At 59.1% G+C, this 218153-nt stretch carries 224 protein-coding genes, 7 tRNA genes, 6 pseudogenes and 1 riboswitch (2 of these 238 cut by a window edge); of the genes and pseudogenes, 120 read left to right on the top strand and 117 right to left on the bottom strand.

The window, feature by feature from the left end:
* The 4 genes from kdsB to A7P95_RS11245 all read left to right on the top strand — a co-directional run.
* A protein-coding gene (gene kdsB / locus A7P95_RS08830; protein ID WP_067594143.1) for a 3-deoxy-manno-octulosonate cytidylyltransferase crosses the window boundary here: on the top strand, positions 1–183 show its 3' portion. Its footprint begins 597 nt before the window's first position; 183 of the gene's 780 nt are visible here — the last part of the coding sequence; the start codon falls outside the window, past its left edge; it ends in the stop codon at positions 181–183.
* 289 nt (positions 184–472) lie between these two features.
* On the top strand, positions 473–1021 hold the full coding sequence (locus A7P95_RS08825; RefSeq protein ID WP_218916369.1) for a DUF1287 domain-containing protein: 549 nt from the start codon (positions 473–475) through the stop codon (positions 1019–1021).
* 306 nt (positions 1022–1327) lie between these two features.
* Positions 1328–2068, top strand: coding sequence for a pseudouridine synthase (locus A7P95_RS08820; RefSeq protein ID WP_067594140.1), 741 nt, complete (start codon positions 1328–1330; stop codon positions 2066–2068).
* A gap of 84 nt (positions 2069–2152) precedes the next feature.
* The gene (locus tag A7P95_RS11245; RefSeq protein WP_082890780.1) at positions 2153–2890 is read left to right on the top strand and encodes an HNH endonuclease; all 738 of its coding nucleotides are present in this window, start codon (positions 2153–2155) and stop codon (positions 2888–2890) included.
* 67 nt (positions 2891–2957) lie between these two features.
* On the opposite strand, the gene rnr is transcribed toward A7P95_RS11245, so the two are convergent.
* The gene (gene rnr, locus A7P95_RS08815; protein ID WP_067594137.1) at positions 2958–5318 is read right to left on the bottom strand and encodes a ribonuclease R; all 2361 of its coding nucleotides are present in this window, start codon (positions 5316–5318) and stop codon (positions 2958–2960) included.
* Positions 5319–5410: 92 nt separating this feature from the next.
* Between rnr and A7P95_RS08810 the strand changes: the two genes are divergently transcribed.
* Positions 5411–5497: transfer RNA gene (locus A7P95_RS08810), tRNA-Leu, on the top strand.
* 37 nt (positions 5498–5534) lie between these two features.
* Positions 5535–5621: transfer RNA gene (locus A7P95_RS08805), tRNA-Leu, on the top strand.
* A gap of 213 nt (positions 5622–5834) precedes the next feature.
* On the opposite strand, the gene ubiE is transcribed toward A7P95_RS08805, so the two are convergent.
* Genes ubiE through A7P95_RS08790 form a run of 3 tightly spaced genes read right to left on the bottom strand, consistent with a single transcriptional unit; the run spans position 5835 to position 7362 of the window.
* Entirely contained in the window at positions 5835–6572 is a 738-nt protein-coding gene (ubiE, locus tag A7P95_RS08800) for a bifunctional demethylmenaquinone methyltransferase/2-methoxy-6-polyprenyl-1,4-benzoquinol methylase UbiE (protein ID WP_067594134.1), read from the bottom strand.
* Positions 6573–6610: 38 nt separating this feature from the next.
* Positions 6611–6973 carry a hypothetical protein gene (locus A7P95_RS08795; protein ID WP_067594131.1) on the bottom strand — a complete coding sequence of 121 codons (363 nt, stop codon included), beginning with the start codon at positions 6971–6973 and terminating at the stop codon, positions 6611–6613.
* Complete coding sequence (locus A7P95_RS08790; protein ID WP_067594128.1) at positions 6961–7362, bottom strand: gamma-butyrobetaine hydroxylase family protein; 402 nt, start codon at positions 7360–7362, stop codon at positions 6961–6963. Before A7P95_RS08790 ends, A7P95_RS08795 begins: the two co-directional genes overlap by 13 nt.
* A 163-nt stretch (positions 7363–7525) precedes the next feature.
* On the opposite strand from A7P95_RS08790, the gene A7P95_RS08785 reads away from it, so the two are divergent.
* The 9 genes from A7P95_RS08785 (at position 7526) to A7P95_RS08745 (ending at position 12424) form a co-directional block, all read left to right on the top strand.
* The gene (locus A7P95_RS08785; protein WP_067594125.1) at positions 7526–7882 is read left to right on the top strand and encodes a hypothetical protein; all 357 of its coding nucleotides are present in this window, start codon (positions 7526–7528) and stop codon (positions 7880–7882) included.
* Between the two features lie 9 nt (positions 7883–7891).
* Positions 7892–8680 (top strand): NAD(+) synthase, encoded by a 789-nt coding sequence (gene nadE / locus A7P95_RS08780; RefSeq protein ID WP_067594122.1) that lies wholly within the window; start codon positions 7892–7894, stop codon positions 8678–8680.
* A gap of 11 nt (positions 8681–8691) precedes the next feature.
* Positions 8692–9390 (top strand): YggS family pyridoxal phosphate-dependent enzyme, encoded by a 699-nt coding sequence (locus A7P95_RS08775; RefSeq protein WP_067594119.1) that lies wholly within the window; start codon positions 8692–8694, stop codon positions 9388–9390.
* 164 nt (positions 9391–9554) lie between these two features.
* Entirely contained in the window at positions 9555–10043 is a 489-nt protein-coding gene (locus A7P95_RS08770; protein ID WP_156503565.1) for an SMI1/KNR4 family protein, read from the top strand.
* Positions 10044–10215: 172 nt separating this feature from the next.
* The gene (gene proC / locus A7P95_RS08765; RefSeq protein WP_067594113.1) at positions 10216–11010 is read left to right on the top strand and encodes a pyrroline-5-carboxylate reductase; all 795 of its coding nucleotides are present in this window, start codon (positions 10216–10218) and stop codon (positions 11008–11010) included.
* A gap of 5 nt (positions 11011–11015) precedes the next feature.
* Positions 11016–11576 (top strand): YggT family protein, encoded by a 561-nt coding sequence (locus A7P95_RS08760; RefSeq protein ID WP_067594111.1) that lies wholly within the window; start codon positions 11016–11018, stop codon positions 11574–11576.
* Between the two features lie 91 nt (positions 11577–11667).
* Positions 11668–12084: an RNA polymerase-binding protein DksA gene (dksA, locus tag A7P95_RS08755; RefSeq protein ID WP_067594108.1), complete on the top strand. Its 417-nt coding sequence runs from the start codon at positions 11668–11670 to the stop codon at positions 12082–12084.
* 182 nt (positions 12085–12266) lie between these two features.
* A tRNA-Met gene (locus A7P95_RS08750) sits at positions 12267–12343 on the top strand.
* Between the two features lie 5 nt (positions 12344–12348).
* Positions 12349–12424: transfer RNA gene (locus tag A7P95_RS08745), tRNA-Ala, on the top strand.
* A gap of 194 nt (positions 12425–12618) precedes the next feature.
* Here A7P95_RS08745 and A7P95_RS08740 read toward each other — a convergent pair.
* A complete protein-coding gene (locus A7P95_RS08740; RefSeq protein ID WP_067594106.1) occupies positions 12619–13110 on the bottom strand; it encodes a disulfide bond formation protein B in 492 nt (163 codons plus the stop codon).
* 376 nt (positions 13111–13486) lie between these two features.
* Complete coding sequence (gene mgtE / locus A7P95_RS08735; RefSeq protein WP_156503564.1) at positions 13487–14929, bottom strand: magnesium transporter; 1443 nt, start codon at positions 14927–14929, stop codon at positions 13487–13489.
* Positions 14930–15345: 416 nt separating this feature from the next.
* Here mgtE and A7P95_RS08730 point away from each other — a divergent pair, with 416 nt between their 5' ends.
* The 23 genes from A7P95_RS08730 (at position 15346) to polA (ending at position 38532) form a co-directional block, all read left to right on the top strand.
* Positions 15346–15702 (top strand): NADH-quinone oxidoreductase subunit A, encoded by a 357-nt coding sequence (locus A7P95_RS08730; RefSeq protein WP_067594100.1) that lies wholly within the window; start codon positions 15346–15348, stop codon positions 15700–15702.
* On the top strand, positions 15693–16172 hold the full coding sequence (locus A7P95_RS08725; protein ID WP_067594097.1) for a NuoB/complex I 20 kDa subunit family protein: 480 nt from the start codon (positions 15693–15695) through the stop codon (positions 16170–16172). Before A7P95_RS08730 ends, A7P95_RS08725 begins: the two co-directional genes overlap by 10 nt.
* 9 nt (positions 16173–16181) lie before the next feature.
* On the top strand, positions 16182–16772 hold the full coding sequence (locus tag A7P95_RS08720) for an NADH-quinone oxidoreductase subunit C (RefSeq protein ID WP_067594093.1): 591 nt from the start codon (positions 16182–16184) through the stop codon (positions 16770–16772).
* Complete coding sequence (gene nuoD / locus A7P95_RS08715; RefSeq protein WP_067594090.1) at positions 16762–18018, top strand: NADH dehydrogenase (quinone) subunit D; 1257 nt, start codon at positions 16762–16764, stop codon at positions 18016–18018. Before A7P95_RS08720 ends, nuoD begins: the two co-directional genes overlap by 11 nt.
* Positions 18018–18491: an NADH-quinone oxidoreductase subunit NuoE gene (gene nuoE / locus A7P95_RS08710; RefSeq protein WP_067594087.1), complete on the top strand. Its 474-nt coding sequence runs from the start codon at positions 18018–18020 to the stop codon at positions 18489–18491. Before nuoD ends, nuoE begins: the two co-directional genes overlap by 1 nt.
* 82 nt (positions 18492–18573) lie before the next feature.
* Positions 18574–19002, top strand: a complete 429-nt coding sequence (locus A7P95_RS08705; protein ID WP_067594084.1) for a hypothetical protein — start codon at positions 18574–18576, stop codon at positions 19000–19002.
* An 83-nt stretch (positions 19003–19085) separates the two neighbouring features.
* Complete coding sequence (nuoF, locus tag A7P95_RS08700; RefSeq protein WP_067594081.1) at positions 19086–20381, top strand: NADH-quinone oxidoreductase subunit NuoF; 1296 nt, start codon at positions 19086–19088, stop codon at positions 20379–20381.
* A gap of 62 nt (positions 20382–20443) precedes the next feature.
* Positions 20444–20914, top strand: coding sequence for a hypothetical protein (locus tag A7P95_RS08695; protein ID WP_067594078.1), 471 nt, complete (start codon positions 20444–20446; stop codon positions 20912–20914).
* Positions 20915–21019: 105 nt separating this feature from the next.
* Positions 21020–23278 carry an NADH-quinone oxidoreductase subunit NuoG gene (gene nuoG / locus A7P95_RS08690; protein WP_067594075.1) on the top strand — a complete coding sequence of 753 codons (2259 nt, stop codon included), beginning with the start codon at positions 21020–21022 and terminating at the stop codon, positions 23276–23278.
* 2 nt (positions 23279–23280) lie between these two features.
* Entirely contained in the window at positions 23281–24351 is a 1071-nt protein-coding gene (nuoH, locus tag A7P95_RS08685; protein ID WP_067594072.1) for an NADH-quinone oxidoreductase subunit NuoH, read from the top strand.
* An 85-nt stretch (positions 24352–24436) separates the two neighbouring features.
* Positions 24437–24916: an NADH-quinone oxidoreductase subunit NuoI gene (gene nuoI / locus A7P95_RS08680; protein ID WP_067594069.1), complete on the top strand. Its 480-nt coding sequence runs from the start codon at positions 24437–24439 to the stop codon at positions 24914–24916.
* 12 nt (positions 24917–24928) lie between these two features.
* A complete protein-coding gene (locus A7P95_RS08675; RefSeq protein ID WP_067594066.1) occupies positions 24929–25600 on the top strand; it encodes an NADH-quinone oxidoreductase subunit J in 672 nt (223 codons plus the stop codon).
* Positions 25597–25902: an NADH-quinone oxidoreductase subunit NuoK gene (gene nuoK / locus A7P95_RS08670; RefSeq protein WP_067594063.1), complete on the top strand. Its 306-nt coding sequence runs from the start codon at positions 25597–25599 to the stop codon at positions 25900–25902. The genes A7P95_RS08675 and nuoK overlap by 4 nt, the downstream gene beginning before the upstream one ends.
* Before the next feature lie 120 nt (positions 25903–26022).
* Positions 26023–28032: an NADH-quinone oxidoreductase subunit L gene (gene nuoL / locus A7P95_RS08665; RefSeq protein WP_067594061.1), complete on the top strand. Its 2010-nt coding sequence runs from the start codon at positions 26023–26025 to the stop codon at positions 28030–28032.
* A 14-nt stretch (positions 28033–28046) separates the two neighbouring features.
* Positions 28047–28358: a chorismate mutase gene (locus tag A7P95_RS08660; RefSeq protein WP_067594057.1), complete on the top strand. Its 312-nt coding sequence runs from the start codon at positions 28047–28049 to the stop codon at positions 28356–28358.
* 51 nt (positions 28359–28409) lie between these two features.
* Entirely contained in the window at positions 28410–28730 is a 321-nt protein-coding gene (locus A7P95_RS08655) for a cupin domain-containing protein (protein WP_067594054.1), read from the top strand.
* Positions 28731–28796: 66 nt separating this feature from the next.
* Positions 28797–30299 (top strand): NADH-quinone oxidoreductase subunit M, encoded by a 1503-nt coding sequence (locus A7P95_RS08650; protein WP_067594051.1) that lies wholly within the window; start codon positions 28797–28799, stop codon positions 30297–30299.
* Positions 30300–30308: 9 nt separating this feature from the next.
* Entirely contained in the window at positions 30309–31754 is a 1446-nt protein-coding gene (nuoN, locus tag A7P95_RS08645) for an NADH-quinone oxidoreductase subunit NuoN (RefSeq protein WP_067594049.1), read from the top strand.
* 26 nt (positions 31755–31780) lie between these two features.
* Complete coding sequence (locus A7P95_RS08640) at positions 31781–32080, top strand: DUF2818 family protein (RefSeq protein ID WP_067594046.1); 300 nt, start codon at positions 31781–31783, stop codon at positions 32078–32080.
* A 178-nt stretch (positions 32081–32258) separates the two neighbouring features.
* Positions 32259–33584, top strand: coding sequence for a tRNA (N6-isopentenyl adenosine(37)-C2)-methylthiotransferase MiaB (gene miaB / locus A7P95_RS08635; RefSeq protein ID WP_067594043.1), 1326 nt, complete (start codon positions 32259–32261; stop codon positions 33582–33584).
* A 33-nt stretch (positions 33585–33617) separates the two neighbouring features.
* Complete coding sequence (locus tag A7P95_RS08630) at positions 33618–34127, top strand: hypothetical protein (protein ID WP_067594040.1); 510 nt, start codon at positions 33618–33620, stop codon at positions 34125–34127.
* Between the two features lie 124 nt (positions 34128–34251).
* Positions 34252–35589 carry an NCS2 family permease gene (locus A7P95_RS08625; RefSeq protein WP_067594037.1) on the top strand — a complete coding sequence of 446 codons (1338 nt, stop codon included), beginning with the start codon at positions 34252–34254 and terminating at the stop codon, positions 35587–35589.
* Between the two features lie 156 nt (positions 35590–35745).
* Positions 35746–38532 carry a DNA polymerase I gene (polA, locus tag A7P95_RS08620; protein WP_067594035.1) on the top strand — a complete coding sequence of 929 codons (2787 nt, stop codon included), beginning with the start codon at positions 35746–35748 and terminating at the stop codon, positions 38530–38532.
* A 244-nt stretch (positions 38533–38776) separates the two neighbouring features.
* Here polA and A7P95_RS08615 read toward each other — a convergent pair whose 3' ends face one another.
* Entirely contained in the window at positions 38777–40687 is a 1911-nt protein-coding gene (locus tag A7P95_RS08615) for a bifunctional chorismate-binding protein/class IV aminotransferase (RefSeq protein WP_067594032.1), read from the bottom strand.
* 166 nt (positions 40688–40853) lie between these two features.
* Here A7P95_RS08615 and A7P95_RS08610 point away from each other — a divergent pair.
* A tRNA-Thr gene (locus tag A7P95_RS08610) sits at positions 40854–40929 on the top strand.
* A gap of 319 nt (positions 40930–41248) precedes the next feature.
* On the opposite strand, the gene pepN is transcribed toward A7P95_RS08610, so the two are convergent.
* The 3 genes from pepN to asd all read right to left on the bottom strand — a co-directional run bounded on the left by pepN (position 41249) and on the right by asd (position 45931).
* Positions 41249–43930, bottom strand: coding sequence for an aminopeptidase N (gene pepN, locus A7P95_RS08605; protein WP_067594029.1), 2682 nt, complete (start codon positions 43928–43930; stop codon positions 41249–41251).
* A 289-nt stretch (positions 43931–44219) separates the two neighbouring features.
* Entirely contained in the window at positions 44220–44585 is a 366-nt protein-coding gene (locus A7P95_RS08600) for a CZB domain-containing protein (protein ID WP_067594026.1), read from the bottom strand.
* A gap of 227 nt (positions 44586–44812) precedes the next feature.
* Positions 44813–45931 carry an aspartate-semialdehyde dehydrogenase gene (gene asd, locus A7P95_RS08595; RefSeq protein WP_067594023.1) on the bottom strand — a complete coding sequence of 373 codons (1119 nt, stop codon included), beginning with the start codon at positions 45929–45931 and terminating at the stop codon, positions 44813–44815.
* A gap of 236 nt (positions 45932–46167) precedes the next feature.
* Between asd and gap the strand changes: the two genes are divergently transcribed.
* On the top strand, positions 46168–47196 hold the full coding sequence (gene gap, locus A7P95_RS08590) for a type I glyceraldehyde-3-phosphate dehydrogenase (protein ID WP_067594020.1): 1029 nt from the start codon (positions 46168–46170) through the stop codon (positions 47194–47196).
* Positions 47197–47329: 133 nt separating this feature from the next.
* Here the strand turns inward: gap and rpsU are convergent, their stop codons facing one another.
* The 5 genes from rpsU to A7P95_RS08565 all read right to left on the bottom strand — a co-directional run bounded on the left by rpsU (position 47330) and on the right by A7P95_RS08565 (position 50819).
* Positions 47330–47542: a 30S ribosomal protein S21 gene (gene rpsU, locus A7P95_RS08585; RefSeq protein ID WP_067594017.1), complete on the bottom strand. Its 213-nt coding sequence runs from the start codon at positions 47540–47542 to the stop codon at positions 47330–47332.
* Between the two features lie 254 nt (positions 47543–47796).
* Positions 47797–48225 carry a hypothetical protein gene (locus tag A7P95_RS08580; RefSeq protein WP_067594014.1) on the bottom strand — a complete coding sequence of 143 codons (429 nt, stop codon included), beginning with the start codon at positions 48223–48225 and terminating at the stop codon, positions 47797–47799.
* Positions 48226–48375: 150 nt separating this feature from the next.
* Complete coding sequence (locus A7P95_RS08575) at positions 48376–48810, bottom strand: hypothetical protein (protein WP_067594011.1); 435 nt, start codon at positions 48808–48810, stop codon at positions 48376–48378.
* Positions 48811–48882: 72 nt separating this feature from the next.
* Positions 48883–49674 carry a peptidoglycan editing factor PgeF gene (gene pgeF, locus A7P95_RS08570; RefSeq protein ID WP_082890779.1) on the bottom strand — a complete coding sequence of 264 codons (792 nt, stop codon included), beginning with the start codon at positions 49672–49674 and terminating at the stop codon, positions 48883–48885.
* A complete protein-coding gene (locus A7P95_RS08565; RefSeq protein ID WP_067594008.1) occupies positions 49671–50819 on the bottom strand; it encodes a M14 family metallopeptidase in 1149 nt (382 codons plus the stop codon). The genes pgeF and A7P95_RS08565 overlap by 4 nt, the downstream gene beginning before the upstream one ends.
* 243 nt (positions 50820–51062) lie before the next feature.
* Between A7P95_RS08565 and adk the strand changes: the two genes are divergently transcribed.
* Both adk and uppS read left to right on the top strand, forming a co-directional pair.
* On the top strand, positions 51063–51710 hold the full coding sequence (gene adk, locus A7P95_RS08560; protein WP_067594006.1) for an adenylate kinase: 648 nt from the start codon (positions 51063–51065) through the stop codon (positions 51708–51710).
* Between the two features lie 144 nt (positions 51711–51854).
* Positions 51855–52601 carry a polyprenyl diphosphate synthase gene (gene uppS, locus A7P95_RS08555; protein WP_067594003.1) on the top strand — a complete coding sequence of 249 codons (747 nt, stop codon included), beginning with the start codon at positions 51855–51857 and terminating at the stop codon, positions 52599–52601.
* A 29-nt stretch (positions 52602–52630) separates the two neighbouring features.
* Here uppS and A7P95_RS12410 read toward each other — a convergent pair whose 3' ends face one another.
* The gene (locus tag A7P95_RS12410) at positions 52631–52921 is read right to left on the bottom strand and encodes a hypothetical protein (protein WP_342667770.1); all 291 of its coding nucleotides are present in this window, start codon (positions 52919–52921) and stop codon (positions 52631–52633) included.
* 64 nt (positions 52922–52985) lie between these two features.
* Here A7P95_RS12410 and A7P95_RS08550 point away from each other — a divergent pair, with 64 nt between their 5' ends.
* The gene (locus A7P95_RS08550; protein WP_067594000.1) at positions 52986–53876 is read left to right on the top strand and encodes a VirK/YbjX family protein; all 891 of its coding nucleotides are present in this window, start codon (positions 52986–52988) and stop codon (positions 53874–53876) included.
* A 267-nt stretch (positions 53877–54143) separates the two neighbouring features.
* Here A7P95_RS08550 and nth read toward each other — a convergent pair whose 3' ends face one another.
* Entirely contained in the window at positions 54144–54779 is a 636-nt protein-coding gene (gene nth, locus A7P95_RS08545; protein ID WP_067593997.1) for an endonuclease III, read from the bottom strand.
* Positions 54780–54875: 96 nt separating this feature from the next.
* The gene (locus tag A7P95_RS08540; protein ID WP_067593994.1) at positions 54876–57122 is read right to left on the bottom strand and encodes a LysM peptidoglycan-binding domain-containing protein; all 2247 of its coding nucleotides are present in this window, start codon (positions 57120–57122) and stop codon (positions 54876–54878) included.
* A 144-nt stretch (positions 57123–57266) separates the two neighbouring features.
* On the opposite strand from A7P95_RS08540, the gene A7P95_RS08535 reads away from it, so the two are divergent.
* The 3 genes from A7P95_RS08535 to A7P95_RS08525 all read left to right on the top strand — a co-directional run bounded on the left by A7P95_RS08535 (position 57267) and on the right by A7P95_RS08525 (position 59533).
* The gene (locus tag A7P95_RS08535; protein ID WP_156503563.1) at positions 57267–57962 is read left to right on the top strand and encodes a class I SAM-dependent methyltransferase; all 696 of its coding nucleotides are present in this window, start codon (positions 57267–57269) and stop codon (positions 57960–57962) included.
* A 68-nt stretch (positions 57963–58030) separates the two neighbouring features.
* A tRNA-Ser gene (locus tag A7P95_RS08530) sits at positions 58031–58121 on the top strand.
* 257 nt (positions 58122–58378) lie between these two features.
* Positions 58379–59533 (top strand): trans-sulfuration enzyme family protein, encoded by a 1155-nt coding sequence (locus A7P95_RS08525; RefSeq protein ID WP_067593989.1) that lies wholly within the window; start codon positions 58379–58381, stop codon positions 59531–59533.
* 278 nt (positions 59534–59811) lie between these two features.
* On the opposite strand, the gene A7P95_RS08520 is transcribed toward A7P95_RS08525, so the two are convergent.
* The 12 genes and pseudogenes from A7P95_RS08520 to leuC all read right to left on the bottom strand — a co-directional run bounded on the left by A7P95_RS08520 (position 59812) and on the right by leuC (position 68609).
* On the bottom strand, positions 59812–60153 hold the full coding sequence (locus tag A7P95_RS08520; protein WP_067593986.1) for a zinc ribbon domain-containing protein YjdM: 342 nt from the start codon (positions 60151–60153) through the stop codon (positions 59812–59814).
* A gap of 166 nt (positions 60154–60319) precedes the next feature.
* Positions 60320–61390 carry a 3-isopropylmalate dehydrogenase gene (gene leuB, locus A7P95_RS08515; RefSeq protein WP_067593983.1) on the bottom strand — a complete coding sequence of 357 codons (1071 nt, stop codon included), beginning with the start codon at positions 61388–61390 and terminating at the stop codon, positions 60320–60322.
* Positions 61391–61457: 67 nt separating this feature from the next.
* Positions 61458–62312, bottom strand: a complete 855-nt coding sequence (locus tag A7P95_RS08510; protein ID WP_067593981.1) for a DUF1444 domain-containing protein — start codon at positions 62310–62312, stop codon at positions 61458–61460.
* Positions 62313–62368: 56 nt separating this feature from the next.
* Positions 62369–62839, bottom strand: a complete 471-nt coding sequence (locus A7P95_RS08505) for a NanQ anomerase/TabA/YiaL family protein (protein ID WP_067593978.1) — start codon at positions 62837–62839, stop codon at positions 62369–62371.
* 156 nt (positions 62840–62995) lie between these two features.
* A pseudogene (locus A7P95_RS08500) lies at positions 62996–63608 on the bottom strand (DUF2625 domain-containing protein).
* 23 nt (positions 63609–63631) lie between these two features.
* Positions 63632–64603 carry an Acg family FMN-binding oxidoreductase gene (locus tag A7P95_RS08495; protein ID WP_067593974.1) on the bottom strand — a complete coding sequence of 324 codons (972 nt, stop codon included), beginning with the start codon at positions 64601–64603 and terminating at the stop codon, positions 63632–63634.
* 3 nt (positions 64604–64606) lie between these two features.
* Positions 64607–64975, bottom strand: a complete 369-nt coding sequence (locus A7P95_RS08490) for a TIGR02328 family protein (protein ID WP_067593971.1) — start codon at positions 64973–64975, stop codon at positions 64607–64609.
* A 105-nt stretch (positions 64976–65080) separates the two neighbouring features.
* Positions 65081–65410 carry a hypothetical protein gene (locus A7P95_RS08485; protein WP_067593967.1) on the bottom strand — a complete coding sequence of 110 codons (330 nt, stop codon included), beginning with the start codon at positions 65408–65410 and terminating at the stop codon, positions 65081–65083.
* Positions 65411–65547: 137 nt separating this feature from the next.
* Positions 65548–66189: a 3-isopropylmalate dehydratase small subunit gene (leuD, locus tag A7P95_RS08480; RefSeq protein ID WP_067593964.1), complete on the bottom strand. Its 642-nt coding sequence runs from the start codon at positions 66187–66189 to the stop codon at positions 65548–65550.
* Positions 66190–66328: 139 nt separating this feature from the next.
* Positions 66329–66517 carry a hypothetical protein gene (locus A7P95_RS08475; protein ID WP_067593962.1) on the bottom strand — a complete coding sequence of 63 codons (189 nt, stop codon included), beginning with the start codon at positions 66515–66517 and terminating at the stop codon, positions 66329–66331.
* Positions 66518–66705: 188 nt separating this feature from the next.
* Entirely contained in the window at positions 66706–67110 is a 405-nt protein-coding gene (locus A7P95_RS08470) for a hypothetical protein (RefSeq protein ID WP_067593959.1), read from the bottom strand.
* 89 nt (positions 67111–67199) lie between these two features.
* Positions 67200–68609, bottom strand: a complete 1410-nt coding sequence (gene leuC, locus A7P95_RS08465; protein ID WP_067593955.1) for a 3-isopropylmalate dehydratase large subunit — start codon at positions 68607–68609, stop codon at positions 67200–67202.
* A 198-nt stretch (positions 68610–68807) separates the two neighbouring features.
* On the opposite strand from leuC, the gene recD reads away from it, so the two are divergent.
* The 6 genes from recD to A7P95_RS08435 all read left to right on the top strand — a co-directional run bounded on the left by recD (position 68808) and on the right by A7P95_RS08435 (position 75128).
* On the top strand, positions 68808–70517 hold the full coding sequence (gene recD / locus A7P95_RS08460; RefSeq protein ID WP_067593951.1) for an exodeoxyribonuclease V subunit alpha: 1710 nt from the start codon (positions 68808–68810) through the stop codon (positions 70515–70517).
* Positions 70518–70775: 258 nt separating this feature from the next.
* The gene (locus A7P95_RS08455; protein ID WP_067593949.1) at positions 70776–71720 is read left to right on the top strand and encodes an aldo/keto reductase; all 945 of its coding nucleotides are present in this window, start codon (positions 70776–70778) and stop codon (positions 71718–71720) included.
* Between the two features lie 152 nt (positions 71721–71872).
* The gene (locus tag A7P95_RS08450) at positions 71873–72574 is read left to right on the top strand and encodes a putative quinol monooxygenase (protein ID WP_067593946.1); all 702 of its coding nucleotides are present in this window, start codon (positions 71873–71875) and stop codon (positions 72572–72574) included.
* A 376-nt stretch (positions 72575–72950) separates the two neighbouring features.
* Positions 72951–74000 (top strand): NAD(P)-dependent alcohol dehydrogenase, encoded by a 1050-nt coding sequence (locus A7P95_RS08445; protein ID WP_067593943.1) that lies wholly within the window; start codon positions 72951–72953, stop codon positions 73998–74000.
* 184 nt (positions 74001–74184) lie between these two features.
* Positions 74185–74745, top strand: coding sequence for an NAD(P)H-dependent oxidoreductase (locus A7P95_RS08440; protein ID WP_067593940.1), 561 nt, complete (start codon positions 74185–74187; stop codon positions 74743–74745).
* Positions 74746–74831: 86 nt separating this feature from the next.
* Positions 74832–75128 carry a YciI family protein gene (locus A7P95_RS08435; protein WP_067593937.1) on the top strand — a complete coding sequence of 99 codons (297 nt, stop codon included), beginning with the start codon at positions 74832–74834 and terminating at the stop codon, positions 75126–75128.
* A gap of 234 nt (positions 75129–75362) precedes the next feature.
* Here the strand turns inward: A7P95_RS08435 and hemE are convergent, their stop codons facing one another.
* The 4 genes from hemE to hfq form a co-directional block, all read right to left on the bottom strand.
* Positions 75363–76424 (bottom strand): uroporphyrinogen decarboxylase, encoded by a 1062-nt coding sequence (gene hemE, locus A7P95_RS08430; RefSeq protein WP_067593934.1) that lies wholly within the window; start codon positions 76422–76424, stop codon positions 75363–75365.
* A gap of 129 nt (positions 76425–76553) precedes the next feature.
* On the bottom strand, positions 76554–78272 hold the full coding sequence (argS, locus tag A7P95_RS08425; RefSeq protein WP_067593931.1) for an arginine--tRNA ligase: 1719 nt from the start codon (positions 78270–78272) through the stop codon (positions 76554–76556).
* A gap of 414 nt (positions 78273–78686) precedes the next feature.
* Positions 78687–79385, bottom strand: coding sequence for a 5'-methylthioadenosine/adenosylhomocysteine nucleosidase (locus A7P95_RS08420; protein WP_067593928.1), 699 nt, complete (start codon positions 79383–79385; stop codon positions 78687–78689).
* 115 nt (positions 79386–79500) lie between these two features.
* Positions 79501–79761: an RNA chaperone Hfq gene (gene hfq / locus A7P95_RS08415; RefSeq protein WP_064090710.1), complete on the bottom strand. Its 261-nt coding sequence runs from the start codon at positions 79759–79761 to the stop codon at positions 79501–79503.
* Here hfq and A7P95_RS11975 point away from each other — a divergent pair.
* Positions 79702–79995 (top strand): hypothetical protein, encoded by a 294-nt coding sequence (locus tag A7P95_RS11975; RefSeq protein WP_179945911.1) that lies wholly within the window; start codon positions 79702–79704, stop codon positions 79993–79995. The two genes, hfq and A7P95_RS11975, sit on opposite strands and share 60 nt — an antisense overlap.
* A 53-nt stretch (positions 79996–80048) precedes the next feature.
* On the top strand, positions 80049–80738 hold the full coding sequence (radC, locus tag A7P95_RS08410) for a RadC family protein (protein WP_067593925.1): 690 nt from the start codon (positions 80049–80051) through the stop codon (positions 80736–80738).
* A gap of 335 nt (positions 80739–81073) precedes the next feature.
* Here the strand turns inward: radC and A7P95_RS08405 are convergent, their stop codons facing one another.
* Positions 81074–81436 carry an Mth938-like domain-containing protein gene (locus A7P95_RS08405; protein WP_067593922.1) on the bottom strand — a complete coding sequence of 121 codons (363 nt, stop codon included), beginning with the start codon at positions 81434–81436 and terminating at the stop codon, positions 81074–81076.
* Between the two features lie 208 nt (positions 81437–81644).
* Here A7P95_RS08405 and A7P95_RS08400 point away from each other — a divergent pair, with 208 nt between their 5' ends.
* Together A7P95_RS08400 and A7P95_RS08395 are read left to right on the top strand one after the other, a co-directional pair.
* Entirely contained in the window at positions 81645–82949 is a 1305-nt protein-coding gene (locus A7P95_RS08400) for a homoserine dehydrogenase (RefSeq protein ID WP_067593919.1), read from the top strand.
* Positions 82942–83352: a hypothetical protein gene (locus tag A7P95_RS08395; protein WP_067593915.1), complete on the top strand. Its 411-nt coding sequence runs from the start codon at positions 82942–82944 to the stop codon at positions 83350–83352. The genes A7P95_RS08400 and A7P95_RS08395 overlap by 8 nt, the downstream gene beginning before the upstream one ends.
* 110 nt (positions 83353–83462) lie before the next feature.
* Here the strand turns inward: A7P95_RS08395 and yfaE are convergent, their stop codons facing one another.
* From yfaE to A7P95_RS08365, 7 genes are all read right to left on the bottom strand, one after another.
* The gene (yfaE, locus tag A7P95_RS08390; protein ID WP_067593912.1) at positions 83463–83771 is read right to left on the bottom strand and encodes a class I ribonucleotide reductase maintenance protein YfaE; all 309 of its coding nucleotides are present in this window, start codon (positions 83769–83771) and stop codon (positions 83463–83465) included.
* A 229-nt stretch (positions 83772–84000) separates the two neighbouring features.
* Positions 84001–84480, bottom strand: a complete 480-nt coding sequence (locus A7P95_RS08385) for a copper resistance protein NlpE (RefSeq protein ID WP_067593909.1) — start codon at positions 84478–84480, stop codon at positions 84001–84003.
* Positions 84481–84508: 28 nt separating this feature from the next.
* Positions 84509–84838 carry a hypothetical protein gene (locus A7P95_RS08380; RefSeq protein ID WP_067593904.1) on the bottom strand — a complete coding sequence of 110 codons (330 nt, stop codon included), beginning with the start codon at positions 84836–84838 and terminating at the stop codon, positions 84509–84511.
* Positions 84839–84874: 36 nt separating this feature from the next.
* On the bottom strand, positions 84875–86017 hold the full coding sequence (obgE, locus tag A7P95_RS08375) for a GTPase ObgE (protein WP_067593901.1): 1143 nt from the start codon (positions 86015–86017) through the stop codon (positions 84875–84877).
* A gap of 62 nt (positions 86018–86079) precedes the next feature.
* Complete coding sequence (locus A7P95_RS11755; RefSeq protein WP_156503562.1) at positions 86080–86271, bottom strand: hypothetical protein; 192 nt, start codon at positions 86269–86271, stop codon at positions 86080–86082.
* Positions 86272–86290: 19 nt separating this feature from the next.
* Positions 86291–87736, bottom strand: a complete 1446-nt coding sequence (locus A7P95_RS08370) for an NAD-dependent succinate-semialdehyde dehydrogenase (protein ID WP_067593898.1) — start codon at positions 87734–87736, stop codon at positions 86291–86293.
* A 344-nt stretch (positions 87737–88080) separates the two neighbouring features.
* Positions 88081–88809, bottom strand: a complete 729-nt coding sequence (locus tag A7P95_RS08365; RefSeq protein ID WP_067593896.1) for a YebC/PmpR family DNA-binding transcriptional regulator — start codon at positions 88807–88809, stop codon at positions 88081–88083.
* Positions 88810–88975: 166 nt separating this feature from the next.
* Here A7P95_RS08365 and grxB point away from each other — a divergent pair, with 166 nt between their 5' ends.
* Complete coding sequence (gene grxB, locus A7P95_RS08360) at positions 88976–89629, top strand: glutaredoxin 2 (protein ID WP_067593893.1); 654 nt, start codon at positions 88976–88978, stop codon at positions 89627–89629.
* Positions 89630–89632: 3 nt separating this feature from the next.
* Positions 89633–90958, top strand: a complete 1326-nt coding sequence (locus tag A7P95_RS08355; protein ID WP_067593890.1) for a DUF445 domain-containing protein — start codon at positions 89633–89635, stop codon at positions 90956–90958.
* Positions 90959–91222: 264 nt separating this feature from the next.
* Here A7P95_RS08355 and A7P95_RS08350 read toward each other — a convergent pair whose 3' ends face one another.
* Entirely contained in the window at positions 91223–91744 is a 522-nt protein-coding gene (locus tag A7P95_RS08350; RefSeq protein ID WP_245636597.1) for a S24 family peptidase, read from the bottom strand.
* Between A7P95_RS08350 and A7P95_RS11240 the strand changes: the two are divergent.
* The 9 genes and pseudogenes from A7P95_RS11240 to A7P95_RS08310 all read left to right on the top strand — a co-directional run.
* Positions 91658–92083, top strand: a pseudogene (locus tag A7P95_RS11240) (Mu transposase C-terminal domain-containing protein); the annotation flags it as partial. The gene A7P95_RS08350 and the pseudogene A7P95_RS11240 overlap by 87 nt on opposite strands.
* Positions 92084–92100: 17 nt before the next feature.
* Positions 92101–93012, top strand: coding sequence for a hypothetical protein (locus A7P95_RS11970; RefSeq protein WP_067593884.1), 912 nt, complete (start codon positions 92101–92103; stop codon positions 93010–93012).
* Positions 92910–93230, top strand: coding sequence for a hypothetical protein (locus tag A7P95_RS08335; protein WP_179945914.1), 321 nt, complete (start codon positions 92910–92912; stop codon positions 93228–93230). The genes A7P95_RS11970 and A7P95_RS08335 overlap by 103 nt, the downstream gene beginning before the upstream one ends.
* Positions 93231–93243: 13 nt before the next feature.
* Positions 93244–93471 (top strand): hypothetical protein, encoded by a 228-nt coding sequence (locus tag A7P95_RS08330; RefSeq protein WP_067593878.1) that lies wholly within the window; start codon positions 93244–93246, stop codon positions 93469–93471.
* A gap of 307 nt (positions 93472–93778) precedes the next feature.
* Entirely contained in the window at positions 93779–93901 is a 123-nt protein-coding gene (locus A7P95_RS12505) for a Com family DNA-binding transcriptional regulator (RefSeq protein WP_082890778.1), read from the top strand.
* A 202-nt stretch (positions 93902–94103) separates the two neighbouring features.
* Entirely contained in the window at positions 94104–94793 is a 690-nt protein-coding gene (locus A7P95_RS08325) for a DNA adenine methylase (RefSeq protein ID WP_245636593.1), read from the top strand.
* A 166-nt stretch (positions 94794–94959) separates the two neighbouring features.
* A complete protein-coding gene (locus A7P95_RS08320) occupies positions 94960–95553 on the top strand; it encodes an SUKH-4 family immunity protein (protein WP_067593875.1) in 594 nt (197 codons plus the stop codon).
* 106 nt (positions 95554–95659) lie between these two features.
* A complete protein-coding gene (locus tag A7P95_RS08315; protein WP_067593872.1) occupies positions 95660–95995 on the top strand; it encodes a DUF6984 family protein in 336 nt (111 codons plus the stop codon).
* A 104-nt stretch (positions 95996–96099) separates the two neighbouring features.
* Positions 96100–96984, top strand: coding sequence for an alpha/beta fold hydrolase (locus tag A7P95_RS08310; protein WP_342667769.1), 885 nt, complete (start codon positions 96100–96102; stop codon positions 96982–96984).
* Positions 96985–97038: 54 nt separating this feature from the next.
* Here A7P95_RS08310 and A7P95_RS11745 read toward each other — a convergent pair.
* Positions 97039–97158 (bottom strand): annotated as a pseudogene (locus A7P95_RS11745) (IS5/IS1182 family transposase); the annotation flags it as partial.
* 51 nt (positions 97159–97209) lie between these two features.
* Between A7P95_RS11745 and A7P95_RS08305 the strand changes: the two are divergent.
* Together A7P95_RS08305 and A7P95_RS08300 are read left to right on the top strand one after the other, a co-directional pair.
* Complete coding sequence (locus tag A7P95_RS08305) at positions 97210–97869, top strand: NAD(P)H-dependent oxidoreductase (RefSeq protein WP_067593869.1); 660 nt, start codon at positions 97210–97212, stop codon at positions 97867–97869.
* 237 nt (positions 97870–98106) lie between these two features.
* A complete protein-coding gene (locus A7P95_RS08300) occupies positions 98107–98859 on the top strand; it encodes a DUF4336 domain-containing protein (RefSeq protein ID WP_067593866.1) in 753 nt (250 codons plus the stop codon).
* A gap of 208 nt (positions 98860–99067) precedes the next feature.
* Here the strand turns inward: A7P95_RS08300 and A7P95_RS08295 are convergent, their stop codons facing one another.
* From A7P95_RS08295 to A7P95_RS08270, 6 genes are all read right to left on the bottom strand, one after another.
* Positions 99068–99964 carry an RnfABCDGE type electron transport complex subunit B gene (locus A7P95_RS08295; RefSeq protein WP_425387466.1) on the bottom strand — a complete coding sequence of 299 codons (897 nt, stop codon included), beginning with the start codon at positions 99962–99964 and terminating at the stop codon, positions 99068–99070.
* A 312-nt stretch (positions 99965–100276) separates the two neighbouring features.
* Positions 100277–101410 carry a class Ia ribonucleoside-diphosphate reductase subunit beta gene (nrdB, locus tag A7P95_RS08290; RefSeq protein ID WP_067593860.1) on the bottom strand — a complete coding sequence of 378 codons (1134 nt, stop codon included), beginning with the start codon at positions 101408–101410 and terminating at the stop codon, positions 100277–100279.
* A gap of 115 nt (positions 101411–101525) precedes the next feature.
* Complete coding sequence (gene nrdA, locus A7P95_RS08285) at positions 101526–103805, bottom strand: class 1a ribonucleoside-diphosphate reductase subunit alpha (RefSeq protein WP_067593857.1); 2280 nt, start codon at positions 103803–103805, stop codon at positions 101526–101528.
* Positions 103806–104185: 380 nt separating this feature from the next.
* A complete protein-coding gene (gene gdhA / locus A7P95_RS08280; protein ID WP_067593854.1) occupies positions 104186–105523 on the bottom strand; it encodes an NADP-specific glutamate dehydrogenase in 1338 nt (445 codons plus the stop codon).
* Positions 105524–105865: 342 nt separating this feature from the next.
* Positions 105866–106621, bottom strand: a complete 756-nt coding sequence (locus A7P95_RS08275; protein WP_067593852.1) for a TatD family hydrolase — start codon at positions 106619–106621, stop codon at positions 105866–105868.
* The gene (locus tag A7P95_RS08270; RefSeq protein ID WP_067593848.1) at positions 106531–107289 is read right to left on the bottom strand and encodes a hypothetical protein; all 759 of its coding nucleotides are present in this window, start codon (positions 107287–107289) and stop codon (positions 106531–106533) included. The genes A7P95_RS08275 and A7P95_RS08270 overlap by 91 nt, the downstream gene beginning before the upstream one ends.
* Before the next feature lie 422 nt (positions 107290–107711).
* On the opposite strand from A7P95_RS08270, the gene A7P95_RS08265 reads away from it, so the two are divergent.
* From A7P95_RS08265 to A7P95_RS08255, 3 genes are all read left to right on the top strand, one after another.
* On the top strand, positions 107712–110174 hold the full coding sequence (locus A7P95_RS08265) for a heavy metal translocating P-type ATPase (RefSeq protein WP_067593845.1): 2463 nt from the start codon (positions 107712–107714) through the stop codon (positions 110172–110174).
* Between the two features lie 102 nt (positions 110175–110276).
* Entirely contained in the window at positions 110277–111074 is a 798-nt protein-coding gene (locus A7P95_RS08260) for a tetratricopeptide repeat protein (RefSeq protein ID WP_067593842.1), read from the top strand.
* A gap of 68 nt (positions 111075–111142) precedes the next feature.
* The gene (locus tag A7P95_RS08255) at positions 111143–111775 is read left to right on the top strand and encodes an NAD(P)H-hydrate epimerase (RefSeq protein ID WP_067593839.1); all 633 of its coding nucleotides are present in this window, start codon (positions 111143–111145) and stop codon (positions 111773–111775) included.
* 99 nt (positions 111776–111874) lie between these two features.
* Here the strand turns inward: A7P95_RS08255 and A7P95_RS08250 are convergent, their stop codons facing one another.
* Together A7P95_RS08250 and A7P95_RS11740 are read right to left on the bottom strand one after the other, a co-directional pair.
* Entirely contained in the window at positions 111875–112795 is a 921-nt protein-coding gene (locus tag A7P95_RS08250) for a PA14 domain-containing protein (RefSeq protein WP_067593836.1), read from the bottom strand.
* Positions 112777–113163: a hypothetical protein gene (locus tag A7P95_RS11740; protein WP_156503559.1), complete on the bottom strand. Its 387-nt coding sequence runs from the start codon at positions 113161–113163 to the stop codon at positions 112777–112779. The genes A7P95_RS08250 and A7P95_RS11740 overlap by 19 nt, the downstream gene beginning before the upstream one ends.
* A 136-nt stretch (positions 113164–113299) precedes the next feature.
* Here A7P95_RS11740 and A7P95_RS08245 point away from each other — a divergent pair, with 136 nt between their 5' ends.
* On the top strand, positions 113300–113776 hold the full coding sequence (locus tag A7P95_RS08245; RefSeq protein ID WP_067593834.1) for a SixA phosphatase family protein: 477 nt from the start codon (positions 113300–113302) through the stop codon (positions 113774–113776).
* Between the two features lie 66 nt (positions 113777–113842).
* Positions 113843–114217 (top strand): YkvA family protein, encoded by a 375-nt coding sequence (locus A7P95_RS08240; RefSeq protein ID WP_067593831.1) that lies wholly within the window; start codon positions 113843–113845, stop codon positions 114215–114217.
* A gap of 148 nt (positions 114218–114365) precedes the next feature.
* Here A7P95_RS08240 and A7P95_RS08235 read toward each other — a convergent pair whose 3' ends face one another.
* Complete coding sequence (locus tag A7P95_RS08235) at positions 114366–115046, bottom strand: MOSC domain-containing protein (protein ID WP_067593828.1); 681 nt, start codon at positions 115044–115046, stop codon at positions 114366–114368.
* 256 nt (positions 115047–115302) lie between these two features.
* On the opposite strand from A7P95_RS08235, the gene A7P95_RS08230 reads away from it, so the two are divergent.
* Positions 115303–115749 (top strand): RpiB/LacA/LacB family sugar-phosphate isomerase, encoded by a 447-nt coding sequence (locus tag A7P95_RS08230; RefSeq protein ID WP_067593825.1) that lies wholly within the window; start codon positions 115303–115305, stop codon positions 115747–115749.
* Between the two features lie 187 nt (positions 115750–115936).
* On the opposite strand, the gene A7P95_RS08225 is transcribed toward A7P95_RS08230, so the two are convergent.
* Both A7P95_RS08225 and A7P95_RS08220 read right to left on the bottom strand, forming a co-directional pair.
* Positions 115937–116683 (bottom strand): hypothetical protein, encoded by a 747-nt coding sequence (locus tag A7P95_RS08225; protein ID WP_067593822.1) that lies wholly within the window; start codon positions 116681–116683, stop codon positions 115937–115939.
* A 236-nt stretch (positions 116684–116919) separates the two neighbouring features.
* On the bottom strand, positions 116920–117825 hold the full coding sequence (locus A7P95_RS08220) for a LysR family transcriptional regulator (RefSeq protein ID WP_067593819.1): 906 nt from the start codon (positions 117823–117825) through the stop codon (positions 116920–116922).
* A gap of 127 nt (positions 117826–117952) precedes the next feature.
* Between A7P95_RS08220 and A7P95_RS08215 the strand changes: the two genes are divergently transcribed.
* The gene (locus A7P95_RS08215; RefSeq protein ID WP_245636592.1) at positions 117953–118948 is read left to right on the top strand and encodes a zinc-dependent alcohol dehydrogenase family protein; all 996 of its coding nucleotides are present in this window, start codon (positions 117953–117955) and stop codon (positions 118946–118948) included.
* A gap of 138 nt (positions 118949–119086) precedes the next feature.
* Positions 119087–120121, top strand: a complete 1035-nt coding sequence (locus tag A7P95_RS08210; protein WP_082890777.1) for a TIGR03571 family LLM class oxidoreductase — start codon at positions 119087–119089, stop codon at positions 120119–120121.
* An 89-nt stretch (positions 120122–120210) separates the two neighbouring features.
* Here A7P95_RS08210 and A7P95_RS08205 read toward each other — a convergent pair whose 3' ends face one another.
* Positions 120211–120555 carry a hypothetical protein gene (locus A7P95_RS08205; protein WP_218916367.1) on the bottom strand — a complete coding sequence of 115 codons (345 nt, stop codon included), beginning with the start codon at positions 120553–120555 and terminating at the stop codon, positions 120211–120213.
* Positions 120556–121027: 472 nt separating this feature from the next.
* On the opposite strand from A7P95_RS08205, the gene A7P95_RS08200 reads away from it, so the two are divergent.
* Positions 121028–122410 (top strand): nucleobase:cation symporter-2 family protein, encoded by a 1383-nt coding sequence (locus tag A7P95_RS08200; protein ID WP_067594319.1) that lies wholly within the window; start codon positions 121028–121030, stop codon positions 122408–122410.
* Between the two features lie 199 nt (positions 122411–122609).
* Here the strand turns inward: A7P95_RS08200 and A7P95_RS08195 are convergent, their stop codons facing one another.
* From A7P95_RS08195 to A7P95_RS08155, 9 genes are all read right to left on the bottom strand, one after another.
* Positions 122610–122990: a hypothetical protein gene (locus tag A7P95_RS08195; RefSeq protein ID WP_082890776.1), complete on the bottom strand. Its 381-nt coding sequence runs from the start codon at positions 122988–122990 to the stop codon at positions 122610–122612.
* 119 nt (positions 122991–123109) lie between these two features.
* Positions 123110–123553, bottom strand: a complete 444-nt coding sequence (locus tag A7P95_RS08190; protein ID WP_067593813.1) for a hypothetical protein — start codon at positions 123551–123553, stop codon at positions 123110–123112.
* 66 nt (positions 123554–123619) lie between these two features.
* Positions 123620–124474: a metal ABC transporter permease gene (locus A7P95_RS08185; RefSeq protein WP_067593810.1), complete on the bottom strand. Its 855-nt coding sequence runs from the start codon at positions 124472–124474 to the stop codon at positions 123620–123622.
* Positions 124467–125342, bottom strand: a complete 876-nt coding sequence (locus tag A7P95_RS08180) for a metal ABC transporter permease (RefSeq protein ID WP_067593807.1) — start codon at positions 125340–125342, stop codon at positions 124467–124469. The genes A7P95_RS08185 and A7P95_RS08180 overlap by 8 nt, the downstream gene beginning before the upstream one ends.
* Positions 125336–126283: an ATP-binding cassette domain-containing protein gene (locus A7P95_RS08175; RefSeq protein WP_067593804.1), complete on the bottom strand. Its 948-nt coding sequence runs from the start codon at positions 126281–126283 to the stop codon at positions 125336–125338. The genes A7P95_RS08180 and A7P95_RS08175 overlap by 7 nt, the downstream gene beginning before the upstream one ends.
* A complete protein-coding gene (locus A7P95_RS08170; protein ID WP_067593801.1) occupies positions 126283–127164 on the bottom strand; it encodes a metal ABC transporter substrate-binding protein in 882 nt (293 codons plus the stop codon). Before A7P95_RS08170 ends, A7P95_RS08175 begins: the two co-directional genes overlap by 1 nt.
* A 385-nt stretch (positions 127165–127549) precedes the next feature.
* Positions 127550–129019, bottom strand: coding sequence for a phospholipase D-like domain-containing protein (locus A7P95_RS08165; RefSeq protein WP_067593798.1), 1470 nt, complete (start codon positions 129017–129019; stop codon positions 127550–127552).
* 8 nt (positions 129020–129027) lie between these two features.
* Positions 129028–130581 (bottom strand): FAD-dependent 5-carboxymethylaminomethyl-2-thiouridine(34) oxidoreductase MnmC1, encoded by a 1554-nt coding sequence (mnmC1, locus tag A7P95_RS08160; protein WP_067593795.1) that lies wholly within the window; start codon positions 130579–130581, stop codon positions 129028–129030.
* Positions 130578–132725 (bottom strand): AsmA family protein, encoded by a 2148-nt coding sequence (locus A7P95_RS08155; protein ID WP_067593793.1) that lies wholly within the window; start codon positions 132723–132725, stop codon positions 130578–130580. Before A7P95_RS08155 ends, mnmC1 begins: the two co-directional genes overlap by 4 nt.
* A 341-nt stretch (positions 132726–133066) precedes the next feature.
* On the opposite strand from A7P95_RS08155, the gene queA reads away from it, so the two are divergent.
* Positions 133067–134110: a tRNA preQ1(34) S-adenosylmethionine ribosyltransferase-isomerase QueA gene (gene queA / locus A7P95_RS08150; RefSeq protein WP_067593790.1), complete on the top strand. Its 1044-nt coding sequence runs from the start codon at positions 133067–133069 to the stop codon at positions 134108–134110.
* Positions 134111–134267: 157 nt separating this feature from the next.
* Positions 134268–135476, top strand: coding sequence for a tryptophan synthase subunit beta (gene trpB, locus A7P95_RS08145; RefSeq protein WP_067593787.1), 1209 nt, complete (start codon positions 134268–134270; stop codon positions 135474–135476).
* Positions 135477–135954: 478 nt separating this feature from the next.
* Here trpB and A7P95_RS08140 read toward each other — a convergent pair whose 3' ends face one another.
* The 14 genes from A7P95_RS08140 to A7P95_RS08075 all read right to left on the bottom strand — a co-directional run bounded on the left by A7P95_RS08140 (position 135955) and on the right by A7P95_RS08075 (position 150676).
* Complete coding sequence (locus A7P95_RS08140) at positions 135955–136674, bottom strand: SDR family oxidoreductase (RefSeq protein ID WP_067593784.1); 720 nt, start codon at positions 136672–136674, stop codon at positions 135955–135957.
* Positions 136675–137007: 333 nt separating this feature from the next.
* Positions 137008–137676 carry a ribose-5-phosphate isomerase RpiA gene (gene rpiA / locus A7P95_RS08135; RefSeq protein ID WP_067593781.1) on the bottom strand — a complete coding sequence of 223 codons (669 nt, stop codon included), beginning with the start codon at positions 137674–137676 and terminating at the stop codon, positions 137008–137010.
* Between the two features lie 117 nt (positions 137677–137793).
* Positions 137794–138426, bottom strand: coding sequence for a hypothetical protein (locus A7P95_RS08130; RefSeq protein ID WP_067593778.1), 633 nt, complete (start codon positions 138424–138426; stop codon positions 137794–137796).
* A gap of 66 nt (positions 138427–138492) precedes the next feature.
* Positions 138493–138978 carry a 2-C-methyl-D-erythritol 2,4-cyclodiphosphate synthase gene (gene ispF, locus A7P95_RS08125; RefSeq protein ID WP_067593775.1) on the bottom strand — a complete coding sequence of 162 codons (486 nt, stop codon included), beginning with the start codon at positions 138976–138978 and terminating at the stop codon, positions 138493–138495.
* A gap of 209 nt (positions 138979–139187) precedes the next feature.
* The gene (gene ribA, locus A7P95_RS08120; protein ID WP_067593772.1) at positions 139188–139778 is read right to left on the bottom strand and encodes a GTP cyclohydrolase II; all 591 of its coding nucleotides are present in this window, start codon (positions 139776–139778) and stop codon (positions 139188–139190) included.
* A gap of 138 nt (positions 139779–139916) precedes the next feature.
* The gene (locus A7P95_RS08115; RefSeq protein WP_245636591.1) at positions 139917–140609 is read right to left on the bottom strand and encodes a GAF domain-containing protein; all 693 of its coding nucleotides are present in this window, start codon (positions 140607–140609) and stop codon (positions 139917–139919) included.
* 255 nt (positions 140610–140864) lie between these two features.
* Positions 140865–141419 (bottom strand): RDD family protein, encoded by a 555-nt coding sequence (locus tag A7P95_RS08110; RefSeq protein WP_067593766.1) that lies wholly within the window; start codon positions 141417–141419, stop codon positions 140865–140867.
* 183 nt (positions 141420–141602) lie between these two features.
* Positions 141603–142655: a 3-deoxy-7-phosphoheptulonate synthase AroG gene (gene aroG / locus A7P95_RS08105; RefSeq protein WP_067593764.1), complete on the bottom strand. Its 1053-nt coding sequence runs from the start codon at positions 142653–142655 to the stop codon at positions 141603–141605.
* A gap of 703 nt (positions 142656–143358) precedes the next feature.
* Positions 143359–144702 carry a DUF58 domain-containing protein gene (locus A7P95_RS08100; RefSeq protein WP_067593761.1) on the bottom strand — a complete coding sequence of 448 codons (1344 nt, stop codon included), beginning with the start codon at positions 144700–144702 and terminating at the stop codon, positions 143359–143361.
* 9 nt (positions 144703–144711) lie between these two features.
* Complete coding sequence (locus tag A7P95_RS08095) at positions 144712–145716, bottom strand: AAA family ATPase (protein ID WP_067593758.1); 1005 nt, start codon at positions 145714–145716, stop codon at positions 144712–144714.
* Positions 145717–145840: 124 nt separating this feature from the next.
* Positions 145841–147196, bottom strand: coding sequence for a DUF4350 domain-containing protein (locus A7P95_RS08090; RefSeq protein ID WP_067593755.1), 1356 nt, complete (start codon positions 147194–147196; stop codon positions 145841–145843).
* Positions 147193–148746, bottom strand: coding sequence for a DUF4129 domain-containing protein (locus tag A7P95_RS08085; protein ID WP_067593752.1), 1554 nt, complete (start codon positions 148744–148746; stop codon positions 147193–147195). Before A7P95_RS08085 ends, A7P95_RS08090 begins: the two co-directional genes overlap by 4 nt.
* Complete coding sequence (locus A7P95_RS08080) at positions 148743–149723, bottom strand: stage II sporulation protein M (RefSeq protein ID WP_067593749.1); 981 nt, start codon at positions 149721–149723, stop codon at positions 148743–148745. Before A7P95_RS08080 ends, A7P95_RS08085 begins: the two co-directional genes overlap by 4 nt.
* Positions 149720–150676: an RDD family protein gene (locus A7P95_RS08075; RefSeq protein ID WP_225748172.1), complete on the bottom strand. Its 957-nt coding sequence runs from the start codon at positions 150674–150676 to the stop codon at positions 149720–149722. The genes A7P95_RS08080 and A7P95_RS08075 overlap by 4 nt, the downstream gene beginning before the upstream one ends.
* A gap of 193 nt (positions 150677–150869) precedes the next feature.
* Here A7P95_RS08075 and A7P95_RS08070 point away from each other — a divergent pair, with 193 nt between their 5' ends.
* Entirely contained in the window at positions 150870–151373 is a 504-nt protein-coding gene (locus A7P95_RS08070; RefSeq protein WP_067593746.1) for an SMI1/KNR4 family protein, read from the top strand.
* Between the two features lie 109 nt (positions 151374–151482).
* Here the strand turns inward: A7P95_RS08070 and thiD are convergent, their stop codons facing one another.
* The 3 genes from thiD to tldD all read right to left on the bottom strand — a co-directional run bounded on the left by thiD (position 151483) and on the right by tldD (position 155110).
* Positions 151483–152298, bottom strand: a complete 816-nt coding sequence (gene thiD, locus A7P95_RS08065) for a bifunctional hydroxymethylpyrimidine kinase/phosphomethylpyrimidine kinase (protein ID WP_067593743.1) — start codon at positions 152296–152298, stop codon at positions 151483–151485.
* A 23-nt stretch (positions 152299–152321) separates the two neighbouring features.
* On the bottom strand, positions 152322–153122 hold the full coding sequence (gene thiM, locus A7P95_RS08060; protein WP_067593740.1) for a hydroxyethylthiazole kinase: 801 nt from the start codon (positions 153120–153122) through the stop codon (positions 152322–152324).
* A gap of 180 nt (positions 153123–153302) precedes the next feature.
* Positions 153303–153396: riboswitch (TPP riboswitch) on the bottom strand.
* A 250-nt stretch (positions 153397–153646) separates the two neighbouring features.
* On the bottom strand, positions 153647–155110 hold the full coding sequence (gene tldD, locus A7P95_RS08055) for a metalloprotease TldD (RefSeq protein WP_067594309.1): 1464 nt from the start codon (positions 155108–155110) through the stop codon (positions 153647–153649).
* Between the two features lie 490 nt (positions 155111–155600).
* Here tldD and fabI point away from each other — a divergent pair, with 490 nt between their 5' ends.
* The 5 genes from fabI (at position 155601) to ribD (ending at position 161155) form a co-directional block, all read left to right on the top strand.
* The gene (gene fabI / locus A7P95_RS08050; protein WP_067593737.1) at positions 155601–156389 is read left to right on the top strand and encodes an enoyl-ACP reductase FabI; all 789 of its coding nucleotides are present in this window, start codon (positions 155601–155603) and stop codon (positions 156387–156389) included.
* A gap of 167 nt (positions 156390–156556) precedes the next feature.
* The gene (locus tag A7P95_RS08045; protein ID WP_067593734.1) at positions 156557–158200 is read left to right on the top strand and encodes a YdgA family protein; all 1644 of its coding nucleotides are present in this window, start codon (positions 156557–156559) and stop codon (positions 158198–158200) included.
* Positions 158201–158329: 129 nt separating this feature from the next.
* The gene (locus A7P95_RS08040; RefSeq protein WP_067593731.1) at positions 158330–158722 is read left to right on the top strand and encodes a GCN5 family acetyltransferase; all 393 of its coding nucleotides are present in this window, start codon (positions 158330–158332) and stop codon (positions 158720–158722) included.
* A gap of 192 nt (positions 158723–158914) precedes the next feature.
* Positions 158915–159946 (top strand): Holliday junction branch migration DNA helicase RuvB, encoded by a 1032-nt coding sequence (gene ruvB / locus A7P95_RS08035; RefSeq protein WP_067593728.1) that lies wholly within the window; start codon positions 158915–158917, stop codon positions 159944–159946.
* A gap of 114 nt (positions 159947–160060) precedes the next feature.
* Entirely contained in the window at positions 160061–161155 is a 1095-nt protein-coding gene (gene ribD, locus A7P95_RS08030) for a bifunctional diaminohydroxyphosphoribosylaminopyrimidine deaminase/5-amino-6-(5-phosphoribosylamino)uracil reductase RibD (RefSeq protein ID WP_067593725.1), read from the top strand.
* A gap of 196 nt (positions 161156–161351) precedes the next feature.
* On the opposite strand, the gene erpA is transcribed toward ribD, so the two are convergent.
* The gene (gene erpA, locus A7P95_RS08025; protein WP_067593722.1) at positions 161352–161699 is read right to left on the bottom strand and encodes an iron-sulfur cluster insertion protein ErpA; all 348 of its coding nucleotides are present in this window, start codon (positions 161697–161699) and stop codon (positions 161352–161354) included.
* A 275-nt stretch (positions 161700–161974) separates the two neighbouring features.
* Complete coding sequence (locus A7P95_RS08020; protein ID WP_067593719.1) at positions 161975–163468, bottom strand: SEL1-like repeat protein; 1494 nt, start codon at positions 163466–163468, stop codon at positions 161975–161977.
* A 485-nt stretch (positions 163469–163953) separates the two neighbouring features.
* On the opposite strand from A7P95_RS08020, the gene A7P95_RS08015 reads away from it, so the two are divergent.
* From A7P95_RS08015 to rapZ, 7 genes are all read left to right on the top strand, one after another.
* Positions 163954–164790: a 23S rRNA (adenine(2030)-N(6))-methyltransferase RlmJ gene (locus tag A7P95_RS08015; protein WP_067593716.1), complete on the top strand. Its 837-nt coding sequence runs from the start codon at positions 163954–163956 to the stop codon at positions 164788–164790.
* Positions 164791–165050: 260 nt separating this feature from the next.
* The gene (gene parE, locus A7P95_RS08010; RefSeq protein WP_067593713.1) at positions 165051–167030 is read left to right on the top strand and encodes a DNA topoisomerase IV subunit B; all 1980 of its coding nucleotides are present in this window, start codon (positions 165051–165053) and stop codon (positions 167028–167030) included.
* A 97-nt stretch (positions 167031–167127) separates the two neighbouring features.
* Positions 167128–167646: a chorismate--pyruvate lyase family protein gene (locus A7P95_RS08005; protein ID WP_067593710.1), complete on the top strand. Its 519-nt coding sequence runs from the start codon at positions 167128–167130 to the stop codon at positions 167644–167646.
* A gap of 208 nt (positions 167647–167854) precedes the next feature.
* Positions 167855–168742 carry a 4-hydroxybenzoate octaprenyltransferase gene (gene ubiA, locus A7P95_RS08000; protein ID WP_067593707.1) on the top strand — a complete coding sequence of 296 codons (888 nt, stop codon included), beginning with the start codon at positions 167855–167857 and terminating at the stop codon, positions 168740–168742.
* Between the two features lie 121 nt (positions 168743–168863).
* Positions 168864–169313 carry a PTS IIA-like nitrogen regulatory protein PtsN gene (gene ptsN, locus A7P95_RS07995; RefSeq protein ID WP_067593704.1) on the top strand — a complete coding sequence of 150 codons (450 nt, stop codon included), beginning with the start codon at positions 168864–168866 and terminating at the stop codon, positions 169311–169313.
* Positions 169314–169329: 16 nt separating this feature from the next.
* Positions 169330–170292, top strand: a complete 963-nt coding sequence (gene hprK, locus A7P95_RS07990) for an HPr(Ser) kinase/phosphatase (protein WP_067593701.1) — start codon at positions 169330–169332, stop codon at positions 170290–170292.
* Positions 170273–171127 carry an RNase adapter RapZ gene (rapZ, locus tag A7P95_RS07985; RefSeq protein WP_067593698.1) on the top strand — a complete coding sequence of 285 codons (855 nt, stop codon included), beginning with the start codon at positions 170273–170275 and terminating at the stop codon, positions 171125–171127. The genes hprK and rapZ overlap by 20 nt, the downstream gene beginning before the upstream one ends.
* A gap of 93 nt (positions 171128–171220) precedes the next feature.
* Here the strand turns inward: rapZ and A7P95_RS11725 are convergent, their stop codons facing one another.
* The 3 genes from A7P95_RS11725 to bioH all read right to left on the bottom strand — a co-directional run bounded on the left by A7P95_RS11725 (position 171221) and on the right by bioH (position 173100).
* Positions 171221–171442: a hypothetical protein gene (locus A7P95_RS11725; RefSeq protein ID WP_156503557.1), complete on the bottom strand. Its 222-nt coding sequence runs from the start codon at positions 171440–171442 to the stop codon at positions 171221–171223.
* A gap of 27 nt (positions 171443–171469) precedes the next feature.
* Complete coding sequence (locus tag A7P95_RS07980; RefSeq protein WP_067593695.1) at positions 171470–172261, bottom strand: class I SAM-dependent methyltransferase; 792 nt, start codon at positions 172259–172261, stop codon at positions 171470–171472.
* An 83-nt stretch (positions 172262–172344) separates the two neighbouring features.
* The gene (bioH, locus tag A7P95_RS07975) at positions 172345–173100 is read right to left on the bottom strand and encodes a pimeloyl-ACP methyl ester esterase BioH (RefSeq protein WP_067593692.1); all 756 of its coding nucleotides are present in this window, start codon (positions 173098–173100) and stop codon (positions 172345–172347) included.
* 189 nt (positions 173101–173289) lie between these two features.
* Between bioH and A7P95_RS07970 the strand changes: the two genes are divergently transcribed.
* The 7 genes from A7P95_RS07970 (at position 173290) to aspS (ending at position 178767) form a co-directional block, all read left to right on the top strand.
* Positions 173290–173910: a ComF family protein gene (locus A7P95_RS07970; protein WP_156503556.1), complete on the top strand. Its 621-nt coding sequence runs from the start codon at positions 173290–173292 to the stop codon at positions 173908–173910.
* A gap of 95 nt (positions 173911–174005) precedes the next feature.
* Positions 174006–174470, top strand: a complete 465-nt coding sequence (gene trmL, locus A7P95_RS07965) for a tRNA (uridine(34)/cytosine(34)/5-carboxymethylaminomethyluridine(34)-2'-O)-methyltransferase TrmL (protein ID WP_067593689.1) — start codon at positions 174006–174008, stop codon at positions 174468–174470.
* Positions 174471–174478: 8 nt separating this feature from the next.
* Positions 174479–175309 (top strand): septal ring lytic transglycosylase RlpA family protein, encoded by an 831-nt coding sequence (locus tag A7P95_RS07960; RefSeq protein ID WP_067593686.1) that lies wholly within the window; start codon positions 174479–174481, stop codon positions 175307–175309.
* A gap of 171 nt (positions 175310–175480) precedes the next feature.
* Positions 175481–175753 carry a type B 50S ribosomal protein L31 gene (locus A7P95_RS07955; RefSeq protein ID WP_067593683.1) on the top strand — a complete coding sequence of 91 codons (273 nt, stop codon included), beginning with the start codon at positions 175481–175483 and terminating at the stop codon, positions 175751–175753.
* Between the two features lies 1 nt (position 175754).
* Positions 175755–175880 (top strand): type B 50S ribosomal protein L36, encoded by a 126-nt coding sequence (gene ykgO, locus A7P95_RS07950; RefSeq protein ID WP_067593680.1) that lies wholly within the window; start codon positions 175755–175757, stop codon positions 175878–175880.
* 279 nt (positions 175881–176159) lie between these two features.
* Positions 176160–176855, top strand: a complete 696-nt coding sequence (locus A7P95_RS07945; RefSeq protein ID WP_067593677.1) for a DUF502 domain-containing protein — start codon at positions 176160–176162, stop codon at positions 176853–176855.
* 103 nt (positions 176856–176958) lie between these two features.
* Entirely contained in the window at positions 176959–178767 is a 1809-nt protein-coding gene (aspS, locus tag A7P95_RS07940; protein WP_067593674.1) for an aspartate--tRNA ligase, read from the top strand.
* Positions 178768–178870: 103 nt separating this feature from the next.
* On the opposite strand, the gene A7P95_RS07935 is transcribed toward aspS, so the two are convergent.
* Complete coding sequence (locus A7P95_RS07935; RefSeq protein WP_067593671.1) at positions 178871–180115, bottom strand: D-alanyl-D-alanine carboxypeptidase family protein; 1245 nt, start codon at positions 180113–180115, stop codon at positions 178871–178873.
* Positions 180116–180467: 352 nt separating this feature from the next.
* On the opposite strand from A7P95_RS07935, the gene ilvA reads away from it, so the two are divergent.
* The 4 genes and pseudogenes from ilvA (at position 180468) to A7P95_RS07915 (ending at position 183556) form a co-directional block, all read left to right on the top strand.
* Positions 180468–181994 carry a threonine ammonia-lyase, biosynthetic gene (gene ilvA, locus A7P95_RS07930; protein ID WP_067594306.1) on the top strand — a complete coding sequence of 509 codons (1527 nt, stop codon included), beginning with the start codon at positions 180468–180470 and terminating at the stop codon, positions 181992–181994.
* A 114-nt stretch (positions 181995–182108) separates the two neighbouring features.
* Complete coding sequence (locus tag A7P95_RS07925; RefSeq protein WP_067593667.1) at positions 182109–182744, top strand: alpha/beta hydrolase; 636 nt, start codon at positions 182109–182111, stop codon at positions 182742–182744.
* A gap of 150 nt (positions 182745–182894) precedes the next feature.
* Positions 182895–183218 (top strand): annotated as a pseudogene (gene cutA, locus A7P95_RS07920) (divalent-cation tolerance protein CutA).
* Positions 183191–183556: a hypothetical protein gene (locus A7P95_RS07915; RefSeq protein WP_156503555.1), complete on the top strand. Its 366-nt coding sequence runs from the start codon at positions 183191–183193 to the stop codon at positions 183554–183556. The pseudogene cutA and the gene A7P95_RS07915 overlap by 28 nt, the downstream one beginning before the upstream one ends.
* A gap of 131 nt (positions 183557–183687) precedes the next feature.
* On the opposite strand, the gene A7P95_RS07910 is transcribed toward A7P95_RS07915, so the two are convergent.
* From A7P95_RS07910 to A7P95_RS07890, 5 genes are all read right to left on the bottom strand, one after another.
* The gene (locus tag A7P95_RS07910) at positions 183688–184350 is read right to left on the bottom strand and encodes a histidinol-phosphatase (RefSeq protein WP_067593662.1); all 663 of its coding nucleotides are present in this window, start codon (positions 184348–184350) and stop codon (positions 183688–183690) included.
* Entirely contained in the window at positions 184347–185009 is a 663-nt protein-coding gene (gene hda / locus A7P95_RS07905; RefSeq protein ID WP_067593659.1) for a DnaA regulatory inactivator Hda, read from the bottom strand. Before hda ends, A7P95_RS07910 begins: the two co-directional genes overlap by 4 nt.
* A 170-nt stretch (positions 185010–185179) precedes the next feature.
* Complete coding sequence (gene gltX / locus A7P95_RS07900; protein WP_067593656.1) at positions 185180–186586, bottom strand: glutamate--tRNA ligase; 1407 nt, start codon at positions 186584–186586, stop codon at positions 185180–185182.
* A 226-nt stretch (positions 186587–186812) separates the two neighbouring features.
* Positions 186813–187271: a hypothetical protein gene (locus A7P95_RS11720; RefSeq protein WP_156503554.1), complete on the bottom strand. Its 459-nt coding sequence runs from the start codon at positions 187269–187271 to the stop codon at positions 186813–186815.
* A 180-nt stretch (positions 187272–187451) separates the two neighbouring features.
* Positions 187452–188159: a B3/B4 domain-containing protein gene (locus tag A7P95_RS07890; protein ID WP_067593652.1), complete on the bottom strand. Its 708-nt coding sequence runs from the start codon at positions 188157–188159 to the stop codon at positions 187452–187454.
* Between the two features lie 95 nt (positions 188160–188254).
* On the opposite strand from A7P95_RS07890, the gene A7P95_RS07885 reads away from it, so the two are divergent.
* The 4 genes from A7P95_RS07885 (at position 188255) to A7P95_RS07870 (ending at position 190858) form a co-directional block, all read left to right on the top strand.
* Entirely contained in the window at positions 188255–188641 is a 387-nt protein-coding gene (locus A7P95_RS07885; RefSeq protein WP_225748628.1) for a DUF7716 domain-containing protein, read from the top strand.
* A gap of 128 nt (positions 188642–188769) precedes the next feature.
* Positions 188770–189627, top strand: a complete 858-nt coding sequence (locus tag A7P95_RS07880; protein ID WP_067593648.1) for a segregation and condensation protein A — start codon at positions 188770–188772, stop codon at positions 189625–189627.
* A gap of 320 nt (positions 189628–189947) precedes the next feature.
* Positions 189948–190418, top strand: coding sequence for a PaaI family thioesterase (locus A7P95_RS07875; RefSeq protein WP_067593644.1), 471 nt, complete (start codon positions 189948–189950; stop codon positions 190416–190418).
* Complete coding sequence (locus tag A7P95_RS07870; RefSeq protein WP_067593640.1) at positions 190415–190858, top strand: PaaI family thioesterase; 444 nt, start codon at positions 190415–190417, stop codon at positions 190856–190858. The genes A7P95_RS07875 and A7P95_RS07870 overlap by 4 nt, the downstream gene beginning before the upstream one ends.
* Before the next feature lie 163 nt (positions 190859–191021).
* Here the strand turns inward: A7P95_RS07870 and A7P95_RS07865 are convergent, their stop codons facing one another.
* The 9 genes from A7P95_RS07865 to A7P95_RS07825 form a co-directional block, all read right to left on the bottom strand.
* A complete protein-coding gene (locus A7P95_RS07865; RefSeq protein WP_067593638.1) occupies positions 191022–191588 on the bottom strand; it encodes a hypothetical protein in 567 nt (188 codons plus the stop codon).
* A 70-nt stretch (positions 191589–191658) separates the two neighbouring features.
* Positions 191659–192549 carry a lipid A biosynthesis lauroyl acyltransferase gene (locus A7P95_RS07860; protein ID WP_067593635.1) on the bottom strand — a complete coding sequence of 297 codons (891 nt, stop codon included), beginning with the start codon at positions 192547–192549 and terminating at the stop codon, positions 191659–191661.
* 119 nt (positions 192550–192668) lie between these two features.
* Positions 192669–193463, bottom strand: a complete 795-nt coding sequence (cysE, locus tag A7P95_RS07855; protein WP_067593632.1) for a serine O-acetyltransferase — start codon at positions 193461–193463, stop codon at positions 192669–192671.
* A gap of 104 nt (positions 193464–193567) precedes the next feature.
* On the bottom strand, positions 193568–194827 hold the full coding sequence (rho, locus tag A7P95_RS07850) for a transcription termination factor Rho (RefSeq protein WP_067593630.1): 1260 nt from the start codon (positions 194825–194827) through the stop codon (positions 193568–193570).
* A gap of 246 nt (positions 194828–195073) precedes the next feature.
* The gene (trxA, locus tag A7P95_RS07845; protein WP_067593625.1) at positions 195074–195400 is read right to left on the bottom strand and encodes a thioredoxin TrxA; all 327 of its coding nucleotides are present in this window, start codon (positions 195398–195400) and stop codon (positions 195074–195076) included.
* Positions 195401–195531: 131 nt separating this feature from the next.
* Complete coding sequence (locus tag A7P95_RS07840) at positions 195532–195732, bottom strand: DUF2788 domain-containing protein (RefSeq protein WP_067593622.1); 201 nt, start codon at positions 195730–195732, stop codon at positions 195532–195534.
* A gap of 298 nt (positions 195733–196030) precedes the next feature.
* The gene (locus tag A7P95_RS07835) at positions 196031–197248 is read right to left on the bottom strand and encodes a slipin family protein (protein WP_245636590.1); all 1218 of its coding nucleotides are present in this window, start codon (positions 197246–197248) and stop codon (positions 196031–196033) included.
* 90 nt (positions 197249–197338) lie between these two features.
* The gene (locus A7P95_RS12245) at positions 197339–197596 is read right to left on the bottom strand and encodes a hypothetical protein (protein WP_067593619.1); all 258 of its coding nucleotides are present in this window, start codon (positions 197594–197596) and stop codon (positions 197339–197341) included.
* A gap of 444 nt (positions 197597–198040) precedes the next feature.
* Positions 198041–198116 (bottom strand) — tRNA-Tyr (locus A7P95_RS07825).
* Positions 198117–198381: 265 nt separating this feature from the next.
* Between A7P95_RS07825 and upp the strand changes: the two genes are divergently transcribed.
* The 6 genes and pseudogenes from upp to A7P95_RS11225 all read left to right on the top strand — a co-directional run bounded on the left by upp (position 198382) and on the right by A7P95_RS11225 (position 201984).
* The gene (upp, locus tag A7P95_RS07820) at positions 198382–199017 is read left to right on the top strand and encodes a uracil phosphoribosyltransferase (protein ID WP_067593616.1); all 636 of its coding nucleotides are present in this window, start codon (positions 198382–198384) and stop codon (positions 199015–199017) included.
* Positions 199018–199244: 227 nt separating this feature from the next.
* The gene (locus tag A7P95_RS07815; protein WP_067593613.1) at positions 199245–199916 is read left to right on the top strand and encodes a sulfite exporter TauE/SafE family protein; all 672 of its coding nucleotides are present in this window, start codon (positions 199245–199247) and stop codon (positions 199914–199916) included.
* A 142-nt stretch (positions 199917–200058) separates the two neighbouring features.
* A complete protein-coding gene (locus tag A7P95_RS07810) occupies positions 200059–200424 on the top strand; it encodes a hypothetical protein (protein WP_067593610.1) in 366 nt (121 codons plus the stop codon).
* Between the two features lie 325 nt (positions 200425–200749).
* Positions 200750–201067 (top strand): annotated as a pseudogene (locus tag A7P95_RS12500) (hypothetical protein); the annotation flags it as partial.
* The gene (locus tag A7P95_RS07800; protein ID WP_067593603.1) at positions 201043–201279 is read left to right on the top strand and encodes a hypothetical protein; all 237 of its coding nucleotides are present in this window, start codon (positions 201043–201045) and stop codon (positions 201277–201279) included. The pseudogene A7P95_RS12500 and the gene A7P95_RS07800, both read left to right, overlap by 25 nt.
* An 81-nt stretch (positions 201280–201360) precedes the next feature.
* The gene (locus A7P95_RS11225) at positions 201361–201984 is read left to right on the top strand and encodes a hypothetical protein (RefSeq protein WP_179945912.1); all 624 of its coding nucleotides are present in this window, start codon (positions 201361–201363) and stop codon (positions 201982–201984) included.
* Positions 201985–202158: 174 nt separating this feature from the next.
* Here the strand turns inward: A7P95_RS11225 and A7P95_RS07790 are convergent, their stop codons facing one another.
* The 3 genes and pseudogenes from A7P95_RS07790 to A7P95_RS07780 all read right to left on the bottom strand — a co-directional run bounded on the left by A7P95_RS07790 (position 202159) and on the right by A7P95_RS07780 (position 205081).
* Entirely contained in the window at positions 202159–203244 is a 1086-nt protein-coding gene (locus tag A7P95_RS07790) for a metallophosphoesterase (protein WP_067593597.1), read from the bottom strand.
* 157 nt (positions 203245–203401) lie between these two features.
* Positions 203402–204054: pseudogene (locus A7P95_RS11220) on the bottom strand (IS1595 family transposase).
* Between the two features lie 103 nt (positions 204055–204157).
* A complete protein-coding gene (locus A7P95_RS07780) occupies positions 204158–205081 on the bottom strand; it encodes a LysR substrate-binding domain-containing protein (RefSeq protein ID WP_067593593.1) in 924 nt (307 codons plus the stop codon).
* Between the two features lie 93 nt (positions 205082–205174).
* Between A7P95_RS07780 and leuE the strand changes: the two genes are divergently transcribed.
* The 4 genes from leuE (at position 205175) to A7P95_RS07760 (ending at position 209177) form a co-directional block, all read left to right on the top strand.
* The gene (gene leuE / locus A7P95_RS07775; RefSeq protein WP_067593590.1) at positions 205175–205825 is read left to right on the top strand and encodes a leucine efflux protein LeuE; all 651 of its coding nucleotides are present in this window, start codon (positions 205175–205177) and stop codon (positions 205823–205825) included.
* Positions 205826–206380: 555 nt separating this feature from the next.
* Complete coding sequence (locus A7P95_RS07770; RefSeq protein WP_067593587.1) at positions 206381–206668, top strand: co-chaperone GroES; 288 nt, start codon at positions 206381–206383, stop codon at positions 206666–206668.
* A gap of 52 nt (positions 206669–206720) precedes the next feature.
* On the top strand, positions 206721–208364 hold the full coding sequence (gene groL / locus A7P95_RS07765) for a chaperonin GroEL (protein WP_067593584.1): 1644 nt from the start codon (positions 206721–206723) through the stop codon (positions 208362–208364).
* 270 nt (positions 208365–208634) lie between these two features.
* Positions 208635–209177 carry a hypothetical protein gene (locus A7P95_RS07760; RefSeq protein ID WP_067593581.1) on the top strand — a complete coding sequence of 181 codons (543 nt, stop codon included), beginning with the start codon at positions 208635–208637 and terminating at the stop codon, positions 209175–209177.
* A gap of 306 nt (positions 209178–209483) precedes the next feature.
* Here the strand turns inward: A7P95_RS07760 and ispH are convergent, their stop codons facing one another.
* The gene (ispH, locus tag A7P95_RS07755) at positions 209484–210464 is read right to left on the bottom strand and encodes a 4-hydroxy-3-methylbut-2-enyl diphosphate reductase (RefSeq protein ID WP_082890773.1); all 981 of its coding nucleotides are present in this window, start codon (positions 210462–210464) and stop codon (positions 209484–209486) included.
* Positions 210465–210513: 49 nt separating this feature from the next.
* Complete coding sequence (gene lspA, locus A7P95_RS07750) at positions 210514–211008, bottom strand: signal peptidase II (protein WP_067594303.1); 495 nt, start codon at positions 211006–211008, stop codon at positions 210514–210516.
* 287 nt (positions 211009–211295) lie between these two features.
* On the opposite strand from lspA, the gene A7P95_RS07745 reads away from it, so the two are divergent.
* Positions 211296–211496: a (2Fe-2S)-binding protein gene (locus A7P95_RS07745; RefSeq protein ID WP_067593575.1), complete on the top strand. Its 201-nt coding sequence runs from the start codon at positions 211296–211298 to the stop codon at positions 211494–211496.
* Positions 211497–211601: 105 nt separating this feature from the next.
* Positions 211602–212105, top strand: coding sequence for a hemerythrin domain-containing protein (locus A7P95_RS07740; protein ID WP_067593572.1), 504 nt, complete (start codon positions 211602–211604; stop codon positions 212103–212105).
* A 101-nt stretch (positions 212106–212206) separates the two neighbouring features.
* Here the strand turns inward: A7P95_RS07740 and ftsH are convergent, their stop codons facing one another.
* The 10 genes from ftsH to A7P95_RS07700 all read right to left on the bottom strand — a co-directional run.
* Positions 212207–214252: an ATP-dependent zinc metalloprotease FtsH gene (ftsH, locus tag A7P95_RS07735; protein ID WP_067593570.1), complete on the bottom strand. Its 2046-nt coding sequence runs from the start codon at positions 214250–214252 to the stop codon at positions 212207–212209.
* Between the two features lie 63 nt (positions 214253–214315).
* Positions 214316–214936: an RlmE family RNA methyltransferase gene (locus A7P95_RS07730; protein WP_067593567.1), complete on the bottom strand. Its 621-nt coding sequence runs from the start codon at positions 214934–214936 to the stop codon at positions 214316–214318.
* 193 nt (positions 214937–215129) lie between these two features.
* A complete protein-coding gene (gene iscA, locus A7P95_RS07725) occupies positions 215130–215450 on the bottom strand; it encodes an iron-sulfur cluster assembly protein IscA (RefSeq protein WP_067593564.1) in 321 nt (106 codons plus the stop codon).
* Between the two features lie 106 nt (positions 215451–215556).
* Positions 215557–215805 (bottom strand): recombinase RecA, encoded by a 249-nt coding sequence (locus tag A7P95_RS07720; protein ID WP_067593561.1) that lies wholly within the window; start codon positions 215803–215805, stop codon positions 215557–215559.
* 7 nt (positions 215806–215812) lie between these two features.
* A complete protein-coding gene (locus A7P95_RS07715; protein WP_067593558.1) occupies positions 215813–216325 on the bottom strand; it encodes a toxin-antitoxin system YwqK family antitoxin in 513 nt (170 codons plus the stop codon).
* A 75-nt stretch (positions 216326–216400) separates the two neighbouring features.
* Positions 216401–216667 carry a DksA/TraR family C4-type zinc finger protein gene (locus tag A7P95_RS07710; protein ID WP_067593555.1) on the bottom strand — a complete coding sequence of 89 codons (267 nt, stop codon included), beginning with the start codon at positions 216665–216667 and terminating at the stop codon, positions 216401–216403.
* A gap of 1 nt (position 216668) precedes the next feature.
* Positions 216669–217052, bottom strand: a complete 384-nt coding sequence (gene iscU, locus A7P95_RS07705; protein WP_067593552.1) for a Fe-S cluster assembly scaffold IscU — start codon at positions 217050–217052, stop codon at positions 216669–216671.
* A gap of 182 nt (positions 217053–217234) precedes the next feature.
* Complete coding sequence (locus A7P95_RS12355) at positions 217235–217366, bottom strand: hypothetical protein (protein WP_255593005.1); 132 nt, start codon at positions 217364–217366, stop codon at positions 217235–217237.
* Between the two features lie 208 nt (positions 217367–217574).
* Positions 217575–218012 carry a hypothetical protein gene (locus A7P95_RS11710; RefSeq protein WP_156503552.1) on the bottom strand — a complete coding sequence of 146 codons (438 nt, stop codon included), beginning with the start codon at positions 218010–218012 and terminating at the stop codon, positions 217575–217577.
* A 4-nt stretch (positions 218013–218016) separates the two neighbouring features.
* Positions 218017–218153, bottom strand: partial view of an IscS subfamily cysteine desulfurase gene (locus tag A7P95_RS07700; protein ID WP_067593548.1) — the final stretch only. Its footprint extends 1078 nt past the window's final position; the window shows 137 of its 1215 coding nt (coding positions 1079–1215); its start codon lies beyond the right edge, outside the window; it ends in the stop codon at positions 218017–218019.

Here is a 218153-nt window from a genome sequence, read left to right as displayed (position 1 = left end):
GTCGGCCTGCCGCCCTCGCCGCTGGAAGAGATCGAATCGCTGGAGCAGCTGCGCGTGTTGTGGCACGGCGGCAAGATTGCCGTAACCGTGTGCGACAATGCCCCCGCCGCCGGTGTGGACACCGCCGAAGACTTGCAGCGCGTGCGCGACTGGTTTGCCCGGCACCCCGAAGAGGCTGGCTGAAAATAAATAGCTCGGCTGGGCAAAGCCGATATGGTTTAACTTCGTTGAAGCTTCGCAGAAACTCTGCTGCCTGCGGCAACGTCGTTTTCAGGTAGCCTGTTCTCACGCGACAGCTTGCCTTCGCCTTGAACGGCCGATTTTAAGGATTTGTGTTATGCGTTTGCTCTGCCGCGTTGGCTTCGCCGCCTCCCTGATTGCCATTGCCCTCTCTGCCGCTTATTTTGCGAACACCTCCCGCACGCCGCATAATCCCGCCGACCGCGCCCAAGCTGTTCGGCTGCCTGAAACCATGCCGCCGCCCGCATCGGCACAGGTCGGCAACGCGGATAAGGCGCCGCCCATCGTCCGCGCCGCCCGCAGCCAAATCGGCCAAACCGTGCGCTACGACCCCGCCTATACTGCGCTGGATTATCCGATGGGCGATGTGCCGATAGCAAAAGGCGTGTGCTCCGATGTGGTGATTCGCGCACTGCGGCAGCAAAGCATAGACTTGCAGCAGCTGGTTCACCAAGACATGAAAGCGAATTTTTCCGCCTACCCGAACCGCTGGGGGCTGAAACGCCCCGACCCGAATATCGATCACCGCCGCGTGCCGAATCTGGAGGTTTATTTCGCGCGGCACGGCTGGGCGGCGCAAGACGGATACCGCGCTGGCGACATTGTTACCTGGCGGTTGGCGGGCAGCGGGCTGCCGCACATCGGCATCGTATCCGACCGCAAACATGGTGATATACCGTTGATTATCCATAATATCGGCGCAGGCACGCGCGAAGAGGACATCCTGTTCCGCCACGAAATCGTTGGCCATTTCAGGCAGCCCGCCAATGTGGCGCCGTGAAGTGTCGGCGCGACCAAGCCTGATGCTGTTTTTCAGGTAGCCTCTTGCCTGCGAGGCTACCTGAAAGCGATGTTTGGCTAAGCTATAGCGAACCAATTTAACTTTCGCTACGGCGTTAGCTCGCTTTGCCGTACTTCTGTACTGTCTGCGGCTCGCTGCCTGGTATCGAAAGCCAATTTGATTCGCTATAAGGCTGAGTTTCTGCGAAGTTGAAAACCGCTTGGCCTGCCATTCCTATTTTTCAGGTAGCTTTCTCACGCCAAGCAGGCTGCCTGAAATTAACATCTGCCTAAAAAAGAAACGAATATGACCACCCAAGACAACACCGTCCGCCTTTCCAAACGCATGGCCGAGCTCGGTCTCTGTTCCCGCCGCGAAGCCGATGCCTATATCGAGCGCGGCTGGGTGAGCGTGAACGGCGAAAAAGCCGTGCTCGGCCAAAAGGTGGGCGCGGGCGACCGCATCGAGCTGCACCGCGCCGCGCATGAAGCGCAGGCCGGCCGCGTAACCATCCTGCTGCACAAGCCCGTGGGCTTTGTGAGCGGGCAGGCCGAAAAGGGCTACCGCAGCGCCGCCGAGCTGATCACCGAAGCCAACCATTGGCCGGAAGACCGCAGCCCGCAAAAATTCAAAGCGGCGCATCGCCAAGGCCTCGCCCCGGCCGGCCGGCTGGATATCGATTCGGTCGGGCTGCTCGTGCTCACGCAAGACGGGCGCGTGGCCAAAAGCCTGATTGGCGAAAACAGCGGGGTGGAAAAAGAATATCTGGTGCGCGTGAAGGGCACGCTGTCGGAAGAAGGCCTGCGCCTGCTCAACCACGGCCTGAAGCTCGACGGCGAGGCGCTGCGCCCGGCCAAGGTGTCGTGGCAAAACCAAGACCAGCTGCGCTTTGTGTTGAAACAGGGCAAGAAGCGGCAAATCCGCCGCATGTGCGAGCTGGTGGGGCTGCGCGTGGTGGGGCTCAAACGCATCCGCATCGGCAGGGTGAAACTCGGCGCGTTGCCGCCGGGGCAGTGGCGCTATCTGGCGCCGCACGAGCGGTTTTAGCGCAAACGGGAAGAGGCTACCTGAAAAAATCAGGCAGCTTTCTCATCATTATTTGTACAGTTGATTTTTAAGAAGGAGCTTACCATGGCAAGAGGGCATCAAATTTTGCTGTCAAAATCGTCTTGGCTAGATATATGTAGAAAAACAACTTTTAATGCCTGGACAATTCCTGAACCAATTAAATCAGATTATCAGGATGGGTCAAAAAGATTATTTTTTGTTGAATTTTCTGGGTTAATTTTTAAAGAAAGATTAACTATTTCTAGTGGTAAAGAAATTCAACTGCCAAAATATATTAGTAAATTAATTGAAGCAATATGGGAAGAAAATCCAGATAGGTTAAAAGTAGTATTTACTGCCTTGGATTTGTCAAATTCGGATGAAGATGAAAAAAAAGAAAGTGTTATAGATACTGTTGCAATAGGAATTGATACCGTTGCGATGGCAAAAGCTCGCATTGGCCATGCGAAGTTTAGAGAAGAGCTGATGAAATATTGGGACAATAAATGTGCTGTGTTGGGGGCAGAAAATCCTAAAAGTGGCGGATTTTTAATAGCTTCCCATATTGTGCCTTGGTCTGAGGCAAATAAAATTGATAAAGTGAATCCATTTAATGGCTTATTACTTTCTCCTCATTTGGATAGGCTGTTTGATTCTGGGTATATTAGTTTTGATGATGAGGGAGTAATTATATATAAACCTGAGTATCAATATTTATTACAGCAAATGTCGATTCCCTTGGATGCTAAATTACGAAAATTGAATAAGAATAAGCATCTACCATTCTTGCAGCGGCACAGAGAAATTTATGGTTTTAAATAAGTAAGTTGATTTGTTTATAAGATAAGAGGCTACCTGAAACTTTTCAGGTAGCCTTTATTTAGGTAGCCTAGCCGCCGCTTTTGCGGGAGCGGGGTTTGCGCTTGGGCTTGGCCGCAGCGGCGGGTTTGGCGGCACTTTGGCTGCTGTTTTTGCGGCTGCGGGTTTTCTTGGCCGGGGCGGCGGGCTTGCTTGGGGCTTTGCCTGCGGCTTTGGTTTTGCCGGCCTTGGTTTTGGCTTTGCTTTTGGCGGTCTTGCCGCTGCGCTCGGGCTGGCTGCCGCCGCTGATGAGGGAGAGGTCGATTTTGCGGGTGTCGAGGTCGGCGCGGGCCACTTGTACGACGACTTTGTCGCCTATGCCGAAGCGCAGGCCGCTGCGTTCGCCTTCGATGCTCATGGTTTCGGGGCGGTAGTTGAAATAGTCTTCGCCTAAATTGCTGATGTGGACGAGGCCTTCGGTGTGGATATCGTCGAGGGTGACGAACAGGCCGAAGCCGGCCATGCCGCTCACGGTGCCGCTGAACACTTCGCCCACTTTGTCTTGCATGTAGTAGGTTTTGAGCCAGTTTTCCACGTCGCGGCTGGCTTCGTCGGCGCGGCGCTCGCATTGGGAGCTGTGGATGCCGAGCGCGCCCCAGTTGTCGGCGGGGGTGTAGCGGCGGTCTGCAAGCACGGCTTTGATGGCACGGTGCACGAGCAGGTCGGGATAGCGGCGGATGGGGGAGGTGAAGTGGGTGTAGGCGGCGTAGGCGAGGCCGAAGTGGCCGCTGTTGCCGGGCTCGTACACGGCCTGCTGCATGGAGCGCAGCAGCATCACTTGGATCAGCTCGCGGTCGGGGCGCTCGGCGGTTTGGGCGAAGAGGGCGGCGTAGTCGAGCGGGGTGGGCTGGTCGCCGCCGCCGAGGGAGAGCCCGAGCAGGCCGAGCTGCTCGCGCAGGGTGGCGAGTTTTTCGGGGGTGGGGCCGGCGTGGTTGCGGAAGAGGGCGGGGTGCTGGTTTTTCAGCAGGAATTCGGCGGCGCACACGTTGGCGGCGAGCATGCATTCTTCAATCAGGCGGTGGGCTTCGTTGCGCACCACGGGCACGATGCGTTTGATTTTGCCCTGTTTGTCGAAAATCATCTCGGTTTCGGTGCTTTCAAACTCCATCGCGCCGTGCTGGCGGCGTTTTTTGAGCAGGATTTGATAGAGCTTGTAGAGCGTGTCGATATGCGGTTTGAGCGGGTTGCCGCTACCGTTTTCAATCCAATCCCACACTTCGGTGTAGGTGAGGCGGGCGTGCGAGCGCATCACGGCGGGGTAGAAGCGGTAGGATTTGAGGTTGCCGGCGTAGGTGAACACCATGTCGCACACCATGCACAGCCGCTCTACGTCGGGGTTGAGCGAGCAGATGCCGTTGGAGAGGCTTTCGGGCAACATGGGAATCACGCGGCGCGGGAAATACACGCTGGTGGCGCGTTCTTGCGCGTCGGCGTCAATTGCGTCTTGCGGCTTCACATAGTGGCTCACGTCGGCAATGGCCACCACCAGGCGGAAGTTGCGCCCCTGTTTTTCGGCGTACACGGCGTCGTCGAAATCGCGCGAGCTTTCGCCGTCTATCGTTACCAAGGGCAGATCGCGCAGGTCTTCGCGGCCTTTGAGGTCGGATTTGCGCACGGCAGAAGGGATTTTGGCAGCGGCTTTTTCGCAGGCGGCGGAGAATTGGTGCGGCAGGTGGTGCTGGCGCACGGCAATTTCGATTTCCATGCCGCTGTCGGCATAATCGCCCAGAATTTCCACCACGCTGGCCACGGCCGGGCGGTGTGCGTCGGGGTAGGCGTCGATTTCGGCCACGATGACTTGGCCGGGCTTGGCTTTGCCCAGCGAATCGGGCTCGAGCAGGATGTTGTCGGGCAGGCGGCGGTCTTCCGGCACCAGCATGGCGATGCCGCGCTCCATCAGGAGGCGGCCGACCACGGTTTTCTGCGCACGCTCAATCACATCGAGCACTTGGCCTTCGCGGCGGCCGCGGCGGTCGGTGCCGGCGGGGCGCACGGTAACGGTGTCGCCGTGCATCAGGCCGCGCATTTGGCGGGCGGAGAGGGCGAAGTCGCCTTGGCCGTCGGGCGTGAGCGGCACGGCAAAGCCGAAACCGTCTTTGTGTGCTTCAATGCGGCATTTCACCAGCGCGAGTTTTTCGGCGGCGCACACCATGCCGCGCCGGTTGATGAGGATTTGGCCGTCGCGCGCCATGGCGCCGAGGCGGCGTTCGAAAAAGGGCATTTCGTGCTCGGCGATGTCGAGCAGGATGGCCAGGGATTCGGTTTTCAGCGGGATGCCGCGGTCTTCCAGCATTTCGGTAATCCATTCGCGGCTGGGCAGGGGGTGTTCGTAGCGTTGCGTTTCCCGTTGCAGATAGGGGTCTTGCAGGCGGAGTGAGGTTTTCTTCTTCATATATAAATTGACAAGTGGAAAATTGGCGCTATAATGCGCGTTTCTTGCATAAAGAGCAACGCACTTTAACGCAAAGCTCCGATTAAAGCAAAGCCCAGGTGGCGGAATTGGTAGACGCGCCAGCTTCAGGTGCTGGTATCCTCACGGGTGTGGAAGTTCGAGTCTTCTCCTGGGCACCACAGTTTGCTTGAATTAGAATTTGCCAAAAGTCGGCTCGCCCAGGTGGCGGAATTGGTAGACGCGCCAGCTTCAGGTGCTGGTATCCTCACGGGTGTGGAAGTTCGAGTCTTCTCCTGGGCACCAAAGAATTTTGAAACCCGCACGGTTTGCGCCGTGTGGGTTTTGCTTTGTGGAATGCGGAATGGGCTGCGGCGGTTTAGCTGCTTTTGAGCTGAGTTTTAGCTTCGCAGAAACTTCGCTGCGCTGCGTTTTCAGGTGGCCTGCTTGTTATTTGAATAAGGCTACCTGAAAACGGTTTGGATTTTTCAGGTAGCCTTTGCTTTGCTTGGCGGGCAATCAGAATTTCACGCCTTTGTGCAGGGCAACGATGCCGCCGCTCATGTTGTAGTAATCGACGCTGTCGAAGCCGGCTTCGAGCATGATTTGCTTGAGGGTTTCCTGGTCGGGATGCATGCGGATGGATTCGGCGAGGTATTGGTAGCTGTCGGCGTCTTTGGCGATGAGCTTGCCCATCAACGGCAGGAGTTTGAAGGAGTAGAGGTCGTAGGCGGGGGCGAGCATTTTGGCGGGCTTGGAAAATTCGAGCACGAGCAGGCTGCCGCCGGGTTTGAGCACGCGGTACATTTCGCGCAGGGCGGCGTCTTTATGCGTCATGTTGCGCAGGCCGAAAGACACGGATACGAGGTCGAAATAGTTGCTTGGGAAGGGCAGCTTTTCGGCGTCGCATACGGCCACGGGCAGAATCAGGCCTTCGTTGAGCAGTCGGTCGCGGCCGACGCCGAGCATGGAGGAGTTGATGTCGGTGAGCCACACTTCGCCGCGCTCGCCCACGCGCTTGGCCCAGCCGCGGGAGAGGTCGCCGGTGCCGCCGGCGATGTCGAGCACTTTGCCGCCTTTGGGCACGCGGGCGGTGCTGATGGTGAAGTGTTTCCACACGCGGTGCAGGCCGCCGGACATGACGTCGTTCATGATGTCGTATTTCTTGGCGACGGAGTGGAAGACTTCGGCTACTTTGGCGGCTTTTTCGCTTTCGTTTACGGTTTGGTAGCCGAAATGGGTTTGTTTGTCGGTCATGGGGTGCTTTCAGGTAGCCTTTGGGCGGCGGTGGCGGGTTAGAGTTGGCCTTTGGTGAAGCGCTCGACGCAGGTATTCATGGCGGCTTCGAGTTTGGCTTCGAGGGCTTTGTCGTCTTGCTTCAGGCCGTAGCGGACGAGGTCGCGCTTCCATTGGTTGCGGTCGCTGTAGGTGGAGGCGGCTTCGTCGTAGGAGCAGCCGCACAGTTTGGTGGCGGCGTCGAGGTTGATGGCGCCTTTGGAGGATTCGTTGGCGGATTTGGCGCAGCTGGTCACGAATTCTTGGCGGGCTTGGGTTTCGTCGATTTGGTCGGCGGCTTTGTCGGCGATTTTGTCGCAGCCGGCGAGCAGCAGGGCGGTGGCGGCGAGGAAGGCGGGCAGGGTGCGGTTTAGTGCGAACATTTCTTTCCTTTCGGCGGGGTGTGCGCTTGTGCGGCGGGTTCTCGGGAGGCGCCGGTTGCTTCAAGGCGGCGCAGGTAAGCGGGCCACATTGTAGCGTATCCTTGTGCCAATTCATACAGGTAGGCCCAGCTGTAGAGCCCGCTGTCGTGGCCGTCGGAGAAGGTGATTTTGAGGGCGTAGTTGCCGGCGGGGGCGAGATTGGTGATGGTGACGCGGGCTTTGCCGGTTTGCAGTTTGGCCTGACCGCGCCCGTGGCCGCGTACTTCGGCGCTGGGGGAATACACGCGCAGGTATTCGGCGGGCAGGGTGTGTTCGGTATCGGGGTAAACCAATACGAGGCCTTGGCGGCCGGGTTGCAGGCGGATTTGCTGGGGGACGGGGTGGGGCATGGGGATTCCTTTGGGGTGTGTTTGAGGCTACCTGAAAAGTGTGCCACATGATTTTCAGGTAGCCTGCGGCGGGATTCTAGCAGACTGTGCGGACGGGTTTGGCATTTGGCTTTTGCACGGATTGGCGATATATTAGCCGCTGCTGCGGAGCGGAGGTGTGCAGATGAATGAGCTGGCATTATTGGGGCAAATCATAAAATGGCGCGATGAGCTTTCGGCCGACTTTCGGGTGCTGAAGATAGATGCGGATATTTTTGTGCGCCCGAGTGCGGTTCGGATTCTGCTCAGCCTGCTGCTGCGCCCAGGCTACCTGAAAAATGACGATAACGACGAAGTGGTGCTGGAAATGGAGCTGCACCGGCTCGCCCTGCAAGGCAGGGTTGATGTGAGCGATTCACTGGGGCGTTATTATTATTTGCAAGAAAATGAAAAAATTGCGGATGAAGCCTGCTTAGCTTCGCTAAAAGATTATATTCAACAGGCCGTGGATGATTTATGTGCGGCCTGCCCATCAAGATAGGAAAACCTCATGCAAACCCAAGCCGTTATCCGACACATCAGCCGCTGGCTGGCCGATTATGCCGTGCGCGCCGGCGCCAAAGGCTTCGTGGTGGGCATTTCCGGCGGGGTGGATTCCGCCGTGGTGTCTGCCCTGTGCGCGCACAGCGGGCTGGACGTGTTGTGCCTGGTGCTGCCCATCCGCCAGAAGGCCGACCAGCTGGCGCGCGCCCAGGAGTATATCGCCGACTTGCAGCACCGTTTCGTGAACGTGCACAGCCAAACGCTCAATCTCACGCCCACTTTCGAGCAATTCGAGCACAGCGTGGCCGGCACTGCCGCCGCCAACAAAAACCTCGCCCTGGCCAACACCCGCTCCCGCCTGCGCATGGCCGCCCTCTATTACTACGGCCAAATCAACGGCCTGCTCGTGGCCGGCACCGGCAACAAAGTGGAAGACTTCGGCGTGGGCTTCTTCACTAAATACGGCGACGGCGGCGTGGACCTCAGCCCCATCGGCGACCTGCTCAAAACCCAAGTGTACGCCCTGGCCGAAGCGCTGGAAGTGTCGCCCGCCATCCGCCAGGCCGCGCCCACCGACGGCCTGTGGGACGAAGAGCGCACCGACGAGCAGCAGATGGGCGCCAGCTACCCCGAGCTCGAATGGGCGATGGCGCAGAGCGAAGCCGGCCGCCGCGCCGAAGAATTTGCCGGCCGCGAGCGCGAAGTGTTCGACATCTTCCAGCGCCTGCACCGTGCCACCCTGCACAAAATCCAGCCCATCCCCGTGTGTAAAATCCCCAGTGAACTGTTTGATTAAAAGGAAAAACCATGAGAGTGCTAACCATGAACCTGCACGCCGTGCGCGCCCGCATCTGGGCCGCCGCCGAAGCCGCCGGCCGCCCCGAGCCCGACCTGATTGCTGTGAGCAAAACCTTCCCCGCCGCCGACGTGCGCCTCTTGTGCCAAAAAAGCACCCAGCGCGATTTCGGCGAAAACTATCTGCAAGAATTTAAAGAGAAAAGCAGCGAGCTGGCCGACATCCCCGATATTTGCTGGCATATCATCGGCCACATCCAATCCAACAAAAGCCGCATCGCCGCCGAGCGCGCCCACTGGGTGCACACCATCGACCGCGAAAAAATCGTCCGCCGCTTAAGCGAGCAGCGCCCGCCCGAAATGCCGCCGCTGCAAGTGCTGATTGAAGTGAACATCGGCGGCGAAGATGTGAAGCACGGCGTGCCGCCGCAGGAAGAAAGCATCCGCGAGCTGGCTTTTCAGGTAGCCTCGCTACCCAATTTGAAACTGCGCGGCCTGATGTGCGTAGCGCGGCTGGGCAGCAGCGAAGAAGAGCTGCGCCAACAGTTCGGCCGCATGAACGAACTGCTGCAATACCTGCAACAGCAAGGGCTGGACGTGGACACGCTCTCCATGGGCATGTCGGAAGATTTGGAAACCGCCGTGGCCTGCGGCGCCACCCAGGTGCGCATCGGCAGTGCCATTTTCGGCCAGCGCAGTTATAGCGAATAAAATTTTCAGGTAGCCTTTGCCGATTGGGAAGGCTACCTGAAAACTATGCCGCACTGTGTGAAGGTTCTGTTTTAACTTTATTGAAGCTGAAGTTTTCAGGTAGCCTCTATGGCTTCCAAAGCCAGCTTGGAAATATGTTTGCCCCACTTTCTATAGAACAAATTATGGCTAAGCTGCCCAAGCGCGCGGTTGCGGTTAAGCGTTTAGACAAACTGCCGCCTTTGCCTGCGGCGTATTTGTCTTTTTTGCAGCAATGCGAAAGCGTGGAAATCACGCCCGACATCCGGCTTTGGGGCTACCAAACCGCACTCAATGAAAACTGCCGCCTGAGCTGCGATTATCCCGATACGGCCGCGCGGTATTGGCTTATCGGCAACAGCGGGCAGGGCGATACTTGGTTAATAGGCAAAGAGGGCGGCAACATTTTGTTTTACGACCACAACCAAGGCGAATACGATGAAGCGGAGGCGCAGTTTGCCGATATGGCCGTCGGCTTCATCCCCTTCCTGCAAACGGCCTTTCTTTTGCAAGAGCTCGAAACGCTGCTCGAAACCCAGTCAGCGCCGAATCAGCAGGCGCAGGATGCGTTCCAAGCCCGCATGGATGAGATAGCGCTGGGCTTGTATGAGCGTTATCCGTTTGCCTATTGGTAGGCATCGGGCTACCTGAAAAAGGGTGGAAAATTTTCAGGTAGCCTCTTACTCAGCTCACAGGCTAGCTGAGAAAGATACACAATTTTCAGCTAGCCCAACGATAGCCGGAAGAGGCTACCTGAAAAATGAAAACGCCGCCCCATCCGCATTCACCTCACCGAAAGGGAAAACCATGACGATTTATTTCTTGGGCGCGGGCAATATGGCCGCCGCCATCATCGCCGGCATGAGCCGCGCCGGCGGTTTCGACATCTGCGCCATCGACCACAGCGCCGCCAAGCTGGCTGAGTTGTCGCGGCAATACGGTATCGCCACCGCCGCCGGGCTGCCGCCATTGGGCGAACAAGACGTGCTGGTGTTGGCGGTGAAGCCGCAAGATATGCAGGCCGCGCTGCAAAACGTGCAGCCGGGCGGCGCACTGGTGCTGTCGGTGGCGGCCGGGCTGCCGTGCGCGGCTTTGAGCGGCTGGCTGGGCGGCACGCGGCGCATCGTGCGCGTGATGCCGAACACGCCGGCGCAGGTAGGGCAGGGTGTGGCCGGGCTGTTTGCCGACAGCGGCGCTTCCGATGCCGACCGCGCCTTGGCCGAGCGCATCATGCAGGCCAGCGGCCAAACCCTGTGGCTGCCCGACGAAGACGGCCTGCACCGCATCACCGGCATCAGCGGCAGCGGCCCGGCCTATGTGTTCTACCTGCTCAACGCGCTGCAAAGCGCCGCGCAGCAGCAGGGCTTCGATGCCGAACAGGCGCGCCTGCTGAGCTTGGCCACGTTTAAAGGCGCGGTGCTGCTGGCCGAGCAGAGCGGCGAAGCATTTTCCCTGTTGCAGCAAAAGGTAACGTCGAAAGGCGGCACCACTTATGAGGCGCTGCAAACCTTCGAGGCGCACGGCGTGGCCGAAGCCATCGGCGCGGGCGTGAAGGCCTGCGTGGCGCGTTCGCAGAAATTGGCGGACGAGCTGGCGAAGTGAACGCGATGCTGAACCAGTTGATTTCCCTGCTGGCCGACGCGCTGGCCATGCTCTGCCTCACGCGCTGCCTGCTGCAATACGGTCGCCTGCATTTTTCGCACCCGCTGGCGCAGTTTTGCTGCCGCAGCACGGATTGGCTAGTGAAGCCGCTGCGCCGCGTGGTGCCGCCGCTGGGTCAGTGGGATACGGCCTGCGTGCTGGCGGCCTTGCTGCTGTATGTGGCGGCGTATCTGCTGCTTTCGCTGCTGTATTTACCTTCGTCGATGCTCAGCTGGCAGGTGGCGGCGGCCAATATGCTGTTTGCGGTGCTTTCGCTCACGCGCGCGGCGGCTTATGTGCTGCTGGGCGGGCTGCTGTGGCGCATGGTGCTCTCGCTGTCGCAGGGCTATTCGCCGCTGATGGCGGTGTTGAATCGTATTTTCGAGCCGCTGTGTCGGCCGTTTGCCTTCCTGCGCATCGGGCGCTGGGATTTTTCAGGTAGCCTGTTGGCGCTGCTTTTGTGGTGGTGGGCGGCTTGGTGGTTGCCGGCGATTTTCGCCAGTTTGAATTTGTGGCTCTTGCCATAAAACGGCGGCTGCTTTATAGTCCGCTTTTCACAAAAAAAGCAGCCGTTTGCGGGAAGGGGCGGTTTGCAATTTTTTACAAAAAGGATAACTCATGGCAAAACTAACCGAACAGGACATCATCAACTGGAAAGGCCCGGAAGAGGAGTATATGAATGCCGACCAGCTGGCCTTTTTCCGTGAGTTGCTGGTGAAGCTGCAAGACGAACTGATCCAGAAAGCTGCCGACACCACTGGCCACTTGCAAAACCACGAAGCCGCTCCCGATCCGGCCGACCGCGCCACGCAGGAAGAAGAATACGCGCTGGAGCTGCGCACCCGCGACCGCGAGCGCAAGCTGCTCAGCAAAATCCAAGCTTCGCTGCGCCAAATCGACGAGGGCGACTACGGCTTCTGCGTGGACACCGGCGAGCCCATCGGCCTGAAACGCCTGCTGGCGCGCCCCACCGCCACTTTATCGGTGGAAGCGCAGGAGCGGCGCGAACGCATGAAAAAGCAGTTTGCCGATTGATGGCAAAACAGGCCGGCTGATGGCGGATGCGGCCCGTTTTTATTGCGAGGGATTTGCCGCCCGGCCGCTTGAATAGGCGTTGCTTGATTACTTATTTATAAAAATCAATCCGTAGCAAAAAAGTTGGCATTTTTGTTTGACAGGAAATTATAAAGCCGTATAATACGCGCTTCTTCAGTAGCGGCGAATTAGCTCAGCTGGTTAGAGCAGAGGAATCATAATCCTTGTGTCCGGGGTTCGAGTCCCTGATTCGCCACCATAATTGGGGGTATAGCTCAGTTGGTAGAGCGCTTGCATGGCATGCAAGAGGTCAGCGGTTCGATCCCGCTTACCTCCACCAAATAACAGAAAACGGCCTAGCGTGATAGCTAGGCCGTTTTTTCATGCGCAAATGATTGCTTGGGAAAGAAGGCGGTTTTATTTTCAGGTAGCCTTTGTCAGATGAGGCTACCTGAAAATAGGGTTGCCCGCACATCGCTTCAAACCGGCAAACAAAAAGGGCAGGCCAAGCGCCTGCCCCATTCTTTGCTGCCCTTATTTCCCGCGCAGCTTCCACCAGCCGCCCCACAGCACTGCCAGAATAAACAGGCAGGCCAGCAGAGACCACCAGGCAAACGGCACGCCCAGGAAATATTCCACTTTGCCGCATTCGCCGTAGCCGCGGATAATCGGCTCATACAGGTCGAACAGCGGCGCACCTTGCAGTCGGAACGACCACGGCGCGCCGCAGGAAGGTTGTTGGTCTAAAGGCAGGCTTTGCAGGTGCAGCTGGCTGGCTGCCGTCCAGCCGCCCCACACGGTGGGGATGCTCACCAATATGGCGGAAAGCGTGCGCGCCCAGCAGCGGCCTTGCGGCAGCAATACGGCAAGCAAGGCCAGCACGCCAACCAGCATAATGGCCACGCGCTGCACGATACACATCACGCACGGATCCATGCCGCGCCCGTATTGCATATAGAGCGACATCGCTGTGCACGCCACGCATACGGCGAACACGCCCCAAAGAAGTTTGCGGTAAGTAAGCATAGGGTTCTTTCGATTCAGCCGCTTGGCTGGCAGACAAAGGGGCAGGCATTATAAACCCGCCGTGCGGATTTACCAACCGCCGAAGCTGGAAGGATTAGGCAGTTTGGAGGATGGCAGTGAGGAAATTTTCAGGTAGCCTTTTGAATGCCGCGAGAGGCTACTTGAAAAACGATGATGTTGGATAAGCTGGTTTTATTGCAGTGATGGAGTGATTCGCTGTTTGTGCTGAAACCTTAGCGTTTGCAAACCGGATTCGCATTTTTCCAAAGCCGAAGGCTGAAGGCTCCGGATTAATCCGATCAATCAAGCTGGCAAAAATTTCAGGTAGCCTATCCGATGGTGGAAGAGGCTACCTGAAAATCATAAGTAACTAAAATTAAAGCAAAAACAGCGTGGCCAGCCCGAGGAAGATGAGGAAGCCGCCGGAGTCGGTAACGGCGGTAATCAGTACCGAGCTGCCCAGCGCCGGATCGCGGCCGAGCTTGTCCATAATCACCGGAATCAGCACGCCCACGGTGGCGGCCAAGAGCAGGTTGAGCGTCATCGCCGCCACCATCACCAGCCCGATGCCGATGTTTTTATACAGCAGCCAGGCCACCACGCCCATCACGCCGCCCCAAATCACGCCGTTAATCAGCGCCACGCCCACTTCTTTTTTCAACAGGTGCAGCGCCTGGCTGCCGGAAAGCTGCCCCATGGCCATGGCGCGCACAATCATGGTGATGGTTTGGTTGCCCGAGTTGCCGCCGATGCCGGCCACAATCGGCATCAGCGCAGCCAGCGCCACAATCTGCGCAATACTGCCTTCAAATGCGCCAATCACGCGGCTGGCCACAAAGGCGGTGCACAAGTTGATGGCGAGCCACATCCAACGGTTTTTCACCGAATCGAGCACGGGGGCGAACAGATCTTCTTCCTCCTGCAAACCGGCCATGTTCAACATGTCGGCCTCGGTTTCTTCGCGGATCACGTCCACCATTTCGTCCACGGTGAGGCGGCCGATGAGCTTGCCTTCGGCATCGGTAACGGGGGCGGTTACCAAGTCATAACGCTCAAACGCCTGCGCGGCTTCTTCGGTGTTGTCTTCGGGGTGGAAGCGCACGATGTCGCGCGCCATGATGTGCTCGACGATTTCATCCGGGTCGGCCACCAACAGCTTGCGGATGGGCAGCACGCCTTGCAGGATGTCGTTGTCGTCGATCACGAAAATTTTGTCGGTGTGGTCGGGCAGGCTCTCGAAGCGGCGCAGATAGCGCAGCACTACTTCGCAGGTAACGTCGGCGCGGATGCTCACCAGCTCGAAGTCCATGATGGCGCCCACTTGGTCGTCGGCAAACGACATGGAGGCCTGCACTTGGGCGCGTTCTTCTTCGTCGAGCGATTGCAGGGCTTCGGCCACGATTTGGCGCGGCAGGTCGTCGGCCAGCTCGGCCAGGTCGTCCACGTCCATGTCTTCGACCGCGGCCAGGAGTTCCTGCCGTTCCATGTTTTCAATCAGCGTTTCGCGAACGGCGTCGGACACTTCCAACAGGATGGTGCCGTCGCTCTCCGGCCCCACCAGTTTCCACACCAAAAGGCGGGCTTGCAGCGGCAGCGATTCCAGCGCGGCGGCGATGTCGGCCGGGTGCAGCTCGTGCAGGATTTGGATGAGCTCGGAAAGGCAGCTGTTGAGATAGGGGTCGTCGAGCGCGCTGTCGGGCTGGATGCTGTCGTATACGGGCAGCAGGGCGTCGGCCAGCTCGTGGATGCGGGCGATGTCGATCGGCTGTTGTTCGGAAGAGGGCAATAGGGTAGGCATGCGCACTCCATTACCGTGCATCACAGTAATGGCGCACGGTGGAAATCAGGGGAAATCAATCAGAGAAACGGCAGGGTGGGAACCGGAAGGATCCATAAGGTTAGCGGCCCAATCTTGGGATCTGTAACAAACCGGCGCATTCTACACGTTTTTGCAGTAAGGCGACAAACGGCTTTCAGGTAGCCTCTTGCTGTGTAAATAAGTGTTATGCGGGGAAGTTTGTGTGCGTTGGTTTTATAGTGTTGATTTAAATCAAAACTCTTTAAGGGGGAAATCCGTTGCAATGCAAGGGCTGAAGATATTGCGAATTATTTCTATTTAATGCAATGAAAATATTGTCTTTTCGCATGCTGGTTTGCTTTGAATCAAACAATGAATTTGGTTACAATGCCGGTTGGTTTTACCTGCATTTTATGTGTTTACCCTGAGTACAAACCATGTTGGCTAACTATTTCCCTGTATTTGTTTTCGTGCTGGTCGGTTTGGCGGCGGGCGTCCTTTTCTTAACATTGGGCACGCTGCTTGGCCCGAAGCGGCACTATGCCGAAAAAGATGCGCCTTTCGAGTGCGGCTTTGAGGCGTTTGAAAACGCCCGTATGCGTTTTGATGTGCGCTACTATTTGGTGGCCATCCTGTTTATTTTGTTTGATTTGGAAATCGCCTTTATGTTTCCTTGGGCGGTGGTGTTTAAAGATTTGGGAATGTTCGGTTTCGGCGTGATGCTCGTGTTTATCGTGATTTTGGGCATCGGCTTTGTTTACGAATGGAAAAAAGGTGCGCTGGAATGGGAATAGAAGGCGTTTTGAGTAAGGGGTTTATCACCACCAGTGCCGATACCGTGCTGAATTATATGCGTACCGGCTCGATGTGGCCGGTTACCTTCGGTTTGGCCTGTTGCGCAGTGGAAATGATGCATGCCGGTATGGCGCGCTACGACCTCGACCGCTTCGGTATTATCTTCCGCCCGTCGCCGCGTCAGTCCGACTTGATGATTGTGGCGGGCACGCTCACCAATAAAATGGCGCCCGCCCTGCGCCGCGTGTACGACCAAATGGCCGAGCCGCGCTGGGTGTTGTCGATGGGTTCGTGCGCCAACGGAGGCGGTTACTATCATTATTCTTATTCCGTGGTGCGCGGTTGTGACCGTATTGTGCCGGTGGATGTGTATGTGCCCGGCTGCCCACCCACGGCCGAAGCGCTGATTTACGGCTTGATCCAGCTGCAAGGCAAAATCAAGCGCACCTATACCATCGCCCGCCATTAGGAGTACGCCATGCATGTAAACGATTTGTATCTTGCCGTACAAAACCTGCTGGGCGACAAAGCAGAGAAAGTGATTTTGGCGTTTGGTGAAGTCACGGTGGAAGCCCAAGCCGGGAACTACCGCGAAATTATGCAGCTGCTGCGCGATCACGAATCCATGCACTTTGAATTGTTGCTTGATTTGTGCGGCGTGGACTACAGCGAATATAAAAACGAGCCATGGGAAGGCCAGCGCTTTGCCGTGGTCAGTCAGCTGTTGTCGCTGCAAAACAACCAGCGTATTCGAGTGCGTGTGTGGGTGGCAGATGATGATTTCCCGGTGTTGAGCTCGGTGGTTGATATTTATAACAGCGCCGATTGGTATGAGCGTGAGGCCTTTGATTTATATGGGATTATGTTTGAAGGTCATCCTGATTTGCGCCGTATCCTGACCGACTACGGCTTTGTCGGCTATCCCTTCCGCAAAGATTTCCCCGTTTCTGGTTATGTGGAAATGCGCTACGACGAGCAAGAAAAACGGGTGGTGTACCAGCCGGTAACCATCGAGCCGCGCGAAATCACGCCGCGTGTCGTCCGTGAGGAGAATTACGGTGGCCACTAAACTGAGAAACTACACCATCAACTTCGGTCCGCAGCATCCGGCCGCGCACGGCGTATTGCGCATGATTTTGGAGCTGGACGGCGAAACCATCGTGCGCGCCGACCCGCATATCGGCCTGCTGCACCGTGGCACCGAAAAACTGGCCGAAACCAAAACCTATCTGCAGGCCCTGCCGTATATGGATCGTTTGGACTACGTTTCCATGATGGTCAACGAGCAGGCCTATTGCCTGGCTGTAGAAAAGCTGCTGGGCATTGAAATTCCCATTCGTGCCAAATATATCCGCACCATGTTTGCGGAGGTTACCCGCATCCTGAACCATTTGATGGGCGTGGGTTCGCATGCGCTCGATATCGGCGCCATGACCGCCATCCTGTATGCCTTCCGCGACCGCGAAGACCTGATGGATTTGTATGAAGCCGTTTCCGGCGCGCGCATGCACGCAGCCTATTTCCGCCCCGGCGGCGTGTACCGCGATCTGCCTGATTTCATGCCTAAGTACGAGCCGAGCAAATACCGCAGCGCCAAGGTGTTGAAAGAGCTGAATGCCTGGCGTGAAGGCAGCATGCTCGACTTCATCGATGCTTTCTGCGATCGTTTCCCTTCGCGCATTGACGATTTGGAAACCCTGCTCACCGACAACCGCATCTGGAAACAGCGTACTGTCGGCATCGGCGTGGTTTCGCCCGAGCGCGCCATGCAAAAAGGCTTTACCGGCGTGATGCTGCGCGGTTCCGGCATCGAATGGGATGTGCGCAAAAAACAGCCCTACGAAGTTTACGACCGAATGGATTTCGATATTCCCGTCGGGGTAAACGGCGATTGCTATGACCGCTATCTCTGCCGCATCAATGAAATGCGCCAGTCTGTGCGCATCATCAAGCAATGCGCCGAATGGCTGCGCGTCAATCCCGGCCCGGTGATTGTGGACGACCACAAAGTCGCCCCGCCCAAGCGCACCGAAATGAAAACCGGCATGGAAGATTTGATCCACCATTTCAAACTGTTCACCGAAGGCATGCACGTGCCCGAAGGCGAAACCTACACTGCTGTCGAGCACCCCAAAGGCGAGTTCGGCATCTATATTATTTCAGACGGCGCCAACAAACCCTACCGCCTGAAAATCCGCGCCCCCGGCTTCGCCCACCTGCAAGGCATGGACGAAATGGCACGCGGCCACATGCTGTCCGACGTTGTTGCCATCATCGGCACGCAGGACATCGTATTCGGAGAGGTAGACCGCTAATGTTATCCGCAGAATCACTGAAACAAATCGATATTGAGCTGGCCAAATTCCCGGCCGACCAGCGCCGCTCTGCCATCATGGGCGCCCTGCGTATCGCGCAAACGGAAAAAGGCTGGCTTGCCCCCGAAACCATCGCCTTCGTGGCCGACTACATCGGCATTACCGCCGCCCAAGCCTACGAAGTGGCCACCTTCTATAATATGTACAACCTGCAACCGGTGGGTAAATACAAGCTCACTGTCTGCACCAACCTGCCGTGCGCCCTGCGCGGCAGCGTGGATACCGCACAGTATTTGCAGGAAAAACTCGGCATCGGCTTCGGCGAAACCACGCCCGACGGCAAATTTACTCTGATGGAAGGCGAGTGCATGGGCGCCTGCGGCGACGCGCCGGTGATGCTGGTGAACAACCACAAAATGTGCAGCTTCATGACCGACGAAGCCATCGACCAGAAACTGGCCGAGCTGTGCTGAAGGCTACCTGAAAATTTTTCAGGTAGCCTTAGTGAGCATTGATTAAGTTGCATTGTGCATAGTGCATTAAAGGATGAGTCAAATGAAAAAATTGGGACTGCTTGCATTGATGGTTTTGATGTCTTCCCCCGTATTGGCGGAGGTGAGTGAACAGCAGGCTAGGCAGGCTATCACGTACTTTTACCGTGTTTATGTATTCGGGGGCGGTGATTTAGCCGATCAAGGCAACAGGGTTGCGACACAGCGATTGTTAGCAAAGTTGGAGGCAGTATATCGAGATGAATATGACTGCACTGTTGCGCATTGCTATGCCGCATATGCTTTGCGGACAAGTGCACAAGATGGCGGTGGAGCAAGCGGGATTGTCAGCATCACACCCAGGGCTAATGGTTGGTATCGCGTAACTTATCGAGACGCGCCCTATAGAGGAGTAACTGATATTAAGGTGGTTGAGTCTGATGGGGTTGTTAAGTTAGACGATTACAAACGTATTCGTGAGATAACTAATTAAACCATATCATTGGAAAACTATTTTCAGGCTACCTGAAAACTTGAAATAAATAAGAATCAAAAGTTTACAAGCTAGGCAAACACATGGCTATTTACCAACCAGGCGTGATTTTCGAGCAGGTGGACACCGCCGCTCCCGATTGCTGGACGCTGGCCGCCTACCAGGCGCGCGGCGGTTATCAGGCATTGCGCAAAATCCTCAGCGAAAAGATTCCGCAAGACGACCTGATCGCCGAACTCAAAACCTCCAACCTGCGCGGCCGCGGCGGCGCAGGCTTTCCCACCGGCCTGAAATGGAGCTTCATGCCGCGCAACATCGAAGGCGCCAAGTATGTGGTGTGCAACACCGACGAAGGCGAGCCGGGCACCTTCAAAGATCGCGACATCATTTTCTTCAACCCGCACGCCGTGATCGAAGGCATGATTATTGCCGGCTATGTGATGGGCGCCACCGCCGGCTACAACTACATCCACGGCGAAATTTTCGAAGGCTATCAGCGCTTTGAAGCCGCCCTGGCCGAAGCGCGCCAAGCCGGTCTGCTCGGTAAAAACATCATGGGCTTGGGCTTTGATTTCGAGCTCTTCGCCTCCCACGGCTACGGCGCCTATGTGTGCGGCGAGGAAACCGCGCTGCTCGAATCATTGGAAGGCAAAAAAGGCCAGCCGCGATTCAAACCGCCATTCCCCGCCTCCTTCGGCCTATACGGCCGCCCCACCACCATCAACAACACCGAAACCTTCGCCTCCGTGCCTTTCATCATCCGCGATAGCGGTGCAACCTTTGCCGCAAAAGGCATCGAAAACGCCGGCGGCACCAAGCTGTTTTCCGTGTCCGGCCACGTGGCGCGCCCCGGCAATTATGAAGTGCCGCTCGGCACCCCTTTTGCCGAACTGCTGGAAATGGCCGGCGGCATGCGCGGCGGCAAAAAGCTGAAAGCCGTGATTCCCGGCGGCTCTTCTTCGCCCGTTATCCCTGGCGAGATGATGATGACCCTCACCATGGATTACGACGCCATCGCCAAGGCCGGCTCCATGCTCGGCTCCGGCGCGGTGATTGTGATGGACGAAGACGTGTGCATGGTGAAAGCCTTGGAGCGGCTCAGCTATTTCTACTACGAAGAATCCTGCGGCCAATGCACGCCGTGCCGCGAAGGCACCGGCTGGCTGTACCGCATCGTACACCGCATCGTCAGCGGCCAAGGGCGCATGGAAGATCTCGAATTGCTGGAAAGCATCGGCAACAACATGGCCGGCCGCACCATCTGCGCCCTGGCCGACGCCGCCGTCTTCCCCGTGCGCGGCTTCATGAAGCACTACCGCCACGAGTTCGTCTACTACATCGAACACGGCAAACCGATGAAAGTGCATCAATGGTGCTAGTGGAAGAGGCTACCTGAAAAATTTGAGATTGATTGAATCACTGTTTATCAAGGAAATAACCAATGAAAAAAACAGCTGCATGGATTTTGTTTAGCGTAGTTGCCACATTGAATGCACAACAGGCATTGGCCGGAAATCAAGACGATGCCCAAAAAATTTCAGTGGTCAAAGGATTTTTGGACTGCAATGCCAAAGGTGTGTGTGTTCAGGAACGAACAGCCGAAAATGCAACCAAACGCTTTCTGAGCCGCTCTGCTATTGCAGTGTTGGCTCAAGAGAAAAGACGTTTTCAGGCAGATGAAGACTGCTCCGCAGTGATTCCCCGATGCTACAGCGGTCTTTGGTCAGAGCCCGGTAACGGCGGCTTTGCATGGAATGCGCCCAAGTTCTCCGTACATGGCAATACGGTATCTGCCGATTTCGGCAAGACGGACGGGGTAGCCCGTTTTAAACTGGTTAGGGAAAATGGACAGTACAAAATAGATAATTCCATCCACGTTTCCCCTGATTTCCAGGCGAAATGGTGGCGGTAACAAAACGCAGGCTAGATGGGTAAGATTAATCAGATAGCTGAAAACGTATCCCCTGCCCAGCAGGGGAAAAATGCAAACCAATGAATTAAATAGCTAGGAAGAGCTATGTTACAAATCAGCATCGACGGTAAGGAAGTATCGGTAGAGAAGGGCGCCACGGTGATTGAAGCCGCGCAAAAGCTCGGCACCTATATCCCGCACTTCTGCTATCACAAAAAACTCTCCATCGCCGCCAACTGCCGCATGTGCCTGGTGGACGTGGAAAAAGCCCCCAAACCGCTGCCCGCCTGCGCCACCCCGGTAACCGACGGCATGGTGGTGCGCACCCATTCCGACAAAGCCCGCCAAGCGCAATCCGGCGTGATGGAATTCCTGCTCATCAACCATCCGCTCGACTGCCCGATTTGCGATAAAGGCGGCGAATGCCAGCTGCAAGATTTGGCCATGGGCTACGGCAAATCCACCACCCGCTACACCGAGCCCAAACGCGCCGTGGCCGGCAAAGACATGGGCCCCTTGGTGTCTGCCGCCGAAATGAGCCGATGCATCCACTGCACCCGCTGCGTGCGCTTCACCGAAGAAATCGCCGGCAATCAGGAAATCGCCATGGCCTACCGCGGCGAACATTCCGAAATCATGCCCTTTATCGGCCGCGTGGTGGAAACCGAATTGTCGGGCAACGTCATCGACTTATGCCCCGTGGGCGCGCTCACCAGCAAACCCTTCCGTTTCAACGCCCGCTCGTGGGAACTAAACCGGCGTAAATCCATCTCCGCCCACGACGCGCTGGGCAGCAACCTCATCGTGCAAACCAAAGACCACACCGTGCGCCGCGTGCTGCCGTTGGAAAACGAAGCCGTCAACGAATGCTGGCTTTCCGACCGCGACCGTTTCGCCTACGAAGGGCTGAACCACGCCAGCCGCCTGCGCCAGCCGAAAATCAAACACGGCGGCGAATGGCACGATGTGGATTGGCCTACCGCGCTGGAATATGTGCGCAAAACCTTGGAATGCATCCAAAAAGAAGACGGCGACGGCCAAACCGCCATGTGGCTCAACCCGATGAACACCGTGGAAGAGCTCTATTTGGCCAAGAAACTGGCCGCCGGCCTCGGCATCCGCCATCTCAGCAGCCGCCTGCGCCAGCAAGACGACCGGCTTTCGGGTAGCCTGCAAGGCGCGCCGTGGCTTGGCCGCAGCATCGAAAGCCTGGCCACCTGCGGCGCGGTATTGGTGGTGGGTGCCACCTTGCGCCAAGAGCAACCGCTGCTCACCGCCCGCCTGCGCCGCGCCGCCAAAAACGGCATGGCGCTGAACCTGCTCGCCTCGCAGCGCGAAGAGTTGTATATGCCTTTGTTGGCACAGGAAGTGCGCCACCCGAACGATTGGGCAGGCTACCTGAAAAACCTGCTGGCCGACCCGCAATCCACTGTGGCCGCCAGCCTGCACGGCGCCGAACAGGCCGCCATCGTGCTGGGTGCCGAAGCGCAAAACCATCCCGACTACGCCGCAATTTATGCTGCCGCCCAAGCCTTGGCCGCCGCCACCGGCGCCACTTTGGGCATCCTGCCGCAGGCTGCCAACAGCGTGGGCGCCGAGGTGTTGGGCGTGGATCAGGGCAACAGCATCGGCCAAATGATGGCGCAGCCGAAGAAAGCCGTGCTGCTGCTGAACGTGGAGCCGGAAATCGACGTGGCCGGCGGTGCGGCCGCCGTGGCCGCCTTAAAACAAGCGCAAACCGTGATGGCGTTCACGCCCTTCGTGAGCGACACGCTGCTGGAAGTGTGCGACCTGCTGCTGCCGATTGCGCCGTTCACCGAAACTTCGGGCAGCCTCATCAATATGGAAGGGCGCCTGCAATCGTTCCGCGGCGTGCTGAAAGGCTATGCCGATTCGCGCCCGCTGTGGAAAGTGTTGCGCGTGTTGGGCAATGTGTGCGGTTTGGCCGGCTTTGATTACGACAGCAGCGAAGCCGTGCTGCGCGAAGCCGTGGATGCCGAAAGGCTACCTGAAAAATTGAATAGCGCCGTGAGCTGGCAGGGCGAAGCCGCGCCGGCTGCGGCCGGCCTGACCCGCGTGGGCGGGGTGGGCATCTACCACACCGACGCTATTGTGCGCCGCTCCGAGCCTTTGCAGCAAACCGTGCAGGCGCAAGTGCCGCCGGCCCGGGTGCATCCGAACACGCTGGCCGCGTTGGGTTTGGCCGACGGCGCTGCTGCCGTGGCCAAGCAGAACGGCAGCAGCGTGCCGGTAACGGTGCGCGCCGACGAAGGGCTACCTGAAAATGTGGTGCACCTGCCGCTGCATCCGGCCAATGCCGTGCTGGGCGGGCTGATGAACGCAATTGAATTGGGGAGGGGCTAAACATGCAAGAATGGTTCCAAGCCTTGTTTGCCGGCTGGTTTGGCGCGGCGGGCAGCGACATCGGATTGGTGGTGTCGATTTTGGTGAAGATTGTCATCATCTTGATTCCACTGATTTTAACGGTGGCGTATCTGACTTATTTCGAGCGCAAGGTGATCGGCTTTATGCAGCTGCGCGTGGGCCCGAACGTAACCGGCCCGTGGGGCTTGATTCAGCCTTTTGCCGATGTGTTCAAGCTGCTGTTTAAAGAGGTAACCCGGCCGAAATTGTCGAATAAGGCTTTGTTTTACATCGGGCCGATGATGTCGCTGGCGCCGGCGTTTGCGGCGTGGGCGGTGATTCCGTTTTCCAGCGAATGGCTGCTCACTAATGTGAATGTGGGCTTGCTGTATATCCTGATGATTACTTCGCTGTCGGTGTATGGCGTGATTATTGCCGGCTGGGCTTCCAACTCCAAATATGCGTTTTTGGGCGCGATGCGCTCCTCCGCGCAGAGCATTTCCTACGAAATTGCCATGAGTGCGGCTTTGGTGTGCGTGGTGATGGTGTCGGGCAGCATGAATTTTTCCGACATCGTGGCGGCGCAGGCCACGGGCATCGCCGGCGGTTCGGTGTTTTCCTGGAACTGGCTGCCGCTGTTTCCCATCTTCATCGTGTATCTGATTTCTGCGGTGGCGGAAACCAACCGCGCGCCGTTCGATGTGGCCGAAGGCGAATCGGAAATCGTGGCCGGTTTCCATGTGGAATATTCTGGCTTTGCCTTTGCGCTGTTTTTCTTGGCCGAATACATTTTCATGATTCTGATTGCGGCGCTCACCGCACTGATGTTCCTCGGCGGCTGGCTGTCGCCCTTCCCGCAAAGCTGGGGCATCATCGGCACGCCGGGCGCGTTTTGGATGTTTGCCAAGATGGCGATGGTGCTCTACGGCTACTTGTGGATCCGCGCCACCTTCCCGCGCTACCGCTATGACCAAATCATGCGCTTGGGCTGGAAGGTGCTGATTCCCATCGGCTTTGTCTATATCGTGTTCTTGGGCTTGTGGATGGTGTCGCCGCTGAGCCTGTGGAAATAGTTTTCAGGTAGCCGGCAGGCTGCATGAGGCTACCTGAAAAATAATTGAATGATTTGAATCAACCCACTACAGGGTATAAATAACAATGGCTAATTTAGTAAAAACCTTTTTGCTCGGCGAGCTGGTGAAGGGCATGGGCCTGACGCTGAAGAATTTTTTCGTCCGCAAGGAAACCATCATGTTTCCCGAGGAGAAAACGCCGCAATCCGTGCGTTTCCGCGGGCTGCACGCGCAACGCCGCTATCCGAACGGCGAAGAGCGCTGTATTGCCTGCAAACTGTGCGAGGCGGTGTGCCCGGCGATGGCCATCAACATCGAGAGCGAGGAGCGCGAAGACGGCACGCGCCGCACCAGGCGTTATGATATTGATTTAACCAAATGTATTTTCTGCGGTTTCTGTGAGGAAGCCTGCCCCACCGATGCGATTGTGGAAACGCATATTTTCGAATACTGCGGCGAGAAAAAGGGCGATCTGCACATGACCAAGCCGATTTTGCTGGCCATCGGCGACCAATATGAAGCCGACATCGCCAAGCGCAAAGCGGCCGATGCGCCTTATCGCTAAGGGAGTGCCAACATGACTTTTTCCCTGATTCTGTTTTATGTGCTGGCGGCCATCATCTTGTTTGGCGCGCTGCAAACCGTTACCGCGAAAAATCCGGTGCACGCCGCGCTCTATCTGGTGCTCACTTTCTGCACCAGCGCGATGATGTGGCTGCTGATGCAGGCCGAATTCCTCGGCATCACGCTGGTGGTGGTGTATGTGGGGGCGGTGATGGTGCTGTTCCTGTTTGTGGTGATGATGCTGAACGTGGACATCGAAGAGATGCGCGCCGGTTTCTGGCGGCATGCGCCGGTGGCCGGCGTGGTGGGCGTGCTGATGGCGGTGGCGCTGATCATGATTTTGATTGCGCCGGATACCAATCTGGCAGCCTTCGGCCCGATGAAGGATGTGCCGGCCGATTACAGCAATGTGCGCGATTTGGGCAGCCAAATCTACACCACTTACCTGCTGCCCTTCGAGCTGGCGGCGGTGCTGCTGGTGTTGGGCATGGTGGCGGCGATTGCGCTGGTGCACCGTAAAACGGTGAATCCGAAGCGTATGGATCCGGCCGAACAAGTGAAGGTGGATGCCAATCGGGGCCGCCTGCGCATGGTGAAGATGGAAGCCGTGGTGCAGGTGCCGCAAGCGGCTGCGGAAGAAGTTTCAGGTAGCCACGCAGAGACGAAAGAGGAGGGCAAGGCATGATTACGATTACGCATTATCTGGTGCTGGCCGCCTTGCTGTTCGGCATCAGCGCGATGGGCATTTTCATGAACCGCAAAAACGTGCTGGTGCTGCTGATGTCGATTGAGCTGATGCTTTTGGCGGTAAACTTCAATTTCATCGCGTTTTCGCAATATTTGGGCAACACCGCCGGGCAGGTTTTCGTGTTTTTCGTGCTCACCGTGGCGGCGGCGGAATCGGCCATAGGTCTGGCGATTATGGTGCTGGTGTTCCGCAACCGGAACAGCATCAACATCAGTGATTTGGACAACCTGAAAGGCTAGGGTACAGGCTACCTGAAAACGCACCGCTGTTTTTCAGGTAGCCTCATGCGGCAGCCGTAAAGGCTACCTGAAAAATATGCCGCACACATAACAAGATTGATCCGCAAGGATGGCAACACTATGACAGACATGACTTTATACCTCATCATCGCCCTCACGCCATTGGCCGGCTGCCTGCTGGCCGGGCTGTTCGGCAACACCATCGGCCGCCGGGGCGCGTACACGGTTACCATACTCGGCGTGGCCGTGTCCGCCGTGCTGTCGGCCTATGTGCTGTGCGGATTTATCGACGGCAGCCGCGCCAAGTTCGATGAAAACGTCTATACCTGGCTGACCATGAACGGGTTGGATTTCTCAGTCGGCTTCCTGGTGGACAGCCTCACCGCGCTGATGATGGTGGTGGTCACTTCCGTCTCGCTGATGGTGCACATCTACACCATCGGCTATATGGCGGACGAAGAAGTCGGCTACCAACGCTTCTTCAGCTATATCTCATTGTTTACCTTCAGCATGTTGATGCTGATTATGTCCAACAACTTCATCCAGCTCTTTTTCGGCTGGGAAGCGGTCGGCTTGGTGTCATATCTGCTCATCGGCTTCTATTTCAAACGCGACAGCGCGATTTTCGCCAACTTGAAAGCCTTTTTGGTGAACCGCGTGGGCGACTTCGGCTTCGTGCTCGGCATCGGCCTCGTGCTGGCCTATTTCGGCGGCAGCCTGCGCTATGCCGACGTGTTCGCCTATCTGCCCAACGTGGTCGGCAGCACCCTGTTCGGCTGGGATTTGATCACCATCACCTGCCTGTTGCTGTTTGTCGGCGCGATGGGCAAATCCGCGCAGTTCCCGCTGCATGTGTGGCTGCCCGATTCCATGGAAGGCCCGACCCCGATTTCTGCGCTGATTCACGCCGCCACCATGGTTACCGCCGGCCTGTTTATGGTGTCGCGTATGTCGCCGATGTATGAATTGTCCACCACCGCGTTGAGCGTGATTATGGTGATTGGCGCGATTACCGCGCTGTTTATGTGCTTCCTCGGCACGATTCAGAATGACATCAAGCGCGTAGTGGCTTATTCCACCCTGTCGCAGCTCGGCTATATGACTGTGGCCTTGGGCGTGTCCGCCTATTCCGTGGCCATGTTCCATGTGATGACCCACGCCTTCTTCAAAGCCCTGCTGTTCTTGGCGGCGGGCAGCGTGATCATCGGCATGCACCACGACCAGGACATGCGCAATATGGGCGGCCTGCGCAAATACATGCCGATTACCTGGTTCACCATGCTGCTGGGCAACCTCGCCCTCATCGGCACGCCGCTGTTCTCCGGTTTCTATTCCAAAGATTCGATTATCGAAGCGGTGCACGCCAGCAACCTGCCCGGCAGCGGTTTTGCCTATTTCGCCGTGCTGGCCAGCGTGTTCGTTACCGCGTTTTACGCCTTCCGCCAATACTTTATCGTTTTCCACGGCAAAGAACGCTGGCGCGAGGCCAAGCATGACCATCACGACGACCACGGCTACCACCACGGCCTGAAGCCGTCCGACAACCCGCACGAAAGCCCGTGGGTGGTTACCCTGCCGCTGGTTTTGCTGGCGATTCCGTCCGTGATGATTGGCTACATCGCCATCGAGCCGATGCTGTACGGCGATTTCTTCAAAGACGTGATTTATGTCAATCACGAGCTGCACCCCGTGATGCATATCATGAAGGAAGAGTTCCACGGCGCAATGGGCATGGTGTCGCACAGCCTGCACACGCCCGTGCTGTATCTGGCCGTCGGCGGTGTATTGGCCGCGTGGTTCCTGTATGTGAAAGCGCCGCAGCTGCCTGCCAAAATCGCGCAGACCTTCCGCCCGGTGTATGTGCTGTTTGAAAACAAATACTACCTCGACAACATCTACTTCGCCGTGTTTGCCAAAGGCACGCGTGCGCTGGGCAGCTTCTTCTGGAAAGCCGTCGATACCGCCATCATCGACAACGGCTTGGTAAACGGCGCGGCCAAACTGGTCGGCGCAGTGGCCGGGCAGGTGCGCCGCGTGCAAACCGGCTTTATCTACACCTACGCCGCCGCCATGGTGTCCGGCGTGCTGGTGCTGATTGTGGTGTTTTTCTGGCAGCTTTGGTTCAGATAAAGGCTACCTGAAAAATGAATGCCGATAGCTTGCCCGATACCTTGGCCGAAGTGCGGCAGGCGATTGACGCGTTGGACAGTCGGCTGATTGATTTGCTGGCACAACGACAACGGTTGGTCGCGCAGGCAGGCCGTCTGAAACCCAAGCACGACGCGCAGGCCGTGGCTGCGCCCGATCGGGTGGCGCAGGTGTTGGCAGCGAGGCGCGAACAGGCTGCGGCAGCGGGCTTGTCGCCCGATGTGGCAGAAGCCGTGTGGCAGGCCATGATTGCCGCCTTTATCCGTTTCGATCAGGAAGTGAACCGTTCAGATGGAACAAGTCATTAAGGCTACCTGAAAACTGAAAAGGCCGTCTGAAAACACCACACAGAGGAAAAAATGAGCGCAACCGATATCATCCGCGCCGCCGAATTCACCGCCGACAGGGCATGGGGCGCGCGCAGCATCGCCAATCTGAACGGCACCACCGTGCGCCTGCACTGGACCGACCAGCCATACCAATGGCATGTGAACGACGGCGAGGAAGTGTTTGCCGTGATGAGCGGCGAAGTCGATATGCACTACCGCGAAAACGGCGAAGAGCGCGTGGCTCGGCTGCGCGGCGGCGACATCTTCTATGCCGGAGTCGGCGCGGAACACGTCGCCCACCCGCGCGGCGAAGCGCGCATTTTGGTCATCGAAAAAGAGGGCAGCGTTTAGAGGCCGTCTGAAAACGGCAAACGCAGAACAACAACGACTTATTTATTCATACCGCAGGTTACAACTATGTTTTCCAACCACCTTCTCAGCTTGGCAAGCTGGCTGCCGATAGCCGCCGGACTATTGGTGCTGGCCACCGGCTGCGACCGCCGTGCCCCCTTGGCGCGGATATTGGCCTTGGTCGGCGCGGCGGCGGGTTTCGCCGTAACGCTGCCGCTGTTTACGCAGTTCGACCGCTTGAGCGGCGGCTACCAGTTCAACGAGTTCTATTCGTGGATTCCCGCGCTCAACATCAACTACGCGCTGGGCGTGGACGGCATTTCCGTGTTGTTTGTGATTTTGAACGCCTTTATCACGCTGATGGTGGTGATTGCGGGCTGGGAAGTGATTCAGAAAAAGGTGGCGCAGTATATGGCGGCCTTCCTGATTATGTCCGGTCTGATTAACGGCGCGTTTGCCGCCCGCGATGCCATGCTGTTCTACATTTTCTTTGAAGGCATGCTGATTCCGCTGTATCTGATTATCGGCGTGTGGGGCGGGCCGCGCCGCGTGTATGCTTCGGTGAAGCTCTTCCTCTACACGCTGATGGGCTCGCTGCTGATGCTGGTGGCCTTGGTGTATTTGTCGTTCCAGACCGGCGGCAGCTTTGCGATTGACGATTTCCAAAACATCAAACAAATTCCGCTGCTTACCCAGCAGATTCTGTTTGCCGCCTTCTTCCTGTCGTTTGCGGTGAAAGTGCCGATGTTTCCGGTGCACACTTGGCTGCCCGATGCGCACGTGGAAGCACCCACCGGCGGTTCGATGGTGCTGGCGGCGATTACACTGAAGCTCGGTGCATACGGCTTCCTGCGCTTCATCCTGCCGATTCTGCCCGACGCATCGCGCTATTTCGCGCCCGCCATCATCGTGCTCAGCCTGATTGCGGTGATTTATATCGGCATGGTGGCACTGGTGCAAACCGATATGAAAAAACTGGTGGCGTATTCTTCCATCAGCCACATGGGTTTCGTTACCTTGGGCATGTTCCTGTTTACCAATCAGACGGAATTGCAGCCGTGGGCGTTGAAAGGCGCGATTATGCAGATGATTTCGCACGGTTTCGTGTCTGCCGCCATGTTCTTCTGCATCGGCGTGATGTACGACCGCCTGCACAGCCGCAATATTGCCGACTACGGCGGCGTGGTAACGGTGATGCCGAAATTTGCCGCCTTCATGATGCTGTTTGCCATGGCCAACGCCGGCCTGCCCGCCACATCGGGCTTCGTGGGCGAATTTATGGTGATTATGGGCGCGGTGAACTACAACCTGATTGTGGGCGCGCTGGCGGCGCTGACGCTGATTTTGGGCGCAGCCTACACGCTGTGGATGTATAAGCGCGTGATTTTCGGCGCGGTGACCAACCCGCATGTGGCCGAAATGAAAGACATCGGCCGCCGCGAATTTGCTGTGCTGGCCATCCTGGCCGCCGCCGTGCTGGGCATGGGCCTGTGGCCGGAGCCGTTTATCGCCGTGGTGCACCAGGCGGCCAACGATTTGATCGCGCATGTGGCGCAAAGCAAGATTTGAGGTGTGTGAATGAACTGGACTGATTTGAACTTAATCCCCGCCATGCCCGAAATCGTGCTGCTCGCGGCATTGTGCGCGGTGCTGCTGGTGGATTTGTGGCTGCCGGACGAAAAGCGCGGCATCACGGCCTGTCTGGCTTCTTTGGCTGTGTTGGCGGCGGCGGTTTTTCAGGTAGCCTTATGGCCGGGCGAGCCGGTGGAAACCTTCAGCCGCATGTTTGTGCTTGACGGTTTGTCTTATGTGGGCAAGCTGGCGGTGTATGCGCTGGTGTTGGTGCTGTTTGCGCTGTCGCCGGGCTACCTGAAAACGCGCCAGATTTATAAAGGCGAGTTTTACACGCTCACGCTGTTTGCACTGCTGGGCATGTGCGTGATGATGAGCGCCAACCATTTCCTCACGCTGTATATCGGCTTGGAAATCCTGTCGCTGTCGCTGTATGCGCTGATTGCGCTGCGCCGTGACGACGTGCGCGCCAGCGAGGCGGCCTTGAAATATTTCGTGCTCGGCGCGCTGGCTTCCGGCTTGCTGCTCTACGGCATTTCCATGATCTACGGCGCCACCGGCTCGCTGCTGCTGCTGCCCGATGTGCTGGCGGCGGGGCTCACGCAGATGGCCAATCCGTGGCTGCTGAAGCTGGGCTTGGTGTTTGTGGTGGTGGCCATTGCGTTCAAGCTGGGCGCGGTGCCGTTCCATATGTGGGTGCCGGATGTGTATCACGGCTCGAGCACGGCGGTGACCGCGTTGGTGGGCACGGCGCCGAAAATCGCGGCCACGGTGTTTGCCTTCCGCATTTTGGTTACCGGCCTGGGCGGGCTGCACGCCGACTGGGTGCCGATGCTGAATATTCTGGCGGTGGCTTCGCTGCTGGTGGGCAATCTGGCGGCGGTGATGCAGGCCAATATCAAGCGCATGCTGGCGTATTCTACTGTGTCGCACATGGGTTTCGTGCTGCTGGCGTTTATGGGCGGCCTGCACGGCTTCAGTGCGGCGTTGTACTACGCGCTGGTGTATGCGCTGATGGCGATGGCGGGCTTCGGCGTGTTGATGCTGCTGTCGCGTGAGGGGCACGATTGCGAGGAAATCGCCGATTTGGCCGGCCTGAACCAACGCCATTCCTGGTATGCCTTCCTGATGCTGCTGGTGATGTTCAGTATGGCGGGCATTCCGCCGCTGGCGGGCTTTTATGCCAAGCTTTCCGTGATTCGGGCGCTGCTGGGGCAGGGCTTTGTGTGGCAGGCGGTGTTTGCGGTGGTGATGTCGCTGATTGGCGCGTTCTACTATCTGCGCGTGGTGAAGGTGATGTATATGGATGAGGCCGTGGAAACGGCGCCGCTGTCGATGGCGGCAGCCAGCCGGGTGGCCTTGTCGGTGTGCGCGCTGGGGCTGCTGCTGTTTGGCCTGATGCCGAGCACGCTGATGGACTGGTGCGTGTATGCGCTGGGCAAGGTGTTGTGATTTAACCAAACAATCGGAGTAGGGCGATGACTGCCGCGATGTATCTGCTGCTGTTGGTGGCGTTGGTGTGTGCCAACCTGCCGTTTGTGAGCGTGCGCTGGTTCGGCATCAAAAGGCTACCTGAAAAACGGTTTGCCCACCATTTGCCGGAGCTGCTGGCCGGGTTTGCCTTTGTGGCGCTGTTGGCCTATCTGCTGGAAGCACAGGGCGGCAGCGTACATCGCCAGCATTGGCAGTTTTATGTGGCGGTGGCGTGCCTGTATCTGGTGTTTGCCTTCCCCGGCTTTGTGCTACGCTATTTCTGGCGCGGCCGCAACCGAGAATAGCCCGCCTGCTTGCGTTGAGGCTACCTGAAAAACCCTTTTCAGGTAGCCTCAGATTTTGAGTGGTAGCATTTTGTTATTGATTTGATTTTATCTTTTCACGCTGCGGCGCACTGCGTATAATGCCGCCTTCGCATAATAATCAGCCCCGCGATTACGGGCTACCTGAAAGCACCAAACCATGAAAAAAGTCTATATCCGCACCTTCGGCTGCCAAATGAACGAATACGACAGCGACAAAATGCTCGCCGTCCTTGCCGAAGAACACGGCGGCATCGAGCAGGTTTCCGAACCCGATAACGCCGACATCATCCTGTTCAACACCTGCTCCGTGCGAGAAAAAGCGCAGGAAAAAGTATTCTCCGACCTCGGCCGCATCAAACCCCTCAAACAGAAAAACCCCAACCTCATCATCGGCGTGGCCGGCTGCGTCGCCTCACAGGAAGGTGAAGCCATCATCGAGCGTGCGCCTTATGTCGATGTCGTCTTCGGTCCGCAAACCCTGCACCGCCTGCCGCAGATGATTGTGGACAAAGAAACCAGCGGCCACTCCCAAGTGGACATCTCCTTCCCCGAAATCGAAAAGTTCGACCACCTGCCCCCCGCCCGCGTGGACGGCGGCAGCGCGTTTGTTTCCATTATGGAAGGCTGCTCCAAATATTGCAGCTTCTGCGTTGTGCCTTATACGCGCGGCGAAGAATTCTCCCGACCGCTGAACGACGTGCTGACCGAAATCGCCGGCTTGGCGCAACAGGGCGTGAAAGAAATCAACCTGTTGGGGCAGAACGTGAATGCCTATCGCGGCGAAATGGACAACGGCGAAATCTGCGACTTTGCCACCCTGCTGCGCATCGTCCACGAAATCCCCGGCATCGAGCGTATGCGCTTCACCACCAGCCACCCGCGCGAGTTTACCGACGCCATCATCGAATGCTACCGCGACCTGCCCAAGCTGGTGTCGCACCTGCACCTGCCGATTCAGAGCGGTTCAGACCGCGTATTGAGCGCGATGAAACGCGGCTACACCGCCTTGGAATACAAATCCATCATCCGCAAACTGCGTGCCATCCGCCCCGACTTGTGCCTGAGCAGCGACTTCATCGTCGGCTTCCCCGGCGAAACCGAGCGCGAGTTCGAACAGACGCTGAAACTGGTGAAAGACATCGCCTTCGATTTGAGCTTTGTCTTTATTTACAGCCCGCGCCCCGGCACGCCCGCCGCCAACCTGCCCGACGACACCCCGCACGCCGAAAAAGTGCGCCGCCTCGAAGCCCTGAACGAAGTCATCGAAGCCGAAACCGCCCGCATCAACCAAACCATGCTCGGCACGGTGCAACGCTGTCTGGTGGAAGGCATCTCCAAAAAAGACCCCGACCAGCTCCAAGCCCGCACCGCCAACAACCGCGTGGTGAACTTCACCGGCGACGTGTCGCTCATCAACCAGATGGTGGACATTGAAATCACCGAAGCCTTCACCTTCAGCCTGCGCGGCGAGCTGGTGGAATAGGGCAGAGGCTACCTGAAAAATAATGGAGCAATAATGAAAGCGATAATGGCGGCGCCATTCTTGGGATGCTTGTTTATGCCGGCCTATGCGGAGAATAGCGAACGGCTGAACCAGATGGAGTTTACCCGGCAAGCGCAGATTGTTGCCCAATATTTGGCTAATCAAACATCTAACCTAGTAGCAGATCAGTTTCTTGCCATGACGCCGGAACAGCAGCGTGAGTTCGATCGCCGGCTTGCAGACAAGCAGCAAACCGCACGCTGGGAAAGCGAATTACGCGGGCAAGTGATGCGGCAGTTTACAGGCTATATCGCGCAGTGCTATGTGGAAAATAAAGCAGATTTATGCACTTATCGTGATATTGCTGGGCAGGGCATCATGCGAAAAGTGTTGGGACAGGCAAACGACCGCCAACAGTTGATACCGTTGCACCAGCAAACGCAATCTTGGATCGCGCGTAATCCCAGCCAGGCTGCCGAAGCCTGGCAGATAACTGAGTGGATCGCACGATTGGCCGCGCTTTCCGGTAGTAAAGGCCAATGACGCAGATAATTTTCAGGTAGCCTTCCACAGGCAAACTCTGAAAGGCTACTGAAAACCCCGTTTCCCAACCCAACCAAGCATTACCCGAAAAACCCTTATCCCAACCCAACCCCCGAAAAACATCATGCAATCCTTCTTCAACCGCTATTTCAAACTTTCCGAAAACAACACCACCATTCGCACCGAGCTGATGGCGGGGCTCACCACCTTCCTCACCATGTGCTACATCATCGTGGTAAACCCGCACACGCTCTCGCTCTCCGGCATGGATTTCGGAGCCGTGTTTGTGGCCACCTGCATTTCGGCGGCCATCGGCTGCTTCATCATGGGCATGCTGGCCAACTACCCGATTGCGCTGGCGCCGGGCATGGGCCTGAACGCCTATTTCACCTTCAGCGTGGTCAAGGGCATGGGCGTGCCGTGGCAGGTGGCGCTGGCGGCGGTGTTTGTTTCCGGCATCATCTTCATTTTGTTCAGCTTTATGAAGGTGCGCGAAATGCTGGTAAACGCGCTGCCGATGAGCCTGAAGATGGCGATTGCGGCGGGCATCGGCCTGTTTTTGGCGCTGATTGCGCTCAAAGGCTCGGGTGTGATTGTGGGCAACGAGGCTACGCTGGTGCACATGGGCGAGTTCCGCCTGCCGGTGGAAGGGCAGCCGGGCGCGTATGCGCCAAACTGGCCTATGCTGCTGGCGATGCTGGGCTTTTTCGTGATCGTCACGCTGGATTACTACCGCGTGCGCGGCGCCATCATCCTCGGTATCATGGGCATCACCCTGCTGTCTATCCCGCTGGGGCTCACCCGTTTCGACAAAGTGGTGTCTGCCATTCCGAGCATTGCGCCCACCTTTATGCAGATGGATTTCAAAGACCTGTTTTCAGGTAGCCTGATTGCAGTGATTTTCGTGTTTTTCCTGGTGGATTTGTTCGACAGCACCGGCACGCTGGTGGGCGTGGCGCACCGTGCCGGCCTGCTGGAAAACGGCCGCCTGCCGCGCCTGAAAAAAGCGCTGTTTGCCGATTCTGTGGCCATCGTGGCCGGCGCGGCGCTGGGCACTTCTTCCACCACGCCTTATGTGGAAAGCGCTTCCGGCGTGGCGGCGGGCGGCCGCACCGGGCTCACCGCCGTAACCGTGGGCGTGCTGATGCTGGCCTGCCTGTGGTTTTCTCCGCTGGCGCAGGCCGTGCCCGCCTTCGCCACCGCGCCCGCGCTCTTGTATATCGGCGTGCAGATGATGCGCTCGGCCACCGAAATCGATTGGCACGACATGACCGAGGCCGCACCCGCCTTCCTCACCATCGTGTTTATGCCCTTCTCCTATTCCATCGCCGACGGTATCGCCATGGGCTTCATCAGCTATGCCGTGGTGAAACTGTGCTGTGGCCGCCAGCGCGACGTGCCGCCGATGGTATGGGGCGTGGCCGTGCTGTGGGCGTTGAAATTCTGGTTCTTGGGCGCGTAGTGCTGCTGCCTGTGGGCGTGGAAAAGGCTACCTGAAAACTATGCCGGCCCTTCCCGCCCACTCCCCTAAAGGCTACCTGAAAACCGTTTGCTTTGTTTTCAGGTAGCCTCTTCTTTATAATCCCGCTGTTTCCCTTTCACTCAAACGGTTATCCCCATGAGCAAAACCCTCCTCCTCGTTGACGGCTCTTCCTATCTCTACCGCGCCTATCACGCGATGGCGCAACTGACCGCGCCCGACGGTGCGCCGACGGGTGCGCTTTACGGCGTGTTGAACATGCTGCGGCGGCTGCGGGCGGATTATGTGCACGATTATTGCGCGGTGGTGTTTGATGCGAAGGGCAAAAATTTCCGCCACGAGATGTTCCCCGACTACAAGGCGACGCGCCCGCCGATGCCGGACGATTTGCGCCCGCAGGCGGAAGCCTTGCCGGATTTGGTGCGGTTGATGGGCTGGCCGGTTCTGGTGATTCCTCAAGTCGAAGCGGACGACGTAATCGGCACGCTGGCGAAACAGGGGGCGGAACATGGTTTTCAAGTCATTGTTTCGACGGGCGATAAGGATATGGCGCAATTGGTAAACGAGCGTGTTACGCTGGTGAACACGATGAGCGGAGAAACGCTGGATATTGAAGGCGTGAAGGCGAAATTCGGCGTGCACCCCGACCAAATCCGCGATTATCTCGCGCTGATGGGCGACAAGGTCGATAACGTGCCGGGCGTGGAAAAATGCGGCCCGAAAACCGCTGTCAAATGGCTGGAAGCCTACGGCTCGCTGGCTGGAGTAATGGAACACGCTGCGGAAATCAAGGGCAAAGTGGGCGAAAACCTGCAAGCCGCTCTGCCCCAACTGCCGCTGTCGTATGATTTGGTTACGATTAAAACCGATGTGGATTTGCACGCCGAGCTTTTAGACGGCATCGAAAACCTGCGCCGCACGTCGCCGAAATGGGCGCAGCTTGCAGTCGATTTCAAACGCTGGGGCTTCCGCACTTGGCTGAAAGAAGCGGAAAGCCGTATGCACGAAGCGGCGGACGGCGATTTGTTCGGCAGCGATACGATAGGCGAACAGGCAGCGTTGGACATGGAAACGTCGTCTGAAAAAATCATAGAACATGCCCCCGCCCCCGAAAAACTGGATTATCAAGCTGTTACCACCGAAATCCAATTTGCTGCTTTGTTGGACAAACTGGCGCAGGCGGAAAAAATCGGCATTGATACGGAAACCACATCCCTAGACGCGATGAACGCCTCGCTGGTCGGCATCAGCATCGCATTCCAAGCAGGCGAAGCGGTTTACATCCCCGTAGGCCACAGCCTGACCGCCGCACCCGAACAGCTTGATTTACAAGACGTATTAGGTCGTCTGAAACCGCATTTGGGAAACCCCGCCCTGAAAAAAATCGGGCAAAACCTCAAATACGACCAACACGTTTTCGCCAACTACGGCATCGCCCTGAACGGCATTGCCGGCGACGCCATGCTCGCTTCCTACATCATCGAGAGCCATCTCGGACACGGCTTGGACGAATTGTCCGAACGCTGGCTGGGCTTGGAAACCATTACCTACGAATCATTGTGCGGCAAAGGCGCGAAAGCCATTTCCTTTTCCGACGTTTCCTTAGAACAAGCCACCGAATACGCCGCCCAAGACGCCGATTTCGCCCTTCGCCTCGAAGCGCACCTGCGCGCGCAAATGGACACCAAACAGCTTGAAATGTATGAAAAAATGGAGCTGCCCGTCGCGCAGGTATTGTTTGAAATGGAACGCAACGGCGTGCAAATCGACCGCGCCGAACTCGCCCGCCAAAGCGCGGAACTCGGCACCGAGCTGATGAAGCTCGAACAAGAAGCCTACGCCGCCGCAGGCCAGCCGTTCAACCTCAACTCGCCCAAACAGCTTCAAGAAATCCTGTTCGACAAAATGGGCATCCCCACCAAAGGCCTGAAAAAAACCGCCAAAGGCGGCATTTCCACCAACGAAGCCGTGCTCGAACAGCTCGCGCCCGACTACCCCCTGCCCAAAATCATCCTGCAAAACCGCAGCCTGGCAAAACTCAAATCCACCTACACCGACAAACTGCCCGAAATGATTTCCCCGCGCGACCACCGCGTGCATACCACCTACGCCCAAGCCGTCGCCATTACAGGACGCTTGGCAAGCAACAACCCCAACCTGCAAAACATCCCCATCCGCACCGCCGAAGGCAGAAAAGTCCGCCGCGCCTTCACCGCACCGCAAGGCAGCGTCATCGTATCCGCCGACTATTCCCAAATCGAGCTGCGCATCATGGCGCATTTGAGCGGCGACAAAACCCTCATCGCAGCCTTCCAAAACGGCGAAGACGTACACCGCCGCACCGCCGCCGAAGTATTCGGCATCGCCCCCGAAAACGTCTCGACCGAACAACGCCGCTACGCCAAAACCATCAACTTCGGGCTGATTTACGGCATGGGACAATACGGCCTCGCCAAATCGCTGGGCATAGACAACCTGTCCGCCAAAACCTTTATCGACCGATACTTCGCCCGCTACCCAGGCGTCGCCGAATACATGCAGCGCACCAAAGAACAAGCCGCCGCCCAAGGCTATGTCGAAACCCTGTTCGGCAGAAGGCTCTACCTGCCCGACATCCGCAACAAAAACGCCGTTGCCCGCGCCGGAGCCGAACGCGCCGCCATCAACGCCCCCATGCAAGGCACCGCCTCCGACCTCATCAAACGAGCCATGATAGACGTGTCCCGCTGGCTGGTTTCAGACGACCTGAAGAGCAAACTGATTATGCAGGTGCATGACGAACTGGTTCTGGAAGTACCCGAAGCCGAACTGGATTTGGTGAAAGAAAAACTGCCGCAGATTATGGCGAAAGTCGATGGCGGATTATTGGATGTACCGCTGGTGGCGGAAGTGGGCGCGGGGGAGAATTGGGAAGAGGCGCATTGAATTTGAGAAAACTAAGCTTGGATCTAAATCTAACCAAATCTTAGCTGTTCTTATGTTTCTCGGATTTGCAAGCCAGGGATTTTCTTGCCGTAACCATTTTTCAGGTAGCCTGCCATGCCATCGAGGCTACCTGAAAGCGTTAGCTTCAACGAAGTTAAAATGAACGAAGTCAGTTTCTGCGAAGCTAAAAATACGCTGCCCAAACAAATAGCCTGAAACCCCAATCCGGTTTCAGGCTGTTCCGTTATCTTGCCAAGCTCACTGCAAACACGCCCCTCAAGGCATTGGAGAGGCGGATTGCTTCGGCGTGTTCCAGCATTTGCCGTGTGATGTGCGTTTCGATGACGGCGTCCGCGCCCAAGTAGGTTTGCGGCTGCTGCAACACGGCTTGGCGCATGACGCCGTTGAGGATGTCCAGATCCAGAGACGGGGTAAGCCATTGCCCTTGGTATTTGACGAACACGTTGCTTCTGCCACCTTCGAGCAGGATGCCGTCCGAATTGAAAAACAGGCTGTCGAACGCGCCTTGTATTTCGGCGGTTTGCCACGCCTGGTCGTACAGGGCGCGGCGGGTGGTTTTGAAGCGGCGCAGGTAGTCGCGGCGCGGGAGGGGTTGCGGGGCGGGGATGACGCGCTGCGGGACGGGCAGTTCGGCAACGGGGGCGTGGCTGATGGCGAGGTCGTCTGAAAAGAGTTCGGCTTTCAGGCGGAACGTGCCGTCGGGCAGTTTGGCGATGTATTCTCGGATTCGGGTTTCGCCATCGTCGGGCAGAGGCAGGTTGAGGGCTTGGGCGGATGTTTTCAGACGACCCAGATGCAGGTCGAGCAGGCGGCATTGCCTGTTTTCCACGCGCATGGTTTCAAAGATGCCGAAGGCGGGGCGCAATTCGTTGAGAAAACGGGCTTTCCAGCCGCATTCGCGATATTCGGCGGCGGGGTCGCTGTCGATGACGATGCCGGAACCGACGCCGTATATGCCTTGATATAGTGGATTAACTTTAAACCGGTACGGCGTTGCCTCGCCTTGCCGTACTGTCTGCGGCTTCGTCGCCTTGTCCTGATTTAAATTTAATCCGCTATCTAGGTCGTCTGAAAATGGAAGGTCGTCTGAAATCAGGTCTGAAACGGGTTTGAGCAACAAGGTGCGGATGACGACGTTGAATATGCCTTCAAACCCCAGCCCGCCCGCGCAGGGTTTCAGGTAGCCGATACTGCCGGTGTACAGTCCGCGCGGTTCGGCTTCGAGCGATTCGATAATCTGCATGCTCATGCGCTTGGGCGCGCCGGTGATGCTGCCGCAGGGGAAAGCAGCGCGGAGGATGTCGGCGAAGGAGGTGTCGGGCAGGGCTTGGGCTTGGATGGTGCTGGTCATCTGCCAGACGCTGCCGAAACGCGACACTTTAAACGGCTCGGGCACGCATACTTTGCCGGTTTGGGCGATTTTGCCGAGGTCGTTGCGCAGCAAATCGACAATCATCACGTTTTCGGCGCGGTTTTTCGGGTCGGCTTGCAACTCGGCGGCGCGGCTCTCGTCTTGCCCGTCGCCTAGAATCGGCGCAGTGCCTTTCATCGGCTCGGTGCTGATGGTGCCGTCCGAACCGATTTTGAGGAAGAGTTCGGGCGAGAAACACAGCGTCCACGCGGATTTTCCTGCCGCATCGGGCAGGTGGGACAAGACGGCATAGGGGACGGGCTGGCGCAGGCGGCGGTAGAGGCTGACGGGATTGCCGTAGGCTTGCAGGTGCAGGCGGGTGGTGTAGTTGATTTGATAGGTGTCGCCGCGCCGGATGGCTTCGTGGATTTGGCGGATGTGGTCGAGGTAATCGGCTTCGGATACGGAGGATTGCGGCGTGGAAATGCCGGCGGGGAGGTCGTCTGAATTTTGGTCAAGCCAGCTTTCGGCATTGGTGTCGGCGCAGTCGGCAAACCAATGCAGGGCAAGATTGCCGCCGCGTTCGGACTCGACGCCCATCAGCGGCAGCCCGAATCCGTAGTCTGCAAACAACACCGAATGCAGCCCTTTTTGCCAGCCCTTTTGCAGCGCATCGTCCAGCGAATCGAGTTTGTTATGATGGAAAAAACGGCTTTCCACATGATTTTGATAGAGTTTTGCGCGGCCGCTCACGGCATCGTCAAACAGGGCGAAATAGGGCATGGCTTCGGGTGGGAAAATGCAAACGGGCGGATTATACGCGCTTTGCAGGCGGCATTTGAGGCTACCTGAAAAAGCGTTTTCCGTTTTTCAGGTAGCCGATAACAAGGAGAAGAGGCTGGCTGCCGTGTAGGAAAACGCGGCTGCTTCGGCTATAATGCGCGCGTTTGCCGGTATAGCTCAGTTGGTAGAGCAGCGCATTCGTAATGCGAAGGTCGGGGGTTCGACTCCCTTTACCGGCACCAAATGGCAAGCCCCGCTGATGCGGGGCTTTTGCTTGCGCACTGATTGGGCAATGAACAGGCTACCTGAAAGCGTTAGCTTCAACGGAGTTAAAACGAACGAAGTGAGCTTCTGCGCAGCCAAGTTTTTCAGGTAGCCTTTACCTTCACGGATGAGAGGCTACCTGAAAAATATTTCGGCACATCAAACCGGCGGCGGGAATGATAGCGAATTGAATTTAAACCGGTACGGCGTTGGCTTGCTTTGCCGTACTGGTTGCGGTTCGCCGCTTTGTGCCGATTAAATGGAATCCGCTATATCTTCCCGGCCGCCGCTTGCCTGTCAGGCGGAGGCCTGGAGGATTTTGCCGATGATTTCGCCGCTGTCTTTGGAGAGGGCGGGATCGGCGGCGAGTTTTTCCAGCTCGGCGCGCATCAGGCTGCGGCGCTGCGGTTCGAGCTGGGCGCAGATGTTGAAGGCCTGGGCCAGGCGGGCGGCGATTTGCGGGTTGAAGCGGTCGATACGCCCGATTTGGCCGGCAAGGAAGGCGTAGCCGCTGCCGTCTGCGGCGTGGAAGTGCGGCACGTTGCGGCCGAAGCTGCCGAGCAGGGCGCGGGCTTTATTGGGGTTTTCCAGGCTGAAGGCGGGGTGCGCCAGGGCGGCTTGGATTTGCGCGGGGGTGTCGGCGCGGTGGCTGGCGGCAATCAGGGTGAAGTATTTGCACATCACGAGGTCGTCGCTGCGGAACTTGGCGGCAAACTGCTCGAGCAGGCGGTTGCGCTCGGGGCGTTCGTTGTGGTTGATGGCGCAGAGGATGCCCCATTCGTGGGTCATGTTGTGCGCCATTTGCGGATAGCGTTCGGCCACTTCGGCAATGTGCGCGGGGCTGGCGCGCAGGATGAAGGCGCGGCACACGTTGCGCAGGGCGCGCCAGCCAGCTTGCTGCGGGTGGTATTCGTAGGGCTCGGCCAGGCCGGATTGTTCTTCTTCCATGCGGCGGGCTTCGGCGTTGAGAGCGGCGAATTGCTCGGCGAAGTGTGAGGCAATCAAATCGAGCAGGGCTTCGCGGGCGCGGTGGATGATGAGCGGGTCGATATTTTTGCGGCCGGCCCACAGTTCGGCTTCGCCGGGCACGCCGAGCAGCACGGCTTGGAAGGCGGCGCCGATGTCGGCACGCAATACATAATCGATGGCTTGCAACAGGGCGCGGTGTTCGGGCAGGGGGCTACCTGAAACCAGGGCGGCTTCGTTGGCGGCGATGGCGCGGCGGTAGAGGGTTTGCGCGGCTTCCCAGCGGGCGAAGGGGTCGCTGTCGCAGGCGAGCAGCACGGAGAGCTCGTGGTCGCTGTAGGCGTAGTGCAGGTTCACGGGGGCGGAGAAGCCGCGCAGCAGGGAGGGCACGACTTGGCGGTATGCGCCTTCGAATTGCAGCTCGATGTTTTCTTCGGCTTGTTGCAGGGTGAGCACGGCTTCGGTGTGCGTGTTGGCATCGGCAGACAAATTTTCAGGTAGCCTGAAGGGGATTGGCTCGCCGAAGCTGTCTTCGTCGGCGCTGAACAGGGCGACTTTGAGCGGAATCATCATCGGCTGTTTGGCGGCCATGTCGGGCGTGGGCGGAATGCTTTGGCGGACGTTGAGCATAAAGCGGTTGCCGGCCTGGAGGCTACCTGAAACTTCCAACACGGGCGTGCCGGCCTGGCTGTACCACAGGGCGAACTGCTCGAAATCGAAGCCGTTGGCGTCGGCCATGGCGGCGCGGAAGTCGTCGCAGGTAACGGCTTGGCCGTCGTGGCGCTGGAAATAGAGCTGCATGCCTTTCTGGAAGCCGGCTTCGCCGAGGAAGGTGTGATACATGCGCACCACCTCGGCGCCTTTTTCATACACGGTGAGGGTGTAGAAATTGTTCATTTCCACATAGCTGGCGGGGCGCACGGGATGGGCAGTGGGGCCGGCGTCTTCGGGGAACTGGTGGGCGCGCAGGAAGGCCACATTCTCGATGCGGCGCACTTCGCGGCTGGCGCGGTCGGCGGAGAATTCTTGGTCGCGGAACACGGTGAGGCCTTCTTTGAGCGAGAGCTGGAACCAGTCGCGGCAGGTTACGCGGTTGCCCGTCCAGTTGTGGAAATATTCGTGGGCGATCACGCCTTCCACGCGCTCGAAGTCGGCATCGGTGGCGCTGCGGCTATCGGCCAGCACGCAGGCGGTGTTGAAAATATTCAAGCCTTTGTTTTCCATGGCGCCCATGTTGAAGTCGCCCACGGCCACCACCATGAAAATGTCCAAATCGTATTCGAGGCCGAAGCGGGTTTCGTCCCAGCGCATGGCGTGTTTGAGCGATTCGATGCCGAAGCGCACTTTGCCGGCATCTTCGGCGCGGGTGAAGAATTCGAGGGCCACTTGGCGGCCGCTTTTTGTGGTGAAGCTGTCGCGGGTGCACACCAAATCGCCGGCCACGAGGGCGAAGAGGTAGCTGGGTTTGGCGAAAGGGTCGTGCCATTCGGCCCAGTGGCGGTTGTCTGGCAGGCTGCCGCTGCCGGTGCGGTTGCCGTTGGAGAGCAGCACGGGGTAGCGGGCGCGGTCGGCGCTGATGCGGGTGGTGTAGATGCCCATCACGTCGGGGCGGTCGGGGTGGTAGGTGATTTTGCGGAAGCCTTCGGGCTCGCATTGGGTGTAGAGGTTGCCGCCGCTCGCGTAGAGGCCCATCAGGGATTTGTTGGCGTGGGGATACAGGCGGGTGGACACGCTGAGGGAGAAGGGCTGGGCGGGAACGTTTGGGATGCTTAGTGTGTTGTTTTCTAAGGAGTAGCTGTTTTCAGGTAGCCTTTGGCCGTTGATGGCGAGGGAGACGAGCTCGGCGGAGCCTTGCAACACGAGTGTGCCGCCGGCATTGGGCTGGGGCTGGATGGAGAGCTCGGCGGCCACGGCGGTGTGCTCTTCGCGGATGTCGAAATCGAGGCGGATGGCGGGCACGAGGTATTCGGGGGCGCGGTAGTCTTTGAGGTAGTGGGCGGTTTGCTGGGGCATGGCGGCGGCCTTGGGGAAAATGGAAAGCGGGTATTCTAGCGCAAAACGGGGCGGAGGGAATTTCAGCTAGCCTTAAGGGCGGGGAAAGGCTACCTGAAAACGAGTGCAGCGAGTTTCTGCGAAGCTAAAATATGAATTGGGGCTGGCGGTTTGCTAAATTTCAGACAGCCTGCTTTGCTTGCGGCTGATATGTTGCGTTTGGTTTGGCAGAACAGGGTTTGCTTGGGATGATGAAAGGCTACCTGAAAAGTAGCGGCATTTTTCAGGTAGCCTTTGGCCGGGTTGTGGTTTATTGGTGGTTGATTTTGTCGTTCAGCTCGAGCAGGCCGTCTTTGACGGTGTTGGAGAGAGCGGGCAGCTCGCGGCGCAGCAGGCTGATGGCTTCGGCGAAATAGCCGTGTTGGTGGGCGTCGAGGATGCGGCCGGCGCATTCGTGGAATTTTTGGTGGGCGAGCAGCACGCGGGAGTATTCGGTGAGGTGGGCGTATTTTTTGCCTTCGCCGTGCAGCCATTTGCCGAGGATGCAGAGGTTGTCCACGCCGATGATGGCGGGGTCGTATTCTTCGGGGTTGCGGTTGCGCAGGGTGAGCTCGAGTTTGTCGATCCAGGCTTTGTGTGCTTCGATGGCGCCGTGCAGGTCTACGATGTCGGCCATGTTTTCTTTTCCTTTCCGATATTTGTAATTGAAATCGAGCGGAAATTCTAGCAGCGGCGCGGCGGGGGAAAAACGGCAGGCTTTGTGAAACTTGGGTGGGAAAGGTTAAGGCGGCGGCTTGGGGCGGCAAACTTATTCTTTATGATTGAAACGTTTGGCGGCAACAAACAGGCTACCTGAAAATCTTCAGGTAGCCTTTTGCTTGCTTGAGCGAGGTCAAGGTTTGATTAATCCAGATTGCCCAATACGATGCGCAAGATGCGGCGAATGGGCTCGGCGGCGCCCCAGAGGAGCTGGTCGCCCACGGTGAAGGCGCTGATGTATTCGCCGCCCATGGCGAGCTTGCGGATGCGGCCCACGGGCACGGTGAGCGTGCCGGTAACGGCGGCGGGGGTGAGCGAGGCCATGCTGGCTTCTTTGGTGTTGGGCACCACTTTCACCCAGCTGTTGGCGCCGGCGAGCAGTTTTTCAATCTCGGCCACGCTCAAATCCTGTTTTAATTTCAGGGTGATGGCTTGGCTGTGGCAGCGCATGGCGCCCACGCGCACGCACAGGCCTTCTACGATGGTGGGGCGGCTGCCGCCGAGGATTTTGTTGGTTTCCACGTCGCCTTTCCATTCTTCTTTGGATTGGCCGTTGCCCAAATCCACGTCGATCCACGGAATCAGGCTGCCGGCCAGCGGTACGCCGAAATTGGCTTTGGGGTAGTCGGGCGAGCGCAGGAAGTCGGACACTTTGCGGTCGATGTCGAGGATGGCGCTGGCGGGGTCGGAGAGCTCGGCGGCCACTTGGGCGTGAATCGCGCCCATGCCGCTGATGAGTTCGCGCATGTTTTTGGCGCCGGCACCGGATGCGGCTTGGTAGGTCATGCTGGAAGCCCATTCCACCAGGTCGTTTTGGAAGAGGCCGCCCAAGGCCATGAGCATGAGGGAAACGGTGCAGTTGCCGCCGATGTAGTTTTTCACGCCGTTTTGCAGGGCGGCGTCGATCACGTCGCGGTTTACCGGATCAAGCACGATTACGGCGTCTTCTTCCATGCGCAGGGCGGAGGCGGCATCGATCCAGTAGCCGTTCCAGCCGGACTGGCGCAATTGGGGATACACGGATTTGGTGTAGTCGCCGCCCTGGCAGGTAACGATGATGTCCATTTTGGCCAGCTCGGCGGGGTTGTTGGCATCGAGCAGGGTTTTGGCTGCCTGGCCGAAATCGGGCGCGTTGCCACCCACGTTGGAAGTGGTGAAGAAATACGCTTCGGGGATGTGGGCGAAGTCGTTTTCTTCGCGCATACGCTGCATCAAAACTGAGCCGACCATGCCGCGCCAGCCGACAAATCCTACTTTTTGCATAACTGCTCCTTAATGGGTGAATGTGATGGTAAAGAAGTGTGAAAGGAATCAGGCTGCCTTTTTAACCTTGCGGCGGGGAAAAGTAAAGGGCGGAGCGGCAAAATTATACTTTCAGGTAGCCTCTTAGACGCGGGCGGCTGTAGTTTCCGGCATAAAGCCGCTATAATCCGCTTTGTTATTTTTTGTCTGCCCGGCCTGTCGGTGCGGGTTTCTCGGAACTTACGAAAGGTGAAAACATGAGTTTGAAGATTGCCATCAACGGTTACGGCCGCATCGGCCGCCAGGTGCTGCGTGCCATTTACGAATACGGTCTGCGCGACCAGTTTGAAGTCGTAGCCATCAACACCGGCGGCGATTTGCAAACCAACGCCCACCTCACCAAGTTCGACACCGCGCACGGCCGTTTTGCTGCCGAAGTGTCGCACGACGACACCCATCTGATTGTGAACGGCGACAAAATCCGCTTCCTGTCGCAGCGCAACCCGGCCGATTTGCCGTGGAAAGAGCTGGGCGTGGATTTGGTGCTGGAATGCACCGGCGCCTTCACCAGCAAAGAGAAGAGCCTGGCGCATATCCGCGCCGGCGCCAAAAAAGTGCTGATTTCCGCCCCCGGCGGCGACGATGTAGACGCCACCATCGTATATGGCGTGAACCACCAAGTGCTCACGCCAGAGATGACCGTGGTGTCTAACGCCTCCTGCACCACCAACTGCCTCGCCCCCGTGGCCAAAGTGCTGGCCGACAGCGTGAGCATTGCCAAAGGCCTGATGACCACCATCCACGCCTTCACCAACGACCAAGTGCTCACCGACGTGAGCCACAAAGACCTGCGCCGCGCCCGCAGCGCCGTGGAAAACATGATTCCCACCAAAACTGGTGCCGCCAAAGCCGTGGGCTTGGTGCTGCCCCAGCTCAAAGGCAAGCTCGACGGCTTCGCCGTGCGCGTGCCCACCATCAACGTTTCGCTGGTGGATTTGACCTTCGAAGCCGGCCGCGATACCAGCGTGGAAGAAATCAATGCGCTCCTGAAGGCCGCCAGCGAAGGCGAGCTGAAAAACGTGTTGGGCTACAACGTCTTGCCGCTGGTGTCTTCCGATTTCAACCACACCACGCAGGCCTCCGTGTTTGACAGCACGCTGACCAAGGTGTCCAACGGCAATATGGTGAAAGTGCTTTCCTGGTATGACAACGAATGGGGCTTCTCCTGCCAGATGTTGAACACTGCCCGTGCCATGTTCGGCATGCCGGTGCGCCCGTTTGAATAAGCAAGATTAAGCGGGCTGAGAAGCCTGCTTAGATGATGAGAAGGCTACCTGAAAAAATTTTCAGGTAGCCTTTATCAATGATTCCAAACAAAAACACAGCCGCTATTGCAGGCTGTGTTTTTATTTGGCCGAATTAATAGTATTTCGGCGGCAGCTGCTGGCTGCGCAGGCGTTTTTGCAAACGTTTTACCGCAGCGGCTTTTTTGCGTTTGCGCTCGGTGGTCGGTTTTTCGTAGGCTTCACGGGCACGCAGCTCGGTGAGCAGGCCGGTTTTTTCGATGGAGCGTTTGAAACGGCGCATCGCTACTTCAAACGGTTCGTTTTCTTTTACGCGAATAGTAGGCATTTGAAATCCTTAAAATGTTTGTGTCGGGCGATTGCGCCCGGGAAAAATGGGGTTGGCTTATCGCTTTTGCACCAGGCGGGCGGTGCGGGCCGGATAAGGGCCGGGGTGGAAATAATCACCTCCTAATCGGGGTGGCTGCACCGGCGGTGCGGTGTGCCGAAATCTGCGGCAGCGAAAAGGGCTGCACGAAAGGCGCGGATTATGGCGGGGAGGGCGGGATTTGTCAAGCGGGGTAGGAGGGTAACTGAATGCGCTTATTGTTTGTTGTAATTGAGAGATGGGTGATAGACAGAGGGTTTGGTACTATTTTGAATGTATTCTTGCAAATGTCCATCTGATTGCAACACATAATACCCGTTGAATTGCTCATATTGTGGGCAGGGTTTGTATTTGTATAGGTTGCCGCTGTTTTCGGTGCAGTACTCTAAGGTAAGCCTGCCGTGTTGAATGTAGCCGCGCACTTTACCGTGTGCTTTGATGATGTTGTCAGATTGGATATGTGCCCACTCGCCGCTTACCGTGTTGCCTTGCTGAATCAGATTCAGGGTAAAGCTGTATAGATTTTCAGGTGATCGCCAGAGGGGTTTGGATGCCCACGACCAATTGCCGGAAAAATTAATATCGGGCATAGCGGCCGTAGATAGGGAAACGGAAAGCAGAAGAAGAATAAAGTATTTTTTCATACTAATCTCATTGATAAGTTAGCGTTTAGTTTTGCCATCAAGAAAACTCATACTTTGGTTTCGTTAAAACATTGCTTTCAGGTAGCCTGTGTTCAGTATGTTCGTACAGTAAGACAGGCTAATGATATGAGCTTATCCATATGATTGTATTTAATTTTTTCTATCCCTATGCCATATGATGTAGGTTTCGGGACGGAAACCGTTGTCTTTGCGTTCCATCAGTGTGTCGTCGGACTGTAGTACGTAATAGCCGAATGATCGGTGGTATTGCGGGCAGGGAGGATAGAGGCTGGATTGGGGGGCAGGGCTTTTTTCGGTGCAGTATTCCAAAGTGAGCCTGCCGTTGCGGATTATGCCACGCACTTTGCCGCTGCTGTCGGGAACGTTTTCTTGGGAGGCACGGCTGATGCTGTGCGACCATTTGCCGCTTACCGTATCGCCTTGCTGCTCGAGGCTCATCTTGAATTGGTTGTCGATAGAGCCATCAACCTCCCTCCCTACCCAGTGGCCGGAAAAATCGGCGGGCGGCCGTGCTATGGCGGGAAGGGCGGTGGCGAGCAGAAGGAAGGGGAGGAATGCTTTCATAACGTTGCTTTGCGCCTTATTTGATAATTTTGATTTTATAGGGATTTAATTTTTCAGGTAGCCTTTGCCTGCTCACTCGGGGCTGAGCCATACGGCGCTGACCATGCGGCCGGTTTGGCCGTCGCGGCGGTAGGAGAAGAAGCGGTCGCGTTCGAGCACGGTGCAGTGTTCGCCGCCATAGATTTGGCTGACGCCGGCGCGGCGCAGGGTTTGGGTGGCGAGCAGGTAGATGTCGGCGAGGTATTTGCCGCTGCCGATGGGCTGGAAGGCGGCTTCGGCGGCGGGATCGACTTGGGTGAAGGCGGTGAGCACGTCGGCGCCCACTTCGAAGGCGTCGGGGCCGATGGCGGGGCCGAGCCAGGCGAGGATTTCTGCGGGCGGGGTTTGCATGGCGGCGATGGTGTTTTCCAACACGCCGCCAGCGAGCCCGCGCCAGCCGGCATGGGCGGCGGCCACGGCGCTGCCGGCGCGGTTGCAGAATAAGACGGGCAGGCAGTCGGCGGTCATCACGGCGCAGGCGGCGCGGCCGCTGCGGTCGAAGGAGGCGTCGGCTTCGGGCGGGGCGGCCAGGCTTTCGGCGGCGGCCACGGCGCGGTTGCCGTGTACTTGGCGCAGGTAGGCAGGCGGCAGGGGGATGTGCGCCTGCACGCGGCGGCGGTTTTCGGCTACGGCGGCGGGGTCATCGCCCACGTGGTCGCCCACGTTGAGGCTGGCAAAGCGGCCTTGGCTGACGCCGCCTTGGCGGGTGGTGATGAGGGTGCGGACGTTGGCGGGGGCGGGCCAATCGGCGTGCAGGAGGCTACCTGAAATTTCAGGTAGCCCTAATCCGGCGGCGAGGCTGTTGGGGGAGAGGGAAGGGTTCATGCGGTTTTGCCTGTGTCGCGCAGTTGGGGGCAGACGGCGAGGATGGCGCTGAGGATGGCTTCGCCCAGGCGCAGGGAGCGTTGGCCGTTCCAGCCGAAGTCGTCGTCGGGGAGGTTGATGTTGTCTTTGAAGGGCATTTCGAGGGTGTAGGAGAGGCAGCCGAAGGTTTCGCCTACATAGGATTTGGCGATGGCGAGGTTGGCTTGGCCGGGGGCGGCTTTGGGGTAACCGTGTTCGTCTTGGAAGTCGGGGCTGGCTTGCTGCAAGGCGGTTTTGAAGGCGGCTTCGAGCGCGGCGATGCGGGGGCTGTAGGAGGGGTTGCCTTCGGCGCCGGATACGAACACATAGGGCAGGGTTTCTTCGCCGTGGATGTCGAGGAAGAGATCGACGCCGGTTTCGTGCATTTTTTGGCGCACGGCATACACTTCGGGGCTGCGCTCGGGGCTGGGGTTTTGCCATTCGCGGTTGAGGTCGGCGCCGGCGGCGTTGGTGCGCTGGTTGCCGAGGCTGGCGCCGTCGGGATTCATATTGGGGACGACGTAGAAGGTGGCGCGGTCGAGCAGGGCGCGGGCGGTGGGGTCTTGGTGGTCGAGCAGGCGGGAGAGGAAGCCTTCGATAAACCATTCGGCCATGCTTTCGCCGGGGTGCTGGCGGGCGGTGAGCCAGATTTTGAGGTCGCTGGCGGCTTGGTGGCCGATGGTGAGCAGGTTGAGGTCGCGGCCTTGCAGGGTGCTGCCGAGGTCGTCGATTTGGCACAGGCCGCTGCCTTGGGCATCGCCGAGGAGGTTGAGGTGCTGTTCGTGGGAATAGGGCTCGAAATAGGCGTAGTACACGCTGCCGGCCAGGGGGGTGTGCTCGATGGTGAGCACGCCGTTTTCATATCGGGTGGGCACGCGGAACCAGTTGCTGCGGTCGTAGGAGGCGGTGGCTTGGTAGCCTTCCCAGCCTTCGGGGTAGCTGGCGGCGCCGGCGTTTTCGATGCGGATGTGGCAGGGCTGGTAGGCGGCACCCTGCAGGCGGAAGTAAAACCATTGGCTGAAGGGGGCGGCATTGTCGCCGCGCAGGGCGAGGCGGATGTTTTGGCTGTCGGCGCTGTCGATGACGCTGATGGCGCCGGCATCGAAGTTGCTGCTGATCTTGGGCATGGCGGTCTCGTTGCGGAATGAACGTGGAGCGGGGATTGTAATGCTTTTCAGGTAGCCTTTCTAGGCTGGGCGCGGAAGGGGAAACGGCGGCAAAAGCTGGATTTTTTGCGGCGGGGGCTCTAAACTGCGCGGCGGACGGGCGCCGACGCCGCAAAACTGCGCGAAAAGCTGGCGGTTTGCGATTTTTAGGCAGCCTCAAAATTTTGCTTTTTCCTGTTCTTCAATCAAATAAAGGACGAAACCATGAAAATCTTGCTACTCGGCGCGCCCGGCGCCGGCAAAGGCACCCAGGCTCAATTCATCACCGCCGCCTTCGGCATCCCGCAGATTTCCACCGGCGACATGCTGCGCGCCGCCATCAAAGCGGGCACCCCGCTGGGCTTGGAAGCCAAAAAGATTATGGACGCAGGCGGCCTGGTGCGCGACGACATCATCATCGGCATGGTGAAAGAGCGCATCGCCCAGCCCGATTGCCAAAACGGCTTTTTGTTCGACGGCTTCCCGCGCACCCTGGCGCAGGCCGAAGCCATGCAAGAGGCCGGCGTGTTGCTGGATGCCGTGGTGGAAATCGACGTGCCCGACGCCGTCATCCTCGAGCGCATGGCCGGCCGCCGCGTGCACCTGCCCTCCGGCCGCACCTACCACATCCGCCACAATCCGCCCAAAGTGGAAGGCAAAGACGACATCACCGGCGAAGACCTCATCCAGCGCGACGACGACCGCGAAGAAACCGTGAAAAACCGCCTGGATGTGTACCACAAACAAACCGCCGTGCTCATCGGCTTCTACAGCCGGCTCACCGGCAGCGACGCCCCCAAATACATCAAAATCGACGGCACCCAGCCCGTGGAGAGCGTAAAAGCCGCCGTATTGTCTGCCCTGGGCAAATAAGGCTTTTTATTTGATGGAAACATTTTCAGGTAGCCCCTTATCCGCTTGAGGCTACCTGAAAAACCGGCAAAGCCAAAAATCCGGCCTTCTGCCAGCCACACCCACACCCGCAACCCACCGGCGGCTCCCCGCCCGAGGACAAACATGAGCAGCAGCACCCAAACCATCCCCGAGCGCACCAACATCCCGCGCCACGTTTGCGTCATCATGGACGGCAACGGCCGCTGGGCCAAAAAACGCCTGCTGCCCCGCGTGATGGGGCACAAACGCGGCGTAACCGCATTAGAAAACCTCGCCGCCCGCTGCATCGAGCTCGGCGTGGAATACCTCACCGTGTTCGCCTTTTCCACCGAAAACTGGCGCCGCCCCGAAGACGAAGTCTCCTTCCTGATGAAACTTTTCTTGCAGGCGCTCGAAGTGAAAGTGGCCAAAATGCACGAAAACAGCATGCGGCTCAAAATCATCGGCAACCGCAGCCGCTTCCCCGCCGCCATCGTGGCCGGCATCGAAGCCGCCGAGAAGCTTACTGCCGCCAACACCGGCCTCACCCTCACCGTGGCTGCCGACTACGGCGGCCGCTGGGACATCCTGCAAGCCGCCAACCAACTGATTGCCGAAGGCAAAAGCGAAATCAGCGAAGAAGACCTCTCGCAGCGCCTCTCCCTAGCCGAAGCCCCCGAGCCCGACCTGTTTATCCGCACCGGCGGCGAAACCCGCATCAGCAACTTCATGCTCTGGCAAATGGCCTACGCCGAATTTTATTTCACCTCCGCCCTGTGGCCCGATTTCGACGCCGCCGAGTTCGATAAAGCCATCGCCTCCTTCCGCGTGCGCGAACGCCGCTTCGGCCGCACCAGCGAACAATTGCCGGCAGACCAGCAGCGGGCGTAATCAAGCAGCTTGCCGACATGCCGAACAGGCTACCTGAAAATAGCTTCAACCAAGCAAACCAAACGCAGCAGCGTTCTGCGAAGCGGAAACTTTTTCAGGTAGCCTGTTTTATGTTGGTTTGAAGCGCGGGCGGAAGGCGCCGGAGCCTGCCTTGCAAGGCAGCAGGCAAATCGGGTAAGCTTGGCCGCCTTTGGCAGGCCGGTTTGCCTGCCGATTTCTAATTTATCGTGAACTCGTTTTAAACCAGGGCTGCGTTGTCTCGCCTTGCCGTACTCCTGCACTGTCTGCGGTTTCGCCGCCTTGTCCTGATTTAAATTCAATCCACTATATTTCCAGCGGCTTGCCCGGCGGGCAGCCCGCCATTGCGCACGAATAGCGAAGTTTATGTCTGATTTATTTCACTTTCCCACGTTTGACGAACAATATCCCGCCCTGCGCGAACGCGGCTTGCGCAAATATGCGGTGGTGTATCTGCGCGACAAAATCCAGCGCATCCTAGCGCGGCGGCAGTGCGATCAATTTGTGGAGTTTATCAATCAACACCCGATGTGGGCGCCCGTGTTTCAGCACAATCCCTATGCCGCCCGCGCCGTGCTCGACACTTATGCCGACAACCGTTTCGGCAAGGAAGCGCGTTTGCAGGCGGTGTTGGCGAACTTCACGCTGGCCGAGGCCAAGCCTTCTGCCGAGAAGTGGCAGGAGCTGGTGGCGCGGCGCACGGTGGTGCTCAACCATCCGGCGCCCGAGCTTTCCATCAGCTTGAATATCAACCATAAAGACCCGTTGGAAGGCTTCTTTTTGGTGAGCCTGCAAAGCACTGAGCGCAGCCGCATTTACGATGCCGTGTTCAGCTTTATTGCGCCCAACGGCCTGCTGATTACCTCCATCCAAGGCCCGCACAGCGAAGATGCGCCCGAGCTTATCCGCCACACCACCAAGCAGCTGCACGGCGTGCGGCCGATGTTTATGATGGTGAACGTATTCAAGCTGATGGCGGCCGAGCTGGGCTGCGAGCTCTACGGCATCCCGCACAAAAGCCAGGCCAAATTCCGTTGGAACGACTCCAGCCGCCTGCTGTTCAACTACGATGCCTTCTGGCAGGAAAACCAAGGCCGGCTCGATGCCAACGGCTATTGGCACCTGCCCGCGCAAATCGAGCGCACGCCGCTGGAAGAAATCCAAAGTAAAAAACGCTCGATGTACCGCAAGCGTTATGAAATGCTGGACACGCTGGAGCAGGATATCCGCCGTTTCTTCCGTTCGGCAAGCGATTGATTGTTTGGTGGAATAGGCTGATTATTGGTTTTCAGGTAGCCTCCTGTTTGGCAGGGGCTACCTGAAAAAATGAATGCTCAATCAAGCCCCGTATTTTTCAGGTAGCCTTTCTTGGCGGCAAGAGGCTACCTGAAAAATGCGGGGCTGGTTTGCGTGGGTTGGGGCTATAGCGGATCAAATTGGCTTTCGATACCAGGCAGCGAGCCGCAGACAGTACAGAAGTACGGCAAGGCGAGCTAACGCCGTAGCGAAAGTTAAGTTGGTTCGCTATAAAAACGGTTTGCCTTGGTATTCGCACAGGTCGTACACGATGCATTCGTGGCACAGCGGTTTTTGCGCTTTGCAGGTATAGCGGCCGTGCAGGATGAGCCAGTGGTGGGCGTTGAGCAGGAATTCTTTGGGCACGAGGCGCATGAGTTTGTCTTCCACTTCGCGCACGTTTTTGCCGGGAGCGAGCTTCATGCGGTTGGCCACGCGGAAGATGTGGGTGTCCACGGCCATGGTGGGCTGGCCGAAGGCGGTGTTGAGCACGACGTTGGCGGTTTTGCGGCCGACGCCGGGCAGCGCTTCGAGCTCTTCTCTGGTGTGCGGCACTTGGCCTTGGTGTTTTTCCAGCAGCAGGCGGCAGGTGGCGATGATGTGTTTGGATTTGGTTTGGTAGAGGCCGATGGTGCGGGTGTATTCCATCAGGCGTTCCAGGCCTAAATCGAGGATGGCCTGCGGGGTGTTGGCCACGGGGAAGAGCTTGGCGGTGGCTTTGTTGACGCCTTTGTCGGTGGCTTGGGCGGAGAGGAGGACGGCGATGAGGAGCTCGAAGGGGCTGTGGAAAACGAGCTCGGTGGTGGGGTGTGGGTTGGCATCGCGCAGGCGTTGGAAGATTTCGCGGCGTTTTTGTGCGTTCATGGCTGGGGATGGGGGAATGTGTGGGGCGGGGCGTAAATATTTTCAGGTAGCCTTTGGAGGCTACCTGAAAATTGGGCGGCGGTGTGCAAGCGGCAATCAGGTGCCGCCAGATACGCGCAGCCTTTGGCCGGGGCGCAGCATGCTGCTGCCGCTGAGGTTGTTGCTGCGTTTGATGTCGGCCACGGAGGTGTTGTAGCGGCGGGCGATGGATTGCAGGGTGTCGCCGCTGCGCACGGTGTGGGAGACGGTTTGCTGGCGGGCGTTGCGGCTGTTGCCGCGTTCGTTGCGCTCGCTGCGGTTGTCGGCACGGTTGCCATGGCGTTCGTTGCGGCTGTCGGCGCGGCTATTGCTGCGGTTGTCGGCGTGGCGGGCGGCGCTTTGGTTGGTGGCACTGCTGCTCACGCGCAACACTTGGCCGGGGCGGATGTTGTTGCCGCGGATGTTGTTGGCGCGGCTGAGCTCGGCTACGTCTATGTTGTAGCGGCGGGCGATGCCGTAGAGCGATTCACCGGCCTGCACTTTGTGGGTAACGGTTTGGTTGGCGCGGCGTTGGGCCTGCTGTTCTTGGCGGGCGGCGCGGCGCTGCTCGGAACCGGTGTTGCTGGCCAGGCGGGCAAAGCCGCTGTTGGCCGGGCGGCGCGCTTCGGCTTGGGCTTGAGCGCGGGCTTCGGCGGCTTCGCTTTGCGCCAGCGAGGCGCGCACGGAGGCGGCAGCGCGCTCGGCGATGTCGGCGTCGGCATCGCTATCGGAAGGGGTGTTGCCGCTGTCGGAAGTGTTGGCGGCCAAAGCCATCAGCGGGTCGGGCTGGATCGCAGCGTTGTCGGCCAGGGCGGGCTCGCTTTCGCGGATGCCGTCGGCAGGTTTGGCGGCGGCAACGGCGGGTTTGGCTTGCTCTGGTGCGGGTTGTGCGGAGGCCAGCTGAACGGGTACGGCCGGCGTTCTGGCGGCGGGGGATGCGGCGGCAGGGGTGTTCACAGCCGGAGCGGGATTGTTTTGTGCCAACTGAACGGGCGGTTGTCTGCGGACGGGGGCGGGCTCGGGTGCGGCAACGGGTTTGGCGGCGGCCACATAAGGAGCAGGCTGCGCTTCGTTGCGGGCAATATTGCTGCTGCGGGCGGGCTCGGGCTGGGCGGTGCCGCTGTTTTGGCGGATCAGGCGGCCCAGCGGGTCGTCGGCGGGTTTGTTGTCGGCCAGCATCTGCACGCCGCGGCCGAGCTGGCTGTTGTTCAGGCTGTTTTTGGCCACGAGGATGGGCAGGCCGGCGCGGATGGTGTTGCTGCTCAGGCCATTGGCGCGGCGCAAATCGCCCACGCTGATGCCGCTGCGGTCGGCGATGTCGCTGAGGGTGGTGGCGCCGTCGGATCGCAGGATGTCGTAGGAAAGCAGGGATTCTTTGGGTGTGCTGCGCAGGTTGCGCTCGAAGGCGTTGACCGCGCCCACGGGCAGCAGCAGTTTGCGCTGGCCTCCTTCGGGCAGGAACACGGGCACTTTGAAGCTGGGGTTCAGCGCCTCAAACTCGGCCTGGCTGATGTTGGCCAGGCGGGTGATGGCGTTGATGTCCATCGGGCTTTCGATGTTGATGGCTTGGAAATAGGGCTTGTTTTCGATGTTGGAAAGGTTCAGGCCGAACACCTGCGGGTTGTTTACCAGGTTGCGCACGGCGAGGAGCTTGGGCACGTAGTTGCGCGTTTCGTTCGGCATGTTGAGGTTTTCGTAGATCGGCTCGAGGCCTTGGTTGCGGGTGCGGTTTACGGCGCGACTCACGTTGCCTTCGCCCCAGTTGTAGGCGGCAAGCGCGAGCGACCAGTCGCCGAACATGTTGTGCAGGTATTGCAGATAGTTCAGCGCGGCGTCGGTGGAGGCGTAGATGTCGTGGCGGCCGTCGTAGATGTTGTTTTGCGCGAGGCCGTAGTGGCGGCCGGTGGCGGGCATAAACTGCCACAGGCCGGAAGCGCCCACGTGGGAGCGGGCTTTGGTGACGAATGCGCTCTCGATAAATGGCAACAGGGCGATTTCGGAGGGCATGTTGCGCTTTTCCACTTCGGAGAGAATGTGGTAAAGATAGGGGCGGCTGCGCTCCACGGTGCGGTTGAAATAGGCGCTGCGGGTGCTGTAGTAGGTTTCGTGGCGGCGCACGATTTCGGGATTAACTTCGCTTAAGCGGAAATCTTGCCGCATGCGGCCCCAGAGGTTGTTGTGGTTGGCGGAGGGATTGCGCAGGATGGTGGCGTTGAGGTTGGTGATGGCGGAGGCGATTTGCTCGGCGGTGTAGGTTTGCGCGAAAGCAGCTGTGGGGAGGCCTAGGCTTAATACGGCGAGGGAAAGAAGTTTTAATTTACTCATGGCAGGCGTGTTTGCTTGATTTAACGTTATGATTAGCTAAAATTTTTTGGATATTAAGGGCTGGGTTGCGGCGGTGTCAAGCCGCAGGCGGGACGTTTTCACTTGATTTACATCTCAAAAGCTGAATGATAGCACGGGGGCAACATGATAGAGGAATTTAGATTGGCCGCTTGGCTGGATGAAACCGCACCGGGAGGCTACCTGAAAAAATTGGAGCAGGCGTTTTTTAGCAGCCAGCTGAATGATTTGCACGGCTTGATTGTGGCAGCTTCGTTTTGCGGCTGGAGCTGCTGGCCGGAGCAGGTGTTGCGGCTGGGGCGGCATGCGGGGGCGGTGGATGTGGTGTGCGCGCTGCCGCAGCTGCCGCTGGCTTCGGGCAGTGTGCAGGTGTTGCTGCTGCCACACGGTTTGGAGTTGTGCGGGCAGCGGCGGGAGCTGCTGCTGGAGTGTTTTCGCGTGTTGGCACCGTATGGGCGGCTGGTGTTCAGCGGGTTTAACCCGTATTCGCTGTGGCGCTTGGGGCTACCTGAAAAAGATTTGGGCTTGCGCAGGAATGCCCTGCCGCTGCCGCAGGTGCGCAAGCTGCTGGATGAAACGGGGTTTCGGCCGGAGCTGGGGCGCTTTATGGCTTATGTGCCGCCGTTTGCGGGTGAGCGGGCGCTGCGGCGCTGGCAGTTTATGGAGCTGGCGGGCAACCGCTGGTGGCCGGCGGGGGCGGCGGCTTACGGCTTGGTGGCGGTGAAAACGGTGTATCCGCTCACACCGCTGGCGGAAAAGTCGGGCAGGCGGCGGGAAGAGGAGGCGCTTTCGCTGTTGCCGGGAAATTGCCGGCAGGGGTGAGGGGCGAAAACGTATGGTAAAAACAGTTGTGTTGTGCGGAGGGCTTGAGTATAATCCGCGCTTACCTCGGAAAGGTGGATGAGTGGTTGAAGTCGCACGCCTGGAAAGCGTGTATACGTGAATAGCGTATCGAGGGTTCGAATCCCTTCCTTTCCGCCAGAATTGATTTTGCAGAGCTTCGGGCTTTGCCGCTAAGAAGAAAAACAGCCAGCCACACCGCGCTCGGCTGTTTTTTTTGTATGCATTGCAGCCGTCAAACAGGCTACCTGAAAGCGATGTCTTGGCGAAGCCAAGGCTGAGTTTCTGCGAAGCTAAAGCGTGAGCTTCAACGGAGTGGAGCGATGTCTTGCGGAGCAAGGCTGAGTTTCTGCGAAGCCAAAACGTGAGCTTCAACGAAGTTAAACAAGGAGAACCCCATGCGTTTCGACACCGAAATCATCCACAGCAGCTACAACTCGGATGAGCACAACCGCGCCATCATGCCGCCGATTTACCAAAACAGCATGTTTGCTATGCACCAAATCGGCGAAAACATCCCCTACCGCTATTCCCGCCTGGCCAACCCCACGCGCAAAGTGTTGGAAGACACCGTGGCCGCGCTGGAGCACGGCTGCGCCGGTTTCGCCTTCGGCAGCGGCATGGCCGGCATCGACGCCGTGTTCCGCACCGTATTGCGCCCGGGCGACACCGTTGTGGCCGTGGCCGACATCTACGGCGGCGCCTACGACCTGCTCACCGAAGTGTACAGCCAATGGGGCGTAAACGTAGTGTTTGCCGACCTCACGCTACCTGAAAACCTAGACGCGCTCCTGGCCGCGCACCAAGTGAAGCTCGTGTGGCTGGAAAGCCCGAGCAACCCGCTGCTGCGGCTGGTGGACATCCCCTTGCTGGCGCAGAAAGCCAAAGCCGCCGGCGCCGTAGTGGGCATCGACAACACCTTCGCCACGCCTTATCTGCAAAACCCGCTCGACATGGGCTGCGACATCGTGTTCCATTCCGCCACCAAATACCTGTGCGGCCATTCCGACGTGCTGATGGGCATCGTGGTGGCCAAGGAAGAGGCGATGGCCAAGCGATTGCAAAGCACGTTGGTGAACACCGGCGGCGTGGCCGGGCCGATGGATTGCGCGCTGGTGTTGCGCGGCATCAAAACCCTTTCCGTGCGCATGAAGCAGCACCTGGCCAACGCCGCCGAACTCGCCCGCCGCTTGGAGCAGCATCCGGCGGTGGAAAAAGTGTTCTACCCCGGCCTGCCGAGCCATGAGCACCACGAGCTGGCCCGGCGCCAAATGCGCGGCTTCGGCGGCGTGGTGTCGGTATATCTGAAAAACGACAGCCAGGCGGCGGCCGATTCGGTTATCCGCCATCTGAAACTTTTGCACATGGCCGCCAGCCTGGGCGGGGTGGAAAGCCTGGTGAACCATTCTTTCAGCCAGTCGCACAGCGGCATGAGCCGCGAAGTGAAGGAAAAGCTGGGCATCCGCGAAGGCCTGCTGCGCTTCTCCGTGGGCATCGAAGATATCGAGGATATTTGGCAGGATATCGATACGGCCTTGAATACCACGCTGTAAGGCTTCCGCCGAAACAAGCAAAAAGCTACCTGAAAACAGTTTGGATGTTTTCAGGTAGCCTTTATTGGGTTTGAACGGCTTGGAAGTTTGGCAAAGAGGCTACCTGAAAAATTTATAGTGAATTGAATTTAAAACGTTACAGCGTTGGTTCGCCTTGCCGTACTACTTGTACTGTCTGCGGCTCGCCGCCTTGTCCCGTTTTAAATTTAATCCACTATAGCTTCGCAGAAACTTTGCTGCGCTGCGTTTTCAGGTAGCCTTTTGTGTGGCCGGAAGACTTAGGCCTTTTTCACAAACTCGGCTTTTAAATTCAATGCCGTGCCGTTTACTTTGCAGGCGATGGCGTGGTCGCCTTCTTGCAGGCGGATGTTTTTCACTTTGGTGCCTTGCTTCACCACCAGCGAGCTGCCTTTCACTTTGAGGTCTTTAAGCAGAACCACGCTGTCGCCGTTGGCGAGCGGTGCGCCGTGGGCGTCGGTAACGGCCAAGCCGGCTTCGCCTTCAGCGGCTTCGGCGGCTTGCGCCGGCCATTCGTGGGCGCACTCGGGGCAGATGAGGTTGTCGCCGTCTTGGTAGACGTATTCGGATTGGCATTGTGGGCAGGGCGGAAGGGTGGACATAAGTTTTCCTTGTGGTTTGAAAGGGTTGAGGCTACCTGAAAAATGCGAAACGGCTTTTGGCCGGGCGGAAATGTTTTAACTTCGTTGAAGCTGGCGTTTTAGCTTCGCAGAAACTCAGCCTTGGCTTCGCCAAGACATCGTTTTTAGGTAGCCTGTTTGCGGCGGCTTATAGGGCGGCGAGCACGGCGTCGCCCATGCCGGAGCAGGACACGAGGGTGGTGCCTGCTTCGTGGATGTCGCCGGTGCGCAGGCCTTGTTGCAGCACTTTTTGCACGGCGTTTTCAACTTGTTGCGCGCGGGTTTCATCGCCCAGGCTGTAACGCAGCAGCATGGCGAGCGAGAGGATGGTGGCCAGCGGGTTGGCTTTGTTTTGCCCGGCGATGTCGGGGGCGGAGCCGTGCGAGGGTTCGTAGAGGCCTTTGCCGTTTTCGTCGAGCGAGGCGGAGGGCAGCATGCCGATGGAGCCGGTGAGCATGGAGGCTTCGTCGGAGAGGATGTCGCCGAAGATGTTGCCGGTGGCGATGACGTCGAATTGTTTGGGCGCGCGCACGAGCTGCATGGCGGCGTTGTCCACATACATGTGGGAGAGCTCGACGTCGGGGTATTGTTTGCCGATTTCTTCGAAGATTTCGCGCCACAGTTCGGTGGTTTCCAATACGTTGGCTTTGCCCACGGAGCAGACTTTTTTGCTGCGTTTTTGGGCGGATTGGAAGGCGACGTGGGCGATGCGGCAGATTTCGCTTTCGCTGTATTTCATGGTGTTGTAGCCTTCGCGCTCGCCGTTTTCCAGCACGCGGATGCCGCGCGGTTCGCCGAAGTAGATGTCGCCGGTGAGTTCGCGCACGATGAGGATGTTGAGGCCGGCTACGATTTCGGGCTTGAGGGAGGAGGCGTTGGCCAGCTCGGGGTAGAGGATGGCGGGGCGCAGGTTGGCGAATAAATTCAAATCTTTGCGGATGGCGAGCAGGCCGCGTTCGGGGCGCAGCGGGCGTTCGAGGTTGTCGTATTGGGGCGAGCCGACGGCGCCGAGCAGCACGGCGTCGGCTTGGCGGCAGAGGTTTTGCGTGAATTCGGGATAGGGGCTGCCGTATGCGTCGTAGGCTTCGCCGCCGAGCGGGGCGTATTCGTAGGATACGTTTAGCCCTTGGGCGATGAGTTTGTCGAGCACGCGCACGGTTTCGTGGATGATTTCGGGGCCGATGCCGTCGCCGCGGAGGATGGCTAGTTTTTTGGTCATGGATAAATCCTTGTGGGAGGTTGGGAATGGTTTTTCAGGTAGCCTTTCAGGGAGGCTACCTGAAAATCTAATGGGGTTGGAAAAGGCTGATTTTGCCGTTGTGGTATTGGTAAAGCTGGGTGGAAATTGCGTAGGGGCCTTCTTCTTCCAGTTGCTGTGCGGCGGTTTTCAAGGTTTTGACGGCTTTGCTGTCGGAGGGGTTGCACAGCATTAATGTGTTGCGCCTGGGTAGGATGAAGATGGGGTTGTCGGATAGCACGGGGTCTTCCGGGAGGATGCTGCCTAACAATAAGCTCAGGGAGGCGTCGTAAACGGTATCAAGCATGATTTGGCTGAGGCTGCTGTTTTCTATGCGGGCGATTTCGATTTTGCCCTGCATGTGCTGCCATAAGTTGTCTATGGCGGTTTGATGCAGCATTTCATGGCCGTTGATGCCGATGGCTTCGATGGCTTCCTGGTTGAGGAAACGCATGGTTTCTCCGCTGTCTGCCACATAGGCAAGCACGATGTCGCCGGCAATGGGGTAGCAAATGACGGCGTTGTCCAAATCGGTATCGGGATGGTTTGCCTGGTGCATCTGCCGTATGTTTTCCAGCCAAAGTGCGTCTTTGATTACGGGAAAAATCTGTTCGGCGCGAAGCGGCGGGGTAGGCTCGAGCATTTGCCTTACGGTGGCGATGTTAGCGGCGAGGATGGCTTCCAGTTCTTCGGGGTCGTCGAGATAATTGGCGTAGTGGTTGCCAAGGTAGAGCTGGCCGTTGTTGCGGGTAACCAGCACGGTGGTGTCTTCCAAATTGTTGCCCCACTGGATTTCCACTTCTTCATGGCAGTCTTGGCGGATGCGCTGGGCGAATAGTTCGGTGAATTGAACCCAACTTAATAATTTTTGGCGGCCGCCAAACAGTTTTTTGAAAAACGACATCTCTATTATGCTCCTTTTAGGGTTCAGGCTACCTAAAAATTCAGCCTGCCATGCGGCTAAACCGCGATTCTATATTCTTCGGTGCGGATTTTAAACAGGGCTTTGCGCAGGGGCTGGCCGGGCTGGCCGACGAGGGGTGCGTGGCCGTCGTTGGGGAAGAAGAGGGCGAATTCGCCGGGCGTGAGGGTGAGCCAGCTTTGGGGCGGGCAATCGAAGAATTCGATGTCGCGCTCTTGGTGGTAGCCCGAGCTGTTTTTCAGGTAGCCTCTGTCGATCCAGCCGTAGGTTTCGGCGGCGCTGACGGGGGCTTGGATGTCGATGTGCAGGCGGTGGGCTTCGGGCCGGGCGGCTTCGGCGGCGCGCAGGATTTCGGTTTGGAGAAACAGGCGGATGTTGGGGTTGGCGCAGGGAATTTGGCCGTCGGGCAGGCGGGCGAAATCGAGGGTTTGCAGCAGGCGGATGGCTTCGGGGAAGTCGGGGTGCAGCGCGGCGTAGCGGGCGGCGTGGGCGATGGCGTCGGTGATCATGGCTGTTGTTTGAGGATGATGAGGTTGTGTTGCTTGAGGCAGCCTGCGGCGAGGGTTGGCTCGATTTGGGCGAGTTCCTGCTGTAATCGTTGGCGGAGTTTGGGCATGGCGGGTGGGGCTACCTGAAAAGGCGGGGCGGCTAAAACGGCGGGCGGTTTACACGGAAGCCTGGCTGCCCAGCGTGGCGGCGTAGTGTTCGGCAATGGGCACGGCGCGGTGGGTGGTTTGGCTGGCATTGGCGCCTTCTGCCGACCACAGCGGCGGGAAGAAGGAATAGACGCTGTTGCCATCAAGCGCGGCGGCGTCTTGCTGCCAGCCCGGCCAGCGCACGTTTTCGTAGAACAGGGCCAAATTGCCGTTGAATGCCCAATTGAGGAAGTCGGTGTAGCCCAGTTCGCAGTCTTCCCATTCGAGGGTGTCGGGCGCGAAATAGCAGACGTTGCCGGGGGTGCCGTCCAATCCGCCGCCGTTGAGGGCGAAGTAGCCGCCTGCGGCGTCGTCGGCAATCAGATAATAGGGCGCGGGGGCGGCGGGCGCTGCCCGAGCCGAGGATGCGCAGCCAGCCGTGGTCGATGAGGATGCCGCCGGTTTCATACACCACGGCGCCCATGGTGGAGCGGGTGGACACTTGGGTTTTTACCAGTTCGGCTTCTGCAGCGGCTCGGTCGCATGGCAGGATTTCCACCGGATTGGCGGCTTCGGCAAGCCACTCTTGAATCAGCGGCCAGGCGGGGTCGGCAGTATTGATCAGGTCGGATAATGTTTTCATGTGAGGCTACCTGAAAATTTGGGCTAACTGGGAATAGTGGAAGACAAAACTTCCTTCAGCGGCCTGCGTTCGGCATACGGCAGCGGTGCGGCATAGCCCAAGCGCAGCAGCAGTTGCGGCTGTTCGCCGCCGTTGGGGAACAGCCCGTTTTGCAACTGCTGACGCAGCGCGGGAACTTCGCAGGGCTGGTTGAGATAGGCGTGGGCGATGCCCTGCTGTGTGAGGGAGAGCAGGAAGCGTTGCAGGCTGCGGCCGGTTGACACCCGATCGGCAAGGTTGTCGGCAGGGCTGGTAACCAGTGCCAAATGGGACGATGCGGCGATTTTTTTGCGGTCGGTTTTGTTTTGCGTTGCGGCGTTGAGCATCAGCCTGACTATCGGCTCGCTGAGCCAGCGCGGCAGGTTGGGCGCGCCGAGGGCGGCATAGCTCACGCCGTCGCGGGTGCGTTCGGCGTGTTTTTTGTTGAAGCGTATCCACGACAACAGCTCGGCTTTGAACGCGGGGTCGCACATTTGCGCGGCATTGCCCTGCATCACGGCTTCGGCAAGCAGCTCGAAAGCCTCACTTTGGCGGTCGAACAGGTGGATTTGGATGCCGTTGTCGGGCAGAGTGGACAGCGCGGTTTTCAGGTAGCCTTCGGGAATCGTGCTGCCGTTGTACATCGAACGGTTGGTTTGGCGTTGGCGGATATAGGCGGCAAGCGGGTCGGCAGCGATGCCGGTTGCGTGCAGGCGGATGCGGATATTTTCTCCATCGAGAAGGACTTCGGCGGCATAACCCAAAACAGATGCCTGCAAACACAGGTTTTCGGCGGCGCAGCCGAGGCTGATGAAGAGCTCGCGGCGGTCGCCGTCCACGGCGGGCAGTTCGCGGGAAAAATCGGGGGAAATGACAATTTCGTCCGCCTCCTGCGCAAAATGCCAAGGCTGGGTGTTGTGGCCGGAAGGAGCGCGGACGGCGGCATCAATTAAGGTTTCCAGTTGGTCTCGGTTCATGCTTTATCCTGATATTTCAATCCCCTTGCTGCGCAGATTTTCCAGACATTCGGCCAGATAGGCATCGTCGTGTTCGGGATAAATCGGGCTGGCAACGGGTTCTTCGGCGAGGTCGGGATAGGGCGGGCAGGTTTTGCCGCGATGGTTTTTATCGCACCATGCGGAATCGGGCCGGTAGCCGCGCCGGTGCATTTCGTCCATGATAAGGACGTGGTAGGCATAGAGCAGATAGGGGCTGTGGGCGAAAACGTAGTTTACGGTGGCGTGCGGTTTGCCCCAGCCGTGGCCGCGCAGGGCGGCGCATTCGCGGTGTTGGCCGAGCAGTTGGGCGCGGGGAAGCTGGGGGATGAGGGTTTGGTGCCACAGGCGCATGGGGTTTCCTAAATGAAGGCTACCTGAAAAACGGAAGGCGGTTTTTGCTTCGCAGAAACTCAGCCTTGCTCCGCAAGACATCGCTTTCAGGTAGCCTACAAGGGTTTAGTCGATGGCGCGGGTTTCGCCGCTCACGGGGTCGTCCACGCGCATATTGCCGCTGGCTTTGTCGATTTCGTAGCTAAACAGGCGGGGGGCGGTGTGCGGGTCGCCGCCGCAGCGGGCGTTGTGTTCTTCGTGTACGTCTACGGTGTAGCCTTTGGCGGTTTCGGTGGTGATGAACAGCAGGCACTCGGGCTGGAGGCTGGTGAGCCGGTGGCGGGCAACGGAGGCGGACACGCGTTTGACGGCCTGGTCTTTGCTGCTGATGATGTCGGCTTGGACAGGCAGGGCGAGGAGGGGGAGCAGGGCGGTGAGGAGGAGGGCGGGTTTCATGGGTTTCCGTGTTTGGTGTATGGAATTTGGGAATGTGAGGCTACCTGAAAATGCCAGTTGCTGCGCGGTGGAAATCATTTTTAGCTTCGCAGAAACTCAGCTTCCTACGGAAACATCGTTTTCAGGTAGCCTTGGTTTTAGCTGTGAAACAGCCAGGGCTGGCTTTGGCGGCGTTGGGCTTCGAAGGCGTGGATTTCGTCGGCGTGTTGCAGGGTGAGGCCGATTTCGTCCAAACCGTTGAGCAGGCAGTGTTTGCGGTGTTCGGTGATGTCGAATTTGAACACGCTGCCGCCGGGAGTAGTAACGGTTTGCTGCGCCAAATCAATGTTTAACCGGTAGCCTTCGGTGGCATAGGTTTCTTGGAAGAGCTGCTCCACCTGTTCTTCGGTCAGCACGATGGGCAGGAGGCCGTTTTTGTAGCAGTTGTTGAAGAAGATGTCGGCGAAGCTGGGGGCGATCACGGCGCGGAAACCGTAGTCGTCGAGCGCCCAGGGGGCGTGTTCGCGCGATGAGCCGCAGCCGAAGTTTTTGCGGGTGAGCAGGATTTGCGCGCCTTGGTAGCGCGGCTGGTTGAGCGAGAAATCGGGGTTGAGCGGGCGTTTGCTGTTATCCATGCCGGGCTCGCCGTGGTCGAGGTAGCGCCATTCGTCGAAGGCGTTGGGGCCGAAGCCGGAGCGTTTGATGGATTTTAAAAACTGTTTGGGGATGATGGCGTCGGTATCGACGTTTACGCGGTCGAGCGGGGCAACGATGGCAGTGAGCTGGGTGAAGGATTTCATGGCGGTGGTTTTCGTGGCGGGGTGGAGGCTACCTGAAAAACGGGTGGGCAGCGGAATGGGTATAACTTTTTATCTTCAATGTGTTGTATTTAATCTGGCGGATAAAACAGGCAGCGCGGAGCTGCCTGTGTGCGCTGGTTTATTCGGTGGCGTTTTCGATTTTTTCGCCCACGTGGGAAATGCCGCGGCCGACGGCGTTGCTGCCTTTGCGCACGGCTTCGCGGGTGTGGTCGATGTTGTTGGCGGTGTCTGCTTTTACGCCGTGCCAAGTGCTGGAACAGGCGGAGAGGCCGATGGCGGCAATGGCGAGGATGATAAGTTGTTTCATGTTTTCAGCTCCTTAGGGTTTAAGAATTGAAATGTGCACGATGGCTCGTGCGGCTGCATTATCGGCCAAAACGGCGGCGCGGGCGGCTGGTTTGACCGGAATTTATCGGATTTTACTTTTGTTTTGTTGAAACCGGCTTGGGCTTTGCCCGGCCTGATTTTCAGGTAGCCTTTAAATGGGGAATCGGCTTATCGGTCGCGGCCGGGATTGTATTTGCGCACGATGCGGGTGAGGTCGGAGCGGTGGCGGCGGCAGAAGGCGTCGGCTTCGGCGCGGCTGGGGCGGCGTTTGCCGTCTTGGCCGAGTAGGCGGATGGCGGGGTGTTCGCGCAGCATGGAGGCCACGGGCTCGCTTTCGATTTGTTTGCCGCATTCGCCGTAGCGGGCGAAGCCTTCGTAGATGTTGTTCAGGCGGGTGCGGGTGTCAATTTCGGCGCGGGCGATGCGCGGGCAGGCGGCGATGAAGGCTTCAAACATGGCGAATTCGCTCAGCACGGTGCGGCACTGCTCGGGCGTGGGCGCGGCCACGGGTTCGGCGGCGGCCAGGGCGGGGCAGAGGGCGGCGAGGAGGAGGGTGGTTTTGAGGGGTTTCATGGGTTTAATCTGTTGTGTGGTTGCTTGGAGTGGGTATTTTAACTTTTTCAGGTAGCCTTGGGGCGGAGTAGAGGCTACCTGAAAAACCATCAGGCCAGCTGCCGCCCGTCCACAAAATGCCCGGCCACCGCCGCCGCTGCCGCCATGGCGGGGCTGACCAGATGCGTCCTGCCGCCGTTGCCCTGCCGCCCTTCAAAATTGCGGTTCGATGTGGAGGCGCAGCGTTCTTTCGGCGCGAGACGGTCGGCGTTCATGGCCAGACACATTGAGCAGCCCGGTTCGCGCCATTCAAAGCCTGCGTCGGTGAAGATTTTGTCCAAGCCTTCTTTTTCCGCTTGCTCTTTCACCAAGCCGGAGCCGGGCACCACCAGCACGCGGTTCACGTTGTCGGCCTTTTTGCGGCCTTTGACCACGGCGGCGGCTTCGCGCAAATCTTCGATGCGGCTATTGGTGCACGAGCCGATGAACACCACGTCCACGGGGATTTCGTTCAGCGGTGTACCGGCGGCCAAGCCCATGTATTCCAAGGCGCGTTCCATACCCGCGCGTTTCACTGCGTCGGCTTCGTCGGCGGGGTTCGGCACTTTGCCGTCCACGCTCAGCACCATTTCGGGCGACGTGCCCCACGTTACCTGCGGCTCGATGTCTTCGGCGCGGAAAGTGTACGTTTTGTCGAATTTCGCGCCTTGGTCGGACACCAGCGTGCGCCAGTAGGCCACGGCTTTGTCCCAATCTTTGCCTTTGGGGGCGAGCGGGCGGCCTTGGATGTAGTTGATTGTGGTGTCGTCCACCGCCACCAAGCCGCTGCGCGCACCCGCTTCAATCGCCATGTTGCACAGGGTCATGCGGCCTTCCATGCTCAGACTGCGGATGGTTTCGCCGCTGAACTCGATGGCATAGCCCGTGCCGCCCGCCGTGCCGATTTGGCCGATGATATACAGCGCGATGTCTTTGGCGGTTACGCCCGGTTTGAGGCTACCTGAAACTTCAATCAGCATAGATTTAGACTTTTTGGCGGTGATGCACTGGGTGGCCATGGTGTGCTCCACTTCGGATGTGCCGATGCCGTGCGCCAGCGCGCCGAACGCGCCGTGGGTGCTGGTGTGCGAGTCGCCGCAAACTACGGTCATGCCGGGCAGCGTCGCCCCCTGTTCGGGCCCCATCACATGCACAATGCCCTGGCCTTTGTCCATAAACGGGAAGTAGGCCAGCGCGCCGAATTCTTTAATGTTTTTGTCCAAAGTGTCCACTTGCAGCTTGGAAATCGGGTCTTTGATGCCTTCGTCCCAATGGTCGGTGGGCGTGTTGTGGTCGGCAGTGGAGACCACGCTGTCGATGCGCCACAGCTTGCGGCCGGCCATTTTCAGGCCTTCAAACGCCTGCGGGCTGGTGACTTCGTGCACCAGATGGCGGTCGATATAGAGAAGGACGGTGCCGTCTTCTTCTTCGTGGACAATATGGCTGTTCCAGAGTTTGTCGTAGAGGGTTTGTGCGCTCATGTTTGCGTTCCGATGGGTTGTTTTTTGCGCATTATGCACAGAATGTCTAAAAATTGCAAGGATGGAGGAAATAAAAGTTGCTAAAAGAGTTAAGTTAACAATATTTATACTTTTTGTCTAAATTAGGCCGGCGCGTGTATTTGCGATTTCCTGCTTATATAATAACGCCCTAGCAAATCCAAAAGGCTACCTGAAAACATGAGCTCCGAAACCCCGTTTCTGGCCGCACAGGCTGCTGCCGAAGTATTGCAACGCCTCGCGCCGCAGGCCGCCGCGCCCGTATTGCCGCTGCTGGCCGAATTGTTTGCCGCGCAAGAGGGCGGCCACAGCTACATCACGCTCACGCCGCAGCAGGCAGCCGAGCTGCGCCAAGCCGCGCCGATTGTGGGCGATGGCGAGGGCTTCACGCCGCTGGTGTTGCGCGGGCGCAAGCTGTTTAGCGGGCGGCTGTTTGCGCTGGAGCAGGATGTGGCTGCCGAGCTCAAACGCATTGCCCGCGGACAGGTGGGGCTACCTGAAAACGCCTGGCTGCGGCAGCGCTTGCAGGACTGGTTTCCCGATGCGGGCTACGACGGGCAGCGGCTGGCGGCTGCGCTGGCGGTGTTGCAGCCGCTGATGCTGGTAAACGGCGGGCCGGGCACGGGCAAAACCACCACCGTGGCGCGGCTCTTAGCCCTGTTGTGTCACGATGCCGAGCATTTGCCGCGCATCGCACTCACTGCGCCCACCGGCAAGGCCGCCGCGCACCTCACCCGCTCGCTACACCGCGCCCTGAGGTCGTTTGAAACGGGCAACGAAGCCGTGGCGCAGCACCTTGCTGCGCTGGAAGGACAAACTGTCCACCGCCTGCTGCGCCTGGGCGGTAGCAACGGCCGTCCGCAGTTTAACCGCGAACAGCCGCTGCCCTTCGACATCATCGTGGCCGACGAAGCCTCGATGCTGGATTTGCCGCTGCTGCACCAATTATTGTGCGCCGTGCCGGAGCATGGCCGGCTGATTCTGCTGGGCGACGAAAACCAGCTGCCGCCGGTGGGCATCGGCGCGGTGCTGCCCGTGCTGGCGCAGCCCACCGTGCTCACTGCCGCCCAAGCCTCGCAGCTGGCCGATTGGCTCGGTGGCAGCGTGCCCTTCGCTGCAAACGACAGCCCGCCGCCCTTGGCCGGCAATGTGGTGCGGCTGGAGCGCAGCCACCGCTTCGACCCGCAGCGCGGCGTGGGCGCATTGGCGCAGGCGGTGGTGGCGGGCAATGCCGAAGGCCCCGTGGCGGCGTTTGAACGTTTCCCCGCAGAGCTGCTGAGGCTACCTGAAAATCCGGCCGACTTGGCGCGTGCGTTTGCCAAGCGGCATGCCGATTATTGGCAGGCGGTGGCGGGCGGCGATGCGGCGGCCTGCTTTGCCGAGCAGCAGCGGCTGGTGGTGCTGGCGGCGCGGCGCGAGCAGGCGGCGCAGTTCAACCGCGAATACCTGCGCCTGCTGGCGGCCGAGGGCAGGGCGGCGGCGCAGGGTTGGTTTGCCGGGCAGGTGCTGATGGTGGCGGAAAACGATTATGCGGTGAAGGTGTTTAACGGCGACATCGGCATCGTGCTGCCGCAGGGCGACGGGCTGGCCGCCTTCTTCCCCGACGCGGGCGGTTTCCGTGCCGTGGCGCTGAGCTGCCTGCCCGCACACGACACTGCCTTCGCCATGACGGTGCACAAAAGCCAGGGCTCGGAATATGAAGAAGTGTGGCTATTGGGCGATGCGGGCGAATCGGCCCTGTTCGACCGCACGCTGCTCTACACCGCCGTCACCCGCGCCCGCGAGCGCTTCGGCTATGCCGGCGGCACGGCTGCGCTGGAAGAGGCCGTGCGGCGCAAAAACAGCCGGCACACCGGGCTGGGCGAAGCTTTGGCGCGCGCCGGAGAATAGCCCGGGCAAGGATGGGGCTACCTGAAAAAGGCTACCTGAAAATTTTAGCTTTGCAGAAATTCGCAAGCTTGTTTTCAGGTAGCCTCTTTATTATCACGCCGCGTGATACCTGCTATATCAAATCGTCATTTCTCTTATTATGGCCGCCGCCGTATTATGCCTGTCATCTTCTCGGGCTGGCCGAAGTATCGGTTTTGGCGAAGCAGGAAACAGCCGCAGCCCATTCCTTTCCCCAACAAGATAACAAGGAGTTACACCATGAAAAACTATCCCAAAATCGCACTCGGCACCTGGTCTTGGGGCGTCGGCACATTCGGCGGCGATGCCGTGTTCGGACAGACGCTCACCGAAGCGCAGATGCAAGAAGTGTTCGATACCGCCATGCAAGCGGGGCTGAATCTGTGGGACACCGCCTATGCTTACGGCTTGGGTGATTCTGAAAAAGAGCTGGGCAAATTCGTCCGCAGTCAGCCCAAAGGCAGCGTGATTCTGTCCACCAAATTCACCCCCAACCTTGCCGACGAAAACGCCGCCGACCCGTTCACATCCATGCTGGAAGGCAGCCTGCAACGCTTGGGCGTTGATGAAATCGATCTCTACTGGATACACAATTCGCTGGACGTGGAACGCTGGACACCGTACCTCATCCCTGCGCTCAAAAGCGGCAAAGTCAAAGCCGTCGGCGTATCCAACCACAACCTCGACCAAATCAAACGCGTGGTGGAAATCCTTGCCGCAGAAGGCTTGAAACTGAGTGCGGTGCAAAACCATTTCAGCCTGCTCTACCGCAATTCCATAGACGACGGCACGCTGGACTACTGCCGCGAACACGGCATCGACTTTTTCGCCTACATGGTGCTGGAACAGGGTGCATTAAGCGGCCGCTACAACGCACAAAACCCGCTGCCCGAAGGCAGCCGCCGCGCCGAAGCCTACAATAAAGTGTTGCCGCAATTGCAAAAACTGACCGACGCGATGGCACAAATCGGCAAACCGCTGGGTGCATCCGCCGCACAAGTGGCGATTGCATGGGCGATTGCCAAAGGCACGCTGCCGCTGATTGGCGCAACCAAACCCCACCACGTCAGCGATGCCGCCGCAGCCGCCAAAATCGTACTGACCGCCGAACAAGTCGCCGAACTCGAATGCTTGGCACAAGAAACCGGCGTGGATACACGCGGCGGCTGGGAAGGGCAGGCGTAGGCGCGTATATTTTTCAGGTAGCCTTTAACCCCATTTCAGGCTGCCTGAAAATACCGATAGCAACCGCAAACGTCAGGCATCAATGCCCGACCTGCCGTTTTTCAGGCAGCCTGAAACCGTTCATCCAACGCGCCGAACCAAGGAAACGCATCATGAAAAAATATCTCGCCGCCGCCGTGGCCGCCCTGTCCCTGTCCGCCCAAGCCGCCCCCGTCTTCAATATTTTTGAGCTCGGCATACAAAACGGGCAAACCGCCGCCTATGACGAAGTGGGCAGAAACAACATCACCACCTCCATACGCGGCGAAAAAGGCACGCTCGCCATGTATTCCGCCAAACGCGCGGACAACCCCGAAATCGCGTATATGATTGAAATTTATGCCGACGAAGCCGCCTACCAAGTCCACACCCAATCGCCGCAATACAAAAACTTTCTGCAAAAATCCCCTGAAATCCTGACCGACCACAAACGCAAAATCAGCGTCGAGCCGCAGTTTCTCGGCGACAAACGCGTGCGACAAACCGCCCGCACCATCAACAACTTGGTTATCGTGGACGTAAAACCCGAACACGCCCACGCCTTCAAAAACATCGTCCTGCCGGAAATGGCACAGTCGCTCAAAGTCGAGCGCGGCGTGCTGGCAATGTATGCCGCCACCGAGCAGGGCAACCCAAGCCGCTGGTATTTCTACGAGATTTACGAAAGCGAAGCCGCCTACCAAGCCCACCGCCAAACCCCGCATTTCCAGGATTATCTGACGCGCACGGCGGATATGGCGGCCAACAAGGAAGCCGTCGCCATCACGCCCGCACTGCTGATGAACAAGGGCGGGCTGCGGTTTGAGCAGCCGTGAAGTAAAACCATGTGAACTTTGTCGCAGCCAAACATTTTTCAGGTAGCCTGTAATGAAGCCCGAAAGGCTACCTGAAAAACCATCCCGCCGCGCCCGCTGCCAATTGATGAATCCCGTTCACCAGGCCATGCGGCAAACAGGGGGTAATCAGAAGTGGGCAGGGCGGTTACAATGCGGCATGGCATTCCCCTTCTGGCGGCATACTTTTCAGGTATAGCTAACTCCCTTTTAAATCGCTACAGCGTTAGCTCGCCTTGCTGTACTACTTGTACTATCTGCGGCTTGCTGCCTTGTATCGATTGATAGTGAGTCAGCTATAGCCTTTCTTGCCGCCATTCCTGCTAATCCGTTCCACCTCTCAAACAGGAGACCCATCATGACCGAAACCATCAAGGCCTACGCCGCCCACAGCGCCACCAGCCCGCTCGTGCCCTTCACCTTTGAATACCGTGCCCCGCGCGCCGATGACGTTGTCATCGACATCCTCTACACCGGCGTCTGCCACAGCGACCTGCACACCGCCCGCAACGACTGGGGCGGCACGATTTATCCCGTCGTCCCCGGCCACGAAATCGTCGGCCGTGTGCGCAGCGTCGGCGCGAACGTCAGCAAATACAAAGCGGGCGACCTCGTCGGCGTCGGCTGCCTTGTCGATTCCTGCCGCCACTGCGAACCCTGCAAACACGACCTCGAACAATACTGCGAAAACGGCTTCGTCGGCACCTACAACGGCATCGACAAACACGATGGCCAGCCCACCTACGGCGGCTACGCCAAAACCATCACCGTCAGCGACGCCTTCGTGCTGAAAGTGCCGGAAAACCTCGACGCCAAAGCCGTGCCGCCCATCCTCTGCGCCGGCATCACCACCTGGTCGCCGCTGCGCCACTGGAAAGCCGGCAAAGGCAGCAAAGTCGCCGTCATCGGCCTCGGCGGCCTCGGCCACATGGCGATCAAACTCGCGCACGCCCTCGGCGCGGACGTTACCCTCTTCTCGCGCAGCCCGGGCAAAACGGCAGACGCCAAACGCCTCGGCGCGCACAACGTCGTCATCTCCACCGACGACGCGCAGATGAAAAGCGTGGCGAACCAGTTTGACCTCATCATCGACACCGTGCCCTACGCGCACGACGTCAACCCCTACATGCCGACGCTGAAACTCGACGGCACCCTGGTGTACGTCGGCCTGCTCGGCGAAGTCACCCCGCCGCTCAACACCGTGCCGATGATCCTCGGCCGCCGCGCCGTCGCCGGTTCCGTCATCGGCGGCATCAAGGAAACGCAGGAACTGCTGGACTTCTGCGGCGAGCACAACATCACCGCCGACGTGGAAATGATCAACATGGCCGATATCAACACCGCCTACGAGCGGATGCTGAAAAGCGACGTGAAGTATCGCTTCGTCATCGACATCGCCACGCTGTAGCGGCTACCTGAAAAAAGGCTGCCTGAAACCGCCCGCCGGTTTTCAGGTAGCCTTTTTCGTGGCTGTTTGCTGCGAGCATTATCAACAAGCGTGATATTGCCCATACCAAATCACGATTTCCCTGATGGCTGCCCAAGCCCTATCATTCGCCCATCCCGTTTCACAACACAAGGAAATCATAACCATGCAAAACATTCTTATCGTATCCGGTCATCCCGATTTGCAAAATTCCATTGCTAACGCCGAAATTTTGGCTGAAGCGGCCAAAGCCCTGCCCAATGCCGAAATCCGCAAGCTCGACGCGCTGTATCCCGAGCGCCGTTTCAACATCGAAGCCGAACAGTCCGCGCTGCTTCAGGCCGACGTGATTGTGCTGCAATTCCCCTTCTCCTGGTATTCCGTGCCCGGCCTGATGAAGCTGTGGATAGACGAAGTGTTCGTATTCGGCTTCGCCCACGGGGAAGGCGCCAAGCTGGCCGGCAAAAAGCTGATTGTCTCCTTCACCACCGGCGCCCCGGCCGCGGCGTATCAGCGCGACGGCTTCTTCCAACACACCGTGGAAGACTACCTGCCCCAGTTTGAAACCACCGCCGCCCTGTGCAATCTCAACTACCAAGGCGCCATCTACACCTGCGGCATCGGCTACATTTCGCGTGATAACGAAGCAGCCGTGAACGCCCAAAAGCAGGAAGCCCGCCAACACGCCGAGCGCCTAATCGCCAAAATCAAAGAAATCGCCACCTAATACGGCAACAGGCTACCTGAAAACTTTTCAGGTAGCCCTCCCAGGAAACTTTTTTACCGAAACCCGTTTATTCAAAAGGAAAAACCATGTACATCATCAACATCACCGTCAATGCCGGCCTGCCCGCCGAGAAGCATGAAACAATGTTCGCCGAACACGCCGAGTGGTTCAAAAAACACTTCCAAGCCGGCAAATTCCTCATGCTCGGCCCCTACACCGATGCCGAAAACGCCGGCGTGATTTTCGCCCACACCGACAGCCGCGCAGAATTGCAGGCGATTTTGGAAGAAGACTGCTACTACCCCGATTTCGCTCAATACGAAATCCGCGAATTTGCGCCAAAGCTGATTGCCGCCAAACTGCCCGAGTTTGCAGGGAAATAGCAGCAGGCTAGCTGAAAAAGAAACAGCCGAATCCGTGCGATGGGTTCGGCTGTTCGCTATTTTATCCGGCGCTGAAGTTTCGCTTTCGGCCAGCCTGTTTTCAGGTAGCCTGCAGCACGGGGAGGCTACCTGAAAAAGATACGGCCTGAAAACCCGTTGCATGGGTTTCAGGCCGTTTGCTTTGGCGGAAAAGTTTTCAGGTAGCCTTTTGCTGCGGAGAGGCTACCTGAAAAATCAGCCCGCCTGTTGCGCGGAAAATTCGTGCACGGCGGCCACCAGGGCTTGCACGTTTTCCGGGTCGGTGTGCTGGCTGATGCCGTGGCCGAGGTTGAACACGTGGCCGCTGCCCGCGCCGTAGCTTTGCAGGATGCGGCGCACTTCGGCGCGGATGGAGTCGGGCGTGCCGAACAGGGCGGCGGGGTCGAGGTTGCCTTGCAGCGCCACTTTGTGCCCCACGCGTTGGCGCGCTTGGCCGATGTTTGCCGTCCAATCCAAGCCGAGCGCGTCGGCGCCGCTGTCGGCCAAAAGCTCGAGCCACTGGCCGCCGCCTTTGGTGAACACGATCACGGGCACGCGCCGGCCTTGGCTTTCGCGGGTGAGGCCGCCGATGATTTGGCGCATGTAGGCAAGGCTGAATTCGGCGAAGGCGGCATCGGAAAGCAGGCCGCCCCAGGTGTCGAAAATCTGCACGGCTTGCGCGCCGGCGGCGATTTGTTCGTTGAGGTAGGCGGTTACGGCGCGGGCGGTGGTGCTGAGGATGCGGTGCAGCAGCTCGGGGCGGCGGTAGAGCAGGGTTTTGATTTGGCGGAATTCTTTGCTGCCGCTGCCTTCCACCATGTAGCAGGCGAGGATGAAGGGGCTGCCGGAAAAGCCGATGAGGGGCACGCGGCCGTTGAGCGCGCGGCGGATGGAGGCAACGGCGTCGAACACGTAGCGCAGTTTGGCCATGTCGGGCACTTCCAGGGCGGCAATGTCGGCTTCGCTTTGCAGCGGGCGGGTGAATTTGGGGCCTTCGCCTTCGGCAAAGTAGAGGCCGAGGCCCATGGCGTCGGGGATGGTGAGGATGTCGGAAAAGAGGATGGCGGCGTCGAGGCCGAAGCGGTCGATGGGCTGGAGGGTGACTTCGGTAGCGAGCTCGGTGTTTTTGCACAAATCGAGAAAGCCGCCGGCTCGGGCGCGCACGGCGCGGTATTCGGGCAGGTAGCGCCCGGCTTGGCGCATGAGCCACACGGGGGTGTGGGCAACGGGCTGTTTGGCGAGGGCGCGCAGGAAGGTGTCGTTTTGCAGGGTGGTCATGGCGGGGGAGGGGTGTGTGTGGATGAGGGGGCGAATCATAGCACAGGCGGGGCGGGAGGATGTGGTTTGGCGGGGCGGGGGAGCGTGGGCATATTTTTCAGGTAGCCTTTTTGCTTGCCGGAGGAGTGGTTACATCACTTCCAGCGTGTCGATGCCCAGGAGGCCGAGGCCGGTTTGCAGGGTTTGGCCGGTGAGGGCGGCGAGCTGCAGGCGGGTGTTGCGGGCGCTGCCTTCGGCTTTGAGGATGGGGCAGGCTTCATAGAAGCGGGAGAAGAGGCTGGCCACCTGGTAGAGGTAGGCGGCGAGGTAGTGCGGGTAGGCGCTGTCGGCCACGGTTTGCAGCACGTCTTCAAACTTCAAAAGCTCGGCGGCGAGCTGGCATTCGAGGGGCTCGGTGAGCACAGGCTGGGCGGCGGCGTCCCACTGGCCGGCTTTTTTCAGCACGCTCTGCACGCGGGTGTAGGCGTATTGCAGGTAGGGGGCGGTGTTGCCTTCGAAGGAGAGCATGTTGTCCCAGTCGAAGATGTAGTCGCTGGTGCGGTTTTTGCTCAGGTCGGCATATTTCACGGCACCGATGCCCACGGCGCGGGCGATTCGGGCGGCGGTTTGGCCGTCTAGCTCGGGGTTTTTCTCTTGCACCAGGGCGGTGGCGCGCTCCACGGCCTCGTCGAGCAGCTCAACCAGCTTCACGGTGTCGCCGCTGCGGGTTTTAAAGGGCTTGCCGTCTTTGCCCATCATGGTGCCGAAGCCGATGAATTCGGCCTGCACGTTTTCAGGTAGCCAGCCGGCTTTGCGCGAGGCGGCAAAAAGCTGGGCGAAGTGCAGGCTTTGGCGGGTATCGACCACGTAGATGATGCGGTCTGCTTTAAGCTGGCGCACGCGGTAGCGGACGCAAGCCAGGTCGGTGGTGGCATAAAGGAAGCCGCCGCCTTGTTTTTGGATGATGAAGGCGGCGGGGTCGCCGTCTTTGTTTTTGAATTCGTCGAGGAACACCACTTTGGTGCCGCCGTCGTCCACGGCCAGGCCGCTGGCGAGGAGCTCGTCCACCACGGGCTGCAAGTCGTTGTTGTATTTGGACTCGCCGGCCACGTCTTCAGGCTTGAGCAGCACGCCCAGGCGGTCGTACACGTTTTGCGCGTGTTTGAGCGACATGGCCACAAACTGCCGCCACAGGGCGAGTACGGCTTCGTCGCCACCTTGCAGTTTCACCACGTATTCGCGCGCGGTGTCGGCAAAGGCAGGGTCTTCGTCGAAACGCACTTTGGCGTTGCGGTAGAACTGCTCCAAATCGGCCAGCTCGAAATGCTCGTTTTGCGCCTGCTGCTCCACCAGATAGGCCACCAACATGCCGAACTGGGTGCCCCAGTCGCCCACATGGTTTTGCGCGATCACGGTGTGGCCCAAGTGGCGCAACACGCGGGCGATGCTGTCGCCGATGATGCTGGAGCGCAGGTGGCCGACGTGCATTTCTTTGGCCAGATTGGGCGAGGAATAGTCGATGACCACGGTTTGCGGTGCGGCGGCCTGCGCCACGTTCAGGCGGCTGCTTTGCAGGGCGCCGTGCACCTGATCGGCCAGAAATTGCGGGCTCAGGCGCAGGTTGATGAAGCCGGGGCCGGCCACTTCGGCGGAGGCGAGCACGCTGCTGCCGGCGAGCGCGTCGGCCACTTTCTGCGCCAGCTCGCGCGGGTTTTGCTTGCGCTGTTTGGCGGCGCCCATCACGCCGTTGATTTGGAAATCGCCGAATTCGGGGTTTTTGGCCGGCTGCAACACCACCGGCGCGCCTTCGATGCCGGCGGCGGCAAAGGCCTGTTCGGCTTCGCGGTTGAGGATGTGGGATAGGTTCATGATGTTTTCAACTTGGGTAGGTAAACAATAAGATTCTGATTTTATTTCTGAAGCAGCCAGTGCGCGGCTTGGCTGTAGAACGGGGTGCTCATGGTGTGTTCGGTGCGTGGAAATTTTCAGGTAGCCTGACGGCGGTGAAAGGCTACCTGAAAATGGGGTTGGGCTTTTTGTTTTACAGGAATTTTGCCTTGGCTGTGCTCAAGCATTTTTTCAGGTAGCCTTTGGTTCGGACAGCATCCCTTGTGTTCCCTAACTGCCGGCTAGGCCGGATTTTAATGCTTTCGCGGTGGCGCGGCCAGATTGCACGCGCGGAAGTTGGCAGAGGGTTTTCATGGTGTTGAAACTGTGCCTTGGCTGCACAGAAATTCTGCCTTGCCCGTTTTAACTGCGTTGAAGTTTCGCTTTCAGGTAGCCTCAGAGCGCTTCAATCAGTTGCAGCACCATTTTGGCCGAATGTACGGAGGCGGTTTTCAAAAAGGTTTCAAAGCTGCTTTCGGCTTCTTCGTCGGCCAAATCGGAGATGGCGCGGATCACCACAAAGGGCACGCCGAAGCGGTGGCAGCTCTGCGCGATGGCGGCGGCTTCCATTTCCACCGCCTGCACGTCGGCAAAATGGCGGCGCACTTCGGCCACGGATTCGCTGCTGTGCACGAATTGGTCGCCGCTCACGATTAAGCCGCGGTGCACGGCGGCATGGTCGAAGGCGGATGCCGCTTGCTCGGCGGCGGCGCACAGGGCGGGGTCGGATTCGAAGCGGGCGGGCATGCGCGGCACGTGGCCAATGGCATAGCCGAAGGCGGTAACGTCCACGTCGTGATGCGCGGTTTGCGTGCCGATCACCACGTCGCCCACTTTCAGCCCGCCGCCCAAGCCGCCGGCGCTGCCGGTGTTGATGACGAAATCGGGCTGGTGCCGTTGCAGTACCAACGCGGTGCTGAGCGCGGCGTTGACTTTGCCGATGCCGCTCAAGGCCAGCACGACATTTTTGCCGGCGTATTCGCCGCAGTAAATATCGAAATCGGCCGCCTGCTCGCTGCGCAGGTTGTGCAGGCTGTCTTTGAGCAGGGCGATTTCGGGCGGCATGGCGCCGATCAGGGCGACGGTTTGGGGCATCTGGTGTGTTCTCTTCGATAACATGGCGGCGGGCGGGAGGCGTGTTGCCCCGCTGCCGCACCGCTACGAAAAAACGCACTGGCTGGGCTCAGACAGTGCGCGCGGGTGTGCCTGTTTATTGTTCGGCTTCGGCAGCGGGTTTCTGCTCGGCCGGCGGCTGGAGGCTCACGGCGCGGGCGGGAACGATGGTGGAAATCGCGTGTTTGTACACCATTTGGGTAACCGAGGTGTTGCGCAGCAGAACCACGTATTGGTCAAACGATTCTACCTGTCCTTGTAGCTTGATGCCGTTTACCAAGTAAATGGATACCGGCACATGTTCTTTGCGCAGGGCGTTCAAAAAGGGATCCTGCAGCATTTGTCCTTTGGTTGCCATAGTTTTCTAACTCCAATTATTTTTGTTGAGGACTTTTTTATAAAACGAAAAAAGGTGGCAGATTGTAGCCCTTTGCGGCGGCTTTTTCCAATCTTTTTACGTAAGCTATGGATAGGCAAAAATTTTTTTATGATTCAGGTCAAATTTGTGAAGGGTGCGGGCAATGTTAAATTTGCCGGGCGGCGCGTCGGGCAGGCGGGGCATTTGCCGCAGACGGGCGGGCGGCCTGTATAATTTGGTTTTAAACGATTGGGCAACAATTTGATTTTTATGCGGGAGGAGTGATTGTGGGCATCAAACATTGGCCGGAAAACGAGCGGCCGCGCGAGAAACTGCTGCAACGTGGCGCGGGCGCACTGAGCGATGCGGAGCTGCTGGCGATTTTGCTGCGGGTGGGCACGCAGGGCATGAGCGCGGTGGATTTGGCGCGCTATCTGTTGCAGGAATTCGGCTCGCTCAACCGGCTGTTTTCCGCGCCGGCTAAGGAGCTCACGCGGCACAAGGGCATGGGCGAGGCGGCGTTTTGCCAGTTTGCCGTGGTGCGCGAAATCGGGCGACGGCTTTTGGCGGAGGAAATGCGCGAAACGCCGGCGTTTACTTCGCCCGAGGCGGTGGCGGATTATTTGGTGTTGCAGCTGGGGCACGAGCCGGTGGAGGTGAGCGTGGCGCTTTTGCTCAACAGCAGCCACCGGCTGATTGCCTTGCAGGAGCTGTCGCGCGGCACGGTGGCGGAGAATACGGTGTATGTTCGCGAGGTGGCGCAGCTGGCTTTGCAGCACCACGCGGCGGCGCTGATTATCGCGCACAACCACCCGGGCGGCTCGGCCGAGCCTTCGGCGGCGGATTTGGCGTTTACGCGGCGTTTGCAGCAGGCGCTCGCGCTGCTGGACGTGCGTCTGCTGGACCATTTCATCGTGGCGGGCAACCGGGCGGTGTCGTTTGCGGCAAACGGGTGGCTGCCGGAGGCGGGGGTGTGAAGGCTACCTGAAAAATAGTGGCCGGTTTCAGGTAGCCTTGGCGGAGGGGAGGTTACCTGAAAATTTTTGCTTTCGCCGAAAAGAGTTTAACCGGATTGATGATTGGCTTGCAGGCAGGCTGTTTGCGCCATGAAGATATCGTGCTATGAAGCTACCTGAAAATTGAGTTTGCAGAGATTGGCAAAGCTCAATTTTAACTTCGTTGAAGCTTCGCTTTAGCTTCGCAGAAACTCAGCCTTGCTTCGCAAGACATCGTTTTCAGGTAGCCTTTTGCTTGAGGGCAGGCGGGAACGTCGGGTAAAGGGGCGGGCTGAAGCTTGCGCTCTGAACGCGCGCTACACCCACAGCCACGCCCACACGCGGCGGCCTTCGCTTTGCAGCAGCAGATAAGTGCACACGGCGGCGGCGGTGTGCATGCATTCCACGCCGATGCCGGCTGCGGCGGCCATGATGCGCGGGTGGATAAACTGCTGGCGCTCGCCGGTGCCGATGAGGATGACTTCGGGCTGGGATTGGGCGGCGCGGGCGAGGTCGGCGGCTTGCAGTTCGGCGGGAGAGGCGAGGGATAGGGGCTGCACGCTGCCGCTGCCGTCGAGCAGCACGGCTTGGCGGTGGATTTGGCCGTTGATGTGCAGCTCGCCGGGCTGGTAGTGCTCGATATGGCAGGGATGGTTGGGCTGGTGTTCTTGGATGAGCATGTTTTGTTTGGATTGAACGGGTTGGGGTGGGCAGGGGAGGCTACCTGAAAAAGTTTGCCGCCGAGACAATATGTCTGAAATCCGCCCGGAAAACTGGAGGCTTTGCTTTAAAAGGTGTAAAGGGCGGGGTTTTCGGCTAATATAGCGGCCTTTCGTTTATTTTTGTAATTTTTCCGGTCTGGCAAGTCATTATAAACAAGGAGTCAGCATGCAACCAATCGGAATCGGCATCTTGGGGATGGGCACCGTCGGCGGCGGTACCGTTAAACTGTTGTCTGAAAACGCGGCGGAAATCACGCGCCGCCTGGGTAGGGAAGTGCGCATCGTGATGGCGGCCAGCCGCAACAGCGAGCGCATCCGCAAGCTGTGCCCGAGCGATACCGTGGTGGCGGATGATGTTTTTCAGGTAGCCCGCAGCGCGGATGTGGATATTGTGGTGGAACTGATTGGCGGCACGGATACGGCGCGCGAGGCAGTGCTGTGCGCGATTGAAAACGGCAAACACGTGGTTACCGCCAACAAAAAGCTGCTGGCCGAACATGGCAACGAAATCTTCGCGCTGGCGGCCAAGCATAACGTGATGGTGATGTTTGAAGCGGCGGTGGCCGGCGGCATCCCGATTATCAAGGCGCTGCGCGAAGGCCTGGCTGCCAACCGCATCAAATCCGTGGCCGGCATCATCAACGGCACCAGCAACTTCATCCTCAGCAATATGCGCGCCCACGGCAGCAGCTTCGCCTCCGTGCTCAAGCAGGCGCAGGAGCTGGGCTACGCCGAAGCCGACCCCACTTTCGATATCGAAGGCCACGACGCGGCGCACAAGCTGAGCATCATGTCCGCCCTCGCCTTCGGCACACCCATCAACTTCGAGCACTGCTATCTGGAAGGCATCAGCAAGCTGGAAAGCCAAGACATCCGCTACGCCGAAGAGCTCGGCTACCGCATCAAGCTTTTGGGCATCACCCGCAAAACCGAAGCGGGCGTCGAATTGCGCGTACACCCCACATTGGTGCCCGAATGCCGCCTGCTGGCGCAGGTGGAAGGCGTGATGAACGCCGTGCTGGTGCAGTCGAACATGGTGGGCGAAACCCTGTATTACGGCGCCGGCGCCGGTGCCTCGCCCACCGCCAGCGCCGTGGTGGCCGATATCATCGACATCGCCCGCCTGATTGATTCCAACCCCGAGCAGCGCGTGCCGCCCCTGGCCTTCCGCAGCAACGAAGCGCTGCCGGTGCTGCCCATCGACGAAATCACCAGCAGCTACTACCTGCGCGTTTCCGCACAAGACAAGCCCGGCGTGATGGCCGACATCTGCCGCACCCTGGCCGCGCAGGGTGTGTCGATTGAAGCCCTGCTGCAAAAAGGCGTGATCAACCACGAAACCGCCGAAATCGTCATCCTCACCCATCAGGCCAAAGAGAAACACATCCGTGCTGCCATCACGCAAATCGAGGCGCTGGAAAACGTGTTTGAGCCGGTGGTGGTGTTGCGCATGGAAAGCCTGCATGGCTGAGGCGCGCACCGACGAGGCCGCCCGCCGCAAACGCCGCCGCACCTTAATCGGCTGGCTGGCGGTAACCGCCGCGCTGGTGCTCGGCTTTGCCCTGCTGCCGCGCCTGTATTCGCCCGACCCCGACGACATCAGCCGCCGCATAGTCGAGGCCTGCGTGCAGAATATGCCCGCCGTGCCGCAGTGGCAGGCCGATTTGGCCAAACACGGCCTGGCCGGGCAGGGCGAACGGGTGCTGGAGCTGTATTGCCGCTGCCTGTGGGAAGAGCCGATTAAGCGGCTGAGCGCAGACGATTTGCGCAGCCTGCCGCGCCTTTCGCCGCAAGAGCAGCTGGGCAAACTCGGCGGCAGCGCGGCGTTTGAACAGCGGCAGGCGCAATGCTTGGCCGCGCAGGCGGGGCGTTGAGCCGTTTTGGCTGGTTAAAACGCTGTTGTTGTAAGACTATAAAGGCTACCTGAAAATTGTGCGAACGGTTTTCAGGTAGCCTTTTGCTGTGTGTGGATGAAGAAGGCGCTTTATTTGCCGCTGTTGTCGGCGAAGAGGTCTGGCTCGAACAGGTCGGGCTCGCTTTGGCTTTGGCGGCAGTCGATTTGGATGTCTTCGGCTACGGTGCAGCAGCAGGGCAGGATTTCGCCGGGCAGGAGGAAGGCCAGGGGGTGTTCGCGGTAGGAAACGCTGCCGGCGAGCAGTTTCACGCGGCAGGAGCCGCAGTAGCCGCTGCGGCATTGGTATTCGACTTCGTGGCCGGTGCGCTCTAGGGCTTCGAGCAGGGTTTCGCCTGCTTGCAGGGTGAATTGGGTGCTGCGGGTGGTGATTTGGGGCATGGGTGTGTGCTGCGGCGGTTTGGTGTGCGGCGAAGTTTTTAGCTTCGCTGAAACTCCGCCTTGCTTCGCAAGACATCGTTTTAACTACGTTGAAGCTTGCGCTTTCAGGTAGCCTGTCGTGCAGATGAGTCTACCTGAAAATTTAGTGAATCAAAATAAGCATGCTATGGCCTTGGCTCGCTGCCTTGCCCCATGCTTATTTTTATCCGCTATACATGGCAGGGCGGGCTTATTGGGTTTGCTTCAGGATGTAGAGGCCGGCCAGCTCACCTTCGATTTGTTTGCCGTCCATGTCTAGCGCCCAAATTTGGCCGTGGCCGATTTGGTAGAGGCGTTCGCTGCCGGCTTGGTCGAGCTGGAGGATTTGGCCTTCGCTGCGCCAGGTGAAGCGGCCAGAGGCTTCTTCGGTGAGCGGGTGGCGTTGTTGGTAGGTTTCGCTGAGGGTGTAGCTGCCGTCTTCTTTCAACACCAAGGTGGTGTCGATGCCTTCGCAGGAGGCGCAGGGCAGCACGCCGTGATAGCGGCCGGCCCAGGCGTGGCCGGATTCAGTTGCGGCTGCGGAAGCGCCGGAAGCGATGGCGGCTTCGGGTAGGGAAGCGGCTGCTGCGGCAGGCTCGGAGGCTGCCGATGCGGCGGGCGCGGCGTTTTCCTGCGGGGCGCAGGCGGCCAGCAACAGCAGGAGGGGGAGGGCGGCGGTGGGTTTCATCATGATGCTTTCGCGGTGCGCTGGGCCAGGGCTAGCGGGTAATCTGCCATTGGCCGTTGCGTTTGGTAACGAGGATGTTGTAGCTGTTTTTGGAATCTTCGTAGGAAGACATGCCGGTGAATACTTTGATTTCGCAGCTGTAGATGCCGCGTTTGAATTTGCCGCCGCCGGTGCGCACGCAGGATTTGCCGGTGGCCAGGTGGCTGCCTCGGGGTAGGTTGCGGTTGGCTTCGGTGGCCAGTTTGAGCACGGTTTGCTGCGAGGGGGCGATGAAGGTAACGTCGCCGGTGCTCAGGTAGTTATAGCCGCCGTAGGCGATGGCGCCGGCGATGAGCCAGCTGACGAGTTTTCCGATGTCCATAGTGATGTCTCCCTAAATGAAAGTGGGTTGATTGGCCTATTCTGCTTGAAAAACAGAGGTGTCGGTGGTGATGGCGGTTTCCGGCGGGGTGTCGGCTTCGGCGGCTGCTTCGGCTTCGGCTGCCTGCCGTTTTTTCTCGGCCAGATACTGCCCGATTTGCTGCACCAGCTCCTGCGTGCCCTGATGGGTGAGCGCGCTGATTTCAAACAGGCGCGGGGTTTGCCAGCCGAAGCCGGGCTCGCCGGGGGCGGGGTGTGCCCAACCGATGGCGGCGAGGAAGGCGGCTTTGCGCTCGGCAGCTTCTTCGGGGCTGAGCATATCCAGTTTGTTCAGCACCAGCCAGCGCGGTTTGTCGAACAGCTCGTCGTCATATTTGCGCAGCTCGTTGATGATGGCCAGCGCTTCGGCGGCGGGGTTGACGGCTTCGTCGAAGGGCGCCAAATCAACCACGTGCAGCAGGAGGCCGGTGCGCGAGAGGTGTTTCAAAAAGCGGTGCCCCAAGCCGGCGCCTTCGGCCGCACCTTCAATCAGGCCGGGGATGTCGGCCATCACGAAGCTCTGGCTTTCGCTCACGCGCACCACGCCCAGATTGGGGTGCAGCGTGGTGAAGGGATAGTCGGCCACTTTGGGGCGGGCGGCAGATACGGCGCGGATGAGGGTGGACTTGCCGGCATTGGGCATACCGAGCAGGCCCACGTCGGCCAGCACTTTCAGCTCCAGATTGAGGCGGCGCGCTTCGCCGGGCTCGCCGGGGGTGGCCTGCTTGGGCGCGCGGTTTACCGAAGATTTGAAATGGATATTGCCCAGGCCGCCTTTGCCGCCGCGGGCGAGGCACACGCGCTGGCCGTGCCGTGTGAGGTCGGCCACGGTTTCGCCGGTGTCGGCGTCGCGGATGAGGGTGCCCACGGGCATTTGCAGCTCGATGTCGTCGGCGCCGGCGCCGTAGCGGTCGGAGCCGTGGCCTTTTTCGCCGTTTTTGGCCTGATAGCGTTTCACAAAACGGTATTCCACCAGGGTGTTGACGTTTTCGCTGGCCACGGCAAACACGCTGCCGCCGCGCCCGCCGTCGCCGCCGTCGGGGCCGCCGCGCGGTACGTATTTTTCGCGGCGGAAGCTGACTGCGCCGTTGCCGCCGCGCCCAGCGGCCACTTCGATTTTGGCTTCGTCGATGAATTTCATGGGTGTGCTTTCTGTTTGTTGCTTCGCAGAAGCTCGGCCTTGGCTGTGCCAAAACCTTGCTTTCAGGTAGCCTTTAAACCGGCTTGGAGGCTACCTGAAAAATATCGTTCGTTATTCAGATGGAATGCTTGGGCGGCATGGTTGGGGAAGGGCTGCCGCTTAGCCGGAATGTGCGCATTATAAATGACTGCCGGAAAGGCTACCTGAAAATTTGTGCGGCGGCTTTGGCTTTGTTGGAAGCGGCGTTGCGCCAATTTTCAGGTAGCCTGCCGCTCACACGGCCAGCAGCACGTATTTGGTTTCCAAATATTCTTCCAGCCCGTATTTGCCGCCTTCGCGGCCGATGCCCGACTGCTTCACGCCGCCGAAGGGGGCGGCTTCGTTGGAAATCACGCTGCTGTTGATGCCCACCATGCCGTATTCCAAGCCTTCCATCATGCGGGTGGCGGTGCCGATGTTGCGGGTGTAGCAGTAGGCGGCGAGGCCGTATTCGGTGGCGTTAGCCTGCTGCAACACTTCCTCTTCGCTCTTGAAGCGGAACACGGGGGCGAGCGGGCCGAAGGTTTCTTCGCGCGCCACTTTCATTGTGGCATTGGCATGGCGAATCACGGTGGGCTGGAAGAATAGGCGGCCGGCGGGGTGGCGCGCGCCGCCTGCGGCCACTTCGCCGCCGTGGGCGAGGGCGTCGGCCAGGTGTTCTTCCACTTTGGCCAGCGCGGCTTCGTCGATGAGCGGGCCGCAATCCGTGCCGGCTTCCAGGCCGTTGCCGGTTTTCAGGTAGCCTGCGGCTTGGGCGAATTTGCGCACAAATTCATCATACACGCCGCTTTGCACATAGAAGCGGTTGGCGCACACGCAGGTTTGCCCGGCGTTGCGGAATTTGCAGGTGATAGCGCCGGCCACGGCGGCGTCGATGTCGGCGTCGTCAAACACGATAAAAGGCGCGTTGCCGCCGAGCTCCATCGAGGTTTTCTTGATGGTGGCGGCGCATTGCGCTTGCAGGGTGCGGCCCACGGCGGTGGAGCCGGTGAAGCTGAATTTGCGCACGGCATCGCTTTCGGTGAGCACGCGGCCGATTTCGCGCGAAGAGCCGGTGAGCACATTGAACACGCCTGCGGGAATGCCGGCGCGCTCGGCCAGCTCGGCGATGGCCAGCGCGGAAAACGGCGTTTGCGAGGCGGGGCGCACGATGAAGGTGCAGCCGGCGGCCAGCGCGGGCGCGGCTTTGCGCGTGATCATGGCGTTGGGGAAGTTCCACGGCGTGATGGCGGCGCACACGCCCACGGGCTGCTTGAGCACCAGGATGCGCTTGTCGGGTGCGGGGCCGGGGATGGTGTCGCCATACACGCGTTTGGCCTCTTCGGCATACCATTCGACATAGGAGGCGCCGTAGGCGATTTCGCCGCGCGCTTCGGCCAGCGGCTTGCCCTGCTCGAGCGTAAGCAGGGTGGCGAGGTTTTCCTGCTCCTGCATCATCAAATCAAACCAGCGGCGCAGGATTTGGCTGCGCTGTTTGGCGCTGAGGGCGCGCCAGGAGGGCAGGGCGGCTTGGGCAGCTGCAATGGCGCGTTCGGCTTCCGCCGCGCCCATATCGGGCACGCTGCCGATGGTTTGGCCGGTGGCGGGATTGCTAACGGCGAGGGTGCGGCCGCTGCCGGCATTGAGCCATTGGCCGTTGATGTAGCACTGGGTGCGCAGGAGGGGATGGGGCTGGGTCATGGGGCGGGCTCTCGGAAGGCTAGCTGAAAAATTTGGCAGGTTGGTAGGGTGCGTTCAGAGGCAGATAACCTGTTTGGTTGCTATGGTACATTGGTTTCAATATACAAGGGTATGCGGCGCAGCCTCGCACGCGGATGTGGAATTTCAAACAAGGCGTGCGTTCCGCACAAATCCTGCTCATGCTTGGAAGGCTACCTGAAAATGTGGGTAAGCGGGGATAAGCGTCCGTGCCCGGGCTGCGGCTAATCCTGCAAAGGCTACCTGAAAACATTGGCTGCAACGCGGCTGAAACGGGGCAAGGCGGAGTATTTGCCAAGCTGAATTTTCAGGTAGCCTTTGTTTGCCTATTCCAGCTCGAGCACGGCGGAGGTGTACACATCCTGCACGTCGTCGAGCTCTTCGAGGGCGTCGATAAGGCGCTGCATTTTGGCGGCGTCTTCGCCGGTGAGCACGGCTTCGTTTTGGGCGCGCATGGTTACGTCGCCGTCTTCGGCTTTGAAGCCGGCCGCTTCGAGCGCGGCTTTGATGGCTGCCCAGTCGTTGGGCGGGGTGATGACTTCAAACGAGCCGTCGTCGTGGGAAACGATGTCTTCGGCGCCGGCTTCGAGGGCGGCTTCCATCAGGGCATCTTCTTCGGTGTCGGGGCCGAAGAGGAGGTAGCCTTGGTGTTTGAAATTGAAGGCGACGCAGCCGTCGGTGCCGAGGTTGCCGCCGTGTTTGCTGAAGGCGTGGCGCACGTCGGCCACGGTGCGGGTTTTGTTGTCGGTGAGGCAGTCTACCATCAGGGCGGCGCCACCGATGCCGTAGCCTTCGTAGCGCAGCTCGATGTATTCCACGCCTTCGAGGTTGCCTGTGCCTTTGTCGATGGCGCGCTGCACGTTGTCTTTGGGCATGTTGGCGTCCCAGGCTTTGTCCATGGCCAGGCGCAGGCGGGGGTTGGAGGCGGGGTCGCCGCCGCCGAGGCGGGCGGCTACGGTGATTTCTTTGATGAGTTTGGTGAAGATTTTGCCGCGTTTGGCATCGACGCGGGCTTTTTTGTGTTGGATGTTTGCCCATTTGCTGTGGCCGGCCATGATGTTTCCTTTGTGAATAGGGTAAAAATAAAAATCAAGAGGGGCTGATTTTAGCATTTTGGCGTGGCGGAAACTATGTTTTGTGTGCAGCCGGAATGCCGCTTTCAGGTAGCCTCCCGCGCTGTGCTACAATCTTCCCGCCAGCCCAACCACCAAGGAAACCGCTATGAAACTCTATGTTTACGACCACTGCCCCTTCTGCGTGCGCGCCCGCATGATTTTCGGCCTGCGCGGCGTGCCGGTGGAGGAAATCGCATTGCTCAACGACGACGAAGCCACGCCCATCGGCCTGATTGGCGCCAAGCAAGTGCCCATCCTGCAAAAACCGGACGGTAGCCACATGGGCGAGAGCCTCGACATCGTGCGTTTTATCGACGAATACGCCGGCCAGGCGCGCCTGAGCGAAACCGTCCGCCCCGAAGCGCAGGCCTGGTTTGACAAGGTGGGCAAATACTACAACCGCCTGGTGATGCCGCGCGAAGTGCGCCTCGATCCGCCGCTGCCCGAATTCGCCACCCAGGCCGCCATCGATTACTTCGTGCACAAAAAAGAACAAAACATCGGCAGCTTCGAGCAAAACCTGGCCGACACCCCGGCCTACCTTGAGCGCATCCATGCCGACCTGGCCGAGCTCGCCGCGCTCTTGCCCGAGCCCTATTTCAACGGCGCCGAGCCCGGCATGGAAGACATCATCCTCTATCCCGTGTTGCGCAACCTCACGCTGGTGAAAGGCCTCGTTTTCCCCGCCAAGCTGCAAAACTATATCGGGCGCATGGCCGCCGCCAGCAAAGTGCCCACCTATGCCGAGCGGGCTCTCTAAGCCATGAATATTCTGGCCGACCAAGCCCGCGAAGCCGCCGCCCGCGCCCGTTTGCAACACAGCCGGCGCTGGGCGGGCGGCTTGCTGGTGGCCGCCGTGTTGCTGTTTGCCGCCTCATCTCTGTTTCTCCAGCGCCACCCCGCCATAGGCTACCTGAAAGCCTTCGCCGAAGCCGCCATGGTGGGCGCGCTGGCCGACTGGTTTGCCGTAACCGCCTTATTCCGCCATCCGCTCGGCCTTAAAATCCCCCACACCGCCATCCTCCCACGCAACCAAAGCCGCATTGCCGACGAGCTTGGCCGCTTCATCGAAACCAACTTCCTGCCCGAGCGCCCCATCGCCATCCGCATCTACCGCCTGCGCCCCGTCGGCAAACTCCTGCGCTGGCTCGCCCGCGCCGAAAACCGCCGCGAATGGCTGCTGCCCCTCGCGCAAAAACTCCCCGCCGCCCTGCAAAGCATCCCGCCCCAAGAAGCCGCCCGCCTCGGCGCCGCCTTTCTCGCCCAACACGGCAGCGGCAGGCAAATCGGCGGCGTCCTCTCGCAAACCCTCCTCTTGCTGGAAAGCCAAGGGCTACCTGAAAACCTGCACACTGCCTTGCTCGGCCAAATCCGCCACTGGCTGCGCCAGCCCCGCACCCGCGTGCTGCTCGAAGAAAACCTGCGCGCCTGGGCAGAGCAAATCGAAAGCGCCCGCCCCGATACTTGGGACAAACTCAAAGCCCAGCTGCGCGGCCGGCTGGTGGGGCAGATCGACGGCTGGGTGGCGCAAAAAGCCCTCGATTGGGCTGACAACTACACCGCCGCCGCCCTGGCCGACCCGCAGCACGAAATGCGCGCCGCCTTCCGCCGCCAATACCGCCGCTTCGCACTCGAGCTTGCCCAATCCGAAGCCTGGCACCGCAAACTCGCCCTCGCCAAACGCCAGCTTGCCAATTCCCCCGAGCTGCAAAGCAGCCTTGCCGACTTGTGGCAAAGCCTTGCCCAACGCCTAGCCGACGACGTGCAAAGCCCCGATTCCGCCACCCTCCGCCGCCTCGACAGCCTGCTTACCGGCCTGCTGCAACGCCATGCCGCCACAGTGCGCCAGCAGCGCCACCTCAATGCCCGCCTCGCCCTGCTCGCCCGCAGCCTGGTGCGCCGCTATCGCCGCCGCGCCGCTGAATTTGTGGCCGACAAAGTGAAAAGCTGGGACAGCCGCCAGATGAGCGACAAGCTCGAGCTCTCCATCGGCCGCGATTTGCAGTTTATCCGCATCAACGGCACCCTGGTCGGCGGCCTCGTCGGCCTGCTGATTTATGCCGTCAGCCGCTGGCTGCCCGCGCTCTAAGCTGTTTTCAGGTAGCCTTTATCCGTTTCAACCACTGGGGGAGTGATATATTTTGCATCGGAAGGTAGGAAACAAAAAAAATGGCCGCAATCCTTTAATGACGGGGATTACGGCCATTTCCTTGTCCGGAAACCGTGGCGCTTTATTTTTCCAAAAACTGGTCAAAAATGGGCAGAATTTTGGTGCAGAATGGTCAGGGAATGGATGGGAGTGGGTAAAAAAGCGGAAAAAATGGGCTGGATTTAACCGGGTGTTAAACGCCGGTTAAAGGGCACGACCTAGCCATACCACCTTGCCGATGATGCTCACGCTGCTATCGCTACTATCACCGTTTTGCAGGGGCACCTCAAAGGGCTTGTATTGTGGGTTCTCGCTGGTAACCAGCAGAGCATGAGGCAAGCGTTGTACCCGTTTTACAAAGATTTCGTTACCGATCCGGAGGGCATACAGGCCGTCACTAGCCTCAGTGCGGCTGTGGTCGACGAGGATGGCATCTTTGTCGTTGAGGACACCGGCCATGCTGTCGCCCTTAACCATAACTACAGATAAGTTATTAAAATCTGTTGTAACAAATGCTTCCAACCAGTCGCGCCGGAAAGCCAAGGTAGATTTTGGCGGTATATCATCTGCCCATGCACCATGCCCGGCTGATACGGCAACCAGCCCGCCCCGGCCTATACCCTGCCAAGTTATGACGCCGTGAAGCGCGTGTGGAACAAATTGCCTGAAATCATGCGCCAGCGCGGTCGTAAAACGGGCCCGGCCTACACCAAAATCCTGCCGCACGAGAAGCGCGATTGGGATGTATTGGAACCGAACGATGTGTGGATCGGCGACGGCCACTCATTTAAGGCCAAAGTACAGCACCCGGTGCACGGCAGCCCGTTTAAGCCGGAGGTAACGGTGGTCTTGGATGGCTGCACACGCATGGTTATGGGCTTTTCGGTGAGTTTTGCCGAATCCTGTATCGCGGTTTGCGACGCCTTGCGCATCGGCATGAAGCACTTTGGTTTGCCGCTGATCTACTACTCCGACAACGGCGCTGGTCAGACGGGTAAAACCATCGACCACGAGATAACCGGTATCGCCGCAAGGCTCGCTATCCACCACGTAACCGGTATGTCGACCGCACTTTAGGCAGCGTGGATGCGCGCCTGATTTACCCCGGCGTATTGCGCAACGATGCCGAGCCCTTGTACGGCGCGCATTTCATCATTTCGCAGCCGCCGAAGGCCGACAACGTCTCCTATCTGTGCGCCCGAGCCGGGCATTACGGCGAGGAGCGGCAGGAAATCATGCCGCGTATCGAGGCTTACAGCGTGCCGACGATTGAGAGCCCGATGACCCTGATGGGCAACCAGCTGCGCGGCAGCCGCATGGTGCAGGCCTACCAACGCCCCGAGCAGACCCTGCCCGTGGTCGGCCAACGCTACTGCCTCAAATCCGCCACCGCCCAGCAATATATGCGTGTGATGGACGTGCAGCACGAGGTACGCACCTTTGAGACCCCCGAGGGCAAAGAGTTCCAACGCCGCGTGGTCAAAATGGAGATTTCCGATGCGCTGGTACACGACTTTCCGGGCGTGGCCTATCCCTCGCCCACCTACGCCAACCCGCCCTCCCAACTGCTGGAAACGCAGGTGGCCGATACCGCCAGCTATTACGGCGTGCGCCCGCTGGCCGCACCGATTACCGCCCAATCCGGCATGATTCAGGTAGACCAGATTTACGAAAAGCTGGTGCCGACCTCCATCATCGAGACCGCCTTTGCCGACCAATTCCCCACCGGGGCGGGGGTGTGGATTCCGACCGCCCCGCGCCGCCGTATGGCGCAGATTGCCGGCAGCTACAGCGGCGACATCTATCTGGAGTCATCCGTACAGCCAGGCACGGTGGAGCTGCCCGGTTACACCGACGACGGCCAGACCACGCCAACGGCGTGGGTGCCGACGTGTACCGCAACAATGCCGACCGCAGCGCCGAAGCCCCCTCACTCATCCACCCGCTCTACACCGACCTGCCCGTGTGCCGAGCCGCCGGCACGGCCGCCTTGAGCGACAGCGGCACACACAAGACCGAGACCGTCAAACTGCCGCTCTCCGACGAGTACAGCCTGCCGCGCGCCAAACTGGGGCAGATTTGGCAATTCAACGAGCCCACAGGCCGCTGGCGTGGTGTGGTGCAGGGTGTGGATTTGGAGGTATCGCGTGACAGCAACGGCGCGATTGCCCTGTGGCAGACCCTCACCATCGACCGTTATTTGGACAAATAAGGCTACCTGAAAAATGAACCTGAAAAATACCTTTGAAGCCCTGTTCGGCAGACAGGAAACCGGCATTGCCACCATCACCGGCGAGCGCGGCGGCGGCAGCTATGCCGCCACCACCCAGGGCGGTGCCGACGTGGTGCTCACCGGCAGCGCCACCGTGGGCAAAAAGGTGTTTTACGATGCCAAGAGCGGCCGTATTTTGGGTGAGGCACCGTCTCACCGCGTAACCGATATTGTGCTGTAGGCCGTCCGAAGATAATGGGGAAAAGCCAATTAGGTGTTTTTACCCCTAATTAACCTTAAACAGATTTATTTGGTGCTGAACCCGCACCGTACACCTTGCAGGGGGGAGAAAAGATAGACTGCCGATACGTTTCAGGCAGCCTGAAACGCGCAACAAAAAACCGCCCGGAAGGGCGGAGTAGGACGGCGATGTGTACGGGTGGTTGGACACCCGCACACCACAGCCACGCAGAGATAGCCTGCATGACCCAAGGCCGCCACCTCTAGAGGCGGGCGGATTCTACCAGTTTTTGCAAGGATTCTGCACCATGATTTATCGCGAGCTGCGTTGCCGGTTGTGCAACAGAAAGCTGGGCAACGCCGCAGGCACTTACCGCTTGGCGGTCAAATGCCCGCGCTGCAAGCATCTCAACGAGTTCAAAGCCCATTAACAACCAATGAGCACCATCGAGTGCCTACCACGGAGTGCCGCCGAGCGCCCACGGAGACACTCTGATGTACGCCAAAGCACCGCTGCCTTTTACAGGGTAGAAACGTAACTTTTTAAAGCTGTTTAAACAGGTATTAAATGAGCATATCCCCGGCGACGGGGAGGATTGGACAATCTTAGACGCCTTCGGCGGCAGCGGCCTGTTGTCGCATACTGCCAAACAAGTCAAACCCGCCGCCCGCGTTATTTATAACGACTACGATGGCTACAGCGAGCGCCTGCAACACATCCCCGACATCAACCGTCTGCGCCGCCTGCTTGCCGGGCTGCTGGCACCCGTTCCGCGCAACAAACTTGTACCTCCAGCCGCCAAGGCCGCTGTGGTGGGCGCCGTACGCAGCTTCGGCGGCTATATCGACCTTGACTGCTTGGTATCGTGGCTTTTATTTAGCGGCAATACTGCTGCCAGCCTTGACGAGTTTTGCCGCAAAGCTATGTATAACCGCGTGCAAACAACCGACTACCCCGAGGCACAAGACTACCTGCAAGGCGTGGAGATAGTCAGCCAATCCTACCGCGAGCTGCTACCGCCGCATATTAGCAACCCGCGCACGTTATTGGTGCTCGACCCTCCCTACGTATGCACCCAGCAGGGGAACTACCGTAAGGCAGCCTACTTCGGCATGGTCGAGTTCCTGCGCCTGATGGCAATGGTAAGGCCGCCCTTCATATTCTTTTCGAGCACGCGCAGCGAGCTGCCCGCCTATCTCGACCTTGTAGCCGAGCTGCGCCTGCCCGGTTGGGAGCGTTTTGCAGGTAGCCAAACCCTGACCGTGAGCAGCACCATCAACCGCAATTCGAGCTACGATGACCACCTGATTTATAAGTTCTGACGGCGGGCTCAAACAGGCATGCGAAACCCCCGCTTAACAGGTCGTTAAACGGGGGTTAAAAATAGGCTATGCAAAGTTTTCCGCCACGGGTAAGCTATGCAAAGTTTTCCGCCCTTCTATGCAAAGTTTCGCGCTTTTCTATTAACCTCATTCATTCAGAGCCGCCATGAACCTAGCCCGCGCCCTCGCCGCCGACCGCATCCCCGTCCTCCGCCCCGCCGCTTATGCCGCCGGTGCGCCGCAAAGCCTCGACACCCTCTTCCAAGACGGCATCGCCTACCTTGCCGACTACCCGCCCGCCCGTTTCCACTTCGTCCGCTTTCCCGACGATACCCTTGCCATCCGCACCCCGCGCGGCGAAGCACGCTGCTTCGGCAAATACGGCTACGGCGGCAGCTATTTCGTGCAGCTTGCCGATGGCAGCGTGTGGCTGTATTCGCCGCAGGCCGAGAATACCTGGGAGCGGCAATGGGTGTTGGCCAACAGCAGCCTGGCCTTGTTTGTGCAAAGCTATTGCCGCCTGATGGCCGCCGTATTTCAGCTCAAAGCCGATTTCGCCCATCGCGGCGCGCAAGGCGCAGCCCTCGCCGCCCCACTGCAAAGCTGGCTCACCCAAGCCGACCCCGCCGCCGCCGCCGCCGCCTTCTGGCCCACTCCGCTCTACGAAATCGAAGAAGGCTTCTTCCCGCTGGCACACAACCCCGTGCCCCGACAAATCGGCATTCCCGAACACCGCTATCAGGAAAACCAGGCTACCTGAAAACGATGTTTCCGCAGGAAGCAGAGTTTCTGCGAAGCTAAAACGATGTTTCCGCAGGAAGCAAAGTTTCTGCGAAGCTAAAACCACATCACCCAACCGGCCAACCATGACACCCCAGCCCCGACCCCTCAGCCCCGGCGAAACCCGCCTGCTGCGTCTCCTGCTCCGGCGCATCCGCCCCCAATACGCCACGCTCCCCATCACCTTTCCCGAGCGCGTTATCCCGCTTGAAGACGGCGGCATGGGCAGCTTCTCCTTTGTTTACCCGGAAGAGACGCCAAGCCATTTGCCCACCCTCGCCATCGCCGAATACCCGTTTCCAGACCAAGACGGCACCCCCGTGCTGGCCACCCTCTACGCCCGCAGCAACGGCCGGCTGCACAGCCTGGATATTTGGAAAACCGATTTCAGCCCCTTGCTCGCCTATCCCGAAATCCCGTAATCTGCCCGAGCAAGCCAAATATTTTTCAGGTAGCCTCAATGCACCGGAAGGCTACCTGAAAAAAAGAAACGAGCTTCTGCCCAAGCTAACCCGAGCCAGCCATCATGCTTTCCCGCCGCACCTTCCTCCAAAGCGCCGCAGCCGCCATCCTGGCCGCCTGCGCCCCCGCCGTATCCGCACGCACGCCCCGCCCGGGCAGGGCGGACAAGCCCCAACATCCCGCCCACGAAAGGAAACCCGCCATGAACACCATCCCCCATCTCGGCGCCGACTTGTTTTACCGCACCGGCGACCGCCCCGGTGCGCCCGCACTCCTGCTGCTGCACGGCGGCTTGGGCTCGGCCGAAGATTTCGCCGCCCTCCTGCCCGAATTGCAACGGCACTTTTTTACCATCGAAACCGACACGCGCGGCCACGGCCGTTCCACTCTCGGCAGCGCCCCGCTCACCTACGCCCAGATTGCCGACGACGCCCGCTATTTGGCCGACGCGCTCGGTTTGCGCGCCTACCACCTGTTTGGCTTCAGCGACGGCGGTACGGCGGCCTACCGCTTGGCCGCCGCCGATGCGCGGGTGCAGTCCGTGCTCACCGTGGGCGCGTCGTGGCACAGCCGCCAGCTCGAGCCTGTGCGCGAGATGTTTGCCGGCCTCACGCCCGAATTTTTCCGCGAAAACATGGCCGCGCAAGTGGCTGCCTACGAAAAGCTCAATCCGCAGCCCGACCTGCCCGCGCTCGCCGCCGCCTTGAAACGGCTGTGGCTGGACACTTCGCCCACGGGCTATCCGAACGAAGCCGTGGCCCGAATCCAAGCGCCCGTGCTGGCCGTGCGCGGCGAGGGCGATTTCCTGCTGTCGCTCAACGATTTGGCCGACTTGCGCACCGCACTGCCCGAAGCGCACCTGATGAATGTGCCCTTTGCGCAGCACGAAGTCATGAAAGAGCAGCCCCAAATCCTGTGGGCGGCAGCCAAAGCGTTTTACCGCCTGTAAACGCGTTGTCCGTATTTTCAGGTAGCCTTTCGGCACATTGAGGCTACCTGAAAAATGTAGTGGATTAACTTTAAACCAGGACTGCGTTGCCTCGCCTTGCCGTACTGTTTGTACTGTCTGCGGCTTCGTCGCCTTGTCCTGATTTAAATTTAGTCCACTATACACGGAGCGAGTTTCTGCGCTGCTCACACCCATCAGCAAGCCACTTCACAGAAAGGAAGCACCATGATCCTCTCCCGAGAACAAGCCCTCGATATTTTCCGTCGCCGCGTATCCACCCGCCACTACGACCCCGCGCGCAAAATCAGCGCCGAAGACTTTGCCGCCATCCTCGATTTCGGCCGCCTTTCGCCCAGCTCCGTCGGCGCCGAGCCGTGGAAGTTTCTGGTGATACAAAACCAAGGGCTGCGCGAAAAAATCAAGCCCGTGGCCTGGGGCATGCAGGGCGCCATTGCCGAAGCCAGCCACCTCGTGATCCTGCTGGCGAAAAAACACGCCCGCTACGACAGCCCCTTTTTCAGCGAGCTGATGAGCCGGCGCGGCTTCACGCCCGAGCAGCGCGCCGCCGCCCTCGAGCGCTACCGCAGCTTCCAAACCCACGACATCGCCATCGCCGACAACGAACGCGCCCTGTTCGACTGGGCGAGCAAACAAAGCTACATCGCCCTGGCCAATATGCTCACCGGCGCCGCCATGCTCGGCATTGACTCCTGCGCCGTGGAGGGCATGGACTACGCCGCCGTGGAGCACATCCTCGTCCAAGCCGGGCTGCTCGACCCCGCCGAATACGGCGTATCCGTGGCCGCCACCTTCGGCTACCGCGTCCGCGACATCCGGCCCAAACCGCGCCGCGATGCCGCCGAAACCGTGGTGTGGGCGGAATAGGGCGGGTGTGCAGGCTCCGCCGAAGCCCGCCGCACCCGTTTTCAGGTAGCCTCAATGCGCCGGAAGGCCACCTGAAAAATCCGCTCCGCCGTTTCCGGCGCTACCCGACCGCTAAATCCAAACTACAGATTACATTCGGCAAAAATTTTCAGGTAGCCTCAGCGCATACGCCCAAGGCTAGCTGAAACCACCGGCTTCCGGCACACGAAAACCGCCTACCGCCAGCAAGGACAAACCATGCGCGCCCCCATCCACCTCTACCACCCGCTGCACACCCTCAAGCCCTTCGGCGAAAACATCTGGATTGCCGACGGCGGCATCGTCCGCATGGCCTTCCCGCTCGGCGTGCGCATCCCCTTCAGCACACGCATGACCGTGGTGCGCCTGGCCGACGGCGGCCTGTGGTGCCACTCGCCCATCGAGCCTGCGCCTGAACTTTTGGCGCAAATCAACGCGCTGGGCGAAGTGCGCCACCTCGTGTCGCCCAACCGCATCCACTATGCCCACATCGCCGCCTGGAAAACGCACTACCCGCAAGCCGCCGCTTGGGCCAGCCTCGGCGTGCTCGAACGGGCAAAATCCCAGCACATCGCCGTCTCCTTCGATGCCGACCTAGGCAGCGCCGCCCCGCCGCAATGGGCAAATGACATCGCGCAGCTGCCCTTCCTAGGCAGCCGCGCCATGACCGAAACCGTTTTCTTCCACCGCGCCAGCCGCACGCTCATTCTGGCCGACCTCATCGAAAACTTCGAAGCAGACCGATTCCCCAGCCGCTTCTGGGCAGGAGTGATGAAACTCGCCGGCATCGCTGCGCCCAAGGGCACAACCCCGCCCGACTGGTGCGCCACCTTCACCGACCGCGCCGCCGCCCGCCAATGCCTCGCCCGAATGCTGGCCTGGCAGCCCGAAAAAATTATCCTCGCCCACGGCCGCTGCTGCGAAGCCGACGGCACGGCAGAGCTGCGCCGCGCGTTTGGCTGGCTGGGTTAGCGCCTATCGGGCGGAGCCAAAGGCAAAATCGTTGGCAGGCTGCCTGAAAACCGCAAACAGGCTTGAACAAACACAACAAAGCTCCGGCTTAAATGGCGGAGCTTTGGTTTTGTTGGGATGTGTTGAACGGGATGGAAACCGATGGTTTTCAGGTAGCCTGAAGCTTGGGCGGCATGCTTGATTGCGTGGCGGCGGATTTGCTTGTGGCTTAGCCTTGGGATTGGGCTTCTTCTTCGGCTTTGCGCTGGCGCAGGTAGTCGTGGGCGGCGGCTTTTTCGGCTTCGTTGCCGTAGCGGAGGTTTTTCAGGGCACGGCGGTGGGCGGCTTGCTGCTGGGCGGCGGCGATTTCTTGGCGGCGGAAGTCTGCGCGGTTGGCGGGCACGGCGCGTTGGCTTTGTTGGGCTTGGGCGCTGGCCATGGCGCGGGCGATGAGGTCGGCGGGGTTGAAGGCGGGTTTGACCGGGGCCGGGCTTGGTGCGGTGGCCTGTGTGGCAGCGCTGTTTGCGGCGGCTTGGGCGGCGCGTGCGGCGAGGTGGACTTGGCGTTCGGCGGCGAGGCGCTGTTGGCGTTGGATGCGCTGCTGATGGCGTTGTTTGGCGTGGCGGGCGGCGGCGCGGCGGCTGTTTTCGGCGGGGAGGGCGGCGCCGGCGCGAGGCAAGAAGGGGTCGGCCACGGGGCGCATGTCGATGCAATCGACGGGGCAGGGCGGCAGGCAGAGGCCGCAGCCGGTGCATTCGTTTTCGAGCACGGTGTGCATGAGCTTGGAAGCGCCGAGGATGGCGTCAACAGGGCAGGCTTTGATGCAGGCGGTGCAGCCGATGCAGGCGGCTTCGTCGATATGGGCGAGGGCTTTTGCGGCGGCTTTTTTGGGCTGGGCGAGGGGCAGGGGCGGGGTGTGCATGAGGGCGGCGAGCTCGTGTATCACGGTGTCGCCGCCGGGCGGGCAGAGGTTGATGGGGGCTTGGCCTCGGGCGAGGGCTTGGGCGTAGGGGGCGCAGCCTTCGTAGCCGCATTGTTGGCATTGGGTTTGCGGCAGCAGGTCTTCGATTTGGCTGGCGGTGGGCATGGCGTGGCGGGGAGGAGGGAAAGGGCGGGATTTTAGCATGCGGGTGGGGCGGGATGCGGTTTGGGTGCGGCTTGGTAGGCGCTGGCCGTGCTTGCTTTAACTGGGTTGGGGCTAGCTGAAAAGTTTTGGGGCGGGTGGTGGGAAGGGAAAAAGGTTTGATTATTCCTCTATATTTGGGAATAGGCTTCAGGTAGCCTTGGAGGCTACCTGAAAAATGGGTGGCTTTGAAACTGAAGTTGGCCTATGGCTTGCCGCCTTCTCCGGCAGGAGAGGGATGGGTTTGCAGCCGGCATTTGAGACTACCTGAAAAGTTCGGCCTAATTTTTCAGGTAGCTTCAATGTCCGGCGGGATTACAGCTCGAAATCGCCTAAGTCTTCGGCATTGACTTCGGCGTCGATTTGGCCGATGAGGTAGGAGGAGATTTCCACTTCCTGCGGGGCAACCTGCACGTTGTCGGAGGAGAGCCAGGCGTTGATCCAGGGGATCGGGTTTTGCGCGGAGGCGGGGAAGGCGGGCTGCAAGCCGACGGCCTGCATGCGCAGGTTAGTAATGTATTCAACGTATTGGCACAGGATGTCTTTGTTTAGGCCGATCATGGAGCCGTCTTTAAACAGGTATTCGGCCCATTCTTTTTCTTGGTCAGCGGCTTTTTTAAACAGATCGAAGCAGGCTTGTTCCAGCTCTTCGGCGATTTCGGCCATTTCGGGGTCGTCGGCGCCGGCGCGCATCAGGTTGAGCATGTGCTGGGTGCTGGTGAGGTGCAGGGCTTCGTCGCGGGCGATGAGCTTGATGATTTTGGCGTTGCCTTCCATCAGTTCGCGCTCGGCAAAGGCGAAGGAGCAGGCGAAGGAAACATAGAAGCGGATGGCTTCGAGCACGTTTACGCACATCAGGCAGAGGTAGAGCTTTTTCTTGAGCTCGCGCAGGTTTACCACGATGGTTTTGCCGTTTACGCGGTGTTCGCCTTCGCCTAAGAGGTTGTAATACTGGGTGTATTCGATTAAGTCGTCGTAGTAGCAGGCGATGTCTTCGGCGCGGGCGATGATGTATTCGTTTTGCACGATGTCGTCGAACACGACCGATGGGTCGTTCACGATATTGCGGATGATGTGGGTGTAGCTGCGCGAGTGGATGGTTTCGCTGAAGCTCCAAGTTTCAATCCAAGTTTCCAGCTCGGGAATCGACACCAAGGGCAGCAGGGCAACGTTGGGGCTGCGGCCTTGGATGGAATCGAGCAAGGTTTGGTATTTTAAGTTGCTGATGAAAATATGCTTTTCGTGTTCGGGCAGATTGGCATAGTCGATGCGGTCGCGCGACACGTCGATTTCTTCGGGGCGCCAGAAAAATGACAGTTGTTTTTCAATCAGCTTTTCGAAGACTTCGTATTTCTGCTGGTCGTAGCGGGCAACGTTTACCGGCTGGCCGAAAAACATCGGCTCTTTGAGCGCGTCGTTTTGGGTTTTGGAAAAGGTGCTGTAGGACATGACTAGGTGTTCGCAGGACATGGCGGCTCTCTTTTGCAATGTGATGGTGAAGGATATAGGGCAACAGGCTACCTGAAAAACTGTTTCCTTTTTCAGGTAGCCTTTTCATTGGCGGCTAAATCTTACAAGCCCCGCCTGCGCAGCCGTCATCCTGAATATCGGTCTGCGTATCGTCCGCGCCGTCGCGGGTGTTATGGTAGTACAGGGTTTTGACGCCGTATTTGTAGGCGGTCAGCAGGTCTTTGAGCATTTGTTTCATGGAAACTTTATTGCCTTCGAATTTGCCCGGGTCGTAGGCGGTGTTGGCGGAAATCGCCTGATCGACGAATTTCTGCATCACGCCGACAAGTTTCAGGTAGCCTTCGTTGCCAGGAAGCTGCCACAGGGTTTCGTAGGCGTCTTTCAGGGTTTCAAATTCCGGCACGACTTGTTTCAGAATGCCGTCTTTTGATGCTTTGACCGTTACCAGTCCGCGCGGCGGTTCGATGCCGTTGGTGGCGTTGGCGATTTGCGAGCTGGTTTCAGACGGCATGAGTGCGGTCAGGGTGGAATTGCGCAGGCCGTATTTGACGATGTCGGCACGCAGGCTTTCCCAGTCGCACAACAGCGGTTCGCTGCACACGGCATCCAAGTCTTTTTTGTAAGTGTCGATGGGCAGTTTGCCTTGCGAATAAACGGTTTGGTTGAACAGCGGGCATGCGCCGTATTCTTTGGCAAGGTTCACCGATGCTTTGAGCAGGTAATACTGCATGGCTTCAAAGGTGCGGTGGGTCAGGCCGAGCGCGGAATCGTCGCTGTAACGGACACCGTTTTTCGCCAGATAGTAGGCGTAGTTGATGACGCCGATGCCGAGCGTGCGGCGGTTCATGGTTGCGGTGCGTGCGGCTTCGACCGGATAATCTTGATAATCCAGCAAGGCGTCGAGTGCGCGCACGGTCAAATCGGCAAGCCCTTCCAGCTCGTCCAAGCTGTTTAATGCGCCCAAGTTGAAGGCAGATAGGGTACACAGGGCGATTTCGCCGTTCGGGTCGTTGATGTTGTCCAGCGGTTTGGTCGGCAGGGCGATTTCCATGCACAGGTTAGACTGGTGCACGGGCGCGACGCGCGGGTCAAACGGGCTGTGCGTGTTGCAGTGGTCAATGTTTTGGATGTAGATGCGTCCCGTTCCGGCACGCTCCTGCATCAGCGTGGAGAACAAATCGGTAGCCGACAAGGTGCGCTTGCGGATGTTCGGGTCTTGCTCGTATTTCGTGTAGAGACGCTCGAATTCGTCTTGATCGGCAAAGAATGCGTCGTATAGGCCGGGGACTTCGTTGGGCGAAAACAGTGTGATGTTGCCGCCTTTAATCAGGCGGGTGTACAGCAGGCGGTTGATTTGCACGCCGTAATCCAGCTGGCGGATGCGGTTGTCTTCCACGCCACGGTTGTTTTTCAATACCAACAGGCTTTCGGCTTCAATGTGCCACAAGGGGTAGAACAAGGTTGCCGCGCCGCCGCGCACGCCGCCTTGCGAGCAGGATTTAACCGCCGCTTGGAACATTTTGAAAAACGGGATGCAGCCGGTGTGTTGCGCTTCGCCGCCGCGGATTTCACTGCCCAAACCGCGGATACGTCCAGCATTGATGCCGATGCCCGCGCGCTGGGAAACGTATTTCACGATTGCGCTGGTGGTGGCGTTGATGGAATCCAGACTGTCGTCGCATTCAATCAATACGCAGCTTGAGAACTGGCGCGTAGGCGTGCGCACGCCGCTCATAATCGGGGTCGGCAGCGATACTTTAAACGTAGAAACGGCGTCGTAAAAACGTTTGACGTAATCCAAGCGCGTCTCTTTCGGGTATTTGCTGAAGAGGCACATCGCCACCAAAATGTATAAGAACTGCGGCGTTTCATAAATCTGGCGGGTAACGCGGTTCTGTACCAGATATTTGCCTTCGAGCTGCTTCACGGCGGCATACGAGAAGGTCATGTCGCGGCTGTGGTCGATATAGGCGTTCAGTTCGTCAAACTCTTCACGGCTATAATCTTCGATGATGTGGCGGTCGTATTTGCCCGCTTCGGTGAGTTTTTTAACGTGGTCGAAGAGATGCGGCGGTTCGAACTCGCCGTAAGCGATTTTGCGCAGATGGAAAATCGCCAGACGCGCGGCGAGATATTGATAGTCGGGCGTATCCTGCGAAATCAGGTCGGCAGCCGCCTTGATGATGGTTTCGTGGATGTCGTCGGTGCGGATGCCGTTGTAAAACTGGATGTGCGATTTGAGCTCAACCTGCGATACGGAAACGTTTTTCAGCCCTTGGGCGGCCCAGGTAACCACGCGGTGGATTTTATCCAGATTGATCGGTTCCAAGCGGCCGTCGCGCTTGGTGACTTTGAGATTAACGGTATCGTTCATTTTCCCATCCTGATTTCGAGTGACAACACAAGATAATGTGTTCGGTGAGTTAAACTCACACAATATAATGTATTTTGGCGGCAAAAAAAAGATTGCGGAATGTAAGGCTTTGTGGCGGGGCGGTGTATGGGCTGGCGTATGGATTTCTAAACCAATCACTTATGCCAAACAAAAATAATTTCTATTGAAACTGCTGGAGTGATTGCTTGAGTGGAGGATGCAACGGTGCGGGGAGGCTACCTGAAAAAGGCTACCTGAAAATGGCAGCGCAGTTTTCATGTAGCCTTTTTCAGGTAGCCTCTGGCTGGCGATAAAACAACGCTGCCTCCGAGCGGGAGCAGCGTTGCGTTTGGCGGCGGGAAGTCCTGCCGCAGACGGGCTTACACCACGCCTTGTGCCAGCATGGCGTCGGCCACTTTCTTGAAGCCGGCGATGTTGGCGCCGTTCACGTAGTTGGTGTAGCCGTTTTCCGTGCCGTTGGCCACGCAGTTTTCGTGGATGTTGCCCATGATGTCGAACAGGCGGCTGTCCACTTCTTCGCTGCTCCAGGAGAGGCGGATGGCGTTCTGGCTCATTTCGAGGCCGGAAGTGGCCACGCCGCCGGCGTTGCTGGCTTTACCTGGGGCGTAGAGGATTTTCGCGTCGGTGAAGGCTTTAACCGCATCCAGGGTGGAGGGCATGTTGGCGCCTTCGGCCACGCAGATGCAGCCGTTTTTCAGCAGGGCTTGGGCTTCTTCGCCGTTGAGCTCGTTTTGGGTGGCGCAGGGCAGAGCCACATCGCAGGGCACGTGCCACGGGCGTTTGCCTTCGTGGTATTCCAAGCCTTGCTCTTTGGCATACACGGAGAGGCGTTCGCGGCGTACGTTTTTCAGCTCGCTCAAAGCCTGCCATTGGGCTTCGGTCATGCCGCTGTCGGCAAATTTCACGAAGCCGCCGGAATCGGACACGGTTTGCACTTTGGCGCCCAGTTGCAGGGCTTTTTGGGCGGCGTATTGGGCCACGTTGCCGGAGCCGGAGATGACCACGCGTTTGCCTTTGATGCTGTCGTTGCGGGTTTTCAGCATGTTTTCGGTAAAATACACGGTGCCGTAGCCGGTGGCTTCGGGACGGATCAGGCTGCCGCCGTAGCTGAGGCCTTTGCCGGTGAGCACGGAGGCGAATTCGTTGCGCACGCGTTTGTATTGGCCGTAGAGGTAGCCGATTTCGCGCGCGCCCACGCCGATGTCGCCGGCGGGCACGTCTAAATCGGCGCCGATGTGGCGGGCGAGCTCGGTCATAAAGGCTTGGCAGAAACGCATCACTTCGCCGTCGCTCTTGCCTTTGGGGTCGAAGTCGGAGCCGCCTTTGCCGCCGCCCATGGGCAGGGTGGTGAGGCCGTTTTTAAATACTTGCTCGAAGGCCAGGAATTTGAGCACGCCCAGGTTTACGGTGGGGTGGAAGCGCAAGCCGCCTTTGTAGGGGCCGATGGCGGAGTTCATCTGCACGCGGTAGCCGCGGTTTACCTGCACCTGGCCTTGGTCGTCTACCCAGGAAATGCGGAACAGGATTACGCGCTCGGGCTCAACCAGGCGGCCGAGCAGGTTGTGTTTGGTGTATTGGGGATTTTTGGAGAGGAACGGGGCAAGGCTGCCGAAAACTTCTTCTACGGCTTGATGGAAAGTGGCTTGTTCGGGATCACGCTGTTTGATTTGTTGGAACAGGGTATTCAGGTTGCTCATGGGGCACTCCTTGATGTTGGGTTAAAACAGACGGGGAAGGCTGGATCACATTCGGGCAGGTTTTCGAGCCCGCGCAGAAACGGATAATCATTATGAAAAGCCGCCTGCGTGCGCGGCATTCTACCCCATTTGCCCTGTTTTCGGTAGGACGGTGCAAGTGAATGAATCGGCTTGGCTGGCGGCTGCGGGAAAATGGAGTGGCAAAGCAACGGCGGCGGCTTGGGAAGCAGGTGCCGCGCTTCGTATAATAATGAAACAATTGGGGAAACAACAGATTGGGCAGGCATGGCTGCACATCATGCGGCAAACGGCGCAGAAATCTATTCGCGGGTTGCTGCCGATTCAGAATGCCAACAAACGGCCGATATTGCGCTCGGTGGCGGCGGCCACTTTCTGCCAGGCGATGCCGCGCAATGCGGCCACGGTTTCGGCCACGCGCCGCACGTTGGCAGGGGTGTTTTCCGCTTCGCCGGCGGGGAGCATAAAGGGGCTGTCGGTTTCCAGCGCCAGGTGTTCCAGCGGCAGCTCTGCGGCGGCGGTGCGCACTTTGCGGGCGTTCGGGTTGAGCGCCAGTGTGCCGATGCCGATGAGCAGGCCGTAGCCGATGAGGGCGCGGGCTTCTTCGAGGCTACCTGAAAAACCGTGGGCGATGCCGCCGCAGCGGAAGGCGGTTTGCTTGAGTGCGGCCACGGTATCGGCGGCGGCGCGCACGTGGTGCAGGATGACAGGGCGGCGGTATTGCCGGGCGAGGTCGAGCTGGGCGAGCAGGGCGGTTTGCTGCGCGGGGCGGGTTTGCTTGCGTTCGCCGTGGTAATCCAGCCCGATTTCGCCCACCAGCAGCTTGGGGCGGGCTTGCAGCAGGGCGGCGGTTTGCGCGAGCAGCTCGGGGGAGAATTGCCCGGCAAACCAGGGGTGCAGGCCGACTGCGCCGTAGCATTCGGGCGGTTGGTGCAGGCGGCAGACGGCCTCGAAATCGCCTGCCTGTGCGGCGGGCACGATAAAGCGGGTTACGCCTTGGGTGCGGGCGGTGCTGAGGATTTCAGGCAGCCTGCGGGCGAGGGCGGGGTCGGCGAGGTGGCAGTGGCTGTCGGTGAGCATGGCGGGGAGTATAGCGCAAAAGGGGGAGGTTTTTGGTTTTGCGGAAACTGGGGGATTGGTTTGCTCAAGTTTTTCGGTAGCCTCCAGCGGGCAGAGGGGCTACCTGAATTTTGTAAAACATCAGCATAGATATACCTTGGAAAGCTAAGATTAGAATAAAGAAGAAATTTCTCAATATATTTCTCTCGTTTTGACTCACTCTCCACCGCCGCATCCTCCCACATCTGGTCTTTCAGCGGATTGTAGAAGCTGTCTTGATATTTCTCGTCATCCCCGCGCACTTTCAGCAGCAGGATGCCGTCCACATTCTCTGCGGTGCGGTAGATCTTCTCGCCGGCGTTTCGGCACAGTTGGTCGAAGCGGGCTTTGGCGGGCTCGTAGTATTGCTTGCGCCATGCCGCCCGTTCGGCTCGGGCCTGTTGCAATGCCCGCTGCCGCTGCTCATCCTGCTCTTTCTGCTGAAAATACGGGATAACGAAAAACACCACCGCAACAAGCAGCCCGGGAATGGGCATCAGCCAAATCTGCTTCTTTGCCCATTGCGGTTTGAGGTAGTAAAACAGCCAAGAGGCGGCAATCGCCATCACGATGGCAAACACGATGCCGAGAATTTCCAATACATTGAATAGGGAGTAGAGGAATCGGCCGAGATCGCGTGAGGTGAACATGGGGTATGGTGTCCTTTAAGTAATTTGGCTGTGTTTTAAATTGGGTGACTTGTGAGGCTACCTGAAAAGATTTCAGTATGTTTGGAAAGGCGCTTTCTGATTGCAAACCTTTTGTTATGCGTGGTGTTCGTTTTGATTTCGCTAAGTGTCATTTTTCAGGTAGCCTTTTGGCGTGTCTCTGTCTCTCTCAAAGGCTACCTGAAAAAATTTCGGCGGCAGGCTATATGGTACAGGGTTTTCGGTTTTAGCTTTGCAGAAACTCGCTTCGCCCGTTTTAACTGCGTTGAAGCTCACGCTTTCAGGTAGCCTCTGCTCCGGGGCTTGGGGCTACCTGAAAAAAGGCCGCGCTGTGTTTGAACTGCCTTGGAGCTTCGCTTTCAGGTAGCCTATAATCCGCGCCATTCTATAAGCGAACACACACCATGAGCCACACCGAACCCCAAGTCAACACCTGTTTCCACTGCGGCCTGCCCGTGCCTGATGGGCTGGATATGCCGATTGAGTTTGAAGGCGCCGTCCATCCGGCCTGCTGCGCGGGCTGCCAGGCGGTGGCGCAGAGCATCATTGCCGCCGGGCTGGGCAGCTACTACCACCGCCGCACGGCCGAGGCGGAACGGGCGGTGCTGCCGCCGCCGGAAGTGCTGGAGCAGCTCAAGCTGTACGACCTGCCGGATGTGCAGGCGGAGTTTGTGGAAGTGAAGGAGGGGAACGAGCGCGAGGCGGTGCTGATGCTGGGCGGGGTAACCTGCGCGGCCTGCGTGTGGCTGATTGAGCAGCAGCTTTTGCGGCTCCCGGGCGTGCTGCGCGCGGAAATCAACTACAGCACGCTGCGCGCGCGGGTGGCTTGGGATAATTCGCAAGCGGCGCTGTCGGATATTCTGCTGCGCGTGCGCCAGAGCGGCTACGAGGCCTCGCCTTATGATGCGGAACGCATGGAAACGCAGGCGGCGGCGGAGCGCAAGCAGGCGCTCACGCGCTTGTGGGTGGCGGGGCTGGCGATGATGCAGGTGATGATGTATGTGGTGCCCACTTATCTTTATGCGGGCGAAATCGAGCCGCGCTTTTTGTGGATGCTGCATTGGGCGAGCATGCTGCTCACGCTGCCGGTGTTGTTTTATTCGGCGGTGCCGTTTTTCAAAGGGGCGTGGCGCGATTGGAAAAACCGCCGCGCGGGCATGGATACGCCGGTGGCGGTTTCGATTGCGGCGGCGTTTGCGGCCAGCCTGCTGGCGCTGTTGCAGGGGCGGGAAGACGGGATTTATTTCGATTCGGTGTCGATGTTTGTGTTCCTACTGTTGGGCGGGCGCTATTTGGAGCAGTTGGCGCGGCGCAAGGCGGGCGATGCTTCGGAGCGGCTGGTGAAGCTGGTGCCGGCGTTTTGCCACCGGCTGCCGGATTATCCGGACACGGCGCGCGCGGAAGAGGCGGTGGTGGCCAAGCTGGCGGCGGGCGAAGTGCTGCTGGTGAAGCCGGGCGAGGTGGTGCCGGCCGACGGCGTGGTGCTGGAAGGCGAGAGCGAGCTGAACGAGGCCATGCTCAGCGGCGAGAGTTTGCCCGTGCCCAAAGCGGCGGGCGATGCGGTTACCGCGGGCACGCTCAACGGCGGCAGCCCGCTTGTTATCCGCGTGGAGCAGGCGGGCAGCCAAACGCGGCTGTCGCACATTGTGCGCCTGCTGGATAGGGCGCTGGCGGAAAAGCCGCGCATGGTGGAGCTGGCCGACCGCTATGCGGCTTGGTTTGTGGGCGCGCTGCTGCTGCTGAGCGCATTGGTGTTTGCCGGCTGGGCCTGGTATGCCGATGCGCAAACCGCGCTGTGGATTACCGTGTCGCTCTTGGTGGCCACCTGCCCGTGCGCCTTGTCGCTGGCCACGCCGGCGGCTTTGGCGGCCTCCACCGGCCATCTGGCGGGCGAGGGCGTGCTCATCAGCCGCGGGCACAGCCTGGAAACCCTGGCGCGGGTGGACACCGTGGTGCTGGACAAAACCGGTACGCTCACCACCGGCTGCCTTTCCGTGTGCGCCATCCGCACTGCCGAGGGCGTGAGCCGGGATTTGGCCGTGGCGCTGGCGCAGCTTTTGGAGCGGCAGAGCGAACACCCCGCCGCCCGCGCCATTACCGCGCTCCCGCCCAGTCCCATCAGGCTGGAAGCGGAAAACTATGTGAACCGCGCCGGGCACGGCATCGGCGCGCAAGTGCGGCGGGATGGGCAGTTGGCGCAATGGCGCATCGGCCGTTTGGATTATGTGGCCGAGCTTTCGGGCAGGCTACCTGAAAACTTGCAGGCGGAGCACGCGGGTGGCGCGGTGTATTTGGGCAGTCATGAAGGCTTTGCCGCCGTGTTTCTGCTGCAAGACCAAGCCAAGCCGGAAGTGCCCGCCATGTTGGCGGAATGGAAACGGCAGGGCTTGAGCCTGCACCTGCTCAGCGGCGACAGGCAGGCGGCGGCCAATGCCGTGGCGGCCGGTTTGCCGCTGGATGCGGTGCGCGCTGAAGCCACGCCGGAAGACAAGCTGGCCTATGTGCAGGATTTGCAGGCGAAAGGGCACAAAGTGCTGATGGTGGGCGACGGCATCAACGACGCGCCGGTGCTGGCGCAGGCGGATGTGTCGGTGGCGGTGGCCGAAGGCGCGGACGTGGCGCGCGAAGGGGCGGACGTGCTGCTGCTCAACGGCAATATGCGCACGTTGCCCTACCTCACCGCCCAAGCCCGGCGCACCGCGTGGATTGTGCGCGAAAACCTGTGGTGGGCGGCGGGCTACAACCTGATTATGGTGCCGCTGGCGGCGGCCGGTTTCGTTACCCCTTGGCTGGCGGCGCTGGGGATGAGCCTGAGCTCGCTCCTGGTGTCGGCCAACGCCTTGCGCCTGCTGCGGCGGGCAAAATAAAGGCTACCTGAAAGCGTGAGCTTCAACGCAGTTAAAACGGGATGCAGGATTTTCAGGTAGCCTTTGGCAGATTGTTTAACCCAAACAGAGAATGGAAACATCATGAAAAACTATCTAACAGCCGTATTGCTTGCCGTATATTCCGCTGCCGCCCTGGCAGTGCCCTATCCGCCGCTGAACCCGGAAAGCTTGGTGAGCGGCAGCCCCGAACACCCGCCCATCACCGTAAACCTGCCCGCCTTGCGGCACGCGTTTGACAACCTCGCCGTCCACGCGGGAAGCTACCCCATACACTTCGACAACGACGCCGACCGCCGCCGCGCCATCGCCGATTTGCGCCCCATCGGCGTGCTGCTCGACAGCCTCATCGAAAACAATACCCCGCGCCCAGGCACCGTGCCCCACAGCGACTACCTCTCCCTCCTGCAAATGCGCGCCCGCCTCAATTGGATGGGGCACAACCTCGACCAGCCCGGCTATGCCTACCGCGCCGAAGCCGACTACAACCGGCTGCTCACCCTCGCCCCCGCCGCCGCCAAACCCGCCATCCAAGGCGAATTCGGCGCCTTCTTCGCCTCCAGCGCCCGCACGGAACGCGCCATCCCCCTGCTGCGCGCCGCCTATCAGGCCGGGCATAAAGAACGCGGCCTCGATTTGGCCACCGCCCTCTTGACGCAAAACAAACGCAGCGAAGCCCTGCCCCTGCTGCGCGAATACGCCCGCCGCTTCCCGCAAGACCCAAGAGGGCAAGCCATCCTCAACGCCGTGAACACGGCAGCGTGGAAACGCACACATCATACCCCAGCCGCCTGCGCCGCCAGCCCAAACAGCACGCGCGTTAAGCCGCACATAAAACACAGGCTACCTGAAAACGAGCTTCGCGAATTTCTGCGCAGCTAAAATTTTCAGGTAGCCTCTTGCCCGAGAAGGGCATAGAATTTCGCCAAACCCACCACAGGAGAAGCGCTATGACCCTGCCCGCCGATGCCAAAATCTACACCGCCGCCCAAATGCGCGAACGCGAACAGGCCGCCGTGGCGGCCGGCAGCAGTTTTTTGCAGCTGATGGAAAACGCCGGCCAGGCCGCGGCGGCTGATTTGCTGCGCCGCCTGCCCGAGCCCGGCCGCGCGCTTTTGGTGTGCGGCAAGGGCAACAACGGCGGCGACGCGCTGGTGATCGCCCGCGTGTTGCAGCAGCGCGGCTGGCAGGCGGATATCGTGCTGTTGCTGGGCGAGGCGCTGTCTGAATTGGCCGAAACCAACCGCCGCCGCCTTCATGGCTTGGCGGGCATCCGCTTCCTGCCGCCGCAAGCCTTGCCTGCCGCGCTGGGGCAGGGTTACGATTTGATTATAGACGGCATTTTCGGCACCGGTTTTTCAGGTAGCCTGCCGCCACAGGCCGCCGAGTGCTGCCGCCTGCTCAACCAAACCGCCGCTTATAAAGTGGCGCTCGACATCCCCACCGGCCTCAACGGCGACACCGCCGACACCTTCCACGCCAATCTCACCTACGCCTTCGCCGCCTACAAACCGGCGCACGCCAGCCCCGCCGCGCAGCAGTGGTGCGGCGAGATAGTGTGCTTGGATATCGGGATCGATTAGGTGGAATGCAGGAAGGCTACCTGAAAAGCAATCGGCAAAGCTTATCGGCCTTAGTGATAGCATGGCGAAAGGCTACCTGAAAAATTCAGGTAGCCTTTTTTAGGGCGCATACATGCGGATGGGCTGATTGGATTCGGATTGGCGGCTGTTTGGGCTGGATAAGCAGGCGCGGCGGGCTTTGGCCAGCTCCTGCTGCCGCTGGTCGCTGGCGGCCAAGGCGGTTGGGTTGATAATGGTTTGGGGGATGGGGAGCAGGGAGGCGTTGTGCTGGGTACTCACTCCGCGCAAGGGCAGGCCGGTGCGGCGCTGGATGATTTCGGTGAAATCGCGCAGGTCGGAAGAGCGGTTTCCGCAGTAGAGACCGCCAGTGGGCATGCAATGACAGGTCGGCGGCCTGGTGTCGGTAAGGTTGTCGGGCACATGGCCGCTCCAGGCGATTTGTGGCACGTTGCCATCGGTGTGCACGCTGCTGCCTTGCCGGCTGCCGGTGTGCACCACCAGTTGCGGCTGCCGCCCGTGCACTTCCCAGCGCACGGCTTTGTGGCTGGAGAGGATGAGCACATAGGGCGTGCTGTTGCGCGGGCCTTGCAGGATGATGCGGTTGTCGCGGCTGGTGCTGCTGGATACGCCGACGGCATAGGCCACGGTGCCGGCGGGCAGACGCTGCGCGGCGATGGCGGCTGCCAGGGCATCGTCGTCTATTTCTTTCACGGCGGGGGCAACGGTGAGCTGGAAGCCGGTGGTGTGCCAGCGGTTGGCGTATTCCACTTCCAGCAGGTAGTCGCCGGGCTCGAGCAGGATGGTGGTGTCGCTGCTTTGGTCGCCTGCCTGCATAACCAAATGCCGGTTGAGCAATACGCGCAGTTCGGCATGGCTGAGGTTGGTGGCAATGCGGTATTTGCCGCGCTGCGGAATGTGCAGCCGGCCTGCCCAATAGGCGCCGAAAGTGGGCGAGGGAATGCCGTGGAATTCATTATAGGCATAATTGATGGCGATGCTGCTCACCGTTTCGCGGGCCACGACCCGGTTGGGGAAATTGGTGTTGAAATACCAGGCGGAATAACCTTGCGGCGGGATAGCGCGCTGGGGGTTGAATTTTCGCCCCAGGTGGGGGAAACGATGGGGTAGGTGAGCAGCGTGCTTTCGGCCTGCGGCGGGGCAGACGGCCTAGTTTCTTCGCGCGGCTCGGCGGGAAGGGTTCGCGGTGGCGTGTAAGCCGCTTCGGAAACAACAATCGGCGGGATGGTTTCCTGCTCTAGTTGTTTCCCGACAGTATCGTTTGACGTGCGCAAATTCGGAAACAGAAACCACAAGCCGATGCCGACTGCGGCAAAAATCAGCATTGGCAGCAGGACTTGGAGGGCGGATGGCTTGCGGTTATCTGGCATAGTGCGGGAAGGCTACCTGAAAACGAGGTTCCCGAAGGAAGGCGAATTTCTGCGCGGCTAAAACCAGCTTTCAGGTAGCCTGAAAGGCTGGAAAAGCAGTAAGATGCGGATTATATCAAAGAACCGGAGTGCAAACATGAATCTTATTTTGTGGCGCCACGCCGAAGCGGAAGACGGCTCGCCCGATTTGGAACGCGAGCTCACTGCCAAAGGTTTGCAGCAGGCTGCCGCCAGCACGGAATGGCTGCGCCCGTATTTAAACGGCCGCGCCGAAGTGTGGGCGTCGCAGGCGCGTCGCAGCCGGCAAACCGCCGAGGCGCTCGGCCTGCCCTATGCCGTGAAGCCCGAGCTCAATCCGATTAATGATGTGGAAGCGCTGCCCGCGCTGATTGCCGCGCACAAAGGGGCGGATTATCTGATATTGGTGGGGCACCAGCCTTGGCTGGGGCAGCTTTGTAGCTATCTGCTCAACGGCGGCTGGCTGGCGGGCTCGTATTGGACGGTGAAGAAATCGGGCATTTGGTGGTTTGGCGTGAAAAGTGCGGCCGACGGGCGGCTCTATGCCAAGCTGAAGGCGGCAATGACGCCGCAGCTGCTGTTGCCCGATGATTAAGCCGACCGGCTTGAAACCTGCGCGAGCGTGCCCATTTGGGCGGCATCACCACGCAAGGAGTGTGCCATGAGAGAAGAGAATCCCACCCGCCCCGAAGATTTCGTGCCCGAATTCCGCCGGCGCCGTTTTGAGCCGGACGGCTTTTTGCTCAAGCTGCGCCGTTTCGCGCTGCGGCTGGGGCGGCCGGTGGTGGAGCAGCTGTATGCGCTGTATTTCCTGTTTCAGTCGCCCGCCGTGCCCAAACGCGCCAAGCTGATTATCGTGGGCGCGCTGGTGTATTTCGTGAGCCCCATTGACAGCATCCCCGACCTGCTCGGCCCCTTGGGCTTCAGCGACGACATCGCGGTAATCACGCTGGTGTATGCTCAGGTGAAGGATTATCTGACTGAGGAAATGAAAATCCGCGCACGGGCGGCAGCGGATAGGCTTGTGCGGAAATAGAGCGGGGAATTTTCAGGTAGCCTCTCATCGCTTGGAAGGCTACCTGAAAAATTGTGCAATAGAAGCAGGCTACCTGAAGATTTTGTTTTTCAGGTAGCCTTTTGCATCTGGGGCTACCTGGAAACTTGAGTGTCTGCGCCGCTTGATTTTAGCCGTAGAGCCGTCGCTGCCAATCTTCGCACACGCCCGTTTCCAGCCTGCGCTCAAACATCTGCCGCCACGATGCGGGCAGCGGCAGCGCCAACACTTCGCGCAGGGCGGTTTCATCGCAGCTGCGGCTGTCGATAAGCGCCAGAATGCGCACCAGCGGCCAATCGGGGAAGGGGCGCGAGAGCAGGGCAACGCTGTCGCCGGCTTGGATGCCGCCCGTTTGCAGCACGCGCAGATACCAGCCGCAGCGCAGGTTGTGCTGCACCCGCTCGGCCATGTCGGCTATCTCGAAGCGTTCGTTCAGCTTCCAGCAGGGCTGCCGCCCCTGGCTCACTTCAAAGCGCGCCGTGCCGATTTGCCATTGGTCGCCGAGGCACACCTGCCATTCGTCGGTGCCTTCTATACACAGGTTTTCGCCGAAGCCGCCGGCGCGGAAATGCGGGTTGGCGGGGAACTGCCGCTGCCAGTAGGCGTAGTGGGCTTGGGCGTAGCAGTGCAGGGCTTTGTCGGCGCCGCCGTGGTAGCGCGGGTCGCCCACGCCGTCGCCTTCGAGGCCGGTGGGGCCGACGGCGATGATGCCGGGCACGGGCTGTTTGTCGATGCCGCTCACTTGGTTGCGCGCAAAGGCTTTGGGCCGGCCGACGCGGATTTCGCGCACGGTGGCGATGATTTCGCTCATGGGGTGCTCCTTGCAGAGGGTTTGCCTGATTATATCGCTTTGCGGCAGCGGCAGAAGGCTATAGTGGATTAAAATTAAGAACGCTACTGCGTTGGCTCGCCTTGCCGTACTATCTGTACTGTCTGCGGCTCGCCGCCTTGTCCCATTCTTATTTTAATCCACTATATTTGGAAGCAATATGACCGGCGGCAAAGCTTGAAACGGCGGCGCGGCAGGGGCATACTCAGGTTTCCCATTGGATTACAAGGAGAAAACCATGCGACTGGTGATTGCCGCGCCGGCCAACGGCGTGGAACTGAAAAACGCGCTCAAGGCGCATTTGCAGGCCGATGCGCGCGTGCAGAGCCTGCTGGATTTGTCGGCGCCAGAGGGCACGTATCCGCAGCTTTCCTTTGCCGCCGCGCAGGAAGTGGCTGCCGGCCGCGCCGACCGCGCCATCCTGATTTGCGGCACGGGCGTGGGCACGGCGATTGCGGCCAACAAGGTGCGCGGCATCCGCGCGGCCACGGCGCACGACCTGCTCACGCTGCGCGGCTCGGTGGAAAACTACGACGCGCAGGTGCTGTGCATGGGGCAGAACGTGATTGCCGCGCCGGCGGCCTGGGCGCTGGTGGATATTTGGCTGGATTTGCGCCACGACACGGGCAGCAGCTATGCGCCGAAGGTGGGGGAGATTGCGGCGTTTGAGCGCGGGGAGGGTTGAGGCTTGAAGCTGTATTGGGCTTTGAGGAAAGTCGTTCTCTGGCGGAAATTTTCAGGTAGCCTTTGAGTGGGTTACCTGAAAACGGGATGGCTTATTTATCTAAACTAAGGCCGGAATATTTTCAGGTAGCCTGCTGTGCGGCAGAGGCTACCTGAAAATTTTTGCGCGGCTCGGGCTTAATGGCGGCTTAATCGGTGGCGGAACCCATGATGCCGGTGTAGCGGCCGTTGGCGGGGCTGTATACCGTCCAGAAGTAGGCGCCCCACCATTCGCGGCCGTCGTCGAAATAGTTGGAGCAGTCGGTATCCCATGCGTAGGCTTCGATGTTGCTCAGGCTGCCGAAGAGCTGGCGGCAGAATTGGAGGAAGTATTCGCCCACTTCGCGCGGGGAGTCGCCGAACTGGGGCGGGTAGGGCGGGTTGAGGAAGGCGTGGCAGAAGGCGCTGCCGGGCGGGTTGCGGGCGAGGGCGGGTTCGGCGCTGGTTTGGCTGTCGTGGTGGAAGTGCTGGCCGAAGTGGCGGCTTTGCTTGTTCCAATCGCGCACGATGAGGCGGCTTTGCGCGAGGTCGAGCTGGTTGCCGTAGAACTGCTCGGCGCTGATTTTCTGCCCCATGCTGCTTTGCAGGCTGAAATGTTGGCTGATTGGCAGGGGGCTTTGCTCGGGCAGCAGGTATTGCGCTTGCAGGCGCTTGAGGCGGCGGGCTGATTGTTCGTTGTGCTCGGCAATCACGGCGGCGAGGGTGTGCTGGGCGGTGGCGAGGTGGTATGCGCGGCGTTCGGTTTCGTTGGGTGCGGCGGTAGTGTAGGCGAATTGCTGGAAGTCGAGCACGCCGCCGAGCGCGTGGAAGCGGTTGATGGCGGCGCGGTGTTGGCGGTATTGCCATTCAGGCAGGCCGTCGTGGGGGAGGGCTTCGAGGATGGATGTGGGGAACATGGGCGGGAGGAAGGCTTTAGGGCTGCGGAGGGAGTGGATTGTCGCTTAAATGGCGGGCGGTGGCAAAGCGTGGGCGTGCGGGAGGCTACCTGAAAGCGTGAGCTTCAGCGCAGTTAAAACGGAGCTTTCGCAGGAAGCGGAGTTCTGCGAAGCTAAAATCTAATTGAATGTTTTTTCAGGTAGCCTGCTGCGGGATGGAGGCTACCTGAAAAACATTTGGTCGGATTGTTTGCGGTTTAGGCCGCGCCCAACCGTTCCAGCAAAAACCCCGCCAACGCGTCAATCTTCGCCGTGTTCCTGCTGTTTGGCGGGTAAACCAGATACACGCCGTCGGCTTCGTCGGTGGGCGTGGGCGTGATTTGCCAGTCGGTCAAGACGGTTTTCAGGCTGCCTTTTTGCAGGTGCGGCGACACCAGCCAGTCGGGCAGGTGGCTGATGCCCTGTCCGTCCAGCGTGGCGGCAAGCAGCATGGATGCGCTGTTGCCCGACAGGTTGCCGCGTATCGGGACGCTTTGGATTTTGCCGTCTCGGCGGAAAAACCATTTGGGCGCGTAGCCGCGATAGACATAGGGCAGGCAGTTGTGCCGCGTCAAATCCTGCGGGGTTTGCGGCTCGCCGTGCAGGGCGAGATAGTCGGGCGAAGCAACCAAAATCCGCACCTGCGGGGCGATTTTACGCGCCACCAGCCGCGTGTCTTCCACCCGCCCCAGCCGCACCGCCAAATCCACAGGTTCGGCGAACAAATCGACAAAGTGGTCGGCGGCGTACAGTTCCAGCTCGATTTTGGGATAGCGGCGGGCGAAATCGGACAGCAGCGGGGCAAGTCTGCACGCGCCGTAATCGGTGGGAAAGGTGAGCCGGAGTTTGCCCGACGGCTCTAAAATTTCGTCTTTAAGCGACTGGTTGGCACGCGCCAAATCGTCCAAAACGGCACGGGTCTTTTCCAGATAAAGCTCGCCTGCGCGGGTCAGCGACAGCCTGCGGGTGGAACGGGCAAACAGCGGCAGCCCCAAATCCGCTTCCAGCCGGTCTATCTGGCGGGTTACGGACGAAACGGCAACGCCCAAGGCTTTGGCGGTGGCGGTAAAACTGCCTGTTTCGGCGGTGTGGTGGAAAATGGCGAGGGCGGAGAAGTAGTCCATAAATTATCCTTTGTTTCAGACGACCTTTTATTGCATAAAACGCAAAGCTGTTTCCAGTTTTCCCCATATTATCATTTAAATCAAAAAGAATATAATATCTCTACTTAATTTTTTGACAGGAGTATTCATGATGAGCCGCCAAATCCAATTTGACCGCGTCGGCAATGCCGATGTTTTAGAAATCCGCGATATTGCCGTTTCCGCACCGCAAGCAGGAGAAGTACAAATCCGTATGCACGCACTGGGATTGAATCGCGCCGAAATCATGTACCGTACAGGAAAATACGTTATCAATCCTGTTTTCCCTGCCAAACTCGGCTATGAAGGTGCAGGTGTCGTTACGGCAGTGGGTGCAGATGTAAAAGGTGTGTCCGTAGGCGACAAAGTGAGCATTATTCCGTCGTTTATGTTTACCGAATACGGGACTTATGCCGAAATTGCCAACCTGCCGGCGCACGCTGTCGTCAAACATCCCGAAAACTTGAGTTTTGAGCAGGCGGCGGCAAGCTGGATGATGTTCGTTACTGCTTACGGCGCGTTAATCGAACTGGGCAGCCTGAAAGCAGGTGAGGTCGTGGTGCTTGGTGCGGCAACCAGCAGCGTCGGTCTGGCAGCCATCCAAATTGCCAAAATGCAGGGTGCGACCGTGGTCGCATTGTCCCGTACTCATGCCAAAGGCGATGTGCTTTTGGAAAAAGGGGCGGATTTTGTGCTGGCGACCCAAGAAGACGATATTACTGCCCGCTTGAATGAAATCACGGGCGGCAAGGGTGTAAATTTGGTGTTCGACCCGGTCGGCGGCAAAGAAGCGGCGGATATTTTCAAAGCCATGGCGCATGACGGACGCTATTTCATTTACGGCGCATTAAGCCATGACGATATTGCCGTGCCGGTATTTGATATTCTCGCCAAACACCTGACCCTGCGCGGATATGAATTGTTTGAAATCACCACCATTCCTGAAAAACTGGCGCGTGCCAAAGAATATGTCGGCAAAGGATTGGCACAAGGCAGCCTGAAACCGGAAATTGACCATATATTTGACTTTGCAGACATCCGCAAAGCACATGAATACATGGAAAGCAACGCGCAAATCGGGAAAGTGGTGGTATCCGTGCCGTAACAAATGCCTTTGTGCCGTTTGATAACGGAATAAAGGTCGTCTGAAACACAAAACTGTTTCCAGTTTTCCCCATATTATCATTTAAATCAAAAAGAATATAATAAACACAAGCAAACCTCATCAAGCGGAGAAACCATCATGAACAACATCCCCAATTTTTCCATACTCGGTCAGGACAACAGCCGCCTGTTTGAAAACGCGGCGGAAACGTCGTCTGAAAACCGCCGGCTTTTGCCTGAATTGGCGTCGCACAAAGCTTTTTCGCAGGTATTCCAAAAAGACAGACTCACCGTCGGGCTGATTGCACCGTTTAAAGGCTATCCCGACTCGCCTTTCCCAAACATCGAAGACTTGGGCGAAACCGCCGCACTGGCGGAAAAGCTCGGCTTTGCCGCCCTGTGGCTGCGTGATGTGCCGTTTTACGACCCCAATTTCGGCGACGTGGGGCAGGGGCTTGACCCGTTTGTCGCACTCGGCTATCTGGTGGCAAAAACGCAAAACATCGCCATCGGCACGGCGGGTTTGGTGTCGCCGCTGCGTGAACCCATCCACATCGCCAAAGCCGCCGCCAGTGCGGAGGTTCTGACCGGCGGACGCTTTATTTTGGGTTTGTCCAGCGGCGACCGCCCCGTGGAATATCCCGCCTTTAAAGCCGATTTCGACAACCGCGCCGAACGCTTCCGCGAAAGCTGGGACATGATACGCACGCTGACCACGCAGGATTTTCCCAAGTTTGACGGCACGCACTACGGCAGCCTGAACGGCAACATCGGTTTCATCCCCAAAATCCCGCACCGCCTGCCGATGGTCGCCATCGGACGCGCCAGACAGGAATTGGGCTGGCTTGCCAACACCGCCGACGCGTGGATTTGGCACGGTGTAAACCCCAAAGACACGGCAAAAATCGTCAATACGTTAAAAGAGTTGAACCAAGACGGGCATTGGCGTCCGTTCGGCTACGCCAACTGGGTCGAGCTTTCGGAAAACCCCGACGAACCGGCAAAACTCTACAACAACATCTACCTGCGCGGCGGCAGCAAAGGGCTTTTGGAATTTTGGCAGCAGCAAAAAGAACAGGGCTTGGCACACACCACCATCAACCTCAAACCCAACCGCCGCCCCGTTGCCGAAACCTTGCAGGATTTGGCGGAAAACGCGCTGGCGAAGCTGTAATGAAAAAGAGGCTACCTGAAAATTCAGCCGCACAACACTCTGCTGTGCGGCTGAATTCTTCAGGTAGCCTGTTGGGATTCGGGCGGCGGCTATTCGGAGTATTGGTAAGTGAAGACCAGGCGGTCGGTCACGAAGCGGCCGGTGGGCTGGCAGCTGGCGTTGTATTGCTCGCGCGTGCCGGTTAATACCACGCGCCGCTCGGTTACCACATTGCCGCTAACGTTGTAGACCAACTCCCCGCAATTGCTCGAGAAAACCCTTGCCTGGCCTGTGTAGCGGTTGCCGCGCCGCTGGCCTTCAAACAATACGGTGCCAGACTTCACTCCGGCGCCACGCATGCGTGCGGTGGGGTTTTCATAGCTAAAAACGCGCGCATTGCCTTCGGCCTGCAGGCGCATAACCGAACCGTTGTGCAGCCAAAATGAATCGGCCATAGCAGCGGCAGGCAAACAGAACAAACCTAAAATCCATATTTTTTTCAGCATAATGACGTTCTCCGTAGTGAGTTGGCCGATGTTGGCTTGATTGCCCCTTGGCCTTTGCAGTATAGCAGCTAGGAGAGCCTGATGAGTAGATTAGTTTGATAAATATCAATGATATGCCGCTTTACTCGGTTTGCTGTTGTTAATTGGCGCCGTCTGCCTGCTTGAGATACCGGCAATGAATCAGCCCTATGTATTTGGGAAAATGGGAAATGGATTTTCAGGTAGCCTCCTTACCCGCAGGAGGCTACCTGAAAAGGCAAATAAGTTTCCGCAAAAAGCCACGTTGCCGCGCAGTGAAAACCGGAAGGGCAATCGCGCAGGCTTTCCCGCCATCGGCAAACGGCGGTACAATCGCGCCCATTTATTTTCTGCGGCCGCAGCGGTGTGGCTGCGTTTTCTGTATTTCAAACAAGGAATCATCATGGCTGATGCCAATATGCGAGCCGCCGCCGAAGCGGATTTGGTGTACAAACTGGAAGACAAGCCGCCTTTTGCCAATGCGCTGTTGAGCGCGATCACGCATTTGCTGGCAATTTTCGTGCCGATGGTAACGCCGGCGCTGATTGTGGGCGGGGCGTTGAACCTGCCTGTGGAAACCACGGCTTATCTGGTGTCGATGGCGATGGTGGCTTCCGGCATCGGCACGTTTTTGCAGGTGAGCCGCTTCGGGCCGGTGGGCTCGGGCATGCTGTCGATTCAGTCGGTGAACTTTTCTTTTGTGGGCGTGATGATTTCGCTGGGCCTGGGCTACCAGAAAGAAGGCCTGAGCACGGATGTAATGCTCTCCACGCTGCTCGGGGTGTCGTTTGCCGGCGCGTTTTTGATTTGCGCTTCGGCTTGGGCGCTGCCTTATCTGAAACGGGTGATCACGCCCACAGTGAGCGGCGTGGTGGTGTTGCTGATCGGTTTGAGCTTGATTGATATCGGGATTACGGATTTTGGCGGCGGTTTCGGCGCGAAGGGCACGGAGGCGTTCGGCTCGGTGCAGAATATCGGGCTGGCGGGCTTTGTGCTGGTGATTGTGTTGCTGTTCAACTGCATGCGCAATCCGCTGCTGCGCATGAGCGGCATTGCGGTGGGCTTGGTGGCGGGCTATGCGGCGGCGTTGGTGATGGGGATTGTGGATTTCACCCCGCTGCAAAATGCGCCGCTGTTCACGCTGCCGGTGCCGTTTAAATATGGCTTTGCCTTTGATTGGAGCGCGTTTTTGGTGGCGGGCACGATTTATCTTTTGAGCGTGTTTGAGGCGGTGGGCGACCTCACGGCCACGGCGATGGTGTCTGGCCAGCCGTATGAGGGCGACGAGTTTCAGCAGCGCCTGCGCGGCGGGGTGTTTGCCGACGGCTTGGTGTCGGTGATTGCCACGGCGCTGGGCTCGCTGCCGCTGACCACGTTTGCGCAAAACAACGGTGTGATTCAGATGACGGGCGTGGCTTCGCGCCATGTGGGGCGCTATATTGCGGCGATTTTGGTGCTGGCGGGGCTGTTTCCGGTGGTGGGCCGCGCGTTTACCACGATTCCGAGCCCGGTGCTGGGCGGGGCGATGGTGCTGATGTTCGGCCTGATTGCCATCGCGGGCGTGCGCATCATTATGACGCACGGCATCAACCGCCGCGAAGCGGTGATTGCGGCCACTTCGGTGGGCATCGGCTTGGGCGTGGCTTTTGAGCCGGAGGTGTTTAAGGCGCTGCCGGAGGTGTTCCGCAATGCGATTGCGGCGGGCGGGATTATGGCGGTGGTGCTGAACCTGATTCTGCCGCGCGATGAGCAGGATCGGTCGGTGCAGTTGCAGGATGCTGAATAATCAGGATTCTTAGCTGCATGACGTTTTAACGAAATTCACTTTACTCACTTTCAGGTAGCCTTTCCGGTGGAGGGGCTACCTGAAAAAATTGGGCGACAGGCGTTTGCTTCCGGGCGGCGGTATGGCGATACCGCTTGGGGAAAAGGCTACCTGAAGACGGTTTGTGCGTTTCAGGTAGCCTTTTTATTGGGTGGCGGGTTTAGCCAAAGCTGCAATTTTTGTATTGGTTTTCTTTTTGCTTGAGGGTGGCGCGCAGTTTTTTGCTGTGCTGCGGGTGTAGCTTGCCTTCGGCCAGTTTTTGTTGGATGGCGTCGATTTCGCGTTCCAGCTCGTGTTTGTATCGGGTGAGGCGGTAGGCGAGGTCGGCTTGGTATTGCTCGCGTTCGCTGAGGAGCTGCTGATGCAGGGTTTGCCAGGATTTGATTTTGCTTTTCGGGAGTAGTGGGATTTTGTAGGAGAGCTCGACGGTGCGCCCGCCGCACTGGGGGCAGCGCACGCTGATGCCGGATGGCGCCATGTGGGATTTGGGCCGGCGTACGGCGCGGCGGCAGCGGAAGCAGACGTAGTTGGTGTTGCTCATGATGGGTTTCTGGGTGGAAAGGCTACCTGAAAAGGGAAAAGGTTTTCAGGTAGCCTATGTTTGAGTGAACCGGATTGGCAGGCTGGATAGCAATTTATTGTATTTCTGGGCTGTGAAAATCAATTTGTTTTAATTAGCATCAGCTGTTTATGTTTCTCTTGAATAAAACTCGTTGTATCGTAAGGAATGTAACCCGCTTCACCTTGATGACGCCTGTTTTCTTCCACGGCTTCATCCAATGATTGCAGGTATGCCTCGGCATTATGCTGGCAGGGGATCTGTGTGCCGGTCAGATGGGATTGTCGCAGCAAAATTTGTGGCTCAGCAATGGGGCGTAATTGGGTATTAGGAGGGTAGGGCATATCCAGCGGTTTTGCCTGCTGTAAAAACCATTGGGGAACGGTAAGCCCTGTTTGCCTGTATTGGATATTTCCGCATGCGGGTTCGAAGGACATGATGTTGGAACTGCCTTCATACGGCAATTCCTTGGTGCTGAAGTAGGTTTGTGCATTTACTGCGCCAGATAACACTATGGCAGAAAGCAGGCAGGATAGATGCTTCATTAAGCTAACCTATGGATGAGAAGAAATTGGAAATAGGCTACCTGAAAAATTTCAGGTAGCCTCTATTCATTCGGCAGCGGTTTCTTCTTTTTTGTCAAACGCCTGCCGCAGTTTGGCCCAGCCCAGCGCGAGCACGAATAAGATGGCCTGCAAGATGACGATGCTGGGGCCGGTGGCAGAATTGAGGTGGTAGCTGAGCAGGGTGCCGGCCAGGCTGGTGAACACGGAGGCGAACACGACGATGATCATCATGCGGTCGAAGCGTTTGGTGAGCAGGAAGGCGGTGATGCCGGGGGAGATGAGCATGGCCACCACCAGCACCACGCCGGCCACCTGCATGGCGGTGATGATGGTGAGGGCGAGCAGGGTGAGCAGGCCGTAGTGCAAGAGCTGCGGGTGCAGGCCGGCGATGCGGGTTTGCGTGGGGTCGAAGCAGTAGAGCAGGAAATCGCGCCGTTTCAGCAGGATAAGCAGCGCCACGGCGGCGCAGATGGCGAAGGTTTGCAGCAGCTCTTCGCGGCTCACGCCCAGCACGTTGCCAAACAGGATATGGGTGAGGTGTTGGTCGGTTTCCACTTTGGTAAATAACACGATACCAAGCGCAAACATGCCGGAAAACACGATGCCCATCACCGTATCTTCCTTTAGGCGGCTGTTGTTTTTCAGGTAGCCCACGCCCACCGAACACAAGAGCCCGGAAGCAAATGCGCCCGCGGCCAGCGGAATACCGAGCACAAATGCCACCACGATGCCGGGCAGCACAGCATGCGACACCGCGTCGCCCATCAGCGACCAGCCTTTGAGCACCAGATAGCAGGAGAGCAGCCCGCAGGTGATGGACACAATCAGCGCGGTGAGCAGCGCATTTTGCATAAAGGGGAAGGCCAGCGGCTCGGCAAACCAATTGATGATTTCAGACACGGCCGGCCTCCGTTTCTTCTTCGATGGGCGGCATGGCGCCGAACTTCTGCCGCAGCAGGCCGTATTTGGGCGCAAACACAAAAGCCAGCAAAAACAGTAGGGTTTGCAGGCACACAATCACGCCGCCGGTGGCGCCGTCGAGGAAAAAGCTGATGTAGGCGCCAACGGCGCACGTGCCGATGCCCAGCGCCACGGCAATCAGCGCCAGCTTGCCGAAGCGGTCGGTGAGCAGGTAGGCGGTGGCGCCGGGCGTGATCACCATAGCAATCACCAAAATCGCGCCCACGGTTTGCAGCGCGGCCACCACGCAGGCGCTGAGCAGGCAGAAAAACAAAATCTTATAGCGCAGCGGCGACAGCCCCACCGCCACCGCCTGCGTTTCATCAAAAAACACCAGGAGCAGGTTTTTCCAGGTGAGCAGCAAAAACAGCAGGCACACGCCGATGATGATGGCTACCTGAAAAATATCTTCGTCGGCAATGCCCAAAATATTGCCGAGCACGATTTCCTGCACGTTTACCGAAGTCGGGTTCACCGACACGATAAACAGCCCGACCGCGAAGAAGGTGGTGAAAATAAAGCCGATAATGGCGTCTTCTTTCAGGTGGGTCAGTGCCTTAATCCACAAAATCGACAGCGCCGCCAAAATGCCTGACACAAACGCGCCGGCGGAATAGGGCAGACCGAGCGCATAAGTGACCGCCACGCCGGGCACCACCGAGTGCGACAGCGCATCGCCAATCAGCGACCAGCCCTTAAGCATCAGATAAGCCGACAAAAACGCGCAAATTCCGCCCACCGCCGCGCTCAGCACGATGGCCTTCACCATGTATTCGTAGGCAAACGGCTCCAGCAGCATTTCTAGCATGAGCCTTCTCCCGCGTTTTCATTTTTATCCGCATTTTCAGCGGACTGCTCCGCACAGCCGGCCTTGGCGCCGTTGCAGCAGGGCACGGCAGGCGGGTCGTTTTTGGTTTGGCCGTAGAACACGGCGGGGCGTTCGTCGTCGGTGAGCACGGTAACCACGCGCTGGTCTTCGTCGTCGTGCAGGTGGCTGCCGGAGAGTCGGAAGTGGCGCAGCACGCCGCCGAAGGCCAGCTCGAGGTTGTGCTGGTTGAAAGTGCTTTCGGTGCTGCCGGCGGCCAATACAGTGCGGTTGATCATCACCACTTGGTCGCAGAAATCGGGCACCATGCCGAGGTTGTGGGTGGACACCAAAATCAGGTGCCCCTGCGCGCGCAGCTGGCCGAGCAGCTCCACAATCGCGTCTTCGGTTTTCACGTCCACGCCGGTGAAGGGCTCATCCAGCAGGATGATTTTGCTCTGCTGCGCCAGCGCGCGCGCCAGAAACACGCGTTTCTTTTGCCCGCCGGAAAGCTCGCCGATTTGCCGGTGCGCCAAGTGTGCGATGTTCACCCGCTCCATCGCTTCCTGCACCTTGCGTTTGTCTTCCGCTTTGGGCAGGCGCAGAAAATTCAGGTAGCCATAACGCCCCTGCATCACCACGTCGTACACCGACACCGGAAATTGCCAATCCACTTCCTCGCTCTGCGGCACATAGGCCACCAGGTTGTGCTTGAGTGCCTGCAACACGGGCAAGCCGCACAGGCGGATTTCGCCCTCGCGCGGCTTGATTTGCCCCATCAGGCTTTTAAACAGGGTGGATTTCCCGCTGCCGTTCACGCCCACTAAGGCGCAGGTGGTGCCGCCTTCCAGAGAGAAAGACACGTCGCGGATGGCGGTGTGGCCGTTGCTGTAGCGAACCGTTACCGATTCAACGCGGATGGAGGCAGCGGGTTGGTTTGGCATTATTTTCCGAATCCTCTAACAATGGTGGAAACCGTGGTGTTGAGCAGGTCGAGATAAGTGGGCACCGGGCCGTTTTTGGCGGAAAGCGAATCCACATACAGCACGCCGCCGTATTTGGCGCCGGTTTCGCGCGACACTTGGCGCATCGGGCGCGGCGACACGGTGCTCTCGCTGAACACCACCGGGATATGGTTTTGCCGCACGGTATTGATCACGCGGCGCACCTGCTGCGGCGTGCCCTGCTGCTCGGCGTTGATCGGCCACAGATACACTTCTTTGAAGCCGTAATCGCGCGCCAGATAGCTGAAGGCGCCTTCACTGGTTACCAAAAAGCGCTGGTTTTGCGGCACGCGCGCCAGTTTTTCGCGCAGCGGGCGATCTAAGTTGCGGATGCGCTGGGCGTAGGCGGCGGCGTTGCGGGTGTAGGTGGCGGCGTTGCGCGGGTCGTGTTTGATTAACGCGTTTTTAATGTTTTCAACATAAGTTAAAGCATTGCGCGTAGACATCCAGGCATGCGGATTGGGCGTGCCGCGGTAGGGGCCTTCGTGGATCGACATCGGCGTGATGCCTTGGGTAACCACCACTGCCGGCTTGTTGCGCACGTTTTGGAAGAAGCGCTCAAACCAGCGCTCCAGGTTCAGCCCGTTCCACAACACCAAGTCGGCGGATTGGGCTTTGGCGATGTCTTGCGGGGTGGGCTGGTAGTCGTGGATTTCCGCGCCGGGCTTGGTAATCGATTCCACCGTGGCCGCATCACCCGCCACGTTTTGCGCGATGTCTTGGATGACGGTGAAGGTGGTGACCACTTTGAATTTGGCATAGGCCGGCGCGGCGGCGCCCATGGCGGCCAACACGCACAGCACGGATAAAAATCGACGCATTGTTTTCTCCTAAACTTAAATTTCGCTTGAACGATATTGCTTCGGTATAGGCATCAGCCTGCGCCGTATAGTATATCAAATAGGAATTGCTATCAATAATAGAAAGAAAGAATCTATCACTCTGATAGAAATCAATAGCCATATTTAATGTAGGGCTATTTTATGCCGATTCCGCCCAACATTTCCAGTAATCATAGCTAAGGGCTATGGCGGCTTTGCCGATTTAAATGTTTAGAGGCTACCTGAAAATCGGTAGGGCTACCTGAAAAATAAAGCGCAAAGCAAACTGATATCGGATTCAGTATGAATCAGGATAAGGAAGGGCAACGCAGGCTTAGTTTAGCGAATACGCTGAATTTATTTTTTCAGGTAGCCTCTTGCCTGCTTAGGCGGGCGGCGGCTTGTTTGCCGTATCGGCAGATTTTTTCTGCCGGCGGAACCGTAGGAGCTGGCGCACGGCGTGGATGGTGGTGGAAAGGCCGCTGGCCAGCAGCAGAAACATCACCGGCGCCACCAAGATATAGGGCGCAAACCACAGCAGCGCCACCACCGCCAGCATGGCAATGCCCAAGCTCAGGTAAGACTTGGCTTCGTTTTCGTCTACCGTGCGCGTGCCGTAGAAATTGCCGCGAAACACGCTGGAGAGCTGCAAGAGCTGGCGCGCGGCGGCCTGCGCCTGCTGGCGGTTGGTGATGCGGCGGCGCGAGAGCATCAGGTGGCGGCGCTGGATGGCGGCGCGTCGTTCGCTTTCGTTGAGCACGATTTCGGTGGCGTTGCTGAGGTCTTCCAAAAACATCTGCTCCAACTGCCGCACCACTACCGGGTCTTCGATTACCACGTCTAATTCGCGGTTGATGTGCCAGCTGGCGAAGTTCAGATTGGTGGAGCCCACTCGCGCCCACTGGCCGTCGGCGATGGCGCTTTTGGCGTGAATCATCGGCCCGTTCCACTCAAACACGCGCACGCCGGCTTCGAGCAGGCTGCGGTAGCGCGTGCGCGACACGCGGCCGATCCAGCGGATGTCGGAAGTGCGCGGCACCAGGATGCGCACGTCCACGCCGTCGTTGGCGGCGTTGATGAGCGCCTGGGTGTAGAGGCGGGTGGGCATGAAATAGGCGTCGGTGAGCCACAGGTTGCGGTTGGCCAGCGCCAGCGCGTTTAAATCCAGCCGCATCATGTTATTGTTGCTCGGCGTGGTGGCAATCACGCCCGCGCGCACCGTGCCGGCATGCTCGCGGCCGCGGCGGCGGATATTTTCAGGTAGCCTTCTGCCCTGCGAGCGCAAGGTGTCGGACAAAGCCTGAATCACTTCGCCCACCGCCGGCCCTTGCAGCTTCAAGCCCGTGTCGCGCCACGGCGCCACGCCCTCGGCCGGGTTGCCCTCCCACGCCGACGACACGCACAGCCCGCCCACGAAAGCCGTGTGCCCGTCGATCACAATCGATTTGCGGTGATCGCGCGAAAACAGGCCGAAGCCGCTGGCGAAACCGAGCGGGTTGTAGGCCACCACGTCTGCACCCGCCTGCTTGAGCGGCGCAAAAAAGCAGCGTAACACCGGCCACAGGCTGCCCAGCCAGTCGTACACCAACACCACGCGCACGCCCTGCCGGCATTTTTCTATCAGCAAATCGCGCAGGCGGCGGCCGAAACCGTCGGCGGCAAAAATATACATTTCAATCAGCACATATTCTTCCGCCGCCTCAATCGCTTCCAGCCAGGCGGGGAAGTTTTCGCCGCTGTCTTTCAGCAGCACCACCGAATTGCCGGCCTGCATTTCGCTGCTGCCGGAACGGGCGCGGAGCTGCTCCAGCAGCGGGTGCGGCTGGGCGAAGAAATTTTGTTGGTTGTGCGGCATAAGTTTGATTACAAAGCGGTTTGATGATGGATGATTTGGCGGATGAGCAGGCGGTTGGGCGCAAGCGCGGCGGCCACTTTCGGCTCGGCGGGCAGCGGCTGGCCGAGCATTTGCGCCGCCACCAGCTCGCCGCACAGCGGGGCGGTGGCCAGGCCGCGGCTGCCGTGGCCGCTGTTGGCAAACAGGCCGGGCAGATGGGGGCAGGGCTGCTCGGGCAGGGGGTAGTTTTTGTCGTGCGCGAGCTTGGCGTATTGCAGGCGCATGGCCGCCCAGTCGCCCAGTGCGCCCACGGCGGGCAGGTGGTCGTAGCAGTCGGCGCGCACGGCGGCGTGGCCGGCTTGGTAGTTAGGCAGGGCGGCGGCCAGCTCGGGCGAGAGGCGGGCGAGTTTGGCGTGGTTGGCATCATCTTCGGCGGAAACGATGGCGCTGCTGCGGCTGTTGGGCACGAAGCTGGCGCCGAAGCAGTGTTGGCCGAGGTATTCGGGCGAGATGTAGCCGTCGGCGCTCAGGGCGCAGCGCAGGCGTCGGCTGAAGGGCGAGGCGCCGGCCAGGCTGGTTTGGCCGCGGATAAATTGCAGCGGCAGGGCTTCGGGCAAAATATCGGCCAATTGCTCGGCACCGCAGCAGAAGATGATGTGGCTACCTGAAAAAATTTGCTCGCCTTGCGGGGTGTTGACGGCCAGCCGCCATTCCTTACCGTGGCGTTGCAGACCGGTGAGGCGGTGTCGGGTGAGCAGGCGGATGCGGGGAGATTCGAGCAGGGCGGCGGCGAAGGCGGGCGGGTTGAGCCACGCGCCTTGCGGCCAAAACAGGCCGTCTTGCCCGGCCAGCGGGATGCCGGCCAGGGCGGCGGCTTCTGCGGCGCTCACGGCGTGATACAGATGGCGGTTGGCGCTTTTTGCGGCCAGCTGGCGGTTGCGGCGGGTTTCGCCTTCGTTGTGGTTGAGGTGCAATACGCCGCAGGGCTGCCAATCGGGGCTGGCGGGCAGGACGTGTTCGAGCAGGCGGCGGCTGTAGCCGTAGCTGCCGAGCAGGAGGCGGGTTTGCAGGGTGGGGTGGGCGGAGATTTTGGCGTAGAGCAGGCCTTGGCGGTTGCCGGAGCCGGCGCGGGCGGGCTGCGCTTCTTGTTCGAGGATCAGGCTTTCGATGCCGCGGCGGGCGAGGGCGTGGGCGGTGGCGGCTCCGGCGATGCCGCCGCCGATAATCAGCACGCGCTCGATCGGCAGGGGCGGCGGGGCGATTTGCCAGGGTTTATTTTGGCACGGTTGCTGTGGCGCGGGCGGGCGGTTTTGCCAGAGCAGTGTGCCGAAGCCGTATTGTTGCAAGGTTTCGGCGGCGGAGGCGGGCAGCAGGTAGAGGTCGCGTTGCAGCGGATTGGTGTGGACGGGGATGAAGTTGGCGGCGGGGGCGGCGCAGGTTTTCAGGTAGCCTTTTCCGGGCTGCTGGAGGCTACCTGAAAAATCGTCGCTGAGAAAAATGCAGGCAGCTTGGGGATAGCGAAGGAGGGCGGCGGCAAGTTCCTGCTCGGCGGGGATGCTTTGCCAGATGAGGGCTGGGGTCATGGTTGGGTGTTTTCGGGGAGTTTTTGTATCCATTGCCACTGCTGTTGCAGCACGTCTTGCAGGGCGCGCTGTTTTTGCTCGGGGGTTTGCAGGTTGCCGGTGATGCGTTGGTAGTCGAGGGCGAAGCTGGGGCGGCTGATGCTGCCGTTGATTTTGAGGGGCAGCCACAGGCCGTGGCCGGCACTGGCGAGGATGGCGTAGTTGAGGGTGTTGTTGCGGATGTCGAAGTTGCCTTGGCCGCTGAGGTTGAGGCTGTCGCTGCTGAGGCTGAGGCGGGGGGTGGTGCCGATGCTGTTTTCTACGCTGGCTTCGATGTTGAAGTGGCGGAAGGGGGTACTGCTTTCGGCGTTGTAGCGGATGAGGCTTTGGGCGGGGAGGTTGGCGGGCTGGTTGAGGAGTTTGCCAAGGTTGATGCCCTGCCAGGCGCCGTTGTCGAGCATGATTTGGCCTTGGCCGGCGAGGGTGGTGTGCCATTCGCTGCGGTTGAGACCTTCGGCGCCGATTTGGAAGGTGGCGTTGCCGCGGCCGCTGAGGTGGTTGAAGCGGAAGGCGTCTTGCAGCAGGGGTTTGATTTGGATGTTGCTGAAGTGGAGGGCGGCTTCCCATTTGGGGCGGCTGCCGGAATGGAGGGTGGCGCTGCCGGTGGCTTGGCCCTCGTAGAGCTGCATGCGGATGGATTCGGCGCGCAGTTGTTGGGCGTCGAGCTGTAGGGCAGAGTGGAAGTTTTGGATTTGCAGGCCGGCGCTTTCGAGGGTGCCGACGTCGAGGGTGAGCCGGATTTGGCGGCGGCGCAGGGCTTGCGGCCAGTATTTGAGCCAGAGGGGCTCGGCGGTGTCTTCGGGGTTGCCGCTGTCGGGGAGGTAGCCGTTGAGGGAGAGTTTGGCCAGGCGAGCTTCGGCGTCGATGGTGTAGTTCTCTTCGCCGGGGCGGCCGGAGATTTTCAGGTAGCCTTCGTTGTTGTCGAGGCTGCCTTGCAGCTGTGCCTGCCAGCCGTCTGCTTTGCCGGCGATGCTGCCGCGCCATTGGCCTACCCAGGAGGGCATGCTGCGGGGGGTGGCGGTGTGGCGGGTGTTGAGGAAGAGGTTGTCGGCTTGGAAGCCGCCATCGGGCAGGGTTTGGAATTGGCCGTTGGCGCTGTAGCTGCTGCTGGCGCCGCTTTGCTCGAAGGTGCCGTTGATTTGGAAACCGCCGATTTCGAGGGTGCGGCTGGGGTAATGGTAGGCGGCTTTGTTGATGCTGCCGCTGCCGGAGTGGAGCGGGGCGGCGCTGTCTTGGCCGGATTCGGGCTCGCTGGTGAAGACGATGTGGGTTTCGGGCAGGACGATGCCGGCGGGGGAAATCTGCCAGTTGCGGGTGTTGCCGGTGAAGCTGAGCGCCCAGCCGGGAATCTGCATGCTGAGCCGGCCTTCTTGGGTGTTGAGGCGGCTTTGTTCGGCGGTGTAGTCGGCGTTGCCTTGCCAGGAGGCGGTGAAGGGCTGGCCGCCGGGCAGGTAGCCGGCGAGGCTGGCTTGGAGCTGCTCGATATGGCTGCCGTCGTAGCTGCCGGCGGCTTGCAGGCGGTATTCTTGGGGGGTGAAGAGGCTGGCTGTGAGGTCGAAGCTGCCGCTACCGCGGTCGATAAAGCCGGATACCTGGCGCAGGGATTGTTTTTGCTCGCCGTACTGGATGCGCAGGCTGCTGTTGTCGAGCTCGATGCGCTGGGGCAGGGCGTGGTTGCCTGAGCTGTCAGCGGTGAAGCCGGCCACTTCCCAGCGCCCGTTTTCCAGCTGCTGGATATATACGGTGGCGCCGTTCAGGCTCAGGCTGTGGATGTCGGTGCTGCCCCATAATGCCGACCAGCCAAACGAAATCTGCATCGATTCGGCATTCAGCGCCGGCCCTTGGTTTTGCGGGCGGGTGAGGCCCACTTGGTGCAGCACCACATGGGGGTAGGGAAACCAGCCGCGCTCGATTTGCCCGCCGTGAAACACGAATTGGCGCCCGCTGCCCGAGAGCGCAGCATCGGCGGCTTGGCGGATATGTGCCTCGCTAAACAGGTGCCGCAGCCCGAAATGCGCGCCCAAACACACCAACAACGGCACAAGCAGGCCGAAAAACAGGGTTTTCAGCCAGAATTTGCCGGAGTAGAGCCGTGTAATCATCATTGAGCCGCGCGGAGGAATCCAAACCAGCCGAAAGGTAGCCGCTTTAAGCCCGTCTGGCAAGGGTTTTAGCCGATTTTTGCAGAACAGGCGGGCAAAACGGGCAGGGCAGGGCGGCGCAATATAGTGGATGAAATTTAAACCAGGACTGCGTTGCCTCGCCTTGCCGTACTACCTGTACTGTCTGCGGCTTCGTCGCCTTGTCCTGATTTAAATTTTATCCACTATAACTAAGGCTACCTGAAAATCACCACCCCAAAATTTTCAGGTAGCCTCAGCCAAATCGGGATACAGCCCGCCGAATGGTTATATAATGCCGCCTTTTCCCCCAGCCCGAGCGCACCATGCAGCTTGCCGATTTCGATTTCCACCTGCCCGAACACCTCATCGCCCAGCAGCCCCCCGCCACGCGCGGCAGCAGCCGCCTGCTCGACGCCCGCCCCGGCCGCCCCCTGCAAGACAGGCAGTTTGGCGAGCTGCCCGGCCTGCTCGAAGCAGGCGACCTGCTCGTGTTCAACAACACCAAAGTCATGAAAGCCCGCCTTTTCGGGCACAAAGCCAGCGGCGGCCGCATCGAAGCCCTGATTGAGCGCGTGGAAGGCGAGCACACCGCCCTGGCGCACATCCGCTCTTCCAAATCCCCCAAGCCCGGCAGCATTTTGCAGTTTGACGGCGGCATCCAAGCCCAAATGCAGGAGCGCGCCGGCGAACTCTTCCGCCTGCAATTTTCAGGTAGCCTCAATGTGTACCAAATCCTCGAGCAAACCGGTCGCCTGCCCCTGCCGCCCTACATCGAACGCGCCGCCAATGCCGCCGACGACGAACGCTACCAAACCATCTACGCCAAACACCAAGGCGCCGTAGCCGCCCCCACCGCCGGCCTGCACTTCACCCCCGAGCTGCTCGCCGCCTTGCAAGAAAAAGGCATCCGCCACGCCGAAGTTACCCTCCACGTGGGTGCCGGCACCTTCCAGCCCGTGCGCAGCGAAAAAATTGCCGAACACAAAATGCACAAAGAATGGTACAACATCCCCACCCAAACCGTTGAAGCCATAGCAGAAACCAAAGCGAGCGGCAAACGCGTGTGGGCAGTCGGCACCACCTCCATGCGCAGCCTCGAAGCCGCCGCCCAAAGCGGCCGCTTGCAAGCCGGCGCCGGCGACACCGACATCTTCATCACCCCCGGCTACCGTTTTCAGGTAGCCGACGGCCTGATTACCAACTTCCACCTGCCCAAATCCACCCTGCTGATGCTCGTGAGCGCCTTTTCCGGCGTCGAACACATCCGCGCCGCCTACCGCCACGCCATCGGGCAGCAATACCGCTTCTTCAGCTACGGCGACGCCATGCTGCTCACCCGTGCCGAAGGCGTTGAAAAGATTGGCTGAAAACACTTCTGTGTTCCCGAATTATTTTTCAGGTAGCCTCAAGCCGCACAAAAGGCTACCTGAAAAAGCAAGTAGCACACCATCAGGCTACCTGAAATAAAAGGCTACCTGAAAATCGCTTCATTCTCATCCAGTCCATCCCCACAAGGAGAAAACCATGCCCCAAGAACACCTCAACCCCCTCGTCCTCCCCGACACCCAAGGCAACTTCGGCCAACACGGCGGCCGCATCGGCCATCCCGCCCTCGCGCAAGCCCTCGCCGAGCTCGAAGCCGGCTTCCACAGCATCATCCGCGATGCCGATTTCATCAACGAAATGAAACGCCTGCAAGCCACCTACGTCGGCCGCCCCAGCCCCATCTACCACGCCCGCACCCTCTCCCGGCGCGGCGCCCAAATTTTCCTCAAACGCGAAGACCTCAACCACACCGGCGCCCACAAAATCAACCACTGCATCGGCGAAGTCCTGCTGGCCAAAAAGCTCGGCAAGCAAAAAGTCATCGCCGAAACCGGCGCCGGCCAGCACGGCGTCGCCCTCGCCACCGCCGCCGCTTTGCTCGGCCTCGAATGCGAAATCCACATGGGCGTGGTCGATATCGCCAAAGAGCATCCCAACGTATCGCGCATGAAAATCCTCGGCGCCAAGCTCGTGCCCGTATCCGCCGGTGCCGGCACGCTCAAAGAAGCCGTAGACAGCGCGTTTGCCGCCTATCTCGAGCAAATCGACAGCAGCATGTTTGCCATCGGTTCCGTGGTCGGCCCCGCGCCGTATCCCGAAATGGTGGCCTATTTCCAAAGCATCGTCGGCCACGAAGCGCGCGAACAATTCCAGCGGGAGCAGGGCGGTTTGCCCGACGAAGTCATCGCCTGCGTGGGCGGCGGCTCCAACGCCATCGGCCTGTTCAACGCCTTCATTGACGATAAACAAGTTGCCCTGGTCGGCGTCGAGCCCGCCGGCGAAGGCCTCGACAAGCCCGGCCGCCACGCCGCCACCATGAGCAAAGGCCAATTCGGCAACATCCAAGGCTTCAACTGCTACTACCTGCAAAACGAAGATGGCACGCCCGCCGCCGTGCATTCCATCGCCTCTGGGCTCGATTACCCCGGCGTCGGCCCACAGCACTGCCACCTGAAAGACATTGGCCGCGGCCGCTACGAAACCGCCACCGACGCCGAATGCCTCGCCGCCTTCCTCACCTTGTCGCGCGAAGAAGGCATCATCCCCGCGCTCGAATCCGCCCACGCCGTGGCTTACGCCTTGCGCCGCGCCTCCGAGCTCGACAGTAGCAAACGCCTGCTGGTCAATCTCTCCGGCCGCGGTGACAAAGATATCGATTTCGCGCTGGAAAAACTCGGCCTGGAATAATCCGGCCGTAAGCAGGACAGCGGCATCTTAACCGCTGCTGAATCCACACAAAGCAAAGCCGTCAAACCAGGAAACCAGTTTGACGGCTTTTCTGTTTACGAACATCTAACACATAATTTCACATAATATACATTATGCGAACTTTTGTATCATTCGTTTTATATTAGTAAAGGTGTATTTTATATCAGGCTGAAAAGTTGGCAAGGTTTGTGGGATTTTTGCTGTATGGTTGCTGGGCGGGATGGCTTTGAAGATGGCATGGATATTTTTCAGGCAGCCTTTGAGGAGATATTGGCTGGCAAGTTTGCGATTCTCAGATGCAATGGTGTTTGTTCATCAAACCAAGCAAACGGCGGATATGAAACTTGCCGCTGGATCATCAAACAGTTACCAAGCTTTCGGGAAACAAAAATTTTCAGGTAGCCTCGTGCGCTTGAGGCTACCTGAAAATTTTTGCGCTGATTATCGGCAGGTGTGCTTAGAGATACACAATCTCGCCGCTGCGGCCTTTGCTGTCTTCGCTCATCCAATACACGAAATCGGGGGCGAGCTCGCTGGGTTCGCGGCGGGCGCTGCGGGATTCGCCGGGGTGGGTTTTCATGCGCTGGGGGGAGTTGACGGCGCCGGGCACGAGCACGTTGGCGCGCAGGTTGGGGAAACGCGCCCATTCGTCGGCGGCAACTTTGCAGAGGTAGTTTAAGGCGGCTTTGGAAGCGCCGAAGCCGCCCCAGTAGGCTTGCGGGGTTTCGCCGTGGCTTTCGCCGATGAAGGCGACGGAGGCGTCGGGCGCGGCTTGCAGCAGGGGCAGGCAGGCGCGGGTGAGCGCCATGGGGGCGACGGTGTTGATGCGGTATTGGTTTACCCATTCGGCCACGGTTTGGAATTCGAGCGGGGATAAGGCGTAGAAATAGGCGGCGCTGTGGATGATGCCGTTGAGGCGGCCGCCGGTGGCTTCGGCCACGGCTTGGGCGAGGCGTTCGTATTCTTTTTCTTCGGCGGCGAGCAGGTCGAACACGACGGCAAAGGGCTCGGGGCAGCCGGCGGAAACGATGGAATCGTAGATTTTTTCTAGTTTTTTCTGATGCCTGGCCACCAATACGACGGTGGCGCCGGCTTCGGCGCAGGCGCGGGCGGCTTCGGCGCCGATGCCTTGGGAGGCGCCGGTGATGAGGATGACTCGGTCTTGCAGTTTGTTCATGTGGGCTTTCTGTTGATGCGTTGGGTGATGCGTTCGGGCTTGGGGTTTTAGCTTCGCAGAAACTCTGTTTCCTTCGGAAACATCGTTTTCAGGTAGCCTGATGCCTTGGCGAAATCCTTTATAACCGAATGAATGATATTTTGCCAAGCCTTCAGCCTTTTGGCTGCTTGAGGCTACCTGAAAAACGGTTTTGCGGAATAGAAGCGGCATAGCGGTATGGGCATGCGCCCTACCCTATGCCTATTTTCTTGCTCGGAAGCGGGCGGCAACGGGTGGTGCGCCGCCCTGCCCCGGTTTCAGGTAGCCTGCTGTTTGGCGGGATATGCCGGGCAATCAGCCGCCGATTTTGATCACTTCGGCGCCGTTTGGGCGGCCGATGATCAGCACGTGGGCTGGCTGACTGGCGAAGAGGCCGTTTTCCACCACGCCGGGGATGCGGTTGATTTCATCTTCGAGTTTGAGCGGCTCGTTGATGGGCATGTCGTGCACATCGACGATTTTGTGGTTGCTGTCGGTGGTGAAACCGATACGCAGCTGGGGAGTGCCGCCGAATTTGAGCAGTTTGCGCGATACGAGGGAGCGGGCGGCGGGGATGATTTCCACGGGCAGGGGGAATTTGCCGAGGCGGGATACGTATTTACTTTCATCTACGATGCAGACGAATTTGTCGGCGGCGCTGGCAACGATTTTTTCGGCCAAAAGCGCACCGCCGCCGCCTTTGATCATTTGCAGGCTGTGGTTGACTTCGTCGGCGCCGTCGATATACACGGGCAATTCGTCTACTTCGTTGAGCGCAACTTCCGGGATGCCGTATTGTTTCAATAGGTTGCTGGTGGTTTTGGAGGTGGAGACGGCGCCTTTGATGCGGATGCCGCTCTCGGCCAGGGCTTCGATGAAGAAGTTTACGGTGCTGCCGGTGCCGATGCCGATGTAGGCGTTTTCGGGCACGAATTCGAGGGCTTTTTCGGCGGCGATGCGTTTGAGTTGGTCTTGGGCGGACATGGGTTTCTCCTTGGGCTGGAATCGGGCGGGTTGTTGGGTTTCAGGTAACCTTATTCTACTATGGGGCGGGGATTTAGGTAAGCAGGCGCCCTGCCCTTTTACTGGGATGGATGTGATTCAAAACTTTGCCCAATCGGCAAAGGCTTCGTTGATCTTCCAGCCGCTTTCGGTGAGTTCTGCGGCATCGGCGGGAAGTAAATCCATGATACAGCCTTGCCATGCGCCAGGAAAGCCTGCCTCGCTTGGGTAGGCATATTGTGTTTGTTTTTGCAGGCGTAAATCAGCTTGCAGCAGTATGCTGAGGCGGCTAAGCGATACTTGCACGGCGGTTACGCCTATTTCGTTGAAATAATCTTGACGGAAGCTGAGTAGTAGGCCGCTGTGAGGGCGGCCATAGTTATGTTGCCATATCAGGCTGATCCCGGGTGTCATGTTTTGCTTTGTGCAGGTAACGGGGCTGGGGAAAAAGGCTTGCAGGAAGCTGAAATAGAATATATCCGGCTTGGCGCTGCAGTAGTAGTGGTTGGCAAGTTTTTGCAGGCTTTCTTCGCGCCATGATAAACGGCCAAGTTTGAGCTCTTGCCCATTGTCGAACTGGCTGGCGGCGATGCGGGGTGTGCCTTTGATTTTACTGGTGAAGGGGGTGAGCTCGGCAATGAAGGCGGGCCAAAAGGCGTGATTGTCGAAATGTTGCCTGATGGCGAGCGGGGAGAGGAGGATGAAATTTTGGTGGAGGTTGGTAAATTTCATGATCACTTGCTTCTTTGAGTGATGCGGCTACCTGAAAACCGGACGGAATGACTACCAGTTTGGGTTTCAGGTAGCCTTTTCCAGCAATACGACGGCTTGGGCTTCGATGCCTTCCATGCGGCCGAGGTAGCCGAGTTTTTCGTTGGTTTTGGCTTTGATGTTGATGTGGTTTTCAGGTAGCCCGAGGTCGGTGGCGAGGTTGGCGCGCATGGCGTCGATATAGGGGCGCAGTTTGGGCTGCTGGGCGATGATGGTGCTGTCGATGTTTACGGCGCGCCAGCCTTGGGCTTGTACGGCGGCATAGGCTTGGCGCAGGAGGGCGCGGCTGTCTGCGTCTTTGTGTTCGGCGGCGGTGTCGGGGAAATGGGTGCCGATGTCGCCGAGGGCGGCGGCGCCGAGCAGGGCGTCGGTGACGGCGTGCAGCAGGGCGTCTGCGTCGGAATGGCCGAGCAGGCCTTTTTCGAAGGGGATGGTTACGCCGCCGAGGATGAGGGGGCGGCCGGGGACGAGCTGGTGGACGTCGTAGCCTTGGCCGATGCGGAATGGGGTCATTTGGGTGCCTTTGGGTGGGTGATATGGGGTTGGGCTGTGAGAAGCGTGGCGTTTGTGCTGCCCTGCTCTCTTTAATAAGCGGATGATTTTTCAGTGGCTGCTATTTTTCAGGTAGCCTTTGGGCGCGGGCGGGAGGCTACCTGAAAAATGATGGCGGCCAAGCGGCGGAGCATGTGCCCTGCCCTGCGTGCGGATGGGCTGCCTGAAAATCAGTTGTCGATGAGGTGGCCGAGTTTGGCGGCTTTGGTTTTCAGGTAGCCTGTGTTTTCGCGGTTGCGGCCGACTTGTAGGGGGACGCGTTCGACGATATGGATGCCGCTTTGCTCCATGATGCTGATTTTATTAGGGTTGTTGGTGAGCAGGCGGATGGACTTTACGCCGAGGTGCTGGTAGATGGCTTGGGCGAGGGTGAAGTCGCGGGCGTCGATGGGCAGGCCGAGGGCGAGGTTGGCTTCTACGGTGTCGAGGCCTTGGTCTTGCAGGGCGTAGGCGCGGATTTTGTTGATGAGGCCGATGCCGCGCCCTTCCTGGCGCAGATAAACAATCAGCCCGCGGCCTTCGCGCTGCACGGCCTGCATGGCGGCTTGCAGCTGGGGGCCGCAGTCGCATTTTTGCGAAAACAGGGCGTCGCCAGTGAGGCATTCGGAGTGGATGCGGGAGAGCACGGGCTCGCCGTTGGCGATGTCGCCCATGCTCAGGGCGGTGTGTTCTTGGCCGTTGGGCTGCTCGAAACCGTGCATGGTGAAAACGCCATATTCGGTGGGCAGGCGGCAGGAGGCAATGTATTTGAGCGGGGTCATGGTTTGGCTTGGTGTGTGCGGTGGTTTGTGGGGATGGTTTTCATTTTGTGGAAGCTTGCGCTTTGGCTTCGCAGAAACGCAGCCTTGCTTTGCAAGACATCGGTCCACTTCGTTGAAGCTTGCGCTTTTAGGTAGCCTTTAGCTGGTTTCGCTCTCTTCTTGCAACAGGGCGGCCAGCGGTTCGGCCAAAGCAAGGGCGAGGCCGATCCAACGGCTTTGGGCGGATTCGTCGAAGGCATCGGTTTGCCCGTGCTCCAAATATACCACGCCGAGCACGCGGCCGTTTGGCGCGCACACGGGCACGGCAAGCTGGCTGCCGGGGCGGTGGCGGCTGCCGGCGAAATCGCCGTTTTGCAGCCATTGGGCAACGTTGTGGATCTGGTTGAGCCAGCCGGTTTGGGCGCTGCGGGCGGCCAGGTGGGCAATCTGCACGGCTTCCAAATCCTGCTCTGCGGGAAGCAGCTTTTCCAGCGGCTCGCCTTGGGCGGTGAGCTGGACGAGTTTGCCGGGCGCGGGCAGCAGATACACGGCGGCACTGCGGCAGGGGCTGGCGCTATAAGCGGAATCGAGCGCCATAAAGATTTGGCGCAGTAGGGCGTGGCGCGCTTCGGTACGCGGCAGATGGTCGGCCAGGGCGGCTTCTGTGTCGCGATACCACAAGATTTCGGGCTCGATTTCCGCCCTGCCCCCGGCCATCACGCTGCCGGCGGTGAGCATAGCGATTTGCACGGCTTCGAGCGGCAGTTTCAGGCCTTGGGTTTGCAGGTAGTCTTGAATCAGTTCGGCGCTCATGGTTTTCTTTGGCGGGATGGCGGTGGGGAAAGTGGGCAATGATACTGCCGGGGCGGGGAAATGACAATTTATAGCGGGTGAACTTAACTTGCGCGGCGGGCTATGGCCGCCCTGCCCTGCGGTTTGGCTAAAGGCTACCTAAAAGCGCAAGCTTCAACGAAGTGGACCGATGTCTTGCGAAGCAAGGCTGAGTTTCTGCGAATCGAAAATATGATTGAGACTACCTGAAAATCCGTCCGCGATAAAGCCGGGGTTTTCAGGTAGCCTTTCAGCCTTTGGCTTGGCTGACGCGGCTTAGTTTTTGATGACCAGGGTTTTGGCCAGCAAGTCTTGCAGGGTTTGGCGGTTGCGGCTTTCCATGAAGAGCATGATGATGCAGACGATGGTGGCAACGAGTGTTAATAGATTGCCCAAGTTTTCGCTGAATAGGCCGATGATGGTGAAAATCATATTGTAGGCAAATTCGCGTACGAGCACGTATTTTACGAAGCCGGGATTGTCGCCGTCTTCGGTGATCACTCGGATGCCCACGAGTTTTTTGCCGATGCTTTGGCCGTCGCGCATCATGATGACCAAGTTGTAAATCAACAGGCCGAAGAAGGCCCCGATAGCAATGACGGCCAAAGCTATCACTCCCCCTTTGCCCACCCCGGACGCTGCCAGCAACGGCAACAAAATGCTAGCCAATACAAGGATGCAGACAAAGGGTAAAACATCCACAATTCTGGCGCCTATCCGTTGCCAAGGGGAAGCGAGCTCCACTTCCATTTCATCGGCATCGTGTTCCAATGCGGTGGCTGCGTAGGCTTGGCGGAAGTCTTCGTTTGGGTTTCCACGGAAATCTTGCATGAGTGTTCTCCATCGGGCGGTGTATGAAAATGAGGCAAACGGCGGCGGGAAAGCCGGATCGTTTGCCTGATTTTTGTTTTGCCCTGCTGTTAAATAGACGTTGTTGAGGGAGCGTGGATTTTAACAGTTTGCGGGAATTTGTAAATATTATCGTTTTTAACTTCGCTTTTCAGGTAGCCTCGTTCACACCCTACCACGGTTGGCTTCGGCCATCAGGGCGAGCAGCTCTTCGGTGGTGTCCCAGCCGATGCAGGCGTCGGTGATGCTTTGGCCGTAGGTTTCGGGTTTGTCTTGGCGGCCTTCCACGAGGTGGCTTTCCACCATGATGCCCATGATGTTTTGCTCGCCGTTTTGGAGCTGGGCGGCCACGTCTCGGGCCACTTCCATTTGGCGGGTATAGTCTTTGCGGCTGTTGGCGTGACTGAAATCAACCATCAGTTTGGGCGTAACGCCGGCTTTGGCGAGCTGCGCGACGGCGGCTTTCACGTGTTCGCTGCTGTAGTTGGGCTCTTTGCCGCCGCGCAGGATAACGTGGCAGTCGGGGTTGCCGGCGGTGTGGACGATGGCGGAGTGGCCGGCTTTGGTAACGGAGAGGAAGTGGTGCGGGTGGGAGGCGGCGCCGATGGCGTCGATGGCGATTTTGAGGTTGCCGTCGGTACCGTTTTTGAAGCCGACGGGGCTGGAGAGGCCGCTGGCGAGCTCGCGGTGCACTTGGCTTTCGGTGGTGCGCGCGCCGATGGCGCCCCAGGAGATGAGGTCGGCATAATATTGCGGCGTGATCATGTCGAGGAATTCGGTTGAGGCGGGCATGCCGAGGTTGTTGAGGTCGAGCAGCAGGCGGCGGGCTTGGCGCAGGCCGAAATTGATGTCGAAGGTGCCGTCGAGGTGGGGGTCGTTGATGAGGCCTTTCCAGCCGACTGTGGTGCGGGGTTTTTCGAAATAAACGCGCATCACGATGAGCAGCTCGCGTTCGTATTTTTTGCGAAGGGGGAGCAGGCGGCGGGCGTATTCGAGGGCGGCTTTGGGATCGTGGATGGAACAGGGGCCGATGATAACGAGCAGGCGGTTGTCTCGGCCGTGCACGAGGTCGGCGATTTGGCGGCGGGTGTTTTCCACGAGCTCGGCGGCTTCTTCGCTCACGGGGAGTTCGTAGAGGTGGGCGATGGGGGGGAGCAGCTCGCTGATGCTGCGGATGCGTACGTCGTCGGTGCGGCCGAAGGGTTGGTGTTGGGTCATGGTGGTTCCGTTGTGTTGGGGATGGGAAAGGGGCTTATTGTGGACTGGGGGCGGGGGTTGTGGCAAGGGGTGTTGGGGGCAAAAGGGTGTTGCGGGTGGGCAGGCGGCTTCTATCTGTTTGAGGCTACCTGAAAATTTTGGGTTTGGGCGCTTGGCGGTTTTAGCTTCGCAGAAACTCAGCTTCCTGCGGAAACTTCGTTTTAACTGCGTTGAGGCTTGTGCTTTCAGGTAGCCTTTGAGCGGAAGCAAAGTTTTGGTTTGCCGACTCTCTTTCTAATCCTCTATCGCGGGAGAGGAGGTGGATTTTCTGGCAAATAACAAATTTCAGGCAACTTCATCATTATGATGCGCTTTGTTCACTCTTGCGCCTCATGCCGGCGCGGGCACTTCCTTTCTTTGCTTTGCCAAAGAAAGGAAGCAAAGAAAGGCGACTGCGGGCACAGGTTTGCTGCGCAAACTTCCCTCACTCCGCACGGTTTTTCGGGCGAGCTCGCAACTTGCGGCTTCGCCGCTTCGAACATGCAAGCCCTTGTTTCCCGAAAAACCGCGCTCCGTTCGGCTGCGCCAGCAGGGGCGGCACAGCACTGCACATGAATAGTAAACATACTGTTTGATGTTTTTAGGCTACATAAGGCTACCTGAAAAGTTTGCCGATTTTTCAGGTAGCCTTTGCTGCGCTTGTCTGGTTTCAGGCAGCCCTGCCCTACCAGGCCTGGCGGCGTTTGAGCTGGAGGTAGCGGTTGATGAGCTCGGTGCTCAGTTGGTTGGGCAGCACGTTGATGGCGTGGATGCGGGCGGCGTCGAAGTGGCGGATGGCTTCTGCCACGTGGCTTTCGTATTGCAGGGCGCCGAGGTAGGCTTGGGCGTCTTCTTCTTTGCGCACGGGCTGTTGGCGCACTTCTTCAGGGGCGAGGGGGCGCAGGCCGCCGAACAGAACCATGTGGTGTTTGCGCAGGCGCTGGATGTATTGCAGCAGGTGGCGGCTGTCTTCGTGGTTCAGGTGGGAGAGCACGACGACGAGGGCGCGGCGCTTCTGCTTTTGCAGCAAGAGGTTGACGGCGCTTTCAAAGTCGGCGGCCTGTTGCGAGGGCTCGATGTCGAACACGCCCTGCACGAGGCGGCCAAGCTGCTCCATGCCTTTGTGCGGCGGCACGAAGCGGGCTTCGGGATGGGCGAAGGTGAGCATGCCGATGGCGTCGCCGTGTTTGAGTGCGGTGTAGGAAAGCAGCAGCATGGCTTGCAGGGCGTGGTCGAAGTGGCTTTTGCCTTCCATTTGCAGGCGCATGTTGCGGCCGCAGTCGAGCAGGAAGATGAGCTGCTGGTCTTGCTCGTCTTGATAGGTGCGCACGATGGGGCGGCTCATGCGGGAGGTGGCTTTCCAATCGATGTTGCGGATGTCGTCGCCGTCTTGGTAGTCGCGCAATTGGTGGAAATCCTGCCCTAGGCCGAGGCGCGGCAGTTTTTTCACGCCCACTAGGTTAAGCCAGCGTTGCAGGCCGATGAGATCGGCGCCGAGGATGCGGCTGAAATCGGGCAATACGTCCACTTTGTCGGCCAGCTCCTGCTGGTGCCGCCGCTGCCACAGGCCGAGCGGGCTGGCGAGCCAGTATTCGATGCCGGCGAATCGGGCGCGGCCGCGCAGGCGGGGGGTGACTTGATAGCGGATGGTGGAGAGGCGGCCGGGCTGCGTGTCGATGAGCAGGTGCGGCGTGTTGGTGTGCCAGTTGGGTGGGAAGAGGTCGGCCACCAGCAGGGTTTGCGCCTGCCGCCAGCGGCCTTGGGCGGGCGGGGTGAGCGTGAGTTCCACACTGTGCGGCCGGCCTTGGATAAACTGGTGCGGCAGGTTGCGCTCCCATTTCGGCGCGGGCGGATGGCGCTGCCAGCGGGCGTCCGCCAGCGCGGCAAGCGCAAGCAGCAGCGCGATGCCGCCGGCAACATATTGGATGATGTTGCCAACGTTTGCGTTCAGGTAGCCAGCCAGCCAGCCGGCTATGCACACGGCAAGCAGGGCGGCAAACAGCAGCACCAGCAGTCTGGACGGTCTCATGGGCAGGCCTTACAAGCGCGGCGCGGGCACGGAAGCGGCCAGTTCATTCAGCACCTGCTCCACCTGCACGCCTTCCATCTCCATCTGGGTGGAGAGGCGCACGCGGTGGCGCATGGCGGGCAGCCAGATGGCTTTGATGTCGTCGGGGGTAACGAAATCGCGGCCGGCCAGGAGCGCGTAGGCGCGGGCGCAGCTGATGAGCGCGATGCCGGCACGCGGCCCGGCGCCCACGGAAAGTGCCGGCCAATCGCGGGTGGCGGCCACCAGGCGCACGGTGTAGTCGATAATCTGCGGATCGACGCCCACCTGCGCCACCAGTTTCTTCAGCTGCTCGATCTGCTGCGGCTGAAACACATGGGCAGGCTGGCTGCTGCTGAGCAAGTCGTTGTTGTTGCTGTTGATGACGGCGCTCACCATGCGCGCTTCGTCGGCGGGGGCGGGATAGCCAATCATCACCTTGAACATAAAGCGGTCGAGCTGGGCTTCGGGCAGCGGATAGGTGCCTTCCTGCTCGATCGGGTTTTGCGTGGCCAATACCATGAAGGGGCTGGGCAGGTGGTGGGTGTGGCCGTCGAGCGTTACGCTGCGCTCCTGCATCACTTCGAGCAGGGCGGATTGGGTTTTGGCCGGGGCGCGGTTGATTTCGTCGGCGAGCAGGAGGTGGGTGAACACCGGGCCTTGACGCAGCTCGAAGCGGCTGTTGTGCGCATCGTAGCGGTAGTGGCCGGTAACGTCGGAGGGCATCAAGTCGGGCGTGAACTGGATGCGGTGGAACTCGCCGGCAAAGGTTTGCGCCAGAGAGCGCACGAGCAGGGTTTTGCCTGTGCCGGGCACGCCTTCGAGCAGCACATGGCCGCCGGCGAGGAATACGGTGAGCACTTCGTCCACCACCTGCTGCTGGCCGATGAGCACTTCGTTGAGCCGCGCGCGCAGCACCTGGATGGCGCGCACGCCCTGCTGCATGGCGGGGTTGGCGGTGTGCTGGCCGGGCTGGGGAAAGTTGATGTCCGTCATCGAATCATCCTTTGGGTTGGGGGTTTGTTGATTAATCGGAGTGGGGTTTCAGGTAGCCTGCGGCTGGCTTGAGGCTACCTGAAAACCTGGTGGGCATATTTTTCAGGTAGCCTTCAGCCGCCGGCTAATACCACGAGCGGTATATCTTGCGCATAATCCGTTGATGCGAGGCGAGCATTTGTAGCCACTGCACCAAGTTGATGTTGTCCGGCAGCGGTTTGAGCCAGGGCTCGACCACGGAGGGCGGCAGCTTAGTTTGGGCGCTGAGGAATTCGAGCTGCTTGCGGCTGCCCATCTGCTTCCAGGCGGGGTGGCGCTGTTGCAGGGCTTCGAGCAGGCGGCGCTGCATATCGTTCAAGATGGCGCGGCGGCTCAGGTGGCGGGTGAGGAACTGGCCTTGGGCGAGCAGGTGCTGTTTCAGGTAGCGTTCGGGGGCGGGCGGCAGCTGCTGCACCACGCCCACGCGCACGATGATGCGCCACAAGAGCACGAGTGCGGCGGCGAAGGCCAGCGCCCACAATACGGGCTGGGCCTTGATCATTTTCCACAGCATGGGTGTGCTGCTGCCGTAGCCGGCTTGATAAAGTTTGTCCACCAGGATAACGCGTTCTTTTCCCTGCGCCAGATAAGCGGCGAGGTAGGCGTGGTCGTAGAGGGCGAGGCTGTTGTCCCAGGAGTCGGGGCGGCCGGGGTTGGTAAGCCAGCTTTCGTCGAAGGTGAGCAGCACGCTGCCGTCGCCGTAGGCCACGCGGATGATTTGCACCCCGTAGGCGTTTTTGCCTTGAAACAGCACGGCGGCGTTGGGCTGCGGCACCCACACGGCATTGTCTTGATAATAGCTGCTGCCGAGGATGTTGAGCGTGGCTTTTTCAGGTAGCCTCACGCTGCTGAGGGCGGCGTTGCAGCGTTCGCTCACTTGTAGCGGCTCGGCTTCGCCGATTTGCTGCTGTGCTTGCCGGATGCGCTCGGCGGTTTTCACGCAGGCGGGCAGATTGGGCAAGTTGGGCAGGTTTTTGTCGTCGATTTCGGTGGCTTTGGCGGTGTGGATTTGCAGGCGGCGCAGCATGGTGGCGCGGAAGTCGTCTGCTCCGCCGCTGCCGCTGCTGCTGCCGGCCGGGTTGTCGCTGGCATAGCTGGGCAGGGGCAGCACGAGGTGGTTGCCGCGCCCCACCCAGCCGAGCAGCCGTTCGGCGTCTTCGCTGCTGTCGAGGCGGTGATCGGCCACAATCATCAGCTGCTTGTCGGCGTATTCGTTGATGCCGTTGAGGCCGTACAGGCTGCGCTTGCTTTCCACGCGGGCGGTGCCGGCGCGCTCGAGCAGCTGTTTGAGCGAGAAAAGCCGGCCTTCGCGGATTTGCTGCTGCGCGTCGAGCGTCTGCCAGCTTTGGGTTTGCCGTTTGTCGAGGTTGGCGGCCACAACCAGCCCGCCAACGAGCAATACCGCCAACAGGCCGATGAGCAGGGCTTTCATGTTTTTCATGCCGCGCCCTCCCCTGCCCGGGAAAGGCTACCTGAAAATTCCGGCGCGCCGCTTTCGGCAAACACGCGGCGGTATTCGCGGCACAGGCGGTGTACGGTTTCGCGCTCGGGCAGGCGGTGGGCATAGGCCAGGGCGACCCAGGAATCGGTGAGCGGCTGCCAATAATCCAGGAGCTGCGGCTGGCGCTGGCGCACGCGTTTGAGCACTTGGCCTTCGGTGTCGCTGCTGCGCAGGGGCAGACCGTGGCGGCGGCTGATTTGCGAGAGGCTGCCGCGGTACAACAGGCTCATGGCGGCGCGAGGGTCGCGCTCGTATTCGGCCAGCACGGCGGCGGCCACGTCGCCCGGCAGGCTTTCGGGGGTAATCTTCATGCCGAACAGGGTTTCCGGCACTTCTTCGCCTTCGTTCAGGCCGAAGCCGCCGTTGGCCTGATACCAGCGGTATAGCAGCCACAATACCAGCCCGAGCAGGATGCCGATCAGGGCATACATCAGCGCGTTAAACCACGGGCGGGGCGGCGTGGGGATGTTATCGGGCAGCGGTATGTTGGGGTGGCGGCTCTGCTGCTGTTTGTTGCAGCTGCGCCAGCAGTATTCGGTGTCGGTTTTCAGCTGCCGGAACGGCGGTTTTTCCAAGGTCTCTTGGCGCACCTGCTCGATACGGCCTTGGTTGGGCAGCGGTTCGGCATGCAGGCTACCTGAAAAACCGAAGCCGATAAACACAGCCAGCAGCAGCGCCCACAGCGTGCTGCTCTGCCCCAGCAGGCGGTCTTGGATTTTGCGGGCGGCCAAGCGGATGTCCCAGCCCTCGGCGCGGGTGCGCGCGTTCAGATACAGCATGAAGCCGCAAGCCACATACAAAGGCCCCCAGAAACACAGCAAAATCATATACAGCACGTCTGTGAGATACTCAAACACGCGCCCTTCCCCGGCATCAATCAATGCGCCGATTTGCGTCAGCGCCTGGGTGGAACGCATCCCGCTGAAGGGGTTGCCCACGATATTTTGCGCAGGATCGCCCACCCACAGCCAAAACAACAGGCTGAGCAGGCCGAGGCTCAGAATCATCTCCAGATGGATGCCGAAAAAGGTGAGCCACACCGCCCCGCCGCCGCTCTGGCGCGAAAGCTCGTTGCAGCGGCGCTGGTGGTTTTGGCCCGACAAACGCTCCAGCAGCGTTACCGGCAGCACCAAACTGCGGCGGAAGCTGAAGCGCCGCCAGGTTAAATCGCCAATCAGGCGCGGCCGCCACATCTGCCCCAAAGCCGCGCGCACGCATTGCCGGTATGGCGGCAGCGGCTCAAACACCTGCTGCGACATCAGCCACAACACCGGCGCCTCAAACAGCGGCTTGAGCCACCAAATCAGCAGCCCCGCCCACTGCGGCCGCTGCCAGCACAGCAGCAACACCAAGGCATACACCGGCAGCGACAAGCTTGCCCACACGCCCATATACAACCAAGGCCGCTCCTGAAACAGGCGCGCGCCCAAATCCAGCGCTTCCCAGCCGCTGCGCGGGCGGAAATTGAGGCGGGTTTCCCAAATATTCATGCCGCCCTCCTTCCCGCATACAGCAGATAGGCATACACCAACAGCCACATCACCACGGAAACCATATATTTAAACATCATCGGAATGCTGGTAATCGGCGACCAAAAGCCCTCAATAAACGCAGCGATAAACAGCAACAGAAAGCCGCCGTTCATCAAGCCCACCGCCTGTTTGCCCTGGATGCGCAGCGCATCGCGGCGCGACAAGCCCTGCGGGTTGAGCAGCGCCAAACCCAAACGCAGGCCGCCCGCCGCCGCCAGTACAATGCCGGTGAGCTCGAACGCGCCGTGCGCGCCCACGAAGGAGAAAAAGGCCGGCCCGGCCGGGTCTTTCACCATATAGCCCATCGCCCCGCCGATGATCCAGCCGTTGCTCACGGTTACATACACCGTACCCAAACCGAACAGGATGCCGCTGACGAAACTTTGAAATGCGATGGTGATGTTGTTGAAAATATAGAAGCCGGCCATGGTGAAGTTTTGCCAAGCCTCGCGGTTGCTGCCGGCGGCGTATTGCTCCATCATTTCCTTGTAGGAATCGGCCAATTCCGGGCCCTGACCCAGGCCGGCGATTTTGTCCACGCTCTCCGGCACGAAAGCCGTGAGCAGGAAGGCCACGGCAAACGGCAGGTAAAACAGCGCGTGTGCCAGCCACACCAGTTTTTTCTCGCACCGCACCAGCTGCGGGAAGCCGTGCCGCACAAAATCGCGGAAGCGCACCCACAGCGACACTTGCTGCCCCACATACAAAAGCTGGTGCGCCCGCTCGCACAGGTATTGCAGATAGTCGGTGAGGCCGCCGGAATAGCAGCGGTCGGTGGCCACTGCAAGGTGGTGGCACACGGTGCGGTAGTCTTGCACAAACAGGGTAATCTGCTTGGCGGGCAGGCTGCCGCGCCGCGCTTCCAGCTTTTGCAAATCCTGCTCGAACGCGCGCCAAAACGCCTGATGCTGCTCTTCGAAAAACAACTGCCTCATTCGGCTGCCCCCCTCTGTTCGCCCGCGTAGTATTTGCCCAAGCCCAAAATCAGCTGCTCGGCGGCGCGTTCGTTTTCCTGCCGGCCGAAGATGGCGCCGGCCATCATCTGCGCCAGCTCGGCAGTACGAGCCGCGCTCAGGTGGCGGCGGCGCTCCACAAAGCTCAAAATCGCCTGCTGCTCTTCGCGGGTGAGCGCCACCGGCGGGATAACGGCCTGTACGCCGCCCAAATCCATGCGCTGCGCCTGGCCGCGGGTTTTGTCGACATATACCACCACGGTGGAAGCCAGAATATCGCCCAGGCGGCGGCCGTAGGGGTTGCACAGGCCGGTAACCAGCCCCACGCCGTAAAACATCGGCATGGCGTCGAACACGCGCAACAGGTTGCGCAAGAGCGAGGCCGACCAAGTGATGTGCGTGCCGTTGTCGTTGACCACGCGCAGGCCGAAGATTTTCTTGCCCGGCGTTTGCCCGTGCCACCACACTTCAAATACCACGAAATACAGCCACACGGTGAAGAAGCCGTTTACAAACAGCAGGAAGAAAAACAGGCCTTTGCCAAAATCGTTGCCGGAGTAACTCAAAGCATCTTGAAAAACGAAAGTGAGCAGCATGGTGGAGACCGTTATCCAAACCATGCGGATGATGAAATCGACAAACCAGGCGCGCGAGCGGGCGAACACCGAAGCCGGACGCAGATAAATATCAATGGCTTCCGGCGTTTCTACTTTGAGCAGGGTATCCAGCCGTGAGGAGAAGGTTTCGGACATAGGGAAAGGTGTGTGCAAACGGGGCGGTGCGGCCGCCGCCAAAATGGGCGAACTTTGCCCGAAAGGCGGGCGTTTGGCAAGTTTTCGGCGGGAAGAGGGGCGGAGAGTGTGGCGGGGATTTTTCAGGTAGCCGGTTTTCAGGTAGCCTGTCTGCATGCAGGCTACCTGAAAAGTTTGCAGCATTGAGTGTGCGCCGAATAATGTGCCGCCACAGAGGCTACCTGAAAATGGTTAGGCTAGCTGAAAAGAGGCTTCCGCAGAAAAGCAGATGCCAGCCAAGCCAAAATAGTTAGCTGCGCCGAAGCCGAATTTCTGCGAAACTCAATCACAGCGATGGAACACAGATTGCCCAGCCCCTCACCGAAAGGACAAAACCATGTGGTATCAATCCTTTGAGTTTTACGACAAACAACATCCCGCCGCTGCCGGCGATATGGCCGCATTCCGCGCGCCCTTGCCCGAAGCCGAGCGTGCCGACGCATTGCGCTGCTTGGAAGCCTACGCCGCGCAGCTGGATGCCACCGCATTTTGCCTGCCTCCCCATTTTTCTATTCCCAAAGAACTGGCGCAGCTTTGGCAGTATTCGGTGAGCGGCGGGATAGTGGGCAACGGGCAGGATTTCGGCTATTTTTTGCCCGCAGAAGTGGTGTCGTTTTATTTTGCCTACCAATTTTGGCACTACGCGCCCAACCTGATGCCGATTGCGTTTGACGGCGGCGGCATATTCTATTGCTACGATTTCCGGCCGCACCAAGCCGCAAGCGGCCATCCGCCGCCCGTGGTGATGAACGATTCGGGCAACCTTGGCGAAACCGTTGATGAAATCATTTGGGCAGGCAATACGCTTGCCGAAGTGTTAGCTAAGAAATTGGGTTATTAGACATTCAGTTAGGAAGATGAACGTCATGCCGATTTTTCAGGTAGCCTCCAATCAAAACAGGCTACCTGAAAAATTCGGGTAGCCTGATGCGCATCACGTGCCGCAGAAATTAAATTTCCGGCTCTGCCCGAAACGCCCAATGGTTTACCGGGCCGTGGCCGTGGCCGATGTTGAGCGGGTGGGAGATGGCGGCGGTGATGCACTGCTTGGCGGTGTGCACGGCGGCCTCCACGCTTGCGCCTTTGGCCAGCTCGGCGGTGAGGCAGGCGGAGAAGGTGCAGCCGGTGCCGTGGGTGTGCGGCGTGGGGAAGCGCGGGCTTTCCAGCGTGAACTGCGTGTCGGGCATAAACACCCAGTCGCGGCAGATTTCGCTTTGCGAGCCGTCGCTGTGCCCGCCTTTGATCACCACGGTGTGCACGCCGGCTTCCTGCAACAGGCGGGCGGCGCGTTCGGCATCGGCATCGCTTTGGATGGCGATGCTGGTGAGCGCTTCGGCTTCGGGCAGGTTGGGCGTGAGCACGTCGGCGAGCGGCAGCAGATGGCGTTTGAGCGCGGAGACGGCGTTTTGCTGCAACAGCGGCGCGCCGCCCTTGGCCACCATCACGGGATCGACCACCAGCCGGCCAAACGGTTTGCCCGCCAGCTTTTCGGCCACGCATTCAATGGTTTCCGCTGTGCCCAGCATGCCGATTTTGCAGGCGGCTACCTGAAAGTCGGCGGCGATGGAATCGATTTGCGCGCGGATAATATCCAGCGGCACTCCGTGGATGGCCTGCACGCCCAGCGTGTTTTGCGCGGTAACGGCGGTGAGCACGCTCATGCCGAACACGCCGCGCATTTGGAAGCTTTTCAAATCGGCCTGAATGCCCGCGCCGCCGCCGCTGTCGGAGCCGGCGATGGTGAGCGCCTGTGCGATTGTTGCCATGATTACCCTCCTCATTCAATTGGTTAAATCCATTCCACGCGTGCCCGATCGGCAGCTTGCCGCGCGCTAATCGAACCGAGATGGTCGATGAGCGACACGGCAAACGAGCCGCTCTGCGTGTCCTGCAAGCCTTGCGCCGCCAGCTCGCCGGCCACGGCATATACGGTGCAGGCTTCGGCCACGGCGTGCAGCATATCGCCCGGCGCGGCCACGGCGGCAAAGGCGCCCACCACGGTGCTGAGCAGGCAGCCGGAAGCGGTAACTTTCGGAAACAGCGGCGTGCCGTTATTCAGCTTGGCGGTGCGGCTGCCGTCGGAAACGTAGTCGGTTTCGCCGCTGATGGCGGCGATGCAGCCGTGTTGCTGCGCGATGCGTTGGGCGATTTCTTGCAAATCGGCCGAGCCGCTGCCCGCGTCCACGCCTTTGGCCTGCCATGCCACGCCGGCAATGTGCGCCATTTCGCCGGCATTGCCGCGCACGGCGGCGAAGCGGATTTCGCGCAGCAGCCGCGCCGTGGTGTCGCGCCGCAGCGCCGTGAAGCCTGCGCCCACCGGATCGAGCACCACCGGCACGCCGGCGCGGTTGGCGGATTTGCCGGCGGCGAGCATGGCTTCCACTTTGTGCACGTTCAGCGTGCCGATATTGAGCACCACAGCCGAGCTGGCGGCGGCGAGTTCGTCCATTTCGTCCACGCTGTCGGCCATAATCGGCGAGGCGCCGATGGCGAGCAGGCCGTTGGCGGAGAAGTTGGCGGATACGATGTTGGTGATGTTGTGCACCAGCGGGTTGCGGGCGCGAACTTGATCCAGATATTTGATTTGCATGTTGTTTGCTCCTTCGGCTTGGCAGGTGCGGGCAAGAAAAACGCCCGCTGCGGGTCGGGCGTGTGGGTGTGTACGAGACAGTGTGCCGGCTTCGGCTGCGCGGGAACGCTGCGCTTTAGCTTCGCAGAAACTCAGCCTTGCTGCGCAAGACATCGTTTTCAGGTAGCCTCCATCAAGCTTAAGGCTGCTCGGATAGTTTCCTACGCCAGTATTAACTGTATCAGGTACAACGGGTATTTTCTCAGCCGCGCCGGCGGCACCCCGACTAATCGCGGGCGGATTATAGCCTGCGCCCGGCTTTTTTGAAACTGCGGCGGGGGGAGGAAAGGCTACCTGAAAGCAAAGCTTCAACGAAGTTAAAACGAGCGTAGCGAGTTTCTGCGAAGAATCAAACATAAACCCTGTCCCACGGCCGCTGCTACGCTGTGTTGCCAAAGGCAAAGGCTACCTGAAAACCCCCATTGCCGTTTTCAGGTAGCCCTTTATTTTTCAGGTAGCCTTTAAGCCATGCACGGCCAAAGCATTCAACCGGCCTCGCTGCCGCCCACCGTCAGCCCGGCATCGATGCGCAGCGTGGGCTGCCCCACGCCCACGGGCACGCTCTGCCCTTCTTTGCCGCACACGCCGATGCCGCTGTCGAGCGCCATATCGTTGCCAATCATGCTCACGTGTTTGAGCACTTCCGGGCCGCTGCCGATGATGGTGGCGCCCTTCACCGGATATTGCAGTTTGCCGCCTTCCACCCACCAGGCTTCCGAAGCGCTGAACACGAATTTGCCGCTGGTGATGTCCACCTGCCCGCCGCCGAAGTTCACGGCATACAGGCCTTTGTCGATGGAGGCGATGATTTCTTCCGGCTCGCGGCTGCCGTTTTGCATGAAGGTGTTGGTCATGCGCGGCATGGGCACGGCGGTGTAGCTTTCGCGCCGGCCGTTGCCGGTAACCGCCATGCCCATCAGGCGGGCGTTGGTTTCGTCTTGCAGGTAGCCGGTGAGGATGCCGTCTTCAATCAGCACGGTTTGGCGGGTTTCGTTGCCTTCGTCGTCCAGATTGAGCGAACCGCGCCGCCGGGCGATGTCGCCCTGGTCCACCACGGTCACGCCCTCGGCGGCCACGCGCTCGCCCAGCCGACCGGCAAAGGCGCTGGTGCCCTTGCGGTTGAAATCGCCCTCCAGCCCGTGCCCCACCGCTTCGTGCAGCAGCACACCCGGCCAGCCGCTACCGAGCACCACGGTCATGCTGCCGGCGGGCGCGGGGCGCGATTCCAGGTTGACCAAAGCCTGCGCCACGGCAGCGTTCACATATTCGCGCAGCCGCTCTTCGGAGAAATAGTCCAGCCCGTGCCGGCCGCCGCCGCCGAAGCTGCCCATCTCGCGCCGTTCGCCCTGCTTGGCCACCACGCTCACGCTCAGGCGCACCAGCGGGCGGATGTCGGCGGCGGTGCGGCCGTCGAGCCGCGCCAGATACACCAAATCGTATTCGCAGGTAAGCCCGGCCATCACCTGCACAATGCGCGGGTCGGCCGCCTTGGCGAGCTGTTCCACGCGGTTGAGCAGCGCCACTTTGGCCGCCGAATCGAGCCCGAGAATCGGGTTGTCGGCAGCATACAGCGCGGGTTGCGTGCGGCTACCTGAAAAACTGCCGGAGCCGTCCAGCTTAATCTGCCGCTCCTGCCCCGCCGCGCCGATGGTGCGCACTGCTTCCGCCGCCTGCCGCAACACCGCCGGATTGAGGCTGTCGGCATAGGCAAACGCGGTTTTCTCGCCCGACACCGCGCGCACGCCCACGCCCTGGTCGATATGGAAGCTGCCGGATTTCACCATGCCCTCCTCCAAATGCCAGCTTTCATAGGCTGTGCGCTGGCAATAGATGTCGGCGTAGTCCACATGGTGCGCGGAAATGGCGGACAGGGCGCGGCTCAGTTCGGCACTGCCGAGCTGGTTGGCATGCAGGAGTTGGCTGGAAACGGTTTGCTGGATGGTGTTCATGTGTGCGACAAGGAAAGCGTGTGGAAAGAAAAGCGGCATTATATAACGGAGCGCACCATGCCGATGCGCCTAGCCTGCAACCGCCCTAAATATTGAAAAAATAAATGGCCTCCATATGGTTCGATAAAAATATTTTCCAGATAAATATTGATAACAATTATCGTTTATGTATAATACCAACATGCTTCAGCCAAACTCGGCTGGGCAATCCGTCTTCTCTCAAATTCCCACAGGAGTGCGCCTAGCGAACCGTTTCCTCTACATCCCAATACTCAAAACCGAAAGCCGAAGCCTGCTGCCCCAAACAGCGGGTTTCGGCTTTTTTGCGTTTGCCGAGCCTGCGCCCCAACCCGTCTTGCCGATGCGGCTATATTTGATTTGCGCGATTTACGCTATAATGCGCCGCTTTTCCACACGGCTACCTGAAAATTCCTGCGGCACTGCGCCGCCGCTAGCCGGCACAACTATTACTACTTCAAGGATTCAGAAAATGGGCTTTTTGCAAGGTAAAAAAATCCTGATTACCGGCATGATTTCCGAACGTTCGATTGCCTACGGCATCGCCAAAGCCTGCCGCGAGCAGGGCGCCGAGCTGGCATTCACCTATGTGGTGGACAAACTCGAAGAGCGCGTGCGCAAAATGGCGGCCGAATTCGGCTCTGATTTGGTGTTCCGCTGCGACGTGCAGAGCGACGCCGAAATTGAGCAGGTGTTTGCCGATTTGGGCAAAAAATGGGACGGTCTCGACGGCCTGGTGCACGCCATCGCCTTTTCGCCCAAAGAAGCGCTCAGCGGCGACTTCTTAGACAGCATCAGCCGCGAAGCATTTGAAATTTCGCACGATGTTTCCGCCTACAGCCTGCCCGCACTGGCCAAAGCCGCCCGCCCGATGATGCGCGGCCGCCACAGCGCCATCGTTGCCCTCTCCTACCTCGGCGCCGTGCGCGCCATCCCCAACTACAACGTGATGGGCATGGCCAAAGCCAGCCTGGAAGCCGCCATCCGCTTCACCGCCGCCTGCGTCGGCCCCGAAGGCATCCGCTGCAACGGCGTGTCTGCCGGCCCGATCAAAACCCTGGCCGCCGCCGGCATTGCCGATTTCAGCCGCCTGCTCAGCCACGTGGCCTCGCACAACCCGCTGCGCCGCAACGTGACCATCGAAGAAGTGGGCAACACCGCCGCCTTCCTGCTCTCCGACCTAGCCTCCGGCATCACCGGCGAAATCACCTATGTGGACGGCGGCTACAGCATCAACGCGCTGAACGACACCGCATCTTAATTCCGCCGCGGCTGCCCTGCCCCGATAGGATAGAGGCTACCTGAAAACAGTTTTAACGAAAGTAAAAATCTGTTTTCAGGTAGCCTCTTGCCTAGGTAGCAGCAAGACAGTGCCGCATTTTGGTGTTATCCTTGCGCCTTTCTGATTACCCCGTTTTTGGTTGCCGCATGAAAAAACTCCTCCGGCTGGTTTCCGGCCTCATCCTGCTGCTGGCCGCGCTGGTCTTCGGCGCGCCCTACTACCTCGGCATCAAGGCCGAAGAAAGCCTTGCCAAGCAGCACGAAATCCTGGCCGACACCTCCTTCCTGCAAGTTGAATCCCGCCGCTACGAGCGCGGTTGGTTTTCCTCAACCGAAACCACCGTGGTGCGCTTCAAGCCCACCTTCCTCGCGCAGCTGCAAGACAAACTGCCCGACAACCTCAAAACCATCCTCAACCAGCCCATCACGCTGGAAAGCCGTGTGAACCACAACCTGTTTGCCAACGGCATCATGCCCGTGCGCGCCGTGGTGGAAACCCAATTCAACTTCGAGCCAGAAAGCCGCGAAATCCTGCAGCGCTTCTTCGGCAGCCAGCCCCCCGCCAGCCTACGCAACGTGATCAATCTCGACGGCAGCGGCCATCTGTCTTGGCAAGTGCCCGCCTTTAAATATCAAGAACTTTCCGGCATCGCCATCGATTGGCAGGGCCTCAAAGGCGAAACCGACTACGCCAAATACTTCACCTCCTACCAAACCGACCTGGAAAACCCCGGCCTCACCATCACCCTGGCCGACAAAGGCAGCGTCGCCTACCAAAACCTCAAGCTGCACACCGAAACCCGCGACGGCCAGCACAACCTCGCCCTAGGCAGCAGCAAGCTCACTCTCGGCCAAGTGCAGCTGGAATGGAAAGACAACATCAGCTACGACATCCGCCTCAACGACGTGCTCAATATGGTGTCCGACCTGCAAATCGGCAGCTTCATCAACCCCTATGGCCAAGTGCCCCCGTCCAAAATCAGCCTCACCGATTTGCACATCGAAACCAGCATGGCGGAAGACGGCCAATGGGTGAACACCGAAGGCAAGTTCGGCTTCGCCAAGCTCAACTACGGCAGCGACAGCTACGGCCCGCTCGCCATTATCGTCAGCGCCGAACACCTCGACGCCGAAAGCCTCGCCGCCCTCAAAACCCGCCGCGACCAGCTCGTTACCCAGCGCCTCGACGACGGCCAGATGCGCGAAGCCCTGCTCGCCACCCTGCGCCGCGAAGCCGCCGGCCTCTTCACCAACGACCCCGTAATCCGCCTCAAGCAGTTCGACCTCACCACCCCGCAAGGCATGATCAGCAGCAGCGGCGAGCTCAAATTCAGCGGCCTCACCGCCGCCGACCTAAACGACATCAACAGCATGATGGCCAAAACAGATGCCGACTTCCACATCGCCATCCCGCAGAAACTGATCGAGCAGCTCACCGCCTCCCAGGCCAAAAACTACATCAGCGTCGATCCCTCCCTGCCTAATGCCGACAAAGAAATCCAAGAAGCCGTGCGCCTCTGGCTCGACAACATCCTCACCGGCATGGCCCGCCAAGGCTACCTGAAAATCGACGGCAACCAAATCGTCAGCACCCACATCGTGATTCGCGACCAAGCCCTCAGCATGAACGGCAAACGCATCGAATCACAGGCCGACCAAGACCTGCTGCCCGACAGCTCCCTGCCCGCCGACAGCAGCGCCCCCGCCGCTTCCGCCCCGGCCTCCGCGCCCGCCCAAGCGAGCCACCCCGCTGCCGCCTTCGCCCCGCCCAAAGGCGCATCCGCCCCCTAAACCCAGCAAGAAGGCTGCCGTTTTTCAGGTAGCCTTCTAACTATAAGTGGATTAAAAAAATCGGGGTAAGGTGAGCCAATGCCGTAGCGGTTTTGTAATCCACTCTATTTCCAGCAACCGAGCAACACCATGCCCTATCCGAGCGCCGTCCATCCCGAAAAAGTCGGCACCTATCCTGCCCGCACCCATTCCGGCGGCGGCTATTTCTACGACCAAGTGCTCGAATACCGCGTATGGTGCCACCCCGAGCGCGGCGCACCCGACGTACACCAAGGCAGCGACTATTTCCACGCCTTCGCCGCCCTCGCCTTTTCCCAAAAGCAGCCCGGCAGCGAAGCCCCGCTCGTGTTCGTCCGCCAGCAAGAATATATTGACGAACCCAGCCCCGGCACCTTTGTCCGCAAAATCGGCGAACGCCTCACCGAATGGCTGCCCGAATGGCTGGAAAACAGCCAACGCCGCCCCGGCTCGATAGAAGCCTTCCTCGCCCAACACAAAACCAAACCCAATCAGGCTACCTGAAAGCGAAGCTTCAACGTAGTTAAAACGAGCGTAGCGAGTTTCTGCGAAGCTAAAACAGAAAACAGAGCTTCAACAACGTTAAACCAAGGTTTTCTAAGCCCGCCAGTTCCGCCACACCACACCAAACATTTTTCAGGTAGCCTCCCAGCCCAAGCAAACATCCCACCCCAAATCCAGCCGACACCATCCGCCATGCTCCAAACCGACACCCTCACCGCCGCCGAACCCGAGCGCCTCATCACCGCCCGCCAGATTTCCAACCAAGAAGAGCAGCTCGAACGCGCCCTGCGCCCCAAAACTCTCGCCGACTACATCGGCCAAGCCAAAACCAAAGAGCAGCTCGGCATCTTCATCGCCGCCGCCAAACAGCGCGGCGAAGCCCTCGACCACACCCTCCTCTTCGGTCCGCCCGGCCTGGGCAAAACCACCCTCGCCCACATCATCGCCAAAGAGCTCGGCGTGAACCTGAGGCAAACCAGCGGCCCCGTGCTCGAACGCGCCGGCGACCTCGCCGCCCTGCTCACCAACCTCGAGCCGCATGACGTCCTCTTCATCGACGAAATCCACCGCCTCAGCCCCGTAGTGGAAGAAATCCTCTACCCCGCCCTCGAAGATTACCAGCTCGACATCATGATCGGCGAAGGCCCCGCCGCCCGCAGCGTCAAAATCGACCTCCCCCCCTTCACCCTCGTCGGCGCCACCACCCGCGCCGGCATGCTCACCAACCCCCTGCGCGACCGCTTTGGCATCGTCTCCCGCCTCGAGTTCTACACCGCCGCCGACCTCGCCACCATCGTTTCCCGCTCCGCCGGCCTGCTGCAAATGAGCCTCGACGACACCGGCGCCCTCGAAATCGCCCGCCGCAGCCGCGGCACCCCCCGCATCGCCAACCGCCTCTTGCGCCGCGTGCGCGACTACGCCGAAGTGAAAAGCAACGGCCAAGTGGACGCCCAGCTCGCCGACGCCGCCCTGCGCATGCTCGACGTAGACAACGAAGGTCTCGACATGATGGATCGCAAATTCCTCGAAGCCGTGCTGCACAAATTCGCCGGCGGCCCCGTCGGGCTCGACAACATCGCCGCCGCCATCGGCGAGAGCACCGACACCATCGAAGACGTCATCGAGCCCTACCTCATCCAACAAGGCTTCCTCCAACGCACCCCGCGCGGCCGCGTCGCCACCGAACGCAGCTACCGCCACTTCGGCATGCCGTTGCAGCCTTGAAAGCAGGCTACCTGAAATCCTACCAGCTTTTTTCAGGTAGCCTTTCCCCCAACTTAGAGGCTACCTGAAAAATCTGCTCCGGCTAAATCCCACCCCATCCATCCCATACCCGCCATGCCCCAATTCTCCCCCAGCGACCACGCCCTGATGCAGCAAGCCCTCACCCTCGCCTGGCAAGGCCGTTTTTCCACCTCGCCCAACCCCCGCGTGGGCTGCATCATTGCGCACGGCAGCCAGATTGTCGGGCAAGGCTTCCACCTCAAGGCCGGCGAGCCGCATGCCGAAGTGCACGCCCTGCACCAAGCCGGCAGCGCCGCGCAAGGCGCCACCGCCTACGTTACCCTCGAGCCCTGCGCCCACCACGGCCGCACCCCGCCCTGCGCCGAAGCCCTTATTCGCGCCGGCGTGGCCCGCGTGGTGGCCGCCATGCAAGACCCGAACCCCTTGGTGGCCGGCAAAGGGCTGGCCATGCTCGAAGCCGCCGGCATTCAGGTGGCCTCAGGCCTGCTGGAACATGAAGCACGGCAGCTCAACCGCGGCTTCCTCTCGCGCATCGAACGCGGCCGCCCCTTCGTGAAGCTCAAAACCGCCGCCAGCCTCGACGGCAAAACCGCGCTGTCAAACGGCCAAAGCCAATGGATTACCGGCGAAGCGGCGCGGCACGATGTGCAAATCCAGCGCGCCGAAAGCTGTGCCGTGCTCACCGGCATCGGCACCGCCCTGGCCGATAACCCGCGCCTCACCGTGCGCAGCTTCCCCACCCTGCGCCCGCCACTGCGCGTGCTGCTCGACAGCCGCCTGCGCCTGAGTGCCGGCAGCCACCTGCTCGACGGCAGCGCCCCCACGCTCATCTACACCCTGTCCGAGCGCCCCGCTCCCGCCGGAGAAGCCGAAATCTGCCGCCTGAGCCCCGATGCCCAAGGCCGCCTTGATTTGTCCGCCGTGCTGTCCGACTTGGCCGCACGCGGCATCGGCGAGCTGATGCTGGAAGCCGGCGCCACCCTGGCCAGTACGTTTCTAGCGCAGGATTGGGTGGACGAAATCGTGTGCTACCAAGCGCCCAAACTGCTCGGCGGTGCGCAATCGCCCACCCTGTTCGGGCTACCTGAAAATCCGTCCGCCCTCAGCCGCGCGCCCGACTGGCAAACTGTGAGCGTGGAGCAGCTCGGCGACGACATCAAATGGGTGCTGCAACGGCGGCGCGGATGAAGCGTGCGGGCAAACAAAATACCGGCTGCTTGGGCCGGTATTTTGTTTTCGGTAATGGCGAAAATTTTTCAGGTAGCCTGGATGGCTGATGACTCTTTTGTGGGTACATTTAAAGCAAGAGGCTACCTGAAATGCTGCGCAGCAAAGCGTCTGCGCTGCTTTATTTTTCAGATAGCCTTTGGGCGTGTTGCCAAACTCAAACCGAGAAGGAAGAGCCGCAGCCGCAGGTGGTGGCGGCGTTGGGGTTACGGATAACGAACTGCGAGCCTTGCAGGCTTTCGGTGTAGTCGATTTCGGCGCCGACGAGGTATTGGTAGCTCATGGGGTCTACTAAAAAAGTGAGGCCGTTTTTTTCGATTTGGAAATCGTCGTCGTTTACGATGTCGTCGAAGGTGAAGCCGTATTGGAAGCCGGAGCAGCCGCCACCGTTCACAAACACGCGCAGTTTCAAATCGGGGTTGTCTTCTTCGGCAATCAGCTCGGCCACTTTGCTGCAGCAGCTTTCGGTGAAGATGATGGGGTTGTTTTCGTCAATATCGGACATGATTCATTCCTTTTTCTGTGTTATGCGAAACGGGCTTATTGTGGCGTAAAGCGGGGTTTGCGGGCAAGTCGGTCGCGGGTAAATCTTAAGCGACAGATAGGGGCGGGGCGGCGGATTTAAAGTGGGCGGGCAAACGGGCGTGGCGTTTAACCATCACTGCATGGGAAGGCTACCTGAAAATGTAATCCGGTTTTAGCTTTGCAGAAACTCCGCTTCCTTCGGAAGCTTCGTTTTCAGGTAGCCTTTCTTTTTCGGGTAGCTTTTTTCAGGTAGCCCTAGGCCAGCTCTTCTTGCCATTGCGCTAGGAGCTTCTGCCATTCGCCGTCGTTTTTATGGCCGTGGGCGATGGCGGCTTTCAGGTGGGAAATGGCTTCGCCGGCGTTGGCGCGCACGCCCCAGCCGTGGTAGTAGAGGCAGGCGAGGTTGTAGTGCGCCACGGGGTCGTGGCGGAGGGCGGCTTTTTTAAACCAGGCGGCGGCTTTCTCGAAATCTTTGCCCACGAATTCGCCTTGGAAAAACATCATGCCGAGGTTGGTTTGGGCGCGCGGCAGGCCGTATTCGGCGGCGGCTTTATACAGCGAGAAGGCTTGGCCGATATCTTGGTTCACTCCGAGGCCGAAATGGCAGGCGAAGGCTTGGCGGTAGTGTTCTTCGGCCAGCTGTTCTTCTTTGTCGGGCAGGTGGCAGACGGGGTCGGAGGCGCGGCGCTGGGGCTTCACGGGCTCGGCCAGCTTTTCTTTGGCTTCTTCGTGCCCGTTAAGCACGGCTTGTTCGTACCATTGGCGGGCGAGTTTGTCGTCTTTGGATACGCCGAGGCCGTAGCGGTATACGTCGCCCATCTGATACATGGCGTCGGCGTTGCCGAGGCGCACGGCCTGCTCGAGGCAGCGGATGGCGGCTTCGAAGTTTTGTTGGATGCCCTGCCCGGTGAGCAGCTGGCGGGCGAGGAGGTTGAGCGCTTCGGAATCGTTGGCGTTGGCGGCTTGGATAATCCATTGCACGGCGAGTTTGGGGTCGGCGGCGCAGCCGATGCCGTTGAGGCGCATGTGGCCGGCCTTGCTTTGTGCGGCCACCACGCCTTTGGCGGCCACGCGTTCGTACCAATGCAGGGCTTTGGCTTTGTCCATGCCGCCGAAGCGGCCGGTTTCGTAGAGGCGGGCGAGCTGCCATTGGGCGTCGCCGTAGTCGTGTTCGGCGGCGTGCTTGAGCCAGCTGATGCCTTGGCGCACGTCGGTTTTAGTGCCCAGGCCGTGCAGCAGGGCGTAGGCCATGTGGTATTGCGCCTGCGGTTCGCCCAATGCGGCGGCGCGGGAGGCCCAGGCGAAGGCTTTTTGGTGCTGGCCGTGGGCGGCGGCATTTTCCATCAGCCACACGATGGCCTGCGGGAATTTCTGCGCGGCCAAATGTTGCATCACTTGGCTGGCGGCCAATACGTCTTGCTGTATGCCTTCGCCGTTGGCCTGCATCATGGCCAGGCTGTAGGCGGCGTTCAGGTAGCCCGAGGCAGCTGCGCGTTCCAGCCAGTAGAGTGCGGTGGCGTAATCTTGCGCGGTATATTTGCCTTGGCGGTACCATTCGCCCAATTCGTATTGCGCCTGCTGGTATCCCATTTCGGCGGACTGGCGCATGTCGGCCAGGGCGTTTTCCCGCGTGTCTTCCGCTTCCACGAGCTCTTGGGCGCGACGGTAATACGATTCGGCATCGGGCAGGCTGCCTGGCTCGGCCTTGGCTGATTTGCCCGATTTGCGTTTGAGTGCAAATTTAATCATTCGTTCCAACCGTGAATTCTTTAAAACAACGCCTGCTTCGGCCTTTGGCGCAAAACAGCCGCTCCTCCCTTGCCGGCTTGCCGGTTTTTGCTGCCAAACGGGCGGCAGCATGTTGTTAATATGCAGACATTTTAGCATGTCTGCCCTAATCTGTGGCAGCCCGCGTTGGCTATTTAGGCCTACCTGAAAGGCAGCCTGCGCACAAAAATTGCGCGTTAGCATGCTCACAATTACCGTTCATTTGATTTTGGTCAATGTCCCGCCCGGGCAATCTCCCTATAATCGCTCTCAAGTTGAAAGGATTTAGTTCCGACGGGTTTCCAAGCCGGTCGGAGAAATAGCGAAGTAACCTGTTTCTTGTAACACTGGATTCATTTTCCTCTTGATGTGTGTGTGTTTAGGTGTGGCTTGTGCCACACCTTTTTTTGTCTGCGATTTGCGTGCGGCTCGGTTAGAATACAACTTTTCCCTGCTACAAACACCCCATGCTCAGCTACCGCCACGCCTTCCACGCCGGCAACCATGCCGACGTGTTCAAACATTTCGTTTTATTCCTCATCCTCAGCTATTTCAACCGCAAAGACAAGCCCTATTGGTATATCGACACCCACAGCGGCGCCGGCCTTTACCACTTAGAAGAAGACCAAGCGCAAAAAACCGGCGAATACCGCCAAGGCATCGCCCGCCTGCTTGCCGCCCAAACCCTGCCCGCCGAGCTCGAACAATTCCGCCAACACCTGCAAAATCTCCTGCCCCAGCCCCAGCTCTACTGCGGCTCCCCCCTCCTCGCCCAAAGCTTGCTGCGCCCCAACGACAAACTGCGCCTGTTCGAGCTGCATCCCGCCGACTTTCCCCTTCTCCGGCAAAACACCGCCGCCGACCGCCGCATCATCGCCAAACAAGCCGACGGCTACCAAAGCCTGATCTCCCTCCTGCCGCCCCCGCCGCGCCGAGCCGTCATCCTCATCGACCCGCCCTATGAACAAAAGCAGGAATACCGCCAAGCCGTACAAACACTAGGCGCCGCCCTCAGCCGCTTCGCCACCGGCTGCTACGCCCTCTGGTATCCCTGCCTTTCGCGCGAAGAAAGCCGCAGCCTGCCCGCCGAATTGCGCAAACTGCCCGCCGCACATTGGCTGCAAGCCGAGCTGCACGCCCACGCCCCCCGTGCCGACGGTTTCGGCATGCACGGCAGCGGCATGTTCCTCATCAACCCGCCCTACGTGCTGGCCGAACAGCTTGCCGCCAACCTGCCCGCCCTAGCCGAACTCTTGGCGCAAGACAGCAGCGCGCATTTCGTGCTGGAACAGCACGGCGGGTAAGCAGATATTTTGGTTTCGCAGAAACTCTGCTGTACCCATTTTCAGGTAGTCTTTACTTGAGTAAACAGTGGCTGGCTATTTTTCAGGTAGCCTCCGCGGCTGGCTGAGGCTACCTGAAAGCGAAGCTTCAACGAAGTTAAAACCAGCAAAGCCAGTTTCCGCACAGCCAACAACCCCGCCCCATTTTTCAGGTAGCCTTCCCCCAAGCAGCCGCGCCCCGATATGTTAAAATAAACAAGTTCCAAGTTCGCAAACACACCATGACCAAGCCATATTCCGAAAGCAGCATCAAAGTCCTCAAAGGGCTCGAGCCGGTGAAAGAACGCCCCGGCATGTACACCCGCACCGACAGCCCCACCCACATCTGCCAAGAAGCCATCGACAACGCCGCCGACGAAGCGCTGGGCGGCTTCGCCAGCCGCATCAGCGTGGAAATCCACGACGACGGCTCCCTTTCCGTGTCCGACAACGGGCGCGGCATCCCCGTGGGCCTGCACCCCGAAGAAGGCATCCCCGTGGTCGAGCTCGTGTTCACCCGCCTGCACGCCGGCGGCAAATTCGACAAAACCAGCGGCGACGGCGCCTACGCCTTCTCCGGCGGTCTGCACGGCGTGGGCGTGTCCGTGACCAACGCGCTCTCCACCCGTTTGGAAGTGACCGTGCGGCGCGAAGGCAAAGTGTACCGCATCGTATTTGCCGGCGGCGACGTGGTCGAGCCGCTGGCCGAAACCGGCAAATGCCCCGCCAAAGAAAGCGGCACCACCCTGCGCATCTGGCCCGACGCCAAATATTTCGAAAGCCCGCACTACGACATCGCCGAAATCGAACGCCTGCTGCGCGCCAAAGCCGTGCTGCTGCCCGGCGTGAGCGTTTCCCTCACCCGAGCGCAGGCTGGGCTACCTGAAAAATCCACCCAATCCTGGCACTACCCCGACGGCCTCGAAGGCTACCTGAAAACCCTGCTCGCCGAACAGGAAACCACCCTGCCCCTGCTCACCCTGCAAAACCACGTTTCCGGCAGCCACCACGGCGATTTTGCCCACGGCGAAGGCGTATCCTGCGCCCTCACCTGGCTGGAAGAAGGCCGCATCAGCACCGAAAGCTATGTAAACCTCATCCCCACCCCCGCCGGCGGTACCCACGAAGCTGGCCTCAAGCAGGCCCTGTTCAACGCCGTATCCAACTTCATCACCCACCACAACCTCCTGCCGCGCGGCGTGAAAATCCAAAGCGACGACGTGTTCAACCGCGTATCTTTCGTGCTATCCGTGCGCATGCTCGACCCGCAGTTCCAAGGCCAAACCAAAGACAAGCTCACCAACCGCGACGCGCTCAAACTGGTGGCCGCCATGGCCGGCGACCCGGTGGAGCTGTGGCTCAACCAAAACCTCGAAGCCGGCAAAAAAATCGCCGAGCTCGCCATCCGGCAGGCGCAGGAGCGCATGCGCTCGGTGAAGAAAATCGAAAAGAAAAAAGGCAGCGGCATTTCCGTGCTGCCTGGCAAGCTCACCGACTGCGAAAGCGAAGACATCCGCGAAAACGAGCTTTTCCTGGTGGAAGGCGATTCCGCCGGCGGCTCCGCCAAGCTCGCCCGCGACCGCAACACCCAAGCCATCCTGCCCCTGCGCGGCAAAGTGCTCAACAGCTTCGAAGTGCACCGCGACCAGCTCTTCGCCAACACCGAAATCCACGATATTTCCGTGGCCATCGGCGTCGATCCCCACGGCCCGGAAGACGAGCCGAACCTCTCCGGCCTGCGCTACGGCAAAATCGCCATCCTCTCCGATGCCGACGTGGACGGCTCGCACATCCAAGTGCTGCTGCTCACCCTGTTCTACCGCCACTTCCCCGAGCTGGTGCGGCGCGGGCACATTTATGTGGCGCAGCCGCCCCTGTTCCGCGTGGACGTGGCCGCGCAGGGCAAGAAAAAGCCCGCCCGCAAATTCTACGCCCTCGACCAAGCCGAGCTCGACGGCATTTTGGAAAAACTGCGCAAGGAAGGCCTGCGCGAAAACCACTATTCCATCAGCCGCTTCAAAGGCTTGGGCGAAATGAACCCCGACCAGCTCAAAGACACCACCATGCACCCCGACACCCGCCGCCTGCTGCGCGTACACATTCCCGACGGCAGCGACCGCCCTACCTACGACGTATTCGTGAAACTGATGGGCAAAGGCGAATCCGCCCAGCGCCGCAGCTGGATGGAAGCCGAGGGCGACAAAGCCGAGCTGGATATTTAGCCCGCTTCGCCAAAAGTTTGGAGTGGCAAGAACGATGCCATACTCCGTTTAGCCGCGCAGAAATTCGCCCAAACAAAAAACTCACGCAAACACACCCATGCCCCCGTTTCCCTCCGCCCTGCCGCCGCTCCTCTGGCAGCCCGCCCCGCCCGATGCACCCCCGGCCCTGCGCCGCCTGATGCAGGCCGATTCGCTCACCGCCGCGCTGCAAGCCACCGGCGCGGATTTGCGCGTTCAGGTAGCCTTTCAGGGCGAGACCGTGCAACTGTGGCCGGGCGAAGATTTGGGCGGTCGGGCGTTTCATGTGCGCCAAGTGTGGCTGCTGCTGGATGAAACGCCGGTGGTGTGGGCGCGCAGCGTGTGCCGCCAAATCGCTGCTGAGTGGCAAAATATTCTGGCTTGCGGCACGCGGCCTTTAGGCAAACAGCTCTTCGGCACGGGCTTGGCTTGGCAGCGCAGCCCGCTCGCCTTCGCCGCCGTGCCGATCGCGCAACAGCCGCAGGCCGCCCGAGCCGCCTGGCTGCGCCGCTCCGAGTTTGCGCTGCATGGCGAAAAGATGGTGCTGACCGAAGGGTTTGCGCCGGAATTGGAGCAGTTTTTGCCTAATGCCGGTTAGCGGCTATTTTCAGGTAGCCTCTTTCTCAGCCGAAAGGCTACCTGAAAAATAGCCGGCAAGTTTCACTGCTTGCTCAGCCCTACTTTTCGGCTAGCCTTCCGATTGAATTGGTACGCCGCTTTATCCAACACCCTATTTTCAAGTAGCCTCTCCCCACGCCCGAAGGCTACCTGAAAAATCACACTAAAAACCACACCCTGAGAACCCCGTGCACACCCCGTCATTCCTCACCCCCCGCCAAGCCGAACGCCTCGCCGTATATCTGCAACTGATGCGCGCCGACAAACCCATCGGCACCCTGCTCCTGCTGTGGCCCACGCTGTGGGCGCTGTGGATGGCTTCAGGCGGCCTGCCCGATTTCCCCACCCTGCTCGCCTTCGCGCTGGGCACCTTTTTCATGCGCAGCGCCGGCTGCGTGGCCAACGACTTTGCCGACCGCGATTTCGACGGCGCGGTGGAGCGCACCAAGCAGCGCCCCTTCGCCACCGGCCGCGTGAGCCCGCGCGAAGCCCTGTGCCTGCTCGTGGTTTTGTGCCTGCTCGCCCTGCTCTGCCTGTTGCCGCTCAACATGCTCACCAAGCTGATGAGCCTGCCCGCCCTCTTTCTCGCCCTGAGCTACCCCTTCACCAAACGCTTCTTCCCGCTGCCGCAGCTCTATCTCGGGCTCGCCTTTTCCTTCGGCATCCCCATGGCCTTCGCCGCCGTGCAAAACCACATCCCGCCGCTGGCCTGGCTGCTGTTTGCCGCCAACGCCTGCTGGACGCTGGCCTACGACACCATCTACGCCATGGCCGATAAAGAAGACGACCTCAAAATCGGCATCAAAACCTCCGCCATCACCTTCGGCCGCCGCGACGCCGAAGCCGCCATGCTGTGCCACGCACTGTTCGTGTTGCTGATGGCCGCCGCCGGCTGCGCCATTCAGGCACGCTGGCCGTATTGGCTCGCGCTCGCCTATGCGGTGTGGCACCAATGCGGCCAATACCGCGCCATCCGCAGCCGCAACAGGCAAGCCTGCTTCGCCGTGTTTTTGTCGAACAACCACATCGGCTGGGCATTGTGGCTGGGCTTGCTCGCGCACTACAGCGGCGGCTGAACCAGCTCGGGCTACCTGAAAAAGGCTACCTGAAAATTCCGCCGACCAGCATAAAATTGCCCTAAAGCAGCGGCACGGGTACAATCCACCCCTTAATGTATTTTTACGCAAGAGAAGTAACATGAGCCTGATCGGCAACATCCTGCCCGTATCACACATCGTGCTGGATTTGGAAGTGAGCAGCAAAAAGCGCCTGTTTGAAGAGGCCGGCCTGCTGCTGGAAAGCGAATCCGGCCTGAGCCGCGCCGCCGTATTCGACTGCCTGTTTGCGCGCGAAAAGCTCGGCACCACCGCGCTGGGGCACGGCGTGGCCATCCCGCACGGCCGCCACGCCGAAGTGCAAGCCATCACCGGCGCCTTCATCCGCCTGAAAGAAGCCGTGGATTTCGACGCGCCCGACGGCAAGCCGGTGTCGCTAGTGTTTGTATTGCTGGTGCCGGAAAACGCTGCCGGCGGCCATTTGGAAGTATTGTCGGCCCTGGCCATCCGGCTCTCCGAAAAATCCGTGCGCGAGCAGCTTCTGGCCGCCCCGAGCGCCGAAGAAGCCCGCCGCATCCTCACCGCAGATTAGCCGCTAAACACCGCCCATGCCCAGCATCTCTGTCCGCAAGCTCTATCAAGACAACCAAACCAAGCTCAATCTGGCTTGGTCGGCAGGGACGGCTGGTGCCGACAACCGCATCAGCGTGGATGCCGACAAACCCGTGCTGGCGCTGGTGGGCCACCTGAATTTTATCCACCCCAACCAAGTGCAGGTGTTGGGCGTGGCCGAAGTGGCCTATCTGAACAAAATGGCCAGCGGCGACGTGAAAGCCAGCTTCGACGAGCTGTTCGATCTGAGCATTGCGCTGGTGATTGTGGCCAACGACCTGCCCGTGCCCTTCATGCTGCGCGATTACTGCCACACGCACAACGTGCCGCTGCTCACCTCCAAAACCGAAAGCCCCTTCCTAATGGACGTGTTGCGGATTTACCTGCAACGCGTGCTCGCCACCTCCACCGTGAAGCACGGCGTGTTTTTGGACGTGTTTGAAATCGGCGTGCTGCTGATGGGCGCCTCCGGCCTGGGTAAAAGCGAGCTGGCGCTGGAGCTGATTTCTCGCGGGCACGGCCTGGTGGCCGACGACGCGGTGGAGCTCTACCGCACCGGCCCGGAAACGCTGGAAGGCCGCTGCCCCGCCATGCTGCGCGATTTTTTGGAAGTGCGCGGCTTGGGCGTGCTCAACATCCGCGCCATCTTCGGCGAAACCGCCGTGCTGCCCTCCAAACCGCTCAAGCTCATCATCAATCTCACGCTGGCCGACGACAGCTACATGAAAACGCTCGACCGCCTCTCCATCCAGAGCGAAACCGAAACCATCCTCAACGTGGCCGTGCGCTCCGTCACGCTGCCCGTGGCCGTGGGGCGCAACCTGGCCGTATTGGTGGAAGCGGCGGTGCGCAACTATATCTTGCAGGCGCGCGGCAAAGACAGCACCAAAGAATTTCTAGAACGCCACACCGCCATGCTGAGGGAAGACGAACGCAGCCATGAGGATAGTGCTGATTAGCGGGCTCACCGGCTCGGGAAAAACAGTGGCCCTGAAACTGCTCGACACCATGGGCTTCACCTGCGTGGACAACATTCCGCCCGCGCTGCTGCCGCAATTGGTGGCGCAATCCGCCGCCGGCAAAATCAGCAAGCTCGCCGTCAGCCTCGATATCCGCGTGCCCTACGCCAAAGAAAGCATCCAAAACTGCCTGCGCGCCATCCGCCGCCAAGGCCACCCCGTGCGCCTGCTCTTTCTCCACGCCGACACCACTACCCTCATCCGCCGACTCGACGGCAAGCACCGCCGCCATCCCCTCGCCGCCACCAATCTCACCCTAGCCGAAAGCATCGCCGCCGAGCGGCAGATATTGCAGCCCTGGCAAGACTTCGCCTTCTCCATCAACAATTCCCAAGACGGCACCGGCGACCTCAAATTCCGCATCCAAGAATGGCTCGCCCTCAGCCAAGGCGGCTTGCAGGTGGTGGTGGAATCCTTCGGCTTCAAATACGGCGCCCCGCTCGATTTGGATTTCCTCTTCGACGTGCGCGCGCTGCCCAACCCCTACTACGACGAAGCCCTGCGAGATCTCACCGGCCGCGACGAAGCCGTGCGCGCCTACTTCGCCCAATTCAAAACCGTGCAGCAGATGGTGGCCGACATCAGCGGCTACCTCAACCGCTGGCTGCCCGAATACGCCCGCCAAACCCGCGTGCACATGCTCGCCATCGGCATCGGCTGCACCGGCGGCCAGCACCGCTCCGTATTCGTGGCCGAAGCCGTGGCCGAACGCCTGCGCGACTACCCCGTGTGGGTGCGCCACCGCCAGCTCCCCGGCAGCGGCCGCCGCGTGTGAAGGCAAACCGTGTGGATACAAACAGATAACCGGAAAATTTCAGGTAACCTTTGGTAAACAAGAGGCTACCTGAAAATTTTGCGGCACTGAAGCCTACCCGGCAAAAGCTCGGTTTGCTCCCTTAAATCCGTCGTTTTCAGCCAATCCAATTTTTTCAGGTAGCCTGAACAGGCGGAAGGCTACCTGAAAACAGATGTACTCTTTTTCAGGTAGCCTTCTATAGTGGATTAACAAAAACCAGTACGGCGTTGCCTCGCCTTGCCGTACTCCTGTACTGTCTGCGGCTTCGTCGCCTTGTCCTGATTTAAATTTCATCCACTATAAATTTGCAGAAAAGCCAGGCTACTTCCGGCGCGGGTAAAACTGCACCGGGCTTTCGTTTTCCGGCAGCTGCAGCTTGCGCACGGCGTGGCCGTACACGGTTTCCAGGGTAACGGTGTGCAGCAGGCCTTGGGCGAAACCTTGGCTGACGGCGGCGCGGGCGGCGGCTTCGTCGGCAAATTGCAGGGCGGCCCAGATGCCGAGCGTGTCCATGTCTTGCCAGAAGGTGTCGGCGCGGGTGTAGGCCAGTTGCAGCTTGGCGGTGTCGATCACGGGGTCGTAGAAGCCGTGGTGGAACAGCATGTCGCCGAGGTCGTGCATGTCGGCGAAGGGGCTGGCTACGGGGATGTTGCGGGCTTTCAGGTAGCCGATGATTTCGGCGAGAGTGTCGAGGCCGAAGTGGGTGAGGAAGAGCAGGCCGTCGGTTTTCAGGGCGCGCGCCCAGTTTTCGATAACGGGCACGGGCTGGGCGGCGGAGCTGACGAGGCCAAGGTTGCACCACAGCCAGTCGGCTTGGGCTTCGGGCAGCGGGGTGGATGGTGCTTGGCAGTGTTGGGGCACGGTTTTGCCTTTGCCGGCAAGGCGTTGCCAGAAGCTGCGGCGGCGTGCGGCGGCGGCTTCACTCAGATGGCCGGCGCGGCTGTCGTATTCGCTGAACTCGGCCTGCGGGTAGCGCGCGGCGAGCAGGCGGCGGCTGCTATCGCCGTCGGCGCCGAACAGGAGGATGCGCTTCGGGGCGGCGGCGATGAGGGGCAGGCGTTGGTCGGTGTCTTCGGCGAGGCGGCGGTGGACGAGCCAGCGGTCGGTGGTCATTTTTCAGGTAGCCTGTGGTGTGTGTGGGAGGGCGTTTTCAGCTAGCCTTTTTGCGGCTACCTGAAAACGGTTTTCTCATGTTTTCAAATGGCGGCGGATTTTTCAGGTAGCCCGATGAATGCGCGGTAGGCGGCGGCAAACTCGCTCTCGTGGCTCAAAAACGGGATGTGCGCGGCTTTTTCAATCGGCAGCAGGCGGCTGCCGGGCAGGTGGCGGTGCAGGTATTCGCCCATGCGCGGCGGGGTGATGCCGTCTTTACCGCCGAACACGAGCAGCACGGGGCATTGCACTTGCGGCAGCAGGCTGCGGGCGTCAGTGTGCACGGCGGCTTCGAGCGCGGCTTCCAGCCCGGGCGGCACGCCGTGGCGTATCATATCGGGCAGGGCTTCGTTAGCCAGGTGGGCGCGTTCGGGGATGTGCAAAAATTGCAGTTGCAGAAACTGCCCCATATATTTGGCAAAATCTTGGGCAAACAGCGGTATCATCTTGCCCAGAGCGGGTTTGGCCAAGCCTTCGGGGTAGTCCGGCGCGGCGGTGAGCCGGGCGAAACTGGCGGTGAGGCACAGGCTGCGCACTTTCTGCGGATATTTGGCGGCAATGTGCAGCGCCACCAGCCCGCCCAGCGACCAGCCGAGCAGGTGCGCGGGTTCGCCCAACTTCGCGGCCAGCGCGTCGGCCACGGCGGCTACGTTGAAACTGCCGTCGAACTGCGCCGCTCCGTGGCCGGGCAAATCGGGCGCCAACACTTGGCATTCGGGTAAATCGGCGGCCAAACGGTCGAAAATATGGTGGTTGGCAGCCCAACCGTGCAACATTAAAACAGGAATCGAATCATACATATGGCGCTTTCAACTTGGTTAAGCGGGCAGTGGCGGCATTTGCGCTGTGTGAAAACTTGCTGCGCTCGTTTTGGCGAAACTTGCTTCGCTCGTTTTAGCTTCGCAGAAACTCGCTGCGCTTGTTTTCAGGTAGCCTCAAGCCGGGGCAAACGCTGCGTATTATGCCACGAATCTTCCGGCAATCAGGCTTTGTGCGCGGCCTGCACGGCGGATTTGCACGCCCTGCGGCTGGATGCGCGCCGACGCTGCCCGCTGTGTGCCAGCGTGTCGTCTTCCGGCCTGCCCTGCGGGCATTGCCAGCAGAAAGCTCCGCCGCAGGCCATGCTCCGCACCGCCTTCCGCTACGCCCCGCCGATCAGCAACCTGATTTATGCCTACAAATTCCTTGGCCGCAACGATTTATATGCCGCGCTGGCCGAATTGCTGCTGGTCGACGTGCCGGATTGGCCGGCGCCGCCGGATGTGGTGATGGCCATGCCGCTGAGCGTGCCGCGCCTGCACCGGCGCGGTTTCAACCAAAGCCTGCTCTTGGCCGAAGCCGTGGCGCAAGGCTTGAATTTGCCGCTTCTGCCGCCATTTGCGGTGAAACGCAGCCATCGTGCGCCGCAAAGCACCCTGCCCCGAGAGCAGCGCGCGCAAAACGTGCGCGGGGTTTTTCAGGTAGCCTCCGCTGCCGATGTAAAGAACCGTCATGTGTTGTTAATCGACGATGTTGTTACCACCGGCGCAACAATCGGCGAACTTGCCCGAAGTTTACGGCGGGCGGGGGCTGCGGCGGTTTATGCCTGGGTGCTCGCCCGCCCCGATTGAAAAAAATTTGACCGACCCGCCCCGCTACGGCATCATGCCTCCCGTTTCCAAGCGGCTGATTTGCAATAAATCAGCCAAATTTATTTGCACGTTTCATGTTCAGCGTTGTTTTATACCAGCCCGAAATCCCGCCCAACACCGGCAACATCATCCGCCTCTGTGCCAACAGTGGCGCCGATTTGCATTTAGTGAAACCGCTCGGCTTCCCGCTGGATTCCGCCAAAATGAAACGCGCCGGGCTGGATTACCACGAGTTCGTCCAAATCCGGCTGCACGAAACCTTTGCCGACTGCCTTGCCGCCTTGGAAGGCCGCCGCATTTTCGCGCTCACCACCAAAGGGCACACCCGCCCCGACCAAGCCGAATTCCGGCCGGGCGACGTATTCCTGTTCGGTCCCGAAACCCGCGGCCTGCCACCCGAAATCCTCGGCAGGCTACCTGAAAACCAAAAACTGCGCCTGCCCATGCTCCCCGGCAGCCGCAGCATGAACCTTGCCAACACCGTGGCCGTGATGCTCTACGAAGCCTGGCGGCAAAACGGCTACCAAGGCGGCATATAGCCGCTGGCATGACCCTATCCACTCAAGAAACGGAGTTTGTTTTGGCTAAATTGAAAAACGCCTTCTTCATCGGTGTAACCGCCTGCATCGGCTTGTGCACCGCCCTCATCAACACCGCCGCCGCCGAACCCAAAGCCGCGCCGGCCAAACCCGCCGCCCGCCAGCAGCAACACCACAGCCAGGGCAGTCTGCATGTAGACGCCGTGGCCAAGCCCGAGCGCCTGCACCAATCCGCCAACCGCAGCTACCAAGTGCGCGGCGTGCGCTACACCCCCATGACCAATGTGCGCCAATTCAGCCAAACCGGCCGCGCCTCCTGGTATGGCCGCCAATTCCACGGCCGCCTCACCGCCTCCGGCGAGCGCTACGATATGAACCTCATGACCGCCGCCCACAAAACCCTGCCCATCCCCAGCTATGCCCGCGTAACCAACCTTTCCAACGGCAAAAGCGTGGTGGTGCGCATCAACGACCGTGGCCCCTTCCACAGCAGCCGCGTGATCGACGTATCCCAATCCGCCGCCCGCCAGCTCGGCTTCATCCACGCCGGCACTGCCAACGTGCACATCGAGCAGATATTGCCCGGCCAGGCGCGCGCCGAAGCCCAACCCGCCGCCAAACCCGCCGGCAACATTTATGTGGACCTGCAACGCTTCGACCAGCGCAAAGATGCCCACGACTACGTAGTCAAAGCCACCACCCGCCTGCGCCACGTAAACAACACCGCGCAGCAGGTATTCATGGTGCCGCAGCGCAACGGCGGCTACCTCGTGCGCATGGGCCCCTTCACCCACCAAGAAAAGGCCGACCAAACCAAAGCAGCCGTTACCGAGCTGTAAACCAAGCTTTCATGCAAACAGGCTACCTGAAAATTTTCAGGTAGCCTGTTTCCTTATCCGCAATCCGCACGCCTTTTCTCTGCACATTCTCCCAGCCCAATTGCGAACCACTCTTGCCTAACGCGCCTTCTTGTGATTAAATGTTATGGTATAACACATGAAAGGCAAATCATGAAATCCAATATCCACCCCGCAAACTACCGCACCGTCCTTTTCTACGACAGCAGCGCCGAAGAAGGCTGGCTGATCAAATCCTGCGCGCCCACCGGCAGCACCATGCAGTGGAAAGACGGCCGGGAATACCCCGTGTTCATGCTCGACACCTCCTCCGCCTCCCATCCCGTGTACACCGGCCAGCAGCGCGAACACAACAAACAAGGCCGCGCCAGCGCCTTCAACCAACGCTACGGCAACATGATGGCCGCCCTAAAAAAGGACAACTGAAATGCAAGTGCTCTCCTCCCTCAAAACCGCCAAAACCCGCCACCGCGACTGCCAAGTAGTGCGCCGCCGCGGCAAAGTATACGTTATCTGCAAAACCAACCCGCGCTTCAAAGCCAGGCAGCGCTAGCCCGCGGGCCATCTGAAATCAGGGCTACCTGAAAACCAAGCCTGCTCTGCGAAACCAAAGCTGCCGCCCGCCCGGCCCGGCAAGCTCCTTCCTCCGATTCAACGCCTTGTCCGCCGGCGCACATTCCGCTCTCCTGTTCAAGCAGAGGCGCTTTGGTTTCGCAGAGCAGGTTTCAGCCGGGCTGGATTTTCAGGTAGCCTTTCATGCCCAAACACTCGTTTCTTGCGCCGCAAGCGCGTATAATGCGCCATTTTTACCACACCCTCCCCGCACACCGGCATGAGCGAGCACACCCCGTCAGAAAGCAGCGGCATCGGCAAAGCCATCAAACGCTACCTGATTACCGGCCTCCTGGTTTGGCTGCCCATCACCATCACCCTTTGGGTGGTGACCTACATCGTTTCCACCACCGACCACCTCTTCAACCTGCTGCCCAGCCAATGGCAGCCGGAAAGCTACCTCGGCTTCAACATCCCCGGCCTCGGCTTCATCCTCGCCATCGTCGTGCTGTTTATCACCGGCGTGCTCGGCGCCAACGTGCTCGGGCGCAAAGTAATCGAAGGCTGGGACAGCCTGCTCGGGCGCATTCCCGTGGTGAAATCTATCTATTCCAGCGTGAAAAAAGTGTCCGAGAGCCTGCTCTCTGACAACAGCCGCTCCTTCAAAACCCCCGTGCTCGTGCCCTTCCCGCAGCCCGATATCTGGACCATCGCCTTCGTATCCGGCAGCCTTTCCGAATCGCTGCTGCAAGGGCTACCTGAAAACACAGAATACCTGTCCGTATACGTGCCCACCACGCCCAACCCCACCGGCGGCTACTACATCTTCGTGCGCAAACAAGACGTCCGCCCCCTGGCCATGAGCGTGGACGAAGCGCTGAAATATGTGATTTCGCTGGGCATGGTTGCCCCCAACGACCACAAACCCAACGGCAAAGCCCCCGCCCCGGCCAAGCTGCCCGAGCCTGCCGAATGATTTTTCAGGTAGCCCCTGCCGGTTCCAAAAGCTACCTGAAAACCCCGCAAACCTTTACAATTAGCCCTTATCGTTTAACAAAACACTTTCAGGAAACACCGAAATGCGTACCAACTACTGCGGCCTCATCAGCGAGCAATACCTAGACCAAACCGTAACCGTGAAAGGCTGGGTACACCGCCGGCGCGACCACGGCGGCGTGATTTTCATCGACCTGCGCGACCGCGAAGGCATCGTGCAAGTCGTCATCGACCCCGACACCCCCGAAGCCTTCAAGCTTGCCGATTCCGCCCGCAACGAATACGTGTTGAGCATTACCGGCCGCGTGCGCAACCGCCCCGAAGGCACCACCAACGACAAAATGGTGTCCGGCAAAATCGAAATCTTGGCCAAAGAAATCGAAATCCTGAACCCCGCCGCCACGCCGCCGTTTATGATTGACGACGAAAACATCAGCGAAACCGTGCGCCTGCAAAACCGCGTCATCGACCTGCGCCGCCCCGTGATGCAGCGCAACCTGCGCCTGCGTTATCAGGTAGCCATGGGCGTGCGCCGCTATCTGGACGCGCAGGGCTTCATCGACATCGAAACCCCGATGCTCACCCGCTCCACCCCCGAAGGCGCGCGCGACTATCTCGTGCCCAGCCGCGTGCATCCCGGCGAATTTTTCGCCCTGCCGCAGTCGCCGCAGTTGTTCAAACAATTGCTGATGGTGGCCGGTTTCGACCGTTATTATCAAATCACCAAATGCTTCCGCGACGAAGACTTGCGCGCCGACCGCCAGCCTGAATTCACCCAAATCGACTTAGAAACCTCCTTCCTCTCCGAAAACGAAATCATGGACATCACCGAAGGCATGGTGAAGGAAATCTTCCAAAACACCATGAACGTTACCCTCGGCGATTTCCCGCGCATGGAATACCGCGATGCCATGTTCTACTACGGCTCCGACAAGCCCGATATGCGCATCAGCCTGAAATTCACCGAGCTGACCGATTTGATGAAAACGGAAGAATTCAAAGTGTTCCGTGGCGCGGCAGACATGAAAGGCGGCCGTGTGGTGGCGCTGCGCGTGCCCAACGGCGCGAAACTCAGCCGCAAGGAAATCGACGAATACACCAACTTCGTGGCCATCTACGGCGCCAAAGGCTTGGCGTATATCAAAGTGAACGACGTAAGCAATTTGAGCAACGGCGAAAACAGCGGCCTGCAATCGCCCATCGTCAAATTTCTGTCTGAAGCCGCCTTGAAGGAAATCATCGAGCGCACCGGCGCGCAAAACGGCGACATCATTTTCTTCGGCGCAGACAAAGCCAAAGTGGTAAACGAAGCCATCGGCGCGCTGCGCATCAAAATCGGCAAAGAGCACGGCGCAGAAAACGGCTACTTCGTGGACGAATGGAAACCCTTGTGGGTGGTCGATTTCCCCATGTTCGAATACGACGAGGAAAACGACCGCTGGGCCGCCATGCACCACCCCTTCACCTCGCCCAAGCCCGGCCACGAAGATCTGATGGCATCCGACCCCGAAAACTGCCTCGCCCGCGCCTACGATATGGTGCTCAACGGCTGGGAAATCGGCGGCGGCTCCATCCGTATCCACCGCGCCGACATTCAGGAAAAAGTGTTCGCCGCGCTGAAAATCACGCCCGAAGAGCAGCAAAACAAATTCGGCTTCCTGCTCGATAACCTGAAATTCGGTGCGCCCCCACACGGCGGCCTGGCCTTCGGCCTCGACCGCTTGGTGGCACTGATGGCGCAAGCCGAATCCATCCGCGACGTGATCGCCTTCCCCAAAACCCAGCGCGCGCAAGACTTGCTGGTGGACGCCCCCAACCATGTGGACGAACTCCAACTGCGCGAACTGCACCTGCGCCTGCGCCAAAAAGCAAGCGAGCAGAAAGAAGGCTAACCCCCGCCTGCCGGTAAAACAAAGGCTATCTGAAAATTTTAGCTCCGCAGAAACTCCGCTGCGCTGCGTTTTCAGGTAGCCTTTATTCGCCAATCAAGCCGCGTTAAGAGCCGCTAAACATGCTCTTAAACCACAGCACGATGCTGTCCCACAGGCGGCCGAAGAAGCCGGCTTCGGCCACGTCTTCCAGCGCCACCACGTCTTTCTGCGCCACCACGCGGTTTTGCGCGTCCATGAATTTCACCGTGCCGAGCACCTGGCCTTTGGTAATCGGCGCGAGCACGGGCTGCACAGTTTCCAGCACCGGCTTAAGCTGCGCCGCCTGGCCGTGCGGCACGCTGATGTAGGTGGCGTCGAGGAAGCCCACGTTCACAGCGTTTTCCGCGCCTTTATACAGCTTCACCTGCGAAATGGCGGTGCCGGCGTCATAGAGCTTGGGCGTGTCGTAGGCTTGCAGCGCCCAGTTGAGCAGTTTGCTGCTCTCGGCGGCGCGCGCCTGCATGCTTTCGGTGCCCACCACCACGGAAATCACGCGGCGGCCGTTGCGCTTGCTGGAGGCGACCAGGTTGTAGCCGGCGCTGTCGGTGTGGCCGGTTTTCATGCCGTCCACATCCGGGTCGCGGTAGAGCAGCAGGTTGCGGTTGGGCTGGGTGATGTTGTTGTAGCTGAAGGATTGGATGGCGTAGAGCGGGTAGTATTGCGGGTAGTCGCGGATGATGGCGTCGGAGAGGGTGATTAAATCCTGCACCGAGGTGTAGTGCTGAGCGCCGGGCAGGCCGGTGCTGTTTTCAAAATTGGTGTCGCGCATGCCGAGCCGTTTGGCTTCGGCGTTCATCAGCTGCACAAACTGCGCTTCGGTGCCGGCCACGGCTTCGGCCAGGGTGATGGAGGCGTCGTTGCCGGATTGCACAATCAGGCCTTTGAGCAGGTCGTTTACGCTGGCGGGGGTTTTCGGATCGAGGAACATGCGCGAGCCTTCCACTTTCCAACCCTGCTCGGATACGGTGAAGGTTTGCTCGGGCTTGAGCTTGCCTTCTTCCAGCGCTTTGAACACCAAATAGGCAGTCATCAGCTTGGTGAGCGAGGCGGGCTCGACGTGCTCGTTTATCTTGTGCGCAGCGAGCATTTGGCCGCTTTGCGCGTCAAACACGGCATAGGCGGAGGCTTTGATTTCAGGTAGCCCCACGACGGCGGGCTGGGCGGAAGCCGAGTTGGCAGCGGCGGCCGGGGCGGATGCGGCGGCGGGCGCAGAGGCTGGGCTGGCAGCAGAAGCAGCCTGCGGCGCGGCTTGCGCCTGCCAGCCGGCGAGGATGAGGGAGACGGTGAGGAGGGTGAGTTTCTGGTTCATTGCATTGTCTGTGGGTTTGGTTGGATTGGTTTGCTTCGTCCCGGCGGGAGGCTACCTGAAAATGATGTCTTGGCGAAACCAAGGCTGAGTTTCTGCGAAGCTAAAGCATGAGCTTCAACGAAGTGGACCGATGTTTCCGAAGGAAGCAGAGTTTCTGCGGAGCCAAAACGATGTTTCGCTGACGCCGCAGCCACATTTTTCAGGTAGCCTTTGGGCGGCCGAGCCGTGGGCAAAATCGCGCCGATTATAGCCGCTCAAGCCTGCCTTGCTAAGCGTTTAACCTGATTTTTCTTGCCAGCGGCGGCGCAATCGGAGTATCTTGCCGCTTTTTCCGCCCTATTTCCGCATCATCATGCCGCAAGATCACACCGACTACCTCACCCACATCCTCACCGCCTCCGTTTACGACGTGGCTGCCGAAACCCCGCTCGACTTCGCCCGCAACCTCTCCGCGCGCAGCGGCAACCGCATCCTGCTCAAGCGCGAAGACCTACAGCCGGTGTTTTCCTTCAAAATCCGCGGCGCATATAACAAAATGGCTAAGCTGCCACCCGAGCTGCTGCAAAAAGGCGTGATTACCGCCAGCGCCGGCAACCACGCGCAGGGCGTGGCACTTTCCGCGCAAAAGCTCGGCTGCGAGGCCACCATCGTGATGCCGGAAACCACGCCGCAGATCAAGGTGGACGCAGTGCGCTCGCGTGGCGGCAAAGTGGTGCTCAAAGGCGTGTCGTTCAATGATGCCTACGACCACGCCGTAAAGCTTGCCGCCGCGAGCGGCCAAACCTATATCCCGCCCTTCGACGACCCCGACGTGATCGCCGGCCAAGGCACCATCGGGCTGGAAATCGTGCGCCAACACTCCAAGCCGATCGATGCCGTGTTCGTGCCCATCGGCGGCGGCGGGCTGGCAGCCGGCGTAGCCGTGTTCATCAAGCAGGTGCGCCCCGAAATCAAAGTTATTGGCGTGCAAACCCACGATTCCTGCGCCATGAAAACTTCTATCCAACACGGCCGCCTGGTTGAGCTCAAAGACGTAGGCCTCTTCTCCGACGGCACCGCCGTGAAGCTGGTGGGCGAAGAAACCTTCCGCCTGTGCCGCGAGCTCTTAGACGACATCATCACCGTGGACACCGATGCCATCTGCGGCGCGCTCAAAGACATTTTCGACGACACCCGTAGCATCTGTGAGCCCGCCGGCGCGCTGGCCCTGGCCGGGCTCAAGGCCTACATCGCCCGCGAGCAGGCGCAAGGCCAAACCCTGATTGCCGTTACCAGCGGCGCCAACATCAATTTCCACCGCCTGCGCCATGTGTCCGAGCGCAGCGAGCTGGGCGAAGGCAACGAAGGCATCTTCGCCGTGTCGATTCCCGAAGAGCCCGGCAGCTTCCTAAAATTTATCAACGTATTGGGCAGCCGCAACATCACCGAGTTCAACTACCGCTACGGCGACGACGCCACCGCCCACATCTTCGTGGGCATCCAAAGCCGCGGTGCCGCCGACCTTGCCGCCATCAGCGCCGAGCTCACCGCCGCCGGCCTGCCCAACACCGACCTCACCGAAGACGAAACCGCCAAAATCCACATCCGCTACATGGTGGGCGGTCGCACCAACAAAGTCGCCCACGAGCGCCTCTTCAGCTTCGAATTTCCCGAACGCCCCGGCGCCCTGGCCTACTTCCTCGGCCGCATGCAGAGCGGCTGGAACATCACCCTCTTCCACTACCGCAACCACGGCTCCGACTACGGCCGCGTGCTGGTGGGCACCGACGTGCCGCCGGCCGACAGACAAGCCTTCGCCACCTTCCTGCAAGAGCTCGGCTACGTGCACACCGAGCAAACCGGCAACGCCGCCTACCGCCTGTTTCTCGGCCAGGCCTAGCCTACTGCCCGCCGCGTAATCCGTATCAACCCGTATATAATTTTCAGGTAGCCTTCCAGCCCTTCATCAGGCTACCTGAAAACCCAAACCCTTTAACAAACAAAGAGAACCACCATGCTCCCCCCCCAACACCTCCTCTGGATCAACGGCCCCGCCGGCCGCCTGCACACCATCTACCTGCCGCCCGAAGCCCCCGAGCGCGGCGTGGCCGTTATCAACCACCCCAACCCCCTGCACGGCGGCACCTTCACCAACAAAGTTATCCAAACCGCCGCCAAAGTCTATGCCCGCCTCGGCTTCCACTGCTACCTGCCCAACCTGCGCGGCGTGGGCGAAAGCGAAGGCGAACACGACTACGGCCGCGGCGAAACCGACGACTGCCTAGCCGTGATCGACTACGCCCAAAGCCAACACCTGCAAGCCGCCCAACTCCTCATTTCCGGCTTCTCCTTCGGCGGCTACGTGAGCCTGTTTGCCGCCCAACAGCGCCGCCCCGACGCCCTCGTGCTCATCGGCCCCGCCGTCGGCATGTACGAAACGCCCGCCGCACAGGCCGCCGACCCCGCCCACACCCTCGTGGTGCACGGCGAAATTGATGAAGTCGTCCCCCTCGCCAACGCGCTCTCCTGGACCGCCCCGCAAGACATCCCCGTGGTCGTGCTGCCCCAATCCTCCCACTTCTTCCACGGCAAACTCATCCCCCTGCGCGACACCCTGCTGCGCTTTGTGCCCGGCGTGCTGGAAAAATAAAGCCGCCATATTTTTCGCTTCGCTGAAACTCACTTCGTTTATTTTCAGGTAGCCCCAAGCATTGGGAAGGCTACCTGAAAAACCCAAACCACTTTTCAGGTAGCTCGCAGCGCATGCCAAGGCTACCTGAAACCAAACGCCCCACATACCATGCCCGCCAGCCAACCCGCCATCGTCCTCACCACCTGCCCCGGCCAAGCCGAAGCCGAACGCATCGGCAGCCTGCTGCTGCAACAGCGCCTCGCCGCCTGCGTGCAATACTAAGCCATCCAAAGCCAATACCGCTGGCAGGGCGAAATCTGCCGCGACGAAGAAATCCGCCTCACCATCAAAACCGACACCCGCCACTACCCCGCCGTCGAACGCCTCATCCTTGAGCACCACCCCTACGACTGCCCGCAAATCCTGCTGTTGCGCGTATCCGGCGGCGCCGCAGGCTACCTGCAATGGCTGCAAGACAACCTCGCCCCGTGATGGACGCCGCAGCCGCCATCGAAGCCGCCATCAACGAAGGCTCGCAACACGGCCTCGACCGGCTCAAGCTTTGGCAGCAAACCGTATTCCTCGTTGCCGAAGCCGAATTGCTCGCCGACATGGGCGCCGAATTCTGCTCTCAATACCCCGCCCAAACCTTCGCCGCCGCCTTCCGCCGAATCGGTGCGCAGCACATCGCCGCACTGTTTGCCCGCCTCGCCACCCATCCGCACGATGCCGAATGCGAACAACAGCTGGCCGCCGCCCTGTCTAACCGCGAAGGCTACGGCTACCAAACCCTGGCCGATTATGTGCTTTCCCAACAAAAGGCTACCTGAAAATCCGAATGCCGGCGCAAACCCCAGCCCAAACACACCAATAACATTAAAACAGGCTACCTGAAATTTTCAGGTAGCCTGTTTTGCATTCCGCACGCACGTTTCCACAGCAGGCGTAGGCCGACTAAGGCTTAAAAGAAGTTCAACACCGGCCAGCCGTGCTGCTGGGCGGCGGCGAGCAGCACCGGGTCGGGGTTCACGGCCACGGGCTGGTTCACCTGTTCCAAAAGCGGCAAGTCGTTGCGGGAATCGCTGTAGAAATAGATTTTTTCGTAGTCGGCTTGGGTTTGGCCGCGCTCAGCGAGCCATTGTTGCAGGCGGGTGACTTTGCCGGCCTGGAAGCTGGGCGTGCCGAGATAATGGCCGGTGTAGTTGCCTTTGGCGTCGGTTTCCAGGCGGATGCCGATCACTTCGCCGATGCCGAATTCGCGGGCGATGGGGGTGATGATGAATTCGTTGGTGGCGGAAATCAGCAGCAGGCTGTCGCCGGCGTCGCGGTGGCCGGCCACGAGCTGGCGCGCCATCGGGCTGATATGCGGCAGGATGTGGCGCTGCATGAAAACGCGGTGCATGGCATCAAGCTCGGCGCGGCTGCGTTCGGCGAGCGCACGCAGGATGAAGGCAAGGTAGGCGTCTAAATCGAGGCAGCCGTCGCGGTAGTCTTGGTCGAATTGGCGGTGTCGCTGCATATCGGCTTCGTCGTAGATGCCTTCTTCTTGCAGGAAGTTGCTCCATTCGGTGCCGGAGTCGCAGTTGATGAGGGTGTGGTCGAGATCGAAAATGGCGAGGTTCATGGGCTGTCCTGTTGCAGCAGCCGCTTGAGCAGCGGCACGGTGATGGGGCGGTGTTGGGAGAGGGAATATCGGTCGAGGGCGTCGAGCATGGCCATCAGGCTGCCGAGGTCTCGGCTCCAGTGGTGCAGCAGGTAGCGGAAGATGTCGCCCGACACTTTGAGCTGGCGGGCTTGGGCGGCGGCTTCAAGGGCGGCCAGCTTTTCTTCGTCGCTCAAGGGTTTGATTTCATACACCAGGCAGTAGCCCATGCGGGTGCGCAAGTCTTCGCGCACATGCAGATGCGGCGGCGGCACATTAGCGCCAATCAGGAGCGCGCCCTGCCCGCTCTGGCGGATGCGGTTGCACAGATTGAACAATACGGCCTGCCCTTCGGCATCGAGCTGCTCGATTTGGTCAAGCGCGAGGCGGCAGCCTGCGGGCGGCAGCTCGCGCAGCGGTTCGGCGGCGGCATCCAGATAACGCGCAGCCTGCCCAGCAGCTTGCGCCTGCGCCGCCCACGCACGCAGCAAATGGCTCTTGCCGGCGCCGGCCGCGCCCCACACATACACAAACGGCTCGCGCTGCTGCCGCAACACATGCAGCAGCTCGCCGTTGCCCTGCCCGAAGAAGGTATCGAAGCCGGGCGGGGTGTCGGGAAAATTGAGGATTAACTGGTTCACGGTGGATAAGGCTACCTGAAAACGATGTCTTGCGAAGCAAGGCGGAGTTTCTGCGAAGCTAAAATATGCGTACAGCTACCACGGCTTTTCTACAAAACAAAGGCTACCTGAAAAACGCGCCGCATCATTTTAACTTCGTTGAAGCTCACGCTTTCAGGTAGCCTTCTGCGCTAAGCCGATTCGCGGATGCGGCGCAGCACTTCTGCTTTGCCAATCAGCGCCAGCACGGCATCCACGCTCGGGGTTTTCGCCGTGCCGCACACGGCCAGGCGCAGGGGCATGCCGAGTTTGCCCATTTTGATGCCTTCGGCTTCGCAGAACGGGGCGAACAGGTTGTGGATGTGCTCCGCCGTCCAATCCTGCTCCGGCAGCCCGGCCAGCCGGTCGGCAAAACGCTGCATGCGGGCGTGGGCTTCGGCATCCCAATGCTTGGCCACGTCGGCTTCGGCGGGCACGCCTTTGCGGTAGAAATAGGCGCACTCGGCGGCCAGCGCGTTCAAATCGTGGGCGCGGTCTTTCACTAGGGCGAGCACGTCTTCCAATTTGGGGCCTGCGGCAACGGCAACGTCTTGTTGCTCCAGGCGCGGCAGCACCAATCCGGCCAGCTCGGCATTGGCGGCGGCTTTGATGTGTTCGGCGTTGATCCAATACAGCTTTTTCGCGTCCATGCGGCTTGCAGAGGAGGAAACGTGCGCCAAATCAAACCATTCCACAAATTGCTGCATGGTGAAGAATTCGTCGTCGCCGTGCGCCCAGCCCAGCCGCGCGAGGTAGTTGAGCAGGGCTTCGGGCAGGATGCCGAGGGCTTCGTATTCGGTGATGGCCACGGTGTCGCCGCTACGTTTGGAGATTTTTTTGCCCTGCTCGTTCAAAATCATCGGCAGGTGGGCGTATGCGGGCGGGGTGGCGCCGAGGGCTTTGAAGATGTTGATTTGTTTGGGGGTGTTATTCACGTGGTCGTCGCCGCGGATTACGTGGGTGATGCCCATGTCGTAGTCGTCGGCCACCACGCAGAAGTTGTAGGTGGGGCTGCCGTCGGCGCGGGCGATGATGAGGTCGTCGAGCGCGGCGTTGGGAATGCTGATTTCGCCTTTAACCAAGTCGTGCCAGGTGGTAATGCCGTCAATCTGGCTTTTGAAGCGGACGACGGGTTCGCGCCCTTCGGGGATGGGCGGCAGGGTTTTGCCGGGCTCGGGGCGCCAGCGGCGGTCGTAGGTGGCGGTGCCTTCGCGCTCGGCGCGTTCGCGCATTTCGGCCAGCTCTTCTTTGCTGCAATAGCAATGGTAGGCGTGGCCTTCGTTGAGCAGTTTTTGGATAAGTTCTTTATAGCGCGGGAAGTTTTGGGTTTGATAGACGATGTGGTCGGCATTGTCGGCATGCAGGCCAACCCACTGCATGCCGTCGAGGATAACTTTCACGGATTCGGCGGTGGAGCGCTCTAAGTCGGTGTCTTCGATGCGCAGCAGGAATTCTCCGCCGTGGTGTTTGGCGAAGGCCCAGCAGTAGAGGGCGGTGCGCACGCCGCCGATGTGCAGGTAGCCGGTGGGGCTGGGGGCGAAACGGGTTTTGATGGTCATGGCTGGCTTTCGGGTGGAATTGGGAAAGGCGGTATTGTATCGCCAAAGAGCGGGCTTTTTCTAGCTTGGGCTTGGGTGGTAAGGGTAGGGGCTACCTGAAAATTTCAGGTAGCCTTCCATATTCCATCGGATTGGCTATTGGATAGAACGACGGTATCACTAATTTAACTTCATAATAAAAATACTGCCTGAAAGCAGACAGCATTCGAGGTGATAAATTTACTGGTTAAAGCATAAACTCAGGGTCTGGGTTATCAATAATGGGATATCGATCATCACAGAGAATGACTGGGCTGTTGTACCTTAAATCATTCCTCCGGTTCAGCTTAGTCACCTCAACGCCTTGCGTAATCGTGTGTTCGTCATCATTGTTCACCCTCCAAAAAACACTATATTCGTATCCCCGATTTATCATATTCATTTCCGACCAAAATCCACCTATGCCGATTGCGGCCGGCATTGAGCTGGTAATGCTTCGCGCAACCACATTTCGTTTTGAATTGCGGAACACTAACTCCGGCCGCCCTTTGCGGCCGAAACTGTACACATAGTCCGCCCCCTGCCGCTGCACGGTTAGTTGTTTACCGTTTGTGGTGGTACAGGAAAAAATCGTTTTCACGGGTGCTCTCGCATAGGCCGAAGAGCAAACCAATGAAGATAAAACAATAAGCAATAAAATTTTCATGGTAGAAGCCTCTTATCGGTTGCAGATTTTGCTAAATTCTACTCCCAGCAGAAAGAGAATAGAGAGAAGTCTTGTATGGGCTTGACTGGATGGAAAGGAGGCTACCTGAAAGCATATGCAGAGTTTCTGCGTTGTCGAAATATTTTCAGGTAGCCTCTCGGTTTATACGGCTGGCCCTGCTCAATCCAGAGGCACTTCCGCACAGCCGGCATCCAGCACATGATGCACCAGCTTGCCGCCGCAGTATTGCTCAATCAGCGCGCCCAACTCTTGCTGCGCCGCGCGCAGTTCTTCATCGCCCACTTCCGGCAGTGCCTCAATCACAAACACACAGCGCACGGTGTTTTCCGTAATCACCGTGCGCGCCACTTCGCGCCAGTTCCAGCGGCGGCAGATGGCGCCCGCGTCGTCTTTGTAGAAAATTTCGCCTTCCGCCGGTGCCTGCGCTTCGTCTTTGCCCAGCACCACCACCGGCACTTCGCCCGATCCGGCATAAGTGAGCTGCAAATCGCCCTGCATCGCGCTCAAATCCTCGCCGCCCACCGGTACGGTGTATTTCAGCGAAATATAGTTATAAATGTCCACCAGCGGGCTGATGCTGCCCAGCTCCTTGCCCTTCGACACGCGCTTATACAGCGCCTCGACCGAGCTCGGGTATTCCTTGGCCTTCACGCCAAACTTGCGGTAAGCCTCTCGCCAGGCCGCAATCTTCGGCAACTGCGCCACCGGCTGCCCGGCGCAGGCCTCGGCCGCGTCCGCTGCCGCCTGCTGCAACTGCGGCAGGAAAGCCGCCGCGTCCACCTTATTGTTTACCCCGTTCGCCACGCTCACGCCGATACGCAGGCCGACAAATTCTTCAAACAGTTTGTGGTTTACCACGAATTTCATCGCTTCTTCTCCTAAATTTGGGTTGGCAAAGTGCGGCAATTCTGCCCTGTCTGCCCTATAATGCCAAGCCTTTTCACGCTGTTAAGCAAATATTGATGACACCACAAGGGGAAAAAATGGGCTTGGGTAACTTTTACAATCAGCAACTCAGCCTCTCAGAAGTAATTGATTGTGCTAAATTATTTAATAATAATGATACAGATAAATTTGCAAAATTTCCCTATCTCTACTCTGCCGACGAAGATAGCGGCCCGCTCAAGCTCACCACAAGCTGTTATCTAAGCGACAGCCCGGAGATAATTGACAAAAAAGAAGTTTTCCCGAAACTCGTGCTGGAAAACGGATTGAGCGTTTTATGCAGCGGGGAGATTTTTATGGATGTTTACGATGATTTGGATGACCGTTATCCCGATTTCACCAAAGAGCAATTCATTGCCGCACTGAATTACTATATGGATAACGATGACTACATTGAGTTTTAATCCATACCGTTTCTGTTTTAAATCAGGCTACCTGAAAGCGTAAGCTTCAACGTAGTTAAAACGATGTCTTGCGCAGCAAGGCGGAGTTTCTGCGAAGCTAAAGCGTAGTTCCAAAGCAAGCCAAAGCCATGCCCCACTCCCCCGCCAGCACCCCGCCCAATATCGCCACCCTGTTCGGCCAGCCCGTTACCGACCTGCCCGCCGACCTCTTCATCCCGCCCGATGCGCTGCAAGTGGTGCTGCACAGCTTCGAAGGCCCGCTCGATTTGCTGCTCTACCTCATCCGCAAGCAAAACATCGACGTACTCGACATCCCCATGCTCAAAATCACCGAGCAATACCTCGCCTACATCGCCCAGATGAACGAGCAAAACCTCGACCTGGCCGCCGAGTACCTGCTGATGGCCGCCGTGCTGATCGAAATCAAATCCCGCCTGCTGCTGCCCGTGCCGCCCGCTGCCGAAGACGAAGATTCGGCCGACCCCCGCGCCGAGCTGGTGCGCCGCCTTTTGGCTTATGAGCAGATGAAACTCGCCGCCCTCGGCCTCGACGCCCTGCCCCGCGCCGGCCGCGATTTCTCCTGGGCCTACCTGCCGCTGGAAATCACCGCCGCCGTGCGTCCGCCCGAAGTGCGCCTCTCCGACCTCACCCAGGCCTGGCTCGCCATCCTCGCCCGCGCCGGCCAGCGCCGCAGCCATACCGTGGTGCAGGAAAACGAAGCCCTCTCCGTGCGCGCCACCATGAGCCACATTCTGCGCCGCCTGCAAGACGGCGGCTGCCGCTTCAGCCGGCTGTTTGCGCCCGAGCGCGGCGTGGCGCAGGTGGTGGTGTGCTTCATCGCCCTGCTCGAGCTGGTGAAAGAAGGCCTCGTGCGCCTCACCCAGGAAAACGGCGCGTTCGGCGACATCCTCGTCAGCCTGCCCGGCGAGGCAGACGAATACGCCGCGCTCCAATCCGGCGCCGATGCAGCCGAAGAGGCTACCTGAAAAATTCCCGGCTGGTTTTCACTTGGGTTGAAGCCGGGCTTGAGCTTTGCAGAAACTCTGCCTTGCTGCGCAAGACATTGCTTTCAAGTAGCCTCCATTCTTGATTATCGCCCGCATCGGGAGTAGAATTTTCCGCGTGGGAAATGCCTCATTCCCGTTTCGGACGTAGAGATCAGGGTGCGGCGCGTGTAATACGCTCTGACATTGATCGCTTGAGGATACTCCCACTTAAAGAACGGTGCGTAAATCGCGCCGTTTCCTAATTCCGCCCTGTCTATTTCCAATTTTCAGGTAGCCCAACCCCATCACCAGAAAACACCATGCCCGCCAACCAAGCACTCTACCGCATCCTCAGCCAACACTACCTCGACCTCCCCCATTCCCGCGCCATCGGCCTGCGCTACGAAGGCATCCGCGGCCGCCGCCCCGTGCTCAGCTTCGACTGGCAGCCCCACCTCGTCGGCCGCCACGACACCCAAACCATCCACGGCGGCACCATCACCACCCTCGTCGACATGGTATCCGCCTGCGCCGTCACCGCCCAGCTCCCCACCGCCGAAATCCTCGCCACCCTCGACATGCGCATCGACTACATGCACCCCGCCACCCCCGGCCGCCGCATCTACGGCCGCGCCGAATGCTACCGCCTTGCCGGCCAAGTGGCCTTCGTGCGCAGCAGCTGCTACCAAGAAGACCCCGCCGACCCCTTCGCCCTAGGCATGGCTACCTTCATGCGCACCCCCCTCACCCCCGAAGAACAAGCCAAACTACAGGAAATGTTGCAAGCATGAGCACCCCCTTCACCCCCATCCCCGAGTTTACCGCCCGAGCCGCCGACCTCATCCCCTACACCGAATTCATCGGTCTGCAATGCGGCGAATCCAACGGCAGCCCCCTCTTCGCCCTGCCCTACAAACGCGAAAACATCGGCAACGTATTCCTCCCTGCCCTGCACGGCGGCATGCTCGGCGGCTTCATCGAAAGCTGCGCCGTCCTCTTCCTCTACCACCAAGCCGGCCTCAACGAGCTGCCCAAAATGATCGACTTCTCTCTCGACTACCTGCGCAGCGGCAAGCCCGAAACCACCTACGCCCGCTGCTCCCTCACCCGCCAAGGCAGCCGCATCGCCAACGTAGCCGTGGAAGCCTGGCAGTCCGACCCCGCCAAACCCATCGTCGTGGCCCGCTGCCACTTCCAAATGCCCGCCAGCGAAGCTCGGCCGCCGCGCTAACCTTCGGCAATCATGGCACACAAAACCACAGCATCCCTATCGATGCTGTGGTTTGCTATTGGGCGGCACAAAAGGCTACCTGAAAATGCGCAGCGTCCCCCGCTTCTTAATACCCCGCCTTGCTGCGCAAGACATCGCTTTCAGGTAGCCTCTTCGCGCCCAGTCAAAACACCAATTTCCCATAAAGCTGCCCAGGCTTGCAGCGGCGGCGGATTTCCTCCGCCACTTTCATCGCCTCGCTGGCGCTGTCGCGCCACAGCCGCGAGCCTTGGCCGGGCAGCGGACGGATTTTGCCCAAATCCAGCGTTATTTTTTGCGGCAACACGCCCGTTTGCCCCGGCTCGCGGTATTGCAGCAACATCTTGGTGGGGAAGTTGCCGCCGCGCAGGTTTACAAATTGCAGCCCGTCGTAGCCAACAAAGCCTTCGCCCGCGCCGGCCAGGCAATAGCGGATGCCTGCTTCTTCCAAGCGCAGAAACTGCGGTTTGCCGCCCAAGCGGGCGCGGCGCCGCCACGAGCGTACCGCCAGGCCGAGCGCCGCGGCGAGCAATAGCAGCAGCAACAATAATATCCACATCACGCGGTGCTGCCGGGTGAGCAGCAGAATCCGGCTGATAACGGACAATAAAGCCGCCGCGCCAAACAGCGTTGCCCAGCCGTTGAGCAGCGTACTGCCAAACGACCATTCGCGCACTTCGCGGCGGGCGGCGAGATAATCGGCTTCTTCCATTTTTGTTTTCTTTCATATAGATGAGGCTACCTGAAAAATCATTTTCAGGTAGCCTTTGCCGGGCGGGCGCCTAATCGGCTTTTTCGGGCTTGGCGTAGAAATCGGGGCTGCCTTCGGGGCGGGTTTTGAAGCGTTTATGCAGCCAGAAATATTGCTCGGGCTGCTCGCGCACGCGCGCTTCGATGAAGTCGTTCATGCGCTGCACGTCGGCGGCAGTGTCTTCGCCGGGGAAGTGCTCCCAAGCGGGATAGAAGCGCAGCACGACGCGGCCGTTTGGCTGGCGGGTGGGGATGGCGGGTACGACTTTGGCTTGGGTGAGCGCGGCGATGCGGGGCAGGCCGGCGATGGTGGCGGTGGGGATGCCGAAGAAATCAGCGAAGATGGAATCTTTGCGGCCGAAATCTTGGTCGGGCAGGTAGAGGAAGGGGGCGGGGTCGGCGCGCAAGTGTTTGATGATGGCGCGCAGGCCTTCGGTGCGGCCGATGAGGAAGACGTTATCGTAGCGATGGCGGCCGCGCAGGATTTGCGCGTCGAGCTCGGGGTTTTTCTGGTGGGAATACATGCTGGTGAGCGGCACGTCTTGGTTGAGGGCGTATACGGCGAGCTCGAAGGCGGTGAAGTGCGGGTAGAGCAGGATGACTTTGTGCCCGGCAGCGAGTTCGTTGTCGAGATGATGTTTGTCTTGGTAGCGCACCAGGGATTTGAGCCGCGCGGCGCTGCCGTACCAATAGAGGCCGTATTCGAGCACGAGCTTGGCCATGTGGCGGAAGTGGCGCTTGAGCAGGGTTTGGCGCTGCGCTTCGCTTAATTCGGGAAAACACAGGCGCAGGTTGATTTGGCCGATGCGGCGGCGGGGGGCGACGGCGTAGTAGGCGAGCGTGCCGATGGCGTCGGCCAGCTTTTGGATGGCGGCGAAGGGCAGGAGCTGGATGAGGTAGAGCAGGAAGAAGGCGGCTTTCATGGGCGGGGTGCGGTGGAAAGGGTTGGCCGGATTATAGCGCAGCGGGCGGGAAGGCTACCTGAAAAAGGCTACCTGAAAATGATTGGGGCACATTTTCAGGTAGCCTTGATATGCAGCCATCACGCATCCAGGCTTTGGTCCATATCGGCGGAGGGGCGCACGTTGCCCTGCCCAATCACGCGGGCGGGCACGCCGACCACGGTGCTGTGGGCGGGCACGTCGCTCACCACCACGCTGCCGGCGCCGACTTTGGCGCATTCGTTTACGCGGATGTTGCCGAGGATGGAGGCGTTGGCGCCAATCATCACGCCGTCGCCGATTTTGGGGTGGCGGTCGCCGCCTTCTTTGCCGGAACCGCCCAGCGTGACGCCGTGCAGGATGGAGATGTCGTTGCCGAGCACGGCGGTTTCGCCCACCACGAGGCCGGTGCCGTGGTCGACCATGATGCCGTGGCCGAAGCGGGCGGCGGGGTGGATGTCGATGCCGAACACTTCGGAGGCGCGGTTTTGCAGGAAGTAGGCAAGGGTTTTTCGGCCGTGCTGCCACAGCCAGTGGTTGATGCGGTGGGCTTGTATGGCGTGGAAGCCTTTGTAGTAGAGCAGAGGCAGGTAGTAGGCGTCGCAGGCGGGGTCGCGCTCGTAGTAGGCGACGATGTCGGCCTGCATGGCTTTGGAGATGCGGGTGTCGCTGCTGAGGGCTTGGAAGAAGATTTCGTTGAGCGCGCGGCTGTCCATCACGGGGCTGGTGAGCTTGCTGGAAAGATGGAAGGCAAGCACGCGGTCGATGCTGCTGTGGCGCAGCACGGTTTGGTGCAGGAAGCTGGCCAGCATGGGCTCGCTTTCGGCGGCTTGGGCGGTTTCGGCCAGGATGGTTTGCCACAGGGTGCGGCTGTCTTCGTAATCGAGGGTGGTCATTTTGTTTTTCAGGTAGCCTTTGGGCGGCTAGGAGCTGGGTTTTGCAGCGGGGCTGATATGGTTTTCAGGTAGCCTTGGTGTGAGGCTACCTGAAATATTGGGGCTTATTTGCCGCGCATCAGCTCGAAAAATTCGTCGTTGGTTTTGCTGTCTTTGAGCTTGCCCACCAGGAACTCGGTGGCTTCCAAATCGTCCATCGGATGCAGGAATTTGCGCAGCAGCCACATGCGCTGGAGCTGGTCGTTGGGCACGAGCAGCTCTTCGCGGCGGGTGCCGGATTTGTTGATGTTGATGGCGGGGAACACGCGTTTTTCGGCCATGCGGCGGTCGAGGTGCAGCTCCATGTTGCCGGTGCCTTTGAACTCTTCGAAAATCACGTCGTCCATGCGGCTGCCGGTTTCCACCAGCGCGGTGGCGATGATGGTGAGCGAGCCGCCTTCTTCGATGTTGCGGGCGGCGCCGAAGAAGCGTTTGGGGCGGTGCAGCGCGTTGGCGTCCATGCCGCCGGTGAGGATTTTGCCGGAGGTGGGTGCCACGGCGTTGTAGGCGCGGGCAAGGCGGGTGATGGAATCGAGCAGGATGACCACGTCTTTTTTGTGTTCCACCATACGCTTGGCTTTTTCAATCACCATCTCTGCCACTTGTACGTGGCGCGCGGCCGGTTCGTCGAAGGTGGAGGCCACCACTTCGCCGCGCACGGAGCGGGTCATTTCGGTAACTTCTTCCGGGCGCTCGTCGATCAGCAGCACAATCAGCACCACGTCGGGATAGTTGGCGGTGATGGCATGGGCGATATTTTGCAGCATCACGGTTTTGCCGGTTTTCGGCGGCGCCACCAAGAGGCCGCGCTGCCCCATGCCGATGGGGGAAACCAAATCGATGGCGCGGGCGGTGATGTTTTCCTCAGCCTTGATGTCGCGCTCCAATTTGAGCGGGCGGGTGGGAAACAGCGGGGTGAGGTTTTCAAACAAAATCTTGTGTTTGCACACTTCCGGGTCGTCGCCGTTGATGGTGTCGAGGCGCACCAGGGCGAAGTAGCGCTCGTTGTCTTTGGGCACGCGCACGCTGCCTTCGATGGTGTCGCCGGTGTGCAGGTTGAAGCGGCGGATTTGGTTGGGCGACACATAAATATCGTCGGGGCTGGCCAGATAGGAGGTATCGGTGCTGCGCAGGAAGCCGAAGCCGTCGGGCAGGATTTCGAGCGTGCCGGAGCAGGTGAAGCTCTCGCCCTGCTTCATCATGTGGCGGACGATGGCGAATACCAAATCTTGTTTGCGCAGGCGGTTGGCGTTTTCAATGCCGTGCTGCTCGGCCATTTCCAGCAGTTTGGAAATATGCTGGGTTTGTAGTTCGGAAACGTGCATAGGGTGTTGTGCTGTTAAATAAAAATATGAAACGGGGATGATGTGAACGGCGGTTCAGATCATGGGGAACGGAAAGATTGTGTGTGGAAACGGGATGGAAACTTTAAGAACGGTGTGGCAGTGCGCCTGAGAAACGGGTTGCCCGCAGAAAACCGGGCGATAAAACGGGCGGCATTCTAGGATTTTGCCGGCGGCTTGTCAAGGAAAGCCACCGCCGGCAAAGCAGCGGTGGCAGAGTATGGCGGCTTACAGGGAAGCGTTCAGGAAATCAACAAGCTGGCCTTTGCTCAGGGCGCCCACTTTGGTGGCCACGCGCTGGCCGTTGTTGAACACCATCAGCGTGGGGATACCGCGCACGCCGAATTGGGCGGGGGTTTGCTCGTTGTCGTCGATGTTGATTTTCACCACTTTCAGCTTGCCTTGCAGCTCTTCGGCGATGTCGTCCAAAATCGGGGCGATCATTTTGCAGGGGCCGCACCAGGGCGCCCAAAAATCCAGCAATACGGGCAGGTCGGACTTCAGCACGTCTTGTTCGAAAGCGGCGTCGGAAGAATGGATAATCAAATTGCTCATGTTTTTTCCTTTTCAGATAGGGATTGGCAGATGGCGGGCAAGATAAGGGTTTTGCGGCAAAATAACAAGGGCGGCGCGGCAATAGTGCTTATAGTTTCTGGCAATCGGCTTTCAGGTAGCCCGAAGCGGCCTTAATTCAGCACCAGGTTTACCAGCACTTCTTTCAGCAAAAAGCCCATCACGCCCAGCCCGAGCACGAAAAACAGCACGGCCATGCCAAACTTGCTGGCGCCGGACTTTTTGCCCAAATCCCAAATGATAAAACCGATAAACACAATCAGCACGCTGAGGCCGATTTTCATGCTCCAGGCGGAGAATTCGGCTTCGGTCATGATTATTCCTTTGCGGTGGTGTGGGAGCGGTATTATAGGAATTCTGCGGCGGGGAGGCTACCTGAAAACGATGTCTTGCGCAGCAAGGCAGAGTTTCTGCGAAGCTAAAACAAAGTTTCCGAAGGAAGCGGAGTTTCTGCGAAGCTAAAACAAAGTTTCCGAAGGAAGCGGAGTTTCTGCGAAGCTAAAACGATGTTTTCTCGCCGCCAAAATTTTTCAGGTAGCCCCTATCGCTCGGAGGCTACCTGAAAAATGTTTCGGCACAATCGGCACGGTTTGCGCGCCGCGAAAGTCTGCCCTACGGTTTCGGCGTGTTGATGTTGATTAGCCCGTTGAGCACGCCGTCCAAGCCGCCGTACACGGAAATCTTGTCGATTTTCTCGGTTACCTTCTCCAGCGTTTCCAGCTCTTTCAGGCGCAGGGCCACCGGGTTTTCCTCCATCACGCGCGAGGTGTTGAGCAGCGAGCGGGTGGACGCGGTTTCTTCGCGGCGGCGGATGTTGTTGGCCAGCGCGGATTTTTCGGCTTCCACCACGCGGGTGAGGATGCTGCGGATTTCGCCGGGCAGGATGATGTCTTTCACGCCCGCATCGCTGATTTCGATGCCGCGCAGGTGTTTGGCACGCATGGCGGCGGAAAGCTCGGCGTCGATGGCCTGCTTGTCGGCCAGGAGCTGGTCCATCGTTTTGCCGCCCACCACGGCGCGGATGGCGAATTGCAGCTCACGGTAGAGGTATTGCTCCGGCTCGCGGTGCTGGGCCAGCCACAGCGGCGCGTCGGTGATGCGGTAGTTGCACACGGCGTTCACGCGCAGGGTAACTTTGTCTTCGCTCAGCAGCTCCTGGCCGAAAATTTCGCAGGTTTGCGGGCGCAGGTCGATGATTTCGGCTTGCAGCTCGCGGTTGGCCGACCAATAGTAATACTCACCGGCGGGCAGCACGGGCTGCAGCTCCTGATTGATATACAGCAGGCCCTGGTGCTGGGCGGGCACTTGGAAGAAATATACGATATCGGCCAGGCTGCTGCGCCAGAAATCGGCGGCTTTGAGCTTGGCCTGCATATCGGCATCAATCCGCAGGCTGTTTTTCAAATCAACGGTTTGGATGGCATACGGCGCGGCGGCCTGCTTCCAGAAATAGGTGCGGGTGTCGGGCGCGATGTAGCCTGCCAGCTTGCCGCCCACGAAATACAGTTTCAGCTCGTCTGCCCCGGCTTCTACGCATTCGAAATGCTCGGCCACCAACGCGGGCTGGGTTTTCGCCCACACCTGTACTGCGGCGGTATCGTCGAACACGGGCTGCCGGCTGTTGGCAAACAATGCCTTTATGTCGTTTCCCGCCGGCAGGTGCAGCACATATTCGCCCGTGCCAAACACGGCCTGCAATTCGCCGCGCACCGTCACCAGCATTTTTTCGTCGGCGCTCACGGTGTATTTTTTCAGCGGCGCCTGCAATTTCGGCTGCTGCAACAGGGCGGCTTCCACGTTTTCAGGTAGCCTGAAGGCCTCTTGTGGCAAGGGGCAGGTGTGGATTTCGCCGCTTTCCGGCTTCCAAAAGGCGCGGCTCTCACCGCTGGGGATGATTTGCGGCGTGAGATAGCGGTCGTGCTACACCAGCGTGTCGGTGCCCACGGGGCTATCGATGATTTGCCAGAATTGCTCGGCTTTTTCGCGTTGGAAGCGCAGGCAGGCCGCCGCACCGTTCCATTGCACGGCCAGGCTGTCCAGTTTGTTTACGATGGTTTCGCATTTTTTGCCAAGGTGCCACACGGTATGCTTGCCGCTGCCGCGGATGCCGTGCAGGCTGCCGTCGAACACAATGATGGCGCGTTCGTTGGGAAGGAGCTTGAGTTTGCTGAAGAACATGATGTTTTCCGTGTTTGAAAATTTGCAAGCTTGAGTTTTCAGGTAGCCTTTAGAAACATAGTGAGGCTACCTGAAAATAGAAATGGAGCAATCTGCGCCGCCGCCGTGCCGGCCTGATTGGCGGCAGGCAGCGTGTGGGCGGCGGGGAGCAAGCCGGTTGCCTGGGGCGGCGGCGATGTTCTGCCAGCCGCCCGCCCGCATAGGTTTCACATCCTGCCTAAACCGTTCTGCGGGGGAAACGGGCTTGCCCGCTGCCGCTTCAGCCGTGCCTGCGGCCAAGAGGCCGGTTTGCCCTGCGCGTTGTTGCCAAACGGCACAGCGCGGCGCAAGGCAAAAGGCGGGCGACGCAAATTGCGGGTACTGCCTGATACTGCCAGATACTACTTTGTTCCCATAACAAAGGGGGGGGACTCGAACCCCCTCGAGATTGCTCTCTTAAACCATTGGTTTTGAATGCGGGAATCGAACCCGCTACACTAAGATTTACAGTCTTATGCTCTACCGAATGAGCTAATTCAAAGGGTTTTGGTGTGGGCACAGCCGCTTGAAAGCGCCTGAGCCAAACCAAGCGCGCATCATAAAGGCAAAACTGCATACGGAATCGGCACGCCGCCCGCACAGGTTTATCTTTGCGAGATAACACCGCTGTTTCGGCATTTAATCTGCGGCAGGCGGATTGTAGGCAAAAAAGCGCCGGCAAACAATCCGCCCCGCGCAAGGCCGCTTTTTCCGCCCCGGCCCTTGCGCTACAATACGCCCCGCCAAACCAACCCAAAGGAGACAAAATGAACATCACCGTTATCGACCATCCGCTGATTAAGCACAAAATCACGCTGATGCGCAAAACCAGCTGCAACACCTACCAATTCCGCACCCTGGTGAAAGAGCTCGCCCGCCTGATGGCCTACGAAGCCAGCCGCCATCTGGAAACCGAGCCCTTGGCCATCGAAGGCTGGTGCGGCCGCATCGAAGGGCAGCAGATTAAGGGCAAAACCGTAACCGTGGTGCCGATTTTGCGTGCCGGCCTGGGCATGCTCGACGGCGTGCTCGACCTTTTGCCCACCGCCAAAATCAGCGTGGTCGGCCTCCAGCGCGACGAAGAAACCTTGCAGCCCGTTTCCTACTTCGAAAAACTGGTGAGCAAGATGGACAAACGCCCCGCCATGATCCTCGACCCCATGCTCGCCACCGGCGGCTCCATGGTGGCCACCATCGATCTGCTGAAGAAAAAAGGCTGCCGCAACATCACCGCCCTGGTGCTTGTGGCCGCGCCCGAAGGCGTGAAGCTGGTGAACGAAAAACACCCCGACGTGAAAATCTACAGCGCCGCACTTGACAGCCACCTGAACGAAAACGGCTACATCATCCCCGGCCTGGGCGATGCCGGCGACAAAATTTTCGGCACCAAGCAAAAAGCCTGATTCTTCAAGCTTACCCAACCAACAGGCTACCTGAAAAATCAGGCAACCTTTTTCAGGTAGCCTGTATTGCCAAGCGCCCCATGCCGTTCATCCGGGCTGCCTGACATGGCAAACCTATTTTCAGGTAGCCCACAGCGGATTAACTTCATTCCCGCTGCGGTCTTGTACCCAAAATGGATGTAATCCGACACCTATTCCGCTCACCCCCGCCAAAGGCTACCTGAAAAATGGTTTCCACCCTCACCCTACTCTCCCTCGCCGCCACCGGCTTTCTCGGCGGCGGCCATTGCGCCGGCATGTGCGGCGGGCTGAGCACCGCCTTCGCCCTGCAACTGCCGCCGCAGGTGGGGCGCACGAAACTGATTGTGCTGATGAACCTCGGCCGCATCACCAGCTACACCTTCATCGGCCTGATGCTGGGCGGCCTCGGGCAGCTCGGCATCTCGCTCGACCACACCCGCCTGCTGCAACATGGCCTCGCCCTCGCCGCCAACCTGTTGCTGCTGTTTATCGGCCTCTATCTGGCCGGGCTCAACGCCTACGCCGCGCAAGTGGAAAAACTCGGCCGCCCCATCTGGCGGCGGCTCAACCCGCTGCTCAACCGCCTGCTGCCGATTAAAAACACGCCCGCCTGCTTCGGCGTGGGCGTGTTGTGGGGCTGGCTGCCCTGCGGCATGGTGTATAGCGCCTCGTTGTATGCGCTGGGCAGCGGCCGCGCCGCCGACGGCGCACTGATGATGCTCGCCTTCGGCCTGGGCACCCTGCCCAACCTCTTGGCGATGGGGCTGTTTGCCCAACAGCTCAAGCCGCTGCTGCAACACCGCCGTTTCCGTTTGGCCGCCGGGCTTTCCGTGAGCCTGTGGGCAGCGTGGCAGCTGTGGCACAACATAGCCGGCTGACTTCAGGCTACCTGAAAACGAGGCTTCCGAAGGAAGACGAGTTTCTGCGAAGCTAATGCGAAGCTAAAACGATGTCTTGCGCAGCAAGGCTGAGTTTCTGCAAAGCTAAAAACGCAGCTTCAACACAGTCCAAATACCCAATATGCCCAACCCGAAACCCGCCATACCTCTTATCTCCCTGCACGACTACCTCCGCCCCTGGAAACTCTTTACCCTAGCCTGCGGCATCGCCATCCTCATCGCCGGCTCCTACCTCCAGCCCGCTCCCGATTGGGACATCCCCATCAGCTTCCTGATGGCCTTCAGCACCTATCTGTTTGCTCCCATCACCTCGCGTACCCTCGCCCACCGCCGCTGGAAATGGCTGCCGCTCGCCCTGTTCGGCATGTGGTTTTCCGTGGACGGCATCTACTGGCTTTATTGGTCATGGCAAGACCTGGCCGCCCTCGCCATGATGCGCAGCGGCAACGCCCCGCCTCCGCCTGCCTCTACGGCCTGTGCGCCATGATTTGGCTGCACGACGGCCCCTTGCGCGAAGCATTGCGCCTGAATAAACCAGGCAACCCCGTTCATAAAGCCCATTGCCAAGGCTACCTGAAAAACAACGACATGTTTTTCAGGTAGCCTTTTGGCTTGACGGGAACACAATCAAACAACGGGAACAAAGCGAATGGCTCGTTGCACTACACCCAGCACGGAACCATTTTTCGGACTAAAGGACAAATGGGATGATAAAAATCGCTGGAAGCCTTACCATACATGGCTTTCAGCGATTTTTTGCCAATGTTCGTTAAAAATGCCCTTTTTGCCATAAAAGTACCCTCGTTAAGAACGGCTGTAAAAACGGCCGGCAAAGATATAAATGTTCCGCCTGCCAAAAGTACCTGCCCGTCTCCAAACTCCCTTCTCCCAGCCAACTGTTGCAAGAGTACATCCACGGCAAGCAAACGCTCGCACAATTGGCCGTCCGTTACCAATGCAGCGCCAAAACCATCCAACGCCATATCCGGCAAGTCGCTCCGCCTGTATCCCAGGCAGACTTCACCCGACAATTGCAACAATGGTACAGCCGATACCGCGACTACCTGAACGAGAAGAGCTATGGGGAAGAGGAAGGGGGGGCACGATGGTGGTTACCCACAAACACCTGAGGCGTGCATATCACAGCCTGAACAGCGGCCTGCCATACCTGTTTACTTTTGAACGGAACCGGGAATGGATGATGCCGAACACCACCAATATGTTGGAAGGGCGATTTGGTGAATTGAAGGTCAAAATCCGCTGTCATGCGGGGATGGGTGTGCAGACTAAGAAATTGTTTATAGATAATTTCTTCAGAGTCAAGAAAGGACAAAAGGGATGAAAAATCATCCCTTTTGTCTATTAGTCTCAAATTTTATGGCTTTTTTTTAACATCCCCTATGACGAGCTGGTCGATTTTATCGTGCAATGGGAGCGTAATCGGGATGTGATTAGTGAATATCCTATTCCCACTAGAAAAATCGACATCGGTGGCACATGGGAGCAGCGATTGAATAGCCTGCTGCCGCTCAACCGTTCCAAAGTGATGGTTTCCGAAACCAAGTCTAATTGGTGCGTTTATGTTAATAATAGTATGCATGGCACCTGTCTTAATTCGGATCCTCCTTATTTATGTGAGAAATTAGGAGTGCGCGAAATAGCCGTAACCTTGGTGCGGAATATTCCTAAAATCAAACCAGGTTCAACACAGTTTCTTTATAAAGATGGTACACGGCCAGAAAAAGTGCTTTCTGCAACAGGGACAGGCTGGCACAATCAATTTCCCTACCGTTATATTGCGGCACATCATGAAAGCCGCTGGGAGTTTGAAGGAAGGGGTGACCCCCTCCCATTTGAGGAATTTGAACAATACCAAGCCCGGCGCATCAAAGACCGGCTGACTCCGGAAATGGTGGAGCGCTATTGCAGCCATTTCGGTATCGACTTATTCAATCCCGATTTTTACAGCGGGAGGGCCTGTGTGTTTGAAAGCTGGGTACATCCGGAGCGTCGGAAATTATTGCACTTTCCTAATCAGCAGGGCTAGCGCATCTCATTTCTGCCAAATTCGCACCCATCTTTTTTCAGGTAGCCCATCTATCCGGCAAAAGGCTACCTGAAAAATTTCTCTTGCCTCGTTTCCCCTACCATCAACCAAACATCAATGCCCAACCTGCCTAGCTTTTTCAGGTAGCCTCTCCACTTCATCATCAACCCAGCCCTACTCCCCCGCCACATCAATCACCACCACCTCCGATTGCGAGCCCAGCCGCAGCGGCACGCCCCAGAAGCCGTAGCCCGAGGTAACAAAATAATGCCCGCGCCCGCGCGCCTCGTAGCCGTAGGCTAAATCGTTGAACAGCTTCACCAGCAGGTTGGCGGGGAAAATCTGCCCGTTGTGCACATGGCCGGACACCTGCACGTCGATCGGCAGCTTTTCGTGCCGCGCGATGGAAGTGGGGCGGTGGTCGAGCAGGAACACGGGGCGCTCGGTGTCGATTTTGGCCAGCAAATCGGCGGTGTCGGCGCGCTGCCTGTCCAGCTCGTCCGGCCGGCCGAGCACCCAAAAACGGTTGTCCACCAGCACCGCGCTGTCGTGCAGCACGCTAATCCCCGCCTCTTGCAGCGCGGCGGCGATTTCCGCCTGATGCCCAAACAAATCATGGTTGCCCAGCGTGGCATACACGCCCAAAGCCGCGCGCAGCCGCTGCAAATGCGGGCGCATGTTTTCCACATCGTAGGCCACGGTGTTGTCGTCCATCAAATCGCCGGACAAGAGGATGATGTCCACCCGCTCGCGCTGCATGATGGCCACCAGTTCGTCGATCTGCCGGCTGCCAAACAGCACGCCCAAATGCAAATCGCTGGCCAGCCCGATGCGCACCGGCTTGCCCAAAGGCTTGTTAATCCTAACAGAATAATGCCGCACCACCGGCGTGTAGGCGTTATACAGCGAGAGCGCAAACAGCCCGCCAAACAACAACACGGCCGCCACCCGCCGCAGCCGCGCCGTGCGCTCCGGCGCCCACTTCAGCCGCAACAGCCGCCCTAAAAGCCACACCGCCAGCATGGTGAGCGCGCCGTAATTCAGCACCACCATCCACAGCGCCGTGAGCCGGAACGCGCCCGGCCACACGCGCAGCAACGACAAAGCCAGCAGCGCATTGCCCCCTCCAAACACCAGCAACCACACCGCACGCCGGCCGCCCTTTTTCAGGTAGCCTTCCAGCAGCCACAGCAAGCCGCGCCCAAACAGCCAAGTAAACAGCTGCATCAGCAACACCGTCAGCAGCAAAACCCACCACATAAGCTTTCATCCGTTTGCATAAGAAAAGGGCGCGGATTGTAGCGCAGGCAAATGTAAACCGCCGTTTAGCGCGCGCGGCGGTATGCGGCTTAATCTTCCGCATGGCAAACGCTGCCCGCACCGCATTTCATTTCGTTTGGGTTGACGTAGATTAGCCCTAAATTCCACACCATCTCCGCAGGATTTTAAGCTGTTGGGACGGTGTACCGAAGTTAAACCGAAATTCGCATTCTTTCAAGAACAGCAGGAAAGATTTGCGGTCGATTCCGTTGTATTTGCGTAAGACACGTTTTGCCTGATTCCAGAAATTCTCAATGCCGTTAATGTGGTTTTGACGGTCTGCAAATTCCTTGGAATGGTTAATACGGTGATGGATAAAACCACTCACGCCCAACTTGTCGTAACTGCTCAGGCTGTCGGTATAGACAATGCTGTCCGGCATAATTTTCCTTTTTATTACAGGCATCAATGTTTCAGACTTGGCATTATCCACCACAATAGTGTAGACCCGTCCCTGCCGTTTCAGGATGCCGAATACCACTACCTTGCCTGCCGCACCACGTCCTCGCCTGCCTTTGCGGCGTCCGCCGAAATAGCTTTCGTCCAATTCGACCGGGCCGGCGAAAATTTCATCGGCCGCCAGTGCCAGATGATGGCTGATGACTTGGCGGATTTTGTGGTAGAACAGGATAGCAGAGTTGGGCTGTATGCCCAAAATATCAGCAGCGGCACGGGCGGTAACTTCGAGTACAAAAACTCGAGCAGTTTCTTTTGTATTTTCCCACTTAGTTTACAATTGGTTATTTGCATTTTCGTAGCCTAGCATAGCTGCTAATCTACGTCAGCCCCAAACCCAATCAACTTTTCAGGTAGCCCCAACCCATCCAAGGCTACCTGAACCCCCTCCCTTTTTTCAGGTAGCCTTTCCCCCTTCCGCCCCATCTTCAAAATATGCCCGTGCTAGGGCCAACACATTATCCCGCAGCGGGTCGTGCTGCCCCTCGTGCCAGGCCAGCGCCACGCTGGTGATCCAAATATCGTCGTTCAGCGGCAACAGCACGGCGTTGCTCGGCAGATAGCGTGCCGACGAAGCGGGCACCAGCGCCACGCCCTGCCCGCAGCCGGCAAAGGCCACCTGCAGGGCGATGGTGCGCACCTCGTGCAGGATATTGGGCGAAAAGCCGGCGCGGTGGCAGGCGGCCAGCAGGGTGTCGAAAGAATCGGGGCTGATGGCACGCTCAAACATCACAAAGCCTTCGCCGGCCAAGTCTTTCAAATCCACCGCCGTGCGGGAGGCGAAAGGGTGGCTTTTCGGCAACACCACGGCCAGCGGCTCGCGGCGCAGGGTGTGCAGGTGGATGGTGCTGTCCCACGGGATTTCTAAGCGGGTGAAGGCCAGGTCGATTTCGCCCGATTGCAGCAGCGCTTCGGTGTCGCCGCTGTCAATTTCGCGCACCTGTATGCTGATGTTGGGATAGTGCCGGTGGATGTGCTCGATCAGCGGCGGCAACACTTCCACCAGCGACACGGCAATCGCGCCGATATGCAAAATGCCGCTGCGCCCGGCGGCAATTTCATACACGGAGCTTTGCAGCTGCTGCATCTGCTCGGCAAATTTGCGCACGACTGGTAGGATGGAATAGCCGGCGGCCGTGAGCTTGGTGCCGCGCCGCGAACGCTCAAACAACACCATGCCCAAGGCGTGCTCCAGCTGTTTGATCTGCTCGGTGAGCGGCGGCTGCGACATATTCAGCTTTTCGGCGGCACGGCCGAAATGTTCTTCTTCGGCCACGGCGAGAAACAGCCACAAATGGCGGATGAGGCGGAAATTTATCATCTGTTTTCCCTATCACAGGCTTCTTTAGGCAGTATTTTATATATCAAGACAGCGGCTGTATAGTGTGCACATCTTGTTAATGGGAGCACATAAATGTTCGGTATCATTAACTTTTCCGCTTATATCTTGGCCGTGCTGCTGCTGGTGCTGCTGCCCGGGCCGAATATGATTTACTGCCTGTCGGTGGCTGGCCAATACGGCAGGAAACCCGGCTGGAGCGCTTTCGCCGGCATCTTCCTCGGCAACGGCATTTTGATTGTGGCCTCCGCCTTCGGCGCCAGCGCCCTGCTGCAAGCCTACCCTTCCCTGTTTACCGCGCTGCAACTGGCCGGCGGCGCCTACCTGGCTTATTTGGGCGTGATGCTGCTGCGCGAAGGCTGGCTCAAACTGCGCCACACCGCCGCAGCCAAAGCCGACAGCCACGCCGCCGAAAGCACCAGGCTGCAAGTGTTCCGCAAATCGCTCATTATTTCCTTGGCCAATCCGCAAAGCCTGCTGTTTTTCCCCGCCATCATGGTGCAGTTTATCAACATCCGCTATGAACATCCGCAGCTGAGTTTCCTGGTGCTGGGCGGCACGTTCCAGCTGTGCAGCCTGCTGTGCATGAGCACGCTGATTCTGATGGCCGATTCCGTGGGCCGCGTGGGCACCAAATACAGCCGTGCCGCCGCATTGGGCAAAAGCAGCGCCGGCGCCCTGTTTATCTTCTTCGCCGCTAAACTGTGGCTCGCCACCGCCATCTAACCCTCTCCTCCTCGCTACCTGGAAAATCGCGCCGTTCTTTGTGTTCAAACTCCTATCGGTAGTCTCTCCTCGCGATTTTTCAGGTAGCCTTTTTCCCTATCCCAACCAGCGCTGCAAACGCTTCCCGCCCTTTCAGGCTACCTGAAAAATTATCCACATCCTCTTCCGCAGTTTTCAGGTAGCCTTTGAGCCAAACGTTCTCCCCTCCCAATCACCCTGCCCAAGCCCGCTAAAATGCCGTTTGATTTTCAGCCAACCCAGCCCGCCATGCAAAGAGGCTACCTGAAAACCAATCAAGCCGCCCGAAGCATTTTCAGGTAGCCTCGTCCGCCTCAAAGGCTACCTGAAAGCATCAGCTTCAACGAAGTTAAAAACCTCCCGCCCCGCCGCTCAATCTGCCCGCCGAATATTTTTCACCTCCCGCCCTTGAATTCGCCGCCGTCAGCCCTATTTCCTTCGCCGCATAAGCAGCGTGCCGCGCTTTGGCCGGCACATTTCTGTTTACCCTCAACCGGGTAGCAACAAATCATCACATTCAATTTGGAGAGAAGATTTATGAAAATTCGTCCCCTGCACGACCGCGTAGTCATCAAGCGCCTGGAAGCCGAAGAAAAAACCGCTTCCGGCATCGTTTTGCCCGGCTCTGCCGCCGAGAAGCCCGATATGGGCGAAGTGATTGCCGTGGGTGCCGGCAAAATGGGCAAAGGCGGCGAGCGCCGCAAGCTCGATGTGAAAGTGGGCGACCGCGTGATTTTCGGCAAATACAGCGGCCAAACCGTGAAAGCGGACGGCGAAGAGCTGCTGGTGATGCGCGAAGAAGACATCTTCGGCATCATCGAATAAGCAAACCCATCAAGACAATAATTTCTGATTTTTTATTTTAGGAGTCATACACATGGCAGCAAAAGATGTACAGTTCGGCAACGAAGTCCGTCAGAAAATGGTAAACGGCGTAAACACCCTGTCTAACGCCGTGAAAGTTACCCTCGGCCCGAAAGGCCGCAATGTGGTGCTGGATCGCGCTTTCGGCGGCCCGCACATCACCAAAGACGGCGTAACCGTGGCCAAAGAAATCGAACTGAAAGACAAGTTTGAAAACATGGGCGCGCAGATGGTGAAAGAAGTTGCCTCCAAAACCAACGACGTGGCCGGCGACGGCACCACCACCGCCACCGTTCTGGCGCAATCCATCGTGGCCGAAGGCATGAAATACGTAACCGCCGGCATGAACCCGACCGACCTGAAACGCGGTATCGACAAAGCCGTAGCCGCCCTGGTAGCCGAGTTGCAGAACATTTCCAAGCCGGTGCCGGAAAAATCCAAGGAAATCGCCCAAGTGGCCTCCATTTCCGCCAACTCCGACGAATCCATCGGCAACATCATCGCCCAGGCGATGAACGAAGTGGGCAAAGAAGGCGTGATCACCGTAGAAGACGGCAAATCGCTGGAAAACGAAGTGGAAGTGGTGAAAGGTATGCAGTTCGACCGCGGCTACCTCTCCCCCTATTTCGTGAGCAACCCGGAAAAACAGCTGGCCGAGCTGGATAGCCCGTTTGTGCTGTTGTTCGACAAGAAAATCAGCAACATCCGCGACCTGCTGCCGGTGTTGGAGCAAGTGGCCAAAACCAGCCGCCCGCTCTTGATTATCGCTGAAGACGTGGAAGGCGAAGCCTTGGCCACTCTGGTGGTGAACAACCTGCGCGGCATCCTCAAAACCGTGGCCGTGAAAGCACCGGGCTTCGGCGACCGCCGCAAAGCCATGCTGCAAGACATCGCCATCCTCACCGGCGGCACCGTGATTGCCGAAGAAGTGGGCTTGTCTTTGGAAAAAGCCACGCTGGAAGATTTGGGCCAGGCCAAACGCATCGAAGTGGGCAAAGAAAACACCACCATTATCGACGGCTTGGGCAACAAAGCCGCCGTGGAAGCCCGCGTGGGCGAAATCCGTACCCAGATTGAAACCGCCACCAGCGAATACGACAAAGAAAAACTGCAAGAACGCGTGGCCAAACTGGCCGGCGGCGTGGCCGTGATCAAAGTGGGCGCAGCCACCGAAGTGGAAATGAAAGAGAAGAAAGACCGCGTGGACGACGCGCTGCACGCCACCCGTGCTGCCGTGGAAGAAGGCGTGGTGGCCGGCGGCGGCGTGGCCCTGCTGCGTGCCCGTTCTGCCCTGAGCAAGGTGGAAACCGCCAATGCCGACCAGGAAGCTGGCGTGCAAATCGTATTGCGCGCGGTTGAATCCCCGCTGCGCCAAATCGTGGCCAACGCCGGCGGCGAGCCGAGCGTGGTGGTGAACAAAGTGCTGGAAGGCAGCGGCAACTTCGGCTACAACGCCGGCAACGACAGCTACGGCGACATGCTGGAAATGGGTGTGATCGACCCGGCCAAAGTAACCCGCTTCGCGCTGCAAAACGCCGCCTCCATCGCCGGCCTGATGCTGACCACCGAATGCATGGTGGCCGACATTCCGGAAGACAAACCCGCCGCTCCCGACATGGGCGGAATGGGAGGCATGGGCGGAATGGGCATGATGTAATCGGCCTGTAGCCCGCGCTATGCGAAAGCACCCTCGCTTTGAGGGTGCTTTTTTATGCCCTGCCGTTTTTCAGGTAGCCTCTATTCTTCATAGCATGCTTGCCTTGTGTTGCCTGGATTAAATTATTCATTGCAATCAATAGTGAAAAACAATTTTTCAGCACTCCCTGCCCAGTAATCCAACTTTGGCATGGTTCATGCTTATCCATTTAGAGAACTTTATCTTCCGTCTAATTCCAATTACACAGAATCTACTCAGGATACCCTTTACATGGCTACTGCAACCAGAAAACTTTCACGCAACCGCAAACAATCCCGCAACAGAAACAGCGGAGGCGGCGCAGGCCGTATCGTCGGTTTGTTGTTGGCTGCCCTGCTGATTGGCGGCGGCGCTTATGCCTATCTGAACCCGGACATCATCGAGCAGGCCAAAGGCTTGGTCGGCTTGGTCGGCTTGGCCGATCCGGCTGCCGAAGAAACAGTCGGCACCGGTGCCCCGCAAGCCCCTGCCGCTCCCCTCATCACCGATGCCCAAGCGGTTGAAGCGCTGAACATGGCCAAAGTATGGGTGGAAACCCGCCTGGCCAAAGGTACGCGCCTGAACGAAATCAACGAAACGATTGATGTTCCCGCCGGCCAAAAAGCATTCTGGCAAAGCATCACCCTCAGCCAGGGCGCGATTACCGCCGTTCCTGCCGGCGGCACTGCCGAACGTGCCGTACTGCTGCTACCGATGCAGGCTCAGGGGCAATTGATTTGGGCTTGTGCCGGCGACATTCCGCCGGTGCTCGAAAGCAGTATCTGCACCCAGTAAAAGTTACTCTCTAGCTGTTCATTCAGGCTACCATGATTTTTCAGGTAGCCTGCTTTTTGCCTGCAAGATTTGAAAATATAGTGGATTAACTTTAAACCAGGACTGCGTTGCCTCGCCTTGCCGTACTACCTGTACTGTCTGCGGCTTCGTCGCCTTGTCCTGATTTAAATTTCATCCACTATGCATCCGCCATAATGGATTCAGTTTCAATCAAAACAAAGCGAGGCAGCACAGCCCTGGTTTAAAAACTTCATCCCCTGCCCGGCATCAGCCGCAACAGGGGATGAAATATTGAGCCGTAGCGGCTTAACCGCGCAATTCTTTGGGCAGCACAAACACAATGCTTTCCTGCTCCCCCGCGCTTTCCCGCACCGTGGCATAGCCCCAGCCTTGCACGGTATCCACCACCTCCTGCACCAACACTTCCGGCGCCGAAGCCCCGGCGGTAATCCCCACCTGCTCCTTGCCGGCAAACCATTCTTTTTTCAGGTAGCCTGCATTGTCCACCATATAAGCGTCCACGCCCTGCTGCGCCGCCACTTCGCGCAAACGGTTGCTGTTGGAAGAATTGGGCGCGCCCACTACCACCACCACGTCGCACTCCGCCGCCAGCTGCTTTACCGCCTCCTGCCGGTTGGTGGTGGCATAGCAAATATCTTCCTTCCGCGGGCTTTTGATGTTGGGAAAACGCGCGCGCAGGGCATCGATGATTTCTTTGGTTTCATCAATCGACAGCGTGGTTTGGCTCACATGCGCCAGCTTGTCTGGATTGCGCACCTGCAAGCGCGCCACATCTGCCGCCGTTTCCACCAAAAGCATGCTGCCCGGCGCCAACTGCCCCATCGTGCCTTCCACTTCCGGATGGCCGGCGTGGCCGATCATGATGATTTGGTAGCCGTTTTCGTCCAACCGCGCCACTTCGCGGTGCACCTTGGTGACCAGCGGGCAGGTGGCGTCAAACACGCGGAAGCCGCGCTCCGCCGCCTCCTGCTGCACCGCCTTGGATACGCCGTGCGCCGAATAAATCAGCGTGGCACCGGGCGGTACGTCCACCAAATCTTCCACAAAAACCGCGCCTTTTGCGCGCAAATTGTCCACCACGAATTTGTTGTGCACCACCTCGTGCCGCACATAAATCGGCGCGCCAAACTGCTCCAGCGCCCGCTCTACAATATTGATGGCCCGGTCCACGCCCGCGCAAAAGCCGCGCGGGTTGGCCAGCATGATGGTTTTCGTCATGTTTTGTCCTCGTGTGTGGCTGTGATGTCTAGCTTTGCAGGAACTCATCCTTGGCTGCGCGACATCGTTTTCAGGTAGCCTATCTCTGCCTATATTCTTATTCGTGCCTACCCTGACGCAAACCGTCAATAACGAACAATGCTGCGCCAATGCAGATGAAACTGTCGGCCACATTAAACGCCGGGTAGTAGTGGTTCTGCCAATAAAACAGCAGGAAATCCACCACATGACCGTAGTTGATGCGGTCGATCACATTGCCGATAGCACCGCCGATAATCATCGCCGCCGCCACATTACCCACGCGCCCGAACTTCTGCGCGCGCATCCCTGACACCAAATACAGCGTCACCACCACCGCCAAACCGGCAAACAAATACTTCTGCCAGCCCGAAGCCCCGGCCAAAAAGCTGAATGCCGCGCCCGGGTTGTATACATGGGTGATATCGAAAAAACCCTTGATCACCGGAATACGCCAGTTGAACACCACATGATCCAACACCCACAGCTTGCTCCACTGGTCGGCAAACACCACCAAACCCGCCAGCAGCGCATACGGCCACAGTCGGAACCATGCAATCTTATTCGTACTCATTTCATATTTCAGCAGATAAAAGTGGGCGCATTTTACTATAAAGCGCCCGCCAGCGGCCAAACTTATCGCCCCGCCACACCCGTTTCGCCCCATATCCAAAAGGCTACCTGAAAGCGATTCCTTAATGCAGCCAAGGCAAAGTTTCCGCAAAGCTAAAACTTGGGCTTCAATGAAACAAAAACAGCCACAGCATCGCAGCAGACTATTGCAATCATAAATAATCTCCATTACCATATCGCAACAATACTGATTCTCATCCAAGCACAACCACCCGATAGAGGCACATCATGTTCGTCTGCGTTTGCAATGCCGTTTCCGACCGCCAAATCCAAGAAACCGTCGCCGCCGGCGCCAACAGCCTGAGCGACCTGCAAGCCACCCTCGGCGTGGCCACCTGCTGCGGCTGCTGCGCCGATTTGGCCGTATCCTACCTCGGCAAACACGGCGACCAACAAGCTGCCCCCGCCGCCAACGGCAACCTGCAATAAGCCGCCCCACCCCATCATTGACAATGCTGCCCACACACGGCAGCATTTCATTTTCAGCACCGCAGAAGCCCATATTTTCAGGTAGCCTCATCACAGGGAAACACCATGGATCTATTCAACACCCAATCCGTCACCTTCGAACAGCCCACCGCCATGCTCCGCGCCTGCCACGGCAAAGTGCAGCGCTTCTGCGGCCAGCTCAACATGCTGGAAGGCTACCTGAAACAGCACGGCTACAACAACGTGGCCGACCAGAGCATCGCCCAAATCCGGCACTACTTCAACGTCGCCGCCCCGCTGCACCACCAAGACGAAGAAGAAGACTTCTTCCCCCTGCTGCTGCGCCACGCCCCCGAAGCCCGCCCCCTCATCCAAGCGCTCGAAGCCGAACACGACACCCTGCACCGCAACTGGGATGAACTCAACCAACACCTCGCCAGCCTCGCCGACGGCATCCCGCTCAACCCCGAGCTGATTGCCCGCTTTACCGCCGGCTACGACTTCCACATCCCGCGCGAAGAGCAGCTGTTCAAGCTCGGCGAACAAAAAATCCCCCAAGCCGAGCTGCAAGCCATCGGCAAACGCATGGCCGCCAGACGGCAAGGCTGAAACTAGTAAACCTGCGCATACAAAGCAAGAGGCTACCTGAAAAAGCAGCACAGCAAAGTTTCTGCGAAACCGAAATATTTTCAGGTAGCCCCTTCTATGGCTTATTTGTCGCTCGAATGATCTGCCGGCAAGCTGGAAACTTCCGCCTCAACCGCACTGTCGGCCACCACGGTTTCCGCTACCGGCGCATCTTCATGCGCCAGCTTGGCGGTTTGCGGCAACTCGTCGGGCACATCGGCAGGCTCGGCCGCACCTTCCGGCTCTTGGCCTTCCTGCGGCGGGGCTTCTCCCTCGCCGTTGCCGCGCACATTGTGGCTGTAATCTTTGGGCGGGCTGGGCTGCTTGCCCGCCATGATTTCCAGCACTTGGTCTCGATCGATGGTTTCCCACTCCATCAAGGCCTTGCACATGGTTTCCATCTTATCGCGGTTTTCGTCCAAAATCTTATAAGCCACCGCATATTGCTCGTCTAGAATACGGCGGATTTCGGCGTCCACTTCCTGCTGGGTTTTTTCGGAAATGTGCTGAGAACGGGTCACACTGCGGCCAAGGAACACTTCGCCCTCATTTTCGGCATACACCATCACGCCCATTTTCTCGCTCATGCCATAACGCGTGACCATTTCTCGCGCCATCTGCGTGGCCCGCTCGAAATCGTTGGAAGCCCCGGTGGAAATGCGGCCCACGAAAATATCTTCGGCAATGCGCCCGCCAAACAGGATGGAAAGCTGGCTGAGCATTTGGTCTTTATACATGCTAATGCGGTCGCGCTCGGGCAGCTGCCAAGTCAAACCCAATGCCCGGCCGCGCGGCATGATGGTAACTTTGTGCACCGGATCGGTAAACGGCAGGCTCTCGGCCACGATGGCATGGCCGGCCTCGTGGTAGGCGGTGGCGCGTTTTTCGTCTTCGTGCATCACCATGCTGCGCCGTTCCGGGCCCATGTAGATCTTGTCTTTGGCGTCTTCAAAATCGCTTTGATCCACCTTGATTTTGTTGCGGCGGCCGGCAAACAGTGCGGCTTCGTTCACCAGGTTGGCCAAATCGGCGCCGGAAAAACCGGGCGTACCGCGCGCCAACGACATCAAATCCACCGAAGCATCCAGCGGCACTCTTCTGGCGTGCACCTGCAAAATCTGCTCGCGGCCGCGGATATCCGGCAGCGGCACCACCACTTGGCGGTCGAAACGACCGGGGCGCTGCAAGGCCGGGTCGAGCACGTCGGGGCGGTTGGTGGCGGCAATCACGATAACGGTTTGATTGCTCTCGAATCCGTCCATTTCCACCAAGAGCTGGTTCAAGGTTTGCTCGCGCTCGTCGTTGCCTCCGCCCAAGCCTGCACCGCGCTGGCGGCCGACTGCGTCGATTTCGTCGATAAAGATGATGCAGGGCGCGTTTTTCTTAGCCTGCTCAAACATATCGCGCACGCGGGAAGCGCCCACGCCAACAAACATTTCCACAAAATCCGAGCCGGAAATGCTGAAAAACGGCACACCGGCCTCACCGGCAATCGCCTTGGCCAGCAAGGTTTTACCCGTACCCGGGCTGCCGGCCAGCAAAATGCCGCGCGGCACGCGGCCACCCAAGCTCTGATAGCGGTTCGGCGCTTTGAGGTAGTCTACGATTTCCTGCACTTCTTCTTTGGCTTCGTCGCAGCCGGCCACATCGGCAAAGGTTACACGGTTGGCATCCTTATCCAAGAGGCGCGCGCGGCTCTTGCCGAAGGAAAACGCCCCGCCCTTGCCACCGCCGCCGTTCTGCATGCGCATAAAGTAAAACCACGCGCCAATCAGCAGCATCACCGGCAGCAGGTTGAACAGCAGGCCGGTTAGCATGCCCTGTTTCTCTTCCGGGATATAGCGGAAATCAACGTTCTTTTCTTGCAGCAGCGTCAAGAGTTTGTCGTCTATCGGCGCATTGGTGTAGAACTTGGTTTTATCGGTGCGCTCGCCTCTGAGCACATAGCCGTTCAGCAGCGTTCCTTCCATGTCCACTTTGGCGATTTCGCCTTTGTTTACCTGCTGGATAAACTGCGAATAGTTGATTTGTTGTTTGTTTTCTCTTCCGCCCAGCAGTGTTTGAGTCGAGGCAATCAACACCCCGGCCAAAAACAGCCAAACCAAAATCGTTCTGACGGTGTTACGCACGGTAACCAGCTCCTAATTTAATGCCAACAAAAATAAAAACTACTGAAAATACAAATGCCAACGCTATCTTTTATTTTTCCCCAAAAGATACACTTCGCTGGAACGGCTGCGCGAAGCCTTGGGCTTGCGCACCAACACTTGGGCAAACACCCCGCGCATGGCCTGCATATATTCCTGAAAACCCGCGCCCTGAAACACTTTCACCAGCATATTGCCGCCCGTTTTCAGGTGCTCGGCGGCAAAATCCAAAGCCAGCTCGCACAACACATAGCTGCGCGCCTGGTCGGTTACCGCATTGCCCGACATATTGGGTGCCATATCGCAAATTACAAGGTCTAGCTCACGGCCGCCGAGCAGGTTTTCCAGCTGCGCCAACACTTCGTCTTCACGGAAATCGCCTTGGATAAACGACACACCCGCCACCGGCTCCATCGGCAGGATATCGAGCGCGAACACCTGCCCCTGCGCGCCCGCCAGCTTCGCCGCCACCTGCGACCAGCTGCCCGGCGCACTGCCCAAATCGGCCAGCACCGTGCCGTTTTTGATCAGCTTGTCTTTCTCGTTGATCTCCAGCAATTTGTATGCCGCGCGGGCACGGTAGCCGTCTTTCTGCGCTTGGTGCACATAAGGGTCGTTCACGTGCTCGTTGAGCCAGGTTTTGGATGATTTGGAACGGGGCGGCATAGGAAATCCCAAGCAAAAAACGGCTGCATTGTAGCCGAACGGGCAAAAGGCTGCCGAAGTTTTTCAGGTAGCCGATAAGGCTACCTGAAAACGGGCTTCCCACAGAAAGGCGGGGTTCTGCAAAGCCATAGCGAAAGTTAAGTGAATCCGCTATAAAATTTTCAGGTAGCCTTTTTGTGTTTGGCTAAACGGTTTAGACATTAAAGCTTTCGCCGCAGCCGCATTCGTTTTTCACGTTGGGGTTGGCGAACTTGAAGCCTTCCTGCAAACCTTCTTTGGTGTAGTCCAGCTCGGTGCCGTCGAGATACACCAGGCTTTTGGGATCGACGAACACTTTCACGCCGTGCCCTTCAAACACCACGTCTTCCGGCTGCACTTCATCCACAAATTCAAGCGTGTAGGCCATGCCGGAGCAGCCGCTGGTTTTCACGCCCACGCGGATGCCTTCGCCTTTGCCGCGCTTGGAAAGGAAGCTGCTGATGTGGTCGGCGGCTTTTTGGGTGAGGGTAATCATATGGTTTCCTTATGGTTTAATCTGTTGTGAGGCTACCTGAAAAATAGTTTGTGTGCGGCCTGCGCCTTGCTTCGCAGGTGCCGATATTTTCAGATAGCCTTCCGCCCTACTCTGCGCTTTCCGCCTGCCGCCGCTTGGCCCAAGCCACGGCGGTTTGCATGGCGGCGCGGGATTGCGGGCTGTTTTTCCAGCAGCTGCTGCCGGTGAGCGCGGCGCCCTGCTCCAGCATGTCGTTTACTTCGGCGGCGGCGAGCTTGGCCACGCTGTCCAAGCCCATTTGCTGCAAACGCTGCAATACGGTTTTGCCGATGCCTTTTTCGGCGAGCAGAGATTGGGTTTCTTCGGCGGAGAACATGGCGGATTTAGCGGGCGGGGGTGATGGTGCCGGCGGCGCAGTCGATGAGGTTGTCGCGCTCGATTTGGCCGTTTTGGGTGTTGTAGGCTTGCGAGCGGGTAGTGTAGCCGTCGCGGTAGAGCATGCGGGTGCGCAGCCTGCCTTGTTCGTCGTAGGCGTTCGACCAGCCTTCGGCCAGGCCGTTGGCGTTGAGCTCGACGCGGGCGCTGGTTTTGCCGTTGGCGTAGAAGGTTTCCAGATACTGCGAGGCGTAGCCGTTGCGGGCAACGGTGCGGTAGTAGCCGCCTTGGGCGTTGCGTTTGGAGGTGAAGGCGCCGTTGGGTGTGCCGGCGGGCAGCGGGTAGTTGGCGGCTTCGACTTTGCGGCAGGAGTTGCGCACGAGCATGGCGCTCATGGCGTTGGTGGCGCGGTTGGACAGGGTGCGCTGGCCGGTTTTGACGGGGATGCCGTTGTCGAAATTTTCGATGGCGCAGCCTGAGGCGAGCAGGAGGACGGCGGCGGTGAGGGCGAGTGTTTTCATGGTGGGCTTTCGAAGTGAAACGGGGAAATCGGCTGAGGTGTGCGGCGGATTTTCAGGTAGCCTTTTTCAGGTAGCCTATTTGAGCTGGCTGTCTTTGCTGCCGCGACGGTTGTAGGCGAGGCGGAACTGCTGCTGTTTGTCGGCTTCTTCTTGGCAGGCAATGCACAGGCGCACGCCGGGCAGGGCTTGGCGGCGGGCTTCGGGTATCGGCTCGCCGCATTCGTCGCATTCGCGGGCGCTCTCGCCGCTGGGCAGGTTTTGCCGGGCGGCGGCGAGTGCGTCGTCTAAATTGGCGTCGATTTGCGCCTGTTCCGCGCCGTCGGGCGCCCAGCCGCCGGCCATCTTAGGCTCCGTGTTTCTTTTTGTAGTCGGCCACAGCGGCTTTCACGGCGTCTTCGGCGAGGATGGAGCAGTGGATTTTCACGGGAGGCAGTTCCAGCTCTTCGGCGATTTCGCTGTTTTTAATGGCGAGTGCGTCATCCAAGCTTTTGCCTTTCACCCATTCGGTAATCAGGCTGGAGGAAGCGATGGCGGAGCCGCAGCCGTAGGTTTTGAATTTGGCATCTTCGATGATGCCTTGGTCGTTCACTTTGATTTGCAGGCGCATCACGTCGCCGCAGGCGGGCGCGCCCACCATGCCGGTGCCGACGGATTGGTCGTTTTTGTCGAACGTGCCGACGTTGCGGGGGTTTTCATAATGATCGATGACTTTGTCGCTGTATGCCATGATGGTTTCCTTTTTGTTTGAGATGTGGTGGTTTGTGGTGTTTAGGTGTGGAGGCTACCTGAAAACGTAGCTTCAACGAAGTGGATCGATGTCCTGCGAAGCAAGGCTGAGTTTCTGCGAAGCTAAATCGCAGCTTCAACGAAGCTAAAAATATCCACTGCCAAGCAGTGCAAACGGGGCAGCTAGATTTTGCACGCGCCGCCTTCGCAGCCGTCGTCGTTTTCGGAATCGACGCCGCCTTCTACGGTTACGCCGTCAAAGTCTTCAAGCAGGCTATCGAGGTTGTCGAGATCTAAATCGTCTTTTTGGCTCATGGAGTGTCCTTGGTTTGTTAGTCTTCAGGCTACATAAAAAAGGAGTTTTCTTTTTGTTGAGTTTACAACCCAAGTTATGCTTACTCAATTCAAGAGTCATTAGATTTATGTAGCAACTCTAGATTCTGACTTATCACTTGCAACTGCTCTAGTTGCAAGTGAATCTGTAGTTTCTGTAACTCTGTATCTGGTGGCAATTTAGTTAAAATCATCTCTCTCTAACCAAAGAAGTCAATGGCTCTCCAATAGCCTTTTTAAAATTAAACCCTAATAACTGAAGAATTGTTAATGTTTCTTTCGAAACTAATGGAGATAAAATCTTCACTGCATTATTTAATTCTTCATGACTTTGTCCACTAGCTTCCATCAAAGATTGAATCTTAGGAATTAAACTAGAAGTAATATAATTTAATTCGCTCTCATTAATTTTTTGAGCAGCTATTTCTTGTTGATATGCCTGAGCAATCTGAGTTAATTCATTTTTATCAGCAATTAAATCTTGTATAATTTCCTCTAATTGATTAATTGTTTCTTTATCATCCTTTTTTATTTTTATAGATTGTATTTTCGCTAAAATTGCAGAAGCAGTGTTTTTGGTTAATGTTTCCGTTAACCGAACTCCAAGTTCAATAATTTGCTGTTCCATATTCTTAATGCTCTGCCCATTCCACCGTATTCAAATCAATCCCTTCCTTAAACATCTCCCACAAGGGCGACAGTTCGCGCAGTTTGCCGATTTTGGATTTAATCAGCTCGGCGGCGTAGGCAGCTTCTTCTTCGGTGGTCA

Source organism: Eikenella longinqua (assembly GCF_001648355.1).
Taxonomy (GTDB): Bacteria; Pseudomonadota; Gammaproteobacteria; order Burkholderiales; family Neisseriaceae; genus Eikenella; species Eikenella longinqua.
Note: the sequence above shows the minus strand (reverse complement) of the source record. Positions and strands in the feature narration are given on the sequence as shown.

Excerpts from the sequence above, each read along its gene's own strand:
- A7P95_RS08540 (WP_067593994.1), bottom strand. The coding sequence starts at position 57,122 with ATGAGTAAATTAAAACTTCTTTCCCTCGCCGTATTAAGCCTAGGCCTC.
- A7P95_RS08295 (WP_425387466.1), bottom strand. The coding sequence starts at position 99,964 with ATGCTAAAATCCCGCCCTTTCCCTCCTCCCCGCCACGCCATGCCCACC.
- A7P95_RS08210 (WP_082890777.1), top strand. The coding sequence starts at position 119,087 with ATGAACAACATCCCCAATTTTTCCATACTCGGTCAGGACAACAGCCGC.
- A7P95_RS08230 (WP_067593825.1), top strand. The coding sequence starts at position 115,303 with ATGCGACTGGTGATTGCCGCGCCGGCCAACGGCGTGGAACTGAAAAAC.
- A7P95_RS08660 (WP_067594057.1), top strand. The coding sequence starts at position 28,047 with ATGAATGCCGATAGCTTGCCCGATACCTTGGCCGAAGTGCGGCAGGCG.
- A7P95_RS08170 (WP_067593801.1), bottom strand. The coding sequence starts at position 127,164 with ATGCGTCGATTTTTATCCGTGCTGTGCGTGTTGGCCGCCATGGGCGCC.
- rpsU (WP_067594017.1), bottom strand. The coding sequence starts at position 47,542 with ATGCCTACTATTCGCGTAAAAGAAAACGAACCGTTTGAAGTAGCGATG.
- ruvB (WP_067593728.1), top strand. The coding sequence starts at position 158,915 with ATGCTCCAAACCGACACCCTCACCGCCGCCGAACCCGAGCGCCTCATC.
- A7P95_RS08770 (WP_156503565.1), top strand. The coding sequence starts at position 9,555 with ATGGCTAAGCTGCCCAAGCGCGCGGTTGCGGTTAAGCGTTTAGACAAA.
- A7P95_RS08330 (WP_067593878.1), top strand. The coding sequence starts at position 93,244 with ATGAACCTGAAAAATACCTTTGAAGCCCTGTTCGGCAGACAGGAAACC.
- A7P95_RS07760 (WP_067593581.1), top strand. The coding sequence starts at position 208,635 with ATGGCTACTGCAACCAGAAAACTTTCACGCAACCGCAAACAATCCCGC.
- A7P95_RS08740 (WP_067594106.1), bottom strand. The coding sequence starts at position 13,110 with ATGCTTACTTACCGCAAACTTCTTTGGGGCGTGTTCGCCGTATGCGTG.
- A7P95_RS08520 (WP_067593986.1), bottom strand. The coding sequence starts at position 60,153 with ATGTCCACCCTTCCGCCCTGCCCACAATGCCAATCCGAATACGTCTAC.
- yfaE (WP_067593912.1), bottom strand. The coding sequence starts at position 83,771 with ATGCCCCAAATCACCACCCGCAGCACCCAATTCACCCTGCAAGCAGGC.
- A7P95_RS08655 (WP_067594054.1), top strand. The coding sequence starts at position 28,410 with ATGAGCGCAACCGATATCATCCGCGCCGCCGAATTCACCGCCGACAGG.
- A7P95_RS08510 (WP_067593981.1), bottom strand. The coding sequence starts at position 62,312 with ATGTCGTTTTTCAAAAAACTGTTTGGCGGCCGCCAAAAATTATTAAGT.
- A7P95_RS08395 (WP_067593915.1), top strand. The coding sequence starts at position 82,942 with ATGGCTGAGGCGCGCACCGACGAGGCCGCCCGCCGCAAACGCCGCCGC.
- A7P95_RS08435 (WP_067593937.1), top strand. The coding sequence starts at position 74,832 with ATGTACATCATCAACATCACCGTCAATGCCGGCCTGCCCGCCGAGAAG.
- hprK (WP_067593701.1), top strand. The coding sequence starts at position 169,330 with ATGCCCAGCATCTCTGTCCGCAAGCTCTATCAAGACAACCAAACCAAG.
- hfq (WP_064090710.1), bottom strand. The coding sequence starts at position 79,761 with ATGGCAACCAAAGGACAAATGCTGCAGGATCCCTTTTTGAACGCCCTG.
- A7P95_RS08535 (WP_156503563.1), top strand. The coding sequence starts at position 57,267 with ATGATAGAGGAATTTAGATTGGCCGCTTGGCTGGATGAAACCGCACCG.
- A7P95_RS08625 (WP_067594037.1), top strand. The coding sequence starts at position 34,252 with ATGCAATCCTTCTTCAACCGCTATTTCAAACTTTCCGAAAACAACACC.
- nuoF (WP_067594081.1), top strand. The coding sequence starts at position 19,086 with ATGGCTATTTACCAACCAGGCGTGATTTTCGAGCAGGTGGACACCGCC.
- A7P95_RS07980 (WP_067593695.1), bottom strand. The coding sequence starts at position 172,261 with ATGACCACCGACCGCTGGCTCGTCCACCGCCGCCTCGCCGAAGACACC.
- A7P95_RS08525 (WP_067593989.1), top strand. The coding sequence starts at position 58,379 with ATGCGTTTCGACACCGAAATCATCCACAGCAGCTACAACTCGGATGAG.
- ilvA (WP_067594306.1), top strand. The coding sequence starts at position 180,468 with ATGCCGCAAGATCACACCGACTACCTCACCCACATCCTCACCGCCTCC.
- A7P95_RS08225 (WP_067593822.1), bottom strand. The coding sequence starts at position 116,683 with ATGTTCCCCACATCCATCCTCGAAGCCCTCCCCCACGACGGCCTGCCT.
- A7P95_RS08730 (WP_067594100.1), top strand. The coding sequence starts at position 15,346 with ATGTTGGCTAACTATTTCCCTGTATTTGTTTTCGTGCTGGTCGGTTTG.
- A7P95_RS08175 (WP_067593804.1), bottom strand. The coding sequence starts at position 126,283 with ATGCCAAACCAACCCGCTGCCTCCATCCGCGTTGAATCGGTAACGGTT.
- A7P95_RS08100 (WP_067593761.1), bottom strand. The coding sequence starts at position 144,702 with ATGAGACCGTCCAGACTGCTGGTGCTGCTGTTTGCCGCCCTGCTTGCC.
- nadE (WP_067594122.1), top strand. The coding sequence starts at position 7,892 with ATGCAAACCCAAGCCGTTATCCGACACATCAGCCGCTGGCTGGCCGAT.
- trmL (WP_067593689.1), top strand. The coding sequence starts at position 174,006 with ATGTTCAGCGTTGTTTTATACCAGCCCGAAATCCCGCCCAACACCGGC.
- A7P95_RS08615 (WP_067594032.1), bottom strand. The coding sequence starts at position 40,687 with ATGCCCTATTTCGCCCTGTTTGACGATGCCGTGAGCGGCCGCGCAAAA.
- A7P95_RS08200 (WP_067594319.1), top strand. The coding sequence starts at position 121,028 with ATGGCTGATGCCAATATGCGAGCCGCCGCCGAAGCGGATTTGGTGTAC.
- A7P95_RS11245 (WP_082890780.1), top strand. The coding sequence starts at position 2,153 with ATGGCAAGAGGGCATCAAATTTTGCTGTCAAAATCGTCTTGGCTAGAT.
- A7P95_RS08450 (WP_067593946.1), top strand. The coding sequence starts at position 71,873 with ATGAAAAAATATCTCGCCGCCGCCGTGGCCGCCCTGTCCCTGTCCGCC.
- trpB (WP_067593787.1), top strand. The coding sequence starts at position 134,268 with ATGCCCCAAGAACACCTCAACCCCCTCGTCCTCCCCGACACCCAAGGC.
- iscA (WP_067593564.1), bottom strand. The coding sequence starts at position 215,450 with ATGATTACCCTCACCCAAAAAGCCGCCGACCACATCAGCAGCTTCCTT.
- A7P95_RS08720 (WP_067594093.1), top strand. The coding sequence starts at position 16,182 with ATGCATGTAAACGATTTGTATCTTGCCGTACAAAACCTGCTGGGCGAC.
- A7P95_RS08445 (WP_067593943.1), top strand. The coding sequence starts at position 72,951 with ATGACCGAAACCATCAAGGCCTACGCCGCCCACAGCGCCACCAGCCCG.
- groL (WP_067593584.1), top strand. The coding sequence starts at position 206,721 with ATGGCAGCAAAAGATGTACAGTTCGGCAACGAAGTCCGTCAGAAAATG.
- A7P95_RS08575 (WP_067594011.1), bottom strand. The coding sequence starts at position 48,810 with ATGAAAGCATTCCTCCCCTTCCTTCTGCTCGCCACCGCCCTTCCCGCC.
- A7P95_RS08255 (WP_067593839.1), top strand. The coding sequence starts at position 111,143 with ATGACCCTGCCCGCCGATGCCAAAATCTACACCGCCGCCCAAATGCGC.
- A7P95_RS08485 (WP_067593967.1), bottom strand. The coding sequence starts at position 65,410 with ATGAAACCCGCCCTCCTCCTCACCGCCCTGCTCCCCCTCCTCGCCCTG.
- A7P95_RS07870 (WP_067593640.1), top strand. The coding sequence starts at position 190,415 with ATGAGCACCCCCTTCACCCCCATCCCCGAGTTTACCGCCCGAGCCGCC.
- rnr (WP_067594137.1), bottom strand. The coding sequence starts at position 5,318 with ATGAAGAAGAAAACCTCACTCCGCCTGCAAGACCCCTATCTGCAACGG.
- recD (WP_067593951.1), top strand. The coding sequence starts at position 68,808 with ATGAGCTCCGAAACCCCGTTTCTGGCCGCACAGGCTGCTGCCGAAGTA.
- A7P95_RS08405 (WP_067593922.1), bottom strand. The coding sequence starts at position 81,436 with ATGCTCATCCAAGAACACCAGCCCAACCATCCCTGCCATATCGAGCAC.
- tldD (WP_067594309.1), bottom strand. The coding sequence starts at position 155,110 with ATGAACACCATCCAGCAAACCGTTTCCAGCCAACTCCTGCATGCCAAC.
- A7P95_RS08220 (WP_067593819.1), bottom strand. The coding sequence starts at position 117,825 with ATGGACTACTTCTCCGCCCTCGCCATTTTCCACCACACCGCCGAAACA.
- A7P95_RS08760 (WP_067594111.1), top strand. The coding sequence starts at position 11,016 with ATGCTGAACCAGTTGATTTCCCTGCTGGCCGACGCGCTGGCCATGCTC.
- A7P95_RS07890 (WP_067593652.1), bottom strand. The coding sequence starts at position 188,159 with ATGAAATTCGTGGTAAACCACAAACTGTTTGAAGAATTTGTCGGCCTG.
- A7P95_RS07715 (WP_067593558.1), bottom strand. The coding sequence starts at position 216,325 with ATGAAAACACTCGCCCTCACCGCCGCCGTCCTCCTGCTCGCCTCAGGC.
- A7P95_RS07800 (WP_067593603.1), top strand. The coding sequence starts at position 201,043 with ATGGTGGTTACCCACAAACACCTGAGGCGTGCATATCACAGCCTGAAC.
- A7P95_RS12355 (WP_255593005.1), bottom strand. The coding sequence starts at position 217,366 with ATGAGCCAAAAAGACGATTTAGATCTCGACAACCTCGATAGCCTGCTT.
- A7P95_RS07945 (WP_067593677.1), top strand. The coding sequence starts at position 176,160 with ATGAGCGAGCACACCCCGTCAGAAAGCAGCGGCATCGGCAAAGCCATC.
- A7P95_RS08820 (WP_067594140.1), top strand. The coding sequence starts at position 1,328 with ATGACCACCCAAGACAACACCGTCCGCCTTTCCAAACGCATGGCCGAG.
- A7P95_RS08300 (WP_067593866.1), top strand. The coding sequence starts at position 98,107 with ATGCGCGCCCCCATCCACCTCTACCACCCGCTGCACACCCTCAAGCCC.
- nrdA (WP_067593857.1), bottom strand. The coding sequence starts at position 103,805 with ATGAACGATACCGTTAATCTCAAAGTCACCAAGCGCGACGGCCGCTTG.
- bioH (WP_067593692.1), bottom strand. The coding sequence starts at position 173,100 with ATGTATGATTCGATTCCTGTTTTAATGTTGCACGGTTGGGCTGCCAAC.
- leuD (WP_067593964.1), bottom strand. The coding sequence starts at position 66,189 with ATGAAATCCTTCACCCAGCTCACTGCCATCGTTGCCCCGCTCGACCGC.
- rapZ (WP_067593698.1), top strand. The coding sequence starts at position 170,273 with ATGAGGATAGTGCTGATTAGCGGGCTCACCGGCTCGGGAAAAACAGTG.
- A7P95_RS08365 (WP_067593896.1), bottom strand. The coding sequence starts at position 88,809 with ATGGCCGGCCACAGCAAATGGGCAAACATCCAACACAAAAAAGCCCGC.
- A7P95_RS08795 (WP_067594131.1), bottom strand. The coding sequence starts at position 6,973 with ATGTTCGCACTAAACCGCACCCTGCCCGCCTTCCTCGCCGCCACCGCC.
- A7P95_RS08400 (WP_067593919.1), top strand. The coding sequence starts at position 81,645 with ATGCAACCAATCGGAATCGGCATCTTGGGGATGGGCACCGTCGGCGGC.
- A7P95_RS08085 (WP_067593752.1), bottom strand. The coding sequence starts at position 148,746 with ATGAATATTTGGGAAACCCGCCTCAATTTCCGCCCGCGCAGCGGCTGG.
- A7P95_RS07730 (WP_067593567.1), bottom strand. The coding sequence starts at position 214,936 with ATGCCGCCCCGTTCCAAATCATCCAAAACCTGGCTCAACGAGCACGTG.
- A7P95_RS08790 (WP_067594128.1), bottom strand. The coding sequence starts at position 7,362 with ATGCCCCACCCCGTCCCCCAGCAAATCCGCCTGCAACCCGGCCGCCAA.
- nrdB (WP_067593860.1), bottom strand. The coding sequence starts at position 101,410 with ATGTCCTACAGCACCTTTTCCAAAACCCAAAACGACGCGCTCAAAGAG.
- A7P95_RS08550 (WP_067594000.1), top strand. The coding sequence starts at position 52,986 with ATGTCTGATTTATTTCACTTTCCCACGTTTGACGAACAATATCCCGCC.
- nuoI (WP_067594069.1), top strand. The coding sequence starts at position 24,437 with ATGGCTAATTTAGTAAAAACCTTTTTGCTCGGCGAGCTGGTGAAGGGC.
- A7P95_RS08495 (WP_067593974.1), bottom strand. The coding sequence starts at position 64,603 with ATGAACCGAGACCAACTGGAAACCTTAATTGATGCCGCCGTCCGCGCT.
- A7P95_RS08675 (WP_067594066.1), top strand. The coding sequence starts at position 24,929 with ATGACTTTTTCCCTGATTCTGTTTTATGTGCTGGCGGCCATCATCTTG.
- A7P95_RS08090 (WP_067593755.1), bottom strand. The coding sequence starts at position 147,196 with ATGAAAAACATGAAAGCCCTGCTCATCGGCCTGTTGGCGGTATTGCTC.
- A7P95_RS07875 (WP_067593644.1), top strand. The coding sequence starts at position 189,948 with ATGCCCGCCAACCAAGCACTCTACCGCATCCTCAGCCAACACTACCTC.
- A7P95_RS07815 (WP_067593613.1), top strand. The coding sequence starts at position 199,245 with ATGGTTTCCACCCTCACCCTACTCTCCCTCGCCGCCACCGGCTTTCTC.
- A7P95_RS08370 (WP_067593898.1), bottom strand. The coding sequence starts at position 87,736 with ATGACCCAGCCCCATCCCCTCCTGCGCACCCAGTGCTACATCAACGGC.
- polA (WP_067594035.1), top strand. The coding sequence starts at position 35,746 with ATGAGCAAAACCCTCCTCCTCGTTGACGGCTCTTCCTATCTCTACCGC.
- trxA (WP_067593625.1), bottom strand. The coding sequence starts at position 195,400 with ATGAGCAATTTGATTATCCATTCTTCCGACGCCGCTTTCGAACAAGAC.
- A7P95_RS08205 (WP_218916367.1), bottom strand. The coding sequence starts at position 120,555 with ATGGCCGATTCATTTTGGCTGCACAACGGTTCGGTTATGCGCCTGCAG.
- A7P95_RS08705 (WP_067594084.1), top strand. The coding sequence starts at position 18,574 with ATGAAAAAATTGGGACTGCTTGCATTGATGGTTTTGATGTCTTCCCCC.
- A7P95_RS07915 (WP_156503555.1), top strand. The coding sequence starts at position 183,191 with ATGGCTGCAAGACAACCTCGCCCCGTGATGGACGCCGCAGCCGCCATC.
- adk (WP_067594006.1), top strand. The coding sequence starts at position 51,063 with ATGAAAATCTTGCTACTCGGCGCGCCCGGCGCCGGCAAAGGCACCCAG.
- A7P95_RS08260 (WP_067593842.1), top strand. The coding sequence starts at position 110,277 with ATGAAAAACTATCTAACAGCCGTATTGCTTGCCGTATATTCCGCTGCC.
- aspS (WP_067593674.1), top strand. The coding sequence starts at position 176,959 with ATGCGTACCAACTACTGCGGCCTCATCAGCGAGCAATACCTAGACCAA.
- A7P95_RS08695 (WP_067594078.1), top strand. The coding sequence starts at position 20,444 with ATGAAAAAAACAGCTGCATGGATTTTGTTTAGCGTAGTTGCCACATTG.
- A7P95_RS08490 (WP_067593971.1), bottom strand. The coding sequence starts at position 64,975 with ATGCGCCTGTGGCACCAAACCCTCATCCCCCAGCTTCCCCGCGCCCAA.
- A7P95_RS08130 (WP_067593778.1), bottom strand. The coding sequence starts at position 138,426 with ATGAAATTTACCAACCTCCACCAAAATTTCATCCTCCTCTCCCCGCTC.
- A7P95_RS08320 (WP_067593875.1), top strand. The coding sequence starts at position 94,960 with ATGAACCTAGCCCGCGCCCTCGCCGCCGACCGCATCCCCGTCCTCCGC.
- A7P95_RS08270 (WP_067593848.1), bottom strand. The coding sequence starts at position 107,289 with ATGTTCACCTCACGCGATCTCGGCCGATTCCTCTACTCCCTATTCAAT.
- ptsN (WP_067593704.1), top strand. The coding sequence starts at position 168,864 with ATGAGCCTGATCGGCAACATCCTGCCCGTATCACACATCGTGCTGGAT.
- A7P95_RS08045 (WP_067593734.1), top strand. The coding sequence starts at position 156,557 with ATGAAAAAACTCCTCCGGCTGGTTTCCGGCCTCATCCTGCTGCTGGCC.
- nuoN (WP_067594049.1), top strand. The coding sequence starts at position 30,309 with ATGAACTGGACTGATTTGAACTTAATCCCCGCCATGCCCGAAATCGTG.
- nth (WP_067593997.1), bottom strand. The coding sequence starts at position 54,779 with ATGAACGCACAAAAACGCCGCGAAATCTTCCAACGCCTGCGCGATGCC.
- A7P95_RS08155 (WP_067593793.1), bottom strand. The coding sequence starts at position 132,725 with ATGATGATTACACGGCTCTACTCCGGCAAATTCTGGCTGAAAACCCTG.
- gdhA (WP_067593854.1), bottom strand. The coding sequence starts at position 105,523 with ATGAGCAACCTGAATACCCTGTTCCAACAAATCAAACAGCGTGATCCC.
- A7P95_RS08110 (WP_067593766.1), bottom strand. The coding sequence starts at position 141,419 with ATGCAAGATTTCCGTGGAAACCCAAACGAAGACTTCCGCCAAGCCTAC.
- A7P95_RS08565 (WP_067594008.1), bottom strand. The coding sequence starts at position 50,819 with ATGCCCAAGATCAGCAGCAACTTCGATGCCGGCGCCATCAGCGTCATC.
- A7P95_RS08070 (WP_067593746.1), top strand. The coding sequence starts at position 150,870 with ATGTGGTATCAATCCTTTGAGTTTTACGACAAACAACATCCCGCCGCT.
- A7P95_RS08265 (WP_067593845.1), top strand. The coding sequence starts at position 107,712 with ATGAGCCACACCGAACCCCAAGTCAACACCTGTTTCCACTGCGGCCTG.
- ispF (WP_067593775.1), bottom strand. The coding sequence starts at position 138,978 with ATGACCCCATTCCGCATCGGCCAAGGCTACGACGTCCACCAGCTCGTC.
- pepN (WP_067594029.1), bottom strand. The coding sequence starts at position 43,930 with ATGCCCCAGCAAACCGCCCACTACCTCAAAGACTACCGCGCCCCCGAA.
- A7P95_RS07935 (WP_067593671.1), bottom strand. The coding sequence starts at position 180,115 with ATGAACCAGAAACTCACCCTCCTCACCGTCTCCCTCATCCTCGCCGGC.
- ribD (WP_067593725.1), top strand. The coding sequence starts at position 160,061 with ATGCCCCAATTCTCCCCCAGCGACCACGCCCTGATGCAGCAAGCCCTC.
- A7P95_RS08380 (WP_067593904.1), bottom strand. The coding sequence starts at position 84,838 with ATGGACATCGGAAAACTCGTCAGCTGGCTCATCGCCGGCGCCATCGCC.
- A7P95_RS07810 (WP_067593610.1), top strand. The coding sequence starts at position 200,059 with ATGCCCAACCCGAAACCCGCCATACCTCTTATCTCCCTGCACGACTAC.
- A7P95_RS12505 (WP_082890778.1), top strand. The coding sequence starts at position 93,779 with ATGATTTATCGCGAGCTGCGTTGCCGGTTGTGCAACAGAAAGCTGGGC.
- A7P95_RS08245 (WP_067593834.1), top strand. The coding sequence starts at position 113,300 with ATGAATCTTATTTTGTGGCGCCACGCCGAAGCGGAAGACGGCTCGCCC.
- fabI (WP_067593737.1), top strand. The coding sequence starts at position 155,601 with ATGGGCTTTTTGCAAGGTAAAAAAATCCTGATTACCGGCATGATTTCC.
- iscU (WP_067593552.1), bottom strand. The coding sequence starts at position 217,052 with ATGGCATACAGCGACAAAGTCATCGATCATTATGAAAACCCCCGCAAC.
- dksA (WP_067594108.1), top strand. The coding sequence starts at position 11,668 with ATGGCAAAACTAACCGAACAGGACATCATCAACTGGAAAGGCCCGGAA.
- A7P95_RS07960 (WP_067593686.1), top strand. The coding sequence starts at position 174,479 with ATGACCCTATCCACTCAAGAAACGGAGTTTGTTTTGGCTAAATTGAAA.
- rpiA (WP_067593781.1), bottom strand. The coding sequence starts at position 137,676 with ATGTCCGCCCAAGACCAACTCAAACGCATCGCCGCCGAAAAAGCCCTC.
- asd (WP_067594023.1), bottom strand. The coding sequence starts at position 45,931 with ATGCAAAAAGTAGGATTTGTCGGCTGGCGCGGCATGGTCGGCTCAGTT.
- A7P95_RS08275 (WP_067593852.1), bottom strand. The coding sequence starts at position 106,621 with ATGCTCACCGACAGCCACTGCCACCTCGCCGACCCCGCCCTCGCCCGC.
- miaB (WP_067594043.1), top strand. The coding sequence starts at position 32,259 with ATGAAAAAAGTCTATATCCGCACCTTCGGCTGCCAAATGAACGAATAC.
- ubiE (WP_067594134.1), bottom strand. The coding sequence starts at position 6,572 with ATGACCGACAAACAAACCCATTTCGGCTACCAAACCGTAAACGAAAGC.
- gltX (WP_067593656.1), bottom strand. The coding sequence starts at position 186,586 with ATGACCATCAAAACCCGTTTCGCCCCCAGCCCCACCGGCTACCTGCAC.
- A7P95_RS08310 (WP_342667769.1), top strand. The coding sequence starts at position 96,100 with ATGCTTTCCCGCCGCACCTTCCTCCAAAGCGCCGCAGCCGCCATCCTG.
- A7P95_RS11725 (WP_156503557.1), bottom strand. The coding sequence starts at position 171,442 with ATGAAATTTAAATCAGGACAAGGCGACGAAGCCGCAGACAGTACAGGA.
- A7P95_RS07710 (WP_067593555.1), bottom strand. The coding sequence starts at position 216,667 with ATGGCCGGCGGCTGGGCGCCCGACGGCGCGGAACAGGCGCAAATCGAC.
- A7P95_RS07955 (WP_067593683.1), top strand. The coding sequence starts at position 175,481 with ATGAAATCCAATATCCACCCCGCAAACTACCGCACCGTCCTTTTCTAC.
- A7P95_RS08630 (WP_067594040.1), top strand. The coding sequence starts at position 33,618 with ATGAAAGCGATAATGGCGGCGCCATTCTTGGGATGCTTGTTTATGCCG.
- A7P95_RS11710 (WP_156503552.1), bottom strand. The coding sequence starts at position 218,012 with ATGGAACAGCAAATTATTGAACTTGGAGTTCGGTTAACGGAAACATTA.
- grxB (WP_067593893.1), top strand. The coding sequence starts at position 88,976 with ATGAAACTCTATGTTTACGACCACTGCCCCTTCTGCGTGCGCGCCCGC.
- A7P95_RS08305 (WP_067593869.1), top strand. The coding sequence starts at position 97,210 with ATGATCCTCTCCCGAGAACAAGCCCTCGATATTTTCCGTCGCCGCGTA.
- A7P95_RS07790 (WP_067593597.1), bottom strand. The coding sequence starts at position 203,244 with ATGTGGTGGGTTTTGCTGCTGACGGTGTTGCTGATGCAGCTGTTTACT.
- A7P95_RS08775 (WP_067594119.1), top strand. The coding sequence starts at position 8,692 with ATGAGAGTGCTAACCATGAACCTGCACGCCGTGCGCGCCCGCATCTGG.
- nuoG (WP_067594075.1), top strand. The coding sequence starts at position 21,020 with ATGTTACAAATCAGCATCGACGGTAAGGAAGTATCGGTAGAGAAGGGC.
- A7P95_RS08140 (WP_067593784.1), bottom strand. The coding sequence starts at position 136,674 with ATGAACAAACTGCAAGACCGAGTCATCCTCATCACCGGCGCCTCCCAA.
- mnmC1 (WP_067593795.1), bottom strand. The coding sequence starts at position 130,581 with ATGACCCCAGCCCTCATCTGGCAAAGCATCCCCGCCGAGCAGGAACTT.
- argS (WP_067593931.1), bottom strand. The coding sequence starts at position 78,272 with ATGAACCTATCCCACATCCTCAACCGCGAAGCCGAACAGGCCTTTGCC.
- A7P95_RS08165 (WP_067593798.1), bottom strand. The coding sequence starts at position 129,019 with ATGCCGCACAACCAACAAAATTTCTTCGCCCAGCCGCACCCGCTGCTG.
- A7P95_RS08355 (WP_067593890.1), top strand. The coding sequence starts at position 89,633 with ATGAATATTCTGGCCGACCAAGCCCGCGAAGCCGCCGCCCGCGCCCGT.
- proC (WP_067594113.1), top strand. The coding sequence starts at position 10,216 with ATGACGATTTATTTCTTGGGCGCGGGCAATATGGCCGCCGCCATCATC.
- parE (WP_067593713.1), top strand. The coding sequence starts at position 165,051 with ATGACCAAGCCATATTCCGAAAGCAGCATCAAAGTCCTCAAAGGGCTC.
- mgtE (WP_156503564.1), bottom strand. The coding sequence starts at position 14,929 with ATGCACGGTAATGGAGTGCGCATGCCTACCCTATTGCCCTCTTCCGAA.
- nuoK (WP_067594063.1), top strand. The coding sequence starts at position 25,597 with ATGATTACGATTACGCATTATCTGGTGCTGGCCGCCTTGCTGTTCGGC.
- A7P95_RS08180 (WP_067593807.1), bottom strand. The coding sequence starts at position 125,342 with ATGCTAGAAATGCTGCTGGAGCCGTTTGCCTACGAATACATGGTGAAG.
- A7P95_RS08650 (WP_067594051.1), top strand. The coding sequence starts at position 28,797 with ATGTTTTCCAACCACCTTCTCAGCTTGGCAAGCTGGCTGCCGATAGCC.
- A7P95_RS11975 (WP_179945911.1), top strand. The coding sequence starts at position 79,702 with ATGTTCTTTGCGCAGGGCGTTCAAAAAGGGATCCTGCAGCATTTGTCC.
- A7P95_RS08640 (WP_067594046.1), top strand. The coding sequence starts at position 31,781 with ATGACTGCCGCGATGTATCTGCTGCTGTTGGTGGCGTTGGTGTGTGCC.
- A7P95_RS08580 (WP_067594014.1), bottom strand. The coding sequence starts at position 48,225 with ATGAAAAAATACTTTATTCTTCTTCTGCTTTCCGTTTCCCTATCTACG.
- nuoL (WP_067594061.1), top strand. The coding sequence starts at position 26,023 with ATGACAGACATGACTTTATACCTCATCATCGCCCTCACGCCATTGGCC.
- obgE (WP_067593901.1), bottom strand. The coding sequence starts at position 86,017 with ATGAAATTCATCGACGAAGCCAAAATCGAAGTGGCCGCTGGGCGCGGC.
- A7P95_RS08440 (WP_067593940.1), top strand. The coding sequence starts at position 74,185 with ATGCAAAACATTCTTATCGTATCCGGTCATCCCGATTTGCAAAATTCC.
- A7P95_RS07880 (WP_067593648.1), top strand. The coding sequence starts at position 188,770 with ATGCCCCACTCCCCCGCCAGCACCCCGCCCAATATCGCCACCCTGTTC.
- A7P95_RS08015 (WP_067593716.1), top strand. The coding sequence starts at position 163,954 with ATGCTCAGCTACCGCCACGCCTTCCACGCCGGCAACCATGCCGACGTG.
- A7P95_RS08240 (WP_067593831.1), top strand. The coding sequence starts at position 113,843 with ATGAGAGAAGAGAATCCCACCCGCCCCGAAGATTTCGTGCCCGAATTC.
- A7P95_RS08075 (WP_225748172.1), bottom strand. The coding sequence starts at position 150,676 with ATGCTGCAAACTTTTCAGGTAGCCTGCATGCAGACAGGCTACCTGAAA.
- A7P95_RS07910 (WP_067593662.1), bottom strand. The coding sequence starts at position 184,350 with ATGAACCTCGCCATTTTCGATCTCGACCACACCCTCATCAACTGCGAC.
- upp (WP_067593616.1), top strand. The coding sequence starts at position 198,382 with ATGAACATCACCGTTATCGACCATCCGCTGATTAAGCACAAAATCACG.
- rho (WP_067593630.1), bottom strand. The coding sequence starts at position 194,827 with ATGCACGTTTCCGAACTACAAACCCAGCATATTTCCAAACTGCTGGAA.
- A7P95_RS07745 (WP_067593575.1), top strand. The coding sequence starts at position 211,296 with ATGTTCGTCTGCGTTTGCAATGCCGTTTCCGACCGCCAAATCCAAGAA.
- ykgO (WP_067593680.1), top strand. The coding sequence starts at position 175,755 with ATGCAAGTGCTCTCCTCCCTCAAAACCGCCAAAACCCGCCACCGCGAC.
- A7P95_RS08215 (WP_245636592.1), top strand. The coding sequence starts at position 117,953 with ATGATGAGCCGCCAAATCCAATTTGACCGCGTCGGCAATGCCGATGTT.
- A7P95_RS07885 (WP_225748628.1), top strand. The coding sequence starts at position 188,255 with ATGACACCACAAGGGGAAAAAATGGGCTTGGGTAACTTTTACAATCAG.
- A7P95_RS08385 (WP_067593909.1), bottom strand. The coding sequence starts at position 84,480 with ATGATGAAACCCACCGCCGCCCTCCCCCTCCTGCTGTTGCTGGCCGCC.
- leuC (WP_067593955.1), bottom strand. The coding sequence starts at position 68,609 with ATGAGCGCACAAACCCTCTACGACAAACTCTGGAACAGCCATATTGTC.
- A7P95_RS08080 (WP_067593749.1), bottom strand. The coding sequence starts at position 149,723 with ATGAGGCAGTTGTTTTTCGAAGAGCAGCATCAGGCGTTTTGGCGCGCG.
- A7P95_RS12245 (WP_067593619.1), bottom strand. The coding sequence starts at position 197,596 with ATGTTCTTCAGCAAACTCAAGCTCCTTCCCAACGAACGCGCCATCATT.
- A7P95_RS08475 (WP_067593962.1), bottom strand. The coding sequence starts at position 66,517 with ATGAAACAACTTATCATCCTCGCCATTGCCGCCATCGGCCTCTCCGCC.
- cysE (WP_067593632.1), bottom strand. The coding sequence starts at position 193,463 with ATGACCACCCTCGATTACGAAGACAGCCGCACCCTGTGGCAAACCATC.
- A7P95_RS07860 (WP_067593635.1), bottom strand. The coding sequence starts at position 192,549 with ATGAAAGCCGCCTTCTTCCTGCTCTACCTCATCCAGCTCCTGCCCTTC.
- A7P95_RS08470 (WP_067593959.1), bottom strand. The coding sequence starts at position 67,110 with ATGAAACCCCTCAAAACCACCCTCCTCCTCGCCGCCCTCTGCCCCGCC.
- A7P95_RS11740 (WP_156503559.1), bottom strand. The coding sequence starts at position 113,163 with ATGCCAGATAACCGCAAGCCATCCGCCCTCCAAGTCCTGCTGCCAATG.
- A7P95_RS08455 (WP_067593949.1), top strand. The coding sequence starts at position 70,776 with ATGAAAAACTATCCCAAAATCGCACTCGGCACCTGGTCTTGGGGCGTC.
- A7P95_RS08095 (WP_067593758.1), bottom strand. The coding sequence starts at position 145,716 with ATGACGGACATCAACTTTCCCCAGCCCGGCCAGCACACCGCCAACCCC.
- A7P95_RS11720 (WP_156503554.1), bottom strand. The coding sequence starts at position 187,271 with ATGAAAATTTTATTGCTTATTGTTTTATCTTCATTGGTTTGCTCTTCG.
- aroG (WP_067593764.1), bottom strand. The coding sequence starts at position 142,655 with ATGACCCAACACCAACCCTTCGGCCGCACCGACGACGTACGCATCCGC.
- A7P95_RS08420 (WP_067593928.1), bottom strand. The coding sequence starts at position 79,385 with ATGCCCCAAACCGTCGCCCTGATCGGCGCCATGCCGCCCGAAATCGCC.
- A7P95_RS07770 (WP_067593587.1), top strand. The coding sequence starts at position 206,381 with ATGAAAATTCGTCCCCTGCACGACCGCGTAGTCATCAAGCGCCTGGAA.
- hemE (WP_067593934.1), bottom strand. The coding sequence starts at position 76,424 with ATGACCACCCTGCAAAACGACACCTTCCTGCGCGCCCTCGCCAAACAG.
- nuoE (WP_067594087.1), top strand. The coding sequence starts at position 18,018 with ATGTTATCCGCAGAATCACTGAAACAAATCGATATTGAGCTGGCCAAA.
- A7P95_RS07840 (WP_067593622.1), bottom strand. The coding sequence starts at position 195,732 with ATGACCGAAGCCGAATTCTCCGCCTGGAGCATGAAAATCGGCCTCAGC.
- thiD (WP_067593743.1), bottom strand. The coding sequence starts at position 152,298 with ATGGCAACAATCGCACAGGCGCTCACCATCGCCGGCTCCGACAGCGGC.
- leuB (WP_067593983.1), bottom strand. The coding sequence starts at position 61,390 with ATGACCAAAAAACTAGCCATCCTCCGCGGCGACGGCATCGGCCCCGAA.
- A7P95_RS08235 (WP_067593828.1), bottom strand. The coding sequence starts at position 115,046 with ATGAGCGAAATCATCGCCACCGTGCGCGAAATCCGCGTCGGCCGGCCC.
- A7P95_RS07720 (WP_067593561.1), bottom strand. The coding sequence starts at position 215,805 with ATGTTCTCCGCCGAAGAAACCCAATCTCTGCTCGCCGAAAAAGGCATC.
- A7P95_RS07925 (WP_067593667.1), top strand. The coding sequence starts at position 182,109 with ATGCTCCCCCCCCAACACCTCCTCTGGATCAACGGCCCCGCCGGCCGC.
- queA (WP_067593790.1), top strand. The coding sequence starts at position 133,067 with ATGCAGCTTGCCGATTTCGATTTCCACCTGCCCGAACACCTCATCGCC.
- A7P95_RS07740 (WP_067593572.1), top strand. The coding sequence starts at position 211,602 with ATGGATCTATTCAACACCCAATCCGTCACCTTCGAACAGCCCACCGCC.
- A7P95_RS07865 (WP_067593638.1), bottom strand. The coding sequence starts at position 191,588 with ATGGAAGAAGCCGATTATCTCGCCGCCCGCCGCGAAGTGCGCGAATGG.
- A7P95_RS08190 (WP_067593813.1), bottom strand. The coding sequence starts at position 123,553 with ATGAAGCATCTATCCTGCCTGCTTTCTGCCATAGTGTTATCTGGCGCA.
- A7P95_RS07780 (WP_067593593.1), bottom strand. The coding sequence starts at position 205,081 with ATGATAAATTTCCGCCTCATCCGCCATTTGTGGCTGTTTCTCGCCGTG.
- A7P95_RS08040 (WP_067593731.1), top strand. The coding sequence starts at position 158,330 with ATGCCCTATCCGAGCGCCGTCCATCCCGAAAAAGTCGGCACCTATCCT.
- A7P95_RS08020 (WP_067593719.1), bottom strand. The coding sequence starts at position 163,468 with ATGATTAAATTTGCACTCAAACGCAAATCGGGCAAATCAGCCAAGGCC.
- leuE (WP_067593590.1), top strand. The coding sequence starts at position 205,175 with ATGTTCGGTATCATTAACTTTTCCGCTTATATCTTGGCCGTGCTGCTG.
- thiM (WP_067593740.1), bottom strand. The coding sequence starts at position 153,122 with ATGCAAATCAAATATCTGGATCAAGTTCGCGCCCGCAACCCGCTGGTG.
- A7P95_RS08505 (WP_067593978.1), bottom strand. The coding sequence starts at position 62,839 with ATGATCACCGACGCCATCGCCCACGCCGCCCGCTACGCCGCGCTGCAC.
- nuoH (WP_067594072.1), top strand. The coding sequence starts at position 23,281 with ATGCAAGAATGGTTCCAAGCCTTGTTTGCCGGCTGGTTTGGCGCGGCG.
- erpA (WP_067593722.1), bottom strand. The coding sequence starts at position 161,699 with ATGTCCGATATTGACGAAAACAACCCCATCATCTTCACCGAAAGCTGC.
- A7P95_RS08785 (WP_067594125.1), top strand. The coding sequence starts at position 7,526 with ATGAATGAGCTGGCATTATTGGGGCAAATCATAAAATGGCGCGATGAG.
- A7P95_RS08725 (WP_067594097.1), top strand. The coding sequence starts at position 15,693 with ATGGGAATAGAAGGCGTTTTGAGTAAGGGGTTTATCACCACCAGTGCC.
- A7P95_RS08315 (WP_067593872.1), top strand. The coding sequence starts at position 95,660 with ATGACACCCCAGCCCCGACCCCTCAGCCCCGGCGAAACCCGCCTGCTG.
- A7P95_RS08005 (WP_067593710.1), top strand. The coding sequence starts at position 167,128 with ATGCCCCCGTTTCCCTCCGCCCTGCCGCCGCTCCTCTGGCAGCCCGCC.
- gap (WP_067594020.1), top strand. The coding sequence starts at position 46,168 with ATGAGTTTGAAGATTGCCATCAACGGTTACGGCCGCATCGGCCGCCAG.
- ispH (WP_082890773.1), bottom strand. The coding sequence starts at position 210,464 with ATGAGTTCCTGCAAAGCTAGACATCACAGCCACACACGAGGACAAAAC.
- A7P95_RS08825 (WP_218916369.1), top strand. The coding sequence starts at position 473 with ATGCCGCCGCCCGCATCGGCACAGGTCGGCAACGCGGATAAGGCGCCG.
- uppS (WP_067594003.1), top strand. The coding sequence starts at position 51,855 with ATGAGCAGCAGCACCCAAACCATCCCCGAGCGCACCAACATCCCGCGC.
- pgeF (WP_082890779.1), bottom strand. The coding sequence starts at position 49,674 with ATGAACCCTTCCCTCTCCCCCAACAGCCTCGCCGCCGGATTAGGGCTA.
- A7P95_RS08600 (WP_067594026.1), bottom strand. The coding sequence starts at position 44,585 with ATGGCCGACATCGTAGACCTGCACGGCGCCATCGAAGCACACAAAGCC.
- A7P95_RS08195 (WP_082890776.1), bottom strand. The coding sequence starts at position 122,990 with ATGAGCAACACCAACTACGTCTGCTTCCGCTGCCGCCGCGCCGTACGC.
- lspA (WP_067594303.1), bottom strand. The coding sequence starts at position 211,008 with ATGAGTACGAATAAGATTGCATGGTTCCGACTGTGGCCGTATGCGCTG.
- ribA (WP_067593772.1), bottom strand. The coding sequence starts at position 139,778 with ATGACCCCGCTCAAATACATTGCCTCCTGCCGCCTGCCCACCGAATAT.